This window comes from Brevibacillus sp. HD3.3A (assembly GCF_013284375.2).
Lineage (GTDB): Bacteria > Bacillota > Bacilli > Brevibacillales > Brevibacillaceae > Brevibacillus > Brevibacillus parabrevis.
In genome coordinates this window covers 4,737,501-4,968,186 of sequence record NZ_CP085874.1, presented here as the reverse complement: position 1 = coordinate 4,968,186, position 230,686 = coordinate 4,737,501, and the positions used below count along the sequence as shown (strand labels likewise).

Annotated in this window: 227 protein-coding genes, 9 pseudogenes, 2 CRISPR repeat arrays and 1 riboswitch (2 of these 239 only partly in view); of the genes and pseudogenes, 175 read left to right on the top strand and 61 right to left on the bottom strand. The window is 51.7% G+C overall.

What is annotated here, in order from left to right; translation table 11 throughout:
• Together HP435_RS23160 and HP435_RS23155 are read right to left on the bottom strand one after the other, a co-directional pair.
• On the bottom strand, window positions 1–963 hold the 5' portion of the coding sequence (locus HP435_RS23160; protein WP_217365778.1) for a M20 family metallopeptidase. It extends 480 nt beyond the left edge of the window; the window shows 963 of its 1,443 coding nt (coding positions 1–963); the start codon lies at window positions 961–963; its stop codon lies off the left edge, out of view.
• A 64-nt stretch (window positions 964–1,027) separates the two neighbouring features.
• Window positions 1,028–2,269, bottom strand: coding sequence for an MFS transporter (locus HP435_RS23155; RefSeq protein WP_122964530.1), 1,242 nt, complete (start codon window positions 2,267–2,269; stop codon window positions 1,028–1,030).
• Window positions 2,270–2,499: 230 nt separating this feature from the next.
• Here HP435_RS23155 and HP435_RS23150 point away from each other — a divergent pair, with 230 nt between their 5' ends.
• The 4 genes from HP435_RS23150 (at window position 2,500) to HP435_RS23135 (ending at window position 5,657) form a co-directional block, all read left to right on the top strand.
• On the top strand, window positions 2,500–3,828 hold the full coding sequence (locus HP435_RS23150) for a helix-turn-helix domain-containing protein (RefSeq protein WP_122964531.1): 1,329 nt from the start codon (window positions 2,500–2,502) through the stop codon (window positions 3,826–3,828).
• A 118-nt stretch (window positions 3,829–3,946) separates the two neighbouring features.
• Window positions 3,947–4,333 carry a cupredoxin domain-containing protein gene (locus HP435_RS23145; protein ID WP_173599617.1) on the top strand — a complete coding sequence of 129 codons (387 nt, stop codon included), beginning with the start codon at window positions 3,947–3,949 and terminating at the stop codon, window positions 4,331–4,333.
• 154 nt (window positions 4,334–4,487) lie between these two features.
• Window positions 4,488–4,850: a hypothetical protein gene (locus tag HP435_RS23140; protein ID WP_173597623.1), complete on the top strand. Its 363-nt coding sequence runs from the start codon at window positions 4,488–4,490 to the stop codon at window positions 4,848–4,850.
• A 168-nt stretch (window positions 4,851–5,018) separates the two neighbouring features.
• Window positions 5,019–5,657, top strand: a complete 639-nt coding sequence (locus HP435_RS23135) for a hypothetical protein (RefSeq protein ID WP_173599616.1) — start codon at window positions 5,019–5,021, stop codon at window positions 5,655–5,657.
• Window positions 5,658–5,802: 145 nt separating this feature from the next.
• On the opposite strand, the gene HP435_RS23130 is transcribed toward HP435_RS23135, so the two are convergent.
• The 4 genes from HP435_RS23130 to HP435_RS23115 form a co-directional block, all read right to left on the bottom strand.
• Window positions 5,803–6,459 carry an RNA ligase family protein gene (locus HP435_RS23130; RefSeq protein WP_122964533.1) on the bottom strand — a complete coding sequence of 219 codons (657 nt, stop codon included), beginning with the start codon at window positions 6,457–6,459 and terminating at the stop codon, window positions 5,803–5,805.
• Complete coding sequence (locus HP435_RS23125) at window positions 6,449–7,408, bottom strand: AAA family ATPase (protein ID WP_173597512.1); 960 nt, start codon at window positions 7,406–7,408, stop codon at window positions 6,449–6,451. The genes HP435_RS23130 and HP435_RS23125 overlap by 11 nt, the downstream gene beginning before the upstream one ends.
• A 173-nt stretch (window positions 7,409–7,581) precedes the next feature.
• Window positions 7,582–7,842 (bottom strand): hypothetical protein, encoded by a 261-nt coding sequence (locus HP435_RS23120; protein WP_173599615.1) that lies wholly within the window; start codon window positions 7,840–7,842, stop codon window positions 7,582–7,584.
• 161 nt (window positions 7,843–8,003) lie between these two features.
• Window positions 8,004–9,014 (bottom strand): NAD(P)/FAD-dependent oxidoreductase, encoded by a 1,011-nt coding sequence (locus HP435_RS23115; RefSeq protein WP_122964535.1) that lies wholly within the window; start codon window positions 9,012–9,014, stop codon window positions 8,004–8,006.
• A gap of 339 nt (window positions 9,015–9,353) precedes the next feature.
• Here HP435_RS23115 and HP435_RS23110 point away from each other — a divergent pair, with 339 nt between their 5' ends.
• The 6 genes from HP435_RS23110 to HP435_RS23085 all read left to right on the top strand — a co-directional run bounded on the left by HP435_RS23110 (window position 9,354) and on the right by HP435_RS23085 (window position 12,909).
• Entirely contained in the window at window positions 9,354–10,544 is a 1,191-nt protein-coding gene (locus HP435_RS23110; RefSeq protein WP_173597513.1) for an NAD(P)/FAD-dependent oxidoreductase, read from the top strand.
• 3 nt (window positions 10,545–10,547) lie between these two features.
• Window positions 10,548–10,799 carry a hypothetical protein gene (locus HP435_RS23105; RefSeq protein WP_122964538.1) on the top strand — a complete coding sequence of 84 codons (252 nt, stop codon included), beginning with the start codon at window positions 10,548–10,550 and terminating at the stop codon, window positions 10,797–10,799.
• A 79-nt stretch (window positions 10,800–10,878) separates the two neighbouring features.
• On the top strand, window positions 10,879–11,361 hold the full coding sequence (locus HP435_RS23100; RefSeq protein WP_173597514.1) for an NUDIX domain-containing protein: 483 nt from the start codon (window positions 10,879–10,881) through the stop codon (window positions 11,359–11,361).
• Between the two features lie 153 nt (window positions 11,362–11,514).
• Window positions 11,515–11,676 carry a YuiA family protein gene (locus tag HP435_RS23095; protein ID WP_167470299.1) on the top strand — a complete coding sequence of 54 codons (162 nt, stop codon included), beginning with the start codon at window positions 11,515–11,517 and terminating at the stop codon, window positions 11,674–11,676.
• A gap of 196 nt (window positions 11,677–11,872) precedes the next feature.
• On the top strand, window positions 11,873–12,133 hold the full coding sequence (locus tag HP435_RS23090) for a YuiB family protein (RefSeq protein WP_063227416.1): 261 nt from the start codon (window positions 11,873–11,875) through the stop codon (window positions 12,131–12,133).
• A gap of 158 nt (window positions 12,134–12,291) precedes the next feature.
• A complete protein-coding gene (locus tag HP435_RS23085; RefSeq protein ID WP_122964540.1) occupies window positions 12,292–12,909 on the top strand; it encodes a 3D domain-containing protein in 618 nt (205 codons plus the stop codon).
• Window positions 12,910–12,984: 75 nt separating this feature from the next.
• Here the strand turns inward: HP435_RS23085 and HP435_RS23080 are convergent, their stop codons facing one another.
• The gene (locus tag HP435_RS23080; RefSeq protein ID WP_122964541.1) at window positions 12,985–13,752 is read right to left on the bottom strand and encodes a cobalamin-binding protein; all 768 of its coding nucleotides are present in this window, start codon (window positions 13,750–13,752) and stop codon (window positions 12,985–12,987) included.
• Between the two features lie 24 nt (window positions 13,753–13,776).
• Window positions 13,777–14,253 (bottom strand): divergent PAP2 family protein, encoded by a 477-nt coding sequence (locus tag HP435_RS23075; protein ID WP_063227419.1) that lies wholly within the window; start codon window positions 14,251–14,253, stop codon window positions 13,777–13,779.
• Between the two features lie 214 nt (window positions 14,254–14,467).
• Between HP435_RS23075 and HP435_RS23070 the strand changes: the two genes are divergently transcribed.
• The 4 genes from HP435_RS23070 to HP435_RS23055 all read left to right on the top strand — a co-directional run bounded on the left by HP435_RS23070 (window position 14,468) and on the right by HP435_RS23055 (window position 17,802).
• Complete coding sequence (locus tag HP435_RS23070) at window positions 14,468–14,842, top strand: DUF309 domain-containing protein (RefSeq protein WP_122964542.1); 375 nt, start codon at window positions 14,468–14,470, stop codon at window positions 14,840–14,842.
• A gap of 53 nt (window positions 14,843–14,895) precedes the next feature.
• Entirely contained in the window at window positions 14,896–16,395 is a 1,500-nt protein-coding gene (locus HP435_RS23065; RefSeq protein ID WP_122964543.1) for a leucyl aminopeptidase, read from the top strand.
• 22 nt (window positions 16,396–16,417) lie between these two features.
• Window positions 16,418–16,849: a CoA-binding protein gene (locus HP435_RS23060; protein WP_173597515.1), complete on the top strand. Its 432-nt coding sequence runs from the start codon at window positions 16,418–16,420 to the stop codon at window positions 16,847–16,849.
• Window positions 16,850–17,205: 356 nt separating this feature from the next.
• Window positions 17,206–17,802 carry a sulfite oxidase-like oxidoreductase gene (locus tag HP435_RS23055; RefSeq protein WP_173599614.1) on the top strand — a complete coding sequence of 199 codons (597 nt, stop codon included), beginning with the start codon at window positions 17,206–17,208 and terminating at the stop codon, window positions 17,800–17,802.
• A 31-nt stretch (window positions 17,803–17,833) separates the two neighbouring features.
• Here HP435_RS23055 and HP435_RS23050 read toward each other — a convergent pair whose 3' ends face one another.
• From HP435_RS23050 to HP435_RS23045, 3 genes and pseudogenes are all read right to left on the bottom strand, one after another.
• A complete protein-coding gene (locus HP435_RS23050) occupies window positions 17,834–18,223 on the bottom strand; it encodes a hypothetical protein (protein ID WP_217022252.1) in 390 nt (129 codons plus the stop codon).
• Entirely contained in the window at window positions 18,189–18,491 is a 303-nt protein-coding gene (locus tag HP435_RS29310) for an IS3 family transposase (protein ID WP_370641108.1), read from the bottom strand. Before HP435_RS29310 ends, HP435_RS23050 begins: the two co-directional genes overlap by 35 nt.
• Window positions 18,492–18,517: 26 nt before the next feature.
• Window positions 18,518–18,892 (bottom strand): annotated as a pseudogene (locus HP435_RS23045) (transposase); the annotation flags it as partial.
• A 308-nt stretch (window positions 18,893–19,200) separates the two neighbouring features.
• Here HP435_RS23045 and HP435_RS23040 point away from each other — a divergent pair.
• A pseudogene (locus HP435_RS23040) lies at window positions 19,201–19,320 on the top strand (excalibur calcium-binding domain-containing protein); the annotation flags it as partial.
• 221 nt (window positions 19,321–19,541) lie between these two features.
• Here the strand turns inward: HP435_RS23040 and HP435_RS23035 are convergent.
• Window positions 19,542–20,039 carry a hypothetical protein gene (locus HP435_RS23035; protein WP_122964560.1) on the bottom strand — a complete coding sequence of 166 codons (498 nt, stop codon included), beginning with the start codon at window positions 20,037–20,039 and terminating at the stop codon, window positions 19,542–19,544.
• A 74-nt stretch (window positions 20,040–20,113) separates the two neighbouring features.
• Entirely contained in the window at window positions 20,114–20,689 is a 576-nt protein-coding gene (locus HP435_RS23030) for a YpjP family protein (protein ID WP_122964561.1), read from the bottom strand.
• A 435-nt stretch (window positions 20,690–21,124) separates the two neighbouring features.
• On the opposite strand from HP435_RS23030, the gene HP435_RS23025 reads away from it, so the two are divergent.
• The 15 genes from HP435_RS23025 (at window position 21,125) to HP435_RS22955 (ending at window position 35,596) form a co-directional block, all read left to right on the top strand.
• Window positions 21,125–21,697, top strand: a complete 573-nt coding sequence (locus tag HP435_RS23025) for an SOS response-associated peptidase (RefSeq protein WP_328140744.1) — start codon at window positions 21,125–21,127, stop codon at window positions 21,695–21,697.
• A gap of 1,571 nt (window positions 21,698–23,268) precedes the next feature.
• Window positions 23,269–23,541, top strand: a complete 273-nt coding sequence (locus HP435_RS23020) for a hypothetical protein (protein ID WP_173600146.1) — start codon at window positions 23,269–23,271, stop codon at window positions 23,539–23,541.
• A 273-nt stretch (window positions 23,542–23,814) separates the two neighbouring features.
• Entirely contained in the window at window positions 23,815–24,540 is a 726-nt protein-coding gene (locus HP435_RS23015) for a response regulator transcription factor (RefSeq protein WP_122964563.1), read from the top strand.
• A gap of 1 nt (window position 24,541) precedes the next feature.
• Window positions 24,542–25,483 (top strand): sensor histidine kinase, encoded by a 942-nt coding sequence (locus HP435_RS23010; protein WP_173600145.1) that lies wholly within the window; start codon window positions 24,542–24,544, stop codon window positions 25,481–25,483.
• Between the two features lie 83 nt (window positions 25,484–25,566).
• Window positions 25,567–26,490: an ATP-binding cassette domain-containing protein gene (locus HP435_RS23005; protein ID WP_173600147.1), complete on the top strand. Its 924-nt coding sequence runs from the start codon at window positions 25,567–25,569 to the stop codon at window positions 26,488–26,490.
• Complete coding sequence (locus HP435_RS23000) at window positions 26,483–27,178, top strand: ABC transporter permease (protein ID WP_229049742.1); 696 nt, start codon at window positions 26,483–26,485, stop codon at window positions 27,176–27,178. Before HP435_RS23005 ends, HP435_RS23000 begins: the two co-directional genes overlap by 8 nt.
• Window positions 27,179–27,201: 23 nt before the next feature.
• Complete coding sequence (locus tag HP435_RS22995) at window positions 27,202–27,372, top strand: hypothetical protein (protein WP_173600144.1); 171 nt, start codon at window positions 27,202–27,204, stop codon at window positions 27,370–27,372.
• 634 nt (window positions 27,373–28,006) lie between these two features.
• The gene (locus HP435_RS22990; protein WP_122964566.1) at window positions 28,007–28,606 is read left to right on the top strand and encodes a hypothetical protein; all 600 of its coding nucleotides are present in this window, start codon (window positions 28,007–28,009) and stop codon (window positions 28,604–28,606) included.
• Window positions 28,603–30,018, top strand: a complete 1,416-nt coding sequence (locus HP435_RS22985) for a phage baseplate assembly protein V (protein ID WP_122964567.1) — start codon at window positions 28,603–28,605, stop codon at window positions 30,016–30,018. The genes HP435_RS22990 and HP435_RS22985 overlap by 4 nt, the downstream gene beginning before the upstream one ends.
• A complete protein-coding gene (locus HP435_RS22980) occupies window positions 30,015–30,647 on the top strand; it encodes a hypothetical protein (protein WP_122964568.1) in 633 nt (210 codons plus the stop codon). The genes HP435_RS22985 and HP435_RS22980 overlap by 4 nt, the downstream gene beginning before the upstream one ends.
• A gap of 2 nt (window positions 30,648–30,649) precedes the next feature.
• Entirely contained in the window at window positions 30,650–31,174 is a 525-nt protein-coding gene (locus HP435_RS22975) for a hypothetical protein (protein ID WP_122964569.1), read from the top strand.
• A 14-nt stretch (window positions 31,175–31,188) separates the two neighbouring features.
• Window positions 31,189–31,581, top strand: a complete 393-nt coding sequence (locus tag HP435_RS22970; protein ID WP_122964570.1) for a DUF4280 domain-containing protein — start codon at window positions 31,189–31,191, stop codon at window positions 31,579–31,581.
• A gap of 23 nt (window positions 31,582–31,604) precedes the next feature.
• Window positions 31,605–34,028 (top strand): hypothetical protein, encoded by a 2,424-nt coding sequence (locus tag HP435_RS22965; protein WP_229049741.1) that lies wholly within the window; start codon window positions 31,605–31,607, stop codon window positions 34,026–34,028.
• Between the two features lie 2 nt (window positions 34,029–34,030).
• Entirely contained in the window at window positions 34,031–34,282 is a 252-nt protein-coding gene (locus HP435_RS22960; protein ID WP_122964571.1) for a hypothetical protein, read from the top strand.
• Window positions 34,283–34,738: 456 nt separating this feature from the next.
• Window positions 34,739–35,596, top strand: coding sequence for a replication initiation factor family protein (locus tag HP435_RS22955; protein WP_122964572.1), 858 nt, complete (start codon window positions 34,739–34,741; stop codon window positions 35,594–35,596).
• On the opposite strand, the gene HP435_RS22950 is transcribed toward HP435_RS22955, so the two are convergent.
• Window positions 35,559–35,765 (bottom strand): helix-turn-helix domain-containing protein, encoded by a 207-nt coding sequence (locus HP435_RS22950; RefSeq protein ID WP_122964573.1) that lies wholly within the window; start codon window positions 35,763–35,765, stop codon window positions 35,559–35,561. The genes HP435_RS22955 and HP435_RS22950 overlap by 38 nt on opposite strands.
• A 159-nt stretch (window positions 35,766–35,924) precedes the next feature.
• On the opposite strand from HP435_RS22950, the pseudogene HP435_RS22945 reads away from it, so the two are divergent.
• From HP435_RS22945 to HP435_RS22915, 7 genes and pseudogenes are all read left to right on the top strand, one after another.
• Window positions 35,925–36,700: pseudogene (locus tag HP435_RS22945) on the top strand (recombinase family protein).
• Between the two features lie 121 nt (window positions 36,701–36,821).
• A complete protein-coding gene (locus HP435_RS22940) occupies window positions 36,822–38,060 on the top strand; it encodes an IS110 family RNA-guided transposase (RefSeq protein ID WP_122964574.1) in 1,239 nt (412 codons plus the stop codon).
• A gap of 193 nt (window positions 38,061–38,253) precedes the next feature.
• Window positions 38,254–38,571, top strand: a complete 318-nt coding sequence (locus HP435_RS29305; protein WP_307723375.1) for a deaminase domain-containing protein — start codon at window positions 38,254–38,256, stop codon at window positions 38,569–38,571.
• Between the two features lie 12 nt (window positions 38,572–38,583).
• Window positions 38,584–39,048: an SMI1/KNR4 family protein gene (locus HP435_RS22930; protein WP_122964575.1), complete on the top strand. Its 465-nt coding sequence runs from the start codon at window positions 38,584–38,586 to the stop codon at window positions 39,046–39,048.
• Between the two features lie 192 nt (window positions 39,049–39,240).
• Window positions 39,241–39,753, top strand: coding sequence for a hypothetical protein (locus tag HP435_RS22925; protein WP_122964576.1), 513 nt, complete (start codon window positions 39,241–39,243; stop codon window positions 39,751–39,753).
• Window positions 39,754–39,860: 107 nt separating this feature from the next.
• Window positions 39,861–40,016: a hypothetical protein gene (locus tag HP435_RS22920; protein WP_167470302.1), complete on the top strand. Its 156-nt coding sequence runs from the start codon at window positions 39,861–39,863 to the stop codon at window positions 40,014–40,016.
• A 20-nt stretch (window positions 40,017–40,036) separates the two neighbouring features.
• A complete protein-coding gene (locus HP435_RS22915; RefSeq protein ID WP_167470303.1) occupies window positions 40,037–40,201 on the top strand; it encodes a hypothetical protein in 165 nt (54 codons plus the stop codon).
• A 343-nt stretch (window positions 40,202–40,544) separates the two neighbouring features.
• On the opposite strand, the gene HP435_RS22910 is transcribed toward HP435_RS22915, so the two are convergent.
• Window positions 40,545–40,724 (bottom strand): IS3 family transposase, encoded by a 180-nt coding sequence (locus tag HP435_RS22910; protein WP_255679172.1) that lies wholly within the window; start codon window positions 40,722–40,724, stop codon window positions 40,545–40,547.
• A 2-nt stretch (window positions 40,725–40,726) separates the two neighbouring features.
• Between HP435_RS22910 and HP435_RS22905 the strand changes: the two genes are divergently transcribed.
• A complete protein-coding gene (locus HP435_RS22905; RefSeq protein ID WP_173600261.1) occupies window positions 40,727–41,944 on the top strand; it encodes an IS256 family transposase in 1,218 nt (405 codons plus the stop codon).
• Window positions 41,945–42,108: 164 nt separating this feature from the next.
• Here HP435_RS22905 and HP435_RS22900 read toward each other — a convergent pair.
• A pseudogene (locus HP435_RS22900) lies at window positions 42,109–42,944 on the bottom strand (IS3 family transposase); the annotation flags it as partial.
• Window positions 42,945–42,960: 16 nt separating this feature from the next.
• On the opposite strand from HP435_RS22900, the gene HP435_RS22895 reads away from it, so the two are divergent.
• Complete coding sequence (locus HP435_RS22895; RefSeq protein ID WP_167470305.1) at window positions 42,961–43,155, top strand: IS3 family transposase; 195 nt, start codon at window positions 42,961–42,963, stop codon at window positions 43,153–43,155.
• Window positions 43,156–43,231: 76 nt separating this feature from the next.
• On the opposite strand, the gene HP435_RS22890 is transcribed toward HP435_RS22895, so the two are convergent.
• Window positions 43,232–43,450, bottom strand: a complete 219-nt coding sequence (locus HP435_RS22890; protein ID WP_141254196.1) for a hypothetical protein — start codon at window positions 43,448–43,450, stop codon at window positions 43,232–43,234.
• On the bottom strand, window positions 43,429–44,565 hold the full coding sequence (locus HP435_RS22885; RefSeq protein WP_122964580.1) for a TolB family protein: 1,137 nt from the start codon (window positions 44,563–44,565) through the stop codon (window positions 43,429–43,431). Before HP435_RS22885 ends, HP435_RS22890 begins: the two co-directional genes overlap by 22 nt.
• A gap of 307 nt (window positions 44,566–44,872) precedes the next feature.
• Between HP435_RS22885 and HP435_RS22880 the strand changes: the two genes are divergently transcribed.
• Complete coding sequence (locus HP435_RS22880; RefSeq protein ID WP_122964581.1) at window positions 44,873–45,334, top strand: OsmC family protein; 462 nt, start codon at window positions 44,873–44,875, stop codon at window positions 45,332–45,334.
• A 291-nt stretch (window positions 45,335–45,625) separates the two neighbouring features.
• Here the strand turns inward: HP435_RS22880 and HP435_RS22875 are convergent, their stop codons facing one another.
• Window positions 45,626–46,960: an MFS transporter gene (locus HP435_RS22875; RefSeq protein ID WP_122964582.1), complete on the bottom strand. Its 1,335-nt coding sequence runs from the start codon at window positions 46,958–46,960 to the stop codon at window positions 45,626–45,628.
• Window positions 46,961–47,090: 130 nt separating this feature from the next.
• Here HP435_RS22875 and HP435_RS22870 point away from each other — a divergent pair, with 130 nt between their 5' ends.
• On the top strand, window positions 47,091–47,597 hold the full coding sequence (locus tag HP435_RS22870; RefSeq protein ID WP_122964583.1) for a DUF1648 domain-containing protein: 507 nt from the start codon (window positions 47,091–47,093) through the stop codon (window positions 47,595–47,597).
• A 71-nt stretch (window positions 47,598–47,668) separates the two neighbouring features.
• Here the strand turns inward: HP435_RS22870 and HP435_RS22865 are convergent, their stop codons facing one another.
• Window positions 47,669–48,268 (bottom strand): undecaprenyl-diphosphatase, encoded by a 600-nt coding sequence (locus HP435_RS22865; RefSeq protein ID WP_122964584.1) that lies wholly within the window; start codon window positions 48,266–48,268, stop codon window positions 47,669–47,671.
• A 395-nt stretch (window positions 48,269–48,663) separates the two neighbouring features.
• Here HP435_RS22865 and HP435_RS22860 point away from each other — a divergent pair, with 395 nt between their 5' ends.
• The 10 genes from HP435_RS22860 (at window position 48,664) to HP435_RS22815 (ending at window position 58,621) form a co-directional block, all read left to right on the top strand.
• Window positions 48,664–49,992: an ABC transporter substrate-binding protein gene (locus tag HP435_RS22860; protein ID WP_122964585.1), complete on the top strand. Its 1,329-nt coding sequence runs from the start codon at window positions 48,664–48,666 to the stop codon at window positions 49,990–49,992.
• Window positions 49,993–50,023: 31 nt separating this feature from the next.
• Window positions 50,024–50,974, top strand: a complete 951-nt coding sequence (locus tag HP435_RS22855; RefSeq protein WP_122964586.1) for a carbohydrate ABC transporter permease — start codon at window positions 50,024–50,026, stop codon at window positions 50,972–50,974.
• A 35-nt stretch (window positions 50,975–51,009) separates the two neighbouring features.
• Window positions 51,010–51,837, top strand: a complete 828-nt coding sequence (locus HP435_RS22850) for a carbohydrate ABC transporter permease (RefSeq protein WP_122964587.1) — start codon at window positions 51,010–51,012, stop codon at window positions 51,835–51,837.
• A 28-nt stretch (window positions 51,838–51,865) separates the two neighbouring features.
• Entirely contained in the window at window positions 51,866–52,828 is a 963-nt protein-coding gene (locus HP435_RS22845) for a GNAT family N-acetyltransferase (protein ID WP_173599263.1), read from the top strand.
• Between the two features lie 14 nt (window positions 52,829–52,842).
• Window positions 52,843–54,426: a glycoside hydrolase family 3 protein gene (locus tag HP435_RS22840; RefSeq protein ID WP_173599262.1), complete on the top strand. Its 1,584-nt coding sequence runs from the start codon at window positions 52,843–52,845 to the stop codon at window positions 54,424–54,426.
• 64 nt (window positions 54,427–54,490) lie between these two features.
• Entirely contained in the window at window positions 54,491–55,402 is a 912-nt protein-coding gene (murQ, locus tag HP435_RS22835; protein ID WP_122964590.1) for an N-acetylmuramic acid 6-phosphate etherase, read from the top strand.
• 230 nt (window positions 55,403–55,632) lie between these two features.
• Window positions 55,633–56,568 carry a cation diffusion facilitator family transporter gene (locus HP435_RS22830; RefSeq protein ID WP_122964591.1) on the top strand — a complete coding sequence of 312 codons (936 nt, stop codon included), beginning with the start codon at window positions 55,633–55,635 and terminating at the stop codon, window positions 56,566–56,568.
• Window positions 56,569–56,795: 227 nt separating this feature from the next.
• Complete coding sequence (locus HP435_RS22825) at window positions 56,796–57,050, top strand: DUF1450 domain-containing protein (protein WP_229049740.1); 255 nt, start codon at window positions 56,796–56,798, stop codon at window positions 57,048–57,050.
• 262 nt (window positions 57,051–57,312) lie between these two features.
• The gene (locus HP435_RS22820) at window positions 57,313–57,912 is read left to right on the top strand and encodes a hypothetical protein (protein ID WP_173599261.1); all 600 of its coding nucleotides are present in this window, start codon (window positions 57,313–57,315) and stop codon (window positions 57,910–57,912) included.
• Between the two features lie 28 nt (window positions 57,913–57,940).
• Window positions 57,941–58,621, top strand: a complete 681-nt coding sequence (locus tag HP435_RS22815) for a hypothetical protein (RefSeq protein WP_217365729.1) — start codon at window positions 57,941–57,943, stop codon at window positions 58,619–58,621.
• 68 nt (window positions 58,622–58,689) lie between these two features.
• On the opposite strand, the gene HP435_RS22810 is transcribed toward HP435_RS22815, so the two are convergent.
• A complete protein-coding gene (locus HP435_RS22810) occupies window positions 58,690–59,643 on the bottom strand; it encodes an aminopeptidase (RefSeq protein ID WP_173599260.1) in 954 nt (317 codons plus the stop codon).
• A gap of 199 nt (window positions 59,644–59,842) precedes the next feature.
• Between HP435_RS22810 and HP435_RS22805 the strand changes: the two genes are divergently transcribed.
• The 8 genes from HP435_RS22805 (at window position 59,843) to HP435_RS22770 (ending at window position 68,519) form a co-directional block, all read left to right on the top strand.
• Window positions 59,843–61,459, top strand: coding sequence for an ABC transporter substrate-binding protein (locus HP435_RS22805; protein WP_173597532.1), 1,617 nt, complete (start codon window positions 59,843–59,845; stop codon window positions 61,457–61,459).
• A gap of 113 nt (window positions 61,460–61,572) precedes the next feature.
• Window positions 61,573–62,532, top strand: a complete 960-nt coding sequence (locus HP435_RS22800) for an ABC transporter permease (RefSeq protein WP_122964595.1) — start codon at window positions 61,573–61,575, stop codon at window positions 62,530–62,532.
• A 6-nt stretch (window positions 62,533–62,538) separates the two neighbouring features.
• Entirely contained in the window at window positions 62,539–63,447 is a 909-nt protein-coding gene (locus tag HP435_RS22795; protein ID WP_173597533.1) for an ABC transporter permease, read from the top strand.
• A gap of 37 nt (window positions 63,448–63,484) precedes the next feature.
• On the top strand, window positions 63,485–64,492 hold the full coding sequence (locus tag HP435_RS22790) for an ABC transporter ATP-binding protein (protein WP_167470306.1): 1,008 nt from the start codon (window positions 63,485–63,487) through the stop codon (window positions 64,490–64,492).
• A complete protein-coding gene (locus HP435_RS22785) occupies window positions 64,489–65,469 on the top strand; it encodes an ABC transporter ATP-binding protein (RefSeq protein ID WP_122964598.1) in 981 nt (326 codons plus the stop codon). Before HP435_RS22790 ends, HP435_RS22785 begins: the two co-directional genes overlap by 4 nt.
• Window positions 65,470–65,488: 19 nt before the next feature.
• A complete protein-coding gene (locus HP435_RS22780; RefSeq protein ID WP_122964599.1) occupies window positions 65,489–66,436 on the top strand; it encodes a DUF1177 domain-containing protein in 948 nt (315 codons plus the stop codon).
• On the top strand, window positions 66,433–67,701 hold the full coding sequence (locus HP435_RS22775; RefSeq protein ID WP_173597534.1) for a M20 family metallopeptidase: 1,269 nt from the start codon (window positions 66,433–66,435) through the stop codon (window positions 67,699–67,701). The genes HP435_RS22780 and HP435_RS22775 overlap by 4 nt, the downstream gene beginning before the upstream one ends.
• Window positions 67,702–67,739: 38 nt before the next feature.
• Window positions 67,740–68,519 carry an IclR family transcriptional regulator gene (locus HP435_RS22770; RefSeq protein WP_122964601.1) on the top strand — a complete coding sequence of 260 codons (780 nt, stop codon included), beginning with the start codon at window positions 67,740–67,742 and terminating at the stop codon, window positions 68,517–68,519.
• 107 nt (window positions 68,520–68,626) lie between these two features.
• On the opposite strand, the gene HP435_RS22765 is transcribed toward HP435_RS22770, so the two are convergent.
• The 4 genes from HP435_RS22765 to HP435_RS29300 form a co-directional block, all read right to left on the bottom strand.
• Window positions 68,627–70,201: a sensor domain-containing diguanylate cyclase gene (locus HP435_RS22765; protein ID WP_122964602.1), complete on the bottom strand. Its 1,575-nt coding sequence runs from the start codon at window positions 70,199–70,201 to the stop codon at window positions 68,627–68,629.
• Between the two features lie 183 nt (window positions 70,202–70,384).
• The gene (locus HP435_RS22760) at window positions 70,385–70,750 is read right to left on the bottom strand and encodes an HsmA family protein (RefSeq protein WP_122964604.1); all 366 of its coding nucleotides are present in this window, start codon (window positions 70,748–70,750) and stop codon (window positions 70,385–70,387) included.
• A gap of 96 nt (window positions 70,751–70,846) precedes the next feature.
• Window positions 70,847–71,074: a hypothetical protein gene (locus HP435_RS22755; protein ID WP_173599259.1), complete on the bottom strand. Its 228-nt coding sequence runs from the start codon at window positions 71,072–71,074 to the stop codon at window positions 70,847–70,849.
• A gap of 35 nt (window positions 71,075–71,109) precedes the next feature.
• Window positions 71,110–71,202, bottom strand: coding sequence for a DUF2569 family protein (locus tag HP435_RS29300; protein ID WP_173599258.1), 93 nt, complete (start codon window positions 71,200–71,202; stop codon window positions 71,110–71,112).
• Window positions 71,203–71,373: 171 nt separating this feature from the next.
• On the opposite strand from HP435_RS29300, the gene HP435_RS22750 reads away from it, so the two are divergent.
• From HP435_RS22750 to HP435_RS22670, 17 genes and pseudogenes are all read left to right on the top strand, one after another.
• Window positions 71,374–72,381 carry a D-cysteate sulfo-lyase gene (locus HP435_RS22750; protein WP_173599257.1) on the top strand — a complete coding sequence of 336 codons (1,008 nt, stop codon included), beginning with the start codon at window positions 71,374–71,376 and terminating at the stop codon, window positions 72,379–72,381.
• A 51-nt stretch (window positions 72,382–72,432) separates the two neighbouring features.
• Window positions 72,433–73,398 (top strand): carbohydrate kinase family protein, encoded by a 966-nt coding sequence (locus HP435_RS22745; protein WP_173599256.1) that lies wholly within the window; start codon window positions 72,433–72,435, stop codon window positions 73,396–73,398.
• Window positions 73,399–73,510: 112 nt separating this feature from the next.
• The gene (locus HP435_RS22740) at window positions 73,511–74,404 is read left to right on the top strand and encodes an AEC family transporter (protein WP_173599255.1); all 894 of its coding nucleotides are present in this window, start codon (window positions 73,511–73,513) and stop codon (window positions 74,402–74,404) included.
• A 115-nt stretch (window positions 74,405–74,519) separates the two neighbouring features.
• Window positions 74,520–75,509, top strand: a complete 990-nt coding sequence (locus HP435_RS22735; RefSeq protein WP_173599254.1) for a helix-turn-helix transcriptional regulator — start codon at window positions 74,520–74,522, stop codon at window positions 75,507–75,509.
• 154 nt (window positions 75,510–75,663) lie between these two features.
• On the top strand, window positions 75,664–76,641 hold the full coding sequence (locus HP435_RS22730; protein ID WP_173599253.1) for an ABC transporter substrate-binding protein: 978 nt from the start codon (window positions 75,664–75,666) through the stop codon (window positions 76,639–76,641).
• 127 nt (window positions 76,642–76,768) lie between these two features.
• Window positions 76,769–77,068, top strand: a complete 300-nt coding sequence (locus HP435_RS22725) for a DUF2277 domain-containing protein (protein WP_122964750.1) — start codon at window positions 76,769–76,771, stop codon at window positions 77,066–77,068.
• 116 nt (window positions 77,069–77,184) lie between these two features.
• Window positions 77,185–77,514 carry a cupin domain-containing protein gene (locus HP435_RS22720; protein ID WP_122964612.1) on the top strand — a complete coding sequence of 110 codons (330 nt, stop codon included), beginning with the start codon at window positions 77,185–77,187 and terminating at the stop codon, window positions 77,512–77,514.
• A 435-nt stretch (window positions 77,515–77,949) separates the two neighbouring features.
• On the top strand, window positions 77,950–78,291 hold the full coding sequence (locus HP435_RS22715) for a hypothetical protein (protein WP_173599252.1): 342 nt from the start codon (window positions 77,950–77,952) through the stop codon (window positions 78,289–78,291).
• A gap of 99 nt (window positions 78,292–78,390) precedes the next feature.
• On the top strand, window positions 78,391–79,518 hold the full coding sequence (locus HP435_RS22710) for an amidase domain-containing protein (protein WP_173599251.1): 1,128 nt from the start codon (window positions 78,391–78,393) through the stop codon (window positions 79,516–79,518).
• 185 nt (window positions 79,519–79,703) lie between these two features.
• The gene (locus HP435_RS22705) at window positions 79,704–80,396 is read left to right on the top strand and encodes an FHA domain-containing protein (RefSeq protein WP_173599250.1); all 693 of its coding nucleotides are present in this window, start codon (window positions 79,704–79,706) and stop codon (window positions 80,394–80,396) included.
• Window positions 80,397–80,564: 168 nt separating this feature from the next.
• Window positions 80,565–82,625 carry a penicillin-binding transpeptidase domain-containing protein gene (locus HP435_RS22700; protein ID WP_173599249.1) on the top strand — a complete coding sequence of 687 codons (2,061 nt, stop codon included), beginning with the start codon at window positions 80,565–80,567 and terminating at the stop codon, window positions 82,623–82,625.
• A 125-nt stretch (window positions 82,626–82,750) separates the two neighbouring features.
• A complete protein-coding gene (locus HP435_RS22695; protein ID WP_173599248.1) occupies window positions 82,751–82,936 on the top strand; it encodes a hypothetical protein in 186 nt (61 codons plus the stop codon).
• Window positions 82,937–83,377: 441 nt separating this feature from the next.
• Window positions 83,378–84,809: a CRISPR direct-repeat array (repeat unit 23 nt; unit sequence GTTACATTGGAGACCCGAGAAGT).
• Window positions 84,810–85,631: 822 nt separating this feature from the next.
• Window positions 85,632–86,483: a CRISPR direct-repeat array (repeat unit 37 nt; unit sequence GTTACATCGAAGACCCGAGAAGCTAGGGGACTGAAAC).
• A 377-nt stretch (window positions 86,484–86,860) separates the two neighbouring features.
• Window positions 86,861–87,292: a hypothetical protein gene (locus tag HP435_RS22690; RefSeq protein WP_063229941.1), complete on the top strand. Its 432-nt coding sequence runs from the start codon at window positions 86,861–86,863 to the stop codon at window positions 87,290–87,292.
• 27 nt (window positions 87,293–87,319) lie between these two features.
• On the top strand, window positions 87,320–87,721 hold the full coding sequence (locus HP435_RS22685) for a hypothetical protein (protein WP_122964616.1): 402 nt from the start codon (window positions 87,320–87,322) through the stop codon (window positions 87,719–87,721).
• 100 nt (window positions 87,722–87,821) lie between these two features.
• Complete coding sequence (locus HP435_RS22680) at window positions 87,822–88,232, top strand: hypothetical protein (RefSeq protein WP_173599247.1); 411 nt, start codon at window positions 87,822–87,824, stop codon at window positions 88,230–88,232.
• 530 nt (window positions 88,233–88,762) lie between these two features.
• Window positions 88,763–89,215: a hypothetical protein gene (locus HP435_RS22675; protein ID WP_173599246.1), complete on the top strand. Its 453-nt coding sequence runs from the start codon at window positions 88,763–88,765 to the stop codon at window positions 89,213–89,215.
• Between the two features lie 90 nt (window positions 89,216–89,305).
• Window positions 89,306–89,575: pseudogene (locus tag HP435_RS22670) on the top strand (iron chelate uptake ABC transporter family permease subunit); the annotation flags it as partial.
• A 77-nt stretch (window positions 89,576–89,652) separates the two neighbouring features.
• On the opposite strand, the gene HP435_RS22665 reads toward HP435_RS22670, so the two are convergent.
• On the bottom strand, window positions 89,653–90,531 hold the full coding sequence (locus HP435_RS22665; RefSeq protein ID WP_122964619.1) for a proline iminopeptidase-family hydrolase: 879 nt from the start codon (window positions 90,529–90,531) through the stop codon (window positions 89,653–89,655).
• Between the two features lie 216 nt (window positions 90,532–90,747).
• On the opposite strand from HP435_RS22665, the gene HP435_RS22660 reads away from it, so the two are divergent.
• The 11 genes and pseudogenes from HP435_RS22660 to HP435_RS22610 all read left to right on the top strand — a co-directional run bounded on the left by HP435_RS22660 (window position 90,748) and on the right by HP435_RS22610 (window position 102,088).
• Entirely contained in the window at window positions 90,748–91,650 is a 903-nt protein-coding gene (locus HP435_RS22660; protein ID WP_173599245.1) for a hypothetical protein, read from the top strand.
• 73 nt (window positions 91,651–91,723) lie between these two features.
• Complete coding sequence (locus HP435_RS22655) at window positions 91,724–93,214, top strand: sensor histidine kinase (RefSeq protein ID WP_173599244.1); 1,491 nt, start codon at window positions 91,724–91,726, stop codon at window positions 93,212–93,214.
• A complete protein-coding gene (locus HP435_RS22650; protein ID WP_173599243.1) occupies window positions 93,192–93,893 on the top strand; it encodes a response regulator transcription factor in 702 nt (233 codons plus the stop codon). The genes HP435_RS22655 and HP435_RS22650 overlap by 23 nt, the downstream gene beginning before the upstream one ends.
• A gap of 51 nt (window positions 93,894–93,944) precedes the next feature.
• Window positions 93,945–94,445, top strand: coding sequence for a hypothetical protein (locus HP435_RS22645; RefSeq protein WP_173599242.1), 501 nt, complete (start codon window positions 93,945–93,947; stop codon window positions 94,443–94,445).
• A gap of 30 nt (window positions 94,446–94,475) precedes the next feature.
• A complete protein-coding gene (locus HP435_RS22640) occupies window positions 94,476–95,594 on the top strand; it encodes a beta-ketoacyl-ACP synthase III (protein WP_254223310.1) in 1,119 nt (372 codons plus the stop codon).
• The gene (locus tag HP435_RS22635) at window positions 95,584–96,756 is read left to right on the top strand and encodes an ATP-grasp domain-containing protein (protein ID WP_173597548.1); all 1,173 of its coding nucleotides are present in this window, start codon (window positions 95,584–95,586) and stop codon (window positions 96,754–96,756) included. Before HP435_RS22640 ends, HP435_RS22635 begins: the two co-directional genes overlap by 11 nt.
• 33 nt (window positions 96,757–96,789) lie before the next feature.
• Complete coding sequence (locus HP435_RS22630; RefSeq protein WP_122964625.1) at window positions 96,790–97,791, top strand: NAD-dependent epimerase/dehydratase family protein; 1,002 nt, start codon at window positions 96,790–96,792, stop codon at window positions 97,789–97,791.
• Window positions 97,781–98,641, top strand: a complete 861-nt coding sequence (locus HP435_RS22625; protein WP_173599241.1) for an MBL fold metallo-hydrolase — start codon at window positions 97,781–97,783, stop codon at window positions 98,639–98,641. Before HP435_RS22630 ends, HP435_RS22625 begins: the two co-directional genes overlap by 11 nt.
• A complete protein-coding gene (locus HP435_RS22620; protein WP_122964627.1) occupies window positions 98,629–99,975 on the top strand; it encodes a F390 synthetase-related protein in 1,347 nt (448 codons plus the stop codon). The genes HP435_RS22625 and HP435_RS22620 overlap by 13 nt, the downstream gene beginning before the upstream one ends.
• Window positions 99,953–101,113 (top strand): GNAT family N-acetyltransferase, encoded by a 1,161-nt coding sequence (locus tag HP435_RS22615; protein ID WP_122964628.1) that lies wholly within the window; start codon window positions 99,953–99,955, stop codon window positions 101,111–101,113. Before HP435_RS22620 ends, HP435_RS22615 begins: the two co-directional genes overlap by 23 nt.
• A 91-nt stretch (window positions 101,114–101,204) precedes the next feature.
• Window positions 101,205–102,088, top strand: a pseudogene (locus HP435_RS22610) (DMT family transporter).
• On the opposite strand, the gene HP435_RS22605 reads toward HP435_RS22610, so the two are convergent.
• Entirely contained in the window at window positions 102,085–102,792 is a 708-nt protein-coding gene (locus HP435_RS22605) for an ArsR/SmtB family transcription factor (protein WP_122964629.1), read from the bottom strand. The pseudogene HP435_RS22610 and the gene HP435_RS22605 sit on opposite strands and share 4 nt — an antisense overlap.
• A 136-nt stretch (window positions 102,793–102,928) precedes the next feature.
• Complete coding sequence (locus tag HP435_RS22600; RefSeq protein ID WP_122964630.1) at window positions 102,929–103,927, bottom strand: M23 family metallopeptidase; 999 nt, start codon at window positions 103,925–103,927, stop codon at window positions 102,929–102,931.
• 195 nt (window positions 103,928–104,122) lie between these two features.
• On the opposite strand from HP435_RS22600, the gene HP435_RS22595 reads away from it, so the two are divergent.
• Complete coding sequence (locus HP435_RS22595; protein ID WP_122964631.1) at window positions 104,123–104,845, top strand: response regulator transcription factor; 723 nt, start codon at window positions 104,123–104,125, stop codon at window positions 104,843–104,845.
• Window positions 104,835–106,619, top strand: coding sequence for a sensor histidine kinase (locus tag HP435_RS22590; RefSeq protein ID WP_122964632.1), 1,785 nt, complete (start codon window positions 104,835–104,837; stop codon window positions 106,617–106,619). Before HP435_RS22595 ends, HP435_RS22590 begins: the two co-directional genes overlap by 11 nt.
• A gap of 14 nt (window positions 106,620–106,633) precedes the next feature.
• On the opposite strand, the gene HP435_RS22585 is transcribed toward HP435_RS22590, so the two are convergent.
• Window positions 106,634–108,391 carry a methyl-accepting chemotaxis protein gene (locus tag HP435_RS22585; RefSeq protein ID WP_173599240.1) on the bottom strand — a complete coding sequence of 586 codons (1,758 nt, stop codon included), beginning with the start codon at window positions 108,389–108,391 and terminating at the stop codon, window positions 106,634–106,636.
• Between the two features lie 330 nt (window positions 108,392–108,721).
• Here HP435_RS22585 and HP435_RS22580 point away from each other — a divergent pair, with 330 nt between their 5' ends.
• From HP435_RS22580 to HP435_RS22550, 7 genes are all read left to right on the top strand, one after another.
• Entirely contained in the window at window positions 108,722–109,714 is a 993-nt protein-coding gene (locus HP435_RS22580; RefSeq protein WP_122964634.1) for a lipoate--protein ligase, read from the top strand.
• Window positions 109,715–109,894: 180 nt separating this feature from the next.
• Window positions 109,895–110,767 carry an aminoglycoside 6-adenylyltransferase gene (locus HP435_RS22575; protein ID WP_173599239.1) on the top strand — a complete coding sequence of 291 codons (873 nt, stop codon included), beginning with the start codon at window positions 109,895–109,897 and terminating at the stop codon, window positions 110,765–110,767.
• A gap of 316 nt (window positions 110,768–111,083) precedes the next feature.
• Window positions 111,084–112,031, top strand: a complete 948-nt coding sequence (locus tag HP435_RS22570; protein ID WP_122964635.1) for an ABC transporter substrate-binding protein — start codon at window positions 111,084–111,086, stop codon at window positions 112,029–112,031.
• Between the two features lie 223 nt (window positions 112,032–112,254).
• Entirely contained in the window at window positions 112,255–112,626 is a 372-nt protein-coding gene (locus HP435_RS22565) for an ArsR/SmtB family transcription factor (protein ID WP_122964636.1), read from the top strand.
• Window positions 112,627–112,628: 2 nt separating this feature from the next.
• Window positions 112,629–113,144 carry an SRPBCC domain-containing protein gene (locus HP435_RS22560; protein ID WP_122964637.1) on the top strand — a complete coding sequence of 172 codons (516 nt, stop codon included), beginning with the start codon at window positions 112,629–112,631 and terminating at the stop codon, window positions 113,142–113,144.
• 133 nt (window positions 113,145–113,277) lie between these two features.
• Window positions 113,278–113,808: an RNA polymerase sigma factor gene (locus HP435_RS22555; protein ID WP_122964638.1), complete on the top strand. Its 531-nt coding sequence runs from the start codon at window positions 113,278–113,280 to the stop codon at window positions 113,806–113,808.
• A complete protein-coding gene (locus tag HP435_RS22550) occupies window positions 113,792–115,144 on the top strand; it encodes a penicillin-binding transpeptidase domain-containing protein (protein WP_173599238.1) in 1,353 nt (450 codons plus the stop codon). Before HP435_RS22555 ends, HP435_RS22550 begins: the two co-directional genes overlap by 17 nt.
• A 117-nt stretch (window positions 115,145–115,261) precedes the next feature.
• Here HP435_RS22550 and HP435_RS22545 read toward each other — a convergent pair whose 3' ends face one another.
• Window positions 115,262–116,233: a DMT family transporter gene (locus tag HP435_RS22545; protein WP_173599237.1), complete on the bottom strand. Its 972-nt coding sequence runs from the start codon at window positions 116,231–116,233 to the stop codon at window positions 115,262–115,264.
• Between the two features lie 135 nt (window positions 116,234–116,368).
• Here HP435_RS22545 and HP435_RS22540 point away from each other — a divergent pair, with 135 nt between their 5' ends.
• From HP435_RS22540 to HP435_RS22530, 3 genes are all read left to right on the top strand, one after another.
• On the top strand, window positions 116,369–117,223 hold the full coding sequence (locus HP435_RS22540; RefSeq protein ID WP_122964641.1) for a LysR family transcriptional regulator: 855 nt from the start codon (window positions 116,369–116,371) through the stop codon (window positions 117,221–117,223).
• Window positions 117,224–117,374: 151 nt separating this feature from the next.
• Window positions 117,375–118,154, top strand: a complete 780-nt coding sequence (locus HP435_RS22535) for a helix-turn-helix domain-containing protein (RefSeq protein WP_173597629.1) — start codon at window positions 117,375–117,377, stop codon at window positions 118,152–118,154.
• Window positions 118,155–118,342: 188 nt separating this feature from the next.
• Window positions 118,343–119,764, top strand: a complete 1,422-nt coding sequence (locus HP435_RS22530) for a DHA2 family efflux MFS transporter permease subunit (protein ID WP_217365732.1) — start codon at window positions 118,343–118,345, stop codon at window positions 119,762–119,764.
• A gap of 47 nt (window positions 119,765–119,811) precedes the next feature.
• On the opposite strand, the gene HP435_RS22525 is transcribed toward HP435_RS22530, so the two are convergent.
• Window positions 119,812–120,162 carry a hypothetical protein gene (locus tag HP435_RS22525; RefSeq protein ID WP_173597561.1) on the bottom strand — a complete coding sequence of 117 codons (351 nt, stop codon included), beginning with the start codon at window positions 120,160–120,162 and terminating at the stop codon, window positions 119,812–119,814.
• A 316-nt stretch (window positions 120,163–120,478) separates the two neighbouring features.
• On the opposite strand from HP435_RS22525, the gene HP435_RS22520 reads away from it, so the two are divergent.
• A complete protein-coding gene (locus HP435_RS22520) occupies window positions 120,479–121,156 on the top strand; it encodes a hypothetical protein (RefSeq protein ID WP_173597562.1) in 678 nt (225 codons plus the stop codon).
• A gap of 267 nt (window positions 121,157–121,423) precedes the next feature.
• Window positions 121,424–122,605 carry an MFS transporter gene (locus HP435_RS22515; RefSeq protein WP_173597563.1) on the top strand — a complete coding sequence of 394 codons (1,182 nt, stop codon included), beginning with the start codon at window positions 121,424–121,426 and terminating at the stop codon, window positions 122,603–122,605.
• Window positions 122,606–122,613: 8 nt separating this feature from the next.
• Here HP435_RS22515 and HP435_RS22510 read toward each other — a convergent pair whose 3' ends face one another.
• Window positions 122,614–123,594 (bottom strand): helix-turn-helix transcriptional regulator, encoded by a 981-nt coding sequence (locus tag HP435_RS22510; protein WP_173597564.1) that lies wholly within the window; start codon window positions 123,592–123,594, stop codon window positions 122,614–122,616.
• A gap of 205 nt (window positions 123,595–123,799) precedes the next feature.
• Between HP435_RS22510 and HP435_RS22505 the strand changes: the two are divergent.
• Window positions 123,800–124,018, top strand: a pseudogene (locus HP435_RS22505) (short-chain dehydrogenase); the annotation flags it as partial.
• 137 nt (window positions 124,019–124,155) lie between these two features.
• On the opposite strand, the gene HP435_RS22500 reads toward HP435_RS22505, so the two are convergent.
• Genes HP435_RS22500 through HP435_RS22485 form a run of 4 tightly spaced genes read right to left on the bottom strand, consistent with a single transcriptional unit; the run spans window position 124,156 to window position 129,342 of the window.
• A complete protein-coding gene (locus tag HP435_RS22500) occupies window positions 124,156–125,409 on the bottom strand; it encodes a benzoate/H(+) symporter BenE family transporter (protein WP_217022274.1) in 1,254 nt (417 codons plus the stop codon).
• Between the two features lie 38 nt (window positions 125,410–125,447).
• Window positions 125,448–126,896 carry a sigma-54-dependent transcriptional regulator gene (locus tag HP435_RS22495; protein WP_173597565.1) on the bottom strand — a complete coding sequence of 483 codons (1,449 nt, stop codon included), beginning with the start codon at window positions 126,894–126,896 and terminating at the stop codon, window positions 125,448–125,450.
• On the bottom strand, window positions 126,865–128,184 hold the full coding sequence (locus HP435_RS22490) for a sensor histidine kinase (protein ID WP_122964647.1): 1,320 nt from the start codon (window positions 128,182–128,184) through the stop codon (window positions 126,865–126,867). Before HP435_RS22490 ends, HP435_RS22495 begins: the two co-directional genes overlap by 32 nt.
• 9 nt (window positions 128,185–128,193) lie before the next feature.
• A complete protein-coding gene (locus HP435_RS22485) occupies window positions 128,194–129,342 on the bottom strand; it encodes an iron-containing alcohol dehydrogenase (protein ID WP_122964648.1) in 1,149 nt (382 codons plus the stop codon).
• 267 nt (window positions 129,343–129,609) lie between these two features.
• On the opposite strand from HP435_RS22485, the gene adhP reads away from it, so the two are divergent.
• Entirely contained in the window at window positions 129,610–130,623 is a 1,014-nt protein-coding gene (gene adhP / locus HP435_RS22480) for an alcohol dehydrogenase AdhP (protein ID WP_173597566.1), read from the top strand.
• 1,296 nt (window positions 130,624–131,919) lie between these two features.
• Here the strand turns inward: adhP and HP435_RS22475 are convergent.
• From HP435_RS22475 to HP435_RS22465, 3 genes are all read right to left on the bottom strand, one after another.
• Window positions 131,920–132,759, bottom strand: a complete 840-nt coding sequence (locus HP435_RS22475; protein WP_173599234.1) for a DNA alkylation repair protein — start codon at window positions 132,757–132,759, stop codon at window positions 131,920–131,922.
• Between the two features lie 25 nt (window positions 132,760–132,784).
• Complete coding sequence (locus HP435_RS22470) at window positions 132,785–133,453, bottom strand: peroxiredoxin-like family protein (protein ID WP_173599233.1); 669 nt, start codon at window positions 133,451–133,453, stop codon at window positions 132,785–132,787.
• Between the two features lie 81 nt (window positions 133,454–133,534).
• Window positions 133,535–134,239, bottom strand: a complete 705-nt coding sequence (locus HP435_RS22465) for a Crp/Fnr family transcriptional regulator (RefSeq protein ID WP_173599232.1) — start codon at window positions 134,237–134,239, stop codon at window positions 133,535–133,537.
• A gap of 240 nt (window positions 134,240–134,479) precedes the next feature.
• Between HP435_RS22465 and HP435_RS22460 the strand changes: the two genes are divergently transcribed.
• The 3 genes and pseudogenes from HP435_RS22460 (at window position 134,480) to HP435_RS22450 (ending at window position 136,703) form a co-directional block, all read left to right on the top strand.
• A complete protein-coding gene (locus HP435_RS22460; RefSeq protein WP_173599231.1) occupies window positions 134,480–134,794 on the top strand; it encodes a hypothetical protein in 315 nt (104 codons plus the stop codon).
• A gap of 489 nt (window positions 134,795–135,283) precedes the next feature.
• Complete coding sequence (locus HP435_RS22455; protein ID WP_122964652.1) at window positions 135,284–136,054, top strand: 3-hydroxyacyl-CoA dehydrogenase; 771 nt, start codon at window positions 135,284–135,286, stop codon at window positions 136,052–136,054.
• 85 nt (window positions 136,055–136,139) lie between these two features.
• Window positions 136,140–136,703 (top strand): annotated as a pseudogene (locus HP435_RS22450) (MarR family winged helix-turn-helix transcriptional regulator).
• Between the two features lie 495 nt (window positions 136,704–137,198).
• Here HP435_RS22450 and HP435_RS22445 read toward each other — a convergent pair.
• Window positions 137,199–139,814: a winged helix-turn-helix domain-containing protein gene (locus HP435_RS22445; RefSeq protein WP_173599229.1), complete on the bottom strand. Its 2,616-nt coding sequence runs from the start codon at window positions 139,812–139,814 to the stop codon at window positions 137,199–137,201.
• A gap of 197 nt (window positions 139,815–140,011) precedes the next feature.
• On the opposite strand from HP435_RS22445, the gene HP435_RS22440 reads away from it, so the two are divergent.
• Window positions 140,012–141,085, top strand: a complete 1,074-nt coding sequence (locus tag HP435_RS22440) for a CapA family protein (protein WP_173599228.1) — start codon at window positions 140,012–140,014, stop codon at window positions 141,083–141,085.
• Between the two features lie 48 nt (window positions 141,086–141,133).
• On the opposite strand, the gene HP435_RS22435 is transcribed toward HP435_RS22440, so the two are convergent.
• Window positions 141,134–141,562: a GNAT family N-acetyltransferase gene (locus HP435_RS22435; RefSeq protein WP_122964656.1), complete on the bottom strand. Its 429-nt coding sequence runs from the start codon at window positions 141,560–141,562 to the stop codon at window positions 141,134–141,136.
• Window positions 141,563–141,687: 125 nt separating this feature from the next.
• Here HP435_RS22435 and HP435_RS22430 point away from each other — a divergent pair, with 125 nt between their 5' ends.
• From HP435_RS22430 to HP435_RS22400, 7 genes are all read left to right on the top strand, one after another.
• On the top strand, window positions 141,688–143,073 hold the full coding sequence (locus HP435_RS22430; protein WP_173599227.1) for an aminotransferase-like domain-containing protein: 1,386 nt from the start codon (window positions 141,688–141,690) through the stop codon (window positions 143,071–143,073).
• Window positions 143,074–143,130: 57 nt separating this feature from the next.
• A complete protein-coding gene (locus HP435_RS22425) occupies window positions 143,131–144,054 on the top strand; it encodes a phosphotransferase family protein (RefSeq protein WP_173599226.1) in 924 nt (307 codons plus the stop codon).
• Window positions 144,055–144,408: 354 nt separating this feature from the next.
• On the top strand, window positions 144,409–144,624 hold the full coding sequence (locus HP435_RS22420) for a YezD family protein (protein WP_063229984.1): 216 nt from the start codon (window positions 144,409–144,411) through the stop codon (window positions 144,622–144,624).
• Between the two features lie 55 nt (window positions 144,625–144,679).
• Window positions 144,680–144,961 carry a DUF2325 domain-containing protein gene (locus tag HP435_RS22415; RefSeq protein WP_063229985.1) on the top strand — a complete coding sequence of 94 codons (282 nt, stop codon included), beginning with the start codon at window positions 144,680–144,682 and terminating at the stop codon, window positions 144,959–144,961.
• A gap of 274 nt (window positions 144,962–145,235) precedes the next feature.
• Window positions 145,236–146,870 (top strand): peptide ABC transporter substrate-binding protein, encoded by a 1,635-nt coding sequence (locus HP435_RS22410; RefSeq protein ID WP_122964659.1) that lies wholly within the window; start codon window positions 145,236–145,238, stop codon window positions 146,868–146,870.
• Window positions 146,871–146,941: 71 nt separating this feature from the next.
• Entirely contained in the window at window positions 146,942–147,835 is an 894-nt protein-coding gene (locus HP435_RS22405; RefSeq protein WP_173597577.1) for a serine hydrolase, read from the top strand.
• Between the two features lie 3 nt (window positions 147,836–147,838).
• The gene (locus HP435_RS22400; protein WP_229049739.1) at window positions 147,839–149,269 is read left to right on the top strand and encodes a serine hydrolase; all 1,431 of its coding nucleotides are present in this window, start codon (window positions 147,839–147,841) and stop codon (window positions 149,267–149,269) included.
• A gap of 242 nt (window positions 149,270–149,511) precedes the next feature.
• Here HP435_RS22400 and HP435_RS22395 read toward each other — a convergent pair whose 3' ends face one another.
• Window positions 149,512–150,696: a NupC/NupG family nucleoside CNT transporter gene (locus tag HP435_RS22395; protein ID WP_173599225.1), complete on the bottom strand. Its 1,185-nt coding sequence runs from the start codon at window positions 150,694–150,696 to the stop codon at window positions 149,512–149,514.
• A gap of 261 nt (window positions 150,697–150,957) precedes the next feature.
• On the opposite strand from HP435_RS22395, the gene HP435_RS22390 reads away from it, so the two are divergent.
• The 9 genes from HP435_RS22390 to HP435_RS22350 all read left to right on the top strand — a co-directional run bounded on the left by HP435_RS22390 (window position 150,958) and on the right by HP435_RS22350 (window position 161,232).
• The gene (locus HP435_RS22390; RefSeq protein ID WP_122964662.1) at window positions 150,958–151,716 is read left to right on the top strand and encodes a TrmB family transcriptional regulator; all 759 of its coding nucleotides are present in this window, start codon (window positions 150,958–150,960) and stop codon (window positions 151,714–151,716) included.
• A 190-nt stretch (window positions 151,717–151,906) separates the two neighbouring features.
• Window positions 151,907–152,368 (top strand): RidA family protein, encoded by a 462-nt coding sequence (locus HP435_RS22385; protein ID WP_122964663.1) that lies wholly within the window; start codon window positions 151,907–151,909, stop codon window positions 152,366–152,368.
• A 37-nt stretch (window positions 152,369–152,405) separates the two neighbouring features.
• Complete coding sequence (locus HP435_RS22380; protein ID WP_122964664.1) at window positions 152,406–153,059, top strand: helix-turn-helix transcriptional regulator; 654 nt, start codon at window positions 152,406–152,408, stop codon at window positions 153,057–153,059.
• A gap of 6 nt (window positions 153,060–153,065) precedes the next feature.
• Entirely contained in the window at window positions 153,066–154,109 is a 1,044-nt protein-coding gene (locus HP435_RS22375) for a dipeptidase (protein ID WP_173597578.1), read from the top strand.
• A gap of 31 nt (window positions 154,110–154,140) precedes the next feature.
• The gene (locus tag HP435_RS22370) at window positions 154,141–156,297 is read left to right on the top strand and encodes a CocE/NonD family hydrolase (protein ID WP_173599224.1); all 2,157 of its coding nucleotides are present in this window, start codon (window positions 154,141–154,143) and stop codon (window positions 156,295–156,297) included.
• Window positions 156,298–156,656: 359 nt separating this feature from the next.
• Window positions 156,657–157,061 carry a hypothetical protein gene (locus HP435_RS22365; protein WP_122964667.1) on the top strand — a complete coding sequence of 135 codons (405 nt, stop codon included), beginning with the start codon at window positions 156,657–156,659 and terminating at the stop codon, window positions 157,059–157,061.
• A gap of 15 nt (window positions 157,062–157,076) precedes the next feature.
• The gene (locus HP435_RS22360; RefSeq protein WP_173597580.1) at window positions 157,077–157,583 is read left to right on the top strand and encodes a hypothetical protein; all 507 of its coding nucleotides are present in this window, start codon (window positions 157,077–157,079) and stop codon (window positions 157,581–157,583) included.
• 550 nt (window positions 157,584–158,133) lie between these two features.
• The gene (locus HP435_RS22355) at window positions 158,134–159,480 is read left to right on the top strand and encodes an APC family permease (RefSeq protein ID WP_173597582.1); all 1,347 of its coding nucleotides are present in this window, start codon (window positions 158,134–158,136) and stop codon (window positions 159,478–159,480) included.
• A gap of 120 nt (window positions 159,481–159,600) precedes the next feature.
• The gene (locus tag HP435_RS22350) at window positions 159,601–161,232 is read left to right on the top strand and encodes an amidohydrolase (protein WP_122964671.1); all 1,632 of its coding nucleotides are present in this window, start codon (window positions 159,601–159,603) and stop codon (window positions 161,230–161,232) included.
• A 91-nt stretch (window positions 161,233–161,323) separates the two neighbouring features.
• On the opposite strand, the gene HP435_RS22345 is transcribed toward HP435_RS22350, so the two are convergent.
• The 4 genes from HP435_RS22345 to HP435_RS22330 all read right to left on the bottom strand — a co-directional run bounded on the left by HP435_RS22345 (window position 161,324) and on the right by HP435_RS22330 (window position 164,442).
• Complete coding sequence (locus HP435_RS22345) at window positions 161,324–161,884, bottom strand: cupin domain-containing protein (protein ID WP_122964672.1); 561 nt, start codon at window positions 161,882–161,884, stop codon at window positions 161,324–161,326.
• A gap of 74 nt (window positions 161,885–161,958) precedes the next feature.
• Window positions 161,959–162,468, bottom strand: coding sequence for a GNAT family N-acetyltransferase (locus HP435_RS22340; protein WP_173597585.1), 510 nt, complete (start codon window positions 162,466–162,468; stop codon window positions 161,959–161,961).
• A 284-nt stretch (window positions 162,469–162,752) separates the two neighbouring features.
• Entirely contained in the window at window positions 162,753–163,046 is a 294-nt protein-coding gene (locus tag HP435_RS22335) for an SAV0927 family protein (RefSeq protein WP_173597586.1), read from the bottom strand.
• A gap of 37 nt (window positions 163,047–163,083) precedes the next feature.
• Window positions 163,084–164,442, bottom strand: coding sequence for an APC family permease (locus HP435_RS22330; protein ID WP_173597587.1), 1,359 nt, complete (start codon window positions 164,440–164,442; stop codon window positions 163,084–163,086).
• 248 nt (window positions 164,443–164,690) lie between these two features.
• Between HP435_RS22330 and HP435_RS29160 the strand changes: the two genes are divergently transcribed.
• The 8 genes from HP435_RS29160 (at window position 164,691) to HP435_RS22295 (ending at window position 173,020) form a co-directional block, all read left to right on the top strand.
• Window positions 164,691–164,813 carry a hypothetical protein gene (locus HP435_RS29160; RefSeq protein WP_255679163.1) on the top strand — a complete coding sequence of 41 codons (123 nt, stop codon included), beginning with the start codon at window positions 164,691–164,693 and terminating at the stop codon, window positions 164,811–164,813.
• 42 nt (window positions 164,814–164,855) lie between these two features.
• The gene (locus HP435_RS22325) at window positions 164,856–165,572 is read left to right on the top strand and encodes an amidase domain-containing protein (RefSeq protein ID WP_173597588.1); all 717 of its coding nucleotides are present in this window, start codon (window positions 164,856–164,858) and stop codon (window positions 165,570–165,572) included.
• 22 nt (window positions 165,573–165,594) lie between these two features.
• Window positions 165,595–166,137 (top strand): hypothetical protein, encoded by a 543-nt coding sequence (locus HP435_RS22320; RefSeq protein WP_173597589.1) that lies wholly within the window; start codon window positions 165,595–165,597, stop codon window positions 166,135–166,137.
• 421 nt (window positions 166,138–166,558) lie between these two features.
• Window positions 166,559–167,503 (top strand): agmatinase, encoded by a 945-nt coding sequence (gene speB, locus HP435_RS22315; protein WP_173599223.1) that lies wholly within the window; start codon window positions 166,559–166,561, stop codon window positions 167,501–167,503.
• A gap of 161 nt (window positions 167,504–167,664) precedes the next feature.
• A complete protein-coding gene (locus HP435_RS22310) occupies window positions 167,665–169,137 on the top strand; it encodes an aldehyde dehydrogenase family protein (RefSeq protein ID WP_173599222.1) in 1,473 nt (490 codons plus the stop codon).
• Between the two features lie 25 nt (window positions 169,138–169,162).
• Window positions 169,163–170,551: a putrescine aminotransferase gene (locus tag HP435_RS22305; protein WP_217365725.1), complete on the top strand. Its 1,389-nt coding sequence runs from the start codon at window positions 169,163–169,165 to the stop codon at window positions 170,549–170,551.
• Window positions 170,552–170,661: 110 nt separating this feature from the next.
• Window positions 170,662–172,800 (top strand): sigma 54-interacting transcriptional regulator, encoded by a 2,139-nt coding sequence (locus HP435_RS22300; RefSeq protein ID WP_173597592.1) that lies wholly within the window; start codon window positions 170,662–170,664, stop codon window positions 172,798–172,800.
• The gene (locus HP435_RS22295; RefSeq protein ID WP_122964680.1) at window positions 172,784–173,020 is read left to right on the top strand and encodes a hypothetical protein; all 237 of its coding nucleotides are present in this window, start codon (window positions 172,784–172,786) and stop codon (window positions 173,018–173,020) included. Before HP435_RS22300 ends, HP435_RS22295 begins: the two co-directional genes overlap by 17 nt.
• A gap of 47 nt (window positions 173,021–173,067) precedes the next feature.
• Here the strand turns inward: HP435_RS22295 and deoD are convergent, their stop codons facing one another.
• Window positions 173,068–173,778 carry a purine-nucleoside phosphorylase gene (deoD, locus tag HP435_RS22290; RefSeq protein ID WP_122964681.1) on the bottom strand — a complete coding sequence of 237 codons (711 nt, stop codon included), beginning with the start codon at window positions 173,776–173,778 and terminating at the stop codon, window positions 173,068–173,070.
• Window positions 173,779–173,863: 85 nt separating this feature from the next.
• Window positions 173,864–175,036 (bottom strand): MFS transporter, encoded by a 1,173-nt coding sequence (locus tag HP435_RS22285; RefSeq protein WP_122964682.1) that lies wholly within the window; start codon window positions 175,034–175,036, stop codon window positions 173,864–173,866.
• 183 nt (window positions 175,037–175,219) lie between these two features.
• On the opposite strand from HP435_RS22285, the gene HP435_RS22280 reads away from it, so the two are divergent.
• The 3 genes from HP435_RS22280 to HP435_RS22270 all read left to right on the top strand — a co-directional run bounded on the left by HP435_RS22280 (window position 175,220) and on the right by HP435_RS22270 (window position 177,669).
• Window positions 175,220–175,894: a tetratricopeptide repeat protein gene (locus HP435_RS22280; protein ID WP_173599221.1), complete on the top strand. Its 675-nt coding sequence runs from the start codon at window positions 175,220–175,222 to the stop codon at window positions 175,892–175,894.
• A 153-nt stretch (window positions 175,895–176,047) separates the two neighbouring features.
• Window positions 176,048–176,767: a 3'-5' exonuclease gene (locus HP435_RS22275; protein ID WP_122964684.1), complete on the top strand. Its 720-nt coding sequence runs from the start codon at window positions 176,048–176,050 to the stop codon at window positions 176,765–176,767.
• A 35-nt stretch (window positions 176,768–176,802) separates the two neighbouring features.
• Complete coding sequence (locus tag HP435_RS22270) at window positions 176,803–177,669, top strand: GNAT family N-acetyltransferase (protein WP_173599220.1); 867 nt, start codon at window positions 176,803–176,805, stop codon at window positions 177,667–177,669.
• Window positions 177,670–177,744: 75 nt separating this feature from the next.
• Here the strand turns inward: HP435_RS22270 and HP435_RS22265 are convergent, their stop codons facing one another.
• Window positions 177,745–178,713, bottom strand: coding sequence for an MraY family glycosyltransferase (locus HP435_RS22265; protein ID WP_122964686.1), 969 nt, complete (start codon window positions 178,711–178,713; stop codon window positions 177,745–177,747).
• 158 nt (window positions 178,714–178,871) lie between these two features.
• Here HP435_RS22265 and HP435_RS22260 point away from each other — a divergent pair, with 158 nt between their 5' ends.
• The 24 genes from HP435_RS22260 (at window position 178,872) to HP435_RS22145 (ending at window position 201,648) form a co-directional block, all read left to right on the top strand.
• A complete protein-coding gene (locus HP435_RS22260) occupies window positions 178,872–179,264 on the top strand; it encodes a hypothetical protein (protein ID WP_122964687.1) in 393 nt (130 codons plus the stop codon).
• 134 nt (window positions 179,265–179,398) lie between these two features.
• Complete coding sequence (locus HP435_RS22255; protein ID WP_173597596.1) at window positions 179,399–179,914, top strand: GNAT family N-acetyltransferase; 516 nt, start codon at window positions 179,399–179,401, stop codon at window positions 179,912–179,914.
• Window positions 179,915–180,035: 121 nt separating this feature from the next.
• Window positions 180,036–180,626, top strand: coding sequence for a TetR/AcrR family transcriptional regulator (locus HP435_RS22250; protein WP_122964689.1), 591 nt, complete (start codon window positions 180,036–180,038; stop codon window positions 180,624–180,626).
• 17 nt (window positions 180,627–180,643) lie between these two features.
• Window positions 180,644–181,336 (top strand): DUF2306 domain-containing protein, encoded by a 693-nt coding sequence (locus HP435_RS22245; protein ID WP_173597597.1) that lies wholly within the window; start codon window positions 180,644–180,646, stop codon window positions 181,334–181,336.
• 137 nt (window positions 181,337–181,473) lie between these two features.
• On the top strand, window positions 181,474–182,010 hold the full coding sequence (locus HP435_RS22240) for a hypothetical protein (protein ID WP_063230010.1): 537 nt from the start codon (window positions 181,474–181,476) through the stop codon (window positions 182,008–182,010).
• A 1,639-nt stretch (window positions 182,011–183,649) separates the two neighbouring features.
• Complete coding sequence (locus HP435_RS22235; protein WP_173599219.1) at window positions 183,650–185,077, top strand: YfcC family protein; 1,428 nt, start codon at window positions 183,650–183,652, stop codon at window positions 185,075–185,077.
• A gap of 15 nt (window positions 185,078–185,092) precedes the next feature.
• On the top strand, window positions 185,093–186,244 hold the full coding sequence (locus tag HP435_RS22230; protein ID WP_173599218.1) for a M20 metallopeptidase family protein: 1,152 nt from the start codon (window positions 185,093–185,095) through the stop codon (window positions 186,242–186,244).
• 190 nt (window positions 186,245–186,434) lie between these two features.
• Window positions 186,435–187,085: a VOC family protein gene (locus tag HP435_RS22225; protein ID WP_173599217.1), complete on the top strand. Its 651-nt coding sequence runs from the start codon at window positions 186,435–186,437 to the stop codon at window positions 187,083–187,085.
• A gap of 89 nt (window positions 187,086–187,174) precedes the next feature.
• The gene (locus HP435_RS22220; RefSeq protein WP_122964692.1) at window positions 187,175–188,044 is read left to right on the top strand and encodes a LysR family transcriptional regulator; all 870 of its coding nucleotides are present in this window, start codon (window positions 187,175–187,177) and stop codon (window positions 188,042–188,044) included.
• 249 nt (window positions 188,045–188,293) lie between these two features.
• A complete protein-coding gene (locus tag HP435_RS22215) occupies window positions 188,294–189,289 on the top strand; it encodes a histidinol phosphate phosphatase domain-containing protein (protein ID WP_122964693.1) in 996 nt (331 codons plus the stop codon).
• Window positions 189,290–189,522: 233 nt separating this feature from the next.
• Window positions 189,523–190,578: a putative 2-aminoethylphosphonate ABC transporter substrate-binding protein gene (locus tag HP435_RS22210; RefSeq protein WP_122964694.1), complete on the top strand. Its 1,056-nt coding sequence runs from the start codon at window positions 189,523–189,525 to the stop codon at window positions 190,576–190,578.
• A 53-nt stretch (window positions 190,579–190,631) separates the two neighbouring features.
• Entirely contained in the window at window positions 190,632–191,690 is a 1,059-nt protein-coding gene (locus HP435_RS22205; protein ID WP_122964695.1) for a putative 2-aminoethylphosphonate ABC transporter ATP-binding protein, read from the top strand.
• Window position 191,691: 1 nt separating this feature from the next.
• Window positions 191,692–193,392 carry a putative 2-aminoethylphosphonate ABC transporter permease subunit gene (locus HP435_RS22200; RefSeq protein ID WP_173599216.1) on the top strand — a complete coding sequence of 567 codons (1,701 nt, stop codon included), beginning with the start codon at window positions 191,692–191,694 and terminating at the stop codon, window positions 193,390–193,392.
• Between the two features lie 18 nt (window positions 193,393–193,410).
• Window positions 193,411–194,205, top strand: coding sequence for a phosphonoacetaldehyde hydrolase (gene phnX, locus HP435_RS22195; protein ID WP_122964697.1), 795 nt, complete (start codon window positions 193,411–193,413; stop codon window positions 194,203–194,205).
• Window positions 194,206–194,208: 3 nt separating this feature from the next.
• Window positions 194,209–195,321 (top strand): 2-aminoethylphosphonate--pyruvate transaminase, encoded by a 1,113-nt coding sequence (gene phnW / locus HP435_RS22190; RefSeq protein WP_173599215.1) that lies wholly within the window; start codon window positions 194,209–194,211, stop codon window positions 195,319–195,321.
• Between the two features lie 9 nt (window positions 195,322–195,330).
• Entirely contained in the window at window positions 195,331–196,116 is a 786-nt protein-coding gene (locus HP435_RS22185) for a DeoR/GlpR family DNA-binding transcription regulator (protein WP_122964699.1), read from the top strand.
• Window positions 196,117–196,293: 177 nt separating this feature from the next.
• Complete coding sequence (locus HP435_RS22180) at window positions 196,294–196,683, top strand: BMC domain-containing protein (protein WP_122964700.1); 390 nt, start codon at window positions 196,294–196,296, stop codon at window positions 196,681–196,683.
• Between the two features lie 2 nt (window positions 196,684–196,685).
• Window positions 196,686–196,964 carry a BMC domain-containing protein gene (locus tag HP435_RS22175; protein ID WP_122964701.1) on the top strand — a complete coding sequence of 93 codons (279 nt, stop codon included), beginning with the start codon at window positions 196,686–196,688 and terminating at the stop codon, window positions 196,962–196,964.
• A gap of 69 nt (window positions 196,965–197,033) precedes the next feature.
• The gene (locus tag HP435_RS22170; protein ID WP_173599214.1) at window positions 197,034–198,512 is read left to right on the top strand and encodes an acetaldehyde dehydrogenase (acetylating); all 1,479 of its coding nucleotides are present in this window, start codon (window positions 197,034–197,036) and stop codon (window positions 198,510–198,512) included.
• 13 nt (window positions 198,513–198,525) lie between these two features.
• Window positions 198,526–198,813: a BMC domain-containing protein gene (locus HP435_RS22165; RefSeq protein ID WP_122964703.1), complete on the top strand. Its 288-nt coding sequence runs from the start codon at window positions 198,526–198,528 to the stop codon at window positions 198,811–198,813.
• Between the two features lie 10 nt (window positions 198,814–198,823).
• Window positions 198,824–199,609 carry a phosphate propanoyltransferase gene (pduL, locus tag HP435_RS22160; RefSeq protein WP_173599213.1) on the top strand — a complete coding sequence of 262 codons (786 nt, stop codon included), beginning with the start codon at window positions 198,824–198,826 and terminating at the stop codon, window positions 199,607–199,609.
• 4 nt (window positions 199,610–199,613) lie between these two features.
• On the top strand, window positions 199,614–200,423 hold the full coding sequence (locus HP435_RS22155) for a hypothetical protein (protein WP_122964705.1): 810 nt from the start codon (window positions 199,614–199,616) through the stop codon (window positions 200,421–200,423).
• A 12-nt stretch (window positions 200,424–200,435) separates the two neighbouring features.
• Window positions 200,436–200,711: a EutN/CcmL family microcompartment protein gene (locus HP435_RS22150; RefSeq protein WP_122964706.1), complete on the top strand. Its 276-nt coding sequence runs from the start codon at window positions 200,436–200,438 to the stop codon at window positions 200,709–200,711.
• A gap of 70 nt (window positions 200,712–200,781) precedes the next feature.
• Complete coding sequence (locus tag HP435_RS22145; RefSeq protein WP_173599212.1) at window positions 200,782–201,648, top strand: DMT family transporter; 867 nt, start codon at window positions 200,782–200,784, stop codon at window positions 201,646–201,648.
• Window positions 201,649–201,713: 65 nt separating this feature from the next.
• On the opposite strand, the gene HP435_RS22140 is transcribed toward HP435_RS22145, so the two are convergent.
• Window positions 201,714–202,910: a saccharopine dehydrogenase family protein gene (locus HP435_RS22140; protein ID WP_122964708.1), complete on the bottom strand. Its 1,197-nt coding sequence runs from the start codon at window positions 202,908–202,910 to the stop codon at window positions 201,714–201,716.
• Window positions 202,911–203,284: 374 nt separating this feature from the next.
• On the opposite strand from HP435_RS22140, the gene HP435_RS22135 reads away from it, so the two are divergent.
• The 3 genes from HP435_RS22135 to HP435_RS22125 all read left to right on the top strand — a co-directional run bounded on the left by HP435_RS22135 (window position 203,285) and on the right by HP435_RS22125 (window position 206,027).
• Window positions 203,285–203,806: an MgtC/SapB family protein gene (locus HP435_RS22135; protein WP_063230021.1), complete on the top strand. Its 522-nt coding sequence runs from the start codon at window positions 203,285–203,287 to the stop codon at window positions 203,804–203,806.
• 129 nt (window positions 203,807–203,935) lie between these two features.
• Window positions 203,936–205,048, top strand: coding sequence for an aminopeptidase (locus tag HP435_RS22130; RefSeq protein ID WP_122964709.1), 1,113 nt, complete (start codon window positions 203,936–203,938; stop codon window positions 205,046–205,048).
• A gap of 94 nt (window positions 205,049–205,142) precedes the next feature.
• Window positions 205,143–206,027 carry an NAD(P)-dependent oxidoreductase gene (locus HP435_RS22125; protein WP_122964710.1) on the top strand — a complete coding sequence of 295 codons (885 nt, stop codon included), beginning with the start codon at window positions 205,143–205,145 and terminating at the stop codon, window positions 206,025–206,027.
• A gap of 66 nt (window positions 206,028–206,093) precedes the next feature.
• Here the strand turns inward: HP435_RS22125 and HP435_RS22120 are convergent, their stop codons facing one another.
• Complete coding sequence (locus HP435_RS22120) at window positions 206,094–207,155, bottom strand: AI-2E family transporter (protein WP_063230024.1); 1,062 nt, start codon at window positions 207,153–207,155, stop codon at window positions 206,094–206,096.
• A gap of 126 nt (window positions 207,156–207,281) precedes the next feature.
• Here HP435_RS22120 and HP435_RS22115 point away from each other — a divergent pair, with 126 nt between their 5' ends.
• From HP435_RS22115 to HP435_RS22105, 3 genes are read left to right on the top strand one after another with little or no spacing between them, the layout of a single operon-like run.
• A complete protein-coding gene (locus HP435_RS22115; protein WP_122964711.1) occupies window positions 207,282–207,962 on the top strand; it encodes a response regulator transcription factor in 681 nt (226 codons plus the stop codon).
• Window positions 207,959–209,743, top strand: coding sequence for a sensor histidine kinase (locus tag HP435_RS22110; protein WP_122964712.1), 1,785 nt, complete (start codon window positions 207,959–207,961; stop codon window positions 209,741–209,743). The genes HP435_RS22115 and HP435_RS22110 overlap by 4 nt, the downstream gene beginning before the upstream one ends.
• Before the next feature lie 52 nt (window positions 209,744–209,795).
• Window positions 209,796–212,714: a WG repeat-containing protein gene (locus HP435_RS22105; protein WP_173599211.1), complete on the top strand. Its 2,919-nt coding sequence runs from the start codon at window positions 209,796–209,798 to the stop codon at window positions 212,712–212,714.
• 78 nt (window positions 212,715–212,792) lie between these two features.
• Here HP435_RS22105 and HP435_RS22100 read toward each other — a convergent pair whose 3' ends face one another.
• Entirely contained in the window at window positions 212,793–212,969 is a 177-nt protein-coding gene (locus HP435_RS22100; RefSeq protein ID WP_167470308.1) for a hypothetical protein, read from the bottom strand.
• 87 nt (window positions 212,970–213,056) lie between these two features.
• Here HP435_RS22100 and HP435_RS22095 point away from each other — a divergent pair, with 87 nt between their 5' ends.
• Complete coding sequence (locus HP435_RS22095) at window positions 213,057–213,542, top strand: GNAT family N-acetyltransferase (protein WP_173599210.1); 486 nt, start codon at window positions 213,057–213,059, stop codon at window positions 213,540–213,542.
• Window positions 213,543–213,627: 85 nt separating this feature from the next.
• Window positions 213,628–215,247, top strand: a complete 1,620-nt coding sequence (locus HP435_RS22090; RefSeq protein WP_173599209.1) for a peptide ABC transporter substrate-binding protein — start codon at window positions 213,628–213,630, stop codon at window positions 215,245–215,247.
• Between the two features lie 78 nt (window positions 215,248–215,325).
• Here the strand turns inward: HP435_RS22090 and HP435_RS22085 are convergent, their stop codons facing one another.
• Window positions 215,326–215,844: an acyl-CoA thioesterase gene (locus HP435_RS22085; protein WP_122964716.1), complete on the bottom strand. Its 519-nt coding sequence runs from the start codon at window positions 215,842–215,844 to the stop codon at window positions 215,326–215,328.
• Window positions 215,845–216,024: 180 nt separating this feature from the next.
• Between HP435_RS22085 and HP435_RS22080 the strand changes: the two genes are divergently transcribed.
• The 5 genes and pseudogenes from HP435_RS22080 to HP435_RS22065 all read left to right on the top strand — a co-directional run bounded on the left by HP435_RS22080 (window position 216,025) and on the right by HP435_RS22065 (window position 220,280).
• Window positions 216,025–216,234, top strand: coding sequence for a hypothetical protein (locus HP435_RS22080; protein WP_173599208.1), 210 nt, complete (start codon window positions 216,025–216,027; stop codon window positions 216,232–216,234).
• A gap of 118 nt (window positions 216,235–216,352) precedes the next feature.
• Window positions 216,353–216,481, top strand: coding sequence for a hypothetical protein (locus HP435_RS29155; RefSeq protein WP_255679161.1), 129 nt, complete (start codon window positions 216,353–216,355; stop codon window positions 216,479–216,481).
• A gap of 118 nt (window positions 216,482–216,599) precedes the next feature.
• Window positions 216,600–217,151, top strand: a pseudogene (locus HP435_RS22075) (GNAT family N-acetyltransferase); the annotation flags it as partial.
• A 189-nt stretch (window positions 217,152–217,340) separates the two neighbouring features.
• On the top strand, window positions 217,341–219,086 hold the full coding sequence (gene spoIIP, locus HP435_RS22070; RefSeq protein WP_173599206.1) for a stage II sporulation protein P: 1,746 nt from the start codon (window positions 217,341–217,343) through the stop codon (window positions 219,084–219,086).
• Window positions 219,087–219,413: 327 nt separating this feature from the next.
• Window positions 219,414–220,280, top strand: a complete 867-nt coding sequence (locus HP435_RS22065) for a pentapeptide repeat-containing protein (protein WP_173599205.1) — start codon at window positions 219,414–219,416, stop codon at window positions 220,278–220,280.
• 104 nt (window positions 220,281–220,384) lie between these two features.
• Here HP435_RS22065 and HP435_RS22060 read toward each other — a convergent pair whose 3' ends face one another.
• Both HP435_RS22060 and HP435_RS22055 read right to left on the bottom strand, forming a co-directional pair.
• Window positions 220,385–221,155 (bottom strand): ANT(4')-I family aminoglycoside nucleotidyltransferase, encoded by a 771-nt coding sequence (locus HP435_RS22060; protein WP_173599204.1) that lies wholly within the window; start codon window positions 221,153–221,155, stop codon window positions 220,385–220,387.
• A 237-nt stretch (window positions 221,156–221,392) separates the two neighbouring features.
• Window positions 221,393–221,800, bottom strand: coding sequence for a DUF6173 family protein (locus HP435_RS22055; RefSeq protein WP_122964722.1), 408 nt, complete (start codon window positions 221,798–221,800; stop codon window positions 221,393–221,395).
• 502 nt (window positions 221,801–222,302) lie between these two features.
• On the opposite strand from HP435_RS22055, the gene HP435_RS22050 reads away from it, so the two are divergent.
• Complete coding sequence (locus HP435_RS22050; protein ID WP_173599203.1) at window positions 222,303–223,358, top strand: hypothetical protein; 1,056 nt, start codon at window positions 222,303–222,305, stop codon at window positions 223,356–223,358.
• Between the two features lie 233 nt (window positions 223,359–223,591).
• Here HP435_RS22050 and queF read toward each other — a convergent pair whose 3' ends face one another.
• From queF to queC, 4 genes are read right to left on the bottom strand one after another with little or no spacing between them, the layout of a single operon-like run.
• The gene (gene queF, locus HP435_RS22045; protein ID WP_173599202.1) at window positions 223,592–224,086 is read right to left on the bottom strand and encodes a preQ(1) synthase; all 495 of its coding nucleotides are present in this window, start codon (window positions 224,084–224,086) and stop codon (window positions 223,592–223,594) included.
• 60 nt (window positions 224,087–224,146) lie between these two features.
• The gene (queE, locus tag HP435_RS22040; protein ID WP_255679159.1) at window positions 224,147–224,869 is read right to left on the bottom strand and encodes a 7-carboxy-7-deazaguanine synthase QueE; all 723 of its coding nucleotides are present in this window, start codon (window positions 224,867–224,869) and stop codon (window positions 224,147–224,149) included.
• A complete protein-coding gene (gene queD / locus HP435_RS22035; RefSeq protein ID WP_122964725.1) occupies window positions 224,866–225,354 on the bottom strand; it encodes a 6-carboxytetrahydropterin synthase QueD in 489 nt (162 codons plus the stop codon). The genes queE and queD overlap by 4 nt, the downstream gene beginning before the upstream one ends.
• The gene (gene queC, locus HP435_RS22030; protein WP_122964726.1) at window positions 225,354–226,022 is read right to left on the bottom strand and encodes a 7-cyano-7-deazaguanine synthase QueC; all 669 of its coding nucleotides are present in this window, start codon (window positions 226,020–226,022) and stop codon (window positions 225,354–225,356) included. Before queC ends, queD begins: the two co-directional genes overlap by 1 nt.
• A gap of 96 nt (window positions 226,023–226,118) precedes the next feature.
• Window positions 226,119–226,162: riboswitch (PreQ1 riboswitch) on the bottom strand.
• A gap of 279 nt (window positions 226,163–226,441) precedes the next feature.
• Here queC and HP435_RS22025 point away from each other — a divergent pair.
• Both HP435_RS22025 and HP435_RS22020 read left to right on the top strand, forming a co-directional pair.
• Complete coding sequence (locus HP435_RS22025; RefSeq protein WP_173599201.1) at window positions 226,442–227,449, top strand: asparaginase; 1,008 nt, start codon at window positions 226,442–226,444, stop codon at window positions 227,447–227,449.
• A gap of 72 nt (window positions 227,450–227,521) precedes the next feature.
• Window positions 227,522–228,214, top strand: coding sequence for a copper homeostasis protein CutC (locus HP435_RS22020; protein WP_173599200.1), 693 nt, complete (start codon window positions 227,522–227,524; stop codon window positions 228,212–228,214).
• A gap of 28 nt (window positions 228,215–228,242) precedes the next feature.
• On the opposite strand, the gene HP435_RS22015 is transcribed toward HP435_RS22020, so the two are convergent.
• Window positions 228,243–229,355, bottom strand: coding sequence for a GerAB/ArcD/ProY family transporter (locus HP435_RS22015; RefSeq protein ID WP_173597619.1), 1,113 nt, complete (start codon window positions 229,353–229,355; stop codon window positions 228,243–228,245).
• A 177-nt stretch (window positions 229,356–229,532) separates the two neighbouring features.
• On the opposite strand from HP435_RS22015, the gene HP435_RS22010 reads away from it, so the two are divergent.
• On the top strand, window positions 229,533–230,333 hold the full coding sequence (locus HP435_RS22010; protein ID WP_173597620.1) for a serine hydrolase: 801 nt from the start codon (window positions 229,533–229,535) through the stop codon (window positions 230,331–230,333).
• A 99-nt stretch (window positions 230,334–230,432) separates the two neighbouring features.
• On the opposite strand, the gene HP435_RS22005 is transcribed toward HP435_RS22010, so the two are convergent.
• Window positions 230,433–230,686: the 3' portion of a Fur family transcriptional regulator gene (locus tag HP435_RS22005; RefSeq protein ID WP_173597621.1), read on the bottom strand. The gene runs 43 nt beyond the window's last position; only the last 254 of its 297 coding nucleotides appear in the window; its start codon lies beyond the right edge, outside the window — the gene reads right to left on this strand; it ends in the stop codon at window positions 230,433–230,435.

Below are 230,686 nucleotides of genomic sequence, written 5' to 3'. Positions count from 1 at the left end.
AAAAGCAGGGGTGCCCAACTGTTTGAAATTGTCGTACATGACGCGCTCCAGCGTCTGGTTCGGAATCAGGTTGGAGCATGCTTTGTCAAAAATGATGTCCACGGCCGTTTCCGTCATCATGGCCGCTCCCTGGGCAATCTTTCTGATCCGTTGATAAATTTCTTCGACCTGCTTCGCATGGGGAGCGCGGATCAAATAGAGCACGTCCGCTTCCGCCTGCACGACATTTGGCGAAAAGCCTCCCGAATTGGTAATCGCATAGTGCACGCGGGCTTCCGGGATGATGTGCTCGCGCAAGTAGTTGACCCCGATATTCATCAGCTCGACGGCATCGAGGGCGCTGCGGCCAAGGTGCGGTGCAGCCGCGGCGTGAGCAGCCTTGCCTTTGAACTTGAAGTACACCTGATAGTTGGCGAGGCTGCTGATCGACATGAGCGTGTTAAACGTTTGCGGATGCCAGCAAATCGCGTAGTCCGCATCGTCGAACAAACCTTCGCGAGCCATGTACGCTTTGCCGGAGCCGCCCTCTTCTGCCGGACAACCGTAGTAGCGCACGGTCCCTTCCAGTTGGTTTTCTTCCATATAATGGCGAATGGCGACTGCGGCAGCCAACGATCCTGTTCCGAGCAGATTGTGGCCGCAGCCGTGACCGTTTCCGCCTGGCTGGATCGGGGTGTGGGTAGCTGTTCCGCGTTCCTGACTTAGCCCGGAGAGAGCGTCGTACTCGCCCAAAATAGCGATCACCGGAGCACCGCTCCCATAGCTTCCGACAAAAGCCGTCTCGATTCCCGCCACGCCTTTTTCTACTGTGAAGCCTTCGTTTTCCAATGCCTCGCATAAAAGCTCTGCGGAGCGAAATTCTTCAAAGCGTGTTTCGGCAAACTCCCAAATCCGGTCGCTCACATGCGTGAACCATTCCTTTTTTTGCTCGATGATTTCAGAAATGCGTTGATGATAGGACATAATAACACCTCATTGTTCCATTCTTTTTTTGCATGCTGGCTTGCGCCGCGCGTACAGTCTGGCGCTAGTTGCCGACGGGAACCGAGCTGGCAGGTTCGCTTGTGGCTGGCGGTACTGTGCGAATCGTCATCCCGATAAAAAACGGAATGGCAACAGCGATGATCAAAAGCCAAAATGCTGCATCATAGGAGCCGTTGAACTGCTGGATCATGAAGCCCATGGCTGTCGGCGCGATCACTCCTGCGAGCTGTCCGCCGAGATAGATCAAGCCGGAAGCGGCACCGACAGAAGACGCGTCTATGTATTTGAGCGGCATCGTCAACGTAGTGGTAACCGCTGCGGCGAGACCGATATTGGCAATGGCCTGATAAAAGACAACCAGAGCGACGGTAGGAGCTTTCGACAAGAGATAAAGCGCTATGATGCCGATGAAAGAACCGATGACAATCAATAATTTTTCGCGGCCTACCATTCGTTTGTCCAACAGCCAGCCAGTGATGAGAACCGTCACAAAAGACAGAACGGCTGGAATCGCAGCCAATGCCCCCATGGCTACCATATCGAGATGGCGAACCTTGACCATGTAGGAAGGCATCCAGGACATCATGCCCCACGTTACCATGGAGATGCCGAAGTATATGGCCATCAGCTTCCAGAGCATGGAGATTTTCAAGAGCGAGCGGAGGGGCAGCTTATCCTTTTTCGTTGTTGCCATACTTTCTGCTGCTTTGGTTGGGTGTAAAAATTTGGCGTACAAAAGCGCTAAAAACAAGCCGAGAACACCGAGGATGACGAACATGATTTGCCAGCCGAAGTGTTGGGACAAGCTGGCGGCTACAAGCGTGGCGAGTACAGACCCGATGGTGGTGGCAGAGGTCAAGATGGACTTGGCCCTGGCCCGTTCATGCTGCGAAAAGCTTTCCGCTACCGCAACAGAGCTGGCGGAAGGATAGCTTCCCTCGCCGATTCCGAACAGAAAGCGGATGACGATGAGCGAGAGGAACGACCAGGCAGTACCTGTGAGGATCGTAAAAAGAGACCAGACGACGACGGAAACGAGAATGACTTTTCGCGAGCCGAATTTGTCGGCGAGACTGCCCCCGATCGGCTGCATGATCGCATAGCTCAGAAAAAAGCTGCTCAAAATCAGTCCGACCTGGGTTTCGGTCAGGCCAAATTCCTGGGAAATCGGGATCACGGCAACGTTGATGGCAACCTTGTCAAAATAGTTGATAATCCAGCCGAGACAGAGAAGTCCGAGGACCAGGTACTTGTTCTTGCTGTTCGCTACTGCGCTTGTGTTCATCGTAAGGCCTCCTTGTTAGCGTTTTCATGGTTGGATGCGAATGGTGCAAAAAAACATCGGCGAGCAAGTCGGAAGGCAGCACACTCCTTTAAAAACTATTTTTGGACACTATAAAGACGATTTCTAAAAACAACTTTACGGCATTGTTTTGAACATTGCAAGTCTTTTCAAAATATTTTCAAAGAGGCGCAAATCTCCTATAATGACAAAAGAGTAAAGGGGGAATCTTTATGATCCGTTTGGGTGCTATCCTTGCCCAGCACTCGCAAAAAGAACTGGCATCTGTCCCCATGCGGGTTCAGGACAGCTGCGAGCTGGTCATGCTGCCCTATCATCGTCTGCATGAAACACCGACAATCTACAGGCAAAATCAGCAAAAAGTAGACGGTTTTGTCCTGACAGAGCTTGCGTATGCCTATTTGCTGCAAGAATGGGGAAGCTTCCCGATTCCGACATATACGCTTTCGATCAGCGAGCAAGAGTTTTACAAAAAGCTGTTTCAGCTCAGCCTGCGCAAACGCGATCTCGATTTTTCCAGAGTGTACATCGACTTTATTTTTGAGGCGAATCAGTACCTCGGATTGAAAGAAGTAGTCGGGGCAGACGCCATGCCGTACACGTTGTCTCCGGTGGAAGTGAACGACCAGATTTACGAGGCGGTGCTGGATGAGCATCTCCGCTTGTGGAAAGCAGGCAAAATCGACTTTTCCATGACGCGGATGAGCAACATCGTGCAAGATTTGACGGACCACGGAGTGCCGCATCAGTATGTGTTTCCTTCGCCGGAATCGGCCGCAGCGCAGTTTGAACAGATGGCTGCCGAACTGGCGGCGATCAAGCTGGCGGAGAGCCGGATTGCGATCGGGCATATCACGATCGGGGATGTCGAGGGGCAAAAGGAGAATCTCAACGAATGGGAGCTGCGGCAAATGCTTCTGCACAAGTCACTTTTGGAGTTCAGTGCCGAGAAAAAAGTGCCGTTCATCATCCAGAAATCGGCTGCCAGCTTTGAGATCATCAGTTCATTCAAAGATTTGAAAATGCTGACGGACAACCTCACGCACTGTCTGTTACTCGCCTATTTGGAAAAGACGTTGCCGTTTCCCGTCCACGTCGGCTGGGGGGTGGGCAACAGCATGTATAAAGCCAGGATGAACGCCCAATCAGCGAACAGCATGTCTACAGCAGGCAAAACATCTGGCACGTACGTCGTAACAGACAGCGACCAGGTCATCGGGCCGTTGGGCGAGGAAACATGCTTGCAATACCGCAACCAGATCAACGACTACATTCAGCGGTTGAGCGAAGAGACAGACTTGTCTACCTTGCAGTTGCAAAAAATATTGGCGGTACTCGCGAAGACGGAAAGCAACGAGCTGACGGCGGACGAGCTGGCGTATCACCTCGGACTTACGGTGCGCAGCGCCAATCGCATCCTGAATCGCCTGGAGGAAAAAGGGGTCGCCAAAATTTTGTACAAAAAGCAAGAAAAGCTGCGGGGGCGCCCGACAAAGGTGTACCAAATCGAGTTGCCGGCGGAAGAGGACGGTCCGAAATAATAGACCGTTCAATAATTGGTAGCAATTTCGTCACGATTCAGTCACAGATTCCCAGATTTTGGACGGCTACTTTCCAGTAAGATGGAAGTGTAGAATCAAGTAGAAAGAAGGGGTCATTGTGAACAAGAAGTGGACTCTGTTGGTTTCGGCAGTTGCTTTTTCGGCGATGCTGATGACAGCATGCGGCGGCAAGGAGCAAGCGGCAAACACCAATTCTACAGAGGCTCCGGCGGCAGCGACGGATGGCAATGGAATCAACATCGAAGCTAGCAACTGGAAGTTCAACCAAGATATTTATGAAGTAAAAGCAGGCGAAGAGTTTACAATCAATTTCAAGTCCACGGAAGGCTTCCATGGAATCGGAATTGAGGGCTTGGACGTCGATATTCAAAAAGACGGCAGCAAAACACTGAAAGTGGATAAAGCTGGCGAGTACAAAATTTTCTGCAACGTGATCTGCGGACCGGAGCACGGCAACATGATCGCGAAACTGGTAGTCAAATAAATGCCAAACCCAAACACTCTGGCTCGCATTAGCGGGTTGGGGTGTTTTTTATTTTGCCGATCCACTGTGCTTTACAGGGCGATGACACATGTTTTCCCGCCTTTTGGCACAGATTAAGGAGGAAAAGTTTTCAAGCTTGCTTTCACGAATGGAGATGACAGCTTTGGAAAGAAAGACGTACTACGTCACCATGCAAGCGGGAACGACGGTTGCGGAAATTCGCGATGAAAAAGGCTCCTCCACCTACGATTTTGAGATCGAGGCAACAGACGTGGAGGTCGGCATGATGCGCGATCTGTTCAACAACTGTATTCACGGCGACTTCATGATGTGGATGCACGGGCATACACTCTGGTCGGACATGCCGGATCGGGACAATGACGAGTACGATGACAACTTGCGGGAAATTTATCGGTTGATCTACCAGCACGGTACGGCAAAAACGAAGCAAGATTTGGAGCAAATGGGGCTTGTGAAGCTGTTCGGTTTCGAGAGAGCGGGAATCCGGCCGCTGTAATCAGCCTGCTTGAGAAATTACACATTTTTACATATTTATCCGACAAGCTTGCCACAACCGCTGGGAACAATGACGACGAACAAGGCCAAAAAACGAGTGATGCCTTGAGGCGAGCGCCATGAGTCAAGCAAGGCGAAGGCGCAAAACGAGCGAAAAGGAGAGAACAGCATGAAAAAGTGGACAAACAGCATGGTAGTAGCCGCAATCGCAGCGGGACTGGTATTGCCTGGTCTTGCACTGGCAGAGGAAACAACTCTCGCAACGACAGGGATGACGACAGCCAGTCGAACAGCACACAGCCACGGCGATCATGAGCGGGTGGACATCAAGGTTCGGCACGGGATGCACGGCAGCGCTCACCAAAAAATGTACATGCTGCTTTTGGCGGAAAAATATACGCCAGATAGTGTGGCCGAGTGGCAAGGAGTGTTCAAGGAACGGGAACGCCTGATGAACGAATTTGCGGCTTTGGGAGAAGACCCGAAATGGAAGGCGAAGCGCGAAGAGCGCAGGCAGCTTGTCAGCAAGCTGAATGAGCAAGTGAAAAAAGGCGAGATTACCAGTGAGCAAATGGAGCAGCAGCTGAAAGACTGGAGAGAGAAAAACATGGGCATGCCGGGCATGAAGGAAGATCGCGAAGCCAGAAAAGCCCGGATGGAAAAGATGAAAACGACGCACGAAGCGTTTGAAGCCGCGATTGAATCGGGGGATGCGGCGAAAATCAAGCAAGTGCTGCCGCAAATGCTGGAGCAGATGAAGGCAAAAAATACGGCGATGGCCCAGCGGCTGGAGCAGAAGAAAAAATAAGCGGATGAACGAGCAAAGGCGTGTGAACCAGGAAAATGGTTCGAACACGCCTTTTTGCTGCGAGACATTTTAGCGAGGACAATGACAGGCTACTGACTGCTTGTAGCAAACGAGAGCAAGAACGGTCAAGTTAGCCTATTCTGTGTTACTCCGCTTTTAACTGATTCGGCTCAACAGCCTTCGCCATCCAGTGCTGATCGGTTTGGACGTGATTTTTGCGGACGAACTTCGCTGCGCTGTATTTGAAGTCAGCGTAGGCGAAGGAAGCGGTGAGCCGGACGACATAGCCTTCCTGCTCGCCGCCAAACACGGATTGCCGCGTATAGCAGGCCCGCACCTTTTCCTCGTCCCATGGGCCGCGATAGAGCACAGGCGGAGTCTGCAAACCAAGAAGCTCTGCCCATTCCAATGTATCGTCCCAACTGAGGCAGACGTTGCGGTCATCCCAGACGGAAAACAGGTAGAAGTAGCTCGACAACTCCTCATAAAAAATCGAATGCTTGGCAAACACGTTCTCCCCGCAAATGCGATAGCCGGGTGGAAGGTGGTGGGCAATCGAGCCGTGCAGCATTTTGATCCAGTGGCGGGACGGATGGTCGCGGCTGTCGATCGAACGGGCGTGCAAGTAGTCGCGGTACAAGCTGGTGTTTTCTCCGTCCAGCTTTTCTGTCACGACAATTTCTTTTCCAACAAAATGCCGGGTATCTCGCAAAATCCGATCGTCGTCGGTTTTGCTCCGGGACCAGGGCAGGTGAAAGGTGCGCGGATACTTTTGATAGTGGCTCGTCGACTTATTTTCCATAGTGATCCGCCTCTTTGAAAAAGTATAGTTTCGTCAGCATGTCTGCCCCGACCAGATGGTAAATCTCCGACGCGCCTTCATCGCCGCCGTAGGCAATTTTCATGTGCATTTCGATCAGAGCGGCGGCCCGGAAGACAAGCTCGTCGGCAAATCCCAGCTCTTTCAGGAAATGAACGGCAATCTGGCTCGACACGTATTCGTGCCCGTAGTAGCTGCTGTGGCCTTTGGCTTGCTTGAAAACTTTTGTATACAATTTTCCCACGTCGTGAAACAGCGCGACAATTTGCATCAGCAGCTTGTCGTCCTCTTCGTAAAAAGTATTGACGTAATCGAGGACGTGGTACGTATGCTTGCACAGCGTGTGCTGATGGTGCGGGTTGTCTTGCTGAAAATCTTTCATTTGCTGAAAATAAGCGATTCCGGACAAGGCGGCAAACAGCTCGTCGTAGCCGGGTTCGCTTTGCAAAAGGGCGATAAACGCCTCTTTAGTCATCGGGTACGGCACAGGCTCATGCAGCAGGTGGATGGCGGCAAAGCCTTCCTGGTGCAAAGGAATATGCAAGTTTTTATGGTATTTGGCGAGAACCAGCTCATCCAGCTTGCGTTTTCTCGCCTGATTTCGTTGCAGGCAAATTTCAAACGGAGTGCTCACGTAGTAGCATTCCGCCGTCGCGTGCGGGAATCGCTTCAGTACGCTCATCCGCTTGTCCCGATCGACATTGGTGGCGTCGAAGACAACGTCGCTTCCCGCAGCCAACGCTTGCTCGATACGGGCGTAAACCTCGTGGAAAACGAGCGGATTTTTTCGGCGCTTGGCTTCATCCCCGAACAGCTCTAACCGAACGGCATCCGTGGACACGAGTGTCGCCCGTTCTTTTTTGGCGATCAGCCCGGCTGCGCGGGTTTTGCCGCTTCCGGGAATGCCCACCATCATGATGAATTTATTCATAAAATGACGCTCCCCTCAAAAAGTGGTTCCAATAGACGAGTGCAGGGGGTCGACAATTTAACCGATTACATGATTTTTCCGTCCTTTAACAAATAATTCCTTATAGTATAGCGTGTTTTTGCAAAAAGGGAAGAAAAAAATCCCGCCTCTGCCGTGGGCGATAGCGGGATTGCTTACAGCATGTCGGGTGTCCATTCTTGAATGGCTACCGTTTGTGCCAGCTGGCAAGTGCTGCACCAGCCGGTATGCAAGCACAGGTGCTTCTCGCGATCGGGATAGCCGTTGTCCCATTTGGCGTCATCGATCTCCCGGTAAGGGCTGTAGTCGCCGTAAAAGTCGTACAGACGCCCTGCATCCGCAAGTGGCGTGTAGCATTGTGGGCAAGCTTGCGAGAGAGAAGCGAGCCCATTGCAAACCGGACAAAAATAATCCATGGTTTTCCCTCCAAAAACGTAAACGCTGGTTGTCGTTTTCTCTACTCTGCGTCAGAAGGAAAGCCGCTATGCATCCTGCCCGAAAGCTTCGCCGTCACGAAAAAATCCTTGCACCGCAAAAGAAAAGCGGCACAAGGATTGAATGCTTGCTGATTGTTGAATCAAGCTTTGAAGTTGTCCATGCTGGAGGAATGCCCTGGCTGCAATTTGGCATCCGGGTTGAAGTAGCCTACCGCATTGTTGACGGCCGTTGGCGCTTCCCCGAAGCCGACAGCAATCAGCTTGACTTTGCCCGGATAAGTCGCGATGTCTCCCGCCGCAAAAATGCCGGGAATGTTCGATTCCATGCGCGTGTTTACGACAATCGAACCTTTTTCCAGCTCCAATCCCCAGTTTTTGATCGGACCGAGCGAGGAGATGAAGCCGAAGTTGACGATGACGGCATCGACTTCCAGGTTGAGTTCTTCTTTCGTGGTGCAATTCGTCAGAGTCAGGCGTTCAATTTTTTCTTCTCCGTGAAGAGCGGATATTTCATAAGGTGTCGTGACGTTTACCTTGGACGACATGAGCATCTCTACGCTGTGCTCATGCGCACGGAACTTGTCTCTGCGGTGGATGAGATGGACTTCTTTGGCGATCGGTTCGAGCATCAAAGACCAGTCCAGTGCGGAATCTCCGCCGCCAATGACGGCGACGCGCTGCCCTTTGAAGGAGTTCAGGTCGGTGACGAAATAGTGCAGATTGGATTTTTCGTATTTGACGGCATCTGGGTGTTCCAGTCTGCGGGGTTCGAACGCACCTACGCCTGCCGTGATGATGACAGATTTTGCGTAGTGTACGCCTTTGTCCGTAGTGATTTCAAAAACGTCGTCCGCTTTTTTCTCTACGTTTTCCACTTTTTCTTCCAGACAAACGGTTTGCTGAAAACGTGAAAGCTGCTCCTTCAGGTTATTGATCAAATCTTGAGCCAATATCTTTGGGAACCCGGCTACATCGTAAATGTATTTTTCCGGATAGAGAGCTGACAGTTGCCCGCCAAGCTGGGGCATGCTCTCAATAATTTTCACACTTGCCTGCCTCATGCCACCGTAAAATGCAGTGAACAGTCCGGCAGGGCCTCCGCCAATGATCGTAATGTCGTAGATTTGCTCGTCCTTTTGCAGAAAATTCAATCGAAAGCACCTCCGAATATTCGAAAAACCGAACTCCTCACCCATTATAACCCAACAAAGGAAAGAAAAAAAAGCAGGGAAAAAAACGCCTCGATAGGCAAAAAACCCTTGCAAATCATGGTGGCAATCGATAAGATGAGGGTGACTGTAAAGAAATTGTCACATTTGTTTGTTTCTAAGTTTGTGCTTTTTTTCACAGGTTGGAACATATGACATAACAGGCAATTATTCCGATACGTCATTTTTTATTCACTTGGGCATCTTACTTGGTAACAGCCTACGTGAAATTTCGCACAATCTTCCTCTGGTTACCATTAACAATGAATGGAAGGGATACCGATGAGTGCACCCAAAATCCTCATTCTTGGAGCGGGATACGGCGGCTTGCTGACCACGTTGCAGCTGCAAAAAAAGCTGAACTACAACGAAGCGGAAATCACGCTGGTGAACAAGCACAACTATCACTACATCACGACCTGGCTGCATGAGCCTGCTGCTGGCACGGCTTCTGCCGACCATGCGCGGGTGAGTCTGGAAGGAATCTTGAACCAGGACAAAGTCCAGTTCATCAAAGGAACGGTTCAGGCGATCGATCCGCAGGAGCAACATGTCACACTCGATAGCGGCGAAGTGCTGACCTACGATTATCTCGTGATCGGATTGGGCAGCGAACCGGAGACGTTCGGCATCGAAGGATTGAAAGAGCATGCGTTCAGCATTCGCAGCATCAACGCTGTCCGCCATATTCGCGAACATATCGAGTACATGTTTTCCAAATACAAAAACGAGCCGCATCGTACAGACTACCTGACTTTCGTTGTCGGGGGAGCGGGCTTTACGGGAATCGAGTTTTGTGGAGAGCTGGGCGACCGTCTGCCAGAGCTGTGCCAGGAGTTTGACGTGGACCCGGAGCTGGTCAAAGTATATTGCATCGAAGCGGCTCCATCTGCTTTGCCGGGCTTTGATCCCGAGCTGGTGCAGTACGCCATGGATGTGCTGGAGCGCAAAGGCATCGAGTTCAAAATCGGCACGCCGATCAAGCAGTGCACACCAGACGGCGTCCTTTTGGCAACCGGGGAAGAAATCAAGTCGAAAACGGTTGTCTGGGCAGCAGGTGTGCGCGGCAACAGCATCGTCGAAAAAGCTGGCTTCGAAGTCATGCGCGGCCGCGTCAAGGTAGATGAATATTTGCGCGCGCCGGGCTATGAAAATGTGTTCGTTGTCGGAGATTGCGCCCTGATTTTCAACGCAGAAGGCCGTCCGTACCCTCCGACAGCGCAAATCGCGGTTCAGGAAGGCGAGACGCTCGGAGAAAACCTCGCCGCGCTGATTCGTGGCGAGCTACCACAGAAGTTTGTCCCTCATCTGCAAGGAACGCTGGCTTCTCTCGGAAAAGGCGAGGGAATCGGCCAGGTCGGTTCGAAAAAGCTGTTTGGCAGCACAGCGGCGATGATGAAAAAGGCAAGCGATCTGCGCTATCTGTACAAAATCGGCGGGGTCGGCCTCGCCTTGAAAAAGGTAAAGCTGTAAGCGATGCGCCACGCGAGTATTCAGGTCAGAGGGCTTATGACCCGCGACGAAATGGAGCGGTACAATGCCATGATGGAAGTGGGCGCCTTTTTGGAAGAGCAAGGGCGGCACGACCTGGCTTGGCATGTCCAGCGTGAAATCGATATTCTCATCCTGCCTGCCATCGATCGGCTGAAGGAAAAAGGCCGCGAGAGGGATCGGGAAAATCTGCGCTACATGATTGACAACGGACTTTTGGACGACGATGATGAGTAATAGCTACCCCCGGTGAGCGAAACGCCGGGGGTTTCGTGTACATACGGTCAGGAAGGACAAAGCGAAAGGAAGCGAGCGAATGCGGGAAGGGAAAGTGTGGCTTGGCGCCTGCGGAATCGTCATCCGCGGCGAGGAGGCGCTGGTCGTCAAAAAGGCGTACAGCGGGTTGAAAGGGCAGTGGTCGTTTCCGGCCGGATTCGTACAGCAGGGCGAGACGGTAGACGAGGCAGCCGTGCGCGAGGTTTTGGAGGAAACCGGGATTGAAGCAGTCGTGCGGCAAGTAGCGGGTATTCGTTCCGGGGTCATTCGCGGGTCGATCAGCGACAACATGGTTGTGTTCTGGATGGACTATGTAAGCGGCGAACCGCGCCCGCAGGAGGGGGAAATCGTCGAAGCCCGATTTTTGCCGATTCCTGAGCTGATGGAAGATCCGCTGTCTTCTACATACTTGAAAATCATCCTGCCAGACTACACCAAACGGGAAAAAGGGATGGAAGGGCAATCCTATGAGATTGATCCTGTCTTTCAGTACACTTCCTATAAAATCTTCAAGCAAAGCTGAGAATGAAATAGCTAAGCCGCGATGTTTCCGCTTACATCGCGGTTTTTTCTGTTATATCGGAGAAAAACTGTGTTGTGAAAAAAGGCAGTGATCTGATATAGTTAGATACATCAAAATAATCTGAAAATACATGCAATTAACGAAGGAGCATGTATGGAGAAAGGGGAGCTCATCATGAGACATAACCAAGAACAATGCCCGTACTGCAATGGTCAAGGGTATTTCCAGCTGCTCCTGGGTGGCACGGAAAATTGCCCGAACTGTGAGGGCGTAGGAAAAGACGCTCATCAGGAGTCCGCATCCGCAAACAAATAGCCGATACTTGCCGTTGCATAGAGCAAGAGCCGTCAGAGAGCTGGCGGCTCTTTTCGTCTGCGCTTCGCAAGGCTGCACGTATTGACCTGTATCTGCCATTTTTGCTACACTAAATAGCGAAAATAGCCCGTCCTCCCTTGATTTGCCAACCAGCCTTGGCAAAAGCCGGAGGCGATGGCAGGAGGTTTGGCGGTCGATGAGCTTATTGCAATTTATGGTTTCCATCGTTTTGTTCACCGTGCTCGGTTTTGGCATTGGGTTTATTTTAAACATGATTTTGAAAACGACGTGGCTTCCGGTTGTGATCGCGGTCGGCGTGGTCGTTGGCGCCCTCGTTTATCAAAAAATCGTTCCGGGTGTCTGGGACGCGATCATTCTCGGCTGTGGAATGGCAGGCACAGTGGGCAGCGGCTGGACGATTGCCACCCTGCGCAAAAAAGGATACCGGATGTTTTAACAGGCGGAAAACAGGTCTTGATTCAGGGGCCTGTTTTTCTTTTTTTCATCGTTTGCCAAAGCGGGAACATACAGAATGTTTCTGAAATCATCCAAAATTTGTGTATAGTTTCCTCCTCTTCGGGACATGACTAGAACCGAGAGGAGGTTTACCAAGAAATGAATGGGAAGCAGTTTGTAAGTATCCTCGCATTGTTCGTCCTCGTTTTGACGGCATTTGCAAGCGACGGATACGGCTACAACGTGGTAGGAGACCATAATCTTTCATCCACATTCGGAATCAAGGAAACCAAAGAGGGGCAACGGGTCGTAAAAAAACGGACAGTTTCGGCCAGCTCACTCACTCAAGTCATTGATAAAGCGGATGTATTCCTCGACCAATATCCGAAAGTTCGCGTCGTCGCAACCGGATACTATGCCGGGTTTGAATCGACCGGAAAGAACCCGTCTGATCCGTCCTACGGGATTACGTATTCGGGCGTAAAGGTTCGCCGGGACGATTACTCGACGATTGCAGCCGATCTGCGCATTTTTCCGCTGGGAACGGTCCTGTACATACCGGGCTACGGATACGGGGTTGTAGCGGACAAGGGCGGTGCCATTCGTGGTCACAAGATCGACCTGTACTTCGAGACCAAGCAGGATGTGTTCACCCAATGGGGCAAAAAATCACTCGATGTATATATCGTAAGACGCGGGGAAGGGAAGCTGACAGAAGCCTTTCTCAACAATCTGAACCAGAAGGGCATCGCGGCAATGGCTGAAGTGGCAAACTAGAGGTTTGCTGCGAGACAATGGAAGACAAAAAAACGTTCAAGGCGATGTGCTTTGAACGTTTTTTCATGCCGTGATTTATGTATGAATCAGCTTCACGAGCTGTTCCAGGCCATCGAGTATGCGCGGAGACGGGCGGCAATAAAGCCCTTCCTCCAGCAGGTGAACCTGGTCTTTTTGAATAGCTGTCATCTGGCTCCACTCTGGACGGCTCGTGATCGTTTCCCGCTTGATGCGCTTCAGTTCGATGCCGCACCAGACGACGCAAATATGATCAGGATCGCGCTCTTGCACCATCTCTCTGGTCGCTTTTACATTGGCGACAGGGAAGTCGGAGAATACGTTGACAGCACCGGCTATCTCGCTGACATCGGTCAGCCAGTTCGTTTGTCCGGGCGTATAGATCGGGTTCGGCCACCATTCCCAATACAGCTTGGGACGCTGCGTACAGGAAGCCGTCTGTTGTCGGATGCTTTCTATTCTTTCGTCAAAATGGGCGGCAAGCTGTTCCGCTTGCTTGTGAAAGCCTGTCGCCTCGCCGACCAGTCGGATGTCAGCGGCGATTTCGCCAATCCTTTGCGGGTTCAGCACGATATGCGAAAGCCCCAAGGCTTGCAATGCCTCCACATTTTTTTCCATTCCGGGAACGCTTAGCGAGGCGACGACCAGATCAGGCTGGAGTGCAGCCACCCGTTCCATGTCAATGGTCAGATCGGGACCGACGCGCGGCAGGTGCTGCCACTCCAAAGGCCAGTCGGAGTGATCGTCCAGCCCCACCACGTGCTCATGCAGACCTAAATAATAGAGGATTTCCGTATTGCTCGGACAGATGGACACGATGCGCATGTGATTCCCCCCTGTGGAAACATCCTAAAAAAACGGCTGCACCAGCAATGCAATCATGATGCCCAGCCATCCGCCAATCAGCACTTCAATCGGCTGGTGTCCGAGCAGTTCTTTCAGCTTTTTCGCCTTTTCCTGGTTCGGGCGAACTTTTAACGATTTCATCCCTTCCAACAGGTGGTTAAATTCGTCCACCAGCTTGTTGAGGACGACGGCTTGCATGCCGGCATGCCGGCGAACGCCCGCAGCGTCGAACATGACGATCACGCCAAGAATGGCGGAGATAGCAAACATGTTGCTGGAAAAACCTTCACGCAGTCCCACTGCGGTCGACAGAGCTGTCACGGCAGAAGAGTGGGAGCTGGGCATGCCGCCTGTGCTGAGCAACAGGGACCACTGCCATGTTTTCGTTGCGAAAAAATGGAGGGGAATTTTGATAAATTGGGCGATTCCTATGGCAAGCAGTGCAGCCCATAAGGGGAAGTTTTCAAAAATATCCGCCACGGAAAATCCATTCCTTTCTACTGTGCGCTTCTCTAGATTATTGTAACAGAAGGGCGTTGTCTTAATCCGTGAAGTTTTCATTTGGATTTTAAGCGCTGCCAATCTGTGGTACCATAAGGAAAGCTCCTGCTAGAGGGTCAGCCTGCAAGCCGCAGGCACTTCTTATCTAGGTAGCTTTTGCCATCAAGCAGGTGGAAAACGGAGGTGTGCATCCATGGGCTATCCCGTGCAGTATTTGCAGTTCATTGAAAAATTCAATGAAGGGGAGTTCTACGAATGCCACGATCTGCTGGAAGACATCTGGATGGAGGACAAGACCGACAAATTTTTGCAAGGCATGCTGCAATTGTCAGTCGGGTTGTACCATCTTGAATACGGCAACTTGAAAGGCGCTCGCTGGATGTTTGGCAATGCGCGGAAGTATTTGTCCCGCTACGGACCCGTGCATTGGGGGCTAGACGTAGAGGAAGTGCTTCGTTACATAGAGGACTGCGAGGCTGTGTTGCCGGATCGCGATGCGATTCCGTATGCAGAGGCGAAAGCCATGACGTTTCCATCCTTGCGCTTGCATGTAGACACATCGTGTTAAAACACAAATGTGCCCATAATTGTATCCTATCACAGCGAAAGAGGGAAGAGTATATGGAAGTAACCGTAGAAAAACGCTCACAGCTTGTGAGCTACGTATGTGATGAGCTGATCGTGCCGCTCTGGAAAGGGGAACAGCTTTCCGAGGTGTACCCGGAACTGGAAGAAGCTTTCGCAGGCAGCCTCAGCGGCTTGCAGCAGGAAGGCGAAATCACGGGCGAGGCGAAAGAGCTGACAGTCATTCATGGCTTGAACCGGATTGCCGCGAAAAAGCTGCTCATCGTCGGCATGGGCGATCCGGCCAAATTTGACTTTGTCGCTGCACGCAACGCATGGGGCCGGGCAGCCAAATCAGTCGTGTCCAAAGGAAACGCGAAAAACGTCGCAATCGATTTGCCGACAACCGGGCATTTGAGTGCCGAGCGTCTGTCCCAGGCAGTGACAGAGGCGTTCGGTCTGGCAGAATACAATTATGAAGGCTATCGTCAAAAAGCGAAGCGGGAATTTGCGCCAATCGCCACTGTGCGAATCTTGGCAGCGGACGATGCTGTAAGCGCTGTACAGGCTGGCGTGCTGCGGGGGAATGCGCTCGTTTCCGGTACGAATCTGGCGCGTACGCTCGTCAATGAGCCAGCCAACTACTTGACGCCGCGCGCTCTGAAGGACGCCGCTGTCGCTGTGGCAGAGCGTTACGGCATGACCGTGGAAGTTCTGGAAAAAGCCAAGCTGGAAGAGCTGGGCATGGGCGGAGTTCTCAGTGTCGCAAAAGGCAGCGAGCTGGAACCGTACGTCGTAGCCGTCAAATATCAGGGAAGAAAAACGTGGGATAACGTTATCGGCCTGGTTGGAAAGGGCGTTACTTTTGACACGGGCGGTATTTCCATCAAGCCGGTAGCGGGCATGGAAGACATGAAGTCGGATATGGGCGGCGCGGCTGCCATGATCGGCGCGCTGGAATCGCTGGGCCAAATGAAGCCGGAAGTAAACGTGCTCGCGGTCATTGGAACAGTGGAAAACATGCCGTCGGGCACAGCATTCCGTCCTGGCGACGTGATCACGACCATGAGCGGAAAAACGGTCGAGATCATCACGACAGATGCGGAAGGCCGCCTCGTTTTGGCCGATTGCATTACTTATGCAAAAGAGCAAGGAGTGTCGTGCATCGTAGACGCCGCCACGCTGACAGGCGGAATCGTCGTTGCGCTCGGACATTACTGCTCCGGGGCAATGACGAACGACAAGGCGCTCATGGATGAGCTTTTGCAAGCAGCGGATGTTGCTGGCGAACGCCTGTGGCAGCTCCCGACCTTCGAGGAGTACCGCAGCCTGAACAAGAGCCGCTTTGCCGACCTGAAAAACTCGGGCGGACGTTACGGCCACGGCATCATCGGCGGCGTTTTCCTCCAGGAGTTCGTCGGCGAGACACCATGGGTACACCTGGACATCGCTGGCACAGCGTACACGGCCACAACGGGCGACATGCAGCCAGCTGGCGGTACAGGCGTCATGACGCGCACGATTGCCGAATTTGTAGCAAGCCGCAGCCAATCCTAAACACGAAAAGGAGTGCATTGACATGAGCCAAAATCCTAGCAACGAAGTTCGCCGCCAAATGTTGGAGGATGCGAAGACGATCGCTGTAGTAGGACTGTCCAACAAACCGGATCGCACCAGTTACATGGTCGCACAGGCCATGCAAAATGTCGGCTACCGCATCATTCCGGTCAACCCGGTTATTGCCGGGGAAACGGTACTGGGCGAAAAAGTCGTTTCCAGCCTGGCAGAAATCGATCAGCCTGTGGACATCGTCAACGTTTTCCGCAAAAGCGAAGACATTTTGCCTGTCGCAGAAGACGCCCTGAAAATGCAACAGAAGCCGAAAGTGTTCTGGATGCAGCAAGGGATTGCCAATGAAGAGGCGGCGAACCAAGTTCGCGCCGAAGGCATCGAAGTCGTGCAAGATATGTGCATCAAGGTAGACCATGCGCTGCTGCGCGTTGGCAAGTAAGATTTTTTCTTTTTGCTTCTCTTTGGAAGGCGGGGATGACGTCAAATCGTCATGCGCCCTATGACCTGAGCTAACACTCGTGTTGCAACGGTTGGTACAACGGGATGCTACCTTGCGAAAAGGCAAAGGGCCTCCGCTCTCACATGGCGGGGGTCTTTTTGCAGCATGAGCAGGTTCGGTTCGGGCTGGTTTTCGGGGGAAACGCGCTGGAGGCTTACTTGGTATGTGGTACGGCGCTGGCCCACGCTTTGCAGGCGCTGCACTTTTGCCGTCATTTTTTCTTGCACGTTATCGCTTTCGCTGGATATGATAAGAAAAAGCAGGACAAGCGGACAAAGACAGCAAGGAGTGGGCCTATGTTTATCCATCCATCGACAGACACCAAGCGCGACCGTATCCCCCCGAACCAGAAGCAGACGACGGGTTTTCCCGTACTTCACTACGGAGATGTTCCAGAGTACACGGACCTGTCCACCGAGTGGAACTTCCGCCTGTTCGGCTTGGTCGAGGAAGAAGTCACACTGACGTACGAACAAATGATGGCGCTGCCGACAGGCGAAGTGACGAACGACATTCACTGCGTCACAGGCTGGAGCAAGCTGGACAACGAGTGGCAGGGCATCCCGGTAGAAGAAGTGCTGAAGCTCGTGAAAATAAAGCCGGAAGCCAAGTACGTCATGCTGCACGCCGAGCACGGCTGGACAGTGAACATGCCTTTGGCCGACTTCACGAAAGCAGGCAACCTGTTCGCCAACAAACACAACGGCGAGAACCTGACCCCCGAACACGGCTGGCCGCTGCGCTTCGTCATCCCGCACCTCTACTTCTGGAAAAGCGCGAAGTGGGTGCGCGGCATCGAGTTTATGGAGAAGGACAGGCAGGGATTTTGGGAGAAGAATGGATACAACATGTATGGAGATCCTTGGCTTCAACAACGTTACGCTTGGGATTAATTACCAATAAAAGGAGGCGAAAATTCGCCTCCTAATTTGTTTGAAATGATTTTATTTCACACGCTACACGCCGACCTGGACCGCCAACAGCTTCACCATATGTATCGACAACCATTTCAGAAAATAAGGTCTGAATGATTAGCTTTTTATGCTCAAGCTCTAGGTAGTACCAGTTATCTTTTATGTTGAGCGCCGCTTCCATGACTTCTTGTTGAGTAAGAGCTGTTGATTTTTTTTCTAATACTGGTTGAGCAAAGAGTTGAGACTTAATCGCTTCCTCTCGTGTAGATTCTTCTTGCATCCTCAATCTCAAGTCATCAATCGAAATAGCATCATTTGCAAATGCCATCTGCCACTTTTTTTTCCGTTTTTGAATCTCAGCAAGCTCATTTTCGAGGTGGCGTACATGCGACTCGGACATACGTCAAATCACTCACAACCGCCTCGAGTGGTTCATCTTTTGTAAACTTGCGGTTCAGTTCATTCTGGATTGGTGAATCGTTACACGGTGACTTATGCGGTTTATACTGGGAAACCGTATACACCGATACAAGACCATTCTTTTTCATCAAGCGTCCAATCCGCCGTCTGGAAACGATCCATCCTTCTTTTTGTAGGGTTGCCTTGATCTTTCTGGTTCCATACACGCGCTGATTCTCATCAAAAATATGGATGATTGCTTGCTCCACCTCATCATCGATAGATGGCTGCTGGCTACTTTCATAATAGTAGGTACTCCGATTCACCTTGAGGATGGTGCACATGGCAGACACGGGGTATTTATGTGCATTGTGCCGGATCACTGTTATTTTCGTCCGAAGATCAGCGCTGCTTGCTTTAAAATATCGTTCTCCATCTTCAACCGTTGATTTTCCTTACGCAACGCCATGAGTTCATTTTGTTCCTCTGTTCGGTTGTCCTTTTCTTTGAAGCAACCTGTGGTTCTACTCTGTTTGACCCAACGGTCAAACGCAGATGCACTCAGATCATATTCTCTCAAAATATCTGCACGTGGTTTGCCATTTTCATAAAGCTGAATCATCTGCTGTTTGAATTGATCTGTAAATGACCGACGCTCACGTTTCCCCATGACATTCTCTCCGTTCCATGTCGATTTGATTTCAATCTACTAGACCCTAAGAGAATTGTCCAATTCAGTGTAGCCGCTCCACCAAACGTAAAATACGTTGATCAGTATAAGGCAAGGCGATTCAAGAAAAGGCGCAAAAGGCAGGGCTTGGTATTTGGTCCGTAGAGAACTATGCCCAAGAAGATGGTTACCATCCGGATGTTATTAAGAAAAATGAGCCGGCATCTACCAAAGCACAAACAACTGTGTCCAAGCCGAAAGAAAACACTCAACCAGCCCCGGTCACTACACCGCAGCCAGTTCAGGAAGTGTACTATGCGAATTGTAGCGAAGCAAAGGCTGCAGGTGCTGCTCCTCTGTATAGGGGAGAGCCTGGTTATAGAGCAAAGTTAGATCGTGACAAAGACGGAGTTGCTTGTGAAAAGTAAGATTTAAGCCTTCTCATTTGAGAGGCATTCTATGGCGTATCAAAATCAATTGTCACTGGCGAGGTTCGCGAGTATGTTTACATTCAGAGACAGATTAAAGCAAGCGTCAAAATACGGAACTGGACAAAGAGTGGTATGATGCCATCACCAGTATTATTTTATTTCTGGTTAATAAATAACCCGTCCCCTCAAATAGGGACGGGTTATTGAAGTAACAATTATTATTCGGAAATCATAAGTACAATCTTTTTGAAAATTTCAGGGGCTTGCTTAATTTCGGATGCTTTAATTTTTCCAAGCAGGAATCCATAGCCCTCTACACCAGGGTATTCATCTGATTGCCTTAACTTCTCTTCCAATGAGCCTTCCTCATAGTAAAGATCCCACGAATCATCTTCTAATTCAATGGCGATGCCCACATGTTCTGTCCCGTTTTGATCGATTTCCAGATGGTAATGCCGTAAATCTCTATAAAAAACCTCATCAAACCTAACATTGATAATACTTAACTTTTCTCGTAACTGAGCAACAGATGAAGGTGTTAATTTTAATTTTAGTTTGATACCGATTTCTTCTTTTCTAAAAATACTTGATTCATTAAAAAGCTTTCTATCGTTACCTGTAACGTCTATAACAATTTTTTTAATATCATTATAGTTAGGATGATCCTCAAATAATAGATCACATCCATATCTAATATAGGATTGTTCACTAGACACTATAGGTCCTCCAGAATTTATTTTTAGATATTTTTAAACCAATGATTGCACAGGAATAGAAAATTAATTAAATTCTACCATGGAAAACTCGGTATGTCTTTACCGAACTCAACATCGACAATGTCTATATGTTCACTCATATCAGGTTGAACATGCATATGAATATTACCTACATACCCTTGTTTTGGTTTTTTAAGAACTTTCATGTCAACACGAAGAATTTGGACTCTATCATAAGACAGAATAAATAACGTATGGTTATCGTCGTTGAAACTGCTTTTTTTAGGGCCCTTCCATGATAATTTATCAACACCATATTCCTCAACTAGATCTTTTACAGCCCTTGTTACTTTATTTACAATTTTTTTTGTGACTTCTCTTTCAAAGTAAGTTATATAGCCGCGCATAGCAGAAAAAAATGCTAGTACTTTTACATGATCCATAAGAGGATTTTCACTTCTTAACGAAGCGCGCTGCTGACTATTAGAGGACGGTTTCCCATCATATATAGTTGGATCATCAAGAATCACTTCATCAGGTGATTCACTAATGTTGACCATCTGTGCCGAAGCTAATGAAGAATTAAAGACTCCGGTAAAAATGATACTTAAAACAAGAGTAAAGGTTAAAATTCGCTTCAAGTGTTTCATTAATTTAAATCTCTCCCAGTTATTATTTCTACCTATTCCTGTGCAAATAGTAGCTTGAAAGACAAGGGTAAATATAGGTATATATATTAAAAAATTCCATTTTGTTTAATTATACCCAACAAAATTTCATTTGCAATCAAAAAGTAAATTATTAATATTCAGAAATTAATCCGAATAAATACTCGATTTTTAATATGTTAAATAATACAAAGTGGCGATGTATGTTCTCATCTGGCCTTGATTCCACAGGAATCTAAGCGCATGCTGCTATCACCAGTATTTGTTGATTTCATTCTGACTGCTTAGAGCTGGTATACCAAGCTGCGATTCGGCTATGATTGTACTAAGAGGTGATAGTATGTGCGGACGTTTTACGCTAGTGACCAACCTTGAGTTATGGAATGCAAGGTTCCAAATATGTAGCCACGATACAATATCGCACCGGGTCAATTAATCCCAGCTATTATCTCTGATCAAGGTAAGCGTCGACTCGGACAGTTGAAATGGGGATTAGTTCCCTCGTGTGCACAGGATGAGAAGAACGAATTTAAAATGATCAACGCCCGCGCCGAGACGCTGACGGAGAAGCACGCCTTCCGGCGGCTGTATGAGCGGAAGCGGTGCATTGTTCCAGCCGATGGATTTTACGAATGGCAGCAGCGAGCAGGTGGCAAGCAACCGATGCGGATCATGATGAAGACGGAAGAACCGTTTGCGTTTGCGGGCCTGTATGATACATGGACCAATCCAGCAGGCAAGAAGCTACATAGCTGCACTATCATTACCACCAAGCCGAACGAGGTAGTCCGGGACATCCACGACTGCATGCCAGTGATACTTCGCCAGCAGGACGAGGCTCTGTGGCTGAATCGAGAGCACTACGACGCTGATCTCTTACAGTCGCTGCTTGTTCCATACGACCCTGCTCAGATGCGAGCATACCCGGTTCCTTCTATAGTAGGTAGTCCAAAAAAACGATGTGCCGGAGTGCATTCAAGAAATAGCTGACCCGTCCCCGTTTTGAGGAGACGGGTTTTTGATTATGTCAGTACCTATCCATATAATCTGACATGTAAACGAATCTGGCCCCGCCGCCAATCATGTACGTTTTCAGTCGTTCGCGAAATGTCCTGTCTGCAAGCGCCAATTCGACAACGAACGCCTGCGCGCTGCCGAGCGACCGATTCCGTTTTGCTCTCCCGTTGAAAATCGGATTCCGGAAGTCAAACCCGAACAGTGAAATATAGCACTCTCAAAACCCAATTAAAGCGTTCGAACAAATTTTTGATAGATTTAATCATAGTAATCACCTCCCTATAAATTGCGGAGGTCGGTAGAAGAAAACGAGTAAGTTTTTCGGGAGGTAAGAGGCATGAAGAAGTATAGATGGAAAATTTTTCGAAAAATCAGAACGTTAGGCTCGCTGATACCGCTTGCATATAGTGATCAGGAGTTCTTCGGTGCGGTTTGTTGGCGCTACCCCGATCTTACTTATGGTTTCATCGTTTTCTAATAAATTTCTTTTCATATCACAAGCAGCAAAGAGAAGCACACAAATGGTTAGTGACAGAAATGCTTCTGAAAGAGGCATTCTAGCACTTCACACGACTGGTACAAACGTAGTCCAAGCGATAAAAATAACCCCTGGATTATCCCCGGGGGCTGTTGATGGATTACATGACTGTTTGAGTAATAACATTTGATTCGCCTTCGTTCTTGCCACCTGTAATGACAACTTTAAATAGATAAGTTTTTCCAGCCTCTAGCTGAGCAGCACGTACAGTATGCTTGGGAATCCCATTAACGGAGGCGGATTTAATTCCTAATGGCAGGTAAGCATCCTCCCAAGTTTCTCCATTGTCCGTAGACTGTAAGACTTTTTCAGATGCGGCGTCCTGTGGGGCGGTGTAGTAAAAATCGACAAATCTTCCATGAGACACATGCCAACCAGACCCAGAAATGACGACATCATCAATTGGTTTTATATCGCTATTCTCGCCTTATTTCCTTCTCTAATCGAAGGCATTCGAACGAGCCTACACCGTGCGGGCGACTTTCATCGCACACGGCGTTCCATCAACAGATAAAAGAGAAATTTTACAACGGGCAACTTTAACATACGCCACGCCTTCAATGGTGTCTGCTAACGAAAGTTAACCCATTTGGTAGCGCTTCTAGAAATGAACCAAGTTAAATCAAGTATTACGTGTGAGAACTGGTTGTAGAAATAAGAAGATCGGTAGACAGATTTTGAACAGATTGGGGAGGGACGAGTAAGCATGACAATCGAACATATTGTGGTTCTAATGTTTAACACCCAAATCCCTAACCTTAGTTAGGCGAAAATCTTGATCCTTTTTGTTACTCTATCAACGCCCGTTGTAAAAAGTACATGTCGCATCCGCTGATGGCACGCCGTATGCGTTGAAAGACGCCTGTACGGTGTAGGCTCGTTATACAACCGAGAGATAGAGAAGGTTCAAGACGAGACTAGCAATCATGCGCCAAGAGTGAACACAAATGCTTTTATTGGCCAGCGTGAATACTTTCCTGCAAACATTCCCGGGATGTATATGGTGGTGGGAATTAACGAAAAGCCGGAAAAAAGCTGGCTTATTGATGATGATGAGGACAGCTTGACTTACACAGTTTCTTCTAGTAATTCCACTATTGTGGACGTAGCAATCGGTCAGGAGAGTTTTACTGATATTAATGGCCAACCGAATACAAGTACAAGGATTCTGGTTACAGCAAAGACGCCTGGTGTTGCAGTCATAACGCTTACCGCAAATGATGGGAAAGGGGGAAGCGGATCGGTATCGTTTGAGTTGGAAGTAATCAATCCAGTTTAAGTTAAGCCCCATCCAAAAGGTGGGGTTCTTTTTTTGCGGATTGCGGATGCATGAATAGAGTAAGCTCTTTCTGATAAACGCCTCATGAACCGCTAATCACCCAGCATTCGTTGTCAACAGCCATTGCAGAGCCGCTCTGTGCTGGCTGTTTTTTTGCTTTTTCGACGGTTGTATTGCCTGTGTGAGAGGTCCACTCCATTTTTACGCAAATTCTATGCATCCTCTTTGCACCGGGCTATAATTTTCACGATGGAAATTTTAGGAGGGAGCATCATGCCGCACAGCATATTGTTAATAGAAGACGATACCCAGATCGTGGAAATGTTGCGTAATTATTTGGTCAAAGAAGGCTACGACGTCTCGGAGGCGTTTAATGGTTTGGAGGGGATTTCTCTGTTTCGGCAAAAGGCTTTCGATATCGTCATTGTCGATGTGATGATGCCGAAACTGGACGGCATCGAGGTAATTAAGCTGATCCGCGAAAAAAGTTCGGTGCCGATTCTCATCATGTCGGCGAAGGACAGCGATGTCGACAAGGCGATCGGGCTTGGATTCGGGGCTGACGATTATATCGCGAAGCCGTTTTCGCTCATTGAAGTGACAGCCCGAATCAAAGCGGCGATTCGTCGTGCCACGACGTATTCGACTGCCGGACAAATCGCCACCGAAGCAACAGAACAGGCGTCTGGAGCGGCCAGAGTGCTGACATTTGACGTGCTGCGCATTGATCTGGACAATTTTTCAGTGGCGAAAAACGATGTTGACCTGAAACTGACGGCCAAAGAATTTGAAATCTTGAAGCTGTTCACCACAAATCCGAATCGCGTGTTCACGAAAGCGCAGCTGTACGGTTTTATTTGGAATGACGAATATTACGGCGACGAAAACGTCATTAACGTCCACATCCGAAGGTTGCGGGAAAAAATCGAAGACAACCCGTCCGAACCCAAGTATATCAAGACGCTGTGGGGCATCGGCTACAAGTGGGAAGGCAACTGACATGGTGATCGCGCTGGCTGTACTCGTTGTGATTTTGACTGTAGTGATTGCCATTCAATACCGTGCTTATCGAGCAAGAAGCTCCAACCTGGAGAAAATGCATAACAAATTAAACGAAATTATCGCGGGAGACACAAGCGAGAAGTTGCTCGTTTTTACGGACGATCGCGCCTTGATACCAGTCTTGATCGCAATCAATCATTTGTTGGAGCACAACCAGCACAGGACGGCGAATTTCTTGAAGATGGAGCAGTCGATGCGAAAAATGCTCTCGAACATTTCGCACGATTTGAAGACGCCGCTTACCGTTGTGCTTGGTTACATCGAAACGATCAATTTGGACCCGGATATGGACGCCGAAGAAAGAAAAGTTTTGTTGACCAAGGTGCACGCCAAGGCAAATGAGGTGCTGGAGCTGATCCGCCAGTTTTTTGATTTGGCCAGGCTGGAGTCGGGAGACAAGCCGATTTCCCTTTCCGGGATTCACATGAACGACGTTTGCGGAAAAAACATGCTGGCTTTTTACGACACGCTGACGGTCAAAGGCTTCGAAGTCGCTATCGACATTCCGGACAAGCCGCTGCTTGCATGGGGGAACGAGGAAGCGCTGGATCGTGTCCTGAACAATTTGATTGCCAATGCGATTCAGCATGGCGGGGAGGGAAGGGCCGTCGGACTAACATTGCGGGGCGACGACGAGTTCGTGTACGTGGACGTATGGGACCAGGGCAAAGGGATCGATGAGATGCATCAAGATCGGGTGTTCGAGCGCATGTACACGCTGGAAGACTCCCGCAACAAAGCGTATCAAGGCAGCGGTCTCGGACTGACGATTACGAAACGGCTTGTCGAAGCGCAGGGAGGAACGATTCGCATCCAGAGCAAGCCTTATGAAAAAACGATGTTTACCGTCAAGCTGAAACGAATCGCATTCACTGATTAAGGAATTTGTAAGAATCAGGTAAGGAATAAGCAAATTTCGATGCTTACAATAAAGCCTGTAAAGAACGAGGGAGGCATCGAACGATAACGCATATCGCAAGGACGAAGCAGTTGACCCGGGCTTATAAGGGCAAGGAAGTTGTTTCCAACGTCAATTTGAACATCAAGCAAGGCGAAATATACGGCATGCTCGGCCCAAATGGAGCAGGCAAAACAACCGTCATGAAAATGATCACCAACCTGGTGAAGCCGTCGGCGGGCGAAATCGAACTTTTCGGCGAAAGGCTGACCGATCATTCGTACCATTTGTTGGGACGGATGGGTACGATCATTGAAAACCCGATTTTTTACGAAAAACTGACGGCTCACGAAAACTTGGAGCTGCATGGTGAATACATGGGCTACCATAACAAAAAGTCGATCGACGAGGCGCTTGATCTGGTGAATTTGAACGGGATTGACAAGAAAGCGGTCAAGGAATTTTCGCTTGGGATGAAGCAACGACTTGGCATCGCGCGGGCGATCATGACGAAACCGGAGCTGCTTATCCTCGATGAGCCGATTAACGGCCTCGATCCGTTAGGCATCAAGGAGATTCGCGATCTGTTCAAAATGCTGTGCAAGCAGTACGGGATGACGCTTGTCATTTCAAGCCATATTCTTGGTGAAATCGAGCTGATCGCCGACACGATTGCAGTCATGAACGAGGGAAAGCTGCTGCAGGAGGTTTCGATGGAACAAATCGCCAGGCAAACGGCAGAATATGTTGAAATTACAACGAACGAAAGCAGTAAGGCGGCTTACATACTTGAGAACCATTTGCATATTTCTAACGTGCGCATCACCGACGAAGGCCAAGTCCGCATTTACGATAGCCGCATTCCACAAAGTGAGCTGATGAAGGTTTTGGTGCTGCACGATGTCGCGATCGAAGCGGTTCATAAGAAAAAAGGGTCACTTGAGGACTATTTCCTCTCTATCCTGGGTGGGGGTGGGGTAGTTGCTTAAACTGATGAAGCTCGAAATGCGCAAACTTCGCCTATGGTCTTATATACGGGGGGCGATCATTGCCAACGTCGTGATTCTGGGTTTTATTTGCTTGATCAGTCTTGACGCGGAAATGAAACAAGATATGTCTTTTAAAAGTTATGACATGGCGTTTTCCGTCATAGATACGTTTATTCGGGGAACGTTTATCGTTTTCGCGGCAGTGCTCATTTCACGGCTTGTCATTGACGAGTTCCGCAACAAATCGATCATGGTGCTATTCATGTACCCGATCAATCGCAAAAAGCTTATCGCCGCCAAGCTGCTTGTCGTCGTGCTGTTTACGCTGATTGCCGATATTGCGACAAACCTGTTTGTTGGCGCTGGATTTTATGTATTTAATTTGTTTATGCCCGTTGTTTCAGAGCCGCTCACGTTGCCTGTCGCAGCCAAAGGACTGCTGACGGTCGTCATGAGTGCGCTGGCGACCAGCTTTTTAAGCCTGATTCCGCTTTACTTCGGCATGCGCAAGAAATCAGGCGCGGCCACCATCGTGTCATCGATTTTCGTGGTGACGCTCGTTTGCCAGAACGTCAACGGCTTCACTTTATACTCCATCATAGCGGTGCCGATTGGCCTTGCACTACTCGGAGCGGCGGTCGCGTTTATGTCGATTCGCAATATCGAGCGTGTCGATGTGCTACAGTAGCGGACGGGAGGAGCAGATCGACGATGAAGCAAGTAGTAAAATGGACATTTTTGCTTTGTGTCGTTTCGTTGACCTTGCACGGGCTGCTGTACTGGGGAACGGGGGAACGGAAAGTGCTCATCAACACGTATGGCGCTGCCGGATTAGGCATCTTGTCCGCGTTCGGGTTATTGTTTTTGAGGAATAAGGGGTAAGAGCCGTAAGTATCGGGATAAACATAAGCGAAGGCTGTCTGATAGGGACATTTGAACCTCGGGACAGCCTTTGCGTTTGGTAAGAGTGAAGCCAGGCGCGATTCGGAACAGCAATAACGCCACATAATTCGGGGCAAAGATGGCGATGATTAAGGCAAACGAGCTTACAAGCAGTCCTGCTTGCGAAGGGCTGATTTGATAGTGCTCGGAAATCTGCGGTAAAATACCGACTACGCCAAGCTTGGTGTTTATCATTCTGAATATTCATAAAAATGTTAGGAAAACACGGTATGGCTTGCTCATACAAGCAACCTCCTTTCCGTTAGTGTCGAATCCCCTTGGCCCTTTAGCTCGGCAATTTCAAGCATTGTGCTGATTGGCATGCCATATACAAAGTATATTCTTTCGAGTTCACTTGAAAGCAAGCCGTTTTGTTAAAGCTCGTCCTGTTTTGGCATTTTTAGTTTCATGCAGCCCATTCTACTCACGATGGGTTTTCCTTTTTTCTATTTTACGGTGAAGCGAACTTGGGAAAGTTCCGATACAGATAAAAGAAAACGAATGGTACAATATGTATTTTTTTCTTTATTTAGGATTTTAAATAGGATTCCATAGAGAAAAGGTGATACGGGTTATGGGACATATGGATGAAAAGATACTGGCGGTATTGAATGAAGCGGAAAAAGCGAGTGTGCCTCTTGTGATTTGCGATGGACCCGTCAGAGTGGGAAGCCGCTTCTACGAGTTTGAGCAGCAGGCATTTTGGGACAACAAGGTCTGCTTGCCTATCCCCAAAGATTTTGTGGACATGCCTGAGCACTTGCGTTCGCTCAAATATCCGTACCAGCAGCGCCCGCAGATTATTAAAAGTGATGAGAGTGGCAGCATCAACTTCACGTTGAGTCGGATTGACCAAGACTTGCAGGACCAGTGGGTCAAGCAACTGACGGCAGGAATGAAAGCGGCAATCAAAAAGGCCAATCCGGCAAATGTTTTCTATACAGACGGGGTAGAAACCGTGGGCGAAAAGCAAATTGGCTACTTCGAGTTTAAAAGCCCGGCACTGGATGGCTTCCTGTATCACCTCATGTTTTTTCTGGCGCTGGAAGGAAAAATGGTCATGGGCACGTTTGCTTGTCCTTACGCCGAGTATGAAGACTGGCGGGAAATTGCTTTTCAAGTCATGAGGACAGTAAGCGTCACAGAAGCGGATAAGGGAGAAGAGCAAGGATGAGCCAAACCGTCTTTACGTATGCCGACCTTTTCGTATCGCCCTACCAATTCGAAAAAATGACACAATTGCACCTGAGCAGACAACTAAACGAACATAGCAAACTCACCCTCAGTGGAATCGTGCCTGAGGAAAAGCTCGACCAGTACGTCGAACAGGCGGATGAGAACGAAAGAATAGAGCTGTATGTTCAGGATGGAGCGAGGAAACGCGTTTTGTTTCAAGGTGTCGTTACCAAATTGTCTGTCCAATCTGTAAGAGACGTAAGGCACATCGTCATTGAGGCCTACAGCACAACGATCCAGATGGACATTGCCAAGAAAACTCGTTCTTTCCAAAATAAACGACTTGCTTATCGCGACCTGTTTGCCAAAATTACCGCACAGTATCCTGGGGCCGATGTGGTCGATGAAGCATCAGGCGGAAAGCAGATCGGGGGCTTGCTAGTTCAGTACAAGGAAACCGATTGGGAGTTTGCCAAGCGGTTGGCTTCCCACTTCCAAGCGCCACTTGTGCCAGTTTGCACACAAAAGGGACTCAGATATTTTGTCGGAATCCCTGACTCGGGCGAACCGCAAAAACTGGAAGAATACAATTACACGATCAAAAAGAATTTGCAGGAATACAAACGAAAAGCAGAAAACGACAAGCAGGATTTTACGGAGCAGAATACGATCAGCTATGAGGTCACCAGCAACAAAATATTGGATTTGTGCAGCACCGTTACTTTTCAGCGGCGCACGCTTTACGTATACAGCGCTGAAACCAGGATGGAGCACGGAATCCTGGTCAACCAATACGTGTTGCGCGATCAGAAAGGATTGCTGAGCTGGCCTGAATTGTCTTTGGCTGAACTGGCTGGCTCCTCTTTATTTGGCAAGGTCTTGGATGTGGCCAAAGATTCGGTAAAAGTACATCTGTCTATCGATCAAAAACAAACTGTTGAAGAAGCAATCTGGTTCCCGTATTCCACGGTGTACTCTTCCCCCGACGGCAGCGGCTGGTATTGCATGCCGGAAATCGGTGATGAAGTGAGGCTGTATTTTCCAGATGCAAAAGAGCAGCATGCTTTTGCCGCAAGCTCTGTCGACCTGCTCTCGTCTGATCCGCAAAAGCGCAGCGATCCTTCCATCAAAAGCATCAGCACGAAATACGGCAAGCAAATCATTTTCCGGCCAGGAGCAATCGAGATTATTGGCAGCGGCAAGCTGTTGATGCGGCTGACAGACGATGGCGGCATCGAGATCAACAGCGACAAGAAAATCACGCTCACAGCCAAGGAAGATATTGAAATCACAGGGGGAGAAAAGGTGCTCATTCATGGAGAAGCGGGCATAGATATGAAGCAGGCAGATGCTACCCTGAGCATCGTAGACGACGTGACTTTAAGCGGAGCGAAGGTAAATATCAAGTGAGCAAGCTGATGGACAAACAGGCGGCCATGCACGATTTTTGGCAAAAGCATGTGTTGGATCGGTGGCAGTACGATCTGATCGAGATTGACCAGCGGTACAGCGAGCAAAAAGCAGGCATCGAGAACGGCTTTTGCCAAGCTTTCGATGCGCTGTGCACACAGGCAGCCAGACAGCAGGAACAGGGGAGCAAAGGAGAGATTCACACCATTTTCTTTTCCTTTTTGCGGACAAGCATCATGGAGAACAGTGCAGCATACCGCCTGGATGCGCATGATGAAAACTGGTTTTTGGACAGGACAGAATGCACGGTGGCGTGGGAAGCGGACTTCATCTTCGCCCCTTTGTTTCGGCGGATGACGGAGCTGGAGCAGGTCAAGTCCGCCTACGCAAGAAAGATCACATCGATGGATATCGAGCGGATCAAGCAAAGCGAAGCCATCAAGTATCACTTGCTGGCGGTGGAATTTATGAAGAGCATGGTGCCGATGCTGCTGGAGTGTCCAGGCTACCGTCAGATGGGCAAATCTTTGAAAATCTGCCTGCTGGCCGGGGAATATCGGGATCAATGCGAAGTCCTGTACGCTCATCCTGATCCGGCGGACAAGGAAACCAATGGAGCGGGAGCATAATCATGGACTACTTTTTGCTGAAACAAGATGAACGGTATACAGATGTGCCTCTGCTGATGGATGTGCACAAACAAATCGACATTCGCGATATGCGAATATCACGTGCTTATAAAATCGCTGACCCGCTAATCTTTCACGTCAAAGCGGGAGCAGGCAGCAGCTTTCTTGACATAATGGATCGTCAGTTGCTTTTGCTGTCGGACAAGCTGAAGCGAGTGGTGGAAGTTTACGAACCCGACACCTTGTTTAAACTGACTCCGCTAATCGACCTCTCCCGCCAGCTGCAGAAAAACTACTACCTCCCCATTTTGGAAGAACGGGAAGTGCTCAGCCCTCGTACCGAGTTTCACCATGGCAAAAGCCGAATCAAAAAGCTGGTGCTCCATAAAGAAAAGATGCGCGGCAAAAAGATTGTCCGGATCAAGGAGAGTGAAAAACCGCTGATCGTCGTCCGGTTGGACGTGGCCGAGAGCATCCTGCGGCGGGATTTGACAGGAATCTGGCTGGAACGAGTGCCGGTTGAATAAAGGAGGAACCGAAGATGCAGGGAACGCGCTATGTGGTGAGAGGGGCGAAAATGTGCTGCAATTGTGGCAGCCATGCGCGGCGAATTAACTTACCAGTCAGCCACGGCTCGTATGTGAACGGAAAACCTGTGATGAATAGTGAAGATTACAAAACGGGTGAAAATATTGCCCATTTCGGAATTTGCCAAAGCCCATCCAATCCAAGCAACGCCACCATCTACCTGATCGCCGAAGACGGACAAAACATTGCCGGAAAGCCTTGCACGCCTACTATTTGCGCTCCCTGGCTCAAGGCGAAGGAAGATACGAGAGTAGAAGGCAAAGCCGCCCTTACGACCGATTCCCAACTCATCTGCGGCTACCAGGGTGTCATCCGCTTTCTCACAGACGGACAGAACGACGAATAAAGCTAAATGGAGGCCGAGAAGGAATGACAGGGTATGAGCGTATCCGGGTAACAGCGCCTTACCGGATCAAACGAATCGAAGAGGCTCGGGTGGAGTGGAGGCTTAACGAGCATGCGCGTCTGTATGTACGCGGGATCGTGGATGACAGTGAAAAGGGAAACGCCGTGTTGCAGGCTGTCGCAGATGATGAAATTCATCTGTACGACAGTGATGGCGAAGCCGAAACGACGCTTTTCAAGGGCTTGCTGACTTCTGTCCAGATCAATCATACACAAGACGTGTACGTCATTGAACTGGAAGGGCTGTCCGGAACCTTCCAACTGGACGTAATCAAAAAACGTCGCTCCTTCCAGAGGGTGGAGATGACTTATGCTGAGCTGGTGCAGGAGGTCACCAAGACGTATCCGGGTCACAATGTGTCCATCAGCATCGGCGATGAAGTCCCGATTGGAGAGCCGATCATCCAGTACGACGAGACGGATTGGGAGCTGCTCAAGCGGCTGGCCAGCCATTTTCACGCGCTCCTCGTTAGTGATATCATGGAGCCAACACCGCGGTTCTCTTTTGGAATGCCGCAAGGGAAAAGCCATATCTTGCCGAACGATACGGCCTATACAGCAAGCAAAGACCTGTTGGCGTATCAAAAAGCAGGTGGAGATGCGGCAGGCTTGCACGATACCGATTTTTTCACCTATGAAATCGAGTCCGGCGAGCGGTATGCGATCGGGGATGAGATCTGGTTTCGCAACAAGCGGATGGTGGTCAGCGAGGTACATGCCCGTATTCAGCAGGGACTGTTTTTCTATACGTACCGTTTGTCCCGGCTGGACGGCATTCGCCAAGAGCCGATCCACAACCCGAAGCTCTCTGGTGTCTCGCTAGAGGGCAAGGTGCTGGCGGTCAAGGGCGAGGAGGTCAAGCTGCACCTGGAGATAGACGAGCGGCAGTCACAGGAAACGGCGTATGGATTCCCTTTTGCCCCGCCGACAGGCAACGCGATGTACTGCATGCCGCAGGTGGGTACGAACGCCCATTTGTACTTCCCCGATGCGACGGGCAAACGGGCGATGGTGCTTGGCTGCGTCCGTAAAAACGGGAAGATTTGTGCGAAAACAGGCAACCCGCACATCCGGTATTTCGGCACGGAGCACGGAAGCGAGCTGGAGCTGTCGCCTACAGCCATCAACATCGTCAGCGGATGCCAGGAGCCGTTGAAGCTGACGATAGACGACAACACTGGAATTACGCTAACCAGCCACAAAAAACTCGTGCTGAACGCCAAGGAAGAAATAGCGCTGTATACCCCGAAACGAGTCGTAATCCAGGCGAAAAGCCAGATTCTCGTCAAAAAAACGAGTGCACCAAGCGGATTTGCGCTGGAGAGCGAGTATCACTTTCTAGGTACTGCCGTTCATGCGGCAGGGCGGGACCGGACGACGTTTCCGCCGTACAACGACGAACCGAAGCAAGGGACGCCACCACCACCCGAACCGCAGTTTGACTGGGGAAAGCTGGCAGTCTGCGTCCTGGCCGCCGTGGCGATTGTCGGGGCGGTGGCTTTGACGGTAGCTACGTTTGGTGCGGGTGCGGTGATTGGAGCAGCGGCAGTCGGGGCCGCCCTCGGAGCGATAGGCGGGGTCGTGATGACCGCCTCGTCCGATCTCATAAACGGGGAGGCAAGCAGTCCTTACGACTACCTCAAAAGCGCCGCTCAGGGGGCTGTGATCGGGGCAGTCTGCGGAGCGATATTCGGCCCAGCCGCAGGGATCGGCGGAGGATCGGTCATCACGCTGACGGGAGGCCAAACGAGCGTGGGACTTGGCTCTGCGATGTTTATCGGAGGATCGTCGGGGTATATCGACTACTCGCTCCGGGAGCTGTGGGACGGCCGGACGCCGGACGGGGGAAAAGCGCTGGAATCGTTTGCGTTTGGAGCCGTGTTGGGCGGAGCTTTCACGGTAGGGGCGTCATGGCTAGCGAAAGGGGCCGAGCGAGTTAGTGGGTTGGTGAAAGGACGGGGGAGTTCGAGGGGTGAGGGGACGGGTAAAGTTCAGACTGGTGGTAGGGAACTCTCTGTCGATGAATACCTAAGACGGTTAGACAAAGCAGATGAAATGTATGAATCCTTTAGGAAGTCAAATGTTGACGTTCAGGCTATTGCCAAAAATACAGGGATGGCAGAACATAGGATTCAGAGAATAAAAGAACATTTATTCTTTAAAGAGCACATCAAGGAGCATGGTGTTGGACGTTTTGAAGCCGATTATGAAATTGCTCAAGCATGGGATAGGCTTCAAAAAGGAACTTACAAGCAGAATGACATCGACTTATTGAATCATGAACTCTTTGAATCAAAGTTTGAAGGTATATTTAAAACGGATTACAGGACTGCCCACGATAGAACAGTAGATTCTGGGCGTCCATGGTATCCGCCAGAGGAGGAGTAATTTTGGCTTCGTATGTACTGTTACTTAAAGAATTTGAAAACGATGAATCTGTTATCTACAAATTTGGACCAAATGAAAATGTAATGGGGAAAATCGAGTTAAACAAAATAACCAGAAAATTTTCTGAGTTAGAAGGTATACCCGACCCAAGTATTCCATCAAAGTTCTATTTTGACAGAGCGGCACAGAGGTTGGCAGTTTGTCTAGTTAGAGAAGGCGGAATTTTTCCGGAAAGAACGGCGTTCGAGTCTTAGTAGAGTCCTTGTGTTTGGTGGGGGGCTACCCAGTGCCGAATAAACGACTTAACTTTAACATTACCAACATAACCTTTGTTCTACCTGTAAGAAGTTTTTATGAATTAAGATGTACGCACAGAATGTCTGGAAAAAGTATCCCTATTTAACGTAATATCGTTACATTGAACAGGTCAATTATGGTCAGATACCACCATAAAAGACCTGTTTTTTGTTATCTTCGTTTTCTTGCGGTTTTTTCAAATATGTTTGCAACGATGTACGTACATAGAACGATTGATAGGGTGAAAGAAACACAGTGCAACTTTTGAGTATGGTATAGCGACCATAGAGAGTGTCAGGAATCAAATGATAATTGCAACGGGAAGGTCACGTGTGAAAGGCTAGCCACCGACTCCCTCATCTATATAATACAAGCGGCAAATCCGTCAAAAGTTTTGCCTGTGGGGGTAACGCATGAACAACGTACAACTTTCCATTGATAAGGTTTCCGTTGAGTATCAAGGAGTGACGGTCAGCTTTTACAATCAGCTTGCACTATCGTTTCGAGATTGGTTTGATATTAAACCTGCCATACGTCACAAAGGGTATGTATACCATTGGAATTTAGCTTTGAATGACGCATATCTTTATTTGCGATACCAACCGTGGCGGCAAAAGAAATCATTAAAATACACCTTGCAAATTGAAACTCATCCTGACTACTTGGTTCGTTTTCAAAAGTTGCTTTCAGCTTTGTACAGGCACACGCAGAAGGTCTATTTTAGTCGTTGCGAATTGGCTTTTGATTTTCCTTATCCGATGAGCAATGTATTCATCGCATCGAATACAGGGCGGAACATGAACATTTACGAGGGAACTCGATATTTTGGGCGGAAAGACGAAAGTAAAGCCCATGCCTTTTGTCGTAATTATGATAAAAAGGCAGAGCAGATAGCGAAGGGGATTCTAGAAGAGGGAGAGCGAACGAGAGTGGAACTAGTTTACAGACCCGATGAGAAAATACCTTTGGAGAGCATCATTCAATATCCGCCCAAATTTAATGATTACTACACTTGTAGCGTCATCACAGAGTTGCAAACAGTTCGGGCGGAGAAGAGAGCCATGATATTAGCGTTGCAACACGGTTTAATGACACCCGATGAATTGAGCAAGCATCATAGAGCATCAATAAAAGAAATCATGTCTTCACAGCAACTTGTAGACTTTGATGCTCTCGCCGCTCAACATTGGGAGGATTTAATGACCCTGACATGTGCTCTAGTTTGCGGTAGAGTTAGTCATCTTCCAGTACAAGAAGTTCATGCAGGCTAATGTTTAAGGTCTTGCAGATAATGTCAAAGGTGCTGAGATGTACTCTGTCAACTTCGTTAGAACATAGATGACTTATGGTATTCGGTCGTAGCCCAGTAAGCCTTGCTAATTCACGCTGAGACATATTACGTTGGGCTAGAATCTCTTTCAGTTTTACGACTACTGGCAAATTGACACCAACTTCCGAACAGACTTTATCACTTTATTATACGATTTCCTCACTCTTTATGGAAATGATTGATTGTAACGCTTAGTCGATATATAATTACGTTGTATCTACTAAGCGTTACAATAATTCAGATTTCTGTAACGGTGGGGAGGAAACACCATGAATGTCATCGGTTACGTAAGAGTATCAACACAAGGACAAGCCAAAGACGGCTACAGTTTAGCGTACCAACAAGATGAAATCCGCTCTTATTGTCAGGAGCAAGGATGGAACTTGATGAACATATATGTTGACGAAGGAATCAGTGGGGCGAAGGTAAATGAGGATGCTCTTGAGGTAGACAGAATCGGCTTCCAGAGCATGTTAGCCGCACTAGCCAGTAAAACCATTGATGCAGTTGTTGTCCTCCATACAAGCCGTTTATGGCGGTCTGACATCGTAAAAGTTCTGGTTCACAGAGAGTTCAAGAAGTATGGGGTGGACGTTCGGAGCATTGAACAGCCCACCTACAGCATTTACAAGAAAGACCCGAATGACTTCCTCATAAATGGCTTGATGGAGTTGCTAGACGCATACCAACGTCTTGAAATCGCCATGAAGCTAAGCAGAGGGCGGAGCAAGAAAGCCCAACAGGGCGGCTATGCAGGTGGAAGGGCTACCTTCGGATACAAAGCAAAGAAAGGTCAGAAAAGTATCCAAGTAGATGAAAGACACGCCCAGACCGTCCGTAGAGTATTTGAAATCAAGGAACAGTATCCCACATGGTCATTGACCCAGATAGCCGAAACACTGAACCAAGAAGGCTATACAACTGGGCAAGGCAGATTGTTTACCAAGTGCAAGTGAAACGAATTTTGGACAAACGTGATTTTTATAGCGGCACATACCGCTATGGAGATATACAAGCAGATGGCTTGCATGAAGCCATCCTGTAACAGGAAATGAATGGAGAAGCTTGCGTCCCATTGCGAACCGTAAGGTTAACGCTCGAACTGAGGTTGCTCCCATTCTTACTCCTAATCATCAAAGAATCCGTATACAGGGGTGATTTCTTTTATGCACTACAAGCAAAAACACATTTATGTCGGGCTTGATTTACACAAAGCCCACCATACAGCCGTTATCATCGACTGTTGGAATACGAAACTGGATGAAATCCAAATCGACAACAAGCCAAGCAGTTTCGATGACTTGATGAAGATGGTCAAGAAGCATTGCAAAAAAGGAATGACTCCTGTCTATGGATTGGAAGACACGGGCGGCAACGGCAGAGCACTAGCCGTTCACCTTGTTGAGAAGAAGCAAATTGTCAAAGAAGTCAATTCTGCCCTGTCCTATAATGAGCGTAAGAGTTATGCAACCACCCAAAAGAGCGACAGTTGGGATGCGTATTGCATCGCCAAAGTATTGCTTGCAAGGTTAGATGAACTACCAGATGCGAATCCACAGGACATTTACTGGACAATCGGGCAACTGGTGGCAAGACGCAACGCACTGGTCAAACACGCCAGTTCATTAAAGAATCAACTGCACCAACAATTAAGCTACCACTATCCGTCCTACAAGAAGTTCTTCTGTGATGTAGATGGAAAAGCCGCCCTTGCTTTCTGGGAGAAGTACCCTGCTCCCCATCACTTGGAATCGGTTGGGGCGGATGAACTGGCAACCTATCTACGCAAGGCAAGCCATAACACCTGTTCTACCCGTAAGGCAGAGGAAATATTGGAACTGGTGAAGAAGGACGGGGAGACGAAGCGAAAGTTTCAAACGTCCAGAGACTTTATTATTGTCAATATGGTTCAGGACATGAAACGGAGCAGAGAACTGATTAAGCAGACAGAAGAACAGCTTCGTCAGGTCTTGTCTGAGACGGACTACAAGCTAGAGTCGATGGATGGAATCAGCACCGTTACAGCGGCGGAACTGATTGCCGAAATCGGAGACATCCGCCGATTCTCCAACGCTGACAAGCTAGCACGTTTTGCAGGAATTGCTCCCGTTCGCTTTAGTTCGGGCGGCAAAGGCAAAGACCAAGCAAGTGGACAAGGAAATCGGGTATTGAACGCTATATTCCACAATCTAGCCGTTCAACAAATCCAAGTAGCGAAAGGCGACAACAAGAAGCAACGAAATCCCCTCTTCTACGACTACTATCATCGAAAGCTAGCAGAAGGCAAAACCAAGAAGCAAGCCCTGATATGCGTCATGAGAAGGCTCGTAAACATCATTTACAGCATGATGAAGCACAAGACCGAGTATCGGGCGGCTAATCTAATAGAGCGTCAGGCAAGTTGATATAATGGTGGTGATTGGTAAAACAGTTGCCACCTTCTTTATTCCCAAGTTTAAGATTACAACTTAGGGGACGGGTGAACCTGTTAGAAGATATTTTAGAGAAACAACACAAGCAGATAGAGAACTTGTCGAATCCCTAAGAAAAAAATATACTGCTGGGAAGAAAAGGAACGTTGCGGCGGCAAAAGGAAAAATAGATGGTGATGAGATAGATTTAGAAAGCGTTAGTGGAGAGTTTACAGACAATGACTACTTTAATAAGGGCAATTTTAAGCCCCCACAACCAGAGGATTATCATTATCAGGGACCAATTAGCGAATTCACAAGTCATACTGAACAAAAAATTGTAGAATATTTAAGGCTCAAGTACAAAGAAAAGCCTGATGTTAAGGGGAAAATTGAAATTATTTCTGAAAGACCGTATTGTGATAATTGTATTGATTTGGTTGATCAATTCCAGAAAGAATTTCCAAATATCGAGGTAGTTCGTGTTGAAGTAATTCCAAAATAAAGGAGAATAACGATGAGATATTTAAATGAACTTGTTATCCAACTTCAAAATGATAAAATTCCTATGATTCCGTGCACAATGGAAGAATTAAATGAAGTGAAGAAGTTGATAGGAACTAATAAACTTCCTGAAGCATACATTGAGTTTCTTGAAGTAATGGGAGGCGGAACAGAGCATACTTTTTTACGTGGAGAATCATGTTTTATTGACGAGTTGCTTGAATTGAATGAATGGGGAGCGGAATTATTAGAAGAAAATAATGTTCCTTTGAAGCTTACCTCTAACGATTTTGTATTTTGGATGAGTCAAGGGTGTATGTTTTGTTTCTTTAAATTAGATGAGGGTGAGAATCCCCCTGTCTATTTTTATTCAGAAGGTAAGAAGAAAGAAGGTTTCTATAAGATTACAGATACTTTTACAGAATTTTTACAGCGCAGGTATTTGAGAGATAAGTATGTTTTTCAAAAGAAAGATTAGGAGAAGTAAAGGGTTGTCAACATTTTTGTGTAAGCCCATTTACAACCCCAACAACAAGATCGTACCATACAACCAACAAACCAAACACTAAATAATTCAAACACTTGATAAACTTCAAAAGCTCTTTCCCACTTGAACCATGAGTAGGAATGAGCTTTTTTGCATGCCCAAAATCAAAGGAGGATGAAACGAATGGCAAAACGTGAACAGGTAGGGGCAGAAGAGTTGAAGAACGAGCAACTAGCACAGGAAGTAGAAAAAGAAGTGAGGTCTATTGCCCAGGCTCGCGCAGCATACGAGCAGCTTATGAATGAAATTCGCAGTTACTGTCAGCAAGCAAGGCAATTGCGTGAACAGGCGGAAGAGTTGCAAAGATCAGGACGTACCGATTTTCACGTTAGCGAAGAGATTCAGCAGTTGTTGAAACATGCAAAGCATTTGGATGCGGTGGCAGATCAGAAGTATGGACTGCCACGCCAGCAAGCACTAGAACTCATAGACAGACTAGAGCAAGAAGCATCAGATTGCAAGCAGCTTGTACAGTATAACCAGACCGTCCTGACGCGGCAGCAGCAGGAACTTGAAGATGCAAAGGCAGCGGCGGCAAAAATGGTTCAGGACGCAGAGGAACGCCTGAAACAAACACGGCAGGTACTGGCTGAAAAAGTAACTCAGCTTGCAGAACTGGAGGGGTCAGGCAGATGAGGAACCGTATACCACAAACGGATCAGGACATGATGAATGCTCTGTTGCAGCGGTACAAGGGAACAGGCAAATGAATTGAACTGATTACAGAGAAGGGAGCCTATGCAATGCAGGCGAGCAAAGATAACAGCAACTTCGTCATTGAGATCGTGGATGATAGTGAAGTCATTGAAGTTAATGGAGTAGGCACTACAGATGAATTGAGAGCGGCTGTTCAAGACGCAGTACGTGAAACAATCAGCAACGCTATAGGCAGAACGTAACCAGAGGGAGGAATAGAGAGATGTTGAACCTAAGTCCGGAAGCATTGGAAGCACGTCGGGAATATAGAAGACAGTATGAGCGAGAGTATCGGCGCAGATGGCGGCAGAAGCCGGAGAATCGCCTGAAAGCGAAGGAGTACGAGCGCAGATACTGGGAACGAAAGGTACAGCAATCCAAGGCATAGCATTGCAGCCCAACGCTCTTAGGTGACGCACCCATTCAAATGTACGACCAAGGACATTTTACCACAACAGACACGAAACCACGAGAGCAACCAAATACGAAAGTCACAGGAGGTAATAGCACAATGACAAAACATGAAGAATTCTTATGGGAACTGGTGCTTCACGAGAGCGAAATGAAAGCAGAACTAACACGACTGTATTTGATTGCTTTACGTTCATTGCTAAAACAGAACAGCTTGAGGCATTTCAGTTGCATAAGAAACAGAGGGAAGATAGTGGGAGGAAAGCATTAGGAGAATCCTGCTCTATGAATGAACCAGAATATGGATTGTCAACAGTGAATCAGACAACTTTTTTAAGGGCTTCTTGGCGATACTGAACAGGCGTCATATAGCCTAATGTCCCATGAATGCGATGCTTGTTAAACCCGTTCACGTAATCGTATAATTTCAGCTCCAGATGACGAGAGAGCGTAAAAAGTTTTGTGTAAATGGTTAAACTTCCCATTAAGGAGATGATCATTTATGCAAGACAAGAGAGACATGACCATCAAGGAGTTAGCGAAGGATTGCCGAACCATCGAGGACGTGCACATCATGCTAAAAGATTTGTTCCGTGACACCATCCAGCAGTTGTTTGAAGCAGAAATGGATGACCATTTGGGCTATGCCAAACATAGTGCCGATGGTGATCATTCAGGAAATAGTCGGAATGGGTATAGCAAAAAGACGCTGAAAACAAAGTTCGGCAATACAGAAATTCGTGTCCCCCGTGATCGCAACGGCGAATTTGAACCTCACATTGTGAAGAAGCATGAAACAACCACAAATGGCTTGGAGGAGCAAATCATCGCACTCTACGCCAAAGGTATGTCTACTCGCGATATTGAAGAACACATGAAGGATCTGTATGGGATCGACGTGTCTCCTACGATGGTCAGTAAAGTAACCGACAAGATTATGCCGATGGTGGCAGAATGGCAATGTAGACCACTTGATCGAGTCTATCCGATCGTGTTTCTTGATGCCATTCACTTCAAAGTTCGGCAAGAGAATCGTATCGTTAACAAAGCAGCATACAGCGTTCTTGGCATTACTATGTCTGGTCATAAGGACATTTTGGGCATTTGGATCGGCGAGCACGAAAGTGCAAGCTTCTGGCTCAATGTGTGTACAGAGCTGAAAAGCCGTGGTGTAGAAGACATTCTCATCGCCTGCAAGGACGGTCTTTCAGGGTTTTCTGAGGCGATCCATGCTGCTTTTCCGAAAACCCAAATTCAACTGTGCGTCATCCACCAGATTCGTAACTCTATGAAATATGTTCCGTTCAAAGAAGAAAAGTTAGTCTTGGCAGATTTAAAGAAAGTCTATCAAGCCCTTACGTTAGAAGAAGCTGAGACTGCTTTTTCTACGTTCAAAGACAAGTGGGGAAAGAAGTACCCCATCATTATTCGCTCCTGGGAAAACAACTGGCTCGAACTGACCGCCTATTTCAGCTATCCCCCAGAGATACGCAAGATGATTTATACGACGAATATCATCGAGGGCTATCATCGGCAACTCCGTAAGGTCACAAAGACAAAAACGGCTTATCCATCCGACGATGCTCTACGGAAAATCATCTATCTGGCTACCGTTGAGGCATCGAAGAAATGGACTATGCCGCTTCGGAGTTGGAAAGAATGTATATCGCAACTTGCCATCCATTTTGGAGATCGATTGCAAGGGGAACTGTCCGCATAATCAACTGTTGAGTCGGCTTGACATGGAGCCTCTGCGGGCATGATTTCTTGCGATTGGGCGATGCCAGTAAAATATGCATCGCATGGCAAGCGAGCCTATCATGCCCGCCACTCCATGTAAAGCCGTTGACGTAACTGTCCACCCGTTAAAAACCCATTTACACAAAAAAATTTACATTCCCGATGACGAAGACTCTGGAAGTTCATCTGGTTCACAAACTCTGTTTTCATGATCTTGTAGGTGGCTTCAGCCACAGCGTTGTCGTACGGACAGCCCTTCATACTTAGCGATCGGGCGATTTCAAGCGTCTCCAAAAGCTCGTCCATCTTTTGATTTTTGAACTCGCTACCACGGTCGGTATGAAACCACTGAATCTAGCGTAAATCTCCATGTACCGTCGCAAAAGCGCGGGAAATCAGAGCAGCGTCCTTGTTTGGACCCGCACTATGCCCAATGATCTCTCGATTGAACAAATCAACCAGCACACAAATGTAATGCCATCGGTTCTGGACCTTTCCATACGTCAGAGCGCTGACGACGAAGTGTTTGGCTTCCTCCTGCTCGAACTCTCGGTTCAGAACATTCCCCGTCGTTGCTTCATTACAAGCGGTTTGATGGGGCTTATATTGAGACACGGTGTAGGTGGAAACGAGTCCTTGCTCTTTCATAATACGACCAATTCTACGTCTGGAGACGACGAATCTGCGTTCCTAGAGCTTGACTTTGATCTTTCGTGTACCGTAAGCTTTTCGATTTTTGTGGAAAATCTCCACAATCAATTCGGTTATATCGTCTTCGTTTGGTTGTTCTTTCGCTTCATAGTAAAAAATACTTCTTGCGATTTGCAGGACGTCGCACATTGCTGATACTGAGTATTTATCACGGTTGTTCTGGATGATAGCTACTTTCGTCCCATGATCAGCGCGGCTTGCTTTAAAATATCGTTCTCCATTTTCAGACGCTGGTTCTCTTTTCGCAAAGCGATCAGCTCATTTTCTTCTGACGACGATAACGCTGTGGCTGAAGCCACCTACAAAATCATAAAAACAGAGTTCGTGAACGTGAACCAGATGAACTTCCAGAGTCTGCGTCATCTGGTACTGGAATTGTACGATTACGTTAATTGGTTCAACAAGCATCGCATTCATGGGACATTAGGCTATGTGACGCCTGCTCAGTATCGCCAAGAAGCCCTTAAAAAAGTTGTCTGATTTACTGTTGACAATCCAACGCTATCATTTCCCGCGGCGTTCCATCAACAGATAAATGCGCACACGATTTCTTGTCCTACATATCATAACTATATGGACCACGCTTGGCTTTTTTATAATCTTCCAGCTCTGATTTGTATGGTTTGACATCAGGGCTATCCAAAATAGCGTAAATTTCCTCAAGAGAAAGCAAGTCATCGCGGAGGTTGCCATCCGGATCATAAGCTAAAGTGGAGGCCCATTCATCAGAATCGTAGAAGAGGAAGTATGTGATTATCTCTCCCGATACTCCCACTTGTCAAAACGGCTCATGTGCACGGAGTCCAAATCGCCGACAAAAAATGACTTGCCGTCAGTTGCCCACCCTAAAAACTGGATATTGTCGCTTGAGTTCATGTAAAAGCTATTATCGAATGGATACACAAACGATTTGGTTGTTGTTTTGATCACAAGCTGGGCATAAAAATCTTGACCGTTCGAGGGGTGCCAGTATTTGTCCGCGACATAGTTATGGCCAGTCGGCGACCAGTAGATTCTCGTCAATTGACGCTCCAAATCGTTTGGGTCCGCAGTGTAATTATTTTGGGTCGATACACTCTTTCCGGTTTGCAGGTCGGTGATGAAACCGTGTCCTTGCTTGTCTTCAAACCGCAGCTTCATATCGTTGGAATACGAGGGGAAGTTTTTAAAAGAATACGTGTACTTGAGTCCGGTTGGCAAATCGAGTTCTTTTATCGCTCCGTTTGCCTTGTACAGCACTTTTTTGGATGTCGGCACCCAATAAAACAAGTCTGGCACCATGTAGCTTTTGAGTTGGTCGTCACTGAGCGAAAATTGGTCATTTACCTTCATTTTCAGTGAGTTCATGTCTTGCAAGTACAGCTTGTAGCGTTTGGTGGCATCCGGCTCTTTGAGATTGGCTTGCACAAAGACGAGGTAATGGCCGTCTGGTGCCATCGCATAATCGAGGATTGGCGTGTCGGCCGTGCCGTTGGCAAGCAACGTTTTTTGCTTGGTGAGCGGGTTGTAGCGGTACAAGCTGGCTTGCTCGACCATTAACAGCTCATCTTTGCCAGAAGCCCATTTGGCGAAGCCGTTCAACTGGCTGAACTGCTTGGTTTTGGTGTCGTACAAATAAGGAATGGTCGGTGCGTTGTTTGTGAATCCTTGCTTTTCGGCGTACACAAAACGTCCGCTCGGCGACATGCTCGCGCGGTGTACGGCAGGCAATTGAGCGACGAGCGTCTGCTTTTTGCCATCCAGACCGATCCGGTATATTTTGCTTGGCGGGTCTGTTGGAGTGGCTGTTGCCGATGCAGTTGCTGCGCTTGCTGTCGGCAATGCCAGGGACGGGAACAGTGAGACAGCAAGAAACAATGTTGTTAGAGCAATCATACGGGTTATTTTCATCGAATCATCCTTTCTGCAATAAGAAGACGCCCGAAAGGTTGAAAAGTTACAAAAAAAGAAAGAAATGGTATGCCAGCATGCGGGAAGAGGTGCGAAATGAAGGGCAGTTTCCGCCATTGGCTTAGCCGTAAGAAGAGTACATCGGGTCACAGGAAATCCAAATAGATAAAAAGTTTTCGCGACAAAACATCTCGACTTGCTATCTTTTTTATCTTTTCAAGATTTTGCAATAATTCATATTAAAACAATCGGATAAATGTGTTAAGATTTGCAATAGGATGTGAAAGATAGGAAAGGGAGTGGGATCATGCCAGTTGAAACATTTAAAGCAACCGCGCATCTTCAGGAGGGAATGGTCGTCAAGGCGCATTCCAGAAACTTCGAGGTAACGGTCGACGAGCCGAGAAGCCTTGGCGGAACGGATACAGCGATGAATCCTGTCGAATTGGTGCTGTCCGCCCTTGGCGCGTGCCAATCGATTGTAGCGCGTGCGTATGCGAAAAAGTTTGGTGTGCAGCTCGACGACTTTTGGGTGGAGGTAGAAGGCGACCTCGATACAGATGGCTTCATGAACAAATCCGATGTGCGTCGCGGTTACTCCGAGATTCGCTACACCTTTCATATCAAGACGGACGCATCCCGAGAGCAAGTGGAAGCATTCATTCAGTTTTTGGAGAAGACATGCCCTGTCGGCGACACGATTGCCAATCCGGTCACGCTCAAGCTAAACGGAATTGTCATCGGGAATGCTGCAAGCAAGCTGGGCTAATTTTTGCTGATGAGCAAAAGAAAAGAGGCGGGAGATTCTCTGCCTCTTTTTCTGTGTGAAGCGTGCCCGGAAAGCGGTATGTGGGAAAACCTCACGTACGGTTTGATGAGAGGGAGCTGAGAGAAGTAGGGCAACACGAAGGCCGCCCGAAAAATTCAGTTTTCAACTCTACAAAACGACATGATGTGTGCGTGGGGAGCTGCGCGTATAGCGGCGAGAGCGCAGCAAAAATGACAAAAAGAGGCGAAAAGCTTCGCCTCTTTCTGCGGGAATTGTCCAACGCTGCCTGCCTTACCCCAGCGGTGCGTTTTCAGAATGCGTTGCCGCTTGCTTCTTTTTCGACCAGATCAAAACAGGGATCAGCAACAGGGAAAGGAAGCCGCCAGCGAGCGACAGCGTGGCGTAGCTGGCACCAGAGACGACCATGCCGGACAAAGCTCCGCCAGATGCTCCGGCAAGGGCGATCAGGACGTCGACTGTTCCTTGGGTTTTCGCTCGTGTAGCGAGCGGAGTCGCGTCGACGATCAGGGCCGTACCGCTGATCAGGCCAAAATTCCAGCCGAGTCCGAGCAGAGCCAGAGCGAGGACGAGCAGCAGCATGGAATCAGCAGGGGCCAAAGCAGCGAGCACTCCTGCCGCGAGCAGCGTGATGCCAGCAGCAAGCGCCATGGCAGAGCGTCCGATTTTGTCCACGAGTATGCCAGTCATAAGCGAAGGCAAGTACATGGCGCCAATATGCACGCTGATGACGAGACCGACTTCGCTCAAGCCATGGCCGTGATGTTTCATATGGATGGGAGTCATCGTCATGATCGCAACCATGACGATTTGGGTCAAAATCATGATCGTTGCACCGACGATGATGCCGCGGCTGTTGGCGACAGACTGGCTATCCGCCAGATGTTCGGGATGTTTCTCTTCGCGGGCCTGGGCATCGGCAATCGCTTGGGCAACCAGCAGCGGGTCTGGGCGAAGCAGGAACAAAAAGACCAGTCCGGCGCAAAGAAAAGCCGCAGCCCCTAAAATAAAAGGACCAGCCAGCGGCGGCACGCCGATGGAAGTGGCAAAACGGCCCATCGTTTCCACCAGATTCGGGCCAGCCACTGCGCCAAAGGTGGTAGAAACGAGTGCGGTACTGACAGCGGTCGCGCGCTGCTGCGGCTGGGCCAGATCGGTTCCGGCATAGCGGGCTTGCAGGTTGGTGGCTGTCCCGGCGCCGTAAACGAGCAGCGAGGCAAACAGCAAGACGATATTTTGCGTCGTGGCAGCGAGGATCACCCCGATGGCGCCGATTCCGCCCGCGAGGAAGCCGGCTGCCAGACCGAAGCGGCGACCATGGCGTTGCGAAATTTTGCCGACCAACAGAGCGGCCAGCGCGGAGCCAAGCGTAAGCAAGGCAGCGGGAATGCCAGCGAGACTTTCGGTTCCCAGCATGTCTTGGGCGAGCAGAGCACCGACCGTGACGCCAGCGGCGAGTCCGGCGCCGCCAAAAATTTGCGAGATGACGACGATCAAGAGTGTCCGCTTGTAAAGCCGTTGTCGCTCATGGGATGAATCGATAAAACATCGAAAATGGGCCTGTTGATTTTGCAAAGGCTGCAAATTATGATTAGAATGACGCACCATGGCTTTCTCTCCTTCTATTGTAGCTGTTTGTATGTAGCAAAATGGTTTCATGGGAAACGGAACTGGATGAATCTTATCTCCAATTTCTAGAAAAGTCAAACCAGTTTGACAAACAGAAGGGAGTATCTCTATGTCCGATTGGTGGGGACGCCCAAAAATCGAAATCGCCAAGTCGAAAAGCGAATGGATATGGGACATTCTGGGGGCCTTCTTTTATATCGGTGGAATCGTCTTTTTGCTGTTCGTTTGGGGGGAACTGCCGGACAAGGTTCCTGCCCATTTTGACGCGGTGGGAGAAGTGGATCGCTGGGGGTCCAAGTGGGAGCTGCTCATCTTGCCCGGGATCGGGGCATTCATCTTTGGCTTGATGCAGCTTTTGGAAAAGCATCCGGAAGTGTACAACTACCCGAAGCGATTCAATGAGTCCAACGCGGAGCAATTTTATTTGCAGAGTCGAAAAATAGTGAATCAGTTAAAAAATATGTGTCTGATCGTGTTTTCTGCGATTTTGCTGGAATCGGTTTCGATCGCCATGGGGTGGGGAGGCGGATTCGGCAAATGGTTTTTGCCTGTCGTGGCAGCCGGGATCGTCATTCAACTCGTTTACGGCTTCAGCAACTTGAACAAAATTCGCTGAGATCGCAAAAAAGCCCAAAGCATCCACTCCTTTGAGCAAAAGGAGCGCGCTTCGGGCTTTTTTGTGCTGCTTTACAATCCTTTGGAGCGTGGCTTGACGGGCAAAATAGCGCTTTCCATTTTTTCATAGAAGGAAAGCAAGCTATGTACAAAAGCGAAGCGCGGCAACAGCAGGAAGACGGTCAATGCCGAGCCGATGCTGATCAGAGCGCCTACGAGGACGTCGGCCGGATAGTGTACGCCTACCCAAATGCGGGACAAACCTACGCACACAGCGAGCAGCATCCAGAGAATGCCCGTTTTTCTTTGGAACAGCCAAAAGCTGACACAGAAAGAGAAAAACAAGATCGTATGGTCGCTCGGAAACGAATTGTCTACGGCTTTTTGCACCAGCTGATTCACATTGGCAAGCTCGGCGAATGGCTGGTTGTTAGTATGCAGAGTCCCAGCCAGTTTTCCGAGCACCTCCGCCATGACAAACGTGGCTGTCGCACAGATTACCATCATGCGATTTTGCGAGTCTCGCGTGAACCAGTAGAGCAGGGCGCACAGAGCCAGCGCGTAGACCGTATATTCCGCGATGGCGTAAAACGCCGGATTCAGTTCTGGATACTGCTTTCCCAGGTCGTTGATCGCCCGGAAGCACTGCACATTGAGTTCCATCAAATTCAAAAATAGCCAGCCCCTTTCTTTGACAATAGGAAAATACTAACCAACGGGCAGCAGAGAAGAAATCGATTTAGATTACATAAAATTACAATGGTGTAAGGTTGGCTCTCGACACGGAACGAGGAAAGCGAACAGCGGGTGTCGAAAAAGAAATTTTGAAATTTTATTTTATGATTAAGAAGATATCTTGATATTTTGTTTCAAGAGTCTATAATACAGGTATGTAACAAATTGCCAGTAAATTCTCGCAATAGAGGCGCTGCAAGCAGAAGGCGAAGGGGGAGTTTTTGGTTGACGCTCATTAGCCACGGTACAGCGGGACGAATCGAACGGCTGGCAAAGCAATCATTTTTCTTTTGCTAGAGAGAAGGACATTTTTTGAAAAGGGGAGGCTTTCCATGAAAAAAAGCAAGTTTTTATCCGTAGTAGGGATCGCCAGTCTGGCAGCGGCATTGCTCGTGGGAGGATGTAGCCAATCGTCGACGCAGCAGGGAGACAAGGTGGAGCTGTACATGGGGTATACTTCTGACCCGCCGACGAAGAAAAAGATGGAAGAAATTATTGCAAAATTCGAACAGTCTCACCCGCATATCAAAATCAAGACAGTGACAGCGCCCTACGAAGACTTTTACCAGAAGCTGACGACGCAAATCGCCGCAGGAAATGCGCCTGACATCTGGCAAAGCGACGGGACGAAAGTATTCGGCTTTGCCCAGCGCGGAGCGATTCGCGATATTACCGATTACGTCACGAAGGAAGTCAACAAAGACGAAGTGCTTGGCGTGGAGTTCAACAAAGACGCTTCCGGCAAATATTGGGGCGTGCCGCAGGGCATCCAGGTCGGGGCGCTTTTCTACAACAAAGATTTGTTCGACAAGGCTGGAGTCGCTTATCCGACGGCTGACTGGACCTGGGATGATTTGAAGGCGGCTGCCGCCAAGCTGACGCTTGATGCGAGCGGGAAAAATGCGGACGACCCTGCTTTTGACAAAAACGCGGTGAAGCAGTACGGATTTACGTTCTTCGGAAGCTCGCGCGGTGCGTTCAACATTATGAAAGCGTACGGCGGCGGCGTTCTCGATCCGACGATGACGCAATCGATCATCGACTCGCCGGAAAACAAAAAAGCGGTGGAGTGGATGGCGGACGGCATGAAGCGCAAGCTGTTCCCCAACCCGGCAGAGCTGAAAGCGTTCCAAAGCAATTTCAAGGTGTTTTTGAGCGGGGCCACGGCGATGCAGATCGACATTTACGCGGCGACGACCTCGATGAACGGAGCAGGCTTGAACTACGATGTCGCGCCGATGCCTAAAGGCCCGGACGGCAAACGTTTTGCGCCTGTCATCGCCAACTCGTGGGTCATCAACAAAAAAGCCGAGGAGCAAAAAGTCAAAGCAGCCCAGGAATGGATCACGTACTGGACGACATCTGACGAGGCGCAAAAAGAATGGGCAGAGGTGGGCGAAGCGATCCCGGTGAAAAAATCGGTCGCCAACTCCGAGATGTTCCTGAATCCGAGCATCAAGCCCGACAACAAAAAAGTGTTCCTGGATAGCCTGGACTTCGCCGGAACGATCGATACGAATGCCGTCTTTGCCGAATGGCTGAAAGTCGTCACAGACAATTTGGCCGAGCTGTTCATGGACAAGATGAGTGTGGACGATTACATCTCGAAAACCGATCAAGGGGTACAAAAAGTTTTGGATGACTTCTTCAAGAAGCAATAGCAAACCATCAGGGGAGGAAGTGTAGCGAGCGATGCTGGAGATACCGAACAAGCTACAGGCACAGCCTGATGTGAAAAAGAAGCGGAAATGGCTGGACAGCGAGGGGAGATGGGGATTGCTTCTCGTCTCCCCCTACCTGATCCATTTTCTCGTGTTTGTCGTAGGAACTTCCCTTGCTTCCCTGTATTTCAGCTTTTCCGACTACGATATTTTGAATCCGCCCAAGTGGACTGGCCTGGACAACTATGAAAAGCTGTTCGCGGATCCGCTGTTTTACCAGGCGCTGTGGAACACGGTCTACTTCACGCTTTTGTACGTTCCGGCCAAGACGTTTTTGGCCCTTTTGCTGGCAGTCGCGCTGAACCAAAAGCTGAAAGGGCTAAAGCTGTTCCGCATGGCGCACTTTTTGCCAGTGATCTCTTCCTGGACGGTAATTGCCTATGTGGCGGATGCGGTGTTCAACCAGCGGATCGGTTTTGCCAATGCCATTCTCGCCCACTTCGGGATTGCGCCGCAAAGCTGGCTGATCGACGAAGTGTGGGTCATTCCGGTGCTCGTGCTCATCGCGATCTGGAAGTCGGTCGGCTACATGATGATTATTTTTTTGGCGGGACTTCAAGGGATTTCCAATGACATGTACGAGGCGGCTTCGATTGATGGCGCCAACGCCTGGCAAAAGTTTTGGCGGGTGACCGTGCCGATGATTTCCGGTACGACGTTTCTCGTCATTATTTTGAACACGATCTACTCTTTTCAAAATTTCGAACAAATCTTTGTCATGACGGGCGGGTCAACCGAAGCAGGATCGACGGGCGGCGCCAACAATGCGAGCCTCGTCCTGATGCTGCTCATGTTCAGACAAGGCTTCAGCTTTTACAAGATGGGCTACGCCTCCGCGATTGCCTGGGTGTTGTTCCTCATCCTGCTGGCGATTACTTTGGTGCAATTCAAATTGCAAAAGAAATGGGTTCACTATGACTAAACTTGACTGGATGTGCAGAGGAAAAGGGGGTAGCCATGCAAAAGCGTTTTCCGCTCAATAAACTATTCGGATACCTGTTTGTTCTCGCCAGCACTTTGATCATGGTTGTGCCGTTTTTGACGACTGTCTTCAACTCGTTGAAAACGTACAAACAATACATGCAATTTCCGCCGGAGTGGCTGCCTGACCCTGTGAAGTGGAGTAACTACTCGCAGGTGTGGGAGCAGGCGAACTTCAGCAGCTATACGGTGAACAGTGTGATTGTCGCCGTTCTTTCCGTAGTCGGTACGCTGTTGTCCAGCTCGATGATCGCGTTTGCTTTCGCTCGCTTGAAGTTTCCGTTTCGCGACACGCTGTTCATGATCGTGCTCGGTACGATGATGATTCCGGGGATTGTGACGATCATCCCGCAGTTCATCATCTTCAAAAATTTGGGCATGCTCGACTCGCTCACGCCGCTGTGGATTTTGGAGTGGTTGGGACAGCCGTTCGCGATTTTTCTGATGAGGCAAGCATTTTTGAGCATTCCAAAAGACTACGAGGAAGCGGCCAAGCTGGATGGCTGCAATCCGTTCCAGATTTACTGGCGGGTATTTTTGCCGATGTGCAAGCCGGCGCTGGCGACACTGGCCGTATTTACGTTCATGGGCAAATGGAACGAGATTCTCGCGCCTGTGATTTATTTGCTATCCGAAGAGCATTTTACGCTGCCGATCGGAATTTTGTCGCTGCGCGGACAGTACAAGACCGATGACCAGCTGCTGGTCGCCGGGGCGTTGATCAGTTTGATTCCGATTTTGATCGTCTTTTTGTTTGCGGAAAAATATTTCGTGGAAGGCTCCAAAACTTCCGGGCTAAAGTAGGCGAGGCAATAGGAGGCGGATGAAACGCATGTTTTATGTACCATTAGACGAGCTGTATCTGGATGCTTTGTGCGAGCTGTGGAACCAGGAGCTTGGCGAGCGCTTCCCGATGCGGCCCGAGCTTTTTCAGCAAAACAGCTTCGCAGACAAAAACGTGCTGCAAGCCGGCTCCTGGATTGCCATCGATTCTGCCACGCGCCGTCCGGCAGGGTTCGCTGTGGCGAAATGCTGGCAGGAAAAACTCGATGTCCAGCTGGGAAAAGGTGTCGGCTGGATTCAAGTGTTGCTGGTGGATCACGAGTTTCGCGGGCAAGGAATCGGCGGGGAGCTGCTGACGCGGGCGGAGCGGGCTTTGCAGCAGCGAGGGGTGCAAAAAATTTGGCTGGGGCGCGATCCGTATCATTACTTTCCTGGCATCCCTGATGAATCGACAGCGGTCAAAGACTGGTTTGCCGCGCGAGGATACAGTCTGCTGGAGCCGCTGGAAAACGATCTGCTCTGCCGCTATGCCGCAGAGGAGGAAGCATCGCCGCTGCCGCAAGTTTCCGACGGTTGCTTCCGGTTGTTGACGCAAGCAGACAAGGAAGCTTTCCTGGCCTTTTTGCATCGCTGCTTTCCGGGGCGCTGGGAGTACGAGGCGATCCACTATTTTCAGCGCGGGGGAACGGGGCGCGAGTTCGTTGTTTTGGAGCGGCAAAAAGAAATCGTCGGCTTTTGCCGGATCAACGATGCCAACTCGCCGTTCATTGCCCAAAACGTGTACTGGTCGCCGCTGTTTGAGCAGGAATTGGGCGGGATCGGGCCGCTTGGCATCGACCCGGCGCATCGGGGAAGCGGTTTGGGACTGGCGATTGTCCAGGCAGGGATTGCCATGCTGCGCAAGCGCGGCGTGCGGCAAATTGTCATCGACTGGACTGCGCTCGTGGACTTTTACGCCAAGCTCGGCTATTCAAGCTGGAAGCAGTACGCCAAATACAGCAAGGAGCTGTGAGAAGGGGGATCTCCATGCGCGCAGAGCAGATGAGTGTGGAGCAAAAAGTTGGGCAGTTGCTGATGATCGGGTACCAGACGCTCGATCTGCCACAAGAGATGGAAAAATGGATCAAGGAGCGGCAGATTGGCAACGTCATTTTGTTCAGCCGCAACATCGGTGCGCACGCGGAAACATTTGAGCGCGTGCGCACGATGCAAGGCTGGGCAAAGGAGGCCGGGCACTGCTGCCCGCTATTGATCGGGACGGATCAGGAAAACGGGGTGGTGTCGAGACTGCACGAAGCGACAGCATTCCCCGGGGCGATGGCGCTCGGAGCGACGGGAAATCCAGACTTGGCGCGGCAAATATACGCAGCGACAGGCGCGGAGCTGCGAGCGGCGGGAATTGGCGTCAATTTTGCTCCTGTCATCGACGTGAACAACAACCCGCAAAATCCGGTGATCGGCGTTCGTTCATTTGGGGCCGACCCAGCGGCAGTCGGGCAATTTGGCGAAGCAGCCATGCACGGTTTGCTGGCGAGCGGCGTCATTCCGGCAGTAAAACATTTTCCCGGACATGGAGACACGCATACAGACTCGCATGAAGCGATTCCGGTTTTGCCGCACGATTGGCAAAGGCTTACGCAGGTCGAGCTGGCTCCGTTTCGGCACTGCATCGAGGCAGGCACTCCGGTGGTCATGATTGGTCATGTCAGCTTGCCGACCATCGATGCCAGCGGACTGCCTGCTTCGATCTCGCAGCAGCTCGTGACGGACATTTTGCGAAGGGAACTTGGGTTTTCCGGAGTCGCGATTACCGACTGCCTGGAAATGGCGGCGATTGCCAACTCCACTGGCGTGCCGGAAGCGGCGGTGCTTTCGCTCAACGCTGGCGTGGATATGGTGCTCGTCTCCCATACGCATGAGGTTCAGCGGCAGACGTATGACCGACTGGTCGAGGCGATTGAAAACGGCGAGATTTCCCCAGCCCGCGTAGACGAAGCAGTCAATCGGGTTTTGGCTTTGAAGCGGCGTTTTCTTTCCTGGGAGACGTATGCTGCGACGACGCCTCCTGCTTTTGACCGGGCCGGGCACGAGCATTTGGCGAAGGAAGTGCTGGCGCAGGCTGTCACGGTGCTGAAAAATGAGCGCGGGATCGTCCCCATTCCGAAGCAGGCAGCGACGCTTGGCGTGATCATGCCGCGAGTCGGGCGAGTGACGTTGGCCGAGGATGAGGATCAGCAGGCGGAAGCGGAACTTTTGGCAGCGTCTTTGCAAGCGTATAGTCCGGTACAATGCCATTTTCTGCGTTCGCTGCAACCGACGGGGGAAGACGTAGAGCAAGCTTTTGCCGCGATGGCGCCTTTTGAAACGGTCATTGTCTTTACGTACAACGCCCATCTTTACGAAGGGCAAGCGCAGTTGGTCAAGCAACTGTCCGGTCAAGGCAAAAAAGTGATCGCGGTAGCGCTGCGAAACCCGTACGACCTGGGCGTATTTCCCGAAGTCGATGCTTGTCTCGCGGTGTACGATCATCGCAAGCTGGCGATCGAAGCCGTAGCGGATGTATTGTTTGGCAAGCAAAAACCAACTGGTCGATTACCTGTCAGGATGTAGGAGCAGCATGGAAACTTTGGACGCAAAAACAAGTGACAAAACAAAACTGACGGGGAGGTAGCGCATGAGAAATCAACTGAGCGGCTTGACCACGGAAACAAAGAACAAGCAATCCGAAGATTTGGATTTGCTCTCGACATTCGATATCGTCAGACTCATGAACGAAGAGGATAAAAAAGTCGCTTATTGCGTGGAAAAAGAACTGCCTGCCATTGCCCGGGCAATCGATATGATCGCGGAATGCCTGCAAAACGGCGGAAGGCTGTTTTATTTTGGCGCAGGCACCAGCGGACGTCTTGGACTACTGGATGCCGCGGAGTGCCCGCCTACTTTTGGCACAGACCCTGCATTGGTGCAAGGCGTGATCGCTGGCGGAGTGGAAGCGGTCGTGAAAGCAATCGAGGGCGCAGAGGATCTCGCCCATTTGGGGCAGGAAGATGTTGTGGCGCATGGCGTGCGCGAAGGCGATGCGGTAGTGGGCATTGCCGCGAGCGGACGGACGCCTTATGTAAAAGGGGCGCTGGAGGAAGCGGGGCGATTGAAGGCGAAAATCATTTCCTTGTCGTGCAATCCTGCTGCCGAAATCAATGAGGGCGTGGACGCCTCGATCAACGTGGTGGTCGGCCCGGAGGTCGTAACAGGCTCTACGCGGCTGAAGGCGGCGACCGCGCAAAAAATGGTGTTGAACATGATTACGACGACATGCATGGTGCGCTTGGGCAAGGTGTACAAAAACTTGATGGTGAACGTGCAGATCACAAATGAAAAGCTGAAAGAGCGAGCCAAGCAGATCGTAGCGGAGGCCGCGCAAGTGCCGCCGGAAGAAGCGGAGCAGCTTTTGGCGCAAGCGAATGGAGACGCCAAGCTGGCGATTGTCATGAAAAAAACAGCGTTGGCGCGGGAAGAGTCTGTGCGCTTGCTGGAACAATACAAAGGGAATATTCGACCGATCATGGAAGGGCATGTGTCCAGGTAGAGGAGGACATAGCTGATTCAGACGGTGTAACGAAGGCTTTGCCAGGCGACGGCGACTGGCGAAGCCTTTTTGCCTTTTGGGGGCGCAAAGCATTGAGAATGGCCGGGATGGGAATGAAAATCAGTAGTATGATCCATAAAATGTTCATTTGATGAAATCACTGGAACACTCTATAATTAAATTAATTATTATATTGTAATTGTTCTATATTGATTATGGGGGTGCTTCTTATGAATCATGCTGACTATCATCATCTCGATCACGTGAAGGAACAGCAAAAGTCGAAGAAAACGCTGTGGATTACACTGATCTTGACTTTGTTTTTTACGATTGTCGAAATTGTGGGCGGCTTGCTGTCCAACTCGCTCGCGCTCCTGTCCGACTCGGCGCATATGATCTCGGACGTGATCGCCCTCGGCCTGAGCATGACCGCGATTTACATGGCGACGCGCAAGCCGAACAAAAAGTATACGTTTGGCTTTCTGCGCTTTGAAATCATTGCCTCGTTTCTGAACGGTCTGGCTCTTGCCGTCATTGCCATCGGGATTGCGATCGAAGGGATCAACCGGATGATTCATCCGCAAGACGTCGACTTGGGACTGATGTTGACGATCGCCTCGATCGGGCTGATTGTGAATATCGTCCTGACCGTCGTTCTCTCCAGAAGCACGAAGGAAGAAAACAATCTGAACGTAAAAAGCGCGCTGTGGCACTTCATCGGCGATTTGCTCAGCTCTGTCGGGGTAATCGCTTCGGCTATTCTCATTTACTTCACAGGCTACTACTTGTTCGACCCGTTGATCAGTATGGTGATCGGGGCCATCATTTTTATGGGCGGCTTTAAAATCATCCGCGAATCTCTCGCTGTGTTGATGGAGTCTGTGCCGGAGCAGTTTGACCTGGATCAAATCCGGGCAGACCTCGCCAGCGTGGAAGGAGTCTACGATGTGCATGAGCTGCATCTGTGGGCGGTATCGACGGAGCACTATTCGCTGACGGCGCATGTGTTCGTGAGGGAAGATATTCAACCGTATTGCGTGATTCTCGGCATCAATCATCTGTTGAAAACAAAGTACGGCATCGAGCATTCGACGATTCAGATCGAGCACCCGATGATCCTCGATCACGGGGAGTACGGGAAACAATTTTTGCTGCCGCAGACGTAAGCGGAATGCTGTGGCGTGTGCGGCCCATTCAAGCTGAATGAACAAGGCCGGGCGGTTCCAGATCATGTGCAGGTTTTGCTGTACAGGTTCTGGCAACCAGCCCGGCTTTGTTTTTCCTTGCTGCTTTAAAGCGTTTGTGGTTTTACGCATGCTCTTGCTGTGTATTCTGAATAGACTGTAAAATTCCGGTATAATCGCATGCCAAAATTCGAGTGGAGGATACGCTGGTGAAAACAATCAAGTTTTGTCCGTGCAATCTGGAAGGCAGTCTGAAATGGGTGAGGGACGAGGTCAGGCAGCTTCCCGACGTGCAAGTAATCGATGAGCGCTGTGTCAACTATTGCGGTCAATGCCTGGAAAAAGCGTTTGCCCTGTTCAACGGCAAAAACGTGGTGGGCAACGATGGGCAAGAACTGCTGGAGCGACTGAAAGAAAAATGGGCGGCGACAACCGCGGTATACCAGGACGCAGAAGGGGCGTGACCTTCTGCGTTTTTTTGTGTGGATGATCGTATGCTCCAAAACTTTTGCTGATAGAGACTACTAATGAGGATAGCGAAATAAGGCATATTATCAAGGAGTTAATGATGGATTAATGAAATTTCAAAATATATAAACTTATACAAAGCGACTTACCAAAAATTGTAAAATATAGTACAGTTCATTTTGAGTAATTGATTTACATTTTTTGTTATTTGAGTTTTATTTAGTAACAACAAATAGATCATAAAAAGGGGGCTCGTAGATGAGAAAAACTAAACTAATCTTTTTGGTCGTCAGCTATTTAATTGTCTTTGGAATTGGTGGGTATTCATATAGTTTTATTTCTCTTTCTGAAAGCAAGCAGACGGGATATCTGTCGGAAACTGATAGAGACAAATTTATAGCTTTTACCAAAAAAATAGACGAAAAGTTTAAGCCAGAAGGCTATGAAGAGTTACTGCAAGGTAATGAAAACATGCTGACAACTCCGGACATTATCTTGGGCCCACAGCAAAAAGAAATAGAAACTTCCATATTTGGCAGACAGAAAAACTACATATATAAAAATAAAACAAACGGAACTGTCATTCTAATGAGCATTAGTAAACGTCTTGGAGCCCAGCAAGAACAATGGCAGAACAGTATTTATTATAGCAACGCCAGATATAATTCGCCGGATAATGATTTAAAAGCATATTATGCGAATGTCTATCCGTCTGTAAATGCCTATCAATATAGCTTTGAAAAATATGGATATAACGTAAGTTGCGTCCTTATATCTGATTCTAAATATGATAAGGGAGCAAATAATTTAGCAGACTTCATAACTCAAGTAGATAAATTCCTTCAAGGAAATATCTAAATATAGTATTGAGAAAGAAGGTCTTATTTTGAAGAGAAATCGGAGCAAGGCCATCAGCCACATTCTATCTAGTGCTTTAGTTCTTGGGGTTTTAGCGTCTGGAGCAACGGTCTATGCAAGTGAAGTTGATCGAGAAGTAGGCTCTTATTCTGTAGGTGAATTGACTTATACTACCGAGAGTAAGTACCCTTATTTTCAAAAAGAAGCGTCAATTAAACCTTATTCTTCCACTGTAGTATATAAGCAAGATGGTTATGTTAGAGGGTCTTTAAAAGCTGAAGAAGATGGATACGAGCGTGATTATTTGCTAGTGCACAAAGCAGATGTCGAGGTAATTGATGGCACAGAAATCAATTACAAATTTATGCAGACAGTTAAAAAAACGAATGAAACATCGCATTCGCTTGAATCAGGCGTGCGAGCTCAGGGAGGCTATAAGTTCCTGGCAGAAATAGAAGGACACATTGACCATACTTATGTATCTAAGGAAATAATTGAATATACAAAAGGTACTGAAACCAGTGTCAATGTATCTAAACCGGGTGATTACACGTTGTATTTCTATGCTCAGGCGAAAAGGTACAACATATACGCAGATTGGTATGGATATACCATAGATAACAAAAAGGAGAGAAAACTAAATCGCTATGTTGGCGATGTATTCGAAGCAACGACTCACGAATACATCAAGCCTAAGAAAAACAGATAAATCCCGGTTCATCTGAAGCACAAAAAAGCAGAGGCGACTTAATCCGCCTCTGCTTTTGCTTTTTCAAGCTACTCGTCCCCAAACAGAAAGCGCCCTTTTTCCTGGATTTGCTGCCCATCAATGAACACATCCGGTTCGTTTACGATTAAATCAATGTGCACACCAGCCTGGATGGTTCCCCCAAAGGTCGCGTTGCTGCCGAACGCAACGTGGATCGTTCCGAATGCTTTCTCGTCTTCCAGCACAACCCCGATAATTCTCGCCTTGTGATTGGTTCCAATCCCAAATTCCGCCAGCATGCGGCCATCGCCATCCCCGAGCGTGGCAAGCAGTCGCGAACCCGTCGGCCCCTCTGCGCTAATCAGCCGACCATCCTTGATCGTAAGCAGCAAAGGCTCGTCAATCATGCCGATTCCGCCGATGGAGCCGTCGACCAAAATTTGTCCGTTGGCCGAGCCTTCGATGGGGGCGATGTACGCCTCGCCAGACGGGAGATTGCCCGATTGTCCTTTTTCCAGATACATGCCAGTGCTGGGAACGCCGTTGCGTGTTTCAATGGAAAATTCCAGCGCGTAGCCGGCTTTTTCAATTCGTACTTGTTTGCCGCGGGTCAGGATGTCTGTCACCTCTTCGGTCAGCCGTTTGACCTCCTGATAATCGGCAGAAATCGCTCCAGCGGTAAACATGTCGCGGGTAATACCCGGCATGGTGGCGACGCGCGTTTCGTTGGCAGCGGCCACTTTTCGCGCTTGTGTGTGCGTAAGCGAATGTTTCGTGATGCACACGGCTACGTCCGCTTGCTCCATCGCTTTGGCAATCGCCTGCGGCGGCTCCTGGCCGGATTTTTCGCGCTCCTGCATGACTAACAGCACGGTTTCCGCACCGAGCAGCTTTCCAGCTTCATAGAGAGCTTCTGCCAAAGGACGCTTATCTTCATCGGTAACAATGACCAATTCTTCCTTTTCCTTTACGCCTAAACAAGTCGCCAGCAAATTGCGGCTGATTTCCACGAGTTGGCTCATCGGTCGCTCACTCCTGATTTTTAGTAAATGTAAATCTTGAAGAGATTGTACTGAAAGAAAAAGCGGTTAATCAAGTCTTAATTTTTTTGTTTTTTGACTATTTACACTAAAAAAAGCATTTGCTATAATCCAAAACGTAACACATATTGAACATGTGTTTCATTATTTGATACACATAAAAATGTCTGGGGGAATCGTAGTGAGGAAAATGTTGAAAGCCAAAGCGTTGTTTTCTTCTGTCATGGTCGTATCCATGCTGGCACTCGCTGCATGTGGTGGACAAGGAAGCGCTCCTGCTCAAGATGCAAAGGGCGGCGACCAGCAGCAGGCAGCTGGCCAGCCAAAAGATGGCGGCGTGCTGAAAATCGGCTTGTCTTCTACGGCAAAAACACTGGACCCAATTGCTTACACGGGTGCTTATGAATCCAACATCATCCGCAGTATTGGCGACACGCTCGTTCGTTACACGAATGACTTGTCCAAAATTGAACCGAGCCTCGCAACAGAGTGGAAAGTGTCGGATGACATGAAGGTGTATACGTTCAAGCTCCAGGACAATGTGTACTTCCAGCCTGGCAAATACCAGGATGGACGGAAAATGACAGCCGAGGACGTGAAGTACAGTCTGGAACGTTCTGCGAAGCAATCCGCACTCAAGCGTCTGCGCGGCGTGGAAAAAGTAGAAGTCATCAGCGAAAACGAAGTAGCGATTCACCTGGACGCGCCAAACGCCGCTTTGCTTGCCATGCTGACAGACGGCGGCAACATCATCGTTCCGCGCGAAGAGGTAGAAGGCTGGAAAGATCAGTTCGGCACTCACCTCGTGGGAACAGGGCCGTTCATGATCGATAAATTCAACCAAGACGATTCTGTAAATTTGAAGCGTTCTGATAAATACTGGGGTCCGAAGCCTCACCTGGATGGCGTAGAGTTCAAATTCATCACCGATGCGAACATGATGACCAACGCCCTGCGCTCCGGCGACATCGACATGGTGACCGATGTCAAAGGGCAAAACCGTGCGATCATCGAGAAGGATCAAAACTTGAACTTGCAAACGAAGCCAGGTCTGTCCATTGAGTACATGGGTTTGAACCAGATCGAAGGCCCGACGAAGGACAAAAAAGTGCGTGAAGCAATCCGTCTCGCTGTAGACGTGGAAGGTTTGGTCAAAGGGGTATTCAAATGGGGCGGAGCGGAAAAATCGTTCCTGCCGCTGCCAAAAGCATCGTGGGGCTATGACTCGTCTCTCGAAGCAGCCGTTCCTGCTTTTGACCCGCAAAAAGCCAAACAGCTTCTGGCTGAAGCAGGCTATCCGGACGGATTCAAAACCGAGCTTTATGTAATCGCTTCCCGCGTGCCGCAAGCGACCATCGCAGCGCAACAGCTGAAAGACAACCTGAACATCGACGCAGAGATCAAAACCGTTGAGTGGGGAACGTTCAGCGACATCGTAGCCAAAGGAAAAGCTCCGCTCTACATCATGGGCTGGTCCTGGTACCCGGACCCTGACTTCTTCCTCTATCAAATGTTCCACAGCAAGCAAATCGGTTCGCTCGGCAACGGCTACGCCTACAGCAATCCGGAAGTAGACAAGCTTCTGGAACGCGCAACGGCAGAGACGACGGACGAAGCGAAGCGCAAAGAGCTGTACAGCCAGGCGATGAAACAAATCAACGATGACGTCGTTCACGTCGAACTGGGCCTGCTCGATGTTGCGACCGGAATGAAGAAATACGTGCAAGATTACCAAGTGCGTGCGGACAGCTCGATCTTCCTGGTCAACAGCGAGACGAACGTTTGGCTGAACAAGTAATACACACGCCTAAAAGCTTCCACGCTTCGAAGAGAGGCCGCGACAAAGTCCTCTCTTCGGGCATTTCTTACCAGGCCAAGCTTTAAACGAATAGTGGGAAGGAGGAGAGTGGCTTGCTCAAACTGATTTTCAAACGGTTATTCGATTTAATCCCTACGCTGTTTGTCGTTGCCACGACCGTTTTCATCATCACGCGGTTGATTCCCGGCGACCCGGCGGCAGTGCTGCTTGGGCCGCAAGCTTCCCCTGATGAAATCGCCAAAATGCGGGAAACACTCGGGCTGAATCAGCCGTTGTACCTCCAATACGTCGACTTCCTCGGCAGCTTGCTGCAGGGAGATTTGGGAACCTCGCTCGGCTACAATCAGCCGGTCATGTCTTTGATCATGGAGCGCTTCCCGAACACGCTTTTGCTGTCCGCCTGTGCGCTCGCTCTCTCGCTGCTCATCGGGATTCCGGCAGGCATCATTTCTGCAACCAAACAGTATTCGTTCTGGGATTACACCGTCATGATTCTCTCGCTCGTTGGCGTATCGATGCCGATCTTTTGGCTCGGGGTCATGCTCGTTCTTTACTTCAGCGTACATCTTGGCTGGCTTCCGGCTACCGGGATGGGCTCGTTGTCCGAAGGCTTCGGCAGCGTAGTCACGCACCTGATTTTGCCGAGCATCGCCTTGTCCACGATTCCGATGGCTACTTTTGCCCGGATTACGCGCTCCAGCATGCTTGAAGTAATCCGCCAGGACTACATCAAGACGGCTCGGGCGAAAGGGCTGCGCGAATTTTTCGTCGTCTGGAAGCACGCCTTGAAAAATGCGATGACTCCATTGCTTACGGTCATGGGGATGCAAATTTCCTCCATGCTCGGCGGGGCTGTCCTGACGGAGACGATCTTCAGCTGGCCGGGGATGGGGCGTCTCGTGGTGGACGCGATTGAAAATCGGGACTTTGTCGTCGTGCAAGGAACCGTCCTGTTCATCGCCGTTATTTTCGTGTTGATCAATTTGCTCGTCGACATTTTGTACACCGTGGTCAATCCGCGCGTGAAACTAACGAATAAAGGGGAGGGCTGATCCGATATGAGCAACCACGCGCAACCATTATCGCCAGCTCCCGCGACGCTCGCACCTAACGCACCCAAGAAAAAAAGCAAGGAAAACAGTGTATGGAGCCGGCTTTTGAAAAACAAGCTGGCGATGGTCGGCATGGTCATCATCGCGCTCATGGTCATTTTCGCCCTGTTCGCGCCATTGATTGCGACGCACGGGCCGAATGACATGGACTTGGCCAATTCGCTGTCCGAGCCTGGCATCGACGGTCATTTGCTCGGAACTGACAACTACGGACGCGATTTGTTCAGCCGGATCGTCTACGGCACGCGCATTTCCTTGATCGTCGGTATTTTTGCGATCGGACTCGGCGGCATGATCGGCACGCTGCTCGGTCTTTTGGCAGGCTACTACGGAGGCAAATGGGATGCGATCATCATGCGCCTCATGGACGGATTGTTTGCATTCCCGTTCATCCTGTTGTCCATCTCGCTGATGACCGTGCTTGGAGCCGGATTGTTCAACGTCATTCTCGCCATCGGGATTGCCAATATTCCCGGCTTCGCCCGAATTGTCCGCGGCCAGGTGCTGGCGGTCAAGGAGGAAGAGTATATCGAGGTGACGCGATCGCTTGGGGCCAACGATTCCCGCATTATTTTTCACCATATCCTGCCAAACTGTATGGCGCCGATTATTGTTTACGCAACGATGCACGTAGCCGGAGCGATCATTTCCGAAGCGGCGCTGAGCTTCCTCGGTCTGGGCGTGCAGCCGCCGACCGCTTCATGGGGCAGCATCCTGAAGGACGGAAAAGACTTCCTCGTCTTGTCGCCGCACATGGCAACGTTCTCCGGGCTGGCGATTTTGCTCTCGGTACTCGGCTTCAACCTGTTCGGTGACGGCTTGCGCGATGCACTCGATCCGAAAATGAAAGTGTAAGCGACAAAAGTGAGACATAGATTGGGGTGAAGGGGAATTGGCAAAGTCAGATGTACTACTCAGCGTGCAAGATTTGGCCGTTTATTTTTATTCGTCCGGAGTCGTGAAGGCGGTAAACGGCGTGAGCTTTGATCTGAAGCAGGGGGAGACGATCGGGATTGTCGGAGAATCAGGCTCGGGCAAAAGCGTGACCTCCACCGCCATTCTCGGGCTGATTCCGTCTCCCCCTGGAAAAATCGAGCGAGGCAGCATTTTGTTTGAAGGAAAAGATTTGACGAAGCTTTCCCAGGCACAGATGCGCAAGATTCGGGGAAACGAAATCTCGATGATTTTTCAAGACCCGATGACCTCCCTCAATCCGGTTTTTACCGTGGGGAATCAAATTATCGAAGTAATCCGCCTGCACCAGCAGCTGGACAAAAAAGCGGCTCGCCAGCGGGCGATTGAGATGTTGAAGCTGGTCGGGATTCCGGAGCCGGAAAAACGGCTGGAGCAATATCCGCACGAATTTTCCGGCGGGATGCGCCAACGCGTCATGATCGCGATTGCCCTCGCTTGCAATCCGAAGCTGCTGATTGCGGACGAGCCGACAACTGCTTTGGACGTAACGGTACAAGCGCAAATTTTGGACTTGATGAAAAAACTGCAAGACGATTTGCAAACATCGATCATCATGATTACTCATGACCTGGGTGTCGTTTGGGAGAGCTGTCAAAAAGTTCTCGTCATGTATGCCGGAAACACGGTGGAATACGCAACGGTAGAAGAGCTGTACGAAAAGCCGCTTCATCCTTATACGTGGGGATTGCTTGATTCCCAGATCAAATCAGACACAACGGGCAAGCTGCCGTCGATCCCGGGCAATCCTCCTGACCTGCGCGAAGATATTGCGGGCTGCTACTTCGCTCCCCGCTGTCCATATGCCAAAGACAAGTGCTTCAGCGAAAAACCGCCGCTCGTCGAAGTGGCTCCCAACCATCTGGTAGCCTGCCACTTCCAGACGAGCGACCACCGTCTTGAACGGAAAGGGGGAAGCCAGGCATGAGTGAGTCGATCATCCAAATCAATCAGCTGAAAAAGCATTTTCCCGTAAAGGATCAGTCTTTGTTCGGCAAATCCTCGAAAGTCGTCAAGGCAGTCGATGACGTCAGCTTTGAGGTGAAAAGAGGGGAGACACTCGGGATCGTGGGCGAGTCCGGGTGCGGCAAGTCGACATTGGCTCGCCTGATCATGCAGCTGATTCGTCCGACGGAAGGCTCCGTCATCATGGGGGGCCAGGATTTGGCCAAGCTGTCCGACAAGGAAATGAAGCGGGCGCGCAAATCGATCCAGATGATTTTCCAAAATCCGTATGCGTCGCTCGATCCGCGCAAAACAGTCGAGCAGCTGATCGTGGAGCCGCTGGTCATTCACCAGGTCGGAACTCACCAGGAGCGGGTAAAAAGGGTGAAGGAGCTTTTGGAAGTCGTCGGGCTTTCCGATTATCACGCCACCCGTTACCCGCATGAGTTTTCCGGCGGACAGCGGCAGCGAATCAACATCGCCAGGGCGCTTGCGCTCAATCCGGAAGTTGTAATTTGCGACGAGTCCGTTTCGGCTTTGGACGTGTCGATTCAGGCGCAAGTGATCAACTTGCTGAAGGATTTGCAGGCGAGCTTCAACCTGACCTACATTTTCATTTCCCACGATTTGAACGTCGTGCGCTACATCAGCGACCGGATTGCCGTCATGTATTTGGGCCGTGTCGTGGAGATGGGAACGTACGAGGAGATTTACCACAATGCGCAGCACCCGTATACGCGAGCGCTGCTGTCGGCAGTGCCGAAGGAAAGTCCGCTGATCAAAAAGGAGCGGGTCATCCTGACGGGTGATGTGCCGAGTCCGATGAATCCGCCATCCGGCTGCCATTTCCACAAGCGGTGCCCGTATGCGACCGACCGTTGCAAGACAGAAGCGCCTGCGCTCACGTTGTATGAAGGGCAGCACAAGGTTTCTTGTCATCTTTTAGGAAATCTATCATAATGGAAAAGGAGACTTTTTTATGTCTTTCAAGCATGTAATCGAAATGTACGATCTTATGGACAGCGCTTACGTTACAGGGGATGACCTGAAACGATATTTTGAACAAAGCGGCTTTCGCGATGTAGAAGTATCTACCGTTACTGGACAAAAAGGAAAGACCGATTTCGTCAAAGTATTAATAAAAGGAAAGAACGGAAAAAGCAGCGGCGGAACGGCGCCGACACTTGGCGTCATTGGCCGTTTGGGCGGGATTGGCGCCCGTCCCGAGCAAGTCGGCTTCGTATCTGATGGCGACGGCGCTCTGGCGTGCATGGCAGCAGCAGCGAAGCTTGCCGACATGCAGCAGCGCGGCGACACGTTGGAAGGAGACATCCTCCTGACTACGCACATTTGCCCGGATGCGCCGACTCTTCCGCATGATCCCGTGCCGTTCATGAACTCTCCGGTGGACATGCAGATCATGAATGCCAATGAAGTATCGTCCGAGATGGACGCGATTTTGTCCATCGACACCACAAAAGGAAACATGATTCTCAATCATACAGGCTATGCGATCACCCCGACGGTCAAGGAAGGGTACATCTTGCGCATCAGCAACGATTTGCTTGAACTGGTGAAGCAAACGTCCGGCAACATGCCAGTGACATTGCCGATTACGGTACAAGACATCACGCCGTACGGCAACAATTTGCACCACATCAACAGCATCATGCAGCCGTGTGTCGTAACAGACAGCCCGGTTGTCGGGATTGCCTTGACGACCCAGGTGCCAGTAGCAGGCTGCGCCACAGGTGCGACTCATCTCGTGCACGTCGAACAAGTCGTGCGCTTCGTGATCGAGGTAGCCAAGCTGTTTGGAACAGGCAAGTGCGCGTTCTACGACGAGGAAGAGTTTGCGCGGATGACATCGCTGTACGGCTCCATGAAGCATCTGCTCACACTGGACGGCAAGGTGAGCGTGTCATGAGCGATCAACTGAAAGCGTTAAAAGACCAGGTCATCGCCGCCGTCGAACAAAACAAGGACGAATTGATCGAGCTGTGCTGCAAGCTGATCCAGTTCCCGAGCGAAAATCCGCCGGGCGATTCCGGGCCGATCAGTCGCTTTATTACGGAATATCTGGAGCGTTTTGACATCGCTACAGACTGGCATGAAGCAGGGCCAAACATGTACAACCTCGTGTCCCGGATCGGCAATCTGCAATCGGGCAAAAAGTTGATTTATTGCGGCCATACGGATGTCGTGCCTGCTGGGGACTTGTCCAAGTGGGAATTTGCTCCGTTCAGCGGCGAAGTAAAAGACGGCTGGATTTTGGGCCGCGGCGCTTCTGACATGAAGGGCGGCTTGGCTGGACTGATTTTTGCCGCGACGATTTTGCAGCGCTTGGGAGTCGAACTGCCGGGACAATTGATTCTGGCGATCGTGCCGGACGAGGAAACAGGCGGAGCGATGGGCGTTCCGTGGATTTTGGAGCGCAAGCTGGTCGAGGGAGACGGATGTCTGATCGCCGAGCCGTCCTCGCCGCACAATCCGACTTTGGGGCAAAAAGGTTCCTGCTGGTTCCAGCTCACGGTCAAAGGCAAGCCAGCTCACGGCAGCCTCGGGCCGATCGCCGGCAAAAATGCGATCATGGATGCGATTCGCGCTATCGAGCGGATTCGCACCGTATGGGATTATCCGGTCGTGATTCCGGATGAAGTCAAGGAACTCGTGAAGGTATCCAAAGCATACATGCTCGGCACCGAGCGGGAACCGTACCAGGATGTGCTGGAGCGCGTCTCTTGCAACATCGGTACGATTGAGGGCGGAACGAAAGCAAATGTGGTCCCTGACACTTGCACCGTGGAAGTGGATTGCCGCCTGCCGTTTGGCGTGACGAGAGCAGAAGTCATGGGCTACATCACCAGCCAGTTGGACGAGCTGGATATTGATTACGAAATTGTGCCGATGGGAACGCAAAGCCATGCGAACTACACGTCGCCGGATGATCCGGTCTGCCGGGCGATCGTCGACAACATCACGTACGTGACAGGCGAGCACGCTTTTGGCGTTCAGCAGTGGGCAAGCAGCGATGCCAGACATTTCCGCGCGTACGACATTCCGGTCTTGCAATACGGGCCTGCGTACTTGCCGAGCATCCACAATTTCAATGAAAAAGTGCTGGTCGAAGACGTCATCCGCTGCGCGAAGGTGTACGTGGCGGCAGCCATTGACTTTTTGTACGAGCAATAAACGGGTTTGAAAAGTAATCGTGAATAAGGGGAGTCGTCGTGCTAAAAACGTTGGATCAATCACTCAAATTGTTACAGCTGTTCACGAAGGAGAAACCGGAATGGGGAGCAAGGGAACTCGCCAAGGAAGTCGGTTTGAATCACGCAAATGTATTCCGCGTATTATCTACGTTTGAAGCCAATCGCTTTCTGGAGAAAGATCCCAAGACGAAAAAATACTCATTGGGCATTCGCCTGTGGGAGCTTGGATTGACAATGAGAGAGTCGTTCCATGTATCACGACTGATTCGGCCTGTGTTGCAGCGGATGATGGAGGAGTCGGGCGAGTCGATCTTCCTGACCTGCCTGGACGAAGACGAAGCGCTTACGCTCGATGCGCTGGAGCCGGACAATGTGGTGAAATACTCCGTGTCGGTAGGCAGTCGTGCCCCTTTGTTTGTAGGCGCATCGTACCGTTCGATCATGGCCTACTTGCCGCAAGAGAAAATCGAGCACATCATTTTGCAAGGCTTGCGGCAGTACACGAAAAATACGATTGCCGATCCGGACAAATTGCGCGAGGAGCTTGTGCATATTCGCGAAGCCGGATGGGCGATGAGCACGGGCGAGTATACGCCGGATGTTCTGGCGATCGCGTGCCCGCTGTTCCATTACGACGGACATGTGATGGGCTCGTTGACCATATCCGGCCCGATTTACCGGATGAGCGAGGAGAAGAAGGCAGAGTGCCTGGAAATCCTGATGCGGGGCAAACGGGAAGTCGATGAGATTATTCAAAACTACCGCGTGGATTTATCCCGCTATTACTTGTTTGGTTAGAAAAAAGCTGCCGCAGAGCAAAATCTGTCGGCAGCTTTTTTGCTGTGAAAAACGTCGAGACGTACGTTTTTCATGAAATGGGATGTGACCGTGCTGCTCGTTCGCGTCTACGGTTGAAGCGATTCGATGCCGAGCCGAAAGCTCGTCGTCTGATTTCGCCCGGCCGCTTTGGATTGATACAGCGCCTGATCCGCGCAGGTGATGATGTCGAGCGCTTCCGTACCGTGCAGCGGATAGCTGGCAATTCCTAGGGAGATCGTCACCGGATGTCCCGTCGGATTGTCGAGCGCTTCAATCATTTGCCGCAGCCGCTCGGCGATTTGATAGGCAAACAGATGCCGATCTCCTTGCAGCAAAATGCCGAACTCTTCCCCTCCGTAGCGGAAACAGAAGTCGTCTTCGCGCGTCGTATCCAGCATCGTTTGCGCGACTTGTTTCAAAACCTCGTCACCTGTGACATGGCCGAAAGCATCATTGATCCTTTTGAACCGATCGACGTCGAGCAGAATGAGGGAAAACGGAATTTCGCTGCGCAAAGCATCTTGCAAGCAGGCATCGAACGTTTTGCGATTGGCAAGTCCGGTCAATCCGTCCTTCTCCACTTCGGATTGCAGCTGCCGCAGCTTGCGGTTCATCTGGCGAAGTGCCAGCCGCGTGCTTTGGTACAGCTTTTGCACCTCGTAAATTTTGGAGGTGGTCGTAAGCTCGGCAGGACAGTCCATTCCGCCAGACTCATCGGAAATGTGGGTTAATTTGGACAGCGCGGTATTGATGTTTTTGGCAATCAACCAGACGATGCCAAGCGTGAGCAGCAAAAAAGGCAAGGAAGTCATCAACAGATTGTGGAGCAGCTTGTGATTCGACTCGTCAATGACAGAGGTCGGCGTCTGGGAGACGATAATCCAGCCGCTGACGCTTTCGGTCGTATATCCGGCAAAATACGATTTGCCCTTGCTGTTGACGATTTGCTGGTAGCCGCTTTTGCCCGCGAGAGCTTGCTGGATGGCGGGATTCAATAGCACGGTTTCTCCGAGGCGCTTTGTTTCGGGGTGGAAAATGAGCCTCCCTTGCTGATCGACCACATATACGTAGGAACCGTCCCCATAAAAGTGTTCCTTCAAGGTCCGGTTGAGCACATTCGATTCTTCCAAATAAATCGTTCCGCCCGCAAAGCCTTGGTACACTCCCTGTTTGTCAAAAATCGGCGAAGAAATCATCAAAATCAGCCGGCCGGACACCGCACGGTAAGGCTCGGAGATCAGCGGTTTCTTTTGGATCAACGCCAGTCTCACAGCATGCGAGGTCAGCAACGTTCCGAGGGCAACGCCGGATTTCAGCGGGCTGACTTTCTGGATGTGACCTTCAGCGTCTGTGATGAACAAGGAATGAAAATTTTGTCTGTTGGCCGCATACCAGTCGTCCAAGTCTTTCTCTACGAGCGGCTTCTCGCCAGCTTGTCTGGCAATCGTGTCGACGTTGTTTTGCAGGACGGTCAATATGTCTGCTGTGTTTCTCGCCAGCTTCTTCGCGTACTGGTAGTTGTTTTCCAGGTAGTTGGTGGAGAGCGAGGTGCGATTGACATGAAGAGAAGAAATGACCTCAATCAAAATTGTCGCGAGGACAGAAAACACAACGAGCATTTCCATAATAAAGCGAAGCGTATAGGTTCTTCTTTTCCCCATGCCAAACTCCTTTTTTCTGTTTCTGAAAGCTCTTGCTGTAAATCTTTACCCGCAATTCGCGAAGTCTAATCTCTCGGACGGCAAAAAGACAGCCTGGAGGGAGCGTGTGGCGATGGGGGAGAGATTTTCGGAAAACAAAAACAGGTTATCCGAAGACAACCTGTTTGGCAAGTATTTGATTGGTTAGCGTGTAAAGCTTAAAGCGACACCGATGGAATAAGGGACCAGCCAGAGCACCCATACAAACAGGCTGAATTTGTGGAACTGCTTGCGTTGGCGGTCTTGCTTTTTCCAGAGGACGAAGCCGGCCCAGGCGGTGTGCAAAAACATCAGGATCAGCGCGACCAGCCCGGTAATCCCGTGCAAATTCAGCGAATTGCCGTCGGCGAGCAGCTTCATGAAAGCCGTTCCGACTGTATCGAAGACAAGCCCCAGGCCAAAAAAGACGAAGTGCTTCCAGGCAAGCTCCTTGGCACGGTGCTCCGACCAGACTCCGATTGTATACGAGGCGAGCGCCAAATTGATGAAAATGACAGCCCATACTAGCATAAAAAATCATCTCCCATTCGCTTCTTGATTGTCTACACGGTTGAGTGTAGGAAAAGAAGATGAACGGAAGATGAACAACGAGGGGATTATGCCGATTTACGCCTGGCGCTTTTTTCGCAGGAGCAGCCATATAATCAGGGTGGTAAGAGCCGCCTTCCACAGCTTTGGCCAAAAGTCAGCGACCATTCCGTCGTAGACGTAGGCTGATGCCATTTCAAGCGGAGTGGCTCCCGGCGCGAATTGGATGGCTACGCCGAAGCCGAGCATGGCAGGCAGACTGTAAAACAGGTAGCTGGCAAAAAGCAGAAACAGCCATTTTGGCAAAAGGAAGCCCTCCTTTCCGGTTTGTTTGATTGCGTCTAGCGAACAAACGTGTTTTTTACCCGTTTGGACAGGCGGAAGTACGGTATCCAGATCATGACAAAAATGCCGTTGCGTGCATCGAAAAACACCTTCGCTAAAATTGGATGAATTTCATAAAAATGACTAGATCATGGTAATGGATCGCGCCTTCTTCGTCAATGGAAAAAGCAACCGGGAATCGGGAAACTCGCCAGGCAAGGGAGGAATCGGCGGTAGCCAGATCGTATTCATACGCAAACAGGCTTGAAGGAGGCAATAAAATGAAGCCGATTCGCTATGAACGCAGAAAATATACGCAAGGTCCGACGCCGATCGAGCGTCTGGAGAGGCTGTCGCAGGTGCTGGGCGGCCCGCACATTTCCATCAAGCGCGACGACTTGCTCGGCTTGACGGCTGGTGGCAACAAGACGCGAAAGCTGGAGTATTTGGTTGCCGACGCGATCCGGCAAGGCGCAGATACACTGATTACGTGCGGCGCTGTCCAATCGAATCATTGCCGTCTGACACTGGCTGCGGCGGTTCGCGAAGGGCTGCGTTGCCAGCTCGTTTTGTCGGCGCCCGAGACAGGCGACTACAATCCGCAGGCGGGCGGGAACCATCTGTTGTTTCATTTGCTTGGCGCCAAACAGATCGAGGTCATTCCCGCAGACGGCGATATGCTTGCGGCGATGGAAAAGCTGGCGGACAGTCTGCGAGAAGCAGGCAGGAAGCCGTACCTGATTCCGGTTGGCGGCTCCAACGAGATCGGCTCGCTTGGCTACATGGCGTGCGCAGAGGAAATCGAGCAGCAAGCGTGGGAGAGCTGCACTCCGTTTGATTACGTGGTGACGGCAACAGGCAGTGGCGGGACGCAAGCGGGTCTGATCGCCGGGTTTTTGGCGAGACAATCGTCTGCCAAAGTGATTGGCGTCAATGTCAGCCGCGACCGCGCCGCCCAGGAAGCGAAAGTACAGGAGCTGCTTGCGCGCACCGCCGCCGAGGTCGGTCTGCAAGCGACGATCCAGGCAGATGTGGTGCAGTGCGAAGATCGCTTTGTCGGGCCAGGCTATGCGATTCCGACAGAGGAAATGGTCGAAGCCGTGCAGCTCGTCGCCCGCACAGAAGGAATTTTGCTCGACCCGGTTTACACAGGCAAAGCGATGGCGGGGTTGATCGGGCTGATTCGCGAAGGGCGCTTTTCGCAAGATGACCATGTGCTTTTTCTGCACACGGGTGGCGCTCCGGCACTTTACACGGCGTCCGAGCTGTTTTTGCCCAAGCAGGGATGACGGTGTACTTGCAGCTGCTTGCGAGACGAGAGACGAAAAGGAGACAGATAAATGCTTGATGTTGTTGCCTGCGGCGAGCTTTTGATTGATTTCACGCCGATGCCCCATCCCGAACCGGGGAAAATGGCGTATGAACAAAATCCGGGCGGAGCAGTGGCAAATGTGCTTGCTGCTTTGTCGCGGTTTCATAAAAAGACAGCTTTTCTCGGCGCAGTCGGAAACGATGCGTTCGGCCGCTTTCTGAAGCAGACGCTGATGGACCTGGAGATCGGGACTGACGGGCTTGTCCTGACGGATGCTGCCTTGACCACGCTCGCCTTTGTACACATCGACGCGAGTGGCGAGCGCTCGTTTTCGTTTGCCCGCAACCCCGGAGCAGATACGCAGCTTCGCGAGGCGGACATAGATGAGGAAATGATCGCGCAAGCAAGGCTGTTTCATTTCGGCTCCTTGTCTTTGACCCATGAACCAGCGCGCAGCGCAACCTGGAAGGCTGTAGATATAGCGAAAAGACACAAGCTGCTCGTATCGTTTGATCCAAACATTCGCGAAAGCTTGTGGCCGGACATGGAACAGGCGAAGGCAATGGCGCTGCACGGGATCAGACAAGCGGACATCGTCAAGCTGTCGGAAGAGGAGCTGGAGCTGCTCGCTCCGGCAAGCGGTTTGGCAGAGGCGACAGAGTGGCTGATGGAAACTTGCCGCAATCAGGCGATCTTCGTCACTCGCGGCAAAGCGGGCTGTTACTTCCGAACGGAAAAAGAGCAGGGGATGGTTCCAGGCTACGCGGTCGATGCGGTCGATACGACCGGGGCAGGAGACGCGTTTTTGGGGGGCTTGCTTTATCAGGTGCTGGAAGCCAAGCAGTCGCTTCGCTCCATGGACAATGACACGCTGACACGTATGGTTCGCTTCGCCAATGCGGCAGGAGCGCTCACCACCACGCGGACGGGCGCGATTCCGGCGCTGCCAGCGCTGGCTGATGTCGAGCGGTTTGTGGCAGAAAATCGCATATAGCACGGTTCAGCCGATTCTCTGTCAGAAAATAACGGGGAATCGGCTTTTTTGGCGAGCGATTTGATATACTATTCGTAATTTCGCATTTCTATGGAAGAAGTGGGTATGAACCATGATTTTTCTCGAAGTGATCTTGCCTGTCTTGCTGATCTTTTTGTCGGGCTACATTCTTCAGCGCAAGTTCCGAATGGATTTGAAGCCGATTTCGTCGCTGGCGATCTACGTGTTGACCACGGCGCTTGTCTTTCGCACGTTTTACAAGACCGAGCTTGATCTGCAATTGTTTTACATCGTCGTCATCTCGCTGTTGCTGCTCGGAGCGCTGATCGTGCTCACCCAGCTTACGGCTCGCCTGTTTCGCTACGACAAAGCGCAGGAGAGCGCCCTGATGCTTTCCACCGCCTTCATGAACAGCGGGAACTACGGGACTCCGATCATTTTGTTTGCTTACGGGGAGGCCGGGTTTACGTATGCGGTCCAAATCATGGTTTTTCATTCGATCATCATGGGGGTATTCGGCGTCTACTTCGCTTCGCGGGGCGGGGGTGGCGCGGGCACGGCGATTCGGGCGATTTTCAAGCAGCCTTCCAACTACGCGGTTGTGCTGGCGATTTTGCTGCAACAAGGCAATGTCGTGATTCCAGCGGGCTACTATCAGGCGATTGATCTCGTGGCGCAGGCAGCGATTCCGGTCGTCATGCTGATTCTCGGGATGCAGCTTGCCAACGTATCGTCCAAAGCTTTGGAGTGGCAAGGATTGAGCGCCGCCAGTGTCATTCGGCTGGTCGCTTCGCCTGTGCTCGCTTACGTGATCTGTCTGTTTTTCCCGATTGATCCTTTGCTGCAAAAAGTGCTGGTCATACTCGCAGCGATGCCGTCTGCTGCGACGACAGCGATTTACGCGATCCAGTTCAACATGCGTCCGCAATTTGTTTCCAGCAGTGTCCTGGTCACGACCGTGTTCAGTGTAGGGACGCTGACGATCTTGCTGAATCTGCTGCACTAGCCGATTCAACTGCCGAGGCAATCGCGCCACACCGAAAAGGTTGCCAAGGCATTGCTTTTTTCTATATGATGAGAACAAGAATCGTTTTCAACAAAATCAAAACCGGGAGATTGCCATGCATGCCACATCCATTCATTCCATCTACGACAGTTATATTGACGCGCTGCCGAACATTCGGCTTGATGACATCGGGACGGAGATGGCGGGGGATGACTTGTCCGGTTGGAACGGATACATCAACAGAATGATGCCTCGTCCTGGACTGGAGATTGTCGATTCCTTCCATCGTTTTCAGGATGATCACGCCATGCGTTTTCGCTCGGAAGCCGCCATGGTGGAGCTGAGCTTTTGCTTGCAAGGAACGGGGGAGGTAGCGGTTTCGGGCGGTTCCCAGCACGATCTCGTTCCGGACAGCTGCTCGCTGCAATTAATGCGGGATTTTCAAGCCGACTTTTGCTATATGGCCCAAGCGCCGTTTCGTTCGGTAGCGATCGGGATTTCCGTCGAGCTGTTCAACGAATGGCTTGCGCAAATCGACGAAGGAACGCCGTATACGTTTGAAAGCTTGTTGGGCAACCGTCCTTTTCGCATGTTCCGCATGCCGCTTCGGCCAGATTTGATGATGCGGCTCCAGCAGCTGATCGCGCCGCCTGCGTCTCAGCCCAGATTGCGGCGGCTTCATGCGGAAGGCAAGACGCTGGAAATCGCTGCGCACGCCTTCGACATGCTGCTGTTTGAGCGAGAGGCGGAAGTCACCCGACCCTTTTTGTCCCGCAGCGATCGGGAAAAAATTCATAGCGCCAGAGAAATTTTGCTGGCGAATATGGAGGCGCCGCCTTCCTTGATCGAGCTGGCACGCATGGCGCAGTTGAACGAATACAAGCTGAAAATCGGCTTCAAAGAGGAGTTTGGCACGAGCGTCTTCGCGTACTTGCGGGAAAAGCGCCTGGAAAAAGCGCTGGAACTGCTGCGCTTGGGCGAGATGAATGTCAGCCAGGTAGCGTTGTCGGTCGGCTTTTCCAACTTCAGTCACTTTTCCGAAGCGTTCCGCAAACAGTACGGAATGAATCCGTCCGATGTGAAGCGGGGCAGGTATATTTTGTAGCGAAAAAAGCGGGAGCGATGTCTCTCGCTTTTTTCTATTATCCCGCCAACCGTAGTTTTCGCCCTCGTCCGGTAGTTGCAAACAGCTGGCAAAGGTACGATCAAGCGTAGTTGTTGAGAATTATTATCACAGATGATGGAGGCTGACGGAAGGTATGGCAAAAAGAAAGCACGGCTGGATCGCGGGATTGCTCGGTTTGGCGTTACTTGTAGGGGGATGCAGTCAAGCTGCTGACAACAGTGCAGGCGGACAAGCGCCAGCAGACAAGCCGGCTGCGCAAACAGCAGAAACGCGGACAGTCAAGGATGCAGCAGGCGAAGTAACCATCCCGGCCAATCCGCAAAGAATCGCGGACGTATCTGGATCGACTGAGGAGCTGTTGGCGCTCGGCATTCGTCCCGTGCTGACCGCGAACAGCCAGTATGAAAGCCCGATGGATTTGACGCCGATTTTGCAAAAAGAGCTGGGAAAAGACGTGACCGTGGCGGGCTGGTTTCAAAATGAGGTAAGTGTCGAGGCGATCGTCGCAGCCAATCCCGATCTGATTCTCGTGGGTCCGGCCCAGGAAAAAATTTACGAGCAGTTGAACAAAATTGCCCCGACCGTGCGCGTGCCTTACGGTTTCAACGCGTTTCGCGAGCGGTTCGACTTTGTGGCGAATACGCTCGGGAAAAAACAGCAGATGGACGAATGGCTGAAAGCGTACGATGACCATGCGAAGCAGCTGCACGATCAGATTGTGGCAACTACCAAAGAGGAATCGTTCGCAGTGATCGAAGCGACGCAAAAAGGGATTCGCCTCTACGCGAAAACCGGGCTGGCTGACATGATTTTCTCCGACTTGAAGCTGCCGAAAGCGGCGGGAATACCGGAGCCAGATCCGTGGGGAGGCAAGGAGACGGACCTGGAGGGACTGTCGACGCTCAATCCCGACCATATCGTGCTGCTCGCCGATTCCGAGCACAATGTGCTGGAAGATACCGCGATTTGGAACAATATGAAGGCGAAGAAAAACGGCAAGGTGTACCGCGTCACTACAAAACAGAGCTACAACGAAGCGTTTTTTGCCCTCGGGAAAAAGGCGATGATCGAGCAGGTAGCGGCAGATATTTTGCAAAAGAACCAAAAATAGCAAAAGCGGGCACGAGCAAAAAACGGATGCTTTTCAGGCGTCCGTTTTTTCATAGGCGGCGCTTGACCGACTTCACTGTGTATGTTGTATGATGAGCGAAAAAGACATTCTGCCAAAGGAGATCGCCATGTGCCGAAATATTAAAACCTTGTTCAATTTCTCCCCTCCCGCTACCGAAGATGAGGTTCAGGCAGCCGCGCTGCAGTTTGTGAGAAAGCTCTCGGGCTTCAACACGCCCTCCAAAGCAAACGAAGAGGCGTTTCAGCGGGCGGTCAAAGAGGTAACAGCAGTCGCCCAGACTTTGCTCGATTCATTGGTGACAAACGCAGAGCCGCGCAACCGCGAGACGGAAATCGAACGCGCCCGCGCAAGAAATGCCAAACGATTCGGCACGCCCCAATCCCAATCGGCTGACTCTGTTGATTGAATTTTTTGCCGCTTATCATCGTTTTGTGATTTTGTTTATCATAACTCTATCAGATCGTTTCTATTTTCCCTCCTCGTCTTTTGTATTATCTTGGGGACAAAGGGGAGAGATCCATCATGGAGAAGATAAATCTGACAGAACAATTTTCGTGGATACAACAGTCTTTACGTTCAACGGTCGTAGGGGAGCTGAACGATTCGGCGATCAAGCTGGAGCAGCTTTCGGGAGAATATCCCTGGCAGCAGCACGACCACAAGGACGAAATGATTCTCGTCGTAAACGGAAGATTGCTATTGATGTCCCATGAGCGCAATATTTGGATCGAGGCTGGCGAATTGCTCGTCATACCAAAAGGAACGGCGTACAAATGGTTCGTGCCCAACGGAGTTTGCCATCTGTTGGTGATCGAGCCGAAACAGCTGGCGGCGCTCAAGCGTTGTTCGTGATAGATTGCAAGCAAGCATGAAAGATAGATGGCGTGAACGAGATAGCTGTCATTGTCGGGACCAAGCGGCGGCGAAAAAACTACGATTATACGAGTTGAGTAGTCATTGAAAGTAGGAGCAAAAATAGTTTTAGTCCGAATATTAACTGGTTTTTAAATATGAGCCTTTATGGTGCGCTGTAGTCTTTATACAGGGTGCCCTTTTGGCATTCATGTTCATAATTTTTAGTTTTTATTCTTTTTTTGAATGAAACAAACGATCCTAGACAAAATGTCGCCCGCCCTCACTCTTTATAGAAAAAAATTTTACAAAAGAATGTTTACTGAGAAATATGTGTCTGTAAGTAACTTCCAATTTGTTGAAAACGTATTATATTATGGTATTTGGATGTGATCAAACCCATACATTAGGACTTGAAAATGAGGTGAATGAAGAATGTTGAATAAAACTAGGAAATGGATTATTGCTGTTGCTCTCGTTTCAATTGCTTTAACGATTTTTTTTCAATTCAAAGACTTACCTGGAAATATGGGCGCGCTTCTTACAGTTAAAGAATTAATCAATAAGCACAACAAACAATTAAATGAACTGGCAGATGAAGGTGCTGAAAATCATACCAATGTCCAATTTGCTGAAGGTAAGTATTATATCGATGTGAATAAAAATGTTATTACAAGTGAAGGTAAAAATCGCGTAAATCACTATGAATATGTTCTTGTATACGAAGATCTGGAATGGAAAGTAATCAAAGAGAGATTTACTTATACAGCTAAATAGCCTACTAATTAGAAAACGAATATTGTAATATTTTCCATATAAATGTAATATGAAGTCGATTTTTTCATTCAAATAAATGGAAAATTGGGAGTGGTTTTTGTGAAAAAAGCAAAATTTGCAGTATTTGCCGCATTGTCCTTAAGTTTAGGATTCAGTGTTGCTCCACCTCAAGCTTTCACTGCAAAAGCAGAAGTTAACGAAAAACAGATTACACCAGGACTTCGAGAAGCGATTGATAACTTCCTCAAAAAAAGAGAAGAAGCAATTAATAATGGAGATTTTAGCAGTCTACCGTTTGATAAAACAGATGAAACAGCCATTTATTTTCGATATATTAACGATGTTCAAAATTTTGCAATAACGGATTACGAAACGTCTTATGATATGAAAGGTATAACTGAAAACAAGGATAACTATGAGGTACATATTTACCTGATCCAAGAATTTGTTGTAAATAACTCGATTGAGTCTGGTTTTGCAGATGATGTGAAGGTGGTGCTTAATAAGCCTGCTGCATCATTGAATAAGAATAGCCTTGTTAATGACTCAAATGAAACGTCAAATGATTTTGAAATTGTAAAAATGTCTTCTGACACCCTTGAAACGGATTTAAATAGTGAGGGTGTAATCAAGAAGGGGAAAGATTTTAAGGCTAAAATGAAAAAACAAAATACAAAAAAACAAAATACAAAAAAACAACTATCGATTGAAGCTCCAGAAGGTGCTGCCCTAGCTTCATATTCTTACGATGGATCGGAAGCTGCTGATTATGCCTTGGATTATGCTTTAAATCCGAATCCTAATTACTACACCTGGAACAACGATTGCACAAACTTTGTCTCTCAAGCACTGAATTATGGTGGGATTCCCGAAAGAGGTACTACATCAGGTAACTATAAAAAATGGTATTATCGTGATAGATGGGACGTCTCTAACAGTTGGATTAATGTCGATGATTTCTACGAAGTAGCTACAAACTCGTATACGATCTTCGGGTCAGATTTGGATTACGCAAGTGAGCTTAGTCTAGGAGATGTAGTTCAATACGACATCGATAGCGATGGAGACTGGAACCACACTGCCATCGTAACTAAACTCACAAATAATGGTCGATACGATATTCCCCTTGTCTCTTATCATTCTTCCAATAGAAAAAATGTCGCTTGGGATTATTTTGTTTCAAAGTACGATGAGTGTGATTACAGATTAATTGATATCCATGAGTAAGAGGTTGAGTTAGTTTTAACTGGATAGAAAAACCCGTCTCCTATGATTAAGAGACGGGTTTGCGAGTGGTTGATACTATTCATGCCCTGCGGCTTTGTACTATAGGCGAAAAAAGGGTTGACTTTCCGGTATTTTGGTATGTAATTAATACGGATAGCTGCAACTCTTTTTTGAGGTGATGAACGTTGGAAGACGGCGTCTATGTCCTGATCAAAAAAGGCGATCCGGAGCTTGTGCAAAAACGCCAGTTTCTTCGTCAGGATGAGTACACCATTGGACGGAGAGGGAGCCAACTTGCGCCTGACATCGCTTTTTCCAGCCCATACGTGTCGAGACGGCATGCCGTGATCCGCAAGATCGTCAATCGCTATACGATTTCCGATCTGGACAGCAAGCATGGAACAGAAGTCAACGGGCAGAGCGTCCGCCAAGCGCCGCAGCCGTTATTTCACGGCGATCTGATCAGCCTTGCCAAAGGAGTCGTCGAGCTGGTCTTTTTTGCGGAGGGCAGTGAGTTGGACGTGACCAGGGAATTTTCTTTTCCGCTGGTGCAATCGATGGTTTCGACTGTTTCCACGACAGGATTGGTCATCAACCTGGAGCGGCGCGAGATTCGCCTGGATGGTGCGAGGATTCATTTGACAGGAAAAGATATGGATTTGCTGATGCTTTTGTATCAACGGGCCAATCAGGCAGTCAGCTATGAGGAAATCATGGTGTCGATCTGGCCGGAAAGAATGATTTACACAGACAATAGCGTGCCGGATGTGGGACGCGCCGAAATCAATGCGCTCGTGTACCGTTTGCGCAAACGGCTGGGCAAGTACGGGGAAAAGGTCACCACGATTCCTCGCTTCGGCTATATGTGGGAAGATTGAACAAGGGAGACGAGCCAGTGGTCTTCCTTTTTTCCATGCGCTTTTTCCTGTTGAATTGTCTGACACTTATCATTTGTTTGTGAGTGTGATCTGATGATTTCATCAGTTTTCTTCCATTTATTCTCTAATCCGGCTGGTTTATCGTGGGAAAGGGAAGGTGAGGAACTGGTGAAAAAGGCTTGGATATGTTTTTGGAGTGTCTTTCTCGTAATTCTTTCGGGATTTGTCTTCCTTTTTTGGGACTATTGGAAGGAAGGGCCGAAAACGGACGGGGAAATGGCGAAGGCGGCGTTTACCGCTTATACGACGAATTGGAAAAATCAGCAGTTTGCACATATGTACGAACAGCTTTCACTGGATACAAAGGCAAAGGTGACAAAAGACGAGTTCGTTTCACGATACGAGAACATTTACGGCGGGATCGAAGCCAAACCGATCCTCGTCGAGCCGCTTTACAACGGAGATGTCGTCCCGACTGAGGATGGGAAAATCAACTTCCATTACCGGATCAAGCTGGACACATTCGTCGAACCGATTTCGTTTACAGGAAAAGCAACCTTGATCAAAGAGACGCAAAACGACAAAAAAGATTGGTACATCCATTGGAATCCGTCTTTTTTATTTCCCGGGATGCAGGAAGGGGATAAGGTGCGCGCCAACACGCTGTATCCGAAGCGGGGAGAAATATTGGACCGGGCCGGACGCAGGCTGGCTACGAGCCGGATCGTGGTCGATGTCGGGATTCGTCCAGATGAATGGAGCAAAACGCCTCCAGCCGGGAGGACACAAGTCAGCAAGCTGTTGCAAATACCGCTGGCAAACCTGATGAGTGTGGTGAGTGCCAATGCCGGGAAGTCTGGCTCGTTTGTCCGCATCGCAACTTTGCCGGAGGATGATGCACGCTTGCAAACTTTGCAACAAACCGCGAGCATCGTTTTGCAGAAAAAGCAGGTCAGGTACTACCCGTATCAGGCTGCGGCGGCTCATTTGGTCGGCTACACGGGTGCGATTAGCCAGGAGGAGTACGAAAAGCGCAAAGACATGGGCTACCGCACCTCGGATATCGTCGGCAAGGCGGGGCTGGAACAGCTTTTTGAACAGCAATTGCGCGGGGAATCAGGCGGCCGGATCGCGATTGTCGGTGCAGACGGGACGGTGAAAAAAATCGTGGCGGAGCAACCCGCCAAAAACGGGCAGCCACTCGCCCTGACGATCGACGCTACTGTCCAGCAAACGATTTACAGCGAGTTCAAGCAGGATGCTGGGACAGCCGCAGCGATTTCGCCCGCGACGGGAGAAGTTTTGGCGCTGGTCAGCTCGCCATCGTATGATCCAAACGCATTTGTGCTCGGCATGTCGACAGAAGAGTGGAAAAAGCTCAATGACGATCCGGGCAAGCCTTTGCTGAATCGCTTTGCCCGCGGCTTTGCGCCAGGGTCTACCTTCAAGCCGCTTACCGCGGCAATGGGACTTGCGACCGGAGCGATTACGCCAGCCGATACTGTTTCGGTCAAAGGACTGCATTGGCAAAAGGACGCCTCCTGGGGCGCATACGAAGTGACGCGGGTGAGTGACTACGGAGCGCCCGTCGACCTGAAAAAAGCACTCGTCTACTCGGACAATATTTATTTTGCCAAGGCGGCGCTGTCCATCGGGGAGGAGCCGTTCGTGGCACAGGGAAAGCAGCTTGGCTTTGACGAGGCGGTGCCGATCCCGTATCCGCTCGATCCGTCCCGGCTTGCCAACAACGGCATGAGAAACGAGATCCAGTTGGCAGACTCGGGCTATGGGCAGGGCGAGGTGACAATGACGCCGCTTCACTTGGCACTCGTGTACAGCGCTTTTGTCAACGAGGGAAACATCGTGTACCCGTCGCTGCTTCAGGGCGAGCAAAAAGAGCGGTATTGGAAGCGTGAAGCGATTCCGCCCCAAGTGGCAGCCATCGTCAGGGACGATCTTGTGCAGGTGATGGAAGACCCCCGCGGCACAGGCCGGGGAGCGCGCGTGCCGGGCATCCGCATGGCGGGCAAGACCGGCACCGCAGAATTGAAGCAAAAAAAGGGCGAGCAAGGACAGGAAAACGGTTGGTACGCGGTGTTCAATGTGGATGATCCGCGCCTGCTGGTCACGATGATGGTCGAGGACGTCAGAGGCCGCGGCGGCAGCCATGTGCTCGATGCGCGAATCAAGCGGATTTTTTCCAAGCTGTTGCAGGGCGTGGGGGCGTAAGCAGCATAGAGCAAGCGTTTCGTTTCGCTAGTTTCGCTAGGATAGAAGCAGAGAGAAAAGGACAGAGGAGCGGTGGGAGCAATGAGCAGGCGAGTAGAGGGTGAAAAGCAGATGAGATTGGCGGCATGTACGGCTGCTTGGGGAATCGTCACGGAGCCGTCCGTGCAGAAAGCGGGTTTTTGTTTGCCGCGCTCGCGGTGTTCCGACAGCAAAAGGCGTTGGAGAAAGCCGCAAGCGTGGAGCTGGTGGAAAAGCTGGAGAAACTCGTAGGGAACGCGAGTGCAACTGAGCGAGGGACTTGCTGCACATGAGCCGTTTTCAGTATGGACGGTTGTGTGCAGTTTTTTTGTGGGATTGTAGCGGAATGGAATGAAGTGGTCTGTTCACGCAGGGGGGATTTGTACGGGAGCGGACTTGCCGTATTAAAGGAGAGTGATTTGTTTGGGGAGTTGGATGAAGGAAGTGGCGGTTGAAAGATATTTGCGTTTGTGGATGAAAAGTTGTTTGGGTGCTGGATCGTGTAAAGAAATGGATAGATGGGATGGGGGATAATGTTTTATTATAAGTATGAGGGCGAATGGTTACCCTGTAGCGAGGAAAAAGAAATGAACAAGATGCGTACAGCCGATTTTCGAGGATAGGGCGTGATTTTTGACGAGAAGTGAATCCTCGAAAAAAGAGCGGGTTCTTGTTGGCAGTGAGTATGAGGAAAGCCTTGGCGTTATTGAGGTTAAGCATGGTAGTCAAAGTCGGTTACATTGGAGACCCGAGAAGTTAGGGGACTGAAACAATTTTATGGTATTATTATGAGAAAGACTTCTCGTTGTTACATTGGAGACCCGAGAAGTTAGGGGACTGAAACCAGAATTGCAGGTTATCAAAATCGATGTTGATTGCTTGTTACATTGGAGACCCGAGAAGTTAGGGGACTGAAACTTATCTAGGTAGCTTGTGGTACTACCTGGGAGAACAGCGTTACATTGGAGACCCGAGAAGTTAGGGGACTGAAACTGGACGGCTCTGATCCGACTGTTCGATATACTGGGCCGTTACATTGGAGACCCGAGAAGTTAGGGGACTGAAACCCCTGTATTTGCCGATAATCACGCGTTCCGTTGCCGTTGTTACATTGGAGACCCGAGAAGTTAGGGGACTGAAACGACTATCGAATTGTGTTTGCCCCTCATCCCACACGCGTTACATTGGAGACCCGAGAAGTTAGGGGACTGAAACCCCGTCGCTGCACAGCCTGCTCCCTCTCGATGCTGGTCGTTACATTGGAGACCCGAGAAGTTAGGGGACTGAAACATTGCTGCAGGCCATCTAAATCGGTCCAGCCAATCGGGTTACATTGGAGACCCGAGAAGTTAGGGGACTGAAACTGGGTGAACTGCGAAAGCAAAAATGCGTAGGTGTGGCGTTACATTGGAGACCCGAGAAGTTAGGGGACTGAAACATGGAATCAGGCTTTATTTCGGAAGGGTTGTCTCAAGCGTTACATTGGAGACCCGAGAAGTTAGGGGACTGAAACGGATCATGGCGATGGCACTCGATGAGAACCGGAACCGTTACATTGGAGACCCGAGAAGTTAGGGGACTGAAACTAGTTTGTATGAAGAAGATGTTGGCAAGCCATACATCCGTTACATTGGAGACCCGAGAAGTCAGGGGACTGAAACAGGGTAAGTCAACCAGGACTCGTTTCCCCTGCTCGCGGTTACATTGGAGACCCGAGAAGTCAGGGGACTGAAACCGCACATGGATCCGAAAAGCCGGCCACAGCCCCGCGAGTTACATTGGAGACCCGAGAAGTCAGGGGACTGAAACAGGACACCAGTTTGGCTGTTTTTTTGTACTCCTCCCAAAGTTACATTGGAGACCCGAGAAGTCAGGGGACTGAAACCGGCGGGCAATAAAAATAGCCCCGGTCGGCTCGGGGTTACATTGGAGACCCGAGAAGTCAGGGGACTGAAACGCTGCGCAATGCCAATGTTGTCGTAACGGATTTTTGGGTTACATTGGAGACCCGAGAAGTCAGGGGACTGAAACCGTCTGCAAACTCATCTGTGTTGAGAAAGACATCCAGGGTTACATTGAAGACCCGAAAAGTTAGGGGACTGAAACGTGTGTGATCTCCACAAGACACCCGTTTACTTCTGCAGTTACATTGAAGACCCGAAAAGCAAGGAACTGAAAACCTGGTTCTCCTGCACCGTCCCCATCTTCCTAGTTACATTACAGATCCAAATGGTGCGGCTCCCGCCACGCACATCATGAAAGCCAGAGTAAAGTGTGGGCTATGCTTATCAGAAGTTTCTGAATGGAACAGCAAAGATGAGGAACCTAGTTGTCGATGCATGTGAAAAGGGACTGCTAGTTAGCAGGCTTGTATCAATTTACGTTCACACACCTTGATGATTGCGAAGCAGGACAGCATTTCCAGCGGCGTTGTTGAGAAGTAAGACACTTCAAAAAGATTCCACTTGGTCGATAAAGCAAAGCTCAAGGTTAACGCCCATTCTTTGTCAGAAAGGCACTTCATTTTCCGACTCAACGAAAAAACTGAAACGAACATCCCCCCGTATATTTGTCAAAATGAAATAACGCCCTGATGAAAATAGAAAAAGAGAGCAGTATGAAAGACGATTTCACATTATGTTACGTTCTGAAAGCTTAAACAGTAAATTGGACTACTCTCCATGGGAATTTTGAAGCGTTCGAGTGGCGGTTGAAGTCGTTATTTTATGTTAGTGGATGAAAAAGTCTTTTTGGTGCTAAAGGAATGGATAGATGAGATGTGGGATAATGTTTTACAATAAGTATGAGAGCGAATGCTTACCCTTTAGCGGGGAAAAAATAAATGAACAAGATGCGTACAATGATTTTCGAGGATAGGGCGTGAGTTTTGACAAGAAATGAATCCTCGAAAAAAGAGCGGTTTCTTGCTAGTATTGAGTATGGGGAAAGCCTTGCTGTGACTAGGATTAAGTATGGTAGTCAAAGTCGGTTACATCGAAGACCCGAGAAGCTAGGGGACTGAAACTATACTTCACCTTTGACAATTACGCAGACCACGACAGGTTACATCGAAGACCCGAGAAGCTAGGGGACTGAAACAGGTAAGAAAAGAGCGTTCCGAAGGCGTTACCGAGGGTTACATCGAAGACCCGAGAAGCTAGGGGACTGAAACTTGTGATTGGAGATTACAAGGGAGGGAGGAACGAAGGGTTACATCGAAGACCCGAGAAGCTAGGGGACTGAAACTCATATGAAACCATCGCAAGAGCCGGAAGCATGAGCAGTTACATCGAAGACCCGAGAAGCTAGGGGACTGAAACCGAAATCATCCAATACAATCGACTTGCGCTTGGAAACGTTACATCGAAGACCCGAGAAGCTAGGGGACTGAAACAACAATTGCGATAATGTCGAATTGATTGTTGATGACGTTACATCGAAGACCCGAGAAGCTAGGGGACTGAAACTAGAACATTGATGGCTTCAACCATCCATTGATACGCAGTTACATCGAAGACCCGAGAAGCTAGGGGACTGAAACTCCGTCGTTTTGCGAATCTGCATGTCATAGGTGTGCAGTTACATCGAAGACCCGAGAAGCTAGGGGACTGAAACCTGCTCCACCGTGTCGATCGACATTAACAGAAAATTCAGTTACATCGAAGACCCGAGAAGCTAGGGGACTGAAACCCCACATTTCTGACTGGCTGACGTACCCACGGCAAGAAGTTACATTGAAGACCCGAAAAGTTAGGGGACTGAAACTCATCGCCTGGATAACGCTTCATTTTTTCCAGGATCTCGTTACATCGAAGACCCGAAAAGCAAGCGGAATTGAAACTAAGGCTCTTGCATTTTTGTTCGTATTTGGTTATCTCGTTATATTACAAATCCGAAAAAACAGAAGACTGTAACTAAGCTGGCCTTGCCTGCTCGCGATGCTCCGACAACAAAAGATGCTAGAGAAAGTAGATTTGATGGAAAAGATGGAAAAACTTATAAAAGACGCGAAAAAAGCTGCACGAGAGACTTGCTGCACATAAACCGTTTTCAATATGGACGGTTGTGTGCAGTTTTTTTGTGGGGATTGTAACAAAATACAAGCTACATCGTCTTACTAATGAAGCCTTAAACATAAATGGAAAAAAATGTTGAAAATAGAAAAATTAAAGATTAATATGCAAAAAATTTCAAAATATTTTTAGCGAGGGGTATTGTTGAATAGAAAGCTTGTAGCAAGTTTTATTACTTCTTGCGTTGTTCTGGCGACAATCACTACTGCATTCGCAGCTACTCCGATGGGGATAGCACAATCAGAAGCGTCAATCAGTGGAAATCTGTCTACGGCAGGGGGAGAAAAACATTATGTAATATCTTCGTATGGTATTACGCGTGATATCTCCTCTAGAGTAAAATCTAGTGATATTAAGCAAATCATTTCCTTTGCCATTATTACTAGAAACGGGAAGAAAGTTTCCTCAAAAACAACAGAAGATTCCTATGTTAAATCTTTGAAAGCAAAGATTAGTAATCAGGAGGAATATGGAAAAGCGATATGGGAGGTAGCCGCCAGCGGGGATGTTTACTATACCGATGGGACAACAGATAGCGGTATTAATTATGAAGAACAGGAATTTAACGTAAAGTAAAGATGATGCATAGCTATGGGGGAGAGTATGGTTAAAAGTATTCTATCTATAGGATTGCTGGCATTTACTGTGTTCTCAGCAGCTACAGTTTATGCTGAAATGACAGAATTTTCATCGGACGTTTATATAGCGTCTGAAACATCTACAAAACATACGGCGGGATTTACCGCTATCACTGAATCTGATGTCAAGTGTGCAAAAATTACGGTGCAGTCTACTATCTATTTCAATGCAAAGAAGCAAGGTGAGACAGAAAGAGCAACCAATTATAATTCATATAAGGTCAAACAAACAGGAGAAAGGAAAGTAGTTAATCCTACGAAGAAAGGGTATTGGGAAATAAGCAGCTTTCATGAAGAGTATGCAAAAAAGGAAGATAAATTGACAGAAGAAAATCACTCATACGATGATGCGATTTGGATGCCTTAATATAGTGAAAAGGAGATATTACCATGAAAAAATCGGTTGAATTGCATTAGCTTTAGCGTTTTCCGTTATCGGTTATGCAAATGCAAGCAAGCAAGATGACATGGTGATTGTAAAACAAAGAATTGCAGAGTTTAAAGAAAAGGTTGACAATGACATTGCAAGCAGCTTTGACATTAATCTGGACGACTTGAAAAAGCTGGATCACAAAGAGGTTTTAAAAAGTGAAGAGTATAAGGGGATTGCTAAAATAGTAATGAATATCATGCTTGAGCAAGCAAACGGTGATGTAGTGCCAAGTATTTATATGGATGAAGAGAACAATGAGATGTACATTTTGGAAAAACAAGCGGATGGTACAAATATCTTGCATAAGTATAGCAAGAATAATGAAGGCTCTGATACTAAACGAACTGTTGGCGCAAAAAATATAGGCACAGATAAAGAGGGCTGGAATGAAATTAGCACGGAAAAAAGTGAGGGAAAAATCATAGACTTCGAAGAGGTAAAATAAGAGCAATTAAAACCCGCAATACCATTCTTGTCCTTTTGCAAAATAAATACAAAAAAGCGGCTAAGCAAAAAGCGCTGACCAACTATCGGTCAATGAAGTGCACCTCCTAAAATAGACATTGGATTAAACCTCCTGGTAGATCCGATGCAACCTAAGGGGTGTATTTTTGTTGAAAAAAAGCCCAGCCTTTAGAAGCTAACCTGACAAGTTCATGCTAGAATCCGTGCGGCTGCATAGAGAGAAAAGACAGACATACCATTGAATCATGAAGCATCCCTGAAACAGCAACAAACAGGTCAAACTATGTCACCCCTAAAAAACCATCCATACAGCAAATAAAAAGTACGACCGAAAATCCGGAAATCGCAGACAATCAATCAATCAGTTTAACCCTTCGACCCGTCGAGAGAGCCTTTACGCTTTTTACGGCCTCCTTTGTTTTCCATCCCCGCTCCCTGATGCGCGGGGGCACGGCAGACGAGCTATAATAGTGGATAGCTAAAAGGGATACAGGAGAGGAGGGGCCAACGTTGCATGCTGACGAGGTTTATCGACAGTTCCGACAGATGATTTTTTCCGTGCAGAGCGTATCGCTTGTCACATGTGCTCACCAGGAGCCGCATTCGCTTCCGGCTTCTTCCTGCCAGCGCATCGGGTTTGTCAAAAGTCACAAAGGTACGCTGACAAGCAATGCGACCGAACAGGCTGTGGAGGCGGGCGATGTCGTTTTTCTCAGGCCGTGGACGGACACCTCCATTTGCGCGCATGCGGGCAAGCAGCTGGAGGTCTTTTTGATCGAGTTCGCTTTTTGGACGGAGGCAGCATCGTCCGGGACGGAGCGGACTTTTCTCCAGGGAACAAGCCGATTTCCCGCTGGAAAAGTCGTTTCATGTGCGCAGCCATTCGCAGGTTTTGCATTTGATGGAGGAACTGCACAAAAGTCTGGATGCATTCGCGCATGTTCAAGACGCTCAAAGGTGTGAGCTTTTCCGACTACATAACCCGTTTGCGGATCGACCGGGCAAAGGTGCTGCTGGAGCTGCCAGCCAGCCGCTTGCGGGAAGTGGCGCAAAGCGTTGGCCGGAGCTTGTGTCGCGGTTGTCGGTTCGATCGGATTTGTCGGCTTGCTTGCTCCGCACATGGCTGGCAGGCTGGTCGGGGGCAAGCGCATTTGGCTGCTTCCTGTAGCTGCCCTGCTCGGGGCCATTTTGCTGGTTGCAGCGGACGGACTGGGCAGATGGCTGTTACCTCCGCTTGAGGTTCCGGTGGGCATCGTGACGGCTGTAATCGGTGCGCCGTACTTCCTTTACTTGATCGGCAAAGAACAAAGCAGAAGCTGGTAAACAAACACAAAAAGCCCTGTCTTGCACACTGCTGCGAGACGGGGCTTCTTGTGTTTTCCATATCGAGTCAACCGGAATTATCGCTTGTCCGCTTGGCGCAAAAACGCGCGGACGGTCTGTACGTATTCGTCTGTTTCTTCCAAATAGCCGAGATGGGAGCTGTGCTCCAACACATGCAGCCCGGCGTTTGGCACGAGCGACTGGTAGTAGCTTGTTGCTTCCGGGGTCGCCTCGTCGTAGCGACCGCACACAAACAGGGCAGGAATCGCGATTTCATGCAGCTTCGGCGTGTAATCAAACGTCTTGAGATTGCCTGTCGGGCAAAACTCGGACGGCCCCCACATCGTCATGTACACGTCTTTGTTGGCTTTCGCACGGCTTTGCGTCATGACTTCTGGCAACGGCTCCATGCGGCAAACGTGGCGCGCGTAGTATTGTTTCATCGCGTCCTGATACTCTTTGGAATCCGTCGTTCCTTGCTGTTCGTGCCGGGCAATCGTCTGCTGGACGTCTTCCGGCAGTTGGGCGATCAGCCGATCAGCGTCTTCTTTCCAGAGCTGGGCACGGAGGCAAGGACTGGAGAAAATCACGCTCGCAACGCCCGCAGGCTTAGCGTCAATCAAATAAGCCGCAGCCAGCATCGTTCCCCACGAATGGCCGAGAATATGAACCTCGGTCAAATCAAGCGCCTGTCGAATGCAGGCCAGCTCTTCTACAAAGCGCTCCGTTTTCCACAGCGAGGAGTCGGTCGGTCTGTCCGAGTTGCCCGAGCCGAGCTGGTCGTAAAAAATAACGGGACGCTCGTCGCCAAGCACGTGCAATGCAGACTGGAGCGGGTCGTGCGTGTTGCCAGGCCCGCCGTGCAACACGATCAGCGGAGTGTGATTGCCTGTGCCGACGCGGTTGTACCATACTTTTCCGCCAGGAACTTCGATGTAGCCTTCCTGCTTGTTCATCGTTTTTCATCCTCCACTTGTCACTCTTGTTGATCCAATTCTTTTTACCAATATACCATTTTTAGAAGATTTTTGCGTGAGTAGCTGTGTGCGTGCGCCAAGCGCATGATTTTACACTTTTTTTAGATTTCGTTTAGAACGCGTTTAGGCTTCCGCTTTATCATCGCTAGTAGAGAAAGTGAGGCTGCTTTCTACATGAAACTGGAGGGATGACTGGTGCGAAAAAAATGGCTGGCGGTGGCATTGGCGGTCGGAATCGGCGGGGGAGCGACGTGGGGGATGAGCGTTTCGGCGCAAGCGGACAACGGCGCACTGGAGTCGTACAAATCGGCGTTAAAGCAGACGAAAGAAGCAGGGAGCTTGACTGCGCACGCTCACCTGGAGTTGACAGACAACCAGACGAAGCTTTTTGCAGTCGACGGGGTGGCCAAAGTCGATCATGAGCAGAAGCTGGGCAGCGTGGATGGCACGTATGTCGATGCGAACGGCGAAGGAAGCTTTCAAGCATTTCGCGAGCCGACTCAAATGGTTTTTAAAAAAGGGGATCGCGATCTGTATCGCGTCATGGAGGCAATGGATTGGCAACAACAACAGCCTGAGCAGGATCAGCACGCTATGAGTAGCGCCATGATCGAGCAGGTGCACAAAACATTGTTCGGAAGCATGGAGAAATGGACGACGATGGAAAACTTGCCGGATGGCGGGAAACGAGTATCCTTGAAGCTCGACGAGGAGCAAATGCCTGTGTTCGCCAAAATGCTAGGCCCGATCATGTACGCGAAAATCGTTGAACGCAGCCAGGAAGCGAGGGCGGGTGAAGCCGAAAAAGGACTCGCGCTGAAGCTGCCCGCTTTGCAGGAAGACGTGCATCTGGAGCAAGTCGTGCTGAACGCGACGATCAACGAGCAAAACCAGATCGAGCAGCAAACAGCCAAGGTGGAGCTGGTCGGGACGGACGCTTCCGGCGTCGTGCATACGTTGCAACTGACTGTGGACGTCCGCTTGTCGGATTTGGCAGCGACCACTCCCGAGCGCGTGGATTTGACGGGGAAACAAGTGGAGAAAGTGACTCGCGAAGAGATGCGCAGCCACTGGGCAAAAGGCGGCTGGCGGCACTAAGGCAGGGGCGTGCGTCTTTTGCCAGGCGCTGTAGTATAATGACAGCAATTATGCGCATCGGAGGAGAGGAACCATGTCAATCAAAACGAGGCTTTGGTTGTCTTATATCGCCATGATCGTCGTTCCGGTGGTCTGTTTTGGACTGGTCGCCTCGACTCTGGTGGCGGTTTTTTGGGGAGAGTCATTCCCGCGCGAAAAAGCACCGGGGAAACCGCTGTTTCGGCAAAACATGGACAGACGAGACGAGCTGTTTGCAGGAGTGGCGTTTTTGGCGCAGCACGATGCGGAGCGGTTGCTGGACAATGAGCTGCTGACCGAAACGGATGAGCAACTACGCCCGTTTGGCGGAGCATTCATATTGGCGAAAGAGGGAGCGGTGCTGTTCGCTTCTTCTTCCCTGGCTCAGGCCGATTTGCCGAAATACATGCAGTCCGCTGCGGCTGAAGAACGCCCGCGCCAGTGGCCGCCATGGGAAAGCAGCAGACATGTCGCCAGGACGTATGCGTTTTCCTTCGCCGACAAGAGTCAGGGCACTCTTTATTTTCTGGCTGACGACAGCTCCTTGTTTTCGTCGGGAATCTCTTTCTTTGCGCTCATGATCGTCAGCTTCCTCGTCATTATCGGGCTGACGAACGGGATTTTGACGTATTTGGTGTCCAAGAGCATCATCCGTCCGCTGTACGCGCTCAAACAGGCGGCTCACGAGATCAAGGAGGGCCATCTGGAGCGGCCTGTACAACTCGGGCGAAAAGATGAGCTGGGCGAGCTGGGCGAGGCTTTTGAGGAGATGCGCGTCCGGTTGTACGACTCGATTCGCATGCAGCTACAATACGAGGAAAGCCGCAAAGAGCTGATTGCGAGCATCTCGCACGATTTGAAGACGCCGATTACCGGAATCAAGGCGTGCGTGGAGGCTGTGCTGGACGGAATTGCCGATACGCAGCCGAAACGGGAGAAATACATGCGGATGATCGCCAGCAAATCCGCGCAAATGGATCGGCTCATCGACGAGCTGCTTTTGTACTCGCGGCTGGACTTGAACCGTCTGCCTTTTCATCTGGAGCCGGTCAATATTCGGGCCTACCTGACCGATTGGGTGCAGGCGCTGCGTCTGGAGCCTGGTATGTCTGACGTACGGCTGAACGTCGCGGGGACAGAGGGCGGCCCGCTTGCCGTGATGGCAGATCGGGAAAAGCTGCATCGGGTGCTGATGAACATGATCGACAACAGCATGAAATACATGGACAAACCACTGAAACAAATCGACGTGCGAGTGGAGCGGACAGCAGACGAAGTTATTGTGACGATTGCCGACAATGGAGCGGGTATTGCGGAGGAAGCGATGCCGCACATTTTTGACCGCTTTTACCGGGCGGACCCTGCGCGCAACACGACAACGGGCGGCAGCGGACTGGGACTTGCGATCGTCAAGCAATTGGTAGAAGGGCACGGAGGACGCGTCTGGGCGCGCAGCGAGGTCGGCAGCGGAACGGACGTCTGTTTTTCCTTGCCGCTGCAAAAAGGGACGGAAGGTGGAGCGGATGAAGCACATATTGATCGTTGAGGACGACACGGTAATCGCAGAGGTGGAAAAAGACTACCTGGAAGCAAACGGCTATACAGTCGAGGTCGCCCATTCGGGAGAGGTCGGCTTGCAAAAAGCGCTGACAGAGCCATACGATCTGATCATTCTCGACTTGATGCTGCCTGTGGTAGACGGCTTTGCCATTTTGCGCGAGGTGCGTGAAGCGAAAAACATCCCGATCCTGCTCGTCTCCGCCAAAAAAGAGGACATCGACAAGATCCGCGGCTTGGGGCTGGGCGCGGATGATCATATTAGCAAACCGTTCAGCCTGGGCGAACTGGTGGCGAGAGTAAAAGCGCACCTGGCCCGCTACGACCGCCTCGTTTCCGATGGTTCTCAGAGCCAGCGAAAGCCGCAGGACGAAATTCGCATGCGCGGCTTGCGGATCGACAAGCTCGCCCGCAAGGTGTACGTCCGTGGACAAGAAGTTGCCTTTACGTCGAAAGAATATGAGCTGCTGCTGTTTTTGGCGACGCATCCGAACTGGGTGTTCAGCAAAAACGATTTGTTCGAGAAAATTTGGGGACTGGATTCCCTTGGCGATATTGCTACCGTGACCGTGCACATCAGCAAGCTGCGCGAAAAAATCGAGATCGACCCGACGAAGCCGCAGTATATCGAAACGGTTTGGGGAGTCGGGTACCGTTTTCAACTGTAGGTGTAGCTATGTAGCTGCGGCGGCTCACAGAGGCTCAAAAGAGGTGAAGGCATGTACAAGCTGGGCATGAAAGGGAAGAAGTGGCTGCTGCTCCTGCATTTGCTCTTTTCAGCGATTATGCTGGGCGGAGCGGTTTTGTTTCTCGTTTTGAGCATCGTGGCGGCGAATACGGACGATGCCGGGATATTTGCCGCCTGTTACACCGCGATGCACACCTTGGCGAAAACAAGCGTGCGCGCGTCGACCATCGGCACGATCGTCACAGGCGTGCTGCTTTCCGTCTGGACGCATTGGGGACTGTTTCGCTATTACTGGATCATCGCCAAAGAAGTGCTGACGCTCGTCACGATCCTGCTCGGCCCCGTCGCCATGTACGTCTGGACGTTGCCAGCGGTCAGCCTGGCCTGGGCGCAAGGGTTGGAAGCGATGGGCAATCCCGCGTTTATCGTCAACAGCGAAAAGCTCTGGATCGGGATTGTCTTGCAGCTGCTTTCGCTGATTCTGTTGTTTCTTTTGTCGGTGTTCAAGCCGTGGGGGAAACGAAAAAGCTGAACATACGTCTTTGTAACAGTAGACTATCTTTTGCGTAGGCGAAAGGTAGTCTTTTTTGCGTATGCCCTCCACAAGCTGCCATTTTTTTGCGTAAAATGGGTGTCAGTGACAGCATACAGTGTGAGAGACAGACAATCGAGGGAGAACCAGACCATGGAGAGAAGAGTAAAATTGCTGGGCACGGGAAAATACTTGCCCGCGCGAGTCGTGACAGCGGCAGAGCTGGATGAACAGCTCGGGCTGGCTACAGGATGGACCGAAAAAAAATCCGGGGTTCGGATTCGCCATTATGTTACAACGGAAACAGCCGCGCAGATGGGGGCGATTGCCGCCAAACGAGCGGCGGAAGCGGCAGGAGTCTCGTTGCAGGAGCTTGACTGCATCGTCTGTGCGAGCGGAACGGCGCAGCAAGAAATTCCGTGCACAGCGGCCTTGATCCAGGAAGAGCTGGGGCTTTCCCGTACCGGGATTCCTTGCTTTGATATCAATTCGACTTGCCTGAGCTTCGTGACTGCGCTCGACGTCATGTCTTGCGCGATGGCTGCGGGTGTATACAAGCGCGTGCTGATCGTCTCGACGGAGATCGCTTCGATGGGACTGAACTGGAAGCAAAAAGAAAGCTGCGTGCTGTTTGGCGATGGCGCGGCAGCGGTCGTCGTGGGGCAGACACCGGAAGGCGAGTCGTCCCGCATTGTCAGCTCAGCGATGCAAACCTACAGCGAAGGAGCGCACTATTCGGAAATTCGCGGCGGCGGAACGATGGTGCACCCGCGCCACTATGCGAACGGGCACGAGGATGACTTCGCTTTTGACATGGACGGACGCAAAATTTTTCGTTTGACCTCGCAGTTGATTACCGGCTTTGTCGACAGCTTGCTCGCGAAAGCGTCCGTGAGCAAAAAGCAGCTTCAGGCCGTCATTCCCCACCAGGCGAGCGGGATGGCGCTGCGCATCATGAGAACGAAGCTCGGTTTTATGGAGCAGCAAATGGTCGATATCATGGCAGACCACGGCAACGTCATTGCCGCTTCGATCCCGATGGCTTTGCACGAGGCGATCAGCCAGAAGCGGGTAGAAAGGGGAGATTGCCTGCTTTTGCTCGGTACTTCCGCCGGGTTGTCGCTCGGAGGGATTGTGCTTGAATACTGAGCGGACGGTCCTTTTGACAGGAGGGAGGGCACCTGCCACGCTGGAGTTGGCCCGGCTGTTTCACGCGGGCGGACACCGCGTCGTTGTAGCGGAAAGCGCGGGGCGGCACCTGTGCGCTCATTCGCGCTATGTAGCCCGCTCCTATCGCGTTCCGCCACCCCGGACGAAGACGGATGCCTATATCGCCGAGCTGTGCCAGATCATGCAAAAGGAGCGCGTCGACCTGCTCGTTCCGACTTGCGAGGAAATTTTTTACGTCGCGCACGGCCGCGAGCGGTTGCGGGCATATGGCGCCGTGCTGGTGGAGCCGCTTCCTGTGCTGCGCGCTTTGCATGACAAATGGCTGTTTCAGGAACGGGCACAGGCAGCAGGGGCGAAAGTTCCGCATACGATTCGGGTGGAATCTGCGCACGAACGGGATGAAGCGATTCGCCAAGCGAGTGGCCCGATCGTGCTGAAGCCTGTCTACTCCCGCTTCGCCGCCCATGTCCAGATCATCCGCGATCTGTCCAGGGTGGAGTTGTCCAGGCTTCCTGTCCCGTCTGCCGCTCAGCCGTGGCTCGTCCAGCAGTTCATCGCAGGACGCCAGCTGTGCAGCTACGCGGTCGCCCATGAAGGAGAGCTTGCGCTGTATGCGGACTATGAGACGGTGCACACGGCCGGGCAAGGGGCGACGATTCATTTTGCCTCTGCCGGACATGGCGGAGTATACGATTTTGTCACGCGGTTTGTCCGCAGGCACAAGTTCAACGGGCAGATCGCTTTTGACCTGATCGAGAGCGATGCAGGCGAACTGTATGTGCTCGAATGCAATCCGCGGCTGACGAGCGGGATTCATCTGTTTGCGGAGCAACAGGTGGCGGATGCCTTTTTTGCAGGTGGAAAAGAGGTGCTCGTGCCAGAGACAGGACGATCCTATATGCTTGGCCTTGCCATGCTGAGCTACGGACTGGCAAATGTCAAGGGCTGGTCGGGCTGGAAAAGGTGGGCGCGCGACCTGTCCGGCGCGCGGGATGTGCTCTTTCGCCTGGACGATCTGCGCCCGTTTTTTGACCAGTTTGCCATGCTCGGCGATCTGGCCTGGCAAAGCGTGAGCACGAGAACAAGCATGCTCGCATGCAGTACGAGCGATATCGAATGGAACGGGGAAGTGCCGCGCTGAGCGGGTTTCTTTGGAAAGGATGGGAGAAGGCACATGAAAAAACGTGTGCTCGTCACAGGAGGAACGGGTTTTCTCGGACAAAAGCTGGTGCAGCGGCTGCATGAGCAAGGCCACGAGGTGACTGCGCTGGGACGGGATGAGGGCATCGGGCGGCAGCTGCGAGAGCAGGGCATCCGTTTTGTCCGTACAGATATTAGAGACAGGGAGGCGGTAGCAGACGCATGCCGCAGTCAGGAGATCGTCTATCACGTTGCCGCGTTTTCCTCGCCGTGGGGAAGGTTTCGCGACATGTACGAGACGAACGTGAGCGGAACCGTCCATGTCATTGCTGGATGCGACAAGCACGGGATTGAGCGGCTGGTGCACGTGTCCAGTCCGAGCATTTACTTTGCGTTTGCCGATGCGTACGGCATCCGGGAAGATGCGCCGCTGCCAGAACGTTTTGCCAACGTGTATGCGCAAACGAAGCATTTGGCTGAGTTGGAAGTGGACAAGGCGCATCGGCAGGGGTTGCCGACGATTACGCTGCGCCCGCGCGCCTTGTTCGGGCCGGGCGACAATGCGATTTTGCCCAGACTGATTCGCGCCAACGAACAAAAATACGTGCCGCTGATTGGGGGCGGAAAAGCGCTCATCGATTTGACTTACGTGGACAATGTCGTGGATGCGCTCGTGCTGTGCATGGATTCACCTGCAAGCACATTCGGCCGAGCCTACAACATTACAAACGGGGAGGCTGTCACGCTGATCGACGTACTGACGGATGTGTTCCGGCGACTGGACATGCCGCTGCGAGCGAAAGAGGTGCCGTACTGGCAAGCGTACGGAGCGGCCTGGGTGCTGGAGCTGTTGTCCCGCACCGTGCTCGGCTACCGCGAGCCGATCCTGACCCGTTATTCCGTCGGGGTACTCGCCAAGTCGCAGACGCTCGATATTACGAAAGCGCGGCAGGAGCTTGGGTACGAGCCGCGCGTGAGCATAGCGCAAGGGATTGAAACTTTTACGGCATGGTGGAGGGCAGAACATGGACGTTAAATTGACGTGGCTGGACACTGGCTACTGCCGACAGCTGGAAATGTTCTCGCGCAAAGGCGGCAGGGTGAAAATGATTCGCTTTCACGCGCTTGCCGGGCTGATCGAGCACCCGCAGCACGGCATTTGGCTGTTTGATACAGGCTACTCGCCGCGGTTTTTCCAGGCGACCCAATCGTTTCCGTACTCGCTTTACGCAAGCTTGACGCCTGTCGTGACAGCGCCTGAGCAAAGCGTGCTGGCCCAGCTCAACCAGCGGGGGATCGCGGCAGATGAGGTAAAAGGCATTTTGCTCTCCCATTTTCATGCGGATCACATCGGCGGATTGCGCGATTTTCCCAAAGCGCGCCTGTACTGCTACGAGAGCGCCTATCTGCATATCAAGGACAAGACAGGGCTTGCTGCTGTGCGCGAGGCGTACTTGCCTGATTTAATGCCTGCCGATTTTGCCGAACGCGTGACATTTGTGGATCGGCTGGCCCCGGTTGAGCTGCCAGCGCGGTACGCGCCGTATGCAAAAGGATACGATCTGTTTGGCGACCAGAGCGCTTGGGTGGTCGATCTGCCCGGGCATGCACAAGGCCAGTTTGGCGTGTTTGTGCGTGACCGCGATCACGGCGAACTGTTTTTGTGCGCGGATGCCGCCTGGTCGAGCGAGGCGTACCGCCGCTTTTTGCTGCCGCATCCGCTTGCCAGGCTGATCATGTCCGACCGCAAGGCATACCGCGACGAGCTGCACAAGCTGCATGTCCTGTCGCGCAATCGAGCAGACGACTTGCGGATCATGCCGACGCATTGCAGCGAAGTGTGGGAGACGACGAAAGAGGGCGGGGATTTTTCATGGAGATCATGACGCTGCTTGCGCAGTACGTGCGGACGAAGTGGCTCGCCCGGCGCTTTTCCACGCGAGAACAGCTGGAAAAATGGCAAGATCGCCAGGTCAAGGCGCTGCTGAACCGGATACTGCCTGTGTCGCCGTTTTACTTGAAAAGAATGGGCGCTTTGTCCAAGGCAGAGTGGAGGAAGCTCGCGCCGATTGACAAAAAGCTGATGATGGAGCATTTTGACGAGCTGAATACGCGGCGCATCGCCAAAGAAGAGGCGTTCCGTCTGGCGCTGCAGGCGGAGAACACGCGCGATTTTACGCCACAGCTCAAAGGAGTCACGGTCGGCTTGTCGTCCGGCACCTCCGGCAATCGCGGGCTGTTTCTCGTCGGGCCAAAAGAGCAGGCCAAATGGGCCGGGACGATTATGGCCAAAATGCTGCCCGGGCCGCTCTGGTCTGAGCAACGGATCGCCTTTTTCCTGCGGGCGAACAGCAATTTGTACACAGCCGTAGACAGACGGCGTATTCAGTTTGCTTTTTTTGATCTGCAAAATTCGTTAGCAGAGCACGTCGAGCGGCTGAATCGTTATCAGCCGACTGTGCTGGTCGCCCCGGCATCGATGTTGCGCATGCTGGCAACAGCCAAGCAGCAAGGAGCACTGCGGGTATCGCCGATCAAAGTCATTTCGGTCGCGGAAGTGCTCGACCCGCTTGATCAGGCGTACATCCAGGACAGCTTCGCTCAGCTCGTTCATCAAGTGTACCAGTGCACGGAAGGGCTTCTGGCTGTCACGTGCGAGCACGGCACTTTGCACGTAAACGAAGATATCGTCGTGATGGAAAAAGAGTATCTCGATGAGCAGAAGGAGCGGTTTTTCCCGATTTTGACCGACTTTTCCCGCGAGACGCAGCCGATTATCCGCTACCGCCTGAACGACATTTTGACGGAGCGGCGCACGCCGTGTCCATGCGGCTCCGTGTTCATGGCACTGGAAGCGATAGAAGGGCGCTCGGACGATCTGTTTTGGTTCCGGCATGGGCATGAAAACGAGGAGCGCTGGATTTCCATCTTCCCGGATTTCATCCGGCGGGCTGTGATGGTGGCATCCGCGAAGATCGAGGAATACACGGTTCGCCAGCTTGGTGCAGAGCAGGTGGAAGTCGCGCTGTTGGTAAACGGGCAGCACTCCGAGCAAGAGGTGCAGGAAGAGGTGCGGCAAAGTCTCGCGGCTGTCATTCGCTCCTATGGCGCTGTCGTGCCCGCGATCCATTTTGTGCCGTACCAGCCTCATTCGGGCGCTAAAAAATTGCGGCGCGTAGAGAGGGTGTTTGCTTTCGATGAGCAAAAAGGACGAGATTAGGCTGTATGAGCCTGACGAGCTTTTGGCGCTGGACTGGACGCAGCTTGCAGATGGCGACTACGCCCGCGACTATTTGACGACACTCGCGACAGATTCTCCTGAGCGCCACATCCAAAACGTGCAAACAAAGCTGCTGGGCCTGCGCGCAGGAGGGCGTCTCGTGCCCGTGACGGTGAATGAGCAGGAGTACACCAATTCGTATGTTTGTTCACCGTACACCCATTTTGTCACTTACGCCCGCGAAGAGCTGGACATGCTCGATTCCATGCTGTGGAAAAGGCTGCTCGCGCCTGTGCTGGCCGCGCTTGGCTTATGGATGAAGGCAAGCCGCTGCAACCGGATCGCGATTGTGAACAACTGGCTGTTGTCCACGAATTTGTACCACGACTGGACGGCGCAGGAAGCGCGGGAAATCACACACTTTTGCGCGAAAAAGCTGCCGCGGCACATCATCGCGTTCCGCTCCGTTTGCCAGAAGCTGAGTCCCGAGCTGTACAAAGGGCTGAAGGATGCAGGCTGCCTGATGGTCCCGAGCCGCTACGTGTACTTGTTTCACCCGGAGTGGCCAGGCAAAGGGACGTGGCGGGTGCGCAATACGCTGTCCCGCGATCGGAAAATGCTGGAGAAGTCCGGCTACCGGGTGCTTTGGCACGATGAGCTGGAAGCAGGGCAGGCGGGGCGGATCGTCGAGCTGTACAACGCTCTGTACCTGGACAAATACTCCCGGCTAAACCCTCAGTTTACGGAGGACTTTATCAGGCTTGCGATGCGCAAGCGGACACTCACGCTGATCGGACTGGAAAAGGACGGGCGGCTGGACGGCATACTCGGTTATTTCGTCCGCAACGGCGTGATGACGACTCCTTTGTTTGGCTACGATACCAGACTGCCGAAAGAGACTGGGTTGTACCGGATGCTGTCGAGTCTTTTGGTGCAGGAGGCACAGCGGCGAAGCCTTTTGCTGCACCAGAGCGCGGGAGTCGGGGCGTTCAAGGCAGACAGGGGGGCCGTCGGGGAGACGGAATACACGGCTGTGTACGTCAAGCACCTGCCTGTTTATCGGCGGTGGATTTGGCAGACGCTTGCCGTATTGCTTGAGCGAATCGGGATCAAATTGGTGGAAAAATACGAGTTGTAGTGCCTTTTCATACACACTTCGACGCGGATCGTAACTTCTTCCCGTTACACTGAAAAGCAGCGAAGCATTTGCTTGAAGGGGGAAGGATTACATGAATCGGCTCTTGTTCGGAACATTGGTCGTAGTCACGACTTCACTCATGGGTTCATCGTTTGCGGTGGGAAAAATCGGCTTGGCTTACTTTTCGCCGCTGCTGCTTGTCGGTTTGCGCTTCACACTCGCCGGGCTGCTCATGGCTCTGTGGGTGTGGAAAAAGCCGCTGCCCCGCTCGGGAACGGAGTGGGCGAAGATCGGCCTGATCGGATTTTTGCAGACGGCGGCGGTCATGGGCTGTATTTTTTGAGCTTGCGAACGATTACTGCCGGGGAATCGTCGATTTTGACCTTCATGAATCCGCTTCTGGTCGTCATCTGGGGAACGTTGTTTCTGGGAGTGGCCTACCGTTTTTCCCAGTGGCTCGGGGTGCTGATCGGCCTTGCCGGCGTATTTTTGACACTTGGCTCGCATCTGCAATGGGAGACGGGAACGCTGTTCGGAATCGGCTCGGCCCTCGCTTGGTCGATCGCGACGATTTTGGTCAAGCGCTGGGGCGTGCAGTTTCATGTCTGGGTGCTGACGGCCTACCAGATGCTGTGCGGCGGAATTTTGCTCCTGATCATGGGCGTGACGCTGGAGACGCCCAAGCTGATCATTGCGCCGGAGTCGATCTTCATCGTGCTCTGGCTGGCGATCATGGCGTCCATCGTGCAGTTTGCCACCTGGTTTTACTTGCTCAGCCACGGTGATCCTGGACGCACCAGCGCTTTTTTGTTTCTCGCCCCGTTTTTCGGCGTGCTGTCCGGCTGGCTGTTGCTCGGGGAGGTTGTGTTGTGGAACGTATACGCCGGAGGTTGCCTGATTTTTGCCGGAATTTTTCTCGTCAACTGGACGTTTGCGCCCCGGAAGCAGCGCGAAGAGTCGGGAAAGCTCGCCTAGACGCGTTCTTTTTCGCCTGTGACGTCAAGGCCGAACTCCGCGATGAACCCGCTCGTGCCTTTTGGTGTGACGCGTACGGCACGTCCGCCGGGGATTCGTTCGATCCAGCCCAGTTCAAACAAGCGGTTGGTGAGCGAAGCCCCCAGGCTGCCAGCGAGATGGTGGCGACGCTCGCTCCAGTCCAGGCATTGACGGGCGAACCGCCGTCTGCTTTTCGGGCTGCTCTCGACCTCGACGCCGAGTGACCGCAGCTTGCTTTTTCCGGCTTCGTTCAGGACAAAATCTTGTCCGGATGCCTCGATCATGCCGAGCGCGATCAGCTTTTGCGTCAAGGCGACGCCGACTTCTCCGGCGAGGTGATCGTAGCACGTACGCGCATAGCGGATCGCCCGCATCTGATCGGACTCGCGCAAGGAGCGAACGGGCTGGGGAGCAGAAATGGTCAAAAGCGCCTCCAGCGCATGGGCCACCTCGGGGCTCGCCAACCGATAGTAGCGATGTCTGCCATGCGATTCGCTAGTCAAAAGTCCGCCTTCGACGAGCTTTCCCAGATGCGTGCTGGCTGTTTGCGGCGTCACTTTGGCGCTTTGCGCCAGCTCGCTCGCAGGGAGCGCTTTTCCTCCGAGCAGGCTGACCAGCATCATCACACGGGATGGTTCGCCGATCAGGGAGGCAAGCTCGGCGATATTCGGACTGGTACTCATCTCGATCCACCTGCTTTCACATTGATAGTTCGATCATAAACGAAATGTATGTGTGAAGACAAGAAAAAGTCCGTCACTTGAGCCGGGACAAGGCCAAGAGCGGACTTTTTCATTAGGTGCTTTCGTTCGGGGGGCGCTAGTTGCCAGCTTTTACGGTTTCGCCCTGACGCGGGTTCAGCCCGCCCTCCCATTGCACGCGGATCGACTTGCTCAAGAACAAGTCTTTGCCGTCGGAAACTTGGTAGTGCAGATGCGGCTCGCTGGAATTGCCGGAGTTGCCGCACAAGCCGAGCAAATCGCCTTTTTTCACCCGATCACCGACCTTCACTTTTGCCGAGCCTTGCTTCAAGTGGGCGAGATAGCTGAACTCGCCGTTTCCATGATCGATGACGACCACGTTTCCGGCAGGCTGCTTGTCGTTCATGATGCCGACAGGAACGTTGTCGGGAATATCGCTCACGACATGCACGACTGTTCCGTCCTGCGGCGCGAGAATTTCTTGCCCGAAGGCGTAGTAGCTTTCGTTTTTCGTGGCATCTCCGGAGTAGGAGTAGCCGTCCTTGATTTTGATGATGTCGTAGGCATAGCGCTGGGTCGGTATCGCGTAATGGTAGTTCGACAACACATCCTGCCCGCCCCAGAACACGTACCAGTCGCCCTTGAACGGCGCCTGATAGGAAAGCTTCGTCAAGGTGTTGTCCGTAGCCGGGAAGGTTTCCAGCGGCTTGACCAGCAGGGTGGTAATCGTCCCTTTCGAGTCCGTAACAGCGGTAAGGGCGAACTTCCCGTCCTGATCCAGCCAGGTGTCGTAAAAGTTGTCGCCGTTCAAACGAAGCTGCGAATGGTGCTTCCATTCTTTTATCGTCGCGTTCAACTGTTGAAACGTGTTTTCAAAATCGGTTTTGGAGATGCTTTGCTTGAAATCGGCGCTGGTCTGATCGTAGACGGCAGCGGCTTTTCCGGCAAGGAGAGCTTGCCCGAGCTGTTCAGCTTTGATTGGCTTTGCCGCCGATTGTTCTGCCGCGCCCTGCGCTGTTCCAGCTTGAGTGGGCGGCTTCCCGAGGTATTGCGTAGCGGTTCCGCAACCGACCAGCAGCATGGCGTACGCTCCTAACAGCAGTGAGACTTTCTTCATGTTCTGTTTCCATCCTCTCGCGTCTTGGTTGCCTCCATTATAAAAAGCTACTCTTATCCACAAAGAAACGGAAACTTACGCCCGACTTAAATCGGACAGGCAAAATTATGATTCCGTTAAGGTAGCTTGAAAAGCTGCGGGCGCAAGGGACATGGTAAAATGAGGGATGAAGCTAGAAAAAGGAGCGGATGCAAGGTGAAGGATGCCGCTATTCTTCTTGTGGACGACGAGCAGGCGATCCTCCAGTTGCTGGAGACGGTGCTGCGCAAAGAAGGATTCGAAACGATCGACAAGGCCAAAACAGCGGAAGAGGCACTGGCTGCTTGCGAGAAAAAAGCCTACGACCTGATCGTCCTTGACGTGACGCTCCCGCAGATGAGCGGAATCGACGCATGTCCGTTCATCCGCAGACTGACGGAAGCGCCGATCTTGTTTTTGAGTGCGAGAAATACGGACTTCGACAAGCTGACGGGCTTTGCCGTGGGCGGAGACGATTATGTGACGAAGCCGTTTAACCCGATGGAAATTGTCGCCCGCATTCGGGCGTTGCTGCGCCGTTCGCGCAAATTGCAGCCTGTGGATGCCAGCGCGGTCAACGGCGTTTTTGATTTCGGACGCTTCCAGGTGCACGAAATCGCCGGAGAGCTGTATGTGGAAGGCAAGCTGGTCGCGTGCCCATCGCTCGTGTTTCAGTTGCTGTTGTTTCTGTGCAAAAATCCGAATCGCATTTTTGCCAAAAGTGAGCTGTATGAGCGGGTGTGGGGAGAACACAGCATCCGCGACGACAATACGATCATGGTGCACATTCATCGGATTCGCGAGCGAATCGAGCCTGATCCGGCGCAACCGGAATATTTGGTGAACGTGCGCGGGCTGGGCTACAAGCTGGTGAAGAAAGGGCTGCCGCATGAACTTTAAAAATCGGCTGGCGATCCGGCTGATCTCCTGGCTGGTGATTGTCGGGTTGTTGCTATCGATCCTGGGTGGCGTGGCGCTTTTCTGGATCATCGATCGCATGACGCAGATTGAAGCGAACCGCCAGTTTGAAAATGCCGGGCTGTACCAGTTGATTCAAACGCTTGAATCACGCGACGGGCAGCTTTACTTTGATCCGCAACTGCTGGAGCTGATTCGCGAGAGCGGGGGCTGGCTGCAACGCCTAGATGAATCGGGAAAAGTCACCGATTCGTTTTTCACGCCCGATGACGTGCCGCACGCGTATGGGCCGGGAGAGCTTACCGCTTATTGGCTGGGAAAAAGTCCGTTTCCGTACCAGCTGTTTTTGTGGATACAGGAGAAAGATGGCGTCCGGCACACGCTGGTGTACGGAGTAGGCAAAAAGCAGGAACAGTTTTTAAAGCTGCTCATCGACAGTTCTACGGTGACAGGCGCCGAGATTGCAGTTGATGCCGACTTGGCGGACAGAGTGAGAAGCGAGGGCGCCTGGCTGCAATTGCTCGATGAAAAAGGCAACGAGCTGGCTTCTTTCAACAAGCCGCCGGAAGCGATTCACGACTTTTCGCTGCAAGAGTTGGCTTTGCGCTCCGTGTATCCGGATCGGTACGGAACGAAGCTCGTTTCCTACTACGACAAGGAAAAGCGGCAAACGTGGGTGTTGAGCACCCCGCTTGCAGGCATGAAGCCTGGGCAAAAGCCGCTGCTGGAACCGGAGATTCAAGTTTTGCTCGTTGGCTTAGGCTCGCTTTTGGCTGGCTCGATGCTGGTCATTCTGGTTGTGGCGTACTGGCTGGGACAACGCTTTGGCGCCCCGATCGTCCACATGATGAAATGGCTGACCCACCTGCGCAGGGGGCGCTATGCCGAGCCTGCGGGCGCAAACGGAATGGCGCGAAGCATGGACAAGCGCGGACGGCGAAAGCGCAACTACCGCGTGTATCAGGACGTCATGGATTCGCTGGATTCCTTGTCGCAATCGCTGCACCGCAACGAGAAGCTGAGGGAGGAAACCGAGCGCATCCGCGACGAATGGATCGCCGGAGTATCCCACGATTTGAAAACGCCGCTGTCCTCGATCAAAGGGTACGCGCACTTGCTGGGAAATGAGGCGTACAACTGGAGTGCAGAGGAGACGCGTTCGTTTGCGGAAATCATTTTGGACAAGTCCGCTTACCTCGATGAGTTGATCAATGACTTGACGCTTACGTATCGATTGCGAAACGGACAAGAAGCTCCGGCTGTCGAGCTTGTGGAGTTGAACAGCTACACGGGAGAGGTAGTCAGGGAAGTAGCGAACCATCCTGCGTACGCGGCGGGCGCGATCCGTTTTAATGCAGCGGATCAGACGGCGATATACATCTATGTGTACAAGCCTTGGTTTCAGCGAATTGTGGAAAATCTGGTCGCCAACGCCTTGCTGCATAACGAAGCGGGCACGACTGTCACAATCGGGTTTCGTAAAAGCGGATCGTCCACGGTTCAGCTGACTTTTGCCGACAATGGAAAAGGAATGGACGAGGAAACGGCGGAGCGCTTGTTCGAGAGGTACTTCCGCGGTACGGATACCGAAACCCGTGGAGAGGGCTCGGGCCTCGGCATGGCCGTCACGAAAGCGTTGGTGGAAGCGTTGGGCGGCTCGATTGAGGTCGAGACTGCCAAAGGGCAAGGAACTGTCATTGCTATCACCTGGAAAACAACGCAACCGCCAAGCCTGGAAAAACAAGCTGGCGGCTGAACGTAAGCATAAAACTAAACTTTGAACTGTTTGACCAAATCCTGCAATTCTTCCGCCATCTCGGACAGGGCAGCAGCAGAGGAAGAGATTTCTTCCATCGAGGCAAGCTGTTCTTCGGCAGCGGCGGAAACGTTTTGCGTGCCAAACGCGGTCGATTCTGCTGTTTTGGCGATGGTTTCGATGGCATACACGACTTGCGCAGAGCCTTCCGACATGAGATGGGTCGCGTTGGACACTTCCTGGATTTGACTGGCGACTTCTTGCGTACCGGACAAAATGCCGTGGAACGCTTTGCCTGCGTCATTCACCACTTCGATTCCGGCCGACACTTCGGAAGTCGTCGATTCCATCGCCAGAACGGCGCTGTTCGTGTCGATCTGAATGGCAGCGATCAAATCTTTGATCTGCTGGGTCGACTTGGCAGACTGCTCCGCGAGAATCCGCACTTCATTGGCGACGACGGCAAAGCCGCGTCCGTGTTCACCCGCACGCGCAGCCTCAATAGCCGCATTCAATGCGAGCAGGTTGGTTTGCTCCGCGATGGAAGTGATCACTTCGACGATTTTGCTGATCTCGGCTGAACGGTCGCCGAGCAGCTTGATCGATTCGGCCAAGCCGCTTACGGTGGTGCTGATCGAGTTCATCTGCGCGATAGCAGTCTCAATCGCCTGGTTTCCGCTGGTTACGGTTTTGGCGGCTGTCTCTACAGTGCGCGTCGCCAACTCGGTATTGTCTACAATGTCTTGCATCCGAGCCGACATTTCATTGATCGTTTCGGATGTGGCATCGACCGTTTTCGCCTGGTCTTCTGTTCCTACCGCCATATCCTGCATGGTGACGGCGATTTGCTCGGTGGCTCTGCTCGTCTGCTCCGCGCTTGCGGTCAACTGTTCAGAGGTGGAAGCGACTTGCTCCGAGCCGAGGCGCACACGCGAAATCAACTGGCGCAAATTGTCGGTCATGAGTGCGAAGTCATCAGCCAACTGACCGAGTTCATCCCGGTTTTTGATCTCGATTTTTTCTCCGGTAAGGTCGCCTTCTGCTACTTGTTTTGCTCGCGTTGCCATTTGCACAATCGGTTTGGAAATATGACCGGAATAAATCCAGGAAACTGCGAAGCCGATTAGCAGGAAAATGCCGAGGGTAATCAAAAGATCGTACAATACTTTGTTGGCGGGACCGTCAAAGTCTTCCATGTAGCTGCTCGCGCTTACGATCCAGCCCCAGTGCGGATCAGCTTTGGAGTAGGCTACTTTCGGATACATCACATCAGGTTCGTTTGGCTTGGTCCACTGGTAGTACGTAAACCCGCCGCCATTCAAGCCCTGCTTGATTATTTCCTGGGTAAAGTACACGCCGTCAGGACCTTTTTTGTCCCATTGGTTTTGCCCTTCGATGGAAGGAGAGGCGAGCATGATTCCTTGTTGATCGACTACGAACATGTAGCCGCTTGCACCGGAATCAATATTGGGGTTGATGGGGCGTTTGCCGTCCGCTTGCCTGGGGCCAAGAATATGCTCCTTTACTTGCTCTTGCGCATCTTCTTTGCTGAGTTTGCCGGCATCGACCTGTTTTTGCAGGGCGTCGATCATTTCGATCGTCAAATGCACGTTGTTTTTCAGGATGCGCGAACCCAAGTCGCTCATTCCGGCGCTGGCGGAATTGTAGCCTTGAAAACCGATGACTAAGCTAGGGATTGCCAGTAACAGCAAACACATCATCACGAGCTTCGTGCGCAAGGAAACGAACTTGGCTTGCTTGGCTGCTTTCATAAATGAACACCTCGCTGCTTCAAAAGATTTCGGACATGAAGGAAACACCAAGATGATCACCACAGGCTGACGCTTTTTTGTTGTGGATTCACAGCAGGGGAAACCGATCCATCTGGAGTTTTACTACGATGCTTATGACTTTTATCGACAGAAGTAAAGCACTGTTTTAGTCTGTTCTGGCGTATTTTCCAAAAGTTTTTGGAACGTTTTGGGTCTGGCGTTGAAAGGATTGCAGCTTCTGGAAATGATAGGGAAGGCAACTGCGGTGTTTGCCAGCGACTCATGGTATGATAGAAAGGATGTAAATCCAATCGGGATGGAGGCAGCGTGATGAAATTCATAGATAACCAGGGAATTACGGACCCTCGCATGAATCTGGCTATTGAGGAATACGCATTGAAAAATTTGCCTGCAAGTGACGACTATTTGCTGTTTTACATAAACGAACCATCGATCATCATCGGAAAAAACCAGAATACGATTGAAGAGATCAACTCTGCCTATGTGGAGGAGAACCATATCCACGTCGTGCGCAGGCTGTCTGGCGGCGGGGCCGTCTACCACGACCTCGGCAACCTGAACTTCAGCTTCATCACGAACGATGACGGCCAATCGTTTCACAACTTCCGCAAATTTACCGAGCCGGTTGTGCAGGCGCTGAAAAAGCTCGGCGTCGAAGCCGAACTGACCGGGCGCAACGACATCCAGGTTGGAGAGCGGAAAATTTCTGGCAATGCGCAGTATTCGACCAAAGGCCGGATGTTCAGCCACGGTACTCTCTTGTTTGATTCGGAAATGGAAAACGTCGTCTCGGCACTGAAAGTAAACGCCGAGAAAATCCAGTCCAAAGGGATCAAATCGATCCGCAGCCGGGTTGCGAATATCTCGGAATTTTTGCCGGAAAGCATGACGATTGCAGAGTTTCGCCTGGCGATTCTCCACTCGATTTTCGGAGAGGGAGAAGTGGAAGAATACAAGCTGACCGCCGAAGACTGGGACAAGATTCACGAGCTGTCCAAAGCCCGCTACCAAAGCTGGGACTGGAACTACGGCAAATCGCCGAAGAGCAACTATCGCCAATCCAAGCGATTCGAAAACGTCGGCAGCATCGAAGTGCAACTGGATATCGAAAAAGGAAAAATCAAGGACGCCAAAATATACGGCGATTTCTTCGGCGTGAGAGACGTGGCGGAGCTGGAAGCGCTGCTGCGCGACACGCCGTACGACCGTCCATCTGTCACGGAGCGGATCGCTCTGGTCAACTTGCAGGAGTTTTTCGGCAATCTCGACCGGGAGTCGTTCGTGTCGCTGTTGATCGTGTAACACGCTCATCGTCTCACTCAGATTCGCGGCCCGCCCGCCAGACTTTGTTTTTTGCGGAAGGCAAGTCAAAAAACAAATCGGACGTGACGGTTTCGCCGACCGACCGCAAGCGGCTGTATTCGCATCCGCATGGAGGAAAATGGCGAGGCAGTTGTCACGCAAAAAGGGTGGTTGCAGACGATGAGAACAGAACGTGAAATGATGGCGCTGGTACTCGATTTTGCGCGGGCAGACGAACGGATTCGCGCAGTGACACTGGAAGGCTCGCGGACCAATCCGCGCGCTCCCAAGGACATGTTTCAAGATTACGACATCAGCTTTCTCGTCACCGATATGCAGTCGTTTCTCGACGAACCGGCATGGATTGATCGATTCGGCGAGAGAATCATTTTGCAAACCCCGGAAGCGATGAGCATGTTTCCGCCAGAGCTGGGCGAGCGTTTTTCCTACCTGATGCTGTTTGCCGACGGGAACCGGATCGACTTGACCTTGATCCCGCTTGAGGAAAAGGACGCCTATTGCCAGGAGGACAAGCTATTGGTCGTGCTGCTCGACAAGGACCAATGCTTGCCGCACGTACCTGCGCCGACGGATGAAGACTACTGGGTGAAACGCCCTTCTGCCGCATTCTTCCGCGACTGCTGCAACGAGTTTTGGTGGGTGTCGACGTATGTGGCAAAAGGCTTGTGGCGAAAAGAAATTTTGTTTGCCATCGAGCATCTGGATCGGTACGTGCGACCGATGTTGCTGAAAATGATCGAGTGGCGGGTGGGCATTCAAACCGATTTTTCCGTGAGCATCGGGAAGAGCGGCAAATATTTGGAAGCACACTTGTCTGCCGAACGCTGGCAAAAGCTTTTGTCCACTTATCCGGGCGGCAGCTACGAAGGCGTCTGGACGGCACTGTTCGCGATGGGCGAGCTGTTCCGCGAAGTCGCGGGGGAGGTAGCAGACGCTTTCGGCTACGAGTACCCGCACGACGATGACGAGCGCGTGACGAGCTACTTGCATCGTGTTTCACAGCTTGCTCCTGATGCCAAACAAATTTTTTGACCGCGATCACCATCGCCACGCATGAAAAGACGGCGAAACGCCTGACAGGTGCTGTCCAGGTTTGACCGCCAAACGTGCGCTGAGCCAGGGCGAAAAGCGCAAGCTCGTACCGCATAGAGTGGCTTTTTGAAAGGAAAAAGAGGCTGTTCCCAAAGTCGAAAGACAATGGGACAGCCTTTTTTATATTCACGACATAAATAAAAACCATTGACATAAGCGTACGAATATGTGATTATCTACTCTGTCGCTGATAATGAGAATTATTATCAGAAAACTGTTTCACACAAAACACCAAGTGGCAAGGAGAAAAGAGCGTATGAAAAAAGGAACACGAATCGTACTGGCCTGCTTGATTGCAGCAGTCACAGCTGTTTTTGCCGGTTGTGGAAGCAACCAAACGGCACCGGAGGCGGACAAGAAGCCTGCGACGCGCGTAGTCAAGCATCTGATGGGGGAAGTGACGATTCCGGCAGAGCCAAAACGGATTGCCGACGTATCGGGAGCAGCCGAGGAGCTGCTGATTTTGGGGCACAAGCCGATTGCTACGGCCAATACATACAAAACAAAAGTCATGTCCCACCTGACGGACAAGCTGCCAGACGTCAAACCTGTCGGCTGGATGTGGGATGACTCGATCAATATGGAGGCAGTGATCGAAGCGAAGCCAGACTTGATCATCATGAACAACCGTCAGCAAAAGCTGTACGAGCAAATGGCGAAAATCGCGCCGACCGTCGTGCTGGAAACTGACATGGACAAATGGCGCGACAAGTTCAAGGAAATCGGTCGCTTGTTCGGACAAGAAGAAGACGTGAACAAATGGCTGGCTGGCTACGACGAGAAGACGAAAGGAATGCGTGAGCAGCTCAAGCAAGCTTACGGCGATCAGTCCTTTATGTTCCTGGCTGTAACGCCGAAGCTGTTCCGCGTGTACGGCAACTACGGATATGCCGATATTTTGTTCACCGATCTCGGACTGAAGCCGGCAGAAGGCACACCTGCCGATAAAACGATGGAAATGATCGAGCTGGAAGGGCTGACGAAGTTCCAGCCTGACCATCTGTTCCTCGTCAATTTTGGCGGCAAGGCGGATGAAGTTTACGCGGAGCTGAAAAAGAGCCCGGTGTGGAAAAGCAACAAGGCCGTTCAACAAAACCATCTCTATGAAGTAACGAACGAAACATTCAATACAAAAGCGTTTGGCCCGCTCGGCAAGGAAATGCTGCTCGACGAGATTGGCGGCATGTTGCTGAAAAAGCAATAAGCGTACAAGCTGAGCTGGAAAAAGGATCGGGCTGTCGGGAACGCAAGCGTGACAGCAAGCAAGGCCGGAGAAAAACGAATTTTTTTCCGGTCTTTTTCATTTTTTGAAACATTCTCTTGAAGGAATATTCCTTTTTGTGTATATTTAGGATAACAGAAAGATGACCACAATGATGAGATAGGAGACGGCAATCTGGAGGTCATCACGTAATGAGGTGAACAACATGTCAGGGGACATTCCGGACATGGGCATGACGACGCTTGGCGCTTTGGCTGAGCCGAATCGACTGAATATCGTGGAGCTTTTGCGCGAAGGTCCGCTAACTGTAGGCGAAATCGCCGAGCGGCTCGGGTTGCGTCAGCCCCAGGCTTCCAAGCATCTGAAGGTACTCAGCGAAAACGGCATCGTGGAAGTAAAGGCCGAAGCCAACCGTCGAATCTACAGACTCCGGCCAGAGCCATTTCAAGCGCTTGATGCCTGGGTGAAATCGTTCCAGCGAGTCATGGAGGAAAGGTACGACAACCTAGAGGATTACTTGCGGGAATTGCAGGGCCAAAATCGTCCTGAACAAATGCACGAAAACAAGGAGGAATAACCATGTCCAGAAATGCAATCGTTTCGCGAGTTGAGGGTGAGCGTGTCCTGGTGCTGGAGCGTATTTTCGACGCGCCGCGCGAGCTTGTGTTCCAAATGTTTAAAGAGCCAGAGCACCTGAAACGCTGGTGGGGGCCAAGAGGCTGGGAAGTTCCGGTTTGTCATATCGATTTTCGTCCGGAAGGCGTGTGGCACTACTGCATGAAATGTGTCGACCAAAATCAGGGCGAGTTTTACGGCATGGAATCGTGGGGCAAAGGCGTGTACGAGGAAATCGACGAGCCGAACCGGATTGTGTACACCGACTATTTCTCGGACGCCGAAGGAAATGCGAATGCGGAGATGCCATCGACCAGAGTCACGCTGGAATTTATTGACCAGGAAGGGCGGACGAAGCTGGTCAACCGCGCCGAGTACGTGTCGGCAGAGGCGCTCAAAACCGTTATGGACATGGGCATGCTGCAAGGCATCACCGAAACGTGGGATCGCCTGGAAGAGCGCCTGAACGAGCTAAAATAAGCACACAAAGGTCGCCTGGCTGCGAAGCTGGCGGCCTGTTTTTTTATTCCCGAACATTTTTTGGACAAAAACTGTAAGCAAATCGGATTTTTTCGTCTAATCCAATACAAAGCTGTAACAAAGGAGCGAAGCAATGGAGCCGGATGACAGAATCGAGCAATGGTTTCTCCGATACGGCAACGATGTGTACCAGTATCTGGCGTATTTTACGGGAAGAAGAGATGTGGAAGATTTGGTTCAGGAAGTGTTCACGAAGGCGCTCAAGGCTTTATCCGGTTACGAGGGCAGGGCGCAACCGCGGACGTGGCTGCTGTCCATCGCGCGTCACGCAGCGATTGACCATAGCCGCAAGCAAAAAATGATCGACTGGTTCCCGGAGACGGTCCTTGGATTTCTCCGCTCCAAAGAGCGCTCGCCCGAAAATGCCTTAGTGCTGAAAGAGCAGTTGCAAGAGGTTTACCACACGATGAACCAGCTCAAAAGAACGTATCGGGAAGTTTTGATCTTGCGCCTGATCGAAGGCATATCGACGGAAGAGACAGCCGAAATTTTGGGATGGAGCGAAGCAAAAGTCAGCACCACGCTGCACCGGGCAGTCAAAGCCCTGCAAAAACGCATGTCCAATAGCGGCAAGGAGGTTCATCTGCATGACGCCATCTTTTGAAGAAAAACAGGTTAGCAGTCTGCTGCAATCTTTTCCGACGCTCAGGATGGAGGAGGAAAAGCAACGCGAGGTGATCCAGCAGCTGCGACGTGAAAAAGAGCTGCTCAAAAAGCGGAGGGGTCGTGCTGCGTATCGCTACGTCATCGGAGGCGGAGGCGTAGCCGCATTATTGGGCATGCTGTGGTTCGTTTCGCCGTTTTTGCCATCCCCATCCTCCCTGGCGCCTGCTCATTCAGGCGGCCAGAGCACGCAGGCAGCAAGGGCAGACGTCAACGGGCAGCCAGCAGAAGCAGGGAAAGAAGCTGCTGTGCTGACGATTGATGCGCAAATCCAGACTTCGATAGAGCAAACAATCGCGAAGACATTTGACGCTGTTCATCCGGAGCGAATGACGGTGATTGTCTCCGATCCGGGCACAGGCGAGATTTTGGCGATCGGCAGCCGAAGCAAAAACGGAGCGACGGACGATGCGGAACGTTTTGCCGCCGCAGGAAAAGCGCAGCCTAATCCTGGTGCAGCCTATCAGATCGTGACACTGGCGGCAGCGATTCAAGAGGGGAAGTTCGACCCTCGGGAGATATACGAGTCCGGTACATACAAAGGGGTTCCCGGCGAACCGATCAAAGATTTCAACAACGGTATCGGCTGGGGGAAGATCACGTTTCTGGAAGGATTTCTGCGCTCATCCAACGTAGCATTTGCCAAGCTCGTCCACGAACGTTTGCACGGGGATACGTTGCGAGAATACTTCGAACGGTTCGGTTTCGGACGCGAAACAGGGGTGGAGGCAGCGAACGAAGAGGCGGGGAAGCTGCCGAATATGGACGAACCAAGGCAGGCGGCATTGGCGGCAACGGGGCTGGGCGGTGCGGCAACTCCGCTTCAACAGATGGCAGCTGTGGGGGCCATCGCCAATGGCGGAAAGCTGATGCAGCCGCATCTGTACAAGCAGGCAGGTACGGACGAACACAATCGGTACATGGTTCGGCAGGTTGTCTCGGAAGAAACCGCCCGGAAGGTACGCGACATGCTGGAATCGGTGGTCACAAGCGCGCGTGGCTCAGGAATCGGACTTGGCTTGCCGAATGTCACGGTGGCAGCGAAGCACAGTGTGATCGAGAAAACCGACTCGAAAGGGAATGCACTCGCCGGAAAGCATATCGTCTCAGTGATCGGATTCGCGCCGAGTGATCAGCCAAAAGTTTTGGTGTATGTAGCAATCGATGAACCGCAAAGCGAGTTACCTGTAGTTGGCTGGAAAAAAGTCGTAGCTCCGCCCTTTCAGGAGGTGTTGAGCAACAGCTTGCAGCATGTGCAGCAATTGCAAAAGCGATGAACAGCGACAATGACTAGCCAGCGGGTGCAATCTGAAAAAGGATTCGTGAGGAACACGGCATGCTCCCGCGAATCCTTTTTTGTTTCCGGCAAGTTCGTTTGAGGCTGGAAACGGCAATCAGACACTCGGCACCCTGGCACGGTTCGCCTTTTGCTGTTTTTTCCGATATCCGAGCTGTTTGCGCTGAAAATGGTTGTTGCGGATCAGGGCAAAAATGACGAGCAAAGTGCCGTAAAACTCGAACATGCTGATTTCATAGCCTTGCATCGCCATCAAGGCGAACGTTGTGATCGGGACGAGATTGATGAACAAGATTCCATTGAGCGGAGTAAGCCGTTTGATTCCTTCGTTCCAGCTTAACAGGGCAACCAGTCCCGGCAAAAGCACCATAAAGGCCATCTCATATTTGATCGCAACCACGCTTTCCCAGCTCGGCGCGGGCATCCACTGCAACAAAATGGCGGCCGCAATCACGCCAAAAGAAACGCACGTACCCAAGAGACACGTCAAGGTCGAGTAGCGCAGCGTCGACCAGCCAACGAAGCGTGCGCCGCCCATAGAGTAGACGACCCACCCGACAACGCCTGCGAAGATGAGCAGCAGCGGGAAAATTTGCTCGCTTGCCGTGATGAAAAATGCGAGGCTTCCGTTTGTGATGACCAAAAGCGCTCCGGCGAGAGCAATCGCGATGCTGGTGACGCTGTAAGCAGGCGGCAGCTTTTTCGTCTTGAGCGAGATCAGGACGATGGAGATCATCGGCATCAGCACTTCCATGATCGCCGCCGCAATCGTTCCCGTCTCTCCCATCAGCTTTTGCCCCATAAAAACACCCATGTTGTACACCGTAAAAGCCATCGTGCCGAAGAAGGTCAACGCGCCGCCGCGCCCCTCCAGACGAAAGGCGGACCGTCCTTCTTTTGCCAAAAGCAAGCCGCATAACAGAACACTGACCAATAAATAGCGCAAAAACGCGAACGTAACCGGATCGATTTTTTGCAGGGCGATATGGGCGACGGGAAACATCGCTCCCCACGACGCGCTGGCAAGTGCGCATAACACGGTTCCTGCAAGGAGTGACTTGTTGTTCATGTGAAAACTCTTCCTTTCCATCTGAAGCATCTTCCACATCATACGGGATGAAAATCTGTTAGTATAATGATTGATAATCAAGGGATATATCATTTTCAATGATGGATACGGGAAACAGATGGGGAGAGAGCAAGGGTGGAGCTGAACGATTTAAAAATTTTTCACATGGTAGCGACACTGGGCAGCGTGAGCAAGGCCGCAGCGGAGTTGAGCTATGTGCAGTCCAATGTGACGGCCAGAATCAAGCTGTTGGAAAAAGAGCTGGGAACGCCGCTGTTTTACCGGCACAAGCGGGGAATGACATTAAATACAGAAGGACGAAGATTGCTGGAATATTCGCGCGATATTTTGACGAAGCTGGATGACATGCACCGATTTTTTCATCAAAGCTCGGAGCCTTCCGGTGTGCTGTCCATCGGGATGGTGGAGACAATCAATCGGCTGCCTGAGCTTTTGTCTGCCTATTGCAGCCGCTTTCCGCAAGTGGACTTGTCGCTTACGGCAGGCGTGACCGAGCATTTGCTGCGGATGGTTCTGGATGTGGAGCTGGACGGGGCGTTCGTCACAGGTCCGATCAGCCATCCGTTGATCGAGCAGATGCAGGTGTTTAGCGAAGAGTTGGTGCTGGTCAGCAAAGGAAGCTCCTTCACCATGGATGACATGCCAGGGAAGGCGCTGCTTTTATACAACAAAGGTTGCGGGTTTCGGGAGAGGCTGGAGGGCTGGATGAAGCTGGAAGGGGTGATTCCCAGAAAAGTGATGGAGTTCGGGACGTATGAGACGATCATCGGAGGTGTCACAGCAGGCATCGGCATGACGATCTTGCCCAAGTCGGCGGTACGGCAGCTCGCGGAAAGCGGGCAAATCCATATGCATCCGGTGCCAAAGCCATACCGGGATGTGACGACGATGTTCATACGCCGAAAAGATGCGGCCATGACCAGCACGCTGCAATCGTTTTTGGCTGAAATCGGACGACATAGCGGGTAACGAGACCTATGGATTAAACTGATAATTTTATGTAAAATTTTGAAATTCGTCCTTTTCTATAAGAGAAAATTGTGGTAAATTTATATGGCGAACAAGCGTTCTGTTTCGGTTCGTAAACGATGACAGGTGGAAGGAAGGTGGAGCTTCTGTGATTGACCGATACACCGAAATTGACGAGGTCATTTCTTATATTCATCGACATCTCGATGAGCCTCTGCCACTTTCCCGTTTGGCCAGTCATGTCGCCTACAGCCAGTATCATTTTGCGCGCATTTTCAAGGAAAGAATCGGCTTGTCACCGCTGTACTACGTATCCTCGATGCGTTTGCAAAAGGCTAAGGATCTTTTGTTGCGCACCAACATGAGCGTCCGCGATATCGGCCTGGAAATCGGGCAGCAAAGCCTCGGGACGTTTTCTACCCGGTTTACGGAAAAAGTGGGCATATCGCCAAGCGAGTTCCGCGAGTCAGCGCATCGGGCAGACGACCAGCTGCGCACTTTGCAGCTGCTTTCCGACTGGAGCATGGCGAGGTCGTTTGCGGAGACGAAATTGCGGATCAGCGGGACTGTTACGGCTGCGGCTCCTTTTCACGGCGTCATTTTGATTGGCTTGTTTGCCAAGCCGATTCCCGAAGGGCTGCCCTTGTACGGGACACTTCTGCCGTCCCTTGGCGATTTTTGTTTTACGGGCGTCGCGCCTGGCACGTATTATTTGATGGCTACTTCTGTCGATTGGGGCACGCAGGCGATCGATTTTCTTTTGCCGCATTCCACGTTGCGCACCCGATCGAAAAAACCGATCATCGTCACACCGAACAATACCGTTCCACATCAGCAAGTTACCCTCTACGAGCCTCATCCCGACGACCCGCCTATTTTGATTTCCTTGCCGCTCTTGATGGATCATTTCATCAACCGGGTGGCGAAGTAACATCATAGCAATCGAAAAGAAATCATAACCTATGATTCGTGGTAGGCTAGGATAGCTACTTATTAACGTAAAGAGATGGAGTGGGAACTTTACAGCTGGATTATGAAAGGAGAAACCAAGTGAAAAATCAGCAAGAGGAAAAGCATAATGAAGGCACTTTCGGGAGCAAAAGCAACTTTCTCGTGGTCATGGTGATGATCCTGGGGGTTTTTGTTGCGATTCTCAATGAGACGCTGCTGAACGTTGCCTTGTCAAAAATCATGGATGATATCGGAATCTCTCCAAGCACAGCCCAATGGCTGGCGACTGGCTATTTGCTCGTCATTGGCGTCTTGATCCCGGTGACGGCCTTTCTCATTCAGCGGTTTACAACGAGAGCCTTGTTTTTGTCAGCGATGGGGCTGTTTACTTTGGGAACGCTGGCAGCAGCGCTTGCGCCGGGCTTCGAGCTGCTCCTGATCGGCAGGGTGCTGCAAGCTTCGGGAACGGGGCTGTTGTTCCCGCTGCTGACCAATGTCGTCTTGTCTGTCGTTGCGATTGAAAAAAGGGGATCGGCCATGGGCACGATCGGAATCGTGATCACCTTTGCCCCAGCCATTGGGCCGACGCTGTCCGGCATTATCGTCGAGCATTTCAGCTGGCGCGCCCTGTTTTACGGAGTGCTGCCGATTGCCTTGTTCGTCATCGCTTTCGCCTATTTCCGCTTGAAAAACGTAACAGAAACATCCCGTCCGCGAGTAGATGTGCTTTCCCTGCTTTTGTCCACCTGTGGGTTCGGCGGGATTGTGTTTGGTTTCAGCAGCGCCGGAGAAGGGCATGGGGGCTGGGGCAGCAATGAAGTGCTCGTTCCGATTACGATCGGGGTGATCTCCCTGATCCTGTTCATCTGGCGGCAGCTGCGTCTGGATGAGCCGCTGCTCGATTTGCGCGCTTTTACGTACAAAGTTTTTCGGATGTCCACGATTATTATGATGATCGTCATGATGGCGATGTTTTCGGCAATGATGCTGCTGCCGATTTTCCTCCAGAACGCTTTGGGCTACAGTCCGTTTCATGCGGGGCTGATCATGCTGCCGGGCGGGATCGTCATGGGGATCATGTCGCCGATTACAGGACGGCTCTTTGACCGCTTCGGGGCCAAGTGGCTGGCGCTCATCGGACTTGGGTTGGTCGGCAATACGCTATGGCAATTTGCCTTTATTACCGTGTCTACTTCCTACCTCACGATCATGGTTTGGAACACGCTGTTGATGCTCGGCATCTCCATGCTGATGATGCCAGTCATGACCAACGCCTTGAACGAGCTGCCGCCGAAGCTGTATCCGCACGGCACAGCGATTATCAGTACGTTGCAGCAAGTAGCCGGAGCCGTCGGGACGGCGCTGCTCGTCACGATCATGACGAACGGCACGAGCAAGTATTTGGCCCAGTTCGGGGGAGCAGAAGCCGCCCCAGCCCAAAAGGTGCTCGCCATGATGGCAGGAATGAAAAGCGCGTTCCTCCTGGCTTTCGCTCTGGTCGTGCTTGCCTGGATCATATCTATGTTCCTCAAGCGGGCGGTTCCGCCAAAAAAAGAAGAATGGGAAGGTCAGGGCGCATCCGCGCATTGATCGCAGGAGCAGGTCAGTTCAAACGCAGGTTTGGGCTGGCTTGTTTTTTATATAGTTTGTTCATGGCGTAATCCTTGAAATTTTAAAACAGCGGACACCAGATAACAGATGCAGGTTACCCCAAACCACACACCGATGTTTGAGTAGGTAAAGAGCATGTATAACGACAAGGGAGATGCCCAAACAAATGAGATCAAAATGACAGGGGGATTTACCAAAGAGGAGATGAGAGCAAAACAAGCAGGGAGCAAGATGAAAAAAATCATCATATACGGCATTCCTTTAATGGAACCATCACGGATCGTTGCTACGTACCACAAGTAAATGCTGAGAATGGAGCTTAAAGCCCCTAACAAGCAGCCACTCCACAAATAAAAATTTTTGTAAATCGTCTTCATAGTTTTCCCTCCTTGGAAAGAGCTTTGTAAATTCTTGTCTAGATTTATCAAATAAATTTATTGAGATTGCTTTTTCGGTGTGATAATTTGTTGATTATAATACCATATTTTACAAATATTACAAATATCACAAGCACCATACGCACTTTGTAATTTTTAACGAAGAAATGGATGTAAAGATCTATGTGAAGGGGTTATTTCACTATGAAAAAAATATTAACTACTTCTGTGCTTATCGACTTCTGTAGTTTTTGCTGGAGGAAAAATTGATAAAAAAACCTATCATTTATCTCCAGAATTAAGTAGTGATGTCATTTTGGAAAATGTAGAACTAACAGTTGATGAAAAGAATTCAGCCTCTAGTATTTGGATTAAAGGTAAAGCAAAGGCGGGAAATGGAGCGATTGGTTACCGATTATTAATTGATCGAGCTAAAAGAACGTATAAAACAGAGAAGTTAAGCAAACAAGAATTAGATGATGAATTGAACCGAGTAGATGAAAAATCCCAAAATGTGAGTAACAAGGATATTGATAGCTTGAACGGTGGAATAAAAGCTCTTGCTGCTAATTATTATACTGGTTGGTTTAAGATAACAACACTTGATCCAGTTAGAGTTCCGGTCAATGCAACCAAGCTTACTCTAAAGTGGAAAGAGTATGAAGATGGGACGTTAGAAGATACAAGCCATAGTATCTCTCCTTGGGCTGCAAACCCAAGTAAATTCGATACACATTGGTTTGTAGATGATTACGATGATTCCACACCAGATGCAAATACTGATAGTTCAGAAATCACTTACACAGGATGGGCTGATTACTATAATGATGATTTTGGAGATGATGAATGGAGAACGTACGTTTCACACTCGATAAAAATGACAGCGTTGCAAAAAGATGTTGGATGTGCAGGTTGCTTTGATTATTCCTATAAAACGGATGAGTCTGGAGAGTCCAGTTCATTGCTGAATTACACAATTACTACTAGTTATTAAATTAGTAGAAGATCGTCTTAATTCCCCAAAATTATGACGGTCTTTTTATTTTGGTGCTGCAATTAGAAACAGATTCGTAAAAAACTCGACAATTTTCTCAATCCTTGAGAAACCTTCCCTTTACAACAAAACTAATGACTTTCCTCCCCATAGGAAAAACTAGCTGCAAATCGTCGAACTTTTATTTCCGGGCAGGAAAATGCGACGAGACGCGAAATGATTACAAGGCGTGCTACACGCAGATGACAAGAAAGCAGGGAATCACACATGTCAGCACCTTACAAAAAAGTGTTTTGGGCAGCCGGCTTTGGCTGGATGTTCGACGCGATGGATGTTGCCCTTTTATCATTCATTATGGTGGCGCTCAGGCAAGAGTGGGGACTGACTGCACAAGAAGCGGGCCTTCTCGGGACCGGCAATCTGGTAGGAATGGCGATCGGAGCGATCGTGGGCGGATATATGGCAGACCGGATCGGACGAAAGCCCGTCTTCCTGCTCACGCTGCTTCTGTTTGGCGCAGCGAGCTTCGCCAGTGCGTTTGCCACAGGCTTTTTCACCATGCTGCTGTTCCGCTTCCTGATGGGACTCGGACTTGGCGCCGAGCTGCCTGTTGCTTCCACGCTGGTCAACGAGTTTGCCCCTGCGGAAAAACGGGGGAGCACCGTTGTTTTGCTGGAAAGCTTTTGGGCGGTCGGCTGGATTGCGGCGGCGGTCATATCGTATTTCATCATCCCGGATTACGGCTGGAGAGTCGCGGTCATCATCGGGGCACTGCCAATCGTGTACGCCTGGTACGCGAGACGCACGATCCCTGAATCGCCCCAGTTCCAGCAACGCCAGGAGCAAGTACCTGTGCAAAAGCTGCTGACCTCGCATCAGCGGGAGACGATTGCTCTGTGGGCTGTCTGGTTTGCCATTGCCTTCTCGTATTACGGCATGTTCCTGTGGATGCCGTCTGTGCTGGTAGACAAAGGCTTCACCATGATCAAAAGCTTCCAGTACGTCCTGATCATGACTTTGGCGCAACTGCCCGGCTATTTTGCCGCCGCCTATCTCGTGGAAAATTGGGGCCGCAAAAAGACGCTGGCCAGCTTTTTGTTCATGACAGCGATCATGGCGTTCGCTTTCGGACAAAGCAGCGGGACGACGGAATTGCTGGTAACGGGTGCCCTTTTGTCCTTCTTCAACCTGGGAGCGTGGGGGGCGCTGTACGCGTACACCCCGGAAAACTACCCGACGCCGCTTCGCGCTACAGGCGCAGGCGTTGCTTCCGGCATCGGACGAATCGGCAGCATCATTGCCCCGTATCTCGTCGGCTATTATTCATCCTTGCATTACAGCTACACGTTTATTTTTAGCATTTTTACAATCGTCTTGTTCATTGGTACGGCGATTTTGCTGATTTATGGCAAAGAAACAAGAGTAGCAAGTGCGGCGCGCGCCAATTGATGACAGCTTCACTGGGCTGCATCCGGTGTGCTGCGAGTTGCGTTTTCGTACAGGTGCAGGATACTGCGAGCGCGGGAGATGACTTCCGCTCGCAGCTCCGCAGGTTCCCGCACCTCGATGAGCGAGGCGTAGCCGAGCACTAGCGCACAGGCGGAATCCAGCGTATGAAATTCAACCTCGGCCTCGATCCAACTGCTTTTGGCGGCATGGGTGGAGGCTATTTTCATGTAGCGCTCCTGTTTGAGCCGGGGCCACGCCTCTTCGCGAAAGCGGATGACTGCCGGATAGCGGGGAAGGCTCGCCTTGAACTGTGTCGTCGACTCCTCCCAGTAGCTGGCGAGGTCAAAGCTTTCCGGCCGGACAAAAGCTTCTTCCAGCACGCGAGCTTCCGTGAACCGGGAGATGCGGTACGTGCGCAAGTCCGCATCGATCTGCGCGACCAAATACCAGGTGCTTCTTTTGGCGACAAGTCCAAGCGGAAGCAGCGTCCGCTCGACAAGCGTATCTTCGCGCTGGTAGCGAACCCAAAGCTTGCGGCTGAGCCAGACGGCGTCCTGGATAGTGGCGAGCAAAGGAAACGTTTCATCTGATTCATGCCAGCCCGCTCCATCGATATGCAGGCGCTCACGTACTTGCCAGGCATCCTGCTGAACAGGTTGCGGCAAGGCGGACAGCAGCTTCCAAAAAGCACGCTCGTACCCTTCGGCCAGACCGAGGTCGTTCAGCACGCGGGAAGGTGAGGAAAGCATGAGCGATTGCAGCTCATCGATTTTCAATCCGGTCAGACTGGTGCGATAGCCTTCCGCGAGAACCCAGCCGCCAGCCGAGCCGCGTTCCGCGTAGACGGGCACTCCAGACGCGCTCAAAGCTTCCATGTCCCGATGAATCGTCCGTTCAGACACCTCCAGCTTCTCGGCTAATTGTCTGGTGGTCATCCGCCCGCAGTTTTGCAGATGCAGCAAAATCGAGAGCAACCGATCAGCACGCATAGAAAATCCCTCCTGAAAAACGACTTCGTAGTAGCTTCATTTTATCTTATCCAATATGACAGATGGTGTCATATTGGTGAGGTTACACTGTTCCTATCAACCAAAACCAAACAGTCATGTCCGTTTGGCTGACGGCAAGCGATCTAGCTCTTTTGACGCAGCGCACAGCGTGAATGGCTGGTTCGCACAAAAAGGAGGCGCATGTATGACAGGGAAAGCATTGCAGGGAAAAGTAGCAGTCGTGGCGGGAGGAACGAGAGGGGCGGGGCGAGGAATCGCCATCGGGCTTGGGGAAGCCGGGGCGACCGTCTACGTGACAGGCCGAAGCGTGCGCGGACAGCCATCCGACATGGTTCGTCCAGAAACAATCGAGGAGACAGCCGAGCTGGTAACGGCAAGTGGCGGAGTCGGGATTGCTGTCCAAACAGGGCAATTTAGCTGACGCCAAACAACAACGGAAAGCATTGATTGATCAACGTTTTTGAAAGGAAAAAGGGGCGTCTCCGAGTCGAAACACCGACTTTGGAGACAGCCCCTTTTGCATCTCGTATAGCGATTTCCCTAAGCGAGCGGCTGTGTATTTTTTTTGCGAGTCAACCAGTTGCGGACGTTTCCGTTCAAAATCAGATTGGTGACGACGCCTGCGATCAGCCCCCAGAACGCGGCACCGATTCCGCCGATCGAAATGCCGGAAATCGTCACGAGGAAGGTGACCAGAGCGGCTTCCCGTTCCTTCATATCGCTCATCGCTTGGGCGAGGCTGGAGCTAAGCGAAGCGAACAGGGCCAGGCCAGCGATGACGGCGATCAGTTCCTTGGGCAAGCCGAAAAAGACAGACGTAATCGTGGCGCCAAACATGCCGAACACGAGATAAAAGGCACCGCAGGCGATTCCGGCGATATAGCGCTTGGAACGATCCTGGTGCGCTTCTTTTCCAGTGCAGATGGCTGCGGTAATCGCCGCCAGGTTAATTCCGTGCGAGCCGAACGGAGCCAGGAGCAGCGAGGCAATCCCGGTCGTCGCCACGAGCGGACTGGCAGGCGTGTCGTAGCCGTCTGCTTTCAGCACGCCGATTCCCGGCGCGTTTTGCGAAGCCATCGTGACGATGCACAGGGGAATCCCCAGCCCGACAATCGCATCGAGCGAAAAGCTTGGCATCGTAAACACAGGGTTCACCAATGTCATTTGCACAGAATCAAGCTGCAATCGCCCCATGCCAAAAGCGATGGCAAGTCCGACCAAAAGCGTCAGCACGACGGCGTAGCGCGGAAACAACCGCTTGGCGAACAGGTAGCAGAAGATCATCGGCAAGGCAAGCGCAGGCAAATGCTGCATCGAGACGAAAACTTCGACGCCAAAAGCCAACAAAATCCCGGCGAGCATCGCGGTCGTGATCGACTGCGGCACGTATTTCATCAGGATGGAAAACAGGCCGGAGACGCCGAGCAGCGTGATGACGGCTGCGGAAAACAGATACGCGCCAATCGCGTCGCTGTAAGGATAGGTGGTCAGGCTGGATACCAAGAGGACGGCACCTGGCGTCGACCAGGCGGTAATGACTGGCGTCTTGAACCAGATGCTTAAAATAATCGCCGTCAAGCCGCTGCCGATGGAGATCGCCCAAATCCAGGAGGAAAGCTCTGCTTCGCTGAGTCCCGCGCTCTGCGCCGCCTGAAAGACGATCAGGAGCGGGCCGGCATAAGACACGATGGTGGCAATCAGGCCGACGACGACGGCCGAGATGGAAAAATCGCCAGGAATGCTTTTGAGATGCGAAATCGACCAGTGCTGTTGTTTTTGGGGTACCACAATCATTGCCTCCTACAGGGGATTAGCGCAGCGCAGGCGAGGCATTACCCCTTTTCGTTGAGAATGTAGCGGATCGTCCGCTTGGTGATGTTCAGCTTCTTGCTCAGAAGCTGCCTGTCTCCCTTTGTTTCGCTCAAACCTTTTTCGATGATCGCCCGTCCGACTTCCCCTTCCAACAGCTTGATTCTTTTTTGCAAGTAATCGAAATCGACGCCTTCGATGGAAGGGAGCACGCGGGTGAGCGATTCTACAAACCGCTCGCACTCCCGCTCAATCGCTTGCTCGACGCTGCTCGGTTCGGGGTGGGATTGACCTGGCAGCTTCGTTTGCAGCGTCTTTTGCCGCAACTGGTCAGGCAGGTGCTCGGCGCGCAGTTTTTCGCATTCGTGCAGGGCGATCGTTTGATTCAGGACATTCAGGAGCTGTCTGACATTGCCGGGCCAGTCATAGCGTTGCAAAAGCTCCATGGCATCAGGCTCGATCTCGCACGGAGCGCCGCTGCGCTTTTGCAAGTAGGAATGCGCGATTGCCGGGATGTCGCCAGCACGTTCCCGCAGGGGAGGAATTGCCAGCTTGATTCCTTCGAGACGATACAGCAGGTCGCTGCGGAAACGGTTCATCTCGACCTCGTGCTCCAGGTTGCGGTTCGTGGCGGAGATGAAGCGAATATTGCTCTGACCGACCTGTTCGCCCCCGACCCGCATAAATTCTCCCGTTTCCAGCGTGCGCAGCAGCTTGACCTGGATCGACAGCGGGGCTTCGCCAATCTCGTCGAGAAACAGCGTGCCGTTGTGAGCAAGCTCAAACAACCCTTTTCGCGATTTGACCGCTCCGGTAAACGCGCCTTTTTCGTACCCGAACAGTTCGCTTTCCAGCAACGATTCCGGGACGGCACCGCAGTTGAACGCGACGAAAGGCTGCTGGGCGCGGTTGCTCGCTCCGTGGAGAAAACGGGCCATCAGCTCCTTGCCTGTTCCGGTCTCTCCTTCTATCAAGATGTGGATCGCCTTTTTTGCTAATTTTTTGGCAATGGCGATCATTTTGCTCATCGGGCTTTCTGCTGAATACACGATACCATATTGCGCGGCTTCTTGGGATAGGTCATCTTTTTGGTTCGCCGAAGCAGAGAGGACAGAATCAATGATGTGTTCCAGACTGTCCAGATTGTCGAACGGCTTTTCCAAATAGTCTTTGGCCCCCCACTGCATCGCTGTGACGGCCGACTTGATGGTGCTGTAGCCAGTCATGATCAACACTTCGCACGCGGGAAAAACGGCTTTGATCTTGCGCAGCAGCTCCAGCCCGTCCGCGTCAGGCAGCTTGAGATCGACGAGAGCAGCCTGAAAGCCGCGGGAATCGTTTTGCAAAAGCCATTGGACGTCCTTGCCCGTGTTGGCGACGACTACCTCGCAATTTTTGCGCCGGAGAAAATAGGTGAAAAACGTAGTGACCTCCGTCTCATCATCCACAATCAATATCCGTTTCTGCTCCATGATGTTGATGTTCCTCCTCTTTGATCAGCAGTGGCAAAAGCAGCGTAAATTCGCTGTAGCGATTTTCTTCGCTTTGCGCATACAGCTTGCCGCCGTGCGCTTCGGCGATGCCAAGGCTGACGGACAAGCCCAGCCCTGTCCCTTTTGTCCGTTCTTTGGTCGAGAAAAAAGGCTGGAAAATTTGTGAGAGCTGTTCGGCTGGAATGCCCGTCCCGTTGTCGTAAACGGACAAGCCTGCGTAGCGGACGCCGTCTTCTTCGACGGGAAAGGAACGGATGAGAATCCGCGGCGCTTCCTGCTCGGACAAGGCATCCCTGGCGTTCAAGAGCAAGTTGATGACGACTTGCTCGATCTGATGGCGGCTGCCGTGAAACAGCAGGCTCGGCTCGTTCATTTCCCGGGTTATGGTCAGGCCGCAGACAGACAGCTGGTAGCCGATCAGCCCGAGCACATCCTCCACGACTTCGTCAATGGAGACAGTCTCAAACAAATACTCCTCTTGCCGGGAGAAGGTCAGCAGGTTTTGAATAATTTTTTTGCAGCGGACGCCGCACTGATAAATGTCGCGCATGAGCGGCGCGGTCGGAGCATCGGCTGTTTCGCGCAAAAGCAGTTGGGAATTGCCGAGAATCGCGGTCAGCGGACTGTTCAGCTCGTGGGCGATTCCAGCGGCCATTTCCCCGATGGCAGCCATTTTTGCCGACTGGATCAGTTGGGCCTCGATCTTGATTTTTTCGTTCACGTCCTGAAACAGCAGACTGTTTTCCACGATGACGCCTACGTGCCGGGCAACGAGCTGGATCAACTCGGCTTCTTCGGGATCGGCTGGGCGCTGTTCCTCTCGCAAAAGCGTCAAGTAGCCGAAAGTCTGGTTCAATGGATTGCGCAGCGACACCGAAGTCGCATAGTGCTGCGGCAACGTTTGCGCCAGCTTGTGATGAAGCTGCTCGGGAAAGTTTGCCGTGTCAGGGCAGTGCGGATGAGTCAACGTGTGGCACTGCCAGTCCGTGTCTGTCCGCATGCACAAGTACGACGTCGGCGTGCCTCCTTTGACAATCGTCAACGTAAAGTGCTCGAAGGCGAGAATTTGCGATAGCTGCTGGGCTATGTAGCTGCTCGTTTGCTGCCAGGTTGCGTCGATCTGGATGTGCGTCAGTTGGTTGATGACCGCGAGCTGGCGGTTTTTCTTTTTCATTTCTTCGACGAGATAGACAAGCTCGCTGTAGTAGCTTTTTCGCGAGGAAGATATTCCGGTGAGCTTTTCGAGTATCTCCTGTTTGCTTTGCATGGCGGCCTCCTATAGAGCTTGGCGAAAGAGAGAAGCGACGTCTTGGACGCTCATGTCGCGCGGATTGGTTGTCATGCACACATCGAGCAAGGCGAGTGAGCTGAGCAGTTCGATCTGGTCAGGGTGCAGCCCGATGGCAGACAGCGATTGCGGCACGTCCAGGTCTTTTGCCAGATTCGTCACGGCTTTCATGGCGAGACGAGAGGCGTCGTGCGTGCTCAGACCCGAAGTGTTTTCGCCCAGACATTCGGCGATTTGCCTGTATTTTTCGGGAGCGGCGATATAGTTGTATTCGAGAACGTGCGGCAGCAGGATGGCGTTTACTTCCCCGTGCGGGGCGTCGAGGAAGCCGCCCAGTTGATGGGACATGGCGTGGACGGCTCCGAGTATGGCGTTGGAAAAAGCGATTCCGGCCTGCAAGCTCGCCATTGCCATCGCTTGCTTGGCGGAGGCGTTGTACTGGCTGGCGGCGGATGGACGCAGATGTTCGGCGATCAGGCGCATGGCTTGCAAGGAGTGAACCTCGGTAAGCGGCGTCGCAGCGAGCGAAATATACGACTCGATGGCATGGGTCAGGACATCCATGCCTGTATTGGCAGTGAGTTGTCGGTCTTTGGTCATCAAGGTTTGCGGATCGATGATGGCGATATCCGGGATGAGCGATTTGGAGATGATCGCCATTTTTACTTTGCGCGCGCTGTCTACGATAATCGAAAACTGCGAGACTTCGGAGCCGGAGCCAGCCGTAGTCGGCACCATGACCATCGGCGGGAGCGGATGCTGAATCTGATCGACTCCTTCATACTGCACAATGCTTCCTTCGTTGGTGGCGAGCAGGGCGATGGCTTTGGCTGCGTCGATCGCGCTGCCGCCGCCGACTCCGAGAATCGCGTTGCACTCGGCAGCACGGTACGCCGCGATTCCGGCGTGAATCTCGTAATCTTTTGGATTGGCCGTCACGTTGGTCCACAAATGATAGTCGAGCTTTTGCTGCTGCAAGTAGTGGATGATTCGCTCGGCCCAGCCTGCGCTTACGACACCGGGATCGCTGACGAGAAAAACGCGGGATGCTCCCAGACGGCGAAGGCTTTCCCCGACTTGGCCGATGGATTGGTTGCCGAAGATGATCTCCGGTGTCATAAATTTGGATATTTGCATGCTGCTTACCCCCTTTTTCCCTATGTAGTTAATACCGCAGACAGGGTCGAATCCCTTTTTTGGCCAAAAGCTTGGCTCGCGTGCCGTTTTTTTGGCTGATGGGCCGAAAAATCGGCCAGTCCGAAGGCGAGACAAGGCGAAAAAGCGCGAAAGATAAAGCGCTTACAATTTGGCATGCTGCTTGCAAATATATAGGAGCGAAAATACATAAACGCTCATTCGGCACACAAACAGGTGCCCGTGGGGGAAAAGAGGAGGAAGGTCGAGATGAAAGCAGCAGTGGTCAACGAGTTCCATCAAAAGCTGGAGGTAAAGGAAGTAGCGGTTCCAGAGGTGGGTTACGGGGAAGTGTTGGTCAAAATCAAGACGTGCGGCGTTTGCCATACAGATTTGCATGCAGCGCATGGAGACTGGCCGGTCAAGCCGAAGCTGCCTTTGATTCCGGGCCATGAAGGGGTAGGGGTCGTGGAAAAGCTGGGCGAAGGCGTCACTTCCTTGAAGCTGGGCGACCGGGTAGGCATCCCGTGGCTGTTCTCCGCGTGCGGCGAGTGCGACTATTGCCTCACGGGTTGGGAGACTTTGTGCCAGAAGCAATTGAATGGCGGTTATTCCGCAGACGGAGCTTACGCGGAGTATTGCGTGGCGCCAGCGGCTTATGTGGCGCGTATCCCGGCTGAACTGGGAGACGTGGAGGCTGCTCCGATCTTGTGCGCGGGCGTGACTACTTACAAAGCGCTGAAGGTCGCCAATGTGAAGCCGGGCGACTGGGTGGCAATTTTCGGGATCGGCGGACTGGGCCACGTAGCCCTGCAATATGCGAAAGCAATGGGGTACAACGTCGTCGCGGTAGACATTCACAACGAGAAGCTCGAACTGGCAAAAGAATTGGGGGCTGACGTGACGGTCAACAGCAGCGAGGTCGATCCTGTGGCGGCGATTACCGAGCAGGTCGGTGGCGTGCACGGAGCGATTAGTGTGGCTGTAACGAAAAAAGCGTTTGAGCAGGCGTACAAATCGGTTCGCCGCGGCGGCTCGCTCGTGGTGGTTGGATTGCCGAATGCCGAGCTGCCTATCCCGATTTTCGATACGGTGCTCAACGGTGTAACGGTCAAAGGCTCGATCGTAGGAACGCGCAAAGACATGCAGGAAGCACTCGACTTCGCGGCTCGCGGCAAGGTTCGCGCGATCATCGAGACACAGCCGCTGGATAAAATCAACGAGGTGCTGGAACGGATGGAAAAAGGCCAAATTAACGGCCGCGTCGTGTTGACGATGGAGTAATGATCGTTTTAGGGAAAAGACAACTGCTGCCTGGTGGTCGCTTGGAGACTGCTGGGTGGCAGTTTTTTTGAATGGGGAGGAAATGGGCGGGGGTCACTGTTTTCTCGGCCAATGGTAAGCATTGGTTGGATCGTGATTTTTTGAGAGGGGATCAGGGATGAAAAATTTAAGTGCAGCTGTTGATCGCGGCTGTAGTGGAGGGAGGAAACAGGAGAAACCGCTGTAGGGACTTGGGACTCTAGCGGGGAAGGGTGGACTGCCCGTCTCCGGCGAAAAGGAAAACCGCGTCAAAAGCAGCGAGATCGAAGAAGCGTACGCACGTTGCCGCTTAAAGGCGTGTTTTCCTTTTTCGCCTGCGCCTCGAAAGGAGTCCCAAAGCCCTTTCGCTTGTTTCTCCTGTTTCCTCGGCCGACGGTAAGCATTGGTCGGAGATTGTTTTTGGAGGTTGATCAGGGGCGGCAAATTTAGTGCAGCTGTTGATCGCGGCTGTAGTGGAGGGAGGAAACAGGAGAAACCGCTGTAGGGACTTGGGACTCTAGCGGGGAAGGGTGGACTGCCCGTCTCCGGCGAAAAAGGAAAACCGCGTCAAAAGCAGCGAGATCGAGGAAGTGGACGCACGTTGCCACTTAAAAGCGTGTTTTCCTTTTTCGCCTGCGCCTCGGAAGGAGTCCCAAAGCCCTTTCGCTTGTTTCTCCTGTTTCCTCGGCCAACGGTTAGCTTTAGTCGGAGATTGTTTTTTTGGAGGTCGCTTAAGGGCGGAAAATCCAGCGCAGAAATTGAACAAGTTTTTCATGAACGGGTTGAATGAAGCAACTGTCTTGAAGAAGACTCTTACTCTCATGTTTCTGTGCTTTTTCGAAATCCCCGATCACCACCGCCTAAAGTACCGATGATGCAGACTACAAAGCGTCAGCTCAAACAAGCTTTTTGGCATTGGCATTTTCTTTGAAACTCGCGCCGACCACAACCAGCCCCTGACGAGGAAAGAGACGAAATGCGCGAAAGCTCTTTGGGATACCGACCGAGGTTCCGAGGAAAAAGCGAAACACGGTTTTAAGCGTCAACGTGAATCTGCATCTGTGAGCGAGCTGCTTTTGACGCGGTTTCGCTTTTTCCCCGGAGCCGTGCAGTCTAAGCCCCCAGGGGGTATCCCAAGAAGCTACAGCGATTCGTCTCTTTCCTCGCTTCACTTGAAGTACCGATGACGTAACCTACAAAGCATTACCCCAAGCAAGCTTTTTGCATTGGTATTTTTTTGAAACTACCGATGACGCAATCTACAAAGCATCCCCCATCCTAGCCCTTCATACTTCTCTGCGCCCTCGCCACGATCCGCTTGGTCGCTTTCTCATCGGACGCATCCAGCCAAGCACGGCATACTTGAACGACCCAATCCGGCTGCGACTTGGCTGCGTCATTTAACCAATTGGCAACCGAATCCTGGACATACTTGGATGGATCGGCTTTCAACGGCGCCAAAAGGGGAAGCCCCCATTCGGGATTCTCCTTCAACTCCGCAATATGCTTGGCCCAAACGCCGCGCGGACGGGTCAATTCAACGGCGAAACGGCGGAGATTGGCATCCGGTTCCTGTACCCAAGCGCCCAGCAGGCGGATGGCTAGTTTCAGCTGTTGGGAAGCAGAGTCCCGGACAGCCATCCATGCGATTTCGCGGACGCCGAAGTGGCTATCGGCGGCAAACGGGCGAATGAGCGCCAGTTTTTGCTCCAGTTCCAACTGATCCAACCCCACGATGTAAGCTGCCCAACAGCGCACGCTATCTGACGGATGCGCCGCCAAGCGTTGGAACAGTTGTGTACGCTCCTCGCCAGTCTTTTGACGGAACACCTCTAGCCATTCGACCGCAATGGCGGGGATGACTTTCATCGTCGGCTGCCCCGCGATCCGTTCCAGCGCGGATAACATCGCGTCAGCATGCTGCTGCAACTGAAGCTCAACCAGGATGTGCCTAAGCAGTTGCAAATGATCGACTGCCAACCACTCTGTCAAATTGACACTCTCGATTCGTCCGCCATTCAATAAAACGAGCACATCCGGGAGAATGTCGCCAGCTTTTCTGGCTCCTTTCCGATTCAGCACCCTTTCTGAAATCGAAGCCATTTCGTCGAATGTCATAGCATAGCCGCCTCCGTAATCGTGATTACCAATCGTTTCGTGAAGTCAGCAAATCCAATACGTGGGAAGGCTCCAGCCTCTGCTTGTAGTCAGCTTCGACGTGAGCCAGACGAATCATGTTCTCACGGTCGATCACATATGTCGCGGGCACAGGCAACTTCCACGAAGAATCGCCATGATACTCGTCGAGAGAAATGCCAAGAGACTGGTAACTTCCCCGTAGCGCTTCCGGAAGCTCGAATACGAGATGGTAGCGGGCTGCGACTTCATTGCGAGGATCGCTCAAAAGCGGAAACCCAAGTTCGTTATTTGCCTTTATGCTGGCTGAATAGGTCGGCGTTTGCGGACTGATCGCCACAAGTTGTGCTCCTGCCTCCGCAAAAAGTTCTGACGCTTGTTGATAAGCCCGCAACGCAATATTGCAAAACGGGCACCAGACGCCGCGATAAAACAAAAGAACGACGGGGCCATTGGCCGTCAGTTCAGACAAAGTCATGCTGGCACCGTTTTGATCCGTCAGCGAAAAGTCTGGTGCCTGTGCTCCGGCTTTCAAGCCAGCAGCACCAGCGGATGCCTTTACTTGCTGGATTGACTGCTCGAACATCTTGACCATTTCAGCGGGCAAGTTTTGCTCCATCTGCGCGGTAGCACGATCCAATTCTGTTTGCAAAGAAGCCAGTGGCCTGTTTTCCATCTCGTTCTCTCTCCATTTCGTCCTGTCATTCAACTCTTCTTCATCATAAGAGAAGCACGAATGGAAAAGATGTAATGCAGTTCACAAGCTGTCGCCCTGAGCGAGTTTTTGTGCCGCCCGGAGAATGTCGCGGTGGACGGTCACTGTACGGAACCCGGTGCGGAGCATGCCCGCCTCCGCAAGCTCTTTCAACGCTACAGACACGGCTTCTCTTGAAGCTCCTACCAGGTGGGCAATTTCTTGATGGGAGAGGGGCATGTCGATTCGGCTGTAATCGTCGCCATCGTCCTGAACCCCGAACCGTTCGGAAAGCTCCGCCAGAACGTGGATAATTTTGTCGTGCAGCTTTCCGAGAGCAAGGCTTTGCGCGAGACTGCTCATGTGCGACAAGCGCTCACTCATTACTTTGATCATATTCAGCATGAAACGTGGCCGACGAAGAAGATAACTCTCGAAGCGCTCCTTGTCCATCACGCAAATATCGCTTTCCTCGACCGTCTCGATAAACAGGCCGCGCGTCCCTAGCGAAATATCCCCCATCTCGCCAAAGATGTTCCCCTCACGCAAAATATCCAAAGTAAATTGCTTGCCTTCCTCATTGAGCCGATACAAACGAACTTTCCCTCGCTTCACAAAGTACAGCCCCTCCGTGAACGTGTCGGGCGTTTGAATGAATGTATATTTCGGAAAAGTCGTAATCGAGGTCAGCTCGTCCATTTCGATCAGGTCTTCGCTGGAAAGGGAACGCAACAAATTGAACTGCGACAAATATTGAATGCGATCCATAGTTCCTCCCGGGTTGAAAAAATAGCGTTGGGCACACTTTTGCGGCCAACGAGCAGTTCGTGCATATGCCCATCATACAACAAAATAGGGTCGGACTACTTTCTCCTGATTCCACACAGCATCTCCGTCAGCCTGTCCAGGAAAATAGCGCGGATTGATTTCTTATCTTTCTATATTTGATTATAATTAGATATAATTAATGTTGTTTAGTTATGTTCCGTGTGGAGGTTTGAGAGGGAAATGCTGACCGCACAAGATCAAACAGAGAAGCTGTGGGAGATGGCCAGACGGATGGAGCCGCACCTGATTCGTCATCAGGCGAATATGGACAAGCTGATGAGCTTGCTCATGGTACACGAGCTGGTCCGCAATCGTGCGCTAAATGCCGAGGTGGCCGCCGCGGCTGGCGGAGACGGGCAGGTAGAGCATAAAACTGCTGATGTGCCCGGTGAAAAAGAGCATGAGCAACTATGGGATGAACTGTGCCGCAAGGAGAGCTACGAAGCAAAGGTCGCGCAAGCCATCGTTCATCTCGTTGAGCAAATTGCGCCGTAATTCGGCAGCTTGACAGTGCCCGCCAACTACAGTCTGCTGGAAGCCGAGTCACGGCATTGTTTTGGCCAAGAACAAACAAAACCCCGAAGAAAGGGCAGTCGCCTTTTGCGGGGTTATTTGTGCATCCTGTTTATTTGACTTCGCTGAGCGTGTCCCAAATAGATAAGGCCAGACAAAGCGTTGCTTGGGCATGGGCAACACTCCCTCAGCTTTTTTCTGAATGGCTTTGACGACACCGTGAAAGACTGCTTGTGTTTTTCCCAGCCGCTTTGCTGCACGCCAATGACCACAGCTGCTGGCCTGTGCGAAAGGAAGCGGGCGGTTCGTGTCCATTTATCGGACGAAAACTGTCTCACGAGTGTCCGAACGGCTTGGACACAAGGACAGTTTCGGTGACCCGAAGCAAGGGCTGGCAGCGCTTTTCGCGGCTGGTACTCAACTTGCATTTATTTATCCTGAATGTCGATTTGCAGGAAGGGGGAGAATGGCGTGGACATTCGGGATGTGGTTGCCATTGTAACGGGTGGAGCTTCCGGGTTGGGGGAAGCCACTGTGAGGAATGTGGTAGAGCACGGAGGAAGAGTAGCCATTCTTGATCAGGACCTCGAACGGGGGTACGCCCTGGCAAATGAGCTGGGACGCGATCACGCCCTGTTCGTACAGACGGATGTGACGAGCGAAGCGAGCGTGCGGGAGGCGATCGAGCGCACGGCGGGAGCTTTCGGCACGATTCACGCCGCAGTCAATTGCGCAGGAATGGTTCTGGGGCAAAAGACGCTGTCCAGAAACGGCCCTCATTCCTTGGAGACATTCAGCAAAGTCGTGCAAGTGAACCTGATCGGCACGTTTAATGTCGTGCGAATGGCAGTCGAGCAGATGGCGGGCAACGAGCCAGCCAAAACGGGCGAACGCGGCGTGATCGTCAATACAGCGTCTATCGCTGCTTTTGACGGGCAGGTCGGACAAGTGGCTTACAGCGCTGCAAAGGGCGGGATTGTCGGCATGACCTTGCCGTTGGCGAGGGACTTGGCTCCGTATGGAATCAGGGTGATGACGATCGCTCCTGGTTTGTTTGACACGCCGATGTACGACAAGCTGCCCCGCGCCGTAAAAGACGTGTTGGGAGCGACCGTGCCTTTTCCACCGAGATTGGGTCAGCCCGACGAGTACGCCAAGCTGGTGAACAGCATCATTACGAACCCGATGCTGAATGGAGAGACAATCCGGCTGGACGGGGCGATTCGGATGCAACCGAAATAAGCCGATCGAGTCTGTCTGGTCTACTGAAAAATGGGTTTGGAAAATTTGGTTGACACGAAAAGTAGTTAGGCACCATACTACGTGCATGAACAACGAACCGAAAAACAAGCATGACTTCGACTCTGCTCCTTCGCTTGACCAGGCGAGGCGACAGCTTGCGCGCTACAGTCTGGACGTAGACGCACAGGCAGTTCTTGTAGCCGCGCGACTGATGGAGGCGGGAGCGAAACTCGGCAGCGCAGCGGAGATTCACTTTGGCCGCTTCGGCTTGTCAACCGGGCGCTATCGGCTTTTGGCGGAGCTGGAAACCAACGACGGAGAGCTGCTGCCTTCGCAATTGGCAGACAATCTCGGCGTCACCCGCGCTACGGTGACGGGCCTGATTGACGTGCTGGAGCGCGATGGACTCGTCTCCCGGTGAAAAAGCATGCAGGATGGACGCCAAAAAGCGGTTGTTTTGACCGAAGCGGGTGGGAGCAAGCTGAAGGACATGGCGCCTGAGCATTTCATGCGGCTGGAAGCGATGGTCAGTTCCCTTTCGCTGGAGGAGCGCAGCGTATTTCTGTCCCTGCTTGGTCGCGTGACAGAAGGCATCTCGGCACTGACAGATGAAAAGAAAGACGTGCAAGCAAACAGCAAGAAAAGGTAAAGACGGGCTAGGAAAACTAGCCCATTTTCACAGGTATATAGTTAGGAACCTAATTATATATTCAAAAAACAAGGAAGAAGTTCATTCATGGGAGTGAATCATCGGGCAAAGACAGCGGCTGTCGCTGAGACGAGGACGGATCGCCCCAAGGCAAGGCGAAATCGTTTGTGCTGTGGCGGGAAGTCATGATGGCGTATTTGTCTCCGGCAGTCATGCCGGGATGGCTGGCTCGCCACAGCAGATAAAGGCTTGCAGATCGGAGCGCTGACCACAAGCGGGGGTACCTCGCCCTCGCGGCTTTGCTCGTTGGATTATGGCTGCTCGCGAAAGGGGCGGAGGATGGCTGGATCACTCGCATCCGCACCCGACAAAGCGACACTCAAACAGGCTTTCATGCAATCAGTAATTTCCTTGAAACTCCCGACTATCCCCAAAAGAAAAAAGACCCCGCCCACAAAACCGTGGCGAAGCCTTTTCTCATCCTAAAGCTCAGCTTTATAACATAGTGCTTGTCGGCGCCTCCAAAAGCGAGATTTCCTGTGCCCGGAGCAGCGCTTGGGTACGGTTTTCCACACCGAGTTTCCCGTAAATCCGGTGCAGGTACACTTTGACCGTACCGACCGTGTTGCCCAGCTCTTCGGCAATTTGCTTGTTGGACGCCCCTTGGCCGAGCATGGACAAAATGATCATTTCCTTGCCTGTCAACGGCTCTGGAAGCGGCGAGAATGAGCTGCCATGCGCTCTTGCCCGCTTTTTCGGGAAAAGCTCAAGCAACTGCTGCACATAGTCGGGAGAAATGACCGGAGGAGCTTGCTCCGTCCTGGAGTTTTCCCGCTGCTGGTAAGCGCTGAGCAAGCTGTACATAGCCAGCCCCTCGTCCAAAAAACTGCGTACATACAAGTTTTTCGCCCCGATGACAAGGGCCTCGTGCAGATGTGCCAACGCCTCGCGCTTGTTGCCTTGCTGCTGGAGCGCCATCGCTTGCAGATTGGCGATTTCTACCTGGCTGCCTAACAGTCCCTCCCTGACGCCAATTTGCTTCAAAGGGGCAAGAATCTTGAGCGCATCTGCCTCTTGCTGTTTGGCGAGCAGCAGCCGGACATAGGCCAACTGCTCCAGCTCTTTATGAATACTGGGTTTGTGAAAAGTGGAGCGGGGCAGCTTGGCAAGCTCTGCCTCGGCCCAGGCCACATCTCCTTCCCTGAGTGCGATGTACGCCTGAAAAGCGCGCAACGGACTGATCCAGTACAGCTGCGACCACCCCGTGACAATCTCCATCGCTTCCTGGACAAGCCTTCGCGCTTCCTTGAAAGCCTGGTTCGCCAGCAAGTGCCGGGCATGAGTCAGTACATACGGAACATAAAGTCCGGGAATTTTTTGCTGCAGCGCTACAGGCGCGATTTTTTGCAAAAACGCGAAGCTTTCTTCGAGCTTGTTCTCCTCGTAAAGCCCTTCCGCCAGCGCCTGGACGACGTATTTGTTGATCAAGGAGTCCTGCCAGCCGTGCGCCTCCAGAATAGCGGAAAACTGCTTGCCGACCAGCTCCGTTTCCTCGGACAGCATCCCTTTCAAGCCGAATCGCGTCCTGCGGATGAACGGCTCGGTCGTGTTGTAGTTCAGATGATAAAACAACGGGTTTTGCGGCAAGTCCTCCTGCAATTGGGACGAGCTGGCTACCCAGCTTGCGAAATCGCCGTTGGCAAAGACGAGATTGGCCCGGACAAAAAACAGGCCGCTGGCAAACTGTTCGCGCTCCGCGGATGGGGGCATGCTCTGGCAGTCTTTTTCCAGCAGGTCAAGCTCGGCTTGGGCAAGACTGGTCTGATCGCAAGCGATTAGCAAAAAGACGTAGAGCAGCCTGAGCAGCGGCGGCATATTTTGCCCGTGATCCGGGATGCTCGTAAGCGCGCGCAGCAAGGTGAAAAATTCGCCGCGCGAAAGCCACGTCGGGAAGTGCTGCGCAAGCAACTGCACGGCGAGCGGGTAATCGCAAGCGCAAATCGCATGCTCGATGGCTTCGTCCAGAAATCCGCGCGCAGCAAAGCTCTCGCTGGCAAGCTTGTGCAGCTCGTAAGCTTTGCCAGGGTAAGTCAGCTCCAGTTGGCTGCGCAAAAAATCGGCAAACAAATGATGGTAGCGATACCAAGTCTGATCGTCATCGAGGGGAAACAAAAATATATTTTGTCTGTACAGCTCAGCCAAAACTTGCTGACTGCCCGTCATGCCGACCAGCGCGTTGCATACGTGGGCGTCCAGCCGCGACAGCACGGAGGTCAGCAACAGGAAATCGCGCGTCGATTGGGGCAGCTGCACCAGCACTTCGTGAAACAAATAGTCGGAGATGTCGCGGTGTGCCCCCGTAAATTTGGCAAAAAACCGCTCGTGGTTCCCGGAGGTGGAAAGCGAAATCGCAGCGAGTTGCAGCCCGGCGACCCAGCCTTCTGTGCTGGCGACGAGACTGGCGATTTGCTCCTCGGAAAGCAGCAAGCCATGCACCTGCTGACAAAAGCTGAACGCCTCGGCTTGATCGAACAACAGCTGCTGTGGCGTCAGATGAACAAGCTCGCTCCGAAGACGCCATTTTGCCGTTGAAAAGGGCAAGGCACTGCGGCTGGCGATGTACACATGGCAGTTGCCTGGCAAATATTCAATAAAGTAAGCGAGGCTGTCGTGGATCGCGCTTTCCGAAATCACATGGTAGTCATCGAGAATGATCGCCAGCGGCTGGTGAATCGTTGTCGCCAGCTCATTGAGCAGCGAGTCTATAAACGAAAAAATCGAAGTATGAGAGGTTGCCTTCATGGAGTTTTCCATGTTCTCCGCCAGATGCGGGGAAGAGGCATTTGTCAGCATATGCACGATATAGCGCCAAAACCGGACGAGATCGTTGTCTTTCTCATCGAGCGAAAGCCACGCCAGCTGCCCGCTGAAATCGTGCGCCCATTGGCAAAGCAGCGTTGTCTTTCCGTAGCCCGCCGGTGCGTTTACAAACGTGAGCCGGCACTGTAGCCCATTGTTCATTTGTTCCAGCAGATGACTTCTCTTTACACTGTCGAAGCGATAGGCAGGGACCGCTGTTTTCGTTTTCAACATAACGGATGGTTGACCCATTTTTCCTCCTTTCCATTCTTTGCAGCGTAAAAGGTATGTCCTTATTATACTAGCGAAAACAGCACGCTTCGACATGGAAAAAAGTCTCGTCAAATGAGGGCGAGAAATGATGGCAAGTCCGAAGACACGCTTCAACACTCTTTTTGCCCCAAGCCTTCTACAATGAGCATAAAAAAGCAAGAGGGCGTGTGAGGCGGATGGGGATTGTTCGTTGGAGCGGTGCGGCTGCTGTGGCCGTTGCTGCGTTGGTGCTCGCGGTCAGCAGTGCAAGTCCGCCGCCCATCCATGCGACAGGTGCGGACGTGAAGCAAGAGGAGACGGCGGAGGAAATCCGGATTGCGTTTGTGGGAGACATCATTTTGGATAAAAGCGTGGGGGTGCAAATCGGACAGCACGGGGTAGACTATCCGTTTCAAAAAACAGGGGAGTTTCTGCGACAAGCTGATCTCGCCATCGCCAATCTGGAGACGCCTGTCAGCACACGCGGCAAGCCGGAGAAAAAAGAATTTACGTATCGCGCCCAGCCCAGCGCACTGAACGGACTGAAAAATGCCGGCATCGACGTAGTCAATCTGGCTAACAACCACACGCTCGATTACGGCGTAGACGCTTTGCTGGACACATTCGGACATTTGGACAAGCAGCAAATCGGCTACGTGGGCGCAGGCAAAAACGAAGCGGAAGCATTTGCGCCGCAGATCCAGACGATCAAGGGCAAGCGAGTGGCAGTGATCGGCCTGAGCCACGTGCTGCCCAATTATCGCTGGTACGCGGGCAAAAACAAGCCGGGACTTGCTCACGCCTACTCCTACGAACCGATGCTGTCCTATGTGAAGCAGGCGGTTGCCCAGTCGGATATTACGATTGCGGTGATGCACTGGAACCTGGAGTACAAGGACACGCCTGAGCCGTATGCGCGCGAGTTGGCGAAAAAGCTGATCGACAGCGGCGTGGACGCGATCGTCGGCTCACACAGCCATTCCGTGATGGGCGTCGAATTTTACAAGCAAGTCCCGATCTACTACAGCGTCGGCAACTTTGTGTTTACGACCTCGTACAACACGAAAGGACGCGAAGCGATGATGGTAGAGCTTGCTTTTAAAGAGAAAGAAACCAGCTCCCGCGTCATTCCTGTGAAAATCGTGAATGGACAGCCCGCGGAGCAGGACAGTCAAGGCAAGCAGCGCATGATAGACAAGCTGAAGCGGATTTCGTACGGGGCAAGCATTGAACGGGACGGTCAAGTCAGGCAAACGGCAAAAATCCGTTGAGGAGCATATCCCCACGGATTTTTTTGTTGGCGGAACATGCTTTTGCCATTACGAGAGCGGCATCGGTACTTCTGCCATTCTACGCATCATCTCTTTGCGGACGAAGCCGTATTTTTCGTACAGCCCATGGGCATCCCGCGTTGCCAGCGTCATGTTTGTATGGCGAATAGCCGGGTGCTGCACCATGACCTCCATCAGCCATTTGCCCAGCCCTTTTCCGCGGTGGGCGGGATCGATGAAGACGTCGCACACCCAGGAAAAAGTCGCGTAATCGGTGACGACCCGGACAAACCCGGCCTGTCCGCTCTCGTGATACACTCCGAAACAGAGCGATTGCGAAATGGCTTTGACGATCATTTCTCTCGGACGCTCGCCAGCCCAGTAGGTCGTAGACAGCCAGGCAAAAATTTGTTCTTCGTCGAGCAGCTTCGGATCATCACTGATTGTGTAAGGCAATTCGGGGTGTTTCCATTCCATCTGTTGCTCATCCTTTCTCCTGTTTACTGACTGACTTACGATTCACTATACTGTAAGGAACAACCAGGGAGAAACGAGGAAAACGGGCATCTGTACCCACACAGATGGAGAGCGGGTGGACAAGGGTGGAGAAAAAATACGAGGCGCTCAAGCAACAGCTCAAACAACAGTTGCTGACGGGCAAAATACGCCCCGGAGAAAAGCTGCCGTCGATCCGTACAGCCTCCGAGCGGTGGAATTGCAGTACGAATACAGCGATCCGGGCGTATCAGGAGCTGGAAAAAGAGCATCTCGTGTACGCAGTGCAAAAAAGCGGCTATTACGCGGTGCTGCGCCCGCAGGCCGTCACGCGAACGGGAGCGGGACAGGGACAAATCGATTTTTCCGCGGCCAGTCCGGACCCGGAAGTCATGCCGTATAAAGACTTCCAGCATTGCCTGAACCGGGCGATTGAACTGTACGAGGATCAGCTGTTCACTTATTGCGATCCGCAAGGCTTTTACTCTTTGCGCCGGGAGCTGGAGAAGCATTTGGCCCATTCGCAAGTTTTCGCGCAGCCGTCCATGATTTGCGTCGTTTCCGGCTCGCAGCAAGCGCTGCACCTCTTGTCGTCCATGCCTTTTCCCAATGGAAAAAGCGCCGTCCTGGTCGAGCAGCCTACTTTTCACGGCATGGTTCGCACCTTGCAACTGCTTGGTGTCACGACATACGGCATCGGGCGGACGACGGCAGGCATCGATCTGGACGAGCTGGAGCAGCAGTTTCGCAGCAAGCCGATCAAATTTTTTTATACGATGCCGCGCTTTCACAATCCGCTAGGGACAAGCTACGGAGCCGAGGAGAAAAGGCAAATCGCCAGGCTGGCGGAGCGCTACGGGGTATTTGTGGTGGAGGATGACTATTTGGCGGATATGGAGACGAGCGCGAAGGCCGATCCGCTCTACAGCTACGATCTGTCAGGGCACGTCATTTACGTGAAAAGCTTTTCCAAAATCATGTTGCCCGGACTGCGCCTGGCTGCTGTCGTCTTGCCGCCAGCGGTCATGGAGACATTTCGCCTGCATAAAGCTTCGGCGGACTCCAGCACGTCCGTTTTGTCCCAGGCTGCTCTGGAGCTGTATTTGAACTCGGGGATGTACGATCATCATGCCGCGATGGTCAGAGAGCGCTATCGGACGAGGATGGATGCACTTGCCGCAGCTTGCCGCCGCCACCTGGACCCAAGCATTCAGTGTCCGGCTGCCCACGGCGGAATTTTTACCACAATCGTTCTGCCGAAAGAGCTGGATGCCCACGACGTGATCGCTGCTTTGCACCAGCAGCACGTCTCTGTGCGCTCGACGGACCAAAACTATTTGCCAGGCTTGGGCCGGGACAACGGATTGCGTCTTAGCATCATCCAGACAGACACAGACAAGATTGAGCAAGGAATAGCGCTGATGGCCGAGGCGTGCCACAAGCTTTTGCAAAAGCGCAAGCAGGAAGTAGCCTGGCGGATGCGGCCAGACTGATTGACAGCGACACTAGATGGCTCTTTTTCGGAAGAGCGGACAGGAGGACGAACAAACATGACTCAAGCAAACAAGCTGGACAAATGGGGAGAGCTGGCAGGAAAAATCGAACCTTGCGGGAAGCTGCTTCGCGCCTGGGAGCTTGTCGGCGGCGTCTCGGCGACGGTGACAGCGCTAGAGCTGGAGTGTGCGGACGGGACGCGCAAAAAAATGGTTGTGCGGCAACACGGCGCAGCAGATCGCGAGCGCAATCCACAGATCGCCTCCGACGAATACAAGCTGCTGCAACTGTTGCAGGAAGCGCATATTCCTGCGCCGCAGCCGCTCCATCTGGAAGCATCGGCAACTATTTTTGCCTCGCCGTGCCTTGTCACGACATTCGTCGAGGGACAGACAGACTTCCAACCAGCCAATCTGTCCGCTTATTTGTCCCAACTGGCAGAGGTGCTTGCCCGTATCCACCGGATCGACCCTGAACAAAAAGCCAGTACCTTTTTGCCGCGTCAGACCGATTGGGTAGCGAATACGCTTCGCAAAACACCGGAAAAGCTGGACGACTCGCTGGACGAGGGGCTGATTCGCGAGCTGCTGGGCACTGTCTGGCCCTTGGCGCGAAAAAATCGCGATGTCTTGTTGCACGGAGATTTTTGGCCAGGCAATACAATGTGGCTGGATGGCCGTCTGACTGCCGTACTCGACTGGGAAGATGCGGCTGTGGGCGATCCGCTCGCAGATGTGGGCAATGCCCGGCTGGAGCTGCTTTGGGCGTTTGGCAGCGAAGCGATGGACACCTTTACAGCATTTTATCGGGAGAGGATGCCTGATCTCGACTATACGGACTTGGCGTACTGGGATTTGTACGCAGCGCTGCGGCCAGCTTCCAGCCTTGGCAATTGGGGACTGGATCAAGCGACAGAGCAAAGGATGCGTGAGCGGCACAAACAGTTTGTACAGCAAGCTACGGAACGGCGGCACATTTAATCTGGCTTGCGCAAACGAAATCAGAACATTGGGGCATTGACCGATGGAATGGGTCTGTGATAATCTCTAATCATAAGTAAATACATCGGATTTTAGTGAATAGCTGATCGGACTTCCGAAAGCTCCCGCGCAGACAAGACCATGTCGGCATCGTCGGGAGCCTTTCGCTATATGAACAGGAGGAGGGTAACGCTGCTATCGTTTCAAAAGGACATGACCTCTCGAAAAGTCGGTGTCGTCGCTGCTGGACAACAGAAGGCTTTCGAGAGGTAACATTAGGCTATAAAACACACTAAATAGGTAAGAATAATAAACATTTAGTTTTTCACAACATAACCAGGGAGGCGTGAGCGAATGGCGAAAAAAGAGAATGCCCTGAATGAACAACTGTGGGAGAAAATCGAGCGAGCCTTGGACAGTTTGGAATTTGGTTCCATCCATATCGTGGTTCACGATTCGCAGGTGGTTCAGATCGAGCGGACAGAAAAATACCGACTCCCTGCCAAAAAAGAGAAAGAAGAAGGACAGACAACTCAGAACAGACCGTTGTTGAATCGGACGCACGGCTAGGCGACGGACTGACAAAACAGACGAGAATGGGAGATTAGAGAGGAGGAGCTTTCATATGGCAGGCGTTCTTGTAGTTGGAGGAGATCGGGTAGGAGAAATCGAGAGCTTGTTGCAGGATAAAGGATTTCGGAATGTATATCACGTATCTGGACGAAAAAAGTCGGACGTGAAGGCGACGATTCCTGCCGATACGGAGCTGGTTCTCGTCTTTATCAACTTTGTCAGTCACAGTCTCAGCAAAAATATTAAAAAGCTGGCGAAGCAAAAGCACGTGCCGATCGTTTTTTGCCGGAGATCGTGTGATGCCGTCGCCATGTATCAGCCAGCGATTGGCTAGGCAAAATGAATATTCGTGAGTGAATAGAAGTATTCAACGTTGAATACTTCTTTTTTGCGTGTTCATCAGGCGAAAAAATGGGCAGGCTGATCGTGTGAGCCATCTTTTTGCTGCTGGACAGCTTTATGCAGCATTTTGTCAGGATGAGTCGAAGGCCCATGTATGCAGCAGTGAATAAAAAGGCCGGATCAAGCTTGGCAGAAACAGCTGGCATACAATTTGCAGAATATTTATACAGAAGTTAGAAGCGAATTGAACAAAGATGGGGGTAAGCATGAAACGACCAGTCGTCATTACAAGTCTCTTGGTTTTGCTATCGGGATTGTTCGCAGGTTGCAGCAACAGTGCCAGCACGAATCAGCCTGCTGCCGATTCCACGCAACAGTCCCAGCCAACGCCGTCGCAGCCGGCCGCCACCCAAATTTTGCACATGAACGCCTCAGAACCGGAGACGTTGGACTCCGGCATGTCGAATGACGTGATCTCCGGCGCTTTTATCCGCTCGCTGTACGACTCGCTCGTCAGGCTGGACAAGGATGGCAAGCCAGTCAATTCCGTCGCCTCGGACATCAAGCTGTCGGATGACAAAAAAGTGTATACATTCACGTTGCGCGCAAGCAAGTGGAGCAACGGCGATCCGGTGACAGCGAACGACTTTGCCTTCGCCTGGCTGCGCGTGCTCAACCCGAAGACGGCGAGCGGCTCCGCTTACAAATACTATCCGATCAAAAACGCCCGCGCTTTTTTCGAAGGAAAGGCAAAGGCGGAGGACGTAGGCATCAAGGTGCTGGACGAAAAGACATTGCAAGTCACTCTGGAAAATCCGACGCCGTATTTTCTGACGCTCGCCACCTTTTACTATCCGGTCAACCAAAAAGTCGTCGAGGCCAATCCCGACTGGGCGAAAAAGCCGGAAACCATCGTCACGAACGGGCCGTTCAAGCTGGCGAACTGGGAGCATAAAAACAAGATCGAGCTGGCGAAAAACGACCAGTATTGGGACAAGGATGTCGTGAAGCTGGACGAAATCGAGTTTTCCATGATTGAAGATACGAATACAGAGCTGGAGCTGTTCAACAGCGGGGAGCTGGACTGGGCGGGCGGCCCGATCAGCGGATTGCCTGCGGACGCCATCGGACCGTTGCGCGATGAAGGCAAGCTGCAAACGATGGAACGCGCCACCAACTACTACTTGCTGTTCCAGACTGAAAAGCCGCCGTTCACGAACGCCAAGATTCGCAAGGCGTTTGCCTACGCGATCAACCGAAAAGATATTGCCGACAACATCGGCCAGGCCGGACAGACGCCGTTGATGGGCTTTGTGCCGCTCTCCGCCTCGCTGAAACCGGACGGCTACTTCAAGGATAATGACGGGGAGACGGCGAAACAGTTATTGGCAGAAGGCATGCGGGAACTGAACCTCGCCAAGCTGCCGGAGATCACATATTTGTACAACACATCCGACCTCAACAAAAAGATTGCCGAAGCGCTGCAAGCCCAATGGAAGCAGGTGCTCGGCGTGGACGTCAAGCTGCTCAACAAAGAGTTGAAGGTCATGTTCGACGATCAGGAGCACGGCAAATACATGATTTCCCGCACAGGCTGGACAGGCGACTACAACGACTCCGTCAACTTTTTGGAGCTGATGATGGAAAAGTACAGCTCCAACAACTCGACCTTTTGGCACAACGAGCGCTACGTAGAGCTGGTGAAAAAGGCGTACGCCGAGCCGGATGAAGCGAAGCGCAATCAATATTTGGTCGAGGCGGAGAGCATTTTGATGGAAGAAATGCCAGTCACGGGCGTGTACAGCAGCGTCAACTCCTGGGTACAAAATGACAAGGTCAAAGGCATCACGGTGGACCCGCTAGGCTACATCGACTTCAAATGGGGCTACAAAGAGCAATAGGACAGACAGAGATGGCCGACACCCGCATGCATGTGTGTTGGCTGTTTCCATAAAAAGGAGGAGGCATGCTTATGGCTTGGCAACAGGCATTGGATGAAGCGCTCAAGGATGCGCCAGGAGTGTTTGGGGTAGCGGCATTGCACGTGGAGACGAAAGAGGAGGCCGGGCATCTGGATGACGAGCTGTTTCAGCTGGCGAGCGCATTCAAAATCCCGATTCTCGTCACCTTGATGCGCGAAGTCGAAGCGGGACGGGTCGCGCTCGACCAGCGGATCGCCTCGCAAAAAGAAAACCGCGTGCCAGGCTCGGGCATTTTGCAGGAGCTGGACGCAGGCGCAGCCCTGACCGTAAAAGACTTGGCGACCTTGATGACGATTGTCAGCGACAACTACGCGACAGATTTGGTCATCGAGCTGATCGGCGGCATCGACAAGGTAGAGGCCCATATGCATGAGCTGGGGCTGGAACAGATTCATTTGCGGCACACTTGCTGGCAATTGCTCAACCACTGTGTCGGGATGAATGAGCCTGCTCCGTCTGCGGCTGGCTACGACGAATACGAGCGCCGGGAAGAGACAGGCGATTATGAAATCGTTCACGATGTCTCCCTGCCGACGCGGGACAACAACGTGGCTACGCCGCGCGACCTCAACCGCTTGCTTGCGATGATCGAACGAAAAGAAATTTTGACGCCTGCCTCCTGTGAGCTCATGCTGGACATTTTGCGCCGCCAACAGTTCAACAGCCGCCTGCCGTATTTGCTGCCGGAAGGAACGAAGGTCGCACACAAAACCGGAACAGTCAATGCGGTGGTCAATGACGCGGGAATCATTTACTTGCCTGAGGATAAAGGAGCAATTGCGATTACGGTATTGTCGCGGGCCGTGACGGAAAAGCCGGCGGCAGAGCTGGCGATTGCCCGCATCGCACGGGCGATTTACGACCAGGCGCTGGGAGGCAGATGAAAAGTGGACGAACAGATGAAAATGTTTGAGGAGTACGCCAGGCTGTTGCTTGAAGAAGCGCAGGCGCCAGGGGCGGCAATCGGGGTCGCGCGCGGAGGAAAGCTGTTGTACCAAAAGACGTTCGGCTACCGCAACAGGGAGGAACAGCTGCCGCTTTCGCTCGATACCGTGTTTGGCATCGCCTCGATTACGAAGTCGTTTACGTGTGTGGCGATCATGCAGTTGCAAGAGGCAGGCAAACTGTCCGTCCACGATCCGGTCATCCGCTATTTGCCGGAGTTTCGCACGGGCGATGACGAGTTGACCAAGCGAATTACCATCCACCATTTCATGACGCACACGCCTGGGATGGCGCCGATGCCTTATTTGGACGGAGCGATGAAGCGCAGCATGGAACAAGACCCTGCGATCATCGGGACAGAAGCGGAAGAAGAGCTGAAGACCGTGCCCTATCTGGATACGTATGAAGAAGTATTGCAAGCGATCGCCGGGTTTGAAGGAAAGCCGCTCAGCGAACCGGGAGAAGCGTTCAGCTACAACAACGACGCCTACGGCTTGCTTGGGGCGATCATCGAGCGGACGAGCGGCCAGACTTACGAGCAGTATGTGAAGCAGCACATTTTGCAGCCGCTTGGCATGCAGCGGACGGTTTTTGCCGTGGAGGAGCTTGCGGACAAGGACGACGTGACCGTTTTGTACACGAACAAAAAAGTCGACGGAAACAACGAGGTGATCGCCGCCCCGTACTGGCATGACGCTCCCGCCATGCGCGCCGCAGGCTTTCTCAAATCGACCGTAAACGATTTGCTGCGTTACCTGCAAATTTTTCGCCCGGATGCCGAGAACAATCGTGCGAACATTTTGTCTTCGGACAGTATCCGGCAAATGCTCGCGCCACACGCCCGCTGTGATGGGCATCGCTCTTACGGCTACGGTTTGATGGTATCTCCGGCTTTTCCCGAAGGCTTGATGCTGGAGCACGGTGGTTCGCTCAAAGGGATCAGCTCGCACATTTTTTCCGTTCCGTCGATGGAACTGACTGGAGTGGTGCTGGCCAACCTCGATGGCGTATCTGTCCGCGAACTGGTCGTGGCGCTCTTGAATACACTTGCGCAAAGACTGCCAGCGGCTCCGCTGTACACGTATGCCCCGTACGAACTGGCGAGCGAGCAGCTGTCCGAGTACATCGGGAGCTATCGATCTGCGGAATGGCTGAACACCGTGATCGAGGAGCGGGAAGGGAAGCTGCAACTTTTGGTGGACGGTCTTGCTTATCCGCTCACTCCGGTTGATAAGGACAGCTTCGTTTTCAAAAGGCGGGATTCTACCGTCTGGATCGACTTTTTCCGCGATCGGGAAGGCAAGGTCGTGAGAATGAGCTACGCCTTGCGTCAATTGACGAAAGCTTCCGACAAAGCAGAGGGAGAAAAATAGGCGAGCGAAAGATAGGCATGCCGAGCGGGCTGCCTGTCTTTTTGGCATGTACCCGATACGGTGATGAGCTTGGAGCTGCGTCTGTCCGCCTATCCGCCGCCATTCCGGTACAGCCTGCTTGTCTCACCCGCTGACAGCAAAAAACAGGCATATGCCTGAACGGAACTCCGATTGTTAGATGTGTCTAACTTTTCGAGGTCACTTCGGGGCTGCCTGTTTTTTCGTAGCCAAACAGTGATTACTTACAGAAAAACACCAATGATCGTTGCCGACAACACAGATGCCAGCGTCGAGCCGAGCAAAAGCTTCAAGCCGAACTTGGCTACGAGGTCGCCCTGCTTTTCGTTGAGTGCCCGCACCGATCCGGTGATGATGCCGATAGAGCCGAAGTTGGCGAAGCTGACGAGAAAGACCGAGACGATGCCAACCGTTTTGGGCGACAGGCTGCTGGCGATTTCCTTGAAGTTCAGCATCGCGACGAACTCGTTGGTCACGATTTTGGTCGCCATGATGCTTCCCGCCGAAACGATCTCCGCCTGGGGAACGCCCATCAAAAAAGCAACCGGAGCGAATATGTAGCCGAGAACTTCCTGGAAAGAAATCCGGAAGATGAGCAAGAACAGCTCGTTGACCAGATTCATCAGGGCGATGAAGCCAATCAGCATCGCGCCGACGATGACCGCGATTTTCAGGCCGTCGACAATGCTTTCGCTGATCATCTGGAAGAACGCAGGTTTTTCGGCTTCCTCCACAGGCTCGATCAAATCTTCCTCTTTCGTCAAAGTGTACGGGTTGATAATATTGGCGACGATCAGCGCCGACAAAATGTTGACGACGATGGCGACGACGACGTATTTCGGTTCCAGCATGGTCATGTAGGCGCCGACGATGGCGATGCTCACCGCGCTCATGGCAGAGGTGCACAGCGTATAGAGCCGTTTGCTGGACACGAGGCCGAGCTGCTTTTTCGTCGTCAAAAACACTTCCGATTGTCCGAGAAAAGCCGAGGAAACAGCGATGTAGTTTTCCAGTCGGCCCATGCCGTTCAGCTTGCTGAGGACAAATCCTGTGAAGCGGATCAACAGCGGCAAGATTTTAAAGTGGTTCAAAATCCCGATCAATACCGAGATGAAAATGATCGGGAGCAGCACATCGAGAAAGAACGTGGACATTCCGGCGTTTTCCAGTCCCCCGAAGACGAAGTCGACTCCGCTGATACCGAGCTTCATCAGCGTATCAAACACTTTGGAGATAAACAAAATCAGCTCAATCCCGACGCCGGTATTCAGCAAGAGGAAGGCCAACACCAGCTGGGCGATCATCATGGCGATGATCGGCCGAAGCCGGATCGCTTTGCGATTGTGGCTGAACGCATAGCCCAAGCCTGCTACGAACAAAAATCCTGTGAACAAAAAAACGACATTCATTGCTACTTTCTGCCTCCCATTACTACCTAGTCTCTCATGCTGCCCGAGGTGCATGTCCCTTTCACAAGCGGCGTTCCAAACGCTTTGCAAGAGAAGTGCAACGATTGTGAATTTTAGTTACTACCTATGGAGTAACTTATGGCCTGTTACAGATTACATGGAAGCCAAGCGCCTGTCAATTCAGGGACGATCATTGGATTTGCTTGCTTCTATGCTTTATCATAGGAAATAAATAACCAGATGATACGGGCAGGAGGAAGCATGTTACAAAAATTTGGTTTTTCGCAGTATGAAAGCAAAGTTTTTGAAGCGCTGGTTTCGAGCGAGGAGCCGCTTGACGCCACGAAAATCGTCCGAATTTCCGGCGTGCCCAAGGCGAAAATATACGAAGTGCTGTCGCGCATGATTGAAAAAGGCATGGTGCTCGATTCGGTTTCCGAAAAGAAAAAGCTGTACAGCGCACTGCCTCTTGCGCTTGCGATTGAAAAGCTGACAGCAGAATTTCAGGACAACATCAAGCAATTGAAAATTCAGTCCAGGAAAAAAGCTTACTCCGAGGATCTCGTCTGGAGCCTGAAAGTCGACAGCTCGATTCGGGTGCAGAGCAAGCAACTCATCAAAGAAGCGAAAAGCTCGATCCGCATCTCGGCATGGAAAGACGATCTCGTCGAGTATTTGCCGATCCTGGAGGAAAAGGAAGCAGAGGGCGTGGACGTAGAAGTGCTTGTCGTCGGATCGCTGAAGCCGAACATTGCCAAGGTGCACACCTTGATTCCGGCGGACGAGCATCATACATTGGAGCGGTTTCGCCTGTTGATCATCGACGAGCGCGAAGTGATTTTTGCCTGTGAGGAAAACCAGTCCTGGCAAGCGATCAAGACGATGGCGAAGCCTTTTGTCAAAGTGTTTACGGAATTTTTCTACCACGATCTCGCGCTGGCGAAAATCAGCAGGAAGCACTACGACCTGATGATGAATGACGAAGAGATCAGAAGCATCCTGATGCAGCTGCGCTATTGACTGATTTTCACGATACGACGACTTGCGAGCCGGACACGCTTGGAAAAAAGTGTGTCTGGCTGTTTTTTGTGTCTTTCTTTTAAAAAATTAATCAACTTCTAAAAAATTGTTGAAATCAAAGTGGTCAGAATAGTATGGTTAAAGCAGCAACAGGTCTTGCTGACTTTTCATTCATTCAAGGGGTGAGGACATGTCGAGGATCGAACAGCGGTTGAAGGAATTGGGCTACACATTGCCGCCACCGCCACCGCGGATGGCGAATTACGTCTCGTGTGTGCAGACGGGCAATCTGGTGTACACCTCGGGAGCGGGGTGCTACGTGGACGGCAAGCCGCTTTATTTGGGCAGACTGGGAACAGACGTGACGATCGAGCAAGGATATGAAGCCGCGAAAATTACGGCGCTCAATTTGCTCGCCTTGCTCAAATCCGAGCTGGGCGATCTGGACCGGATCACGCGGATCGTCAAGCTGTTTGCGCTGGTGAGTAGCGCTCCGGATTTTTACGAGCAGCCGCAAGTGATTAATGGCGCGTCCGATTTTTTCATCGAAGTGTTGGGCGAGGCAGGCCAGCATGCGCGGGCAGCTGCCGGAACTTCTGTGCTTCCTTTCAATAATCCGATAGAGATTGAGCTGATTGTCGAAGTCAGCTGACACAAGCAACACAGCAGAAAGAAACGAGGCTCTGTTCATGACGAGACACATTCATCCGATTTTAGCCAGCTATATTCCTGTCGCGGAAGGCTTGGCGAAGACGTTGGGGCAGCATTGTGAAGTCGTGCTGCACGATTTGACAGACATATCTTCTTCGATCATTGCGATCTACAACGGTCATGTCAGCGGGAGGGAGGTCGGCTCCCCGGTCACCAATCTGGCGCTGCAAGCTTTGCGCACAGCCAAGACGAGCCAGGAGGACTACGATCTCAACTACCGCAACGACACGATCAAGGGAAAGCAGATCAAGTCCAGCTCGCTGTACATCAAGGACGAAACCGGGCAAATTATCGGCAGCCTGTGCCTGAATATGGACTTGACGCACATTGCCATCGCGCAGGCGGCCTTAAACGACATGATGGCGTTCGCGGACAAAGCCGAGGAAGGGCGGGCCGCGGAAAAGTTCGCGCCGACGGTCACCAGTCTGATGGAGCAAATGATCGACGATTGCCTGAAAAAGACCGGAAAACCGATTGCCCTGATGCAAAAGGAAGAGAAGATTCAATTCATCCATTTGCTCGACGAAGTAGGGCTGTTTTTGATCAAGGGAGCCGTGCAGCACGTGGCGGATTTGCTGGATGTCACCAAGTACACGATCTACAACTATTTGGACAAAAAAGACGGGAGATGAGCGGGAATGGCAGATGCGACTTTGCAGCAGGCACGCAGCTTTCACGATGGCGTCCATGTGCTGGACGGACATTTTGACTTGCTGATGGATGTAGAAATTCAGCGCGGCTACGGCCGGACGAAGCTGATCGAGACAGAATACTTGCCGCGGTTTCAGGCAGGCGGGGTGCATTCCGTCGTGGCGGCCGTCTTTGTGGAAGATGCGTTTGTGCCGGAAATGGCGTTGCGCAAAGCGCTCAATCAGGTGAGTGCCTTGCACGCGGAAGTGGCGGAATCTCCGGACTATTTGGTCATCGCCAAAAACGGACAAGACTTGCTCGCGGCAAGGCAGGAAGGAAAAGTTTCGTTTGTTCTCTCCCTGGAGGGCGCCGAGCCGCTGTACAACGATCTGAGCATGCTGCGCATTTTTTACGAGCTGGGCGTACGGATGATGGGGCTTACCTGGAGTCGGCGAAATTTTGCCGCAGATGGCAGCTTTTTTGCCCCTGTGCGTGAAGGGAGAAAAGGCGGTCTGACCGACTTTGGCGTTGCCCTGATTGAAGAGGCGGAGCGCTTGGGCGTCCTCATCGACGTCAGCCATTTGAACGACGAAGGATTTTGGGACGTGATCGAAGTGGCCCGCAAGCCGATCATTGCTTCTCATTCCAACTGCCGCAGCCTGGTGCCGACCATGCGCAACCTGACGGACGAACAGATCACGGCGATTGCCGAAAAGGGCGGGTTGATCGGCTTGAATGCGTTCAGCATGTTTACGGCAAACAGCGGAGCCGAAGCGACGCTTGAGCGGCTGATCGACCACGTCGACCATATGAAGAAGCTCGTCGGCAGCAAGCATATCGGCATCGGACTTGACCTGTGCGACGATTTGACCAAGTACATTCCGCTCGACCGCATCGCGAAAACGACAGAGATGCCTTTTGATGTCGTAAAAGGCCACGCGTCGATTCCGCTGATTACGCGCGAGCTGATGATCAGGGGCTACAAGGACGAAGAGATTGAGGACATTCTCGGCAAAAACTATTTGCGCGTCTATCAGGAAGCGTGGAGATAAATTCCGTTTTGTAGAAAAGAGGAGAGCTACGATGGAGAACAAGCAGCCGTCTGGACAAGTTTTTGGCTATTATCAATCAGGCGTTCACATCGCCGATTTGCTTTTGGGAAAAGAGCAAGTGTGGCATCGGCCTACAGATTGGGAGTCGGAAGAAAAGTCAGAGAGAAGCTTCGAACTGCTCGCCGAAGACAAAGCGGTCTACGAGCTGCCTGTGTACGAGCTGAGCCGCAGGCTTGGCGAGTGGAATGCACTCGACTGGTCGGCTGTCGAGGAGATGCATCCGCCTGGTGGCGGCTGCTACCAGCGGCATGAGCGAGTCGAAGGGACGCTCTCTGGCGGGCAGGAGCACAAGCAGGCGTGGGTGTGGGCGCTGCGCGGCGGAGCGATGCCGATCGACCTGATCGTGTGCGACAACGAGGTCATCGCATTCGTCTTGACGGGCAGGGGAGACAGTGTGGTACTCGTGCAGGAAGGCTGGGAAAGCATGACGCCGCTTGTGCTGTGGCAAGATGCGCAGCTTTCTGCCGCGCGCTACGGCGTCAAGCATCTGGGCAGGCACGACGTAGCCATGCGCGATGGCATCAAGCTGGCGACAGAAGTGTGGATTCCAGCTGGATTGCAGCCGGGCGAACGGGTGCCGACCATTTTGCTGCGGACGCCATACGGCCGGATGGACGCGATTTTTCGCCGTCTGCCATTCGTCGCGCGCGGCTACGCATTGGTCGTACAGGACACGCGAGGGCGGGAAGACTCCGAGGGCGAATGGATTCCGCTGGTGCATGAGCGCGAAGACGGAGACGACACGCTCAACTGGATCGCGGAGCAGCCATGGTCGGACGGGGCAGTCGGCATGCTCGGAGGTTCGTACGTAGGCTATGTGCAATGGGCGGCAGCAGCGAGCGGCAACCCGCACTTGAAGGCGATTTTCAGCTACGTAACCGTCGGCACGCCGTACATCGACATTCCGCGAAAAGGCGGGACGATTCTCACGGGGCTATCGTGGATTTTCATGATGGCCGAAAAGCGCCGAAATGTCGCTGCCCTCAGCCGGGATGACTGGAGCGAAGTGCTGAAAGTCCGCCCGATCAAGGAAATTCCGCAAAAAGTGCTCGGGAAAGAAATCCCGTTCTGGACAAAATGGATGGAGCATCCCGATGGCGACGATTTTTGGGCGCGTTCCGACTGGAAGCAGTTTGCCGATCAAGTAAAAGTGCCTGCGTTTCTCGTATCCGGCTGGTACGACGACAACGGAATGGGCACAAGCGAGGCGTGGGAGGTCGTGTCCCAGAACATGCCAGAGCACACCCGGATGATTCTCGGCCCGTGGTACCACAAAGCCAATACGACGCGCGAGATTCACCACGTGCCATTTGGAAACAACGCGATTCGCTACGATCTGGACGTGACGCAGCTGCGCTGGTTTGACCGCTATTTGAAAGGCATCGAAAACGGCGTGGAACACGAGCCGCGCGTCCAGTATTACATGGTCGGCGAAAACGAATGGAAGACGTCCTCGGCGTGGCCGCCAGCAGAGGCGCAGCAAACGGCGTTTTATTTGAGCAGCCATGGACAGGCGAATACGAGTGCGGGAGATGGTGCCCTGACGCTTGCGACTCCCGGCGAGCAACCAGCGGATACGTACTTGTTCGATCCGCTAGATGCCGCGCCGTACTTGCTTGATTTGTCCGAGAACGAAAACTGCGTGCCGGAAAACTACGCCGAGGTAGAGAAGCGCCAAGACGTGCTTGTCTACACATCGGAGCCTTTGCAGGAAGCGGTCGTCATTGCCGGGGAAATCTCTGCCGTCCTGTACGCAGCCAGCTCGGCCCGCGATACGGATTGGCTCGTGCGACTGAGCGACGTGGACGAAGCGGGCAACTCGATTCGCCTGTCGGATGGAATCATTTGCGCCCGCTACCGCCATTCGTTTTCCGAGCCGCAACTGCTGGAACCGGGACAGATCGAACGCTACGAAATCCGCATGGGCAAAATCGCCAACGTTTTTCAAAAGGGCCACAGAATCCGGGTCGCGGTCACGTCCGGTGCGGAAAACTTCTCGTTCCCGAATCCAAACACGGGAGGGAACCTGGCGACGGAAACCGAGACGGTGGTTGCCACGCAGCACATTTACCATGATGAACAGCATCCGAGCCACATTCGTCTGCCTTTGCTGCCTGTGAATCAATAAAGGCTCGCGTGGGATTCAAGCAAAACTAGCACAAGCACATCCAGAAGACAGCGGCTGCCAAATTCGTTTGGCAGTCTTTTTTTGTGAACAACGGCTCGACGTTTTCCATGAAATGGGATGTGACCGCTTGCGCTCAACAAAACGCTCGGTTCGACTGGGGATTCGGAAAACTTGTGGCTAATCAAGGATATAAACGGTTATGTACACAGCTTTGGTGTGCAGATCAATAGATGAAGCTATTTTCCCGCCTATATATGTGGGGTGATTTCGCTTGAGATAGAAAAGTAAATGAATTACCAATATTTGACAATCTAGCGCATTTGTGTAATGATATTGCTTATTACGGAGGTGATTTTGTTGTGAGGAAAATAAGTGGATTTGTTTTTTTGTTCACAATTGCAAGCGGATTGGTTGTTGGTGGCGGAACTACTTTTGCTAGACCAGACTATGTTTGGGGGTTTGAGGATTACTACTCATACGCGGTTGACCAGAAAGCCGAACCGGGAAATGTGTTTCTAAGCGGTTACACAAAAGGCGAGGGGCCAGATTTAAAAGGCGTAAGCACAACTTCCAAATTTTACAAAAACGGAACATTTATTACCGATAAGACTAAAAAAGATTCCTCCGGCGAAGGTGCATGGGCACAAACATCGTACTATACAGGGCCAGGTACAAAGGAAGCTGAAGTGAAAACAGTTCACAAGGCATACACGCTGGATAATTCCTATATATCCAAGACGACTGGCAAGGTTTGGAAAAAATAAAGGTGGGGTAATCATATGTTGAAGAAATTAATACCTGTATGCGTTGGGCTCGCTGTCATGGCTGTTGTTGGCCAGAGTGTGTTAGCTGACAAAGAAGTTCAGCAGTTGACTGATTCATCGCAAAAGTATCAAAGCATGACGTTAGAGAAGCTGGGCGTACAATTGAACAATAATACGTTCAAGGGAGGAAGTGCTTCTGAGCTTCCCGTACTGGATACAGTAAAAGATGCTCAGGGGAACGAGTGGACCTATGTCTCGTATCTGCACAGCAATTTGATTGAAGAGCAGTTAGAAGAAAAATACTCTGAAAAAGTAGCGACGTCATTTATTGATGTTCAGGAAAAAATCTTGGATCCCATTATTCAAGTAGGAGATACAATACCCGTACTCTTGCTTAACGAGGATCTTACACTTGGAAAAATGGCATATTTGCAAGAAGAAGGAGAAGGAAAGCTAATTCTTGCTGAATTTAAATTGGACGAGGACAATCAAGAATGGATTGTCACGAAAAGAGCAAAGTGATTCGTTTCTCGTATCGACTGTGTCGTGTTATCTAAGAAAACATCCTCTCTGGAAAATGAAGTGCGCCCCTACCTTTCACTCGTGAGAATAATTTCTGAATGTGTGCCTCTTTTTCATCATAAAAATACACCTTAGGGTTCAGCGGATCTATCAATAAAGGCCCGGATGGCTTTTCAAGCAAAAGCTGCACAAACAAAACGAGTGACAATAGTTTCATGCAAAGCGTGCACAAGTAAGTTACAGAAGACAGCGGCTGCCAATTGGCTTGGCAGTCTTTTTTGTGTCCGAAAAACGACGCGATATTTTTCCGGAAAAGCAAATGTCACCACTTTTCTCCCCAAACAGCGCGGAAAATGCTTACGACCGTTCGTCAGTAAGTATGCAAAAATGGATAGCCGATGCACCATTGCATACATTTCGGCGGCAGCAGAATTAGACCTGGCAGTAAAATAAACGGAATTTGCTAAATTATCTGACTTGGTACAAAATATGCAGAGGACAACTTCTTGAATAAGAGAGTAGCTAAACAAAAGAACTGGGGGATTGATCAATGGAGCATCCGTCTGCACCAACGCTGAAGCGCTCGCTAACTCTTAGGCACATCGTCTTTTTCGGGCTTGCTTTTATGGCTCCGCAAACGTTTTTCTCGACGTATGGTGTCGCCGTACATAGTACGAACGGAATGATGCCCACGGCTTACGCCATCGCCATGATTGTCATGCTGTTTACCGCGTACAGCTACGCGCAGCTGGTCAAAGCGTTCCCAAATGCGGGGGCGGCCTACACGTTTACCCAGAAGACACTTAGTCCGCACGTCGGTTTTATTGTCGGCTGGACGATCATTATCGACTACATGTTCAGTCCGATGATCAGTTCCTTGCTCATCGGCATCTCGCTGTCGGCCTTTTTCCCTTCGATTCCGATGTTCGTCTGGATTGTGTCCTTTATCGCCATCATTACGGCGGTCAACATTCTCGGCATCAAGCTGGCAGCGCAATTCAACACGTACATGCTTCTGCTGCAACTGCTTGTTTTTCTGCTCTTTTTCATTTTGGCGATCTACGGCTTGCAGACTGGCAAAGGAGAAGGGACGCTGTTTTCGACCGTGCCTTTTTACGATGCCCAAATCAGCATCCCGACGCTGTTGTCCGTCGTTCCGCTGCTCTGTTTCAGCTTCCTTGGCTTCGATGCGGTGACGACGCTGTCGGAGGAGACGAAAGACGCGACGAAAAGCTTGCCGAAAGCGATTTATTTGATCACGCTGATCGGCGGACTGTTGTTTATTGCCGGGTCTTATTTTTCCCAACTCATTTATCCGCAGTTTCAGTCTTTTCAAAACCCCGACTCCGCCTATCTGGAAATCGCGATGGACATTGGCGGGACAGTGTTCACCGGCATCGTGATCGCAGTCGGTTTGACAGCCGGATTCGCGTCGGCGGTAGCGTCCGGGACGAGCGCCTCGCGCATTTTATACGCGATGGGCAGGGAAAATGTGCTGCCGAAAAAAGTGTTTGGCTATTTGTCGCCCAAGTATCGGACCCCTGTCTTCAATATTGCCATCATTGGTCTAGTCGCGTTGAGTGCGCTGTTTCTCGATTTGCTGACCGCTGTGTCGTTTATTAATTTTGGAGCGCTGTTTGCCTTTTTCTTCGTCAATCTGGCGGTCGTTGCCCATTATTACATCCGCGAGAAACAGCGGTCGTTCAAAGGGACGATTTTGTACCTGATTCTACCTTTGATCGGCGCTGCGCTCATCGGCCTGTTTTTCATCAAGCTCGACAAGCATTCCCTGTTGTTGGGCGGCAGTTGGCTCCTGCTTGGCTTTATTTATCTCGTTGGACTGACGAAAATGTTCAGACAGCCGCCGCCGATGCTGACGGTAGACGAAGTGCACTAATGGGGCGAAATCGAGCATTCCAGCAGGGAGGAAAGGGTGATGCGAGATGGGCTAAACAGCGGTCATTGCTGAAGGCAAGGCAACTCGTTTCCAGCGAAAAATGAGAGGATGAGACAAACAATGGGAAAACAAATAGCGGATTTGATCGTATCAAGCAACGCCGTTTTTACCGGGCTTTCCGAGAAGCCGGAGCCAGCGGCGATTGCGATTGCCAACAACAAAATCATCGCGGTCGGCACAAAAGAAGAGATCAGCGCTTATGCCGGGGAAGAGACGAAAGTGTATTCGTTTGTCGACCAGCTGATCATGCCGGGATTCCACGATTTTCACCTGCACATCATGCACGGGGCCGTGGCGATGGAATGCGTCAACTTGTTTTCCGCCCGATCGCAAAGAGAGGCGCTGGAGATGATCCGCGAGTTTGCCCAGGCAAAACCGGATGAGCCGTGGGTCATTGGCAACGTCTGGGATGCGGCTTATTGGGACACGCAGCAATTGCCGAATCGCTACGCGCTGGATCAGGCTGTGCCGGATCGGCCAGCGCTCATGTTTCACGCGGAAGGGCATTACGCCTGGGTCAACTCCAAAGCGCTGGAACTGGCCGGAATCGACAGGGATACGGAAGACCCTGCTTTCGGGATCATCGGCAAAGACGAGGAGGGGGAGCCGAACGGCCTTTTGTATGAAAAGGCGATGGGAGCCGTCGTCCAGCACGCGTATCACTTTTCCCGCGAAAAAAGGCGCGAACTGTTCCGCAACTTCCTCGCGTATGCGGCGAGCTTGGGCGTCACGGCGGTTCACGACCTGTTTGCGACGGAATCGATGGCGATCTTGACGGACTATGACGTATTCCGCGAGTTTGAGGCGGCAGATGAGCTGACGATGCGGATTCATCTCTGGCCTGCCCTGGATGGCGACCTGGAGCGAGTCAAACAGCTTCGCGAGACGTACCAGTCAGACATGCTGCGGGTATCGGGGCTGAAACAGTTTATCGATGGCGTCATTACAGCGCGCACAGCGTATTTGCTTGAGCCGTATGCCGATCAGCCCGACACGCGGGGCGAGACGTCATTCCCGCCGGAGACGATCAAACAATGGGTGGTGGATGCCGACAAGGAGGGCTTCGCGATCCGCTTCCACGCCATCGGAGACGGAGCGATCCGGCTTGCCTTTGACGCCTACGAAGCAGCGCAAAAAGCAAACGGCAAGCGCGATGCCCGCCACTCGATCGAGCATGTGGAGGTCATCCACCCGGATGATATTCCCCGGTTCCGGGAGCTGGATGTCACCGCTTCGATGCAGCCCGACCATTTTGCCATGTCCGAACGCGGCGTCTATACCGACCGGATCGGGGCGGAGCGGGAGAAGCATGTCTTCTCGATCAACACGCTGCAAAAGGCCGGGGCGAGGCTGGCGTTCGGGACAGACTTCCCGATCGATCTGCTGAATCCGTTGCTCCAGGTGTACCGGGCTGTCACCAGGATCGACAGCGGCGGCGCAGATGTCTGGCATCCGCACGAGCGAATTACGCTGGCCGAGGCACTGCGGGCGTACACAGCCGGGTCTGCTTACGGCTCGTTCCGGGAACAGGAGCTGGGCACGCTGGAGGCGGGCAAGCTGGCAGACATCGTCGTGCTTGCGCGCAATCTTTTCGCGGTGCCAGTCGAGGAAATCCCGGATACGAAAGCAGTGCTGACAATCGTGGATGGAAAAGTGGTTTTTGAGCATACGCAAGCACTCGTCGAAAGCTGAGCAATTGAGCATTTGCCATGAAAAAATCCCGACTCCTGCACGCAGGGTCAGTCGGGATTTTTGCTTTTTTTGCTTGAAGTCAAATGGCTCATCAGGAGTGATGCCGTTCTTCTGCCATGGCAGCCGCCTTTGTTCGGTGGACCGTTCCGTGCGGATGGTGGGGCGGCGCGTAGATCGAGTACAGCTTCAGCGGCTCGTTTCCGGTGTTGATGATGTTGTGCCACGTGCCTGCGGGAACCATCACGGCGTAATCGTCATTGAGTCTTGCCTGGTAGTCCAGCCGGTCTTTTCTCGCTCCCATTTGCACAAGCCCGTGTCCGTCCTCAATGCGGAAGAACTGATCGGTGTCCGGATGTATTTCCAAACCGATGTCTCCACCTACCGGAATGCTCATCAAGGTGACTTGCAAATGCTTCCCCGTCCACAAGGCGGTGCGGTAATAGTTGTTTTGCTTTGTCGCTTCATCGATATTGATCGCCAGCGGGTGGGGGCCGTAATCTTTCAGCTCGACCCGATTCCAACTGCTCTCCCAGTTGCTGTACCAAGGATAATAGGCTGGATACCAGTGGTGTCCCCAAGACGTTTGGTCCCAGTCCCAGTTCACAGGCGTGACAGGGGGATGCCATGGATAACCATAGTGCGACGGATACATTGAATTGCTCCTCTCTCCAGTTGCTGTCCCTATTACCGTATGCAGTTGCCTATGAAGGCGAAAGCCCAAATTCGCTAAGCGCGGGGTTCCACGCTCTTTTGCCATTTGTGATGTCCGTCTGTTGTCCCGAGCAGGTGGAAGCCGTTGCGCTGATAAAACTGGTTCAGCTGCGGATTGTCCGCTACGCAATCCAGTCTCAGGTTCTTCTGCTCGCTTGCTGCATGCTGCGTGATCCAGGTCAACAGATCGGCTCCGAGTCCTTTTCGCATCGTAGCAGGACGCAGGGCGAGCCTGTGAAGATAGAGGCTGTTTTCGGAAGCATCTTCTCCCCAAATATGGCGGTCCCATTCCGTTTGGCTGGCTGCGATGGTAAAGGTGCCGATCAGCTCCGGCCCTTTCCGTACGAGATACGTGTGCTGATCCACAATCGCTTGTGCAATCTCCTCGTCGTCTCCGCCTTCCAAAAGAAACGCCCATTGCCTGATCCCTGACTCTTTCAGCCATTGCGCGACCTGCTTCAGCAGACTGATGACAGCCAGCGTATCGTGTGGCGTAGCAAGCTGGATGTGCCAATCGTGGGACATGGTTGTTATCCTCCTTGTTAGCCGTTTGAGAATAAGCGGGCTGTTTGTTATTTTACTGGCTGCGCATGCATTTTCCTGCCGCCATGCGAAAAGGTTCCGATTTTCCGGATACCTGCTACTGTGAAAGCGGTCGATACGGTTTCCTTTCCGGGAACGGCAAGCAGCTTGTGCGGAGACGGAAAAGGTTGTTTGTTCGCCGATCATGACGATCAAGGATCGCCGGGCGTCACAGCGCAAAAAGCCGATGCCGCAAAACAGGCACCAGCTCGTGAAAGTTTCTTTCATTAATCGAGATCGTCGTGTTTGAACAAGGAAGAGAGCGCTTTCGCAAGGAAACTGGAAACGACCTCTTCGTCTTCTGCATGCACAGCCAACGAATGAACCCAGTTGTGATCGTGGCCGACATCGTCGGAGCACAGCAAGGCGGCGCGCATGTTTTGCAGCGACATGACGATACTTTTTCCATCGAAATGCCGGGAGTAGAAAAAGGCGAAATCATAGCGGCGCTGCTCGGTGGCAAAAGTGACGAAGCGGGACAGCAAATTTTCCGATTGATCGTACAAATATTCAAACTTCATTGTCGACTCACTCCTGTGCTTGATTTGGGGCCGAGCTTTAAATGGCTTCCTCGAAGTCGATGACCGGAGGCTTTTTGGTGAAAAATTTGGTGCTGAACAGCAAGTAGCTGATGCCGACCAACGACCAGGTGAGTCCAAGGGTCAGCGCGTGGCTGTCCAGGTTGTACCAGAGAAAAGCGACAAAGCTGGTGCCGATCAACGGCGAAAGCAGGTAGTGAACGACATCGCGCAAAGAACGCTGTTGATTGCGAATATAGTAATGGGCGATCACAGAGGCGTTAACGGCAGTAAAAGCGGTCAATGCGCCAAAATTAATGAAGGCAAGCGCCGTTTCCAGGTCGAGAAACAAAGCGGCCAGGGAGATGGCTCCGACAAAAAAGACGTTGCGCGCCGGAATGCCTTTGACAGGGTGCAGGTGGCCGAACAGCTTTTTCGGCAGGACGTTTTCTCTGCCCATCACGTACAGCAGGCGGGAAGCGCTCGTATGGGAAGCGATCCCGGAAGCAAGCGCAGCGGTTATGCTGCCCGCTACGAAGATCGCGTAAAACAGATCTTGTCCGAGAATCATCGACATTTCGGGTGAAGGCGACTCAGGATTTTGGAAATGGTCCACCGCCGGAAAAGCAAGCTGAGTGAAGTAGGAAGTCGTGATGAAGATGACGCCCCCGATCAACGCTACGAGAAAAATGCCGCGCGGGATCGTTTTCAGCGGGTCAACCGCTTCTTCCGTATACGTGGTGACGGCATCGAAGCCGAGAAACGAAAAGCAGAGAATCGCAGCCCCGGTGAGCAGCGTCGGCAGCGAGATCGCTTCCCCGTAAAAGGGCTGGGCTGTAAAAGCCGGCGCACCGTTGGCGGCAGAAGCAATGTGCGAAATGCTCAGGCAGACGAAAACGACGACAACGATGACCTGAAACACGACCAGCAATGTATTGAAGTTGGCCGTAGACTGAATACCGCGAAAATTGATGTAAGTAGTGACCGCAGCCAGGAGGATGCCCAATATCCAGCCCGGAACCATCGGAAAGGCGGCAGACAAGTAAATTTTGCCGAGGAGTACATTAATGACAGGTAGAAATACGTAGTCGAGGAGTGATACCCAGCCGACGAGAAAGCCGATGTGCGGGTTAATCGCCTGACGGGCGTAGGAGTAGGCAGACCCGGCTACGGGAAATACCCGCACCATTTTCCCGTAGCTGGATGCGGTAAACAGCATGGCAGCCAGCGCCAAAATATAGGCAGTCGGAACATGCCCGCCTGTTTCCTGGCTGACGATGCCGTACGTATCAAAAACAGTCAGAGGCGTTAAATAGCCCAGTCCCAAAACGATAACCTGCCACAGCTTCAAGCTTCTTTTTAACGTGGGTGCAGTTGAATGATTCAGGCTTTTTTCCATGACCAATCCCCTTTGTTTGTAAAATGAAAGCGGTTAACATTTCGCGGTCAGCTTCTATTCGATCCAAACCCCCGGCCGCCCGGCTGCGGAGTCTGGTCGCATCGTTTTTCCTCATGCCGTTTGCCCCCCTTGCTTCCCCAAACTGTGGTGTACATGATGCGACTATTTCTCTCAGCCATGTAAGCAAGTGATATGCCAAACGCGAAAGGGCGCCATCTATCCCGCTTTTTGCTGCGGGAGGGGTCAGCGTGCGCGTTCCTATTCATGCAAAAATTCATGGATTACCCAAAAATGCATACAAAACGGTCGCGCTTGCTTCTGCTCTTAATAAAAATAAATTGAATATTTTCCAATATTTTGATTTAATGTAAATTGATTTGAGCTTTATTTTTAAAAAGTTAACATGCAAGGAGATGGAAAACTTGAAGACGATGTTAAAAAAATCATTGGTACTAACATGCTTAGGATCAACATTACTAATTGGACAAGCATTTGCAGCACCAGAAACTATGTTTACAAATACGGATTCCCAAATAAACAATAATTTTGATCGAAAAGGTGCCAAAAAATACGCTGAAAAGTATGCTGAACGACCGGGGAACAAAAATTATGCAAATTATGGAAGTAATGGCGATGGCGGTGACTGCACGAACTTTGTCTCTCAAGTATTACATGAAGGTGGGGGTCTGGATTTTCATGGGAAGGCTGGTTACAACAGGAACACCAAAGATTGGTACTATTACGGTCGCAATGTTCCGGAAAATACAAATGATAAAAAATCTCGCACATCTTCTTGGACTGGTGCTCATCAATTTAGAGAACACTGGGCAGTAGTTAATGGTTCAGGAGGGGAATTTGCGTATCAAGCCAAAAAGTACTCAGTCAAAGATGCAATAAAGAATTTTAGAGACATTTACAATGATTTGTACGAAGGCGATATTGTTCAGTATGTTGATGCTTCAGGAAGAACCATTCATTCGCAAGTAGTTCATCGCTTTAAGGATGGAGAAGTGTATATGGCTCAACATTCGGTAAATGACAGTGATTATACTTGGGGGACAGACCTGCCATTAAGTGAATGGCTCGATTATGGCGGGGCATATGTTGTGACAATAAAAATCAAGAAATAATCCGCTAAAAGGGGATGAAATCATGTTTGTACATCGAACAAAAAAACTTCTCGCTTTAACATTAGGCAGTCTTGCTATTTTAAGCGCTGGAAGTTTTCTTGGCTACCAAGCTTATGCCGATGATTCGTCCAAAACGGAAATGCTTGAGCAAATGAAAGAAGAGTATAAAAAATTGGCCGATCAAGATGATCCTAATGCGCCGAGCGAAGAAAGGCAAAAAATCAAAGACTTGGGGTGGGAAGTAGGAAAGCTCGAAAAAGAACTGAACCCCGAAAACCCCGAGGATGTATTAACACGTAAGTTAGCTGTTTTCAAAGAGATGACACTCATTCATGAATCAAGCTACAAGGACAGCGATGCAGATGCCAATGACCCAAAAGTAACCGAGATTGTAGAGCAAATCGAACAGCGAAAAAAACTGGTTGCAAAATTTGAAGAGAAATTGGCTTCTTTAAAAAAGAGAGCTAAAAAGGCAAAGCAGTCTGAAGAGGCCAAAGAAGAAGCAGAACAGTTGCTGACGGAATTTCAACAGGAGAAAGAAGCTCTCAGTATACAAAGCGAGTAATAAACTAAATGTGCAAAAATCAAAGGCGTTGCTCACCAGAGCAGCGCCCTTTTCATGACCAGTCCATGCAAAAACGATGATTCAAAAACGCATAGATTATGCAAAACCGCATAAGCCGCCCCCCTTGCTGCAAGTGTTCGCTGGAAAAGTAAATTGGCATAATATTTGCAATAATTATTCCGCGAACAAGCAAGGAAGGAAACAAGGAGTGGTTACGAGCGATGCGAAACAAGCTTTTCCTCATTGCCGTCCTGCTGTCGATGATTCTTTTGCCGCTTCGCCATTACATGGCAAACGAATACAGGCAGCGTTGGACAGGAGCAGAGGGATAGACACCAGATAGCCAAACCAAAAGTCCAACGCTGTAGAACAAAATGCAGCCGTCTCCTACACACTATCTACAAACGGAGGACTTCAACCTATGCAATATCCACTTTCCCCAGACGTAAAACCGGAGTTTTGCACGACAGGCACGTTCATGCGGTTACCGTCGGCAAGAGAAAATGCCAAAGTAGCGATTATCGGACAGCCGTTCGACACGGCCGCTTCGTTTCGCGTAGGGGCGCGGTTTGCTCCGCAAGCGATTCGCCAGGCTTCCATGACGCTGTTTCCGTATCATCCGACGCACAAAGTATACCCGTTCGAGGATACGCAAGCGATTGATGTCGGAGATGTTTCGGTCATTCCGCACAACATCCACCGCAGCTATGAGCTGATGGAAGAAGCCGTGCTCGACCTGATGAAAAAAGGCATCGTGCCGATTGGGCTGGGCGGCGATCATTCGATTACATTAGCGTCCTTGCGCGCCGCCAAAAAAGTATACGGACAGGTAGCGATGATCCAGTTTGATTCGCATACAGACACGTGGGACACGTACTACGACGAAAAATATTGGCACGGTTCCCCGTTCATCCGGGCGCACGAGGAAGGACTTTTGCAGCCGGACAAAGTACTTCAGGTCGGGATTCGCGGGACGCTGAACCATCCGGGCGACATCGAGGCCAGCTACGAGCTGGGGTACAACGTGATCACGACACAAGAGCTGCGCAGCCGCGGATTTGCGGATGTCATTGCGCAAATCAAAGCGCAGATTGGAGAAACTCCTTGCTTCCTCACTTTTGACATCGACTTTATCGATCCCGCCTTCGCACCCGGCACCGGAACGCTTGAGGTAGGCGGCTTCACCAGTCACGAGGCGCTGCAAATCATACGCTCCCTGACAGGCCTGAACTACATCGGGTTTGACCTCGTGGAAGTGTTGCCTCCGTACGATCCGACGCAAATTACTTCGCTGTTGGCAGCGACATTGATTCACGACTTTGCCGCCCTGGTTGCCCTCCGGCAAAATCAGCTGGCGAGCCAATAAGAAATCTATTCATTTTTGCATAATCGATGATTTTTTGCATAAATCAGTCGTACAAGTGCCCAGGCTTACACCAATGGTAGTCGTGCTTCCTTGATTGGCACGGGAGTTGCTTTAAGGAATGACACTGAGAAGGGACACAGCGGAAGGAGAGGATGGATTGCATGATAAACCTGAAGATGTACATCAACGGGGAATGGGTGGATGCGCAAAGCAAGAAGACCCGCGAAATCTTGAATCCCGCTACAGGGGAAGTGATTGCGCTCTCGGCAGAAGGGGATGTGGAAGACGCCCGCCATGCCATTCAGATCGCCCGCGATGCGTTCGATAGCGGCATCTGGTCGGAACTTCCGGCAGCGGAGCGCGCCCGCTACTTGCTGGCGATTGCCGACAAGCTGGAGGAGCGGGCGGAAGAAATCGGCAGGCTGGAGACGCTGGACAATGGAAAGCCATTGCGCGAGACAGCTTTTGACGTCGCGGATGCGGCTGCTTGCTTCCGCTACTACGCGGGGCTGGCTACCAAGCCGGACGGACAGACGTATCACGTGGCAGACCCGGTGCAAGCCATGGTCGTGCGCGAGCCTGTCGGTGTGTGCGGCCTGATCGTGCCGTGGAACTATCCGCTGCTCATGGGTGTGTGGAAAATTGCGCCTGCGCTCGCCGCCGGGAATACGATCGTGTTCAAGCCGTCAGAGGTCACTCCGGTTACCGCCCAAAAGCTGTTTGAAATCATCGAGGAAGTCGGCATTCCCAAAGGCGTAGCCAACATGGTGCTCGGAGCGGGAGCAACGGTCGGAAACGAGCTTGCCGAGAGCCATCTGGTCGACAAAATTTCTTTTACAGGCGGTACGGCCACCGGGCGCAGCATCATGCGGGCTGCTGTCGGCAACATCAAAAAAATCTCCCTCGAACTGGGCGGCAAATCGCCGAACATCGTTTTCGCAGATGCAGACTTCGATACGGCTGTTGATTACGCGCTATTCGGAATTTTCGCGAATCAAGGGCAAGTTTGCTCGGCGGGATCGCGGCTGCTGCTCGAAGATAGCATTCACGACCGCTTCGTCGAGCGACTGGTGGAGCGCGCCCAAAAAATACGCGTAGGCCATGGCGACGATCCTGCTACGGAGATGGGTCCGGTCGTCAGCCAGGCTCACATGGAAAAAATTCTCCATTACATCGAGCTGGGCAAAGCAGAAGGGGCGCGTCTCTTGTGCGGAGGAAACCGCCTGACGACAAACGGTCTGGAAAAAGGCTATTTCATCGAGCCGACGATTTTCACCGATACGACCCCATCTATGAAAATTGTTCAGGAAGAAATTTTCGGGCCAGTGCTGGCGATTCAACGCTTTAAAGACGAGGCAGATGCCGTGCGTCTCGCCAACGATACCGTGTACGGACTGGCGGGCGGCGTGTTCACCCAGGATGGTGCCAAAGCGATGCGCGTCATCAAAAAGCTGCGTGCCGGAATTACGTGGATCAACTGTTACCATCCGACCTACAACGAAGCGCCTTGGGGCGGCTACAAGCAAAGCGGCATCGGCCGCGGCCTGGGCACGTTTGGCTTCGAGGAGTACACGGAAGTGAAGCAAATCAACATCAACCTGCAAGTTCAGCCAACCGGCTGGTTTGAAAACTAATCCAACCAATCAGGAGGACAGCGAGATGAGCAAAACCGTGGAGAGCAAACAGCAGAACATACAAGTACAAGAACAGTACAAAGACGTCTACGCCTATACGAGCCAGATTCTCGATCTGATCGCCAAAACCGACATTACAAAAGACGAGGCAGAGTGGGTAACGCGCCAGACGGTCGAGAACTTCCGCGACCACGTAAATCCCGGCTTTCTCGGCTACCGCAAGTCGGTTACGAAAGACGGACAGTTCGCCGCCGTGGAATGGAAGGACGCAGGCCCGAACTCCTTTATGGATGTAAACGGAAAAGAATACATCGATTGTCTCGGCGGCTTTGGCATTTACAACGTCGGGCATCGCCATCCAAAAGTAGTAGAGGCCGTCATTAACCAGCTCAACCGTCAACCGCTGCACAGCCAGGATTTGCTCGATCCGCTGCGCGCCATGCTCGCCAAAATTTTGGCTGACGTGACGCCGGGCGAGCTGAAGTACGCCTATTTTGCCAACAGCGGTACGGAGACGGTAGAAGCGGCGATCAAGCTGGCGAAAATGCACACCGGGCGCACTACGTTTATCGCTACGACAAAAGCGTTCCACGGCAAAAGCCTGGGAGCTTTGTCCGCTACGGCCAAAGGCGTATTCCGCAAACCGTTTTTGCCAATGATTCCCGGCTTCCGCCATGTGCATTTTGGCGATATCGACATGCTGCGCAAAACATTCGAGGCGTGCGCGCTCGTCGGGGAAGAAATTGCCGGGGTGATCCTCGAACCGATCCAGGGCGAAGGCGGAGTGAACCTGCCGCCGGAAAACTACTTGAAGCAAGTGCGCGAGCTGTGCGACCAGTACGGTGCCCTGCTCATCTTGGACGAAGTGCAGACGGGAATGGGCCGCACCGGAAAAATGTTTTGCTGCGAGCATTACGATGTGGTGCCGGACATTTTGTGCCTGGCAAAAGCGTTTGGCGGGGGCATCATGCCAGCAGGAGCGGTGGTCGCGACGGAGGAAGTATTCAAAAGCTTTTTCCCGAACCCGTTTGTGCAGACGACGACTTTTGGCGGAAATCCGCTGGCGTGCGCCGCAGCGATTGCGACCTTCAACGTGCTGATCGAGGAAAACTTGCTGGACCGCTGCGTGGAAATGGGCGAGTACATGCTGCAAGGGCTGCGCGCCGCAGCAGCGGCTCACAGTGACAAAGTGCAGGAAGTGCGCGGCAAAGGGCTGCTGATCGGAATCGAGTTCCATAACGACGAGATCGGTTACGAGGTGTCCAAAGGCTTGTTTGACAACGGCGTTCTGGTAGCCGGAACGCTGATCAATGCCAAGACGATCCGCATCGAACCGCCCCTCACGATTACGTACGAAGAAGCAGACAAAGTCATCGAGACTTTCCAAAAAGTGCTGCCGCAAGTCCAAATCTAACCGATAGACAGGAAAAGAAGACTGCCCACCCCAGTCTTCTTTTCCCTTTCTTCTCCATGGGAGCCCTGAGTATAATAGTAGTCACATGCCAAGCTATATTGGGAGGACCTATGGTTTCCAATTGTTTTGTACGAAAAACGTATCCAGTATCGTTTGAATCTTCTGCGAATGAAGTGTGGGACATCATGACTCGGTTCAACGAGCGTTATGTGTTTGTTACCGATCCCAAAAGCGAAAACAAGTATGTTGCTTATATACGAAATACGGATATGCTGCCGCTCTTGACCGAGCCGGGCTGGATGGACAAGCCCGTTCGGGAGCTTCCGTACCAGACCAACCTCGCCTATTATCAGCAAGGAATCAGCGTACCCGACTACTTCAAGGTGTTTGGGGAGGAAGTCGTGGTCGTCCGCGATCCGGCGGGGCAAGACGAAGGGTATTTGCGCCGCGAGGATGTTTTGTACTACATTTTGACCAATCAGTCCGGCCACCCGGATTGGATGCGATCTTTGCTTAACTCAATTCCGATGGGCATTTTGATCGTGGACAAAAAGGGGCAGATCGAAAACTTCAGCTCCGAAGTGTTGCGGATGGTTCGCGTGACGCCAGAAGAGTTGCGACAGCAACGGGTAGGCGAATTGCTGGACCCGGGCGTTTTTCAGCGAGTGATTGAAAACGGGGAAAAGGTGCTCAATTACATCATCGTCAACGAACGAATCGGCGTGCTCGCCGACTTTTGCCCGATCCACAGCCACGATGGCACGGTGACCGGAGCGACGATCGTCCTGCAAGATTTGCCTTTTATCGAGCGAATGGCGATGGAAATGGAGTACGTCAAAAACCTCAACACCGACTTGCAAGGGATTCTCTCCTCGATCTACGACGAAATTCTCGTCCTCGATGAAAAAGGCGTGCTGCTGCGCTACAGCGGCAACCTGATCGAAGACTTTTGGGAAATCAACAAGGAGCAGCTGCTCGGCATCAATCTGATGGAGCTGGAACAGGAGGGCTTATTTTTCTCGGCGATTGTCCGCATGGTGATGGAGCGCAAGCGCAAGGTGTCTGTCACACAGGAAAGCCGCTCGGGCAAAAACGTGCTGGCTGTCGGCAACCCGATTTTCGCTGACAACGGAAAGCTGGAGCGGATCGTCATCGCTTTGCGCGACGTGACGGAGACAGTCATGCTGAAGGAAGAGCTGCTGCAAGTCAAAAAAATATCGGAAAAGTACAAAAAAGAGCTGGAGCATCTGCGCGACCAGAAGCAGTATGCGAAAAACCGCCAGCTGATCTACGCCAGCGAGCCGATGGAAAAAGTGATGAAATACATCCACAAGATCGCCAACACGTCCTCCACTGTGCTGCTCACCGGGGAATCAGGCGTCGGCAAAGAAGTGTTTGCCCGCACGATTTACGAGCTGGGACCGCGCTACAGCCAACCGTTCGTCAAAGTCAACTGCGGGGCGATCCCGGAGACGCTGTTGGAAAGCGAGTTGTTTGGCTACGAAAAGGGCGCATTCACAGGTGCAAACTCGAACGGGAAGCCGGGGTACTTCCGGATGGCGCACAAAGGCGTGCTGTTCCTCGACGAGATCGGCGAAATGCCGCTGAATTTGCAGGTCAAGCTGCTGCGCGTGCTCCAGGAGCGGGAAATTATTCCCGTAGGCGGCTCCGAGATCGTCGAGGTCGACGTGCAAATCATTGCCGCGACCAACAAAAATCTCGAAAAAATGGTCGAGGAAGGCACGTTCCGCGAAGACTTGTACTATCGGCTGAACGTCATCCCTGTCGTCATTCCGCCGCTGCGGGATCGCCCGGAAGACATCCCGCTGATCAGTTTGCACTTTTTGCAGACGTTCAATGAAAAATACGCGCGCTCCACGCAATTGTCCCAGGACGCTCTCGACTTGCTCGAATCGTATTCCTGGCCGGGCAACGTGCGCGAGCTGCAAAACATCATCGAACGGATTGTCGTTACCGCAGACGAGGATTTGATTGAGGCGCACCATATCACACCGCTTTTGAAAACGAAAAAGAAGCAGTATTTGCGTCAGCGTCTGACCAAAATCATGCCGTTGAAGGAAGCGACGAGAGCGATGGAGGAGCAGCTGATCAAGATGGCGATGGATGAGTTCAAGACGACCTCCATGGCTGCCAAAGTGCTTGGCGTCAGCCAGTCCACGATCAGTCGCAAGTATCAGGAAATCCAAGAAAAGATAAGTCGAGGTGAGCCGATTGGGTTTAAAGTATGACGTGGTATCGCCGTTTGCCGGAACCATTGAGCGAATCTTTTTTCGATTGAGCGATTCGGTGCAGGAGGGGGAATTGCTGTTCACATTGGCAGAGGGGAGCAGGCGAATGGACATTCTCTCTCCGGTCACGGGCAGCGTAGAGGCGATTGAAGTCGAGAGCGGGGAGCCAGTCATTGCGGGGATGATTTTGGCTTCGATCGTGCTGCGTCAAGAAGGATAAATAGAAAAAAGGGATCAGCCGAAGCGGGCCGATCCCTTTTTGTATGTTTACGATTCGCTTGCGATCGCTTCCAGTGCCATGACGATCATGTCGTTGAACGTCGTTTGCCGTTCTTCGGCAGTCGTTTCCTCGCCAGTGAAAATGTGATCGCTGACGGTCAGGATCGACAGGCCGTTGACGCCGTATTTCGAAGCGAGCGTATAAAGCGCGGTCGTTTCCATTTCCACAGCCAGCACGCCGTAATCGCCGAGCTTTTTCACCGGTTCCATGCTTTCCCGATAAAACACGTCGGCTGTCAGCACGTTGCCGACCCGTACAGACAACCCTTTGGCGACTCCGGCATCGTACGCCTTTTTCAGCAAGTCGAAGTTGGCGCATGGCGCGTAGTCAAAACCAGGGAACGTCAGGCGATTCATGTTCGAATCGGTGCACGCTGTCATGGCGATAATCACGTCACGGACGTTGACATCTTTCTGAATGCCGCCGCATGTGCCGACGCGAATCAAATTTTTCACGCCGTAATCGCGGATCAGTTCGTTGACGTAAATCGAAATCGACGGGACGCCCATGCCTGTGCCTTGGACAGATACCCGTTTTCCGCGGTACGTGCCAGTAAAGCCGAGCATGCCGCGAACTTGATTGTAGCAGGTCACATCGCCGAGAAACGTTTCCGCGATGTATTTGGCGCGCAGCGGATCGCCTGGCAACAGGATGCTTTCTGCGATTTCACCTGGTTTGGCTTGAATATGTGTGCTCATGATAAGGCCGTTGTGTGGGCGAGCGAGAGCATGGACCACTTTCGTTCTCATTCCTCACACAGCGGCGTTCACCTCCTTGAATGGGTTAAACGGGAATAGATTGACCGAGCCTTTTGGCGGAAGCAGGTCTTGTGACGGAAAAAACAGCGCAGACAAAGGCCAGAAGCACGAAGATGCCGCCTACCCAAGCCGTGTCCACGACGGAGTAATGCTCAATCACGAAGCCGCCGACAGCCGAGCCGAGCGCGATGCCGATGTGCAGGGCGGAAGTGTTCAGGCTTTGCTGGATTTCGTACGACTCCGGCGCGGTTTCGATCAGGTAGTTTTGCTGGGCTGGTGTAATCGCCCAGCTCAGCATGCTCCAGGCAATCATCACGACCAGGAACAGGTAGAGCGAAAACGTGACGGCCGGAATGAGAAACATCACGATGGCAAACGAAGCGATGATGACGAGAATGCTTTTCGTCGAGCCAAGCTTGTCTGCTGCCCAGCCGCCAATCCCGCCGCCGAATACGGCTGAGATGCCGAAAATGAAGTAGACGATGCTCACCCAGCCCGAGGAAAGCTGCAAAGCCGTTTTTAAAAACGGAGTGAAGTAAGCGTACAGGGTCAAATGCCCGGTCAGCATCAAGACGGATGTCAGTTGAGCGCTGATGATCTTCGGTCTTTTCAGCGTCGCGAGCTGTTCTTTCAGCGGAATCGTGGGTCTTGCCGGAATTTTGGGCAAAAAGGCGTAAATGCCGACGATGGCAGCGAGCGTCAAAACCGAGATGAGCAGGAACGGAGCGCGCCAGCCAAACGAATTGCCGATGACAAGACCAAGCGGAACTCCGAGGACGAGCGAGCCGCTGACTCCCATGAAAATGACGCCGATCGCTCTGGCCCGGTACGCTTCTTTGACAATGGAAGAAGCGATGGTGATGGACAGGACGATGATCAACGAGCCGCTCGCTGCGGAAAAAATCCGCCCAAGCATCAAAACGAAATAAGTAGGACTGAGGAAAGAGATCACGTTGCCGAGCAAAAACACAACTAGCGCCCAGACGTACAAAGACTTCCGCTCGGCTTTCGCCGTCACGGTCAAAAGAATCGGAGCAGATAGCGCGAAAATAATGGAAAACATCGTAATCAGCCAGCCGGCTGTGCTGATGGAGACTTGCAAATCCTCCGCGATGATGTCCAAAATGCCGCCGATGATCAACTCTACCGTACCGACAACAAAGGCAGCGATGGCCAGAATGTATACTTTCATGTTCACGGTGACGAGCAAACCTCCTTTTGGATAAAAGAATGAAGTTACCACAGATATAGTAACCTATAATTTTCGCGATAACAACCCCTTGTAGTAGTAACCTTTTTGTCCCTGTAACAATATTTGACAATAGACTTGCTAGACTCATATAGTAAAAAAGGAAAAAAATAGAGGATTGAGGGGAAGCTTTTGGGGAAATTGTTCTTGTTCTCATTTTTATGGTGGCTGACAGGTAATCCGTTTATCGCGCTGCTCGTCATTTTGCTCGTCCTGTACTTTCTCGATTTGCGCTTTGTCCGGCTGCTGCCTGACATCACGAAGCCGTATCGGCGCTGGAGGCGACTGTCCGCCCTGAACAGCCAGCTTAGGCTAAATCCGCACGATACGCCTGCCAAGCTTGAGGCTGCCCGGCTGCTCATGGAAAAACGGCAGTACACAGAAGCTTTGACCTATCTGGACGGTATTTCTATCGCGATGCAAGATTCGGCTGAATATTTGTGCGACAAAGGAATTTGCTTGTTCAAGGTCGGACGGATGGAAGAAGGACTGGAGTTGATCGGCAAGGCTTTGCAGCTGAATCCGCGCGTCCGGTACGGAGAGCCATACCTCATCGTCGGGGAAGAATATGCGAAGCGCAAACAACAGGCAAAAGCGCTGGAATATTTGGGCGAGCTGGCGAAGATGAACATGTCATCGTGCGAGGTATACTTCAAACTTGGCGTGGTGTACGGCGAATTGCAGCAAAAAGACAAGGCGAAAGCGTCCTTTCAGGAAGCTGCGGAAGTCTACCGGGGGCTGCCCTCCTACAAGCGCCGGACGGAAAGACGCTGGGCGTTCCTGGCCTGGCTGCGAAAAACGATCTGATGGTTGCCATTTCCGGCAGCCATTTTTCTTTGTGGTCAGTCACCGCTTCAAGACCATTCCTCCATAAAAAAAGCAAATCTTTTGCCGATGCTTTTGCAATCCATACCCATAAGCGTTCATAATAGAAGCAATACATTCAGGATGTGATCACGCTTGCAAATCATTGTATATGACCTGGAAACGACACTGACTCATCAAAAAGACAAGATTCCGGAAATCATCGAGATCGGAGCGGCAAAAATTGTTCCCGGACCAAACGGCGTGGAGGTAGACACCTTCCAGAGCTATACGTTTCCGGCCATCGAGCGCAGAATTTCGGAGCGCACCCGCAAGTTCGTCGGTTTGGACAAGGAAAATATGCCGACGTTTATTCCGTTTCGCAAAGGCTTCCATTCCTTTTTGGAGTGGATTGGAACCGATTCGGACTACTACCTGTGCTCGTGGGGCCAGGATGACAAGCGGCTGATGATCGAGCATTGCGCCCGCTTTGGGCTGGATTTCAGCTGGATGCGCAATTACAACGATATTCAGCCCGCGATCAGCATGCTGCTCGCCGACCGCAAGCAGATGAGTCTCAAGGATGCGATCGATTGTGCCGGAATTGTCCAGGAAGGAAGGCTGCATTCCGCGCTGGTTGATGCGATACATACTGCTCACCTGTTGATCAAGTACAACAAGACGGTTCACCTGTCGCAAAACACGCCCGAAGAGAACTATAATTTGTCCAGCCCGCTGTACATGACGTGCCGCTCCTGCAAAAAGCAGAAATACTACACGGCTTTCGGCAGGAAAAGCAGAAGGTGCCAGGCATGCTTGCAGCATAAAAAACAGTTGGAGCAAGCAACCGAAACGACGGGGGCACCGAATCACTAGCAAGCAGACTGTGCGCAATAGAGGGAGAAGAGAACATGATTCGAGACATGCACGATGGCGACATGAAAGCGGTTGTGGCGATGCTGCAACGCGGGGTGCAATGGCGCGCGCTGGAGATTGCCGCGATTTTGAAGTCCGCTACCGTGTTCCTGTACGAACAGCAAGGGGAGATTGTTGCCTGCGGCATGTATGATGTCACTTCCTTTGGTGAAGAAGGAACGGCTGAAATTTACGTCTATACGCGCCCTGAGTGGCGAAACCAAGGGATCGGTTCCAGTCTGTTCGACCAGCTTTTTCGGCAGCTGGAACAGCAGGAGAAAAGGGTGACGACTGTAGCCGCTACTTATCGTGTCGACGAAGGGGAAGCGGAAGCGTTTTTTGCCGGGAGAGGCTTTGTGCCTTTGTGGGGACAGCATCTGATGCAATACAGCGGCGGCATGCTCGCTGAGCCGACGCTTGCGATCAAGCCTTTTGCCGAGGGTGATCTGGAGCGCTACATCCAGTCCCAGAGTGATGCCTACTACGAAGTGCGCAAAGGCATCGACCTGAAGCCGTACCGCTTGACAGATTACTCCGAGCAAACGATGGAGTCGTGGAAAAAGTGGCTGCTGACGGAGATGAAAGACGATATTCACATGTTTTATGACGAAGCGGGAGCGTTCGTCGGTTCGCTGATCGTCACCCCGCACGGCGAGGCTTACGATGTGTTTGTCGATCCGCTGCATCAAGGAAAAGGCTACGGCAAACAGCTTGCCGCATTTTTTGTAAACCGGACGCTGGAAAAAGGATTGCAGCCGTATTTGCTGACCGGAACGCACAACAAGCCGGCGATTGCCTTGTATGAACGGACAGGCTTTCAGACTTGCCAGACGATGCTGACGGCAAGACGTCCGTTGTCCTGAAACCATTTTTGCCAATAAAAAAGCCGCACGGTCACGATTGATAGCGACCGGAGCGGCATTTTTTATGCGCTTGCGTTAGACTCCAAGCAACAGCAGGATGATCGAGGTGAGCGAGAAACAGACGCTGATCAGGCAAAGGAAAGCCACGACCTGCTTCGGATTGAGTCCCGTACGCAACAGGCGGTAATGAACCTGGCTCGCATCAGCCTGGTAGATCGGCTTGCCTTGCATGAAGCGTTTCATCACGACAAACAAATTGTCGAAGATCGGGACGCCCAGCGCCAAAATCGGGATGAACAAGGACAGGACGGTTGCCTGCTTGAACGCTCCATCCAGCGCGATCACGGCGAGGATGAACCCGAGAAAAGTCGCCCCTGCATCCCCCATGAAAATTTTCGCGGGCGGCTTGTTGTAGCGAAGGTAGGCGAGAGCGACTCCGACCAGGCTGATCGCCATGATTGCGGAAGTGTTCTGGCCTTTGACGAGAGCCACAACAAACAGGGTGCCGGCAGAAATGGCGGAAAGTCCTCCTGCGAGGCCGTCCATTCCGTCCGAAAAGTTGATGACAGTAGTTACTCCGAATATCCAGAGGATCGTGAGAACGAATTGAAGCCATTCCGGCAACAAAATGTACTCGCCGCTAAGCGGATTGTAGAACCCGGAGAAGGTGATCCCCGACATGTACACAATCACAGCGGCCGACAGTTGGACGATCAGTTTGGGCAGGGCTGAGAAATCTTTGCCCTGGGTTTTGTACCAATCGTCGATGGTGCCGATGGTAAGAAGGAGCAGCGAGCCGATCAATACGGCGACAGTCTGTTCCGGCGACTCTTTGGAAAACAGCAGAAAAGATGCGGCGAACCCGACAAAGATGGCATAGCTGGCCGTGAGCGGAATCGGCTCGCGGTGAATCTTGCGCTCGACGTCTTTCCGGGGCTTGTCCACAAAATCAAGGCGAAATGCCAGTTTGGCCAGCGGTGGAATCAGCACCATGACGATAGCGAACGACAGTACAAACGAAATCGCGTATGTAATCATGACCATCTCCTACGAAAAGACAGCATTTTTTTAGACAAGTCTATTATAGGAAGGATTCCAAATTTTGTCGACTCTTGCTGACGAAGCGTGGGGAGGTACCAAAAAAAGTTGGTACTTATTTCATAGACAACGAAAAAATATAATCCCTTCTAGGAGGGATCAACATGGAATATATGGGCTTATGGTTCATCTTGGGCATCATTTTTATGCTGACGTGGGCGACGAAAAGAATGAATGGCTGGAGCAAGCTCGCTGTGATCGTCTATTACGCGGTTTTGTCATATGTATTTATTGCGCGAAAAGAAGAGATTTACCAGGAGTATCATGCGCTGCCGGTTCCGAAACAGTTTTGGGACACCAATTCGGAATGGGTCGGGTTCATGACGGGCTTTTTCTTCGTTCCTTTCTTGCTGCTGCTGGTGTACAACTACTTCCTTTGGTTCATGGCCGTTTCGGGAACGAAGAAAAAGCTGCTCGTTGCGCTTTCCCTCATCCCGGCAGCTGTTGTGTATATGTGTCTGCTGTTTATCTTTAGCATGTACGGGTATCGTCCGTAGTGAATAACAGTTTTAATGCGTGTTAGATTTTCTTACATAAAATGTGATTTGTTCACTGACTTTTCTCCGTTCGTCCGCTATGATGGAGTGGAGAGGAACCTGCAAGATACCTCATGAAACGGAGGGTTCAAAGCATGACGCCAGGATTGTCGTATCGAGAAGTGACCCAGCCTTCGGAAGCGGAGCTGCGCGAATTGGCCCGGTTGTTGGTGGACGTCGTGGCGGACGGAGCTTCCATCGGGTTTTTGCCGCCTTTGACGGAGGAAGAAGCGTACAAGTATTGGACTTTGGTTCCGCGCGAACAGGTTGTTGTCTGGGTAGCAGAAAAGGAAACGGGCATCGTCGGAACGATCCAGCTTCAGTTGTCGGATCGGCCGAACGGACTGCACCGGGCCGAGATCGTCAAGCTGATGGTGCATCCTTCGGCACAGCGCCAAGGAATTGGCCGCACGCTGATGCTGCTCGCAGAGGCTCGGGCGATGGCGGAGAACCGCAGCCTGCTCGTATTGGATACGCGGGCGGGCGATCCGTCAAACCAGTTGTATCAGGCGATGGGCTACAAGGAAGCCGGGCGCATTCCCCAGTATGCAAAATCGGCGGACGGAGAACTGCACGACACGGTGATTTACTATAAACAAATCGGCGAATAGCGAAAGGCCAGGCGGACGACAGGAGTCCGCTTTTCTTGATTCAGTTGACAAACCGACCGACGGTTTGTATAGTAAAAGAAAGGAAATGGACTTCCATCATTCATGTTCACAGGAGGAGACTATGTCATCGATCCATCAAAATCCGAGCTTTCAATTGCTGCTTACAGCCACGGAGGAATTGATTCTGGAAAAAGGGTGCCAGCAAACGACGTTGCAGGACATCATGAAGCGTTCGGGATTGTCCAAAGGAGCTATTTACCATTATGTAAAAAGCAAGGATGAGCTTTTGGGCTTGCTGCTACAGAGGCGATTTGCTGCGATCAGCCAGCGGTTTTACCAGACTGTGAGGGAAGGGGGAGGGGAATTGGCGGAAGCGTTGGGGACTATTTCGCAGAGCTTGAGTCATGTTCACGACCCGCGCGATGTGACGAACCTGATCCTGATTTACTTGCTGAGCAAACGGGAAGATCCAGTCATTGGCGACATGCTTTCCCGACTGCATGCGGAGAGCATACAAACCTCAAAGGAATGGATCGAGGTGGGGCAAAAAGCCGGAGTGATCCCGGAAAGCCTCGATGCCGAGAAGATCGCCATTCTTTTTACGATGATCACGTACGGTATCAGAATGAAGACGCAAATCGCACCGGAAGCCAAAGGATTGTCCGTCGATGAAGTGCATCAAATCATGCATCAAACGCTGACAAAAAACTAGCAGGGGGGAGTTGTGCCATGCTCATTTTTTCGATCTTCAAAGTGCTCCATATCATCGCCGGATTTACCGCTTTGCTTGTGTTCTGGATTCCTGTCGTCACCAAAAAAGGCGGAAAGGCACATGTTCGCTCGGGCTGGGTGTATGTCTGGGCGATGGGAGCGGTAGCGATCTCGGCTTTGGTCATGGGCATTTGGCGAATTGGCTTTGATCCGCAAAAAACAGGAGAGTCGGTTGCTTTTGCCTGGTTCCTCATTTTTATCGCCATACTGAGCTCAGCAACGGCCTGGTACGGGATTCGCGTGCTCCGCTACAAAAATCGCAAAGCCGCGCACCGCCACGCGATCGACTTGCTGTTTCCTGCCCTGCTGCTGCTTTCGGGAGGCGCCATGAGCCTGTATGGAGCGTCCATCGGTTTTACGCTCTTGACCTGGTTTCCGTTCATCGGGATTTTCCTCGGTGCTTCGCAGCTTTGGTACTGGCTGCGCGCGCCGGGGCGCAAGCTTCACTGGTGGTTCGAGCACTTGGGCGGGATGCTCGGCTGCTGTATTGCGACGATTACGGCTTTTACCGTATTTGGCGCACCGCGTCTGTTGGGGCTTAGCTCGGTTCACCCGCTTGTCTGGTTCATGCCGACAATCGTACTCGTTCCCTGTATCATCGTTTTTTCGCGCTACTATCAAAAGAAATTCAATCAGTCGAAAAGCGTTTGAGCGGAGCGCATGGCGTGCAACAAAATGCTGTGCGCCTGCTCGCAGCATCAGAAAATTTTGCTGGATAGCGTAACTTTCCATATCTTGGGCCGTCTTTACACTTGTACAGATTTTCCCGTGAGAAAGGAAGGTTGTGAATGGCAAAATTGTCTCTTGCTGCCCTCGTTCCGTTGCGTTCAGATATTGCCCACAAAGTTACGGAGTTGGATCAGGAACGTGAAAATAACGCTTTCTGTGTCTATATAAAAGGCGACAAAGCCGAGGAGCCGTCCCGGTCGTTTACGCTGATCACGGAAGAACTGGAGGAAGCCCGCGAAGACTTTCGCCAGATTGACGAGCTGATTCACGGGGCCAACCTCGCGCATCATATTTTGTGGAACAAGCAGGAGATCAGCTTGTTTACCGCGATGCAAACCGCCAAGCATATGCGCAAGGAAGCGGCTTCGCTCAAAAGATACGGCTCGATGAAAAAAGAAGAGCTGAATACAGGCAGGTTTTACAACGGCGGCGAACAGACCATTACCCGCGCCATGTACGATATCGAAAAAGCGCGCGAGAACGGGTTGCAGCTCGAACGAAAGGTCAAGCGTCTGTCCCAGCTGATCGAAGACGAGTGCCACAAAATTTTTCTGGAGTTTCCGCAAGCCGAGAAGTACATTGATTTGGAAGACTAGGCGCATGGTTCATGTGCTTAGCTTAGAAAACGTAGAAAGCTTGGGGCTATGTTTTGTAAGCTGAGTACAGCTCAGCCACAGGAAATCGCGGACAAACGCTTATCCTTGTGCGAGACAAGGACCCCTGTGAGCAGTGCATGCTGCTCATAGAAATGTATGACAGAGCATACCTACAAAAACTATGAGAGACTGAACCAATCGCCAGACGGCTATTCGCCTGCTCGATTACTCGTTCTATACGGCTGGACAACCGCGAACACCGTACTCTCCTTTCTCGTCCCGTTTCCTGTGAATTTTCGCCATGATGAGACCTTCTTGTGTTGTGTGCCAAGGAGGTTTTTTTGTTAGATAAGGAGATGTAACAGGTTTGGCCTGTTGATCGCGGCTGTGGTGGAGGGAGGAAACAGGAGAAACCGCTGCAGGGACGTGGGCCTCTAGCGAGGAAGCTAGACTGCCCGTCTCCGGCGAAAAAGGAAAACCGCGTCAAAAGCAGCGAGATCGAAGAAGCGTACGCACGTTGCCGCTTAAAAGCGTGTTTTCCTTTTTCACCTCCGTCTCGGAAGGAGTCCCAAAGCCCTTTCGCTTGTTTCTCCTGTTTCCTCGGCCAACGGTAAGCTTTGGTCGGATATTGTTTTTTGGAGGTTGCTCAAGGGCGGAAAATCCAGAGCAGAAATTGAGTAAGTTTTTTCATGAACGGGTTGCAGGAAGCGACCGTCTTGAAGAAGACTCTTACTCATGTTTCTGTGCTTTTTTGAAACCCTCGATCACCACCGCCTAAAGTATCGGTGACGCAGACTACAAAATGTCAGCCCAAGCAAGCTTTTTGCATTGGCATTTTTCCTTGAAACTCGCGCCGACCACAACCAGCTCCTGACGAGGAAAGAGACGAAATCCGCGAAAGCTCTTTGGGATACCGACCGAGGTTCCGAGGAGAAAGCGAAACACGGTTTTAAGCGTCAACGTGAATCTGCATCTGTGAGCGAGCTGCTTTTGACGCGGTTTCGCTTTTTCCCCGGAGCCGTGCAGTCTAAGCCTACAGGGGGTATCCCAAGAAGCTACAGCGATTCGTCTCTTTCCTCGCCACACCTAAAGTATCGATGAAGCAAACTGCAAAGCGCTACCCAAGCCAGCTTTTTGTATTCGCACTTGGCATTTTTTATGAAACTCGCGCCAACCACCGCCAGCCCCTGACGAGGAAAGAGACGAATCCGCGAAAGCTCTTTGGGATACCGACCGAGGTTCCGAGGAAAAAGCGAAACACGGTTTTAAGCGTCAACGTGCGCCCGCTTCCGTGAGCTACTGCTTTTGACGCGGTTTCGCTTTTTCCCCGGAGCCGTGCAGTCTAGACCCACAGGGGGTATGCCAAGAAGCTACAGCGATTCGTCTCTTTCCTCGCCACATCTAAAGTATCGATGACGTAAACTGCAAAGCGCTACCCAAGCCAGCTTTTATGTACTTGCCTTTGACACTTTCCTTGAAACCCGCTTCAAAAGTACCGATGAAGCAATCTGCAAAGCGCTACCCAAGCACTTCATTCACTCTCGCCCCGTCTCCTTCCATAATGATTTGAAATGCCATACATATGACTTTGTAATTTTTTCATTATTTCAAATGGTGCTACTATGAAAACGAATACACCATGGCAAGAGACAAAGAGAGGACAAGGGGGCGAGCTGTCTTGAAGCAAAAAGCGTTAAGCAGATTGACGGAAATCAATGTATTCGTGCTGTTGCTAGGAATTTTGGCTGTCTGTGTTCTTTTTACCTATTTGATCCCCGCAGGCGAATATGCCCGAATCGACGTGAATGGACGCAGCGTCGTTCAGGCGGATTCTTTTCAGTACACCGCATCATCGCCGATTGGCTTCATGGGCTTTTTGAACAGCATTCATACCGGAATGGTTGATTCCGCCAGCATCATGTTTTTCGTGCTGATTATCGGCGGTTCGTACGGCATTCTCAGTGCGACAGGGGCGATGGAGGCGTTCATTTATTCCTTGACGAAAAAGCTTGGCAACAAGGAAAAATGGCTGATCCCATCGATGATGCTGTTTTTTGCCGCGGGTGGCTCGTTGATCGGGATGTTTGAAGAGACGCTGCCGTACATCGCCATTTTGGTTCCGCTCTGTGTGGCGCTCGGATTCGATGCGATGACAGGTGCTGCCATTGTGCTGGTGGGGGCTTCGGTAGGTTTTACTTCCGCTATCATGAATCCGTTTACGATCGGGATCGCGCAAGGAATTGCCGAGCTGCCGCCTTTTTCGGGGATCGGCTTTCGCATCGGAGTGTTTGTGGTCATGTATGTGGTGGCAGTTATTTTTGTCTACCGCCACGCGATGAAAGTGAAAAAGAATCCCGAGCTTGGCATTTACGGTTCCTACAACCGTGAGAGTGTCCGCGACATGTTTGGCGGAAATGTGGTTTTTGAGCAGCGCCACAAGCTGATCCTGGCTTGCTTTTTGCTCAATCTCGTCACGATTGCCGTAGGCGTGATCGAGTTTGGCTGGTACATCACGGAAATTGCCGGCTTGTTCATCCTGCTCGGGGTCATCGTCGGATTGATTGGCCGTCTGAGCGCCAATGAAATGGTGGACGCTTTCCTGAAAGGTGCATCGTCCTTGCTCGCGGGGGCGATGATTATCGGCGTGGCGAGAGCGATTGTCGTCGTGCTGAACGACGGGCAGATCATGGACACGATCCTGTACTATTCGGCAGCGGTCATCCAGGACCTGCCGCCTTCCTTGACAGCTGTCGGCATGCTGGCCTTCCAGACGATTTTGAGCTTTATTATCCCCTCGGGAAGCGGAATGGCTGCTCTCACCATGCCGATCATGACTCCGCTGTCCGAGTTGGTAGGCATCACGCGTCAGACCGCTGTGCTGGCTTTCCAGTTCGGAGACGGCATTTCCAATATCGTGATTCCTGGCATTGCAGTAGCGGGAGTCGGGATGGCGGGCATCTCTTACTTGAGCTGGATCAGATGGCTGTTCCCGCTTCTGCTCATGCAATACGGCATTGCAGTCGTCGCCGTCATATTGGCGCACGCGATTGGCTATGGACCATTTTAAGGAGGAGTGAAACATATGCGGACAATTGTGGAAACAAATCTTACCGAGTGGGCTGTCGCTCACAGACGCCATTTGCATGCTTATCCTGAGCTGTCCGGGGAAGAGTATCAGACTTGCGCCTATATCCGGGGCGTGTTGGAAGAACTGGGCATCGATATTCTCGATTTTCAGCCGCCGAATCTGGTCGGCTATTTGAAAGGGACAGATGGGCACAAGACGATTGCTCTGCGTGCCGATATTGACGCATTGCCGATTGACGAAGAAGGAGACAAGCCGTATTTGTCGACAGTGCCTGGAGTGGCGCACGTTTGCGGACATGACGGACACACGGCTATTTTGCTTGCTGTAGCAAAGTGGATGGCGGAAAACCGGGACGCGGTCAAGGCGAATATTCTTTTCTTGTTCCAATCGTCAGAGGAGATGTCTCCGAGCGGGGCGAAAGCTTTGGTCGAGCAAGGCGCGATCGAGTCGGCGGATGCCGTATTTGGCCTGCATTTGATGTCAGCCCTGCCAAAAGGGAAGCTCGGCTACTCGCATGGCGCGATGCTCGCTTCCTCTGATGATTTTCGCATCACGATCAAGGGGCAGGGCGGGCACGGCTCATCCCCGCACGAAACAGTCGATCCGACGTATATCGCAGGGCATTTGTTGATTGGTCTGCAATCGATTGTCAGCCGGAAAATCAATCCGGTAGAACCTGCTGTCATTTCAGTCGGACAAGTGACCGCTGGATCGAACTATAACATCATCCCGAATGAAGCGGTGATCACAGGCACGATTCGCACGTTTTCCGAAGAGACGAGGCAGTACATTTTCCGGGAAATGAAAAAGCTGGTAGAAGGAATGTGCCTGACGTTCGGGGGAGCGGGAGAAGTCGACTACATTTTGGGAACGCCGCCGCTCATCAATGATAAAAATCTCGGTTTGTTTGCGGAAAAAGTGATTCGCGAAGTGTATGGAGACGAAGTGGCGACGAAAGTAGAGCCAGTTATGGGGGCGGAAGATTTTGCGTTTTACGCGCTGAGCAAGCCGAGTGCGTATTTGCTGGTCGGAATGGGCGGCGCAAAGAGCCCTTTTCCCCACCATCATCCCGAGTTCGACATTGATGAAGAAGAAATCGGGATGGCAATCGACCTGTTCCTGAACTTGGTGAAGCGATTCGCCTGAGGCGACAAAGCACATATGCGGCAAGGCAAGCTATTCTCGTTTGGATAGCTTGCTTTTTTATACAGATAAGAATGTATAAGATGCTTATCCAGTGCAAGTGCAACCAAGGCTTGGCGCAGCCAAGTTTTCTAATGCTTGCCGTGGCTTTTATCCGGCATGCTAATATGGAAGGAAAGGAAGTGAGCTGACAGTGAAATGGCAAAAAGTCACGCTAACGACAACCATGCTGGAAGAGATGCTGGCCTTTTATACAAGCGTCTTGCAAATGCCGCTTTCCGAGCGTTCGGAGCACTCCTTTTCTGTACGGGTGGGCGACGCTCTGCTCGTTTTTGAACAGGTAGCTGAAAAGCCGTTTTACCACTTTGCCTGCGGGATTGCCGAGACGGCCTTTGACGCTTTAGCCAAAGTGATCCAGCAGCGCGGGCTTGTTTTGCGCGGCAAAGACGGGCAAGAGATCATGCAGTCCTACACATGGAAAGGCAAACAGCTCTACTTTTTGGACTCTGAAGGCAACATCCTGGAAATGCTGGCTTTTCCGAGCGAAGCGAAAACTAGCTGGCTGTCGATCCAGGAAATCGGGATGCCTGTACCTGATGTTCCGACGTACACAGCTTTTTTACAATCAATACCCATTCCGAATGCATTCGAGCCGGAATCAACCACTTTTCGCTTCTATGGCGACCAGGAAGGGGTTCTCGTGCTTGTCAAAGAAAGCCGTCCATGGTTCCCGACAGACAGGGGAGCTTCCATTCATCCGATCTCGGTGGAGGCGGCAAGCGATCCAGGTCAGCCAAGACATTTTCAGTCGCACCCGCAGCTTCCTTACCGAATCACCTGCTGAGTGCTGACTGGTCGATTCGTTCCAAAAGACAGGAGAGCGGCGCTGTGGTACGATGAGGGAAATCTTTTTCAAGAAAGTGTGTTGGACAGATGGAATTGCGTCACCTCCGAACGTTCCAGGTGGCAGCCGAGCAGTTGAATCTGACGAAAGCGGCTGAGCAGCTCGGGTACAGTCAACCAGGAATCACGCTGCAAATCAAGGCACTGGAAAAAGAGATCGGCCGACCGTTGTTCACACGGGTGGGCAGGCAAAACTACCTCACGCCCGCGGGAAAGCTGCTGAAGCATCATGCGGATCGTCTGCTCGCCGTCATGGGGGAGCTGGATGACGACTTGCGGAAGCTGGATATCCCGTATGGCCCGCTGGTCGTCTCCAGCCCGGAGTTTTACTGTACGCGTTACATGCCCGGCATTATTGGGCGCTACTTGAAAGACTACCCGCAAGTTCGCTTGCAAATGATCTCCTGCAACAGTGTGGAGACGACGAAGCTGGTTTGTGCCCATCAGGCGGATGTGGGAATTATAGCGGGCGACTGCCTCAACCCCGATCTGGAAGTCGTCCCGATCGGAGAGGAAGATTTTGTGCTGCTGGCAGCGCCTGAACTGCTTGCAGGGCGCGATAAGCAAACGCTGCTCCACACCGTTCCGTTCCTCAAAGACGGGATGGTCGAAAAGATCGGCGGCAATCTGTATGCCGAAATCGACTTCAAGCCGACTACGATTATCGAGTTCGGCAGCGAAGCAGGGATCAAGCAAGCCGCTCTGAGCCAGACCGGGTGCTGTGTATTGGGCGAGGCGATTGTCGAAGAAGAAATTGCGGCTGGCAAGCTGGTCGTTCTCCACCGTTTTGCCAAAAAACTGCGCACGTCTTTGATCTATTTGAAGGAACGCAATCAGGAAGCAGCGATTCAGGCGTTTGTCGCCATGACGCAGGAGATGTGGGATGACCCGAAAACGTAGCAACGCAACCGGAACGCCATGGGAGCTTTCCGGTTTTTTGTTTGCCCAGCATTTTACGCGAAAACAATTGTATGGCAGCGGGGCAGATTTTATAATAAAGAAAATCAATGAAAAAGCACAAAAAAACTACTTTTCAAAATAAAAACAAACAAAAACAACAAAGTCGGAACTTTCACCAAAGCGCCAGCAGCAGCTTGCGTGGCAAGCTTGGAGCAGTTCGAGACGCAAAGTTCCCGGGGAGGAAGCCAAATGAAAGTCGATTATCACGTCCATCTGGAAGAAGGGCCGTATTCTTTGAGGTGGCTCACCCGCACAGCAGAAGCGTTGCTATTTTTTCAGCAGCCGGACTCTCCCAGACATTCGCTTGCCTGGATGGAGGAAATGGCAGCGAGAATGGGCAAAAGAGTCGCGCAAGGCGAGTTTTCCCGCGAGTGGCTGGATTTGTATCGCGTGCGGGCCAAGCAGCTCGGCTTGCAGGAAGTCGGCGTGGTCGATCACCTGTATCGTTTTCGAGAGTTCAAGCCGTACTTCGAACAGCACATGCATCTCGCAGATGACGAGCTGGGCCGATTGCAGCGCGAGTGGCTCGATCAGGTGTGCACTACCTCGATCGACGAGTTTGTCTCGTTTATTCTCTCCCAGCAACCAGTCTGGGCGGAGGACGGGATCGCTCTGCGCCTTGGCATCGAGGCCGACTATTTTTCCGGGGGAGAAGAGGTGCTCGCTCCGCTCGTTGCCAACTATCCGTGGGATCATGTGATTGGCTCGATTCATTTTGCCAGCGGCTGGGGCTTCGACAACCCGCAGACGCAGGAGCGCTTCCTTGCGATGTCTTTGCTTGATTTGTACGAGGAGACGTTTGCGGTGGTCGGGCAGGCGGTAGCCAGCGGACTTTTTGACATCGTGGCGCATTTGGACAACTTGAAAGTGTTCGGTCATCGGCCGCCAGAAGCCGAGCTTGTTCCGCTCTACAGGCGGATCGCCGGGCTTTTGAAACAGCACGATGTCGCAACGGAGATCAACACAGGGCTGTACTATCGCTATCCGGTAAAGGAAATGTGCCCAAGCGAAAGCTTTTTGCGCATTTTGCGAGAGCATGACGTGCCGATTACGACTTCGTCCGATTCGCACTTTCCCGACCACCTGGGCAGCTATCTGGAACAGGCAAGAAATACACTGAAACAGTCAGGATACCAACATATCGCAACCTTTGAGCAACGAAAAAGGACGCTAGTTTCCTTGTAGACAAGCAGAGCAGGCAAGGATGCATATAAAAGAATCGCGCAAAATCGGGCTTTTTGGCTCGATTTTTCTTTTTCAAAAAATATTTGAAATTTTAAGAACATTACATATATAATAAAAACAAAAACAACTAAAAAACGGGAAAACAAACTAATCACACATGGAATTAGTCTTGTCTTTACCGTCAGGCAGCTTGGAAGGGGAGCATGGATCAGAAACAAAGGGGAGGATTCAGGATGAAAAAGTGGATTGGCTCTATGGTAGTGGGGATTCTAGCGGCTGCTTTGCTGGCAGGATGTGGACAATCCGGAGGTTCGACAGGGGCAAAGTCAGGTTCAGCGGAGCTGACTGTCTATACCGCTCTGGAGGATGACCAGCTGAAAGCGTATGTGGAAGCCTTCAATCGCGCACACCCTGAAATCAAGTTGAACATCGTCAGAGACTCTACTGGTGTCATCGTCGCCAAGCTGATTGCGGAAAAAGACAATCCGAAAGCCGACGTCGTCTGGGGAACCGCGGCGACAGAGCTTTTGGGCGCAGAGTTTCAAGGCGTGCTGGAAGGTTATACGCCAAAAGGAATCGAGCGCATTTCGCCGGAGTTCAAAGATTCCAAAGACCCCGCCCATTGGGTAGGCATCGATGCATTTGAAACCGCTTTTGTCGTCAACACAAAAGAGCTGGAGAAGCGCAATCTGCCCATCCCGAAATCATACGCTGATTTGACCAAGCCTGAATACAAAGGGCTGATCGTCATGCCAAACCCTGCGTCGTCAGGAACCGGATTTTTCACGGTTGCCGCCTGGATCGAGCTGTACGGAGACAAAGAAGCGTGGGGCTATATGGATAAGCTGCACGACAACATCGCGCTGTACACGCACTCCGGCTCCAAGCCTGCGAAGATGGCAGCGGCGGGAGAGTATCCGATCGGCATCTCGTTTGGCTACCGGGGGATTACCGAGAAGAAGAAGGGCGCACCGCTGGAAATCGTCTTTCCGCCAGAGGGGGCAGGCTGGGACGTAGAAGCCAATGCACTCGTGAAAAAAGCCGAGATCAAACCGGAAGCGAAGCTGTTTTTGGATTGGGCGATCTCCGATGAGGCGATGAAAGAGTACAACAAAAACTTCGCGATCATCACGGTCAACAACGCAAGCACGACACTGCCGGAGGGCTACACGAAAGATCCGCTATCCCAACTGATCCACAACGACCTGAACGAGACGGCAAAAGCGCGTCCGGCGATTTTGGAAGAATGGAACAAACGATACAGCACCAAGAGCGAGCCGAAAAGCTGATGAAGGCGTACATGCAACAGCCCATTTCCGACAACAGGCGAAAGGAGGAGCGTATGACAAAGCCATATTTGAGCATCCAAGGCATCCGAAAGACGTTTGGCAAGTTTGTAGCTCTCACATCGATCGATATTGACATCCAAAAGAACGAATTTATTTGCTTGCTCGGCCCAAGCGGCTGCGGGAAAACGACTTTGCTGCGCATACTGGCGGGATTGGAACAGCCAACGGGCGGAAAAATTCTCGTCAATGATCGGGACATTACCACGTTGCCGCCGGCAAAGCGCAACTTCGGGATGATGTTCCAATCGTACGCCCTGTTTCCGAATTTGACGGCGGGACAGAACATCGCATATGGCCTCCAGGCGAAAAAAATGTCTAAAAAAGAGGTGGATGCGAAGGTTCGAGAAGTTTTGGCGCTGATCGATCTGGAGCACATCCGCGACAAATACCCGTCCCAGCTCTCTGGCGGACAACAGCAGCGTGTCGCCCTGGCTCGCGCGATTGCCTTGTCCCCCGACTTTTTGCTTCTGGATGAGCCGTTGTCCGCTCTCGATGCGAAGGTGCGGCTGAAGCTGCGCCGCGAGCTGAGAAGCCTGCATGAAAAGATCGGGATCACGACCATCATGGTGACGCACGATCAGGACGAGGCGCTGACGATGGCTGACCGGATTGTAGTGATGAACAACGCGGAGATCGTTCAGGTAGGCACACCGCAGGAAATATACGAGAAGCCGAACAGCCCGTTTGTGGCGGATTTTGTGGGCGCGATCAATTTTTTGGAGGAATCCGTCGTCAGCGGCAGTGCGCTCGGGCAAGATCGGCTGTTTGCGATTCGGCCGGAAAACATTAACCTGATGGAGCCGCCAGCCGACTACAGCCTGAGAGCGGTCGTCTCCGACATGGAGTTTCGCGGTTCCTTTTACCGTGTGACGATGCAGTTGATCAATCAGCAAAAGGGACTGCATCCGCAGCTGGTGACGATTGATTTGCCCGTATCCCAGACGCATCGCCTTGGACTTAGGCGCGACAAGCAGGTAGCGTTTGAGCTGCCGCTGGAAAATCTGATCTCGTTTGACCAGGCGGCGGTGGCGAAGAAGACGGGGAGTGATTGACATGAGCACGCGAACCGTCAGACAAAAAATGGGCCGGGATGAGTGGTTGCAGCGGCTGTTGATTGCATGCATCGTCCTCGTGCTGTTCATCACCGTGTTGATGCCGCTTGGCGATTTGTTCAGCAAAGCGTTCATCAATGAAACAGGCGAGTACATCGGTCTGGCCAACTTTATCAAATATTTTGAGACTCCGGCCTTGGTGCAGTCTTTTGTCAATACGATGTACGTTTCCGGCGTCACCACGATCCTGTCTGTTACGCTCGCCTTTTTGTACGCCTTTGCCCTGACGCGGACGAATATGAGAGGGAAAGTATTTTTCCGCTATGTGGCATTGCTGCCGCTGTTTGCGCCGACGATGATGCACGGGATTGCCCTGACGTATTTGTTCGGGAATCAGGGAATCATTACGACCGGGTTTTTCGGAGTCTTTCCCGGATTTGAGGTGGAGCTGTACGGGCCGCTCGGGATCATTTTGTCCGAGTTGTTCTACACCTTCCCGCAGGCGTATTTGATCCTCGCGGTGTCGCTTGCTTTTGCCGACTACAACCTGTACGAAGCGGCGGAGACGATGGGGGCAAGCAAGCTGTGCAAGTTTTTGACCGTGACGCTCCCCAACGTGAAATACGGTCTGGTCAGCGCGATTTTCGTCTGCTTTACGCTCAGCTTTACCGATTTCGGGGCGCCAAAAGTGGTCGGCGGACAATTCAACGTTTTGGCGACAGACATCTACAAGCAAGTGATCGGTCAACAAAATACGACCATGGGGGCTACGGTCGGAATTATTTTGATTCTTCCGGCGATTCTCGCCTTCATCGTGGACCGGATCGTGGAGCGGAAGCAAAACTCATCCGTAAATGCGAAGTCCACGCCGTACAAAATCGTGCCGCAGCGCGGACGCGACAACGCTTTTTTCGTCTATTGCTCGCTGATTACCGCGACGATTTTTCTGATGCTCATCACGGTGATTTTTGCCTCGCTCGTCAAGGTTTGGCCGTACGACCTGACGATGACGGTCACGCACTACGACTTTTCCAAGGTAGCCGGGGAAGGGATGCAGCCGTTCTGGAACAGTGTGCTCGTTGCCTTTTACAGCGCGGTGGCAGGGACGGTCGTCACCTTCATCAATGCGTACCTGATCGAAAAGACGCGCTTCATGAAAGGAATGCGGCAGGTCGGCTACTTCCTGTCCATCTTGCCGCTTGCTTTGCCCGGGCTGGTCATCGGTCTTGCCTACATCTTTTTCTTCAACCATCCCGACAATCCGCTTAACTGGATGTACGGTTCCATCGTCATCCTGATTTTGGCGAACGTGATTCACTTTTACGCGGTGCCGTTTATTTCCGCGACGACGGCGCTGAAAAAACTGGACAAGGAATTTGAGCTTGCCTCCGAGTCGATGGGTGTTCCGTTCTACGTCACCTTCTGGCGGGTGACGGTTCCCATGTCCCTGCCTGCTATCTTGGAAAACGCCGTCTACTACTTCATCAACTCCATGGTTACGATTTCTGCCGTCGTCTTTCTTTACTCAGCCGATTTCAAGTTGGCCTCCGTCTCGATTGTCAACATGGATGACGCGGGCGATGTTGCTCCCGCTGCCGCCATGTCTGTCTTGATCGTACTGACCAACGTGCTGGTGCGGATCATTTACGAGATCGGAACGAAGAAGCTGAGGGAGAAAACGGGGGCTTGGCAAAAAAGATAAAAAGGTGGGAGAAGAGACATGATTCAAGCAGTAATCTTTGACTGGGCCGGAACGACCGTCGACTACGGATGCTTCGCGCCGCTGGACGTTTTCCTGGAAGTATTCAAGAAGCGGGGGATCGAGGTTACGCATGCAGAAGCTCGTGAGCCGATGGGGATGCTCAAATGGGACCATATCGACACGATGCTGAAAATGGACCGGGTCGCGGAGCTGTGGAGAGCCAAGTATGGCAGACTGCCGGAGAAAAAAGATGTCGACATGCTGTACGCCGACTTCGAGCCGATGCTGTTTTCCATCCTGAAAAATTACACGACCCCGATCCCCGGTGTGCTGGAGCTGGTGGCGCGGCTGCGGGCGGCAGGAATCAAAATCGGTTCGACGACGGGCTACACAGCCGAAATGATGGCGGTCGTGGCCCCAGAGGCAAAGAAGAAAGGCTACTGGCCCGACTCCATGGTGACGCCGAGCGAGATGCCTGCCGGACGTCCGTTGCCGTGGATGTGCTATCAAAATGCGATCAATCTGGACGTTCACCCGATGAAGCACATCATCAAAGTCGGCGATACGACCAGCGATATAAAAGAGGCAGTGGCAGCGGGAGCATGGGCTGTCGGCGTGATCAAGGGCAGCAGCGAGCTGGGGATGACCGAGCAGCAGGTGAATCAGTGCGACCCGGACGAACTGGCTGACAAAATGGAGGCGGTAGCCAAGCGCTTCAAGTCTGTCGGTGCCGACTACGTCATCGACAGCATTGGCGAACTCGATAAGCTGATTCCGAAAATCAACTTGCGCCTCGCGCAAAAGGAGAGATAAGCGATGAAACTCACACAATTGCCAGATAATCCGTATCTGCTCTTGACTCCCGGACCGCTGTCCACGTCCAAGAGCGTAAAAGCTGCCATGCTGCGCGACTGGTGCACATGGGACAACGAATACAACGATCTGGTGCAGGACATTCGCAAAAAGCTGGTGCGCTTGTCCGGCAACAACCACGACGACTATACAGCGGTGCTGATGCAGGGCAGCGGCAGCTTTTCCGTGGAATCGGTCGTAGGCTCCGCCGTTCCGGCAGACGGCAAACTCGTCGTGCTGACGAACGGTGCCTATGGCAACCGTTTGGCGCAAATGGCCCAGGTGCTCAAGGTCAACACAGTCGTCATCGACTTCGGGGAAGTGGATGAAGCCCAGCCGCACAAGCTGCGGGAACTGCTGGAGCAGGATACAGACGTCACGCACGTAGCCGTGGTGCATTGCGAGACGACGACTGGCATGTTGAACCCGATTGCCGAGGTCGGCAAGGTCGCGAAGGAGTACGGAAAGGTCTTCATCGTCGATGCGATGAGCAGCTTTGGCGGAGTCGCGATGGACGTAGCTGATTTGCAAATCGACTTTTTGATCAGCAGCGCGAACAAGTGCATCCAGGGAGTGCCCGGTTTCGGCTTTATTCTGGCGAAAACCGAGGAGCTGAAAAAGTGCAAGGGGCAGGCGCGTTCGCTCTCGCTCGACTTGTACGATCAGTGGGAGACGATGGAAAAGCACAACGGCAAATGGCGCTACACTTCGCCGACGCATGTGGTGCGCGCCTTTTATCAGGCTCTGTTGGAGCTGGAGGAAGAAGGCGGCGTGGAAAAGCGGCAAGTCCGCTATCGGGAAAATCAGCGGACACTTGTAGAAGGCATGGAAGCGCTTGGCTTCCGCACGCTGCTGCGCCGCGAGCTACAGTCACCGATCATCACTTCGTTCTACTTCCCGGACAGCCCGCAGTTTACGTTTGCCGCTTTTTACGAGCGACTGAAACAGGAAGGCTACGTGATTTATCCGGGCAAAATTTCGGTAGCAGATACGTTTCGGATCGGCAATATCGGGGAGGTCTACCCGCACGACATGAAGCATCTGGTACAGGCGATTGAACGAAACATGTTCTGGTAGGAGCAGGTCATGTCTCTCATAGGGGAAGAGCGCAAGGACACGATCCTGAACATGCTGAACTACGCCGGCAAAGTGCGGACCAACGAGCTGGTGGAGAAGTTGCAAGTATCGTCGGAAACGATCAGAAGGTATCTCGAAGAGCTGGAAAATGAAAATCAGCTCAAGCGCGTGTACGGCGGAGCGATCAAAATCAACTACGACCGCGAGGAGCCGTCTCACCTGATGCGCGAAGTATCGCATGCAGACGAGAAAAGGCGCATCGGCCGAGCGGCGGCAAGCCTCGTGCAGGACAACGATATCATTGTCATAGACGACGGAACGACGACGCTGCACATGCTGCATTTTCTGGTCAATCGCAAAAATTTGAAGCTAATCACGATCTCCGTTCCCGCCCTTAACTTGATGATGGAGTACCACAACAAGGAGATGTTCAGCGGGGAAATCTACTTCATCGGCGGCAGGGTACAGCCGAAGCATTTCCGAACGGCAGGCACGCTGGCTGAAAACATGATGCAAGGCTTTTTCGTCGACAAAGCGTTTATCTCGATTGACGGCATACTGGCCCAGCACGGAATCTCCAGCTATGACTGCGAAAAAGCGATGATTGCCAAGCGGATCATCGAGAACGCCAAGGAAAACATCGTGCTCACCGATCATTCCAAAATCGGGGTAAGCACCTTTTACAAGGTCGCGGATTTGAAGCAAATCGATACGGTCATCAGCAATGTTGCGGCTCCACACGAGTGGCTGCACGAGTTGGACGCAAAAGGGGTCAACTGGATCGTGGCAGATTGAAGCAGGGGCATACACGGAGTGCTCTCTATTTTTTGGACATAGTCGCAACTAAAATCAATTAAAAAAAACGTAAATACAGAATATTAACTTGATTGTGTTTGCTTTTGCGTGTATTTTCAAAAAGAACAGCCTTATTCAGACAGTTTTGACTCGATTGCGAGGGAGAGTGCGATCCAGATGCTAGAAAACGGCTACGCCCTGGGAATGATTGAAACCGTGGGTTTTCCCGCCCTTGTTGCGGCGACCGATGCGGCTGCGAAAGCCGCAGACGTCCGCTGCGTGACCTATCAGGGTGCGGATGCGGGGATTGTCACCATCTATATCGTCGGGGATGTCGCTTCTGTTACGGCTGCGGTGGCGGTAGGCGAAGCGGAGGCAAGAAGAGTGGGCCAGCTTCGCCACTCCCGCGTCATTCCCCGGCCAGACCGCAGTGTGATGCAGATGGTCTTGCAACAGCTGGAAAAGCAAAAGGCCAAAGACCTGCCAAAGCCAGCGGGAAAACAGGCGACTGACAAGCAAAAAAACGATGCGGCAAAAACAGCTACACCAACCAGTAAGGAGGAATAGTCATGGGTGATGCATTGGGAATGGTAGAAACAAAAGGACTGATCGGAGCGGTAGAAGCTGCTGATGCGATGGTCAAGGCGGCGAATGTGAAGCTCGTAGGCAAGGTGCATGTCGGGGGCGGTTTGGTTACGGTAATGGTTCGCGGAGACGTCGGGGCAGTCAAGGCGTCTACGGATGCGGGAGCAGCGGCGGCGGAAAAAGTGGGCGAGCTGGTTTCGGTACACGTCATTCCGCGGCCGCACTCGGATATTGAACTGATTTTGCCAAAGCTGGAGTCGTAGTCGCAACGGTTTGTTGCTGTACGAAACAATCAGATGAATCGCAATCGGCTGAAATGAGGTGGCGTTATCGTGATGCTAGATGCAGATTTGCAATCCGTGCAGGAAGTGCGACAGTGTTTGCAAACCGCCAAGGAAGCGCAAAAGCGGCTTACCGGGATGAGCCAGGCCCAGATCGACCAAATCGTCCAGAGCATGGCGGAAGCAGCGAGACAAGAGGCAGGACGCCTGGCAGCAATGGCAGTAGAAGAAACGGGATACGGCAAGGCGGCGGACAAGACGGCGAAAAATTTGTTTGCCGCCCAGGACGTCCATCAATCGATCCAAAACATGAAGACGGTCGGGATTATTAATCGCGATGAGCAAAACCGCGTGTGGGAGGTTGCCCAGGCGGTAGGCGTGATCGCCGGAATCGTTCCTTCAACCAATCCTACCTCGACGGTCATTTTCAAAGCGTTGATCAGTGTGAAGGCAGGAAATGCGATTGTGTTCAGCCCGCATCCGCAGGCGGCAAAGTGTACGAAAGAAGCGGCGAGAGTCGTCCAGGCGGCAGCAGAGCGCGCAGGTGCGCCCGCCGGACTGATCTCTTGCCTCACGCAGCCGACTTTGGCCGGCTCCCGGGAGCTGATGCACCACTCCTTGACCGACCTGATTTTGGCGACAGGCGGGACAGCGATGGTGAAGGCTGCCTACAGCTCCGGAAAGCCCGCCTATGGAGTCGGGCCGGGGAATGTGCCCGTCTATGTGCATGCCAGCGCGGACATCCCGACGGCGATCAGGCAAGTGGTCCAGAGCAAAACGTTTGACTACGGAACGATTTGCGCATCGGAGCAGTCTCTCGTCGTCGATCAATCCATCAAGCGCAAAGTCGTGGCGGAGTTGAAGCGGCAAGGGGCGTACTTTTTGGATGACCATGAGACGCGGCGGGTCGCGGAGGTCATTTTGGCGGGGAAAAGCCTCAATCCGGCGATTGTAGGCAAGTCGCCGCAGGCGCTGGCTGAGCTGGCAGGCATACTCGTCCCGGAAGACGCGACACTGCTGGTCGCAGAAGAAACAGGCGTCGGGCTGGACTATCCGTTTTCCGTGGAAAAGCTCGCCCCGATTCTTGCGCTGTACACCGTGGCAGACACCCGGGAGGCGAGCACGCTTTGCAGCAAGCTGCTTGCTTTTGGCGGGCTGGGGCATACGCTCGGCATTCATTGTCGCGATCAGCACGTCATCGAATCGTTCGTCGTCGACAAGCCAGCGTCGCGCATCGTGGTCAACAGTGGGACGACCTTTGGCGGCATCGGAGCCACTACAGGCATCGCGCCTTCCCTGACGCTCGGTTGCGGTTCGCTGGGAAACAACGTAACGTCTGACAACATCGGTCCGCAGCATTTGTTCAACATCAAGCGGGTAGCGTTCGGCTTGCGGGACATGCAGCTTGCGCAAACAGAAGCGGCGATGCCAGTGGCGGTGGCTGCTGCGGCTGCGCCTGCCATCAGCAGAGATGAGATCGCGGAAATTATTAAAAGCGTCCTGTTGGAACTGCAATCTTCCGGCAGGTAAGGAGGCGTACTAGATGGCAGGAGAAATGGCAGCACTCGGCATGGTTGAGACAAAAGGCTTGATTGGCGCGGTGGAAGCTGCGGACGCCATGGTCAAGGCGGCGAACGTGAAGCTGATCGGGAAAGTGCATGTTGGCGGGGGACTGGTCACGGTCATGGTGCGCGGCGATGTAGGAGCGGTAAAAGCGTCGACGGATGCAGGCGCAGAAGCAGCGCAAAAGGTGGGGGAGCTGAAATCGGTGCACGTCATTCCTCGACCGCACTCCGATATCGAGTCGATTCTTCCCAAGCTGGAAGGATAGTCGCTAACGGATGGCCTTGATCACGGAAACGACGCTGAGGGCCATGCTGAGAACGGGAATCCCCAATCCGTTTTCCGTTCACGTCAACGATAAATTCACCCCGGCTGCATCCGACTTTTTGAAGGGGAGAGGAATCCGCGTGGAGGTCTTGAAGGCGCAGGAGATTCATTCGCAACGGGCGAGCGGGGGCGAGCAGAAGTCAATCCCCGTCGGTGTATCGAACCGCCACATTCATCTGTCGATGGAAGATGTAGAAAAATTGTTCGGCAAAGGCTATCAGCTGGCGCCGCTGCGCCCTCTTTCCCAGCCGGGACAGTTTGCCGCTGTGGAAACGCTCACGCTGCTCGGGCCGAAGGGATTGATGAAAGGCGTGCGCATCCTCGGTCCTGCGCGGGGAGTGAGCCAGGTGGAAATCTCCCGCACGGACGGCTTCCAGCTCGGGCTGCATCCGCCTGTGCGGTTGTCGGGGATGCTGGAGGAGACGCCGGGCATTACGCTGATCGGCCCTGCTGGCTGCGTCGTTCTGGAAAAGGGGGTCATCGTAGCGAAGAGCCATGTGCACATGTCGCCAGAGGATGGCAGGCGTTTTCAGGTGAGCGACCAAGATACGCTGATGCTGCAAACAACGGGCGAACGCCCTGTCATTTTTCCGGAAGTGACAGTCAGGATCAACCCGAGGTACGCCCTCGATTTTCATCTCGATCTGGATGAAGCCAACGCGGCCAGCTTGAAGACGAATGATCAGGTGCTCGTCATCGGAAAAAACGGAAAGCTTGATGGAACGGCAGGGAGGTGAGGACATGGACGTGCGGCAAATGATCGAGTCCATTACTCGCGAGCTTTTGCAATCGATGATTCAGTCCCCCAGGCAGGAGAACAAGCCCAAATGGTTGTATATCTTCTGTGACAGTCGCGCACATGAGTCGTTTGACGACCAGTTCATCGCACTGCAAAATAACGGAGTTTGTCACGACATTCTGTTTTTGGACGGGGAAACGTCGTCCTGGCTCGGCATGCATCGCATCGAATGCGGCGGAGCGGGCAAAATCATCACGGCAGACGAGTACGCACCGCTTCCGCTGGAGGTGCCGAAGGAGTACGACGGCGTCATCATTCCGGAAATCGACCTCGACAACGCGGCGAGAGTGGCGGCAGGGTTGAAGGGAACGATCAAGGCAGAGATCGTCTTTTCCGCACTGGTCCTCGGCAAGCCTGTCTTGATCGGGGAAGATGTGCCGGGACTCAAGCGCTCGGATCGGCGATGCCTGAAGACGCTGACGTTGCCACCAGCGTACCAGAAGCTGTTTTTGCGGCACATCGGCGCCATGAAGGAGCTTGGTGTCGAGTTTTACCCGCAAAAGTCGCTTGCAGAAGCGGCGATTCGCAAAAGCAGGGCAAAAGCTCAGACGCAAGCGCAAACAGGTGAACAGTCAGGTGCAGGTGCTGATGCACAGACGATTGTTTCTGCCAAGCTGTTGACCGCGGAATGGGTTCGGGCACAAGCCGATTTTCCCGACCAGCAGCTTGTGGTGCGCGAAGGAACGATCGTTTCTCCTCTGGCGACGGATTTGCTCAAAGAAAAAGGAATTGTCGTGCACTACGTTCGATAAAGGGGGAGCCTCATGTTTTTGGGAAAAGTGATCGGCAGCGTCTGGTCCACACAAAAAGAAGCGGGCATGGAAAATTTGAAATTGCTGATCGTCCAGCCCATTGACTGGAAAGACAGGGAAGGTGGACAAACGGTGATTGCCGCAGACCGCATCGGTGCGGGAATCGGCGAAAAGGTCATCGTTTCCGGCGGTACGCCTGCGCGGATCGTTTTTCAGAACAGACAGGTTCCGATTGATGCTGTCATCGTAGGAATTGTCGATTCTTATGAAGTAACGCGAGAACAATAAGCAACAAAACGGGTGTAGTCTGCGGATAGACTGCACCTTTTGCCATTTAGAAAAGAGAGCTGGGAAAAACATGTCGACCACGATCTTGCTGATTTTGCTGTTTGCGGCTGTCTGTCATGCGGTCTGGAATGCCCTCTCCAAAAAAATCGAGGAGCGGGACGCCTTTTTTACGCTGATTTTGGGAGCTTCCGTCATCCTGTACTTTCCTTTGGCCCTTTACTTGTGGCAGACGTCGTCTTTTCCGACGGGGGCGATCAAGTGGCTGTTGCTCAGCACGTGCTCGGAAGTGCTGTACTTCGTCGCTCTGGGCAAGGCATACGAGAAAAATCATTTGAGCTATGCTTACCCGATCTTGCGGGGAACGGCTCCCATCGTGACAACGCTCATCAGTATCGTAGTGATCGGAACGACGATCGCCTGGACGGGGTATTTGGGCATTCTCGTCATTGTCGCAGGCGTTGTGTTCATGAATCAGCGGACGTTTTCGCTGCGCGAGCTGGGGAGCATCGTCAAAGACTGGGGCAATATGAAGTGGGTGTTTCTGGCCGGAAGCTTTTCGGCTTGCAGCAGTGTAGTAGACGGCATGGGCGCAGCGATGATGTCCGGGCTTTTGTTCAAATACGTCGTGTTTTTCGGGATGTTTGCAGGGAAGTGGCTGATTGATCGCAGGGCGGCGAGGAAAGTGTCTTATCTCGCCTTGTTGAAAAAGTATCCGTGGCATACGCTGGCCGGGGGAATTTTTGTGTTTATTTCCAACTCGCTCGCTGTTTACGCCATGCAAACAACGCCTGTCACCTATGTGGCATCCGTACGTGAAATCAGCATCGTCTTCGCCACCTTGATCGGCATTGTCTGGCTCAAGGAGCAGGTCAGCCTGGTCAAATGGATCTCGATTGGACTGATCCTCGCGGGTGTGGTCATTATTAAACTAAGCTGAAAAAGAGGGGCCTCCGCATAAAAACGGAAGGCCCCTCTTCTCGTTGCAAGCATGGATGCAAAAGCCTAGCGGGAAGCTTGTACAGACTCGCTCGTTTGCGCATCCAGCTGAGTGATTTCCTCGTGAATATAGATGCCGCGCTTTTCCAGTTCGGCGAACACTTCAGCCGGGTCAAACGCGTCCTCCGGGATGAGCACGCCTGTCTTTTTCACCATGCCTTTGGCGATCATCTCGGTTGCGATGGCCATCGGGATGCCTACGTTTCGCGTGTAGGCACGCAGTTTTTCCCAGCCTTCTACGGAGCCGTCGGAAGCGGGATGCGTGTGGTAAAGAACGTGTTGCACGCGCTGCCCGTCTTTTTCCCCGATGACTTCCACATGCAGCGAATAGCCGTACAGCTCGGTTTCCTGCCCTTCTGTCGAATGAAACAAATACTCGCTGATGCAATCGAGAATCCCGATTTCTTTGCCGTTGACGTTGATCTTGTCGTTGCGCATGAAGCCCCAGTCGTAGAGGGCGCGAACGAGCTGCATATTTTTCGCGGGCCACGTGCCGCGCACTTCGATGAGTTGTACGTGCTTGTCGGCGAGCGCAGTTGCCAATGTTTTTGTCTCCGCGTGCGGGATGATGTACTGAACGGTTTGGCCATATGGCTCAGGCAACTGGATTTCACGAGGGCGGGCAAACGGAGGCACCTGGATGAACTCGCCGTTTTCAAAGACGACACGGCCAGGCAGGAGCGGATCGTATTCGTACGTAGTCGTCTCGGTGATCGAACGGGAAAAAGCGATCGGGCGAAAAGCGCCGTGGCTGACGCGGACGGACTCCACGCGATCCAGCTGATTCGCGGCATGCATCGCCATCATTTGCGTGACGCCGGGGGTCATTCCGAAGCCAGGCACGCATGTTTTGCCGTTTTGCTTGAAAATGTGGTCGGAGGCTTCTTCAGCGCCAAAGCCGTTCAGATTGACGCCGTGGCAGCCGGCTTCCGCGATGCAGGCAGTGGAAAGCCCGTTCAAAGTAATCGTGGTGCCGTCCATGACGATGTCGTATCCACGCATCTTGTTGACCGTATCCTCGTGATCGTGCACGTTGATCTGGATGAAGTCGACGCGAGGGTCTTGCAAAGATTCCACGATTTTGCGGCCTTCTGCTTCATTGAAGTCGGCTACCGTAATTTTCTCGAAGCTGGAATACTGCACCAAATCGAGAATCGACTCCCGGCAAATCCGGCCCGCGCCGCCAAGACAAAGAACTTTCATGATGAAGCCTCCTTTTGAATTGTCTAAAAATTCAGCACTTCTATTACTGAATATATCACAAGTTTTGTGCTTTGTCTTGTGTTTTGTTGTAAATTAATTGTGTTTTTAGTTTGAATTACTTATTAAACAAACATCAACACAACTAAAAGCACAATTTAGTTGGATAAGAAAATAAAAAACAAATTAAAAAAACAAAAAATCAATATGAAGTGTTATAATAAAATAAAAATTAAGAATATTTCATTTAATAAAAGCGCGGCCAAACGCAAGCAGTTCCATCGGCCATCTGGGGGGATTGGGGAAAGCAAAAAGAAAGGGTCTAAATCGCGTGTCGGCACATATCATGTCTCTATCGCTAAAAGAAGGTGGATGGGATGGAAACTCTGAATGTGTTTTACGAGCAGCATGTGATCATGAACCTGGAAATGTACTTGCGGGTAATCGTGAGCGCTGTGCTGGGGATGTTCATCGGTTGGGATCGCTCACACAAAAACAAGCCTGCCGGGCTGAAGACGTACATGTACGTCTCTGTCGCCTGCACGCTGATCACGCTGGTTTCGATTTACAGCACAAAGCTCTACAGCTCGCCGAACAGCGGAACGATGATGGACCCGATGCGGCTGGCAGCCCAGATCGTGACGGGACTTGGCTTTCTGGGAGCGGGCGTCATTTTGAAAGACGGCTTGCAGGTCAAAGGCTTGACCTCTGCCGCGATGATTTTTTTCGCGGGCGGAATCGGCATCGGAATCGGAGCGGGCTTTTACGGGATTGTCATTTTCTCCGTTATGGTGGCCTTCGCGCTGGCCCGAGTCAGCCAGCGATTCGAAGAGGTCACACACAAACGCTCGGAAAACAGTGAAAAAACAAGCGCGATGAAGCAGCAAGGCGTGGGATAGAACGGGAAGCGGTGCGGGCGATGCCTGCATCGCTTTTTTCTTTTTGCGAATGCGTCTTCCCGCTGATATTCCTCTGACAAACATCCGTTACGCTGTAAAAAACAAAACGATTTGAAGGAGTGTTACACGATGAGAGATGAGCGAATCGGCAAAATCGCAGACAACCTGATTTCGTACAGTCTGGACGTTCAGGCAGGCGAGCATATCATGATCCGGGTAGTAGACGAGGGCGAGCCGCTGGCGGCGGAACTGGTCAAGCGTCTGTATGCAAAAGGGGCTTATCCGCACCTGCGCTTCGTCAGACCCAAGCTGGAGCGGGAGTGGCTGCTGGGTCTGACCAAAGAGCACGTAGCACAGGTGATGGCGTGGGAAAACGATCTGTGGAAGGGAATGCACGGGTACATCGGCATTCATGGCGAGACGAATGACAGTGAGCTGAAAGGCGTGCCTGAAGAAAAGCAGCGTTTGTTTGCCGAAGCGTTTCAGGATATTGCCCACTACATCGACAATCAAACAAAAGGCATTCGCATCAATTTCCCGACGGCTGCTCTCGCCCAGAAGGCGAACATGAGCACGGACGCTTTCGAAGACTTTTACTTCGACGTCTGCTCTTTTGATTACCGGAAAATGGCGCAGGCGAGCCAGCCATTGTATGAGCTGATGGACAAGACCGATCGCGTGCGGATTTTGGGGCCGGGAACCGACATTTCTTTTTCGATCAAAGGAATTGGCACGCAGCTGGCGGTCGGCAAGCGGAACATGCCGGATGGGGAAGTGTACACATCGCCTGTGCGGAGTTCGGCGCACGGGACGATCAGCTACAATACCCCGAGCCATTACAAAGGAACGACTTTTGACAACGTCACCTTTACCGTGCGCGAAGGCAAAATTGTCGAGGCAACGGCCAACCATGCGCAAAAGCTGAATGAAATTTTGGATACGGACGCGGGGGCGCGTTACTTCGGTGAATTTGCGATTGCGTTTCATCCGCACATTTTGCATCCGATGGGAGATACGCTGTTCGACGAAAAAATTGCCGGCAGCTTTCACCTGACCCCGGGGCGGGCGTACGATTCAGCCGACAACGGCAATCGCAGCACGATTCACTGGGATTTGATCTCCATCCAAAGACCGGATTACGGCGGGGGCGAAATTTGGTTTGACGATGCATTGATTCGCAAAGACGGGAAGTTCGTGCATGAAGCTTTGCTTGGATTGAATCCGGAGCAGTTGATGCGGTAAGGAGGAGCCGCTCCTTGATTTGACAGCAGGAATATTCCGCCTCTTTCAAGAAGTATAGGCGGTGATAGCATAGAGAGAACGAGGAGCTGGTAGCGTGACTTTACGTGCAGAAGAAACCGTCGTCGGTTTTGTGGGAACGGGCGTCATGGGCAAAAGCATGGCGAAGCACTTTTTGCAGGCAGGGTATAGTGTGCTGATTTACACGCGCACGAAGGCAAAAGCACAGGAGCTGCTGGATGCGGGAGCCGTCTGGAAGGAACAGGTAAGCGAGCTTGCCGCACAGGCTAATGTCATCATTACGATGGTCGGATACCCGTCTGATGTGGAAGAGGTGTACCTCGGCGTCGATGGGATCATTGCTCATGCGAAGCCGGGTACTTATTTGGTAGATATGACGACATCGAAGCCGTCCCTCGCGCAAAAAATTTACGAGGAAGCGAAACAGCATTCGCTCCATTCGCTGGATGCCCCTGTATCCGGCGGCGACGTAGGAGCGCGGGAGGCGCGTCTGACGATCATGGTCGGCGGCGATCAGGAAGCGTTTGAAGCGGTCGAGCCGCTGCTTGCGATCATGGGCAAAAACGTGGTTCTCCAAGGGGGACCAGGTGCGGGGCAGCATACGAAAATGTGCAATCAAATTTGCATTGCAACGAATATGATCGGCGTGTGCGAAGCGATTGCCTATGCGAAAAAAGCGGGACTGGACCCTGCGCGCGTGCTGACCAGCATCGAAGCGGGAGCGGCCGGAAGCTGGTCGCTGTCCAATCTGGCTCCGCGGATGATAGCCGAAAATTTCGCGCCAGGCTTTTACATCAAGCACTTTATCAAAGACATGGGGATTGCTTTGGAAGCGGCCGAGGAAATGGGGCTGTTGACTCCCGGGCTTGCCTTGTCGAAATCGCTCTACGAGGAGTTGGCGGAAAAAGGCGAAGCGGACAGCGGGACACAGGCTTTGATCAAATGGTTTGATCGCCAATAAGGAAGTGAGCCGCTTGGCCGAGCGCCAGACGCAAGAAAAGGAGCCCGCTTGAGACGGGCTCCTTTGTTATTTTGCATTGACCCGAACGTCCAAAGCTTCGCTGGGTACAGGTTTGTTTTTAGGTTGTGGCGTTCCCATCTTTTTCACTTCCAAAATGTCGAGCAAGAACACGAACGACGGAATGCCGACGATCAATCCCCACACCCCGAAGAAATGCTCGGAGAAGATCAGGACGACGAACGTGTAAAAAATCGGCAGATGGGTCTTCGACGCCATCAGGCGCGGATTCAGGACGTACGCTTCCATCGCGTGAATCAGCATGATAAACAAAAGCAAGTATATGACGGTAGGTAGCCCACCGATGCTAAAAGCGATCACGCTGAGCGGAATCAAGGAGATGATCACGCCGGCAACCGGGATCAGCCCAAGCACGAACACCATCAGCGACAGTCCGAACAAGTTGGGGAAGCCGAGAATCCACAAGCCGATCAACGTAAACACGGTGTTGAACAAGGCGATCAGCAGCTGGGTTTCGATTACTTTCCCGAAGGTCAGAATAAACTTTTGGCTGAAGTATTCAATTTCGCTATACAGCCAGGACAGCTTGCTGGTGCGGAATTGGGACGTGAACTGGACGACATTGTCTTTGCCCAGCAAGAAAAACAGACTGAGCAAAAGGGCCAAAAACAGATTGAAGCCCATATTTTTCACGACGGTCAAAAAGTCAAGACTGCTCTTGACCAGACCTTTCATGTCAAGCTTGTCTAAGGTAGACATGACATACGGGGCAAATTCGGAGTGCTGGTTCGCCCGCACGACTTGTTCGATCAGATGAATCAGTTGCCCGGTTTCGTGAATCAAGGCCGGAAAGGCGCGAATCCCGCCCCATACGAGCAAAACAGCGAGCAGCAAGTACAGGAAAATGAGAGTCAGCTTGGGACTTACAGGCACAAGCTTGTGAATGGATTTGGTGAGAAACTGATGCAATCGATCCATCAGGAATGTGACGAGAAAAGTTAGCAAAACAACGTTGATCATGCTTCCGAGCGAATAAAGCAGGAGGCAAAACAACGCCAATATACCGAAACGTCTGAAATCCTTATTTTGCAAGAAGGTGGGCAAATTCATGGGAACATCCTTTCCAATTTCGAGACGCGCTATTTTTCTTCCATAAGCTTACCGCAACGATGTGTATTTCCTGTGTCTTTTTTTGGCGAATGCTGTAAATAACACGTACCAAGGAGGGCACTCAGCATGAAGCGTCAAGTGCTGCTTGTCGAAGATGAGAGTCGCATCCGCGAAATCGTCGCGGACTACTTCGAGCAAGAGCAATGGATTGTGCATGAAGCAGAAAACGGCAAGCAAGCCATACAGATGATGGAAAAGCTCCGGGTCGATCTGGTCATCCTCGACATCATGATGCCGGAAATGGACGGGTGGACCGTCTGCAAGGAAATCCGGGCAAACTCCGACGTGCCGATCATCATTCTCACCGCCAAATCGGAAGAGGATGACAAGATGCAAGGCTTTGAGCTTGGCGCGGACGACTATGTCACCAAGCCGTTCAGTCCGCGAGTCTTGGTAGCCAAGGCGACTTCGCTGATGAAGCGGGTCGAAGGCACCGTTCGGGGAACTGACCATTTGCTTCGCTTTGGCGAAGTCGTCATCAATCGGCATGCCCGGCGCATGAAGATCAAGGGAGAAGAGATCGACCTCGCGCCAAAAGAGTACGAGCTTTTGGTCTATCTGATCAAAAACGCCGGGATCGTGCTGTCGCGAGAAACGATTATGGATCACGTATGGGGCTTCGATTACTTCGGCGACTTGCGCGTAGTCGATACCCACATCAAGAAGCTGCGCAGCAAGCTCGGCAGCGAAGCCAGACACATACGGACTGTCATCAAGGCAGGCTACACGTTCGAGGAAGAGCGATGAAAAAATGGGGCGTGACACTCAAGCTGTTTGCCATTACCGCATCGTTTTTCCTGTTGTTTTATACGATTATTATGATCGGTCAGTTACTTTTTTTCGAGCAATTTTATCAATCCAAAAAGCTGAACGATCTGGAAAAGAAGCTCGAAGCCTTTTCCCAACAGTATGTATCGCGGGAGTGGGACGCCGAAAGCATGGCCCGGGAGCTGTCGGCGTTCATCAGCCGCAACAAGACGCAGCTGGCGATTGTCAGCACGAACGGGCAGGTCAAGTACGACAATCCGTTTCGCATCGTCATCCGCGATCAGGCTGGAAAAAGTGTAAAAATCTCTTTGTCGCTGTTCCCGGAGGAGGAGCGGAGTGCCCTGTTGAGCGCGAATTTGCAAAAAGGCGACCGGATCGAGGCGATTGGCGTCTTCGAGGAAGGACTGCTCCAGGAGATGTTTTATCCCCGCGTGATCAGAAAAGCGGGTGCAGCCGACATCGGCAGCCTGAAAGCAAGCGACACCGCCCCGTCTTTGGTCAGCGTCAGCGGTGAAATTACCGATTTGTTTTTGCCTGCGCCCAACCAGTGGAATTTGCGGCAAGGCATTTTGTTTCATGTGTTAAAAGACTTGTTCCCGCTGTCGGAGGAACGGAAACGGGCGCTGGAACACGGCAAGGTGCTGGAGGAAGAGTGGGTGGAACCGTGGAGCGGCGTGCGCAGCCTGGTCGCGATTCATCCCGTGATCCGAAACGGGCAGCTGAGCGAGCTGATCGTCGCCCTGACTTCCTTGCAACAAATCAGCGAGGCAAACGATGCTTTGCGGCTGTTTTACATCTACATCGGAATCGGCGGCTTTGCGCTCATTCTCGTGCTTTCCTTGCTCTTTTCCAAAATCGTCACCAAGCCGCTGCTGTCTTTGAACAAAAGCGCCCTGCGCATGGCGAGGCTGGATTTTTCCGTCAAGTCGCCGCTTGCCCGCAACGACGAGTTCGGCAGCCTCGCGCGCAGCCTGAATACGATGTCGGAAAAGCTGGATGTGACCTTGCGGGAGTTGCAGCAAGCCAATGAGCAACTGCGTCAGGAGATGGATCACAAGCAGCGGATGGAGCTGATTCAGAAAGATTTTGTCTCGAATGCCTCGCATGAGCTGAAGACGCCGCTGAGCATCGTCAAAAGCTTTGCGGAAGGGCTGCGGGACGGCGTAGGGGAGAACAAGCGGGAGCGGTACATCGAAGTCATCCTCGACGAGACGGAAAAAATGGAGGAGCTTGTCCGCGACTTGCTGGAGCTGGCGAAGCTGGAGGCGAAGACGACCAAGCTGAAAAAAAGCTGGTTTTTCCTGAGCGAGCTGACGGAAGAGATCGGAGAGCGGCTCATGCACCATCTGCGCGACAAAGAGCTTCGAATCGTCACGATTTTGGCGAATGAGGAAGCGCAGTTTGCCGACCAGGAAAAAATCGAGCAAGTGCTGTTCAACATCCTGGTCAATGCCATCCGCTACGCCAATCCCGGCAGTGAAATTACCGTGCGGATCGAAGGCGAGCAGCACGCCCAGCGCGTCACGATTGAAAATGAAGGCGAGCCAATCCCCGAGGAGCAGCTTGGCTTCGTCTGGGATCGCTTTTACCGGATCGAACGCTCGCGCAACCGCAAGACAGGCGGGACGGGACTCGGTCTTGCCATCGTGCGGCACATCCTGGAACTGCACGAGGCAGCATACGGAGTGCGCAATACGAAGACAGGCGTCGCTTTTTATTTTTCATTGCCCAGTTATGGGAAAATGAAACCATTTGCCTGATAAAGCGTCTGACTTTTAGCAGAAGAAAACGAAGCAGGGAGGCAAGAAACAAATGAAGCGCGTAAGGATTAGCCTGCTGACGGCTGCGATGCTTTTGACCAGCACATGGGTGGCGCCCGTGCAAGCAGCAACGTTTACTACGGTTCAGCCTTACTTGACTGATTACAAGGTTGGGTTTACTGACGGGCATGCTCTGTTGACCAAAGCCCAGTACGATGAGTTTGAGTACGCCGGGCAAACGGTGATTGTGACGAAAGCCGGGAAAAAAGGATTGCTCGACGCCCGCACGGGAAAAGAAATCACGCCTGCCAGCTGGGATCAGATAGAAATTCCCGGGCGCAACAATGTGGCGATCGTCCAAAAGGGCGGCTGGTTTCAATACATCGATCTGACGACGAAAAAGCTGTCTGCTGCCAAATTCGCGGGAGCGCACACGTACTCCTTGTCCGCGGATTACGCTGACGCGATCGTGTTTGTCGGGCAGACGTCCATGCTTTTGGACAGTACAGGCAAAGTGCTCATACCGCCGTTTGCCGGCAAGCTCTCTGTCGTTTCGCTGATTCCCCCGGAAGCGACGGGAGATCGGGAGGCAAAAGAAACGCGTTACTTGGTGGCTTCGACTGCCAAAGGGATCACGCTGTATGATGCCGCTTCGTTCAAGCCGAGATTTTCGTTGGCGAATACGCAGTTGATTCCGAATGAGGGCGGGCCGAAGACTGCTTACCTCAAGGTGAGGTCAGGCGGCATGGAAGGCTTGGTGGACGTAAACGGGAAATACGTTTTGCCAGCGAAGTACAAGGCGATCTACACGTGGAACGAGGGATATTTTCAGGTGCTCGCGCAAAAAGGCACGGGCTTGTGGAAGGACGGACGATTTTTGGCGGAACCGCTCTATCAAGAGGTCGGCTTTGAGTACAATAATCCCGATTTGTACTGGACGCTGGACAAGGGGATCGTCACCTATCATTCCATCGCCAAGGGAACAGAGCATGCGTTGAAACAGGGCGCGACCTATTTGCATGACAGCTACGTGCTGGGGCAAGACCCGAAGACAGGCATGTACGGCGTGCTCCAGGTCGGCGGGGAAGCAGTGATCCCGTTTGTCTATCCGAAAGTGGAAGGGCCGCCGGCTGCTCGACAGCTTGTGCGCAGCGATGGGAAAAAGGCGATGTTGCCCGCTTGGGGAAAGCCGATCAAAGAGCCTGACTTTTGGTTTGACTCCGCCGCGCCAATCGGCGGCAGCTACAGTATGCAACTGATCAAGGACGGAAGTAAAATCGGCCTGTATTCGGAAAATGAAGGTCTGATTTTGTCGCCTGTCGAGAACCGCCGTTTTCGTTATGAGGAAGCTACGGGGCATATCGTAGTGACCGAGCCGGACGGGAAAGTGCTGCGATTCGGCGGGATTAGCGGCAAGCCGGAGAGCGGGCAACATGTCCAGACTTTGTCTGAACAGTTGAATGGGGTATACGAAGCGGGCAAAGGAACCGTGATTGTCAACCGTACGACCAATCAGCCGATCAGCAAGCTGTATCAACAAGTTTATCTGGATGACGTGTCCAAACTGATCGTGGCAGCAGACGGACAGATGGCTGACCTGTACACTCCCGATGGCAAGCTGCTCACCACGCAGCTGAAGATTGCCTTTATGCGTGAAAGAAGCGATGCTCCGCCCGTCACCTTCATCCAGGTGGGCGATTCCTTTTACACGTGGGGAGGCAAGGAAGGCACGAGCAAGCTGGCACTGCTCACCATTGCGGATGGGGAGCTGCAGGCCGCAAGCGATTTTGTGTATCGGGAAGCAGTGTACAAAGTGGTGGGAGAGAAAAAAGTCGCCGTGATGATGCGAACGGATGGCACGCTGGACTTTTGGGGCGAAGAAGGCAACCAGTTGGTGAAAAAGGTGGCGGGCGCAAGCGAATATCAGGCGGATTCTTACTTTGGCGGTCTGCTGATTGCGGAAAGCGATGGCTGGCATGTGTACTCGTCGTCGCTGCAACGATTGACGACAGGGGGCTATCAGGCATTGAAGCTGCTCGGGCTAAGCGACAAAGGAGCGAAAGCCATCGTCTATCGGGATAAAGCGACGGGCTTGCACGGATTGTTGACCCAGGACGGGAAGCAGTTGACCGCTCCTCAGTACGAGTCGATCCGGCTGTCCAGTGAAGCATTTCCCGGTTTGTGGTCTGCGGCGGAAGGACAGCCGCCTTTTGCGTTCAGCAAAAAAGACCAGTTCGGCTACCTCGATCGGGAGGGCAAAGAGCTGTTTGCCAGCAAACTTCTGACGAAAAAGCCCGCGATCAGCTATCGTCAGCTCCAGCTGCCGAGCTTTGCGGCGTATAGCGAGCTGATGAAGCAAAATCCGCTGGAGCTGATCGACTTCGGCAAGCCGTACAGCTGGCCAGAGGGCGGCAGCAGCGAGGGCAAGTTCTACGCGAATCTGGCGTTGTATCTGGAACTTCCGCAAGGCGCGGGCAAGAGCGAAGTGCTCGCGGCGCTGACAGGCAAAGCGATCATCAAGCCGGATGAGGGCCGTTCAGACGTGAGTGACGAAGACATGTACAGCCTCGTCTACTATATGGCGACGGGAAAAAGCAGCTTGTCCATGACAGCGGAGCAGCTGACACGGTGGGCCGAACAGCGGGGAATTGTTCTGCAGCGCGGGGGAAACCAATACTATCAGACGATGGATTTGTACCGGGAGTACCACCAGATGTTTTTTTCTGAACTGCTGCGTTCCTTGGCAGGAAAAAAGGTGGCGAAGCCCAAGGTGCTGAAACAAGGGGAGCTGTCCTTTGCCCAAAAGAAAATGATCGAATCGATGCTTTTGGTCAACGGACGTCCTGCGGAGCAATTGCCGATGCCATTGCCGCAAGCAGAGTGGGAACAGGGCGTCCAACCGTTTTTGACAGCTTACCAGAAGCAGGCGGCCCAACTGCTCGCTGCCTATGAAAAGCAAGTCGGGAAGTAAACGAACATAGTCGATGGAAAGCGGCACGGGGAGTCTCTGCAATCACCCGTGCCATTTTGCTGGTCCGGTTCCATTCAGCTAAAAAATCGGCCAATACTTCAGGACGAGCAAGTAAAAGGCGGCATGCACCAAGGCTGTCACCACGAGAGAAACAACGAAAGCAACAAACGAAATCTGATCGAGCTTGTAGGCGACCAGGAAGAAAATCGAAAAGGCGAGATAGGCAACAAAAGTTCCCTCTTCCAAATAAGCCATAAGTGTGATTCCCCCTATCTTCCTCTATTGTAGCCGATTTCGCTGCCAGATGAGGAGAAGGGACGTTTTTTCAAAGGAGTGTTAGAGATGAAGGTCTTGATCGAAGCGTTAAAGCAGGAGGATGCCCGCGCGCTTTTGGCGTTCGAGAGCAAGAACAGGGAGTTTTTTGAACGGACAGTGCCCAGCCGTGGCGAAGCGTATTATCAGGACGAGCATTTTCTAGAAAGCTTGCAGGCTTTGCTTGCAGAACAAGCGGAAGGGACAGCGTTCTTTTCGCTGATCAAAAGTGAGCAAGGCATTATTTTAGGCAGAATGAATTTGGTAGACATCGATCAAAAGCGAGCGAGCGCGGAGCTGGGCTATCGCGTCGGCGAAGAGGCCGCAGGCAAAGGCGTTGCTTCTTCGGCACTCGGACTTTTGCTGGGCGAGTACGTGCAGCAGCTTGGCATCCGGGAAGTGCACGCCAAGACAACTGCGGACAATATCGCTTCGCAAAAAGTGCTGCTAAAAAACGGCTTTGTCTTTCAGAAGGCTGATGCACAAGGCTTTTTGCACTATCATTGGACGCTGTAGGTTTAAACTCAGCGGTTTGTTTCTGATTGGATGTTTTGGTATTATATGTAATGTTTGAATAATCAGGAATAAAAGGAGAAGGACAATGAAGCTACGAAGCAAAAGGGCTTTGACGGTGTTAGTAGCTACGGGAGTGGTTGCCGCAAGCGCAGCGCATGCTGGAGCGAGTGAGGCGAAGACACAGGCCGTCAGTCCAGCCGATTCCGCGAAAGTTTTGCGGCTGAATCTGTCGGATGAGCCGATGTCGATTGATCCGGCAGTGGCAGATGATCAGCATTCGCTCACTTTGGCCCGAGCCTTATTTGACGGACTGGTTCGGATTGGTCCCGATGGGAAGTTGCAGCTTTCGCTGGCTGATAAAATGGACGTGTCTGCTGATTTGAAGACGTACACCTTTCATTTGCGCGAGGCAAAATGGAGCAACGGCGATCCTGTCACCGCCCACGATTTTGAATACGCCTGGAAGCGCGTGCTCGATCCGAACACGGAAAGCAGCTACGCCTACCAGCTCTTTCCGATCCTGAATGCGGAAAAGGCCAACAGCGGCAAGGAGAAGCTGGATGCGGTAGGGGTAAAAGCGGTAGATGCGAAAACATTGCGCGTCATTTTGGAGCAGCCTACTCCTTACTTCGCGGAGCTGACTGCTTTTCCCGTCTTTTATCCGGTCAATCAAAAAGTAGTGGCTGCCAACCCGGCCTGGGCAGAGGAAGCTTCGACACATGTCGGAAACGGCCCGTACAAGCTCGCTTCCTGGAATCGTGACGACAAGCTGACCTTGAGCAAAAACGCGGGCTATTGGGATCAGACAGCAGTCAAGCTGGACAAGCTCGACTTTTCCATCAGCAGAGGTGAGGATCAAGCGCTGGCCAAGTTTGATGCAGGCGAGGTGGACATGGCGGGTGCCCCGTTTGGCGAGCTGCCACTGAATGCTTTGCCGATCTTGCAAGAAAAAGGACTCCTGCATACGAAGCCGCTCGCAGCCGTTTACTGGTACAAGTTCAATACAGAGCAAGCGCCTTTTACCAATGCGAAAATTCGCAAAGCGTTCGCCTACGCATTGAATCGTCAGGCGATCGTCGATACGGTGCTCAAAGGAAACCAGGAGCCAGCTTTGACGGCAGTACCTGTCAGCGACAAAAGCAAACAGCCAGCGTATTTCAAGGACAACGACCAGAAGTTGGCGAAAACGTTGCTCGCAGAAGGCATGAAAGAGCTGGGCCTGGCCAAGCTGCCGCCGATTGCGATATCGCTGAACCAATCTCCCGTTCACCAAAAGGTCGCTGTCGAGATTCAGCGTCAGTGGAAACAGACGCTAGGTGTGGAAGTCCAACTGCAAGAGTTGGAGTGGAAAGTTTTTCTGGAAAACTTGCATAACGGCGACTACCAGATCGGGCGTTCCGGTTGGTTTGCGGACTATGCCGATCCGGCGAATTTTTTGGAGCTGTACAAGGAGAAAGACGGCGGTCTGAATGATACGAAATGGGAAAACAAAGCGTATCAGTCGCTGCTTCAGCAGGCGGCGAGCCAAGCCGATCCAGCCAAACGCCAGCAACTGCTCGCGCAGGCCGAGAAGCTCCTGATGGATGAAATGCCCGTCATCCCGATTTATTTTTACACAAACAACTGGGTGCAGGATAAAAAGGTGAAGGGCATCGTTATGGATGACCTTGGCTACATCGATTTCAAATGGGCCTCGAAGGAATAAAAGCACGAAGGAAAACAGCAAGTCCCCTTTCCGCCGACTGGAAAAGGGGACTTTTTGCTGTGGCTCGCCATGCATTTTTTACGGCTCCCACGGACGTCTTGTGCCGAGCAAATCAGCGAGGTGCTTGCTGCGCTTGCGGCGTTGTTGGCGTGCTTCGGCTCTTTCGGCGGCTCCGTCGTGCAGAAAAATCTCCTCCTGGGTTTCCGCTACGACTTTGGGCACAGGGGTCGGGCGTCCGTCAGGGCCGATGGCGACGAAGGTGAGAAACGAGGTGGCACAGACGGTGCGTTTTCCGCTCAAAAGGTCTTCGGCAACGACTTTGACGAATACTTCCATGGACGTCTGGTGTGTCCAGGTGACGAACGCTTCGAGCGAAACTTCGTTGTCCACGCGGATCGGATGCAAAAAATCGACGGAATCGGTAGAAGCGGTCACGACTGGTCCGCGGGCGTGCTTCATCGCGGAAATGGCGGCGACGTCATCAATATGCGCCATCAGCCGTCCGCCAAACAGCGTATTGTGGTTGTTCGTATCGGGAGGCAGAACGTGGCTGGCTTTAAAAGTTCGGGACTCCCGGACAAAGCGCTCGATCGTCATGAGAAAACTTCCTTTCTTTTTGTCCCTGCAATTATGAATCATTGTAATATTCTCATATCTATTGTTCCACAAGTAGGATGGTTTTATCCATAGCAAAATGAGCATGACGAGCGCCTTTCCTGCAAACGATAGCAACTGGGCAGGAAAAACGTGGGTGATCGATACAAGGGAGCGGTTGCTATGGATAAGTACCTACAGGATGTCAATGCTTTCCTCGCTGCGATCTACGAGCTTCCCGACAAGCTGGCAGGGGTGCTTGCCGTGATGCAGGCTCCGATTCGCGGCTTGACGAACACGCTAATCGTGACCAATGTCCTCTTGGGGTGTCTGGTCGTTACTTCGCTTGCGAATGTCTATATGCTGTGGAGGCAGGCAAAAAAGAACAAGTAGCGGACAACAAGCTTGCCAAAGGTGGCAGCGATAGCGTATACTTCTGGCAAAATCAGGATCAGTCGGATGCGCAAGTGTCGTATATTTTCCAGAAACCAGCGGAAGGGAGAGAGTCCAGATGAAAAAAAGATCGTTGCAGTCTTTGGCCAAAGGCATCGGCTACTCCACCGCTGTTTTCTTTGCTGCGGTTAACTGCGGGAGAAGTCTGTCCAAAAACGGATATACGAACGGGGAGCCTGTGAGTTAATCGCGCTTTTGCAGCTGGCAGCGGAGCAAATGCCACACCACAGGGGATGAACCTGTGGTGTTTTTTATGCAAAAAAATAGCTGGGGCAAACCAGTCCCACAAGGGAGAGAAGAGCACGATGCACATGCATGGAGACAACATTTACGTCCGCCTGGTCACCGAGTCGGACGCGCAAGCGCTTTTGGAGCTTGAGGTGCGAAACCGCGAATTTTTTCAGCTTTTTACCGGAAAGCGGGACGAACACTTTTATACGTTGCAAGGACAGCTCGAACGCATTCGCCAGTACATGACCTTATGCGCGGAGGATCGCGGGTACGTTTTCCTCGTGTGTTTGCCGCAGACGGATCAGGTGATCGGGGGAGTGATGCTTTCCGAGGTGGTGCGCTACAATCTGCAAAGCGGCTGGATCGGCTATTTCCTCGATCAGGAGCACAACGGAAAAGGCTATATGACGGAGGCGGTCAAGCTCGTTGTCCGTTATGCGTTTGAGACATTGGACTTGCATCGGCTGGAAGCAGGGGTGATGCCGCACAATCTGGGTTCGATCAAGGTGCTGCTCAAATCGGGCTTTCACAAGGAAGGGCTCGCCCGCAAAAACGTGAAAATCAACGGGCGCTGGGAGGATCACCAGACGCTTGCGATCGTCAGGGAGGAGCCGGAAGAGTCGATCGAGCCATAAGTGCTGAGCCATTCGTCTGGGGAGCGGACGAATCGCTGCGTCATTTTGTCAGCAATCGCGGAAAGCGCGCCGAAAAGATGTCGGAAGATGAAGGAAAATGCAGGCGAATCACGAATTTTACTATCAGGCTAGATTTACCAATCTCGCTAACGATCTCTACACAAAAGGAGAACAAGAATCTTGCTTGCACGCGTAAAAAACAGTGTTATTGCTGCCTGCTGCCTGATTTTCCTGCTGCCGGCTTCCCTCGCGGAAGCAGCCACACATGTCGAGGTAACGGTTGATCAGTTGAATATTCGCGATACCCCGGGAACGACGACCCAGATCGTCGGCACGATATCCAAAGCAACACGTCTGCCCATCGTGCAGGGAACAAAAGACTGGACGCAAGTGAAGCTTACCAACGGCAAGACTGGCTGGGTCAACAACAAGTATGTGAAAATGCTTGAAATTCCCCAAATCAAATACGTAAAAAGCAATGTGGATATGCTGAATGTGCGTACAGAGCCAAACGCCACCTCGCAAATTGTGCAAATTATTGACAAGAACGGAGTTTTCCTGCAAATGAAAAAGCAGGGCGAGTGGGCGCAACTCAAGCTGTCCGACCAAGCGAGCGGTTGGGTGAACGCACGCTTTTTGGTAGAAACGACGGCGCCAGCACCGAAACCAGCGCCAACTCCTGTTCCGACACCGACGCCAGTGCTAACCCCGACGCCTGTCCCGGTTCCCGTTCCGCAGCCGACCCCCGTGCCGACCGTACCAGAAACACCTGGCGGATTGGGAGCAGGGCCGCTCGTTCTGAACGAGAGCTATGAGGTGTATGCAGCTCCTGATATTTTGGGAACGGTGATTGGACAAGTCAATGGCGGCACCACAATTACGCAATACGGGTATGCGGACGGGTGGTACACGATTGACTACTACGGCACCTACGCCTATATTTTCAAACCGGTCGTGCAAGGTGGAACGGGTCAGACGACACAGCCGCCAGTAGTTGCTCCGGTTCCGGCAGAAGCGACGGTTCGCGTGAAAAACGCCGACACCAACCTGCGCAGCGGCCCCGGTACAGAATACGATGTCGTGGGCAACGTCCAGCCTGGTCAAACTTTTCCAATCGTGCAAACCGTAGGGCAATGGTACGCCATTCGCCTGCCAGACAACTCGGTTGCTTACATCGCCGGCTGGATTGTCGATCTGATTCCAGCTGCGGGGACGGGAACACCGACGCCAGGCTCCACAGGACCGACAACGGGAGTAGGCTACAATCAAGGCATGATCGGCAATGAAACGGTCTACATTTACCACACGCACAACCGCGAGTCATGGAGAAATGTAGCGCGCAATACACAGGGCAGCTCGGTGGACGATCCTGAGATCAACATTACGCTGGTAGGCAAGCGACTGGGCGAAATCCTGCAAGGAAAAGGCATCCCGTCGATGGTCAACCAGGACGACTTCGCGCAAAAACTGGCGGAGCAGAAAAAGAGCTACTCGATGTCCTACACCGAATCGTACAAAGCGGTTGCGGCAGCGGCGACGACCAGCCCGAATCTCAAGTACATTTTCGACATTCACCGGGATAGCGACGAGCCGCGCAGCAAAGTCGCCATCACGATCAACGGCAAAACGTATTCGCGCATGCTGTTTGTCATCGGGTCAGCCAACCCGAGCTATCTGGAGAACAAAAAGTTGGCCGATGCCCTTCATGCACGCCTGGAAGCATACTATCCCGGCCTGTCGCGCGGCGTCATTTTAAAAAGCAAAAACGAAGGAAACGGCGTGTACAACCAGTCTGTCTCGACGGGAAGTCTGCTTCTGGAGTTTGGCGGAACGAACAACACGCTGGAAGAATGCTACAATACGGCAGAGGCTTTTGCCGATGTGCTGGTCAACTACATGCTGGAGTCGCAAGTCGCCTTCAAGTAACTTGCAAGAAACCAAATGGTCGCGCCGTTTTTCGCTTACTGCGGCAGACAGGTTGGCGGGAAGCTGGCACATCCGTTTTCGCAAAAACGCCGATACTTGTTTCCCATTTCACAAAAAGCAAGCACGATCCTTTTGCCAGCGGCGCAAGGCGGATCGTGCTTTTTTGTGCGACAGAACAGAGACAATCAGGCAGGAAGCGACAATGGATTGACGAGATACGGTCGGCGTACTACGATGGTAATTATTTGTTAGCCCGCTTGACCTTATCGCCTCTTTTGACAGTTGAGTGCTGATACGATGAAGCGGCTATTTTTCAGGAGGATAAGTATGGATGATCAGCAGGGCAATCATGCGCCGAGCCTGGCGGGGTTGCGCGATGATTTGCGAGCGGACTGTGAAAAATGTTTCGGACTGTGCTGTGTGGCGCTGCCTTTTGCCGCTTCTTCGGATTTTGCAATCAACAAAGACGCAGGTACCCCCTGTCGCAACTTGCAGGCCGATTTTCGCTGCGGGGTTCATCAAAGCTTGCGGCAGATCGGCTTTCGCGGCTGTACAGTCTACGATTGCTTCGGCGCAGGGCAAAAGCTTTCCCAAGAGACATACGGAGGGCGTGACTGGAGACAAGCGCCTGAGCTGGCAAGCCAGATGTACGGAGTTTTTCCGATCATGTGGCAGTTGCATGAGCTGCTTTGGTATTTGACGGAAGCGCTGACTTTTCAGGCTGCCCGTTCCCTTCACGCGAAGCTGGACGATGTGTTGCGGGAGACGAAGCGGTTCACGGAGCTTGCTCCGGCAGAGCTTTTGCGGGTAGATGTACCTGCACATCGGGCAGAAGTAGGCGAGTTGTTGCGGGAGGCGAGCGAACTGGTGCGGACGGAAGCCTGTCGCAAGCAGAAAGGCGCACGCATCAAAGCGAGAAATGTGGGGCGGGGAGCCGATCTGATTGGCGCGAAGCTCAAAGGAGCCGATTTGCTGGGAGCGAACCTGCGCGGAGCCTACTTGATCGCGGCTGATTTGCGCGGCGCAAACTTGAGATGGGCCGACCTGATTGGCGCTGATCTGCGCGATACCGATTTGCGCGGCGCCGATCTGACGGACAGCCTGTTTCTCACCCAGGCCCAGCTCAACGCAGCGAAGGGCGATGCTGCCACGAAAATACCGCTCTCGTTTACGCGGCCTGAGCATTGGGCGTAAGCTTCTGGCACAACTTCATGATTGCAGGAGAAGGAGAAAAGCCCCGCATACAGCGAGGCTTTTTCCAAACAGGCAAACTGGCAATAAACCGATTTTTGCTTGCATTAAAATGGGATTCGTTCTGTGTGAATCACATACTGATGCTTGGCTGCCCATGCGTGGAGTCCGTTCCAAAACCGCTCGCAGGCCGCGACGATTTTGCCCGAATCCGCCAAATCTCCAGCCATCACCATTGTCGCTATCTGGTCGTAGCCATCCGGTCGATCTGGCAGTTCCAACGATTCAGGCAGTACCTTGGCTCCTGTCGAATAGAACGTCTGCTGGTGCAGCCCGATCAGCATAGCGCCGTATTGGGCAAATTGCATGGCCAGGTAAGGGAGGTAAGTGCGGGGGCCTTCCAGGCTGATATTCCTCAGCTTCCCGATGAACTCGTACATTTCACCTACAAGCACGCCGTTGATTGCCTGCGTGAACGCTTCTTTGGCAAGAGAGTGCGCCGCTTCTTTCAACGTTTGAAAAAAGCCTTTCGGATCATACAGACTCAGCGGGGCGAAAAAAGGACCATGGGTCAGCGGCCAGTCATCTTCGACAGTAGCAGCCATGTCCAAAAGCACATGTGCACTGATGACATTCACTTCGGCTTTCCATGGTCCGGCAGACCATTCGTGGCTGAAATCCGTTTCTTCGCCTGACTCTTCCAGGACGCACAACATCTCTATATCAGAGAACGGGCCGTCCGTTCCGCGCGATACCGAGCCATAGACGCCGATCGCCAAGACTTTTTCGCCGTAAACCTCGTGCAATCGGGCGGCAATTTCCTTGCAGGTTTGCAGTCTTTCGGTGCGAGATATTTTTGTTGGTCCATTCATGCTCATTTGTATGCATCTCCCTTGAGTTTAATTGGGGGGAATGGGACAAATGCTCACGAATGGAGGGCCGCGGGCTTAACGAGGGATGTTTTTGGGATGCATGAGCAGTCTCCTCCAACAACAGAAAAGGTAGGTTCCTATTTATACGCTACTTTAACTTGGTTACCATGTTTTTACAATATATTTTGCCCAGGCGTATCCAGGAAAGACCGAATGCCCTGACCATGCAAAAAGAAGACGCTGTTACACGTCTTCTTCTTTTGTTTCTTCGGAAGCGCTGAACCCGATCCGCTTGGGCGGGTTTGCCGGGTCTGCTTTGTTGACTGCCATCAAGAGAAAACTGATTTGCGAGATGTGCTGGATGAGTTCGACTGGGGCGCCTGCTTCTGTTGTTCCGAAAAAACGAATCAGACTGGGATTGAAATAGCCGATCCCTTCTACGCGCAAGGTGATATTTTGGCCGAACGATACCAGCCGCATCCCGACTTCATGCTGTTCATCCAGGGATATCTCAAATTCGGCAATCATTTGAATTAAGCGCTTGTGAAATTCGCTCGCAAGATTTTGATCGGGCTGTACCTCAAATACAGGAAGCTCTTTCGTTTTCACAGCATTTGGGGATGTAGGTAAGCTATACTCGTTGGCTGCCATAGCAATACCCCCTTTTTACAAACATTATAATCTATGAAAATAATTTGAAAAAGATTAAATTTTGCTCGGATAAAAAAAGGGAAACTCCTTGTCAGGAAAGGAGTTTCCCTCGATTCTAGCGATTGTCGACTTTTTCCGGTTACAAACTATATGCCTTAAACCAGTGATGTATAAGGGTTTCGTACTTGTCGAAACGTGAGTTGTTGACGGATTGTTGACGGATTGTTGACGAAACTTGGTTGCCGCTTTTTTTATGGACTATGCGTCCGGGGAGGGCAATTGATTCATTTGTCATATAGTTTAAGTAAAATAAATATTAAAGCCCAAAATATACCTCCAAGTAATATATTGCTATCTCCTCCAAAGAATAACCCAGTAAAAAATCCCAAAACTATAATTATCAAAACTTCTAATAATTTGAACATTTTTGTTTTTATTCCTTTTTTTGGATTTTATGTATATAATAACATAGAAAAATTAAAAGGTAAAAGGTGGTATTAATATGAAAAAGTTATCATCTTTTTTGTGTGTCTGTTTGGCTACGACATTAGTGTTAACTCCTGGATTTAGTGACAACCTATTAGCAAAAGAACGACAAAAAAAGATGGATATAGTTGAAATCTCATTAGATGAGTCTCGTTCCTCAAAATCGTTAAAAACATTAAGTAATAATGATAGCGAAGAAACTTATTACTTCATCCATAATGAAGGTGAAGAAATAGATCCCAAAGATATAAAGGATTATATTAAGACTGAACTCAAAATAAATCGTTCGTCTGAAGATGAAGGAGTGCCACCAAAACTGATGGGGGTAGGTGTCTATAAACAAGATGGTACTAGACACGTTGATTATATCTTTGATCAACTAGATGAAGTCCCTTTAGAAGAAATTCGTGAAGAAATTCAAGAAAAAGTTGAACTTGCTGAAAATAAAGGCGCAAGGAATATGAGTTCATTAAAAGCCTCAGCAAGTTCTGATGATGATACTTATTCCGATTCTTACACATACAGAGTGAGAGATAATAACCGAAACACATTAGCGGGTGTTTATACTAGCAACGTAGATTATACAAGAAGAGGTATATCAACATTAAGTGGCAAGAAAGTATCTGTTTGGGATGTTAAGTTTTTCAATCAAACAGAGCCTATGAATGATTATCAAACTCGTGAATTAGCAATGAGATACAGACATCTTGGTGATGAAATTGACGAACAAACAATCCGCTCATATGGACCATATACCACTGACACAGACACTTCGGTTATTGTTGGATTGTCAGGGTTAGTTCCCTCGGTGAGTTGGACTTTCAACAGGAAATCAGCAAATATTATTGATGAATCAAGCCTTTCATCTCACTATACTAAGTGGGTTGTTGATTTTGCTTTAGGTACTCAGACTGCAAAGAAAAACTATGTTTATGAACCAGGTGTTCGTGTGACCAATAACGATGCAGGAATAGTTTTTAGACATAACCATTATATTAATTATTATAGAAATCTTGATTCTCAAGCGAAACTAAACAGTGGGACCATTGAATTGATTTTGACAGATTTATAAGAAAATTTGCTAGAAGGATATTAGTGCTACATTTATTTGATGACGATTTGACTTAGTTATAACGGAATCCCTACTATTTAGTAGGGATTTTTTGTAGTTGTCTTACCTAGTCAAAACTAAAAATAGTCCTCACTGCTTGGGGCATTTTCTATCTAAATATATACCTCGGCAGCGACGGTCAAAGAAAAACCCTTGCATATCAAGGGTTTTCTCACTCTAACCAACATCAACCTCTACCGATTATCCACTTTCTCCGGGTACATATCATGGTTCATCAAGCGATAGCTGGCCATCTCTTCGTACTTTGTTCCCGGCTTGCCGTAGTTGCAGTACGGGTCGATCGAGATGCCGCCGCGCGGAGTGAATTTGCCCCACACCTCGATGTATTTCGGGTCCATCAGCTTGATCAGGTCGTTCATGATCACGTTCACGCAATCCTCGTGAAAATCGCCGTGGTTGCGGAAGCTGAACAGGTACAGCTTGAGCGATTTGCTCTCGACCATTTTAATATCCGGGATGTAGCTGATGTAGATCGTAGCAAAATCCGGCTGTCCGGTGATCGGACACAGACTGGTGAACTCCGGGCAGTTGAACTTGACGAAGTAGTCGCGGTACGGGTGCTTGTTGTCAAAAGATTCCAGTACACTCGGGTCGTATGAATAGTTGTAGGCCGTTCCCTGGTTGCCCAGCAGGGTGAGGGAAGACAGATCGCGTTGTTGTTCGTTCATTGGTTTCTCATCCTCGCTTTTTTTCATCTATAATCCAATCCTGGCTTTTCATTTACACGCCTACACGCCGCGCTTGTTTCCCCAGACCAGGGCGTGGAGCTGCGGCAGCACTTTCGCGTCGTTCAAATCGGGGGCGGCCATCGCCTGGTCGATCAGCCATTCAAAGCTTTCCAATAGCTTTTCTCTCAGTTCGTGCGTGTCCGCGCTGACGAGATCGCTATTTCCCGGCTGGAGGAAAAAAGGAACCGCCGGATACCGCCGATGGATGTCGCGCGCATATGCGAAGTCGGCGTCGTCAAACACGACGACCTTCAGGCTCAGCCCCGGATGCTTTTGCTCCGTCAGAGCGCCCACGATGCGATCGAGCACGGCGTAATCCGTGTTCATGCCAGAGCTGGGCGGCTTCGGAGAAATCGTGATGTCGTCGATCAGCGGCAGCCATTCCTGCCAGCGGCTTCCTTGTGTCTCCAGCGCCGTGCGAATGCCGCGTTCCTTTAAAAACGAGACAAGCTCGCCCATGCCTGCGAGAAGCGCCGGGTTGCCGCCAGAGATGGTGACATGGGAAAAACGGTCTTGGCCCAGACGCGTTAGCTCTGCCCAGACTTCCTCGACGGACAACTGCTTGATTTCATCGCGCGCCGAGCCGTCCCACGTAAAGGCGGAGTCACACCAGCTACAGCGGTAGTCGCAGCCAGCGGTGCGGACGAACATCGTCTTTTGCCCGATGACCATGCCTTCCCCTTGAATCGTCGGGCCGAAAATTTCCAGAACGGGAATGCTCACTCCATCATCCACTCCCGTCTCGCCTCGGCGTAGCTCGTCGGCGTTTCAAACAGGCGGACAAATTCGACGCGAGCGCCGCGGTAGCGGTCGCGATAGACGTCAGATTGAAGCTGCTGCTCCATTTGTTCAAACAGCCAGACGACCATGTTTTCTGCCGTGGTGTTCATCGGCGGCAGCATTTCATTCAGGTAGCGGTGATCCAAGTAAATCTCGATATGTTCCTTCCAGATTTGCTTGATGTCGCCGAAGTCGATGACCAGCCCGATTTCATCCGGGTAGCCGCTGATGCCAAACACGACGTGGTACGTGTGTCCGTGCAAGTTTTTGCATTTGCCTTCGTAGGCGTGCAGATGGTGGGCGGCGTCAAACGTAAACTCCTTGCTCACCAGCACGCGCTTGTTATGGTAGCGCAGCTGCGATTGTTGAATATGGGTGCCAAGTGTCTGCATGCGGTCGACGATGCGAAAGTCAAAGTTTGCGCTCATCAGACGTTGGCCCCGGATTGAGTTTTTTCGGAAAGATACTTGTCCAGTCCGGCTTTTCGCAGGTGGCAGGCAGGGCATTCGCCGCAGCCGTCGCCTTTGATGCCGTTGTAGCAGGTGAGGGTTTTTTCGCGGATATAGGTGAAGGCACCCAGTTCATCCGCCAGCTTCCACGTTTGCGCCTTGTCGAGCCACATGAGCGGCGTATGGATCACAAACGGATAATCCATGGACAGGTTAAGCGTCACATTGAGCGATTTGACAAACGCATCGCGGCAATCGGGATAGCCGCTAAAATCCGTTTCGCAAACGCCAGTAACCAAATGCCGCGCTCCTTTTTGCTTGGCGAAAACGCCTGCAAAAGACAGGAACAACAGATTGCGCCCGTCGACAAATGTGGATGGAAGCTGGCCTTCTTCCTGGGTGATGTTGATGTCTGTGCGGGTTAGTGCATTGGGAGCGAGTTGATTCAACAGGCTCATGTCCAATACGGTGTTGGCTACGCCCAACTCCCGGGCGATCTCTTTGGCACACTCGATTTCCAGCTTGTGCCGCTGCCCGTAGTCAAACGTAATCGTTTCTACTTCGCCGAATTGCTGCTTGGCCCAGAACAGGCAAGTGGTGCTGTCCTGACCTCCACTGAACACAACGACGGCTTTTTCCTTTTTCATGCTCTCCATCTCCTTCAGTATCGTAATGGAAGAAAGAGAGTTCTTGAACTTGCTCCTGCAAAAAAACAAAACAATACCAAGGGATCGGTACTGTTGTCCACCTTAGTTTTTTATAGAGGGAGTTCGCGAACCTCTCCCGCGCCAGTCGCGCGGATTTCGTATGCGATTGATGGCGGCTGCCATCCTGAGCCATTATACTATAGATTGGCCAGCTGTGGGCAATCGGCAACGAAAAAACGATTGACGGAATATGGTGTCACTGCTAGTATTTTTTAATAACATCAATGGAGAAAATCAGTGTATAAAAAGACGGATAATTCTGGTTTTAATACTTTAAATGAATGAATTTTTACCTTTATTACAATCAATTATCCTGCGAATGGAATAATTAGAAAAATAGAACAGAACGGGTGAGAATAATGCGGGATGTCCCATTAGTAGAAGAGTATCGCGGAGGTATATTGGAAAATGTTCATTCAGGCATCGTTTGCGGCGTGGATGAGCACGGCCAGGTCATTTATTCGGCAGGAGATGTGATGCATGTTGCCTTGCTGCGTTCCGCTGCCAAACCGTTTCAGGCGCTTCCGGTAGCGAGGCAAAAAATTGACGAAAGATTCGGTCTGACAAGTCGGGAAGCGGCGCTGTTCGCGGCTTCTCATCGCGGTGAAGCCTATCATCTGGAAGGGCTGGAATCGCTTTTGGCCAAAACGGGCATTCGCGAAGACGAACTTTTAACCTGCCCGACGTATCCATTAAATGAAGCGCCCAAGTTCGCCTGCTTGTCCCAAGGTGTAGCCAAGCGCAGACTTTTTCACAACTGCGCAGGAAAGCATCTGGGCTTTTTGGCGTTGTCCAAGGAACGCGGCTATACGACCAGCGATTACTACAAGCAGGAGCATCCGGCCCAGCAGGAGGCCCTGGCAGCTTTCGCCAGTCTCGCCGAGTACCCGCAGGAGCACATCGGCCTTGCTGTCGACGGTTGCGGCTTTCCTGTTTATGCCCTGCCACTCAAGCATTTGGCGATCGCTTATTTGAAGCTGGCCTGTCCCGACCTGATTGCGGAACAAGAAAATCGCCAGGCGGTTGAAAAAGTGACGGGCTGGATGACGGCCCACCCGGAAATCATCGCCAGCCACCAATTCATCTGCACAGCTCTGCTGACCGATCCGAACATTATTGCCAAAGGCGGCGCGATGGGCGTATACGGTTTTGCGCTGAAAAAGGAGCGAATCAGCTTTTCGCTGAAGGTACTGGACGGTTCAGAGCTGGTTTGGCCGCTCGTCATCGCCAACATTTTGGAGCAGATCGATTACAGCAACAAGGAGACCATCGCCAGGTTGCATGCGTTGGCCCCGAAAGAAATCGTCAACGATAACCAGTTGGTCGTCGGGGAAAAGCGGCCCGTGTTCGTTCTGGAAAAATGCTAGGCGCGCACTTGCGCAACGGTGGCGACGCTCAGTACAATGTCCATAAAAGCTACGGACGAGAGGAGAAATCACATGCTGGTGGAAGTGATTGCGACTTCGGTGGAGGATGCAAAACGCGCAGAGCGAGGCGGCGCAGATCGGCTAGAGCTGATTTCCGGCATTTTGGAGGGAGGGCTTACGCCAAGCTGGGGCTTGATCGAAGCGGCGGTCAAGGCTGTCTCCATTCCTGTCAATGTCATGGTGCGGCCGCACAGCCAATCTTTTTGCTATACCAAAGACGAGCTGCGTGTCATGAAAGAAGATGTGCGCGTCGTCCGCGAGCTAGGGGCGGCAGGTGTTGTTTTTGGCATGTTGACGCCAGACAAGCAATTGGATCGTGACGGACTGGAGCTGTTGCTGGAAGAGGCAAACGGCCTGAACGTGACTTTTCACCGGGCTTTTGACGAAGCGGTGAGCCAGCTTGGAGCTTTGGACATCTTGTTGCAATATCCGCAAGTAAAGACGATCCTGACTTCCGGGGGAAAACGTACAGCCATGGAAGGCGCAGATTGCATTGCGGAGCTGGTGCGCAAAACGGAAAACTCGACTCTGTCCATTTTGGCAGGGAGCGGGCTGTCCGCGACGAATGCGCCCGAGCTGATCGGGCTGACTGGCGTCCGAGAGGTTCATTTCGGTACCGCAGCCAGGGAAGAGGGGCAAGCTTTGCGCTATGTGGACAGCGAGCGAGTCGCTGCGATCAAGCGAGCATGCCTGCCAAAAGAATAGAAGAAAGACATGAAAACAAGCCGACCCCTCACTTTTGCAGAGGAGTCGGCTTGTTTTGCAGTCGCTGCCTGATGTGGTACCAGACGACGAGTAGCAACGGATAGGCAACCGCCACAGAAAAATCAAAGAGCGGCCAAAATGTGTAGGCTTGAAGCAAAAATGTTTCATTCGGCAAAAGGATGATGGCACCTACAACAAACAACAGACAGGTAGGATAGGTGAGAAGCTGGTATTCCTTCAGTTTCAAAAGCTGCTGAATGCCTACGCAAAAGCCGTACATGTACAAGACGACCTTGAAATAAATCGAAACGAACCACATCAGTGCCATCATGGCTTCCTGCCGCTGAAAAAACTCCCCGACATGAACCCGCTTCGCCAGCGAGTAACTGGGGAAATTGTCTGTAGCAGTCAACACCGGACCGAGCACCAAAAGCGTCATCAAAATGATCGTGATCAGGCAGATTCCGCCGTAGATCGCTCCCCGCAAAAAAGCAGAAGTGAGCTTTTGCGGAACATCGACGAAAGGGGTAATCATTAAAAAGACGATCAGCTCTGTATACGGGTAGGCGATCACAGAAAAAGAGCCGCTGATGACAGGGGCAAGCCCGTTTTCCAGAACGGGCTGCAAGTTGCGAAGGGAAAACTGTGGTACCAACAAGAAAAAAAACGAGAGAAAAGTAAAGACGAACCAGAGGTAAAAAATCTCGCTCGTTCGCGCGAAAGTCTCCAAGCCGAGGCGCACACCGAACAGGGAGCACGCCACGAGAAGGATGACGACGGCAACGCTCGGTGTTTCCTTCAAAATTTGCGCGGTCATGAAATCGCCGATGGCACGCACGTAAACAGAGCCGTTGATCAGCAGCGTGAAAAGGAACATGATGGATAAAGCCGTACCGAGCCAACGCCCGAAAATGAGTATGTTTTTCCCGATCAGCGTGTGCTCCTGGTGCAAACGGCTGATTATGCAATACAGATAGATGACAGCCAGGCCAACCAATACACCAATGATGCTGGAAAGCCAACTGTCGTAGGAGGCCTCTTTCGCTACGGCTGCCGGCAAGATCAGAATCGAATCTCCGACCGTAATCAGGGTAACCAGAATGGTGAATTGGCGCGTGCCGATCGTTCCGGGCTTCTGCATGAGGTTTCACCTTCAGTGGAGTGATCTCCCTATTATTTCCAAGCGGGTAGCGGGACAAACGACCGCGTCCCGGAAGATCAGCTGAACCCGTTCTTGTAACTTGTAAGGAATGTTTTTGGAATTGTATGATAATAGAAAGGCGGTTGTGTTCGACTTTTACAGGAGGGATGGAGAGCGGTGGAGCTGGAGAAACGTTTGTCAAAGATCGTGCAGGAAGCGGCAGGGACATGGGGAGTCGTAGTAAAAGAGCTGGCGGTGCCGCAGGGAATCTGTTTTGAGCACCAACCGGACGAGCTGTTTATTGCCGAAAGTGTCATCAAGGTTCCGATTATGGCAGCGGTTTACGCGGCCTGTGAGCAGGGCAAAGCCCGGATCGAGGATCAGCTCCCTTTGCGCAAAGAGGATTTGGTAGGCGGATCAGGCTTTTTGTACGCGCTCTCGCCAGGCTTGAAGCTGTCCATACGCGATCTGGTTACGCTGATGATTATTCAGAGCGACAACACAGCGACGAATATGCTGATCGATTTTGTGGGAAAAGAGCTGATTGATCAGACGATGCGTGAGCTGGGAATGGAGCGAAGTTACTATTCGCGCAAGGTGATGATTTATCCGCAGGACGTGACGGCCAACAACATGATTACGGCAGGGGATGTGGCGCGGATGCTGGAGCATATCGTTTCTGGCAGCGGATTTTCCCGGGCGGCGCGTACAGAAATGATTGCGATTATGAACAAGCAGCAAGTGCTGAACGGTTTGCCGTCCCAACTGCCGTCCGCGAGCAATCAGGATGGCTTGCCTGGCTGGGAATTGGCGTGCAAATCCGGTTGGGACACAGGCAGGCAGCACGACGTCGGGATACTTTTCGTAGAGGGGCGACAGTTTGCGATTGCCGCCTTGTCGCAGGATGTAACGCCCGAGGCAGCTTTGCACACGCTTGGCTTGCTGGGCAGGGCTGTGTACGATTATGCCGTGGCTTAAACCGATGATAAGGTTGCAGCAGTTGTTTGGTTAATAAAAAGGGAGCCCTTTTAGCGGGTTCCCTTTTTTATTGCTAGTTTCCGTTATGCTTGCTCTTGCTCACATGACTTCTTTTAACTGAACAGGATCGATTTTGACCAGCGTTTCAAAACGGTTGGGGGTATCAGCGTGCACATGCTCTTTGACGATCCCCATTTTCGCCAGGAGTCGCAAGCTGGTGTAAACCGTTGAGAGTGTGATGCTGGGCATTTCGTTTTTCAAGGCATGGTAAACGTCTTTGGCTGTAGGGTGTTGCTGGGACATCAGCATATAGCGCAAGACGGCGCGTCTTTGAATCGTCAGGCGTTTTCCGA

Excerpts from the sequence above, each read along its gene's own strand:
- HP435_RS23155 (WP_122964530.1), bottom strand. The coding sequence starts at position 2,269 with ATGAACACAAGCGCAGTAGCGAACAGCAAGAACAAGTACCTGGTCCTC.
- HP435_RS23150 (WP_122964531.1), top strand. The coding sequence starts at position 2,500 with ATGATCCGTTTGGGTGCTATCCTTGCCCAGCACTCGCAAAAAGAACTG.
- HP435_RS23140 (WP_173597623.1), top strand. The coding sequence starts at position 4,488 with ATGACAGCTTTGGAAAGAAAGACGTACTACGTCACCATGCAAGCGGGA.
- HP435_RS23135 (WP_173599616.1), top strand. The coding sequence starts at position 5,019 with ATGAAAAAGTGGACAAACAGCATGGTAGTAGCCGCAATCGCAGCGGGA.
- HP435_RS23130 (WP_122964533.1), bottom strand. The coding sequence starts at position 6,459 with ATGGAAAATAAGTCGACGAGCCACTATCAAAAGTATCCGCGCACCTTT.
- HP435_RS23125 (WP_173597512.1), bottom strand. The coding sequence starts at position 7,408 with ATGAATAAATTCATCATGATGGTGGGCATTCCCGGAAGCGGCAAAACC.
- HP435_RS23120 (WP_173599615.1), bottom strand. The coding sequence starts at position 7,842 with ATGGATTATTTTTGTCCGGTTTGCAATGGGCTCGCTTCTCTCTCGCAA.
- HP435_RS23110 (WP_173597513.1), top strand. The coding sequence starts at position 9,354 with ATGAGTGCACCCAAAATCCTCATTCTTGGAGCGGGATACGGCGGCTTG.
- HP435_RS23105 (WP_122964538.1), top strand. The coding sequence starts at position 10,548 with ATGCGCCACGCGAGTATTCAGGTCAGAGGGCTTATGACCCGCGACGAA.
- HP435_RS23100 (WP_173597514.1), top strand. The coding sequence starts at position 10,879 with ATGCGGGAAGGGAAAGTGTGGCTTGGCGCCTGCGGAATCGTCATCCGC.
- HP435_RS23095 (WP_167470299.1), top strand. The coding sequence starts at position 11,515 with ATGGAGAAAGGGGAGCTCATCATGAGACATAACCAAGAACAATGCCCG.
- HP435_RS23090 (WP_063227416.1), top strand. The coding sequence starts at position 11,873 with ATGAGCTTATTGCAATTTATGGTTTCCATCGTTTTGTTCACCGTGCTC.
- HP435_RS23085 (WP_122964540.1), top strand. The coding sequence starts at position 12,292 with ATGAATGGGAAGCAGTTTGTAAGTATCCTCGCATTGTTCGTCCTCGTT.
- HP435_RS23080 (WP_122964541.1), bottom strand. The coding sequence starts at position 13,752 with ATGCGCATCGTGTCCATCTGTCCGAGCAATACGGAAATCCTCTATTAT.
- HP435_RS23070 (WP_122964542.1), top strand. The coding sequence starts at position 14,468 with ATGGGCTATCCCGTGCAGTATTTGCAGTTCATTGAAAAATTCAATGAA.
- HP435_RS23065 (WP_122964543.1), top strand. The coding sequence starts at position 14,896 with ATGGAAGTAACCGTAGAAAAACGCTCACAGCTTGTGAGCTACGTATGT.
- HP435_RS23060 (WP_173597515.1), top strand. The coding sequence starts at position 16,418 with ATGAGCCAAAATCCTAGCAACGAAGTTCGCCGCCAAATGTTGGAGGAT.
- HP435_RS23055 (WP_173599614.1), top strand. The coding sequence starts at position 17,206 with ATGTTTATCCATCCATCGACAGACACCAAGCGCGACCGTATCCCCCCG.
- HP435_RS23050 (WP_217022252.1), bottom strand. The coding sequence starts at position 18,223 with ATGTCCGAGTCGCATGTACGCCACCTCGAAAATGAGCTTGCTGAGATT.
- HP435_RS23030 (WP_122964561.1), bottom strand. The coding sequence starts at position 20,689 with ATGAAACACTTGAAGCGAATTTTAACCTTTACTCTTGTTTTAAGTATC.
- HP435_RS23015 (WP_122964563.1), top strand. The coding sequence starts at position 23,815 with ATGCCGCACAGCATATTGTTAATAGAAGACGATACCCAGATCGTGGAA.
- HP435_RS23010 (WP_173600145.1), top strand. The coding sequence starts at position 24,542 with ATGGTGATCGCGCTGGCTGTACTCGTTGTGATTTTGACTGTAGTGATT.
- HP435_RS22995 (WP_173600144.1), top strand. The coding sequence starts at position 27,202 with ATGAAGCAAGTAGTAAAATGGACATTTTTGCTTTGTGTCGTTTCGTTG.
- HP435_RS22990 (WP_122964566.1), top strand. The coding sequence starts at position 28,007 with ATGGGACATATGGATGAAAAGATACTGGCGGTATTGAATGAAGCGGAA.
- HP435_RS22985 (WP_122964567.1), top strand. The coding sequence starts at position 28,603 with ATGAGCCAAACCGTCTTTACGTATGCCGACCTTTTCGTATCGCCCTAC.
- HP435_RS22975 (WP_122964569.1), top strand. The coding sequence starts at position 30,650 with ATGGACTACTTTTTGCTGAAACAAGATGAACGGTATACAGATGTGCCT.
- HP435_RS22970 (WP_122964570.1), top strand. The coding sequence starts at position 31,189 with ATGCAGGGAACGCGCTATGTGGTGAGAGGGGCGAAAATGTGCTGCAAT.
- HP435_RS22965 (WP_229049741.1), top strand. The coding sequence starts at position 31,605 with ATGACAGGGTATGAGCGTATCCGGGTAACAGCGCCTTACCGGATCAAA.
- HP435_RS22955 (WP_122964572.1), top strand. The coding sequence starts at position 34,739 with ATGAACAACGTACAACTTTCCATTGATAAGGTTTCCGTTGAGTATCAA.
- HP435_RS22940 (WP_122964574.1), top strand. The coding sequence starts at position 36,822 with ATGCACTACAAGCAAAAACACATTTATGTCGGGCTTGATTTACACAAA.
- HP435_RS22930 (WP_122964575.1), top strand. The coding sequence starts at position 38,584 with ATGAGATATTTAAATGAACTTGTTATCCAACTTCAAAATGATAAAATT.
- HP435_RS22925 (WP_122964576.1), top strand. The coding sequence starts at position 39,241 with ATGGCAAAACGTGAACAGGTAGGGGCAGAAGAGTTGAAGAACGAGCAA.
- HP435_RS22920 (WP_167470302.1), top strand. The coding sequence starts at position 39,861 with ATGCAGGCGAGCAAAGATAACAGCAACTTCGTCATTGAGATCGTGGAT.
- HP435_RS22915 (WP_167470303.1), top strand. The coding sequence starts at position 40,037 with ATGTTGAACCTAAGTCCGGAAGCATTGGAAGCACGTCGGGAATATAGA.
- HP435_RS22910 (WP_255679172.1), bottom strand. The coding sequence starts at position 40,724 with ATGATCATCTCCTTAATGGGAAGTTTAACCATTTACACAAAACTTTTT.
- HP435_RS22905 (WP_173600261.1), top strand. The coding sequence starts at position 40,727 with ATGCAAGACAAGAGAGACATGACCATCAAGGAGTTAGCGAAGGATTGC.
- HP435_RS22885 (WP_122964580.1), bottom strand. The coding sequence starts at position 44,565 with ATGAAAATAACCCGTATGATTGCTCTAACAACATTGTTTCTTGCTGTC.
- HP435_RS22880 (WP_122964581.1), top strand. The coding sequence starts at position 44,873 with ATGCCAGTTGAAACATTTAAAGCAACCGCGCATCTTCAGGAGGGAATG.
- HP435_RS22875 (WP_122964582.1), bottom strand. The coding sequence starts at position 46,960 with ATGGTGCGTCATTCTAATCATAATTTGCAGCCTTTGCAAAATCAACAG.
- HP435_RS22870 (WP_122964583.1), top strand. The coding sequence starts at position 47,091 with ATGTCCGATTGGTGGGGACGCCCAAAAATCGAAATCGCCAAGTCGAAA.
- HP435_RS22860 (WP_122964585.1), top strand. The coding sequence starts at position 48,664 with ATGAAAAAAAGCAAGTTTTTATCCGTAGTAGGGATCGCCAGTCTGGCA.
- HP435_RS22855 (WP_122964586.1), top strand. The coding sequence starts at position 50,024 with ATGCTGGAGATACCGAACAAGCTACAGGCACAGCCTGATGTGAAAAAG.
- HP435_RS22850 (WP_122964587.1), top strand. The coding sequence starts at position 51,010 with ATGCAAAAGCGTTTTCCGCTCAATAAACTATTCGGATACCTGTTTGTT.
- HP435_RS22845 (WP_173599263.1), top strand. The coding sequence starts at position 51,866 with ATGTTTTATGTACCATTAGACGAGCTGTATCTGGATGCTTTGTGCGAG.
- HP435_RS22840 (WP_173599262.1), top strand. The coding sequence starts at position 52,843 with ATGCGCGCAGAGCAGATGAGTGTGGAGCAAAAAGTTGGGCAGTTGCTG.
- murQ (WP_122964590.1), top strand. The coding sequence starts at position 54,491 with ATGAGAAATCAACTGAGCGGCTTGACCACGGAAACAAAGAACAAGCAA.
- HP435_RS22830 (WP_122964591.1), top strand. The coding sequence starts at position 55,633 with ATGAATCATGCTGACTATCATCATCTCGATCACGTGAAGGAACAGCAA.
- HP435_RS22820 (WP_173599261.1), top strand. The coding sequence starts at position 57,313 with ATGAGAAAAACTAAACTAATCTTTTTGGTCGTCAGCTATTTAATTGTC.
- HP435_RS22810 (WP_173599260.1), bottom strand. The coding sequence starts at position 59,643 with ATGAGCCAACTCGTGGAAATCAGCCGCAATTTGCTGGCGACTTGTTTA.
- HP435_RS22795 (WP_173597533.1), top strand. The coding sequence starts at position 62,539 with ATGAGCAACCACGCGCAACCATTATCGCCAGCTCCCGCGACGCTCGCA.
- HP435_RS22785 (WP_122964598.1), top strand. The coding sequence starts at position 64,489 with ATGAGTGAGTCGATCATCCAAATCAATCAGCTGAAAAAGCATTTTCCC.
- HP435_RS22780 (WP_122964599.1), top strand. The coding sequence starts at position 65,489 with ATGTCTTTCAAGCATGTAATCGAAATGTACGATCTTATGGACAGCGCT.
- HP435_RS22775 (WP_173597534.1), top strand. The coding sequence starts at position 66,433 with ATGAGCGATCAACTGAAAGCGTTAAAAGACCAGGTCATCGCCGCCGTC.
- HP435_RS22765 (WP_122964602.1), bottom strand. The coding sequence starts at position 70,201 with ATGGGGAAAAGAAGAACCTATACGCTTCGCTTTATTATGGAAATGCTC.
- HP435_RS22760 (WP_122964604.1), bottom strand. The coding sequence starts at position 70,750 with ATGCTAGTATGGGCTGTCATTTTCATCAATTTGGCGCTCGCCTCGTAT.
- HP435_RS22750 (WP_173599257.1), top strand. The coding sequence starts at position 71,374 with ATGAAGCCGATTCGCTATGAACGCAGAAAATATACGCAAGGTCCGACG.
- HP435_RS22745 (WP_173599256.1), top strand. The coding sequence starts at position 72,433 with ATGCTTGATGTTGTTGCCTGCGGCGAGCTTTTGATTGATTTCACGCCG.
- HP435_RS22740 (WP_173599255.1), top strand. The coding sequence starts at position 73,511 with ATGATTTTTCTCGAAGTGATCTTGCCTGTCTTGCTGATCTTTTTGTCG.
- HP435_RS22735 (WP_173599254.1), top strand. The coding sequence starts at position 74,520 with ATGCATGCCACATCCATTCATTCCATCTACGACAGTTATATTGACGCG.
- HP435_RS22730 (WP_173599253.1), top strand. The coding sequence starts at position 75,664 with ATGGCAAAAAGAAAGCACGGCTGGATCGCGGGATTGCTCGGTTTGGCG.
- HP435_RS22725 (WP_122964750.1), top strand. The coding sequence starts at position 76,769 with ATGTGCCGAAATATTAAAACCTTGTTCAATTTCTCCCCTCCCGCTACC.
- HP435_RS22720 (WP_122964612.1), top strand. The coding sequence starts at position 77,185 with ATGGAGAAGATAAATCTGACAGAACAATTTTCGTGGATACAACAGTCT.
- HP435_RS22715 (WP_173599252.1), top strand. The coding sequence starts at position 77,950 with ATGTTGAATAAAACTAGGAAATGGATTATTGCTGTTGCTCTCGTTTCA.
- HP435_RS22695 (WP_173599248.1), top strand. The coding sequence starts at position 82,751 with ATGTACGGCTGCTTGGGGAATCGTCACGGAGCCGTCCGTGCAGAAAGC.
- HP435_RS22685 (WP_122964616.1), top strand. The coding sequence starts at position 87,320 with ATGGTTAAAAGTATTCTATCTATAGGATTGCTGGCATTTACTGTGTTC.
- HP435_RS22680 (WP_173599247.1), top strand. The coding sequence starts at position 87,822 with ATGGTGATTGTAAAACAAAGAATTGCAGAGTTTAAAGAAAAGGTTGAC.
- HP435_RS22665 (WP_122964619.1), bottom strand. The coding sequence starts at position 90,531 with ATGAACAAGCAGGAAGGCTACATCGAAGTTCCTGGCGGAAAAGTATGG.
- HP435_RS22655 (WP_173599244.1), top strand. The coding sequence starts at position 91,724 with ATGTCAATCAAAACGAGGCTTTGGTTGTCTTATATCGCCATGATCGTC.
- HP435_RS22650 (WP_173599243.1), top strand. The coding sequence starts at position 93,192 with ATGAAGCACATATTGATCGTTGAGGACGACACGGTAATCGCAGAGGTG.
- HP435_RS22645 (WP_173599242.1), top strand. The coding sequence starts at position 93,945 with ATGTACAAGCTGGGCATGAAAGGGAAGAAGTGGCTGCTGCTCCTGCAT.
- HP435_RS22630 (WP_122964625.1), top strand. The coding sequence starts at position 96,790 with ATGAAAAAACGTGTGCTCGTCACAGGAGGAACGGGTTTTCTCGGACAA.
- HP435_RS22625 (WP_173599241.1), top strand. The coding sequence starts at position 97,781 with ATGGACGTTAAATTGACGTGGCTGGACACTGGCTACTGCCGACAGCTG.
- HP435_RS22620 (WP_122964627.1), top strand. The coding sequence starts at position 98,629 with ATGGAGATCATGACGCTGCTTGCGCAGTACGTGCGGACGAAGTGGCTC.
- HP435_RS22615 (WP_122964628.1), top strand. The coding sequence starts at position 99,953 with ATGAGCAAAAAGGACGAGATTAGGCTGTATGAGCCTGACGAGCTTTTG.
- HP435_RS22605 (WP_122964629.1), bottom strand. The coding sequence starts at position 102,792 with ATGAGTACCAGTCCGAATATCGCCGAGCTTGCCTCCCTGATCGGCGAA.
- HP435_RS22600 (WP_122964630.1), bottom strand. The coding sequence starts at position 103,927 with ATGAAGAAAGTCTCACTGCTGTTAGGAGCGTACGCCATGCTGCTGGTC.
- HP435_RS22590 (WP_122964632.1), top strand. The coding sequence starts at position 104,835 with ATGAACTTTAAAAATCGGCTGGCGATCCGGCTGATCTCCTGGCTGGTG.
- HP435_RS22585 (WP_173599240.1), bottom strand. The coding sequence starts at position 108,391 with ATGAAAGCAGCCAAGCAAGCCAAGTTCGTTTCCTTGCGCACGAAGCTC.
- HP435_RS22580 (WP_122964634.1), top strand. The coding sequence starts at position 108,722 with ATGAAATTCATAGATAACCAGGGAATTACGGACCCTCGCATGAATCTG.
- HP435_RS22575 (WP_173599239.1), top strand. The coding sequence starts at position 109,895 with ATGAGAACAGAACGTGAAATGATGGCGCTGGTACTCGATTTTGCGCGG.
- HP435_RS22570 (WP_122964635.1), top strand. The coding sequence starts at position 111,084 with ATGAAAAAAGGAACACGAATCGTACTGGCCTGCTTGATTGCAGCAGTC.
- HP435_RS22565 (WP_122964636.1), top strand. The coding sequence starts at position 112,255 with ATGTCAGGGGACATTCCGGACATGGGCATGACGACGCTTGGCGCTTTG.
- HP435_RS22560 (WP_122964637.1), top strand. The coding sequence starts at position 112,629 with ATGTCCAGAAATGCAATCGTTTCGCGAGTTGAGGGTGAGCGTGTCCTG.
- HP435_RS22555 (WP_122964638.1), top strand. The coding sequence starts at position 113,278 with ATGGAGCCGGATGACAGAATCGAGCAATGGTTTCTCCGATACGGCAAC.
- HP435_RS22550 (WP_173599238.1), top strand. The coding sequence starts at position 113,792 with ATGACGCCATCTTTTGAAGAAAAACAGGTTAGCAGTCTGCTGCAATCT.
- HP435_RS22545 (WP_173599237.1), bottom strand. The coding sequence starts at position 116,233 with ATGAACAACAAGTCACTCCTTGCAGGAACCGTGTTATGCGCACTTGCC.
- HP435_RS22530 (WP_217365732.1), top strand. The coding sequence starts at position 118,343 with ATGGTGATGATCCTGGGGGTTTTTGTTGCGATTCTCAATGAGACGCTG.
- HP435_RS22525 (WP_173597561.1), bottom strand. The coding sequence starts at position 120,162 with ATGAAGACGATTTACAAAAATTTTTATTTGTGGAGTGGCTGCTTGTTA.
- HP435_RS22515 (WP_173597563.1), top strand. The coding sequence starts at position 121,424 with ATGTCAGCACCTTACAAAAAAGTGTTTTGGGCAGCCGGCTTTGGCTGG.
- HP435_RS22510 (WP_173597564.1), bottom strand. The coding sequence starts at position 123,594 with ATGCGTGCTGATCGGTTGCTCTCGATTTTGCTGCATCTGCAAAACTGC.
- HP435_RS22500 (WP_217022274.1), bottom strand. The coding sequence starts at position 125,409 with ATGATTGTGGTACCCCAAAAACAACAGCACTGGTCGATTTCGCATCTC.
- HP435_RS22495 (WP_173597565.1), bottom strand. The coding sequence starts at position 126,896 with ATGGAGCAGAAACGGATATTGATTGTGGATGATGAGACGGAGGTCACT.
- HP435_RS22490 (WP_122964647.1), bottom strand. The coding sequence starts at position 128,184 with ATGCAAAGCAAACAGGAGATACTCGAAAAGCTCACCGGAATATCTTCC.
- HP435_RS22485 (WP_122964648.1), bottom strand. The coding sequence starts at position 129,342 with ATGCAAATATCCAAATTTATGACACCGGAGATCATCTTCGGCAACCAA.
- adhP (WP_173597566.1), top strand. The coding sequence starts at position 129,610 with ATGAAAGCAGCAGTGGTCAACGAGTTCCATCAAAAGCTGGAGGTAAAG.
- HP435_RS22475 (WP_173599234.1), bottom strand. The coding sequence starts at position 132,759 with ATGACATTCGACGAAATGGCTTCGATTTCAGAAAGGGTGCTGAATCGG.
- HP435_RS22470 (WP_173599233.1), bottom strand. The coding sequence starts at position 133,453 with ATGGAAAACAGGCCACTGGCTTCTTTGCAAACAGAATTGGATCGTGCT.
- HP435_RS22465 (WP_173599232.1), bottom strand. The coding sequence starts at position 134,239 with ATGGATCGCATTCAATATTTGTCGCAGTTCAATTTGTTGCGTTCCCTT.
- HP435_RS22460 (WP_173599231.1), top strand. The coding sequence starts at position 134,480 with ATGCTGACCGCACAAGATCAAACAGAGAAGCTGTGGGAGATGGCCAGA.
- HP435_RS22445 (WP_173599229.1), bottom strand. The coding sequence starts at position 139,814 with ATGGGTCAACCATCCGTTATGTTGAAAACGAAAACAGCGGTCCCTGCC.
- HP435_RS22440 (WP_173599228.1), top strand. The coding sequence starts at position 140,012 with ATGGGGATTGTTCGTTGGAGCGGTGCGGCTGCTGTGGCCGTTGCTGCG.
- HP435_RS22435 (WP_122964656.1), bottom strand. The coding sequence starts at position 141,562 with ATGGAATGGAAACACCCCGAATTGCCTTACACAATCAGTGATGATCCG.
- HP435_RS22425 (WP_173599226.1), top strand. The coding sequence starts at position 143,131 with ATGACTCAAGCAAACAAGCTGGACAAATGGGGAGAGCTGGCAGGAAAA.
- HP435_RS22420 (WP_063229984.1), top strand. The coding sequence starts at position 144,409 with ATGGCGAAAAAAGAGAATGCCCTGAATGAACAACTGTGGGAGAAAATC.
- HP435_RS22415 (WP_063229985.1), top strand. The coding sequence starts at position 144,680 with ATGGCAGGCGTTCTTGTAGTTGGAGGAGATCGGGTAGGAGAAATCGAG.
- HP435_RS22410 (WP_122964659.1), top strand. The coding sequence starts at position 145,236 with ATGAAACGACCAGTCGTCATTACAAGTCTCTTGGTTTTGCTATCGGGA.
- HP435_RS22405 (WP_173597577.1), top strand. The coding sequence starts at position 146,942 with ATGGCTTGGCAACAGGCATTGGATGAAGCGCTCAAGGATGCGCCAGGA.
- HP435_RS22395 (WP_173599225.1), bottom strand. The coding sequence starts at position 150,696 with ATGAATGTCGTTTTTTTGTTCACAGGATTTTTGTTCGTAGCAGGCTTG.
- HP435_RS22390 (WP_122964662.1), top strand. The coding sequence starts at position 150,958 with ATGTTACAAAAATTTGGTTTTTCGCAGTATGAAAGCAAAGTTTTTGAA.
- HP435_RS22385 (WP_122964663.1), top strand. The coding sequence starts at position 151,907 with ATGTCGAGGATCGAACAGCGGTTGAAGGAATTGGGCTACACATTGCCG.
- HP435_RS22380 (WP_122964664.1), top strand. The coding sequence starts at position 152,406 with ATGACGAGACACATTCATCCGATTTTAGCCAGCTATATTCCTGTCGCG.
- HP435_RS22375 (WP_173597578.1), top strand. The coding sequence starts at position 153,066 with ATGGCAGATGCGACTTTGCAGCAGGCACGCAGCTTTCACGATGGCGTC.
- HP435_RS22370 (WP_173599224.1), top strand. The coding sequence starts at position 154,141 with ATGGAGAACAAGCAGCCGTCTGGACAAGTTTTTGGCTATTATCAATCA.
- HP435_RS22360 (WP_173597580.1), top strand. The coding sequence starts at position 157,077 with ATGTTGAAGAAATTAATACCTGTATGCGTTGGGCTCGCTGTCATGGCT.
- HP435_RS22355 (WP_173597582.1), top strand. The coding sequence starts at position 158,134 with ATGGAGCATCCGTCTGCACCAACGCTGAAGCGCTCGCTAACTCTTAGG.
- HP435_RS22350 (WP_122964671.1), top strand. The coding sequence starts at position 159,601 with ATGGGAAAACAAATAGCGGATTTGATCGTATCAAGCAACGCCGTTTTT.
- HP435_RS22345 (WP_122964672.1), bottom strand. The coding sequence starts at position 161,884 with ATGTATCCGTCGCACTATGGTTATCCATGGCATCCCCCTGTCACGCCT.
- HP435_RS22340 (WP_173597585.1), bottom strand. The coding sequence starts at position 162,468 with ATGTCCCACGATTGGCACATCCAGCTTGCTACGCCACACGATACGCTG.
- HP435_RS22335 (WP_173597586.1), bottom strand. The coding sequence starts at position 163,046 with ATGAAGTTTGAATATTTGTACGATCAATCGGAAAATTTGCTGTCCCGC.
- HP435_RS22330 (WP_173597587.1), bottom strand. The coding sequence starts at position 164,442 with ATGGAAAAAAGCCTGAATCATTCAACTGCACCCACGTTAAAAAGAAGC.
- HP435_RS22325 (WP_173597588.1), top strand. The coding sequence starts at position 164,856 with ATGGAAAACTTGAAGACGATGTTAAAAAAATCATTGGTACTAACATGC.
- HP435_RS22320 (WP_173597589.1), top strand. The coding sequence starts at position 165,595 with ATGTTTGTACATCGAACAAAAAAACTTCTCGCTTTAACATTAGGCAGT.
- speB (WP_173599223.1), top strand. The coding sequence starts at position 166,559 with ATGCAATATCCACTTTCCCCAGACGTAAAACCGGAGTTTTGCACGACA.
- HP435_RS22310 (WP_173599222.1), top strand. The coding sequence starts at position 167,665 with ATGATAAACCTGAAGATGTACATCAACGGGGAATGGGTGGATGCGCAA.
- HP435_RS22305 (WP_217365725.1), top strand. The coding sequence starts at position 169,163 with ATGAGCAAAACCGTGGAGAGCAAACAGCAGAACATACAAGTACAAGAA.
- HP435_RS22300 (WP_173597592.1), top strand. The coding sequence starts at position 170,662 with ATGGTTTCCAATTGTTTTGTACGAAAAACGTATCCAGTATCGTTTGAA.
- deoD (WP_122964681.1), bottom strand. The coding sequence starts at position 173,778 with ATGAGCACACATATTCAAGCCAAACCAGGTGAAATCGCAGAAAGCATC.
- HP435_RS22270 (WP_173599220.1), top strand. The coding sequence starts at position 176,803 with ATGATTCGAGACATGCACGATGGCGACATGAAAGCGGTTGTGGCGATG.
- HP435_RS22265 (WP_122964686.1), bottom strand. The coding sequence starts at position 178,713 with ATGGTCATGATTACATACGCGATTTCGTTTGTACTGTCGTTCGCTATC.
- HP435_RS22260 (WP_122964687.1), top strand. The coding sequence starts at position 178,872 with ATGGAATATATGGGCTTATGGTTCATCTTGGGCATCATTTTTATGCTG.
- HP435_RS22255 (WP_173597596.1), top strand. The coding sequence starts at position 179,399 with ATGACGCCAGGATTGTCGTATCGAGAAGTGACCCAGCCTTCGGAAGCG.
- HP435_RS22250 (WP_122964689.1), top strand. The coding sequence starts at position 180,036 with ATGTCATCGATCCATCAAAATCCGAGCTTTCAATTGCTGCTTACAGCC.
- HP435_RS22245 (WP_173597597.1), top strand. The coding sequence starts at position 180,644 with ATGCTCATTTTTTCGATCTTCAAAGTGCTCCATATCATCGCCGGATTT.
- HP435_RS22240 (WP_063230010.1), top strand. The coding sequence starts at position 181,474 with ATGGCAAAATTGTCTCTTGCTGCCCTCGTTCCGTTGCGTTCAGATATT.
- HP435_RS22235 (WP_173599219.1), top strand. The coding sequence starts at position 183,650 with ATGGCAAGAGACAAAGAGAGGACAAGGGGGCGAGCTGTCTTGAAGCAA.
- HP435_RS22230 (WP_173599218.1), top strand. The coding sequence starts at position 185,093 with ATGCGGACAATTGTGGAAACAAATCTTACCGAGTGGGCTGTCGCTCAC.
- HP435_RS22220 (WP_122964692.1), top strand. The coding sequence starts at position 187,175 with ATGGAATTGCGTCACCTCCGAACGTTCCAGGTGGCAGCCGAGCAGTTG.
- HP435_RS22215 (WP_122964693.1), top strand. The coding sequence starts at position 188,294 with ATGAAAGTCGATTATCACGTCCATCTGGAAGAAGGGCCGTATTCTTTG.
- HP435_RS22210 (WP_122964694.1), top strand. The coding sequence starts at position 189,523 with ATGAAAAAGTGGATTGGCTCTATGGTAGTGGGGATTCTAGCGGCTGCT.
- HP435_RS22205 (WP_122964695.1), top strand. The coding sequence starts at position 190,632 with ATGACAAAGCCATATTTGAGCATCCAAGGCATCCGAAAGACGTTTGGC.
- HP435_RS22200 (WP_173599216.1), top strand. The coding sequence starts at position 191,692 with ATGAGCACGCGAACCGTCAGACAAAAAATGGGCCGGGATGAGTGGTTG.
- phnX (WP_122964697.1), top strand. The coding sequence starts at position 193,411 with ATGATTCAAGCAGTAATCTTTGACTGGGCCGGAACGACCGTCGACTAC.
- phnW (WP_173599215.1), top strand. The coding sequence starts at position 194,209 with ATGAAACTCACACAATTGCCAGATAATCCGTATCTGCTCTTGACTCCC.
- HP435_RS22185 (WP_122964699.1), top strand. The coding sequence starts at position 195,331 with ATGTCTCTCATAGGGGAAGAGCGCAAGGACACGATCCTGAACATGCTG.
- HP435_RS22180 (WP_122964700.1), top strand. The coding sequence starts at position 196,294 with ATGCTAGAAAACGGCTACGCCCTGGGAATGATTGAAACCGTGGGTTTT.
- HP435_RS22175 (WP_122964701.1), top strand. The coding sequence starts at position 196,686 with ATGGGTGATGCATTGGGAATGGTAGAAACAAAAGGACTGATCGGAGCG.
- HP435_RS22165 (WP_122964703.1), top strand. The coding sequence starts at position 198,526 with ATGGCAGGAGAAATGGCAGCACTCGGCATGGTTGAGACAAAAGGCTTG.
- pduL (WP_173599213.1), top strand. The coding sequence starts at position 198,824 with ATGGCCTTGATCACGGAAACGACGCTGAGGGCCATGCTGAGAACGGGA.
- HP435_RS22155 (WP_122964705.1), top strand. The coding sequence starts at position 199,614 with ATGGACGTGCGGCAAATGATCGAGTCCATTACTCGCGAGCTTTTGCAA.
- HP435_RS22150 (WP_122964706.1), top strand. The coding sequence starts at position 200,436 with ATGTTTTTGGGAAAAGTGATCGGCAGCGTCTGGTCCACACAAAAAGAA.
- HP435_RS22145 (WP_173599212.1), top strand. The coding sequence starts at position 200,782 with ATGTCGACCACGATCTTGCTGATTTTGCTGTTTGCGGCTGTCTGTCAT.
- HP435_RS22140 (WP_122964708.1), bottom strand. The coding sequence starts at position 202,910 with ATGAAAGTTCTTTGTCTTGGCGGCGCGGGCCGGATTTGCCGGGAGTCG.
- HP435_RS22135 (WP_063230021.1), top strand. The coding sequence starts at position 203,285 with ATGGAAACTCTGAATGTGTTTTACGAGCAGCATGTGATCATGAACCTG.
- HP435_RS22130 (WP_122964709.1), top strand. The coding sequence starts at position 203,936 with ATGAGAGATGAGCGAATCGGCAAAATCGCAGACAACCTGATTTCGTAC.
- HP435_RS22120 (WP_063230024.1), bottom strand. The coding sequence starts at position 207,155 with ATGAATTTGCCCACCTTCTTGCAAAATAAGGATTTCAGACGTTTCGGT.
- HP435_RS22115 (WP_122964711.1), top strand. The coding sequence starts at position 207,282 with ATGAAGCGTCAAGTGCTGCTTGTCGAAGATGAGAGTCGCATCCGCGAA.
- HP435_RS22110 (WP_122964712.1), top strand. The coding sequence starts at position 207,959 with ATGAAAAAATGGGGCGTGACACTCAAGCTGTTTGCCATTACCGCATCG.
- HP435_RS22105 (WP_173599211.1), top strand. The coding sequence starts at position 209,796 with ATGAAGCGCGTAAGGATTAGCCTGCTGACGGCTGCGATGCTTTTGACC.
- HP435_RS22100 (WP_167470308.1), bottom strand. The coding sequence starts at position 212,969 with ATGGCTTATTTGGAAGAGGGAACTTTTGTTGCCTATCTCGCCTTTTCG.
- HP435_RS22095 (WP_173599210.1), top strand. The coding sequence starts at position 213,057 with ATGAAGGTCTTGATCGAAGCGTTAAAGCAGGAGGATGCCCGCGCGCTT.
- HP435_RS22090 (WP_173599209.1), top strand. The coding sequence starts at position 213,628 with ATGAAGCTACGAAGCAAAAGGGCTTTGACGGTGTTAGTAGCTACGGGA.
- HP435_RS22085 (WP_122964716.1), bottom strand. The coding sequence starts at position 215,844 with ATGACGATCGAGCGCTTTGTCCGGGAGTCCCGAACTTTTAAAGCCAGC.
- HP435_RS22080 (WP_173599208.1), top strand. The coding sequence starts at position 216,025 with ATGGATAAGTACCTACAGGATGTCAATGCTTTCCTCGCTGCGATCTAC.
- HP435_RS29155 (WP_255679161.1), top strand. The coding sequence starts at position 216,353 with ATGAAAAAAAGATCGTTGCAGTCTTTGGCCAAAGGCATCGGCTACTCC.
- HP435_RS22065 (WP_173599205.1), top strand. The coding sequence starts at position 219,414 with ATGGATGATCAGCAGGGCAATCATGCGCCGAGCCTGGCGGGGTTGCGC.
- HP435_RS22060 (WP_173599204.1), bottom strand. The coding sequence starts at position 221,155 with ATGAGCATGAATGGACCAACAAAAATATCTCGCACCGAAAGACTGCAA.
- HP435_RS22055 (WP_122964722.1), bottom strand. The coding sequence starts at position 221,800 with ATGGCAGCCAACGAGTATAGCTTACCTACATCCCCAAATGCTGTGAAA.
- HP435_RS22050 (WP_173599203.1), top strand. The coding sequence starts at position 222,303 with ATGAAAAAGTTATCATCTTTTTTGTGTGTCTGTTTGGCTACGACATTA.
- queF (WP_173599202.1), bottom strand. The coding sequence starts at position 224,086 with ATGAACGAACAACAACGCGATCTGTCTTCCCTCACCCTGCTGGGCAAC.
- queD (WP_122964725.1), bottom strand. The coding sequence starts at position 225,354 with ATGAGCGCAAACTTTGACTTTCGCATCGTCGACCGCATGCAGACACTT.
- queC (WP_122964726.1), bottom strand. The coding sequence starts at position 226,022 with ATGAAAAAGGAAAAAGCCGTCGTTGTGTTCAGTGGAGGTCAGGACAGC.
- HP435_RS22025 (WP_173599201.1), top strand. The coding sequence starts at position 226,442 with ATGCGGGATGTCCCATTAGTAGAAGAGTATCGCGGAGGTATATTGGAA.
- HP435_RS22020 (WP_173599200.1), top strand. The coding sequence starts at position 227,522 with ATGCTGGTGGAAGTGATTGCGACTTCGGTGGAGGATGCAAAACGCGCA.
- HP435_RS22015 (WP_173597619.1), bottom strand. The coding sequence starts at position 229,355 with ATGCAGAAGCCCGGAACGATCGGCACGCGCCAATTCACCATTCTGGTT.